Below are 230,686 nucleotides of genomic sequence, written 5' to 3' on the forward strand. Positions count from 1 at the left end.
CGGACGGTGCGGACGGTGCGGACGGTGCGGACGGTGCGGACGGTGCGGACGGTGCGGACGGTGCGGACGGTGCGGACGGTGCGGACGGTGCGGACGGTGTGCAAGTACGCGAGGGCGCCGGAGCCGGAACGGGGCGATCGGCGTGCGAGCGTGGGGCGCAGGGCCCGGTCCGCGTCAGCCGGTGTGGACGCGCGGCCGTCGGGCGCGGTCCGGTTCCGCCTCGCGCAGCACCTCTCGGGTGACCGGGGCGACCTCGCCCTGGCCGAAGAGGAAGAAGCGGAGGAAGTTGGCGAACGGATTGCCCTCGGTCCACTCGAAGTACATGTGCGGGATACGGCCCGTGGAATCGCGGACGTACAGCATCAGCGCGGCCAGTGCGTTCGGGACGGACGAGGACTCCAGGGTCAGCACCCGGTAGCGGTTGTGCAGGACCTCGCCGCGTACGGTCAGGCCCGCCTCGAACTCGGAGGCGTCGAGGACCGTCACCTCGACGAACACGAAGTCCTCGCCCGGGATGTCGTTGTCGGTGCGGATCTGCTCGATCTTGTCCCGGTACTCGGCCTTGTCGCGGCGGTCGGGTTCGTTGGCGACGAAGCGGATCTTCCGGCTGGCCATGTCGCGGACGAACCGTTCCGCCATCGAGTCCAACTGCACGCTGGTGACGCGGAGTTCGAAGGCGCGGGCCAGCCGGGACAGCAGGGAGACCAGGATGATGCCGGCGATGAAGCAGGCGCCGATCTTCACACCGTCGGGGCGTTCGATGACGTTCACGACGGTGACGTAGAGGAGGACCGCGGAGACGATGCCGAAGGCGACGGTCCAGTTGCGCTGCTGGGCGCGGCGGGCCGCGATGGTCACGGCGATCGCGGCGGAGGACATGAGGACGAGGACGCCGGTGGCGTAGGCGCCGCCCTGGGCGTCGACGCTGGCGTCGAAGATCCAGGTGACCAGGAACGCGATCAGGGTGAAGACGATCACCATCGGGCGGACGGCGCGGGCCCAGTGCGGGGCCATGCCGTAGCGGGGGAGATAGCGCGGCATCAGGTTGAGCAGGCCGGCCATGGCGGAGGCGCCGGCGAACCAGAGGATGGCGATGGTGGAGAGGTCGTAGACCGTGCCGAAGCCGTTGCCCAGGTACTCGTGCGCGAGGTAGGCGAGGGCGCGGCCGTTGGCCTGGCCGCCGGCCTTGAACTCCTTCTCCGGGATGAGCACGGTGGTGATGAAGCTGGTGGCGATCAGGAACACGCTCATGATGAGGGCGGCGGTCGTCAGCAGCTTCTTGGTGTCACGGATACGGCCCTTGGGGTTCTCGTGGGTGTCGTCCTCGTCGCCCTCGACGTGCGGCATGACGGCCACGCCGGTCTCGAAACCGGAGAGGCCGAGCGCGAGCTTGGGGAAGACCAGCAGGGAGACGCCGATCATCGCGAAGACGTTGCCGTGCTCGGTGGTGAGGGCGCTGCTCCAGTCGGTGACGACATGTCCGTGGGTGACCACGTGCCACATGCCGACGATCACGACGACGACGTTGAGGCCGAGATAGGCCGCCACCAGGTAGACGGCGACGCCGATCGCCTCCAGGAACCCCTTGAGGAACACCGCGCCGAGCAGGGCGACCAGGACGAGCGTGATCAGCATCTTCTTGTCGTGCAGCGTGCTCGTCAGGTGCGGGTTCTCCACGAGGTGGGTGGAGGCGTCCGCGGCCGACAGGGTGATGGTGATCAGGAAGTCCGTCGCCGCGAACCCGAGCAGGGTCAGGACGAACAGCTTGCCCTTCCAGAACGACAGCAGCCGCTCCAGCATCGCGATGGAACCCTCGCCGTGCGGACTCTCCTCGGCCACCCTCCGATACACCGGCAGGGCGCCGGCCAGGGTGACGATCACCAGCACGATCGTCGCGACGGGCGACAGCAGTCCGGCCGCGAGGGCCGCGATGCCCGGCTGATAACCAAGGGTGGAGAAGTAGTCGACACCGGTCAGACACATCACCCGCCACCAGCGCTGACCCTGGTGCACGTGCAGCTCGGGTTCCGGCGCACTCCGCGTGGCCTGCTGCCCGCCCTTGCCCATGTCGGCCAGCCCCTCCAGCATCCAGGCGCGCAGGCGACCGGGAGGAGGGTGTTCGGTGGTGGCCATCGGTGCGCTCCTGGGCTGCGGTCAGCGTGTGGTCTCCGGCCATCACGCGGACGGCGGCACCAGCGTAAGCGGAGAGTGACGCGTGGGCCCATGGATGAAGGGGCGGTGGGCGTCAATCTTCCGTTAAGACTGGCGAGGTGAGCGGACGCGGGGCATCAGGAACGGGTGGCCGGGAGCGGTTGGGGGAGCGTTGGGCTGTATGGGAGCTTGGGCGGACGGCGATGGGTGGTGGACACCGAGCGTTACGGCGGGTGGGTCCCGCCTCACACATCCGCCAACCTCGCCTCCTCCAGATCCAACGACCGCTGGAGCCGCCTCCGTGTCGTGTCGCTGATGGCGTGGTCGTCGTAGAGGCGCTGTAGTTCCACCGTCTCCACGGCGATCAGGTCGCGGCGGAGTTGGCGGTAGACCAGGTCGGCCGACTCGGTGGGGGACGGGTGGCCGTTGGGTTCGGCGAGGCGGTCTCGGGCGTCGTCCAGGCGGGCGTTGAGGCCGCGGCGGAGGCGGTCGAGGACGATGTCGGGGACCGCTTCCAACTCCGCCAGTTCGTCGAGGCGTTGGAGGCCCGCGTTCGCCAACCGGCAGCGGGCGGAGGCCTCTTCGCGTTCGGTGTGGTCGGGTTCGAGGGCGATGCCGGAGCGGCGGACCACGGGGGCCAGGGTGAAGCCCTGGACCACGAGAGTCACGACCACCACCGAGGTGGTCAGGACCAGGACCAGAGGGCGGTCCGGGAGTGCGGTGCCGGATCTCGTGAACTCCGGGATCGACAGGGCCGCCGCCAGCGGGAGGACGCCCCGGGTGCCCGCCCAGGTCAGTACCATCGGCACCCGCCAGTTCACCCGGTGCGTCCCGCCCTTGCGTTGCAGTACCGCCGACAGCGGCGCCAGCCACAGCAGTCGTACGGCGATCAGGGTGCCCGCCACCGCCAGCGCGTACAGCGGCCATGCCCGGTCGCTGTCGGACAGGGCCCGCACCTGGGCGGGCAGCGCCAGGCCGATCAGGGAGAACACCACGCTCTCCAGCAGGAACACCACCGTGCCGTAGACGGCGTGGAGTTGGAGGCGTATGCGGGCGTTGGTGAGCCTGTTGCCGCGGCCGCCCAGGACGACCCCGGCGACCACTACCGAGGTCACGCCCGACGTGTGGGCGCCCTCCGCCAGGACGTAGGCCGCGTACGGCGTGACCAGGGCGATCACCGTCTCCAGGACCGGGTCCTCGGTGCGCCGCCGGATCAGTGTCACGACGTAGGCGACCGCCGCCCCGATGACCGTGCCGCCACCCGCGAGAACGACGAACTCACCGCCCGCCGCGCCCCAGTTCGCCGCCGCCGAGGCCACCGCGACGCTCACCGCGACCCGGAACAGGACCAGCGAGGTCGCGTCGTTGAACAGCGACTCCGCCTGCACGAGCACCTGGACCCGGGGCGGCAGCGCGAGCCGGCGGCCCAGCGCGGTGACGGCGACCGGGTCGGTGCTGGCGAGGACCGCGCCGAGCACGAGCGCCGTCTGCCAGGACAACGGGGTCACCGTCGACGCCACCCACCCCACCGCCGCCGCCGACGCGAGGACCAGGCCGATCGCGAGGATCCCGACCGGCTTCCACACCGCCTTCAACTCGCGCCACGACAAGTCCTCGGCACTGGCGTAGAGGAGCGGCGGCAGGACGACCAGGCCGATCACGTCCGGGCTGATCTCGATCGCGGGGCTGCCCGGCAGCAGGGCCACGGCGAGACCGGCGACCACGAGGAGAGAAGGCGCCGGGATGCGCCACCGGCGGGCGAACGTCGCCACCAGCGTCGCCAGCACCACGAGAGCGAGAACCGTACCGACGCCGCGCATGCCGTCCCCCTGGGGCTTGGACGAGCCCATGCGGGCTCCCCGCCGACCAGACTTCCCGGCACACCGCGGTCACCCTAACCCGGCCGGGCGCCGTCAAGACAGTGTCAACGTCCTCGCGGGCGGCGCCAGAGACGCGTCAAGAAGCCCGCCGCAGGAGCCGCGGGGCGCTTGTCTGGGTGGCGATGAACGACGTACTGCGCGGGCGGCTGAAGGTCTACCTCGGGGCGGCCCCGGGCGTCGGCAAGACCTACCGCATGCTCGACGAGGCACGGCGCCGGGCCGCTCGCGGCGCCGCTGTGGTGGTGGGCTTCGCCGAGTGCCACGGACGCCCGCTCACCGAGGCGATGCTCGACGGCCTGGAGGTCGTCCCCCGGGTCCAATGCGCCTACCGGGGCGGGTACTTCGAGGAGATGGACCTCGCCGCGGTCCTCGTGCGCCGCCCGGAGGTCGCCGTCGTCGACGAGTTCGCGCACAGCAACGTGCCCGGCGGCGGACGCAACGCCAAGCGCTGGCAGGACATCGACGAACTGCTCGCCGCCGGCATCGACGTCGTCACCGCCGTCAACGTCCAGCATCTGGCCTCCCTCAAGGACGTCGTCGAGAAGATCACCGGCGTCCCGCAGCACGAGACGGTGCCCGACGAGGTCGTACGCCGAGCCCAGCAGATCGAACTCATCGACATGCCGCCCGAGGGACTGCGGCGGCGCATGGCGCACGGCAACATCTACCCGCCCGAGAAGATCGACGCGGCCCTCGCCAACTACTTCCGGCCCGGAAACCTCACCGCACTACGGCAGTTGGCGCTGCTGTGGGTCGCCGACCGGGTCGACGAGGCCCTGCACCGCTACCGCGCCGAGCACGCGATCGGCGGGGTGTGGGAGACCCGGGAACGGGTGGTCGTCGCGCTGACCGGCGGCCCCGAGGGCGACACCCTCATCCGGCGGGCCGCCCGCATCGCCGACCGGTCCGCCGGCGGCGATCTGCTCGCCGTGCACGTGGCCCGCAGCGACGGACTCGCCGCCGGGGTGTCCCATGCCTCGCTCGCCCGGCAGCGCAGGCTCGTCGAGGACCTCGGCGGCAGCTACCACTCGGTGGTCGGCGACGGCGTCGCCACCGCCCTGGTCGACTTCGCCCGCACCGAGAACGCCACCCAACTCGTCCTCGGCATCAGCCGCCGGGGCCGGTTCGAGCGGTTCCTGACCGGCCCCGGCACGGGCGAGACGGTGACCGAGTTGTCCGGAGACATCGACGTCCATCGAGTCACGCACGAGCGGGCCGGGCGCGGCACCCTGCTGCCGTCCCGCCGCCGTACTCTCTCGACGGCACGGCTGATTGCCGGTCCCGTGGCGGGACTTGTGCTGCCGGTCCTGCTCACCGTCTGCCTCGCCCAGGTGCGCGGCACGGTCAACCTCACCAGCGAGGCCCTGCTGTTCCTGCTCGCCGTGGTCGGGGTCGCCTGCATAGGCGGCGTGACCTCGGCGGTCATCGCGTCGGTGACGGCCTCACTGCTGCTCAACTACTGGTTCATCCCGCCCATCGGGCAGTTCACGCTGGACGACCCCAACGCCCTGCTCGCGCTAGGGGTGTTCACGGTGGTGGCGGCCACCGTGGCCGCCGTCGTGGACCGTTCACTACGACTGTCCCGACGCTCGGCCCGTGCCACCGCCGAGGCCGAGACCATGTCCTCCCTCGCGGGCAGCATCGTGCGCGGCGGCCAGACCATCCCGGCCCTGCTGGAACGCACCCGCGAGACCTTCGGCACCGACTCGGCGGAACTCGTCGACGAGACACCGGACCACGAACTCGGCGGTGGGGTCACCACCGTCCCGGCCGGCCCCGGCGCCTTCCTCGTCCTGCGCGGACGCACCCTGTCCTCCTCGGAACGGCGCGTCCTGGCCGCCTTCGCCGCGCATGTCGGCTCCGCCGTCGAACGGGCCCAACTCGCCGAAGCGGCCGCCGAGATAGAGCCGGTGAAAGCAGCCGACCGTTTGCGTACGGCGCTGCTGCGGGCCGTAGGACATGATCTGCGGACGCCGCTCGCGGCGGGCTGGGCGGCCGTCACCTCGCTGCGCGGGCGGGACGTGGAGTTCTCGGCGGAGGACCGGGACGAACTCCTCGCCACCGCCGACGAGTCGATGGCCAAGCTGAACCGACTCCTTGAGAATCTCCTGGACTTGAGCCGCCTGGAGGCGGGCGTGCTGCCGTTGAACCTGCGGGCCACGAGCCTGGAGGAGGTGCTGCCGATGGCCCTCGCGGACGTGCCCGACGTGGACCTGCGGGACGTGGAGTCGATCCCGCCGGTGCTCGTCGATCCGCCGCTGCTGGAACGCGTGATCGCCAACCTCGCGGGCAACGCGGCCCGGCACACCCCGGCCGGGCGCCGGGTGCTGGTGACTGCCAGTGCTCTGGGCGGGCGGGTGGAGCTGCGGGTCGTGGATCGAGGGCCCGGGCTTCCGACCACCGGCCGCGAACGGCTCTTCGAGCCGTTCCAGCGGCTCGGTGACACCGACAACACCACCGGCCTCGGCCTCGGTCTCGCCCTCGCGCGCGGACTCACCGAGGCGATGAACGGGATGCTCACCCCCGAGGACACACCGGGCGGTGGCCTGACGATGGTCGTGTCGATCCCGTTGGCGGAACGGGCAGTTCAGCCGGAACCGACCACGACGGTTACTCCAGGCCTGACACCTTGAACACGGTCTCGGCCGTCTCACGTTCGACGCGTTGCGCGATCCGGCGCAGTGCGGTCGCCCCGCACGTGAGAGTGCCGGAGGCGAGGGACCGGCGGGAGTCCTCGGCCAACCGGTGCCACAAGTCAGGGTTGTTGACCAGCACATCGGGATCGATCTCGACCCGGCCGCCGAACTCGTCCCGCAGCGACAGCCGTTGAGAGATCCCGTCCAGGCAACGCACGGACACCAGCCGGTCCGTGCGGACGCGTCGCCCGCGCAGCAGACCGCGTGTGGACAGCCAGCCCTCGCCCGCCCGGACCCGTGCCGGGTACAGCACCACGAAGAGCAGGACCGCGAGCGCGAACCAGAGCGCGGCGCGCCGGAGCGTGAGCCGGCCGCTGAAGTGGTCGACGACCAGCATGAGTCCGAGGAGCGCGCCCGCACAGCGGAACGTGCTGCGCAGATCCCGCGCCCAACGTCGGTCCTCCACCGGTGCCATGGGGGTGACGGTAGGGATCTCCGGCGTACGGAGTCCGGGCCTTGACGCGACTCTGACGGGCGGCCGGTGGTTCTTGACGCCCCGCAGCGCCCCCGCAGCGGCCGACCGCGGTTGCCCTGGTCACACGCTCGTCAAGTTCCCGTCAAAGAACGCGTGTTCGGTGCGAAGAAGTCGCATGGAGAAGGGGAAACCGGCGGCGACGGGACAGAACCTGGAGCGCACCCGCGCGTTCCCGTCACCGCGCGTCCGTACGTGAAGGAGTCACCAGCATGACCGTTCTCACCGTCCAGCCGGGCGAGACGCCCGCCGACGAGGAGCCCCCGGATACCGGCGAACGCCATCGGCTGACCGCCCTCGCCGGGTTCGCCGCCCTCTCCCTGGACGCCATGGCGTCGGTCGCCTACGGCCCCGAGGCGATCGTCCTCGTGCTGGCCGCCGCCGGTGCGCACGGACTCGGCTTCACCCTGCCGGTCACGCTTGCCATCGCCGCCCTGCTCGCGGTGCTCGTCGCGTCGTACCGGCAGGTCATCGCGGCCTTCCCGGACGGCGGCGGCTCCTACGCCGTGGCGAGGACCCACCTGGGCGCGCGGACGAGCCTGGTGGCCGCGGCCTCGCTGGTGCTGGACTACGTACTGAACGTCGCCGTGGCCGTCACGGCCGGCGTCGCGGCCCTGACCTCGGCCTTCCCGCGCCTGTACGACGACCGGCTGTGGCTGTGTCTCGCGGTGCTGGTGCTGGTCACGGCGGTGAACCTGCGCGGGATCGTCGAATCGGCGCGCGCGTTCATCGTGCCGACCGTCGTGTTCGTCGGCTCCGTCTTCGTGCTCATCGCGGTCGGTCTGTTCCGGTCCGCGCCGGTGAGCACCGCGACCGCCGACGGACACGCCTCCGCGCTCGCCGACAACGCGACGAGCGTCGGCACCCTGCTGTTGCTGAAAGCGTTCGCCTCCGGTTGCAGCGCCCTCACCGGCGTCGAAGCGATAGCCAACGCGGTGCCCTCCTTCCGCGCACCCCGGGTCAAGCGGGCCCAGCGCGCGGAGGTCGCCCTCGGCGCGGTGCTCGGCGTGATGCTGATCGGCCTGTCGGTCCTGATCTCCCGCTTCCACCTCCAGCCCGTCCAGGGAGTCACCGTCCTCGCCCAGCTCGCGGACGCCTCCCTCGGCCACAACTGGGCTTTCTACGTCATCCAGTTCGCGACGATGATCCTGCTCGCCCTGTCCGCGAACACGTCCTTCGGCGGGCTGCCGGTACTGCTGAAGCTGCTGGCCCGCGACAACTACCTCCCGCACGTCTTCGCCCTCAAGGCCGACCGCCAGGTGCACCGGCACGGTGTGCTCGCGCTGGCCGCGGTCTCGGCGGCCCTGCTGGTGTTCTCCGGCGGCGACACCAACACGCTCGTGCCGCTCTTCGCGATCGGCGTCTTCGTCGGCTTCACCGTCGCCCAGGTCGGCATGGTCCGGCACTGGCGCGGTGAGCGCGGAACCGGCTGGCGAGGCAAGGCCCTGCTGAACGGGTTCGGCGCGGTGCTCACCGGCGTGGCCGCGGTCGTCGTCACCGCGAGCAAGTTCGAGGACGGCGCCTGGCTGATCGTGATCACCCTGCCGCTGCTCGTGCTCGCCTTCGAGACCGTGCACCGCGCCTACGCGCACATCGGCGAACGGCTCGGCCTCGGCCGTATCCCGGAAGCGCCACACCGCGACCGGTCGGTGGTGATCGTGCCGGTCTCCTCCCTCACCCGGCTCACCTCCGAGGCACTGACGGCCGCGGCCTCCCTCGGCGACGAGGTCCGCGCGGTGACCGTCTGCTACCCCGACCCGGAGGACCGCGCTCACCTCCACGCCCTGGAACGCGCCTGGGCCGAGTGGAACCCCGGCGTCCCCCTGGTCCGCCTCACCTGCGAACGCCGCACCCTGGGCCGCCCGATCGCCGCCTACGTACGCGACGTCTCGGCGACAGAACCGGACACCCGCGTCACCGTCCTCATCGCCGAGGTGGAGCCCGTCCGGCTGTGGCAGCGCCTGCTCCAGAACCAGCGCGGCGCCGTCGTCGCCCACGCCGTACGCCGGGACACGGACGCGGTGATCTGCAGGCTGCGGTTCCGGCTGTTCTGACGCGAGGGTGGGGTGCGGGCGCTTGCTTCGCGGCCGGGGCGCGGCGCGGGCGCCCGCTTTGGCACCGGGGTGCGGGGCGCGCGGCTGCGCCTGCCGCACGGGGTGGGCGTGGAGCCGCCTGTAGCCCGGTGCCGGTGTTGCCATGGAACCCGCCTGCGGGTCGGCACCTACGCCCCCGAAAACCGCCCGCGACCCGCAACCCCGCACCCCCGTAGAACCCCGCTCACAAGCCGAAGCCCGGCGCAGCCGTAAGAGTCGCGTCAAAGGCGTGTGCGCTGCCGTAAGGGAGCCGTCAACGGCGGCCATATCGGGTCATGGACGCGGTTACCTCTAAGCGTCCGTTCCATCCGAACCTCATTCCAGGAGCTCACGATGGCCGATCTGGCCTTCGTCGTCACCACGATCGCGGTCTTCGCGCTGGTGGCCCTCGTCGCCAAGGGGGTGACGAAGCTGTGACCGCCGAGGCTGCATTCATCGGCGCTGTCGGCTTCGTTGTGTCCGCCGCCCTGCCGGGCCATCTCGTCCTCACCCACGGGCGCCAGGGGGTGTCGCCGTGACCGCCGAGAACATTGTCGGCCTCGTCGTGGCCGTCGCCCTGCTGGGCTATCTCGTCCTCGCCCTGATCTTCCCGGAGAGGTTCTGAGTAGCGATGGGTCCCGTCCTTGCCGGTGTGCTCCAGCTGATCGCCCTGATAGCGGCGCTGGCGCTCGCCTACGTCCCCCTCGGCAATTACATGGCCAGGGTCTACTCCTCCGACAAGCACTGGCGTGTCGAGAAGTGGATCTACAAGGGCATCGGTGCCGATCCGAACACCGAGATGCGCTGGCCCTCGTACCTGCGCGGCGTGCTCGCCTTCTCGGCGGTCGGCGTTCTCTTCCTCTATCTCCTCCAGCGCCTCCAGGGCATCCTGCCGGGCTCGTTGGGCTTCTCCTCCGTCAATCCGGCGCAGTCGTTCAACACGGCCGTGTCGTTCGTGACGAACACCAACTGGCAGTCGTACTACGGCGAGCAGACCATGGGGCATGTCGTACAGACGGCCGGTCTCGCCGTGCAGAACTTCGTCTCCGCGGCCGTCGGCATCGCCGTGGCGGTCGCTCTCGTACGAGGCTTCGCGCGCTCCCGTACCGGTGAACTCGGCAACTTCTGGGCCGACTTGGTGCGCGGCACCATCCGCATCCTGGTGCCGTTGTCGGTGGTTGCCGCGATCGTCCTCGTCGCCTGCGGCGCCATTCAGAACTTCTCCGGCATCCATGAAGTCGGGCAATTCTTCAATGGGCACAGCATGGGCGGGCAGCAGCAGTGGAACGGCGGTGCCGTCGCCTCGCAGGAGGCCATCAAGGAGATCGGCACCAACGGCGGCGGTTACTTCAACGCCAACTCCGCCCACCCCTTCGAGAACCCGACCCCGTTCACGAACCTCTTCGAGATCTTCCTGCTGCTGGTGATCCCGTTCGCGCTGACCCGCACCTTCGGCGTGATGGTCGGCTCGGTCAAGCAGGGCTACGCGATCCTCGCCACCATGGCCACCATCTGGGTCGGCTTCGTCGCCCTCATGATGTGGACCGAGTTCGCCCACCACGGCCCCGCGCTCCAGCTCGCGGGCGGTGCGATGGAGGGCAAGGAACAGCGCATCGGCGTCGGCGCCTCCTCGATCTTCGCGGTGTCGACGACGCTGACCTCGACGGGCGCGGTGGACTCCTTCCACTCCTCGTTCACCGGTCTCGGCGGCGGAATCACCATCCTGGGCATGCAGTTGGGCGAGATCGCACCCGGTGGTACCGGCTCCGGCCTCTACGGAATGCTGATCATGGCGGTCATCGCGGTGTTCATCGCCGGACTGATGGTCGGCCGTACGCCCGAGTACCTGGGCAAGAAGATCGGCACCCGCGAGATGAAGCTCGCGGCCTGCTACATCCTGATCACCCCGGCCCTGGTGCTGATCTTCGCGGCCGCCTCCATGGCGCTGCCGACCCCGCCGCACTCGATGCTGAACTCCGGCGCGCACGGCTTCTCCGAGGTGCTGTACGCCTTCACCTCCGCCGCGAACAACAACGGCTCGGCGTTCGCCGGCCTGAACGCGAACACCGACTGGTTCAACACCATGACCGGACTCGCGATGCTGTTCGGCCGCTTCCTGCCGATGGTGTTCGTGCTGGCTCTGGCCGGCTCGCTCGCCGAGCAGAAGCCGGTGCCGGTCACCGCGGGCACTCTGCGCACCGAAAAGCCTTTGTTCACCGGCCTGTTGGTGGGCGCGATCCTGATCATCACCGGTCTGACCTACTTCCCGGCCCTGGCGCTGGGCCCGCTGGCCGAGGGGCTGGCGTCATGAGTACCCGTACGGACAACCAAGAGGACTCGATGTCCACAGCCACTCCGACCAAGGCGCCGCACAGCGATGTGCCGACCGGTCACGCGTCCCCCGAGGGGCGTGTCGGCGCGGGCCTGTTCGATCCCAAGCAACTGATCAGGTCCCTGCCCGACGCCTGCCGCAAGCTCGATCCGCGGATCATGGTCAAGTCGCCCGTCATGTTCGTGGTGTGGATCGGGTCCGTGCTGACCACGGTCTTCTCCTTCAAGGACCCTGGCGACTGGTTCGGCTGGACCATCAGCGCCTGGCTGTGGCTGACCGTCGTCTTCGCCAACCTGGCGGAGGCCGTCGCCGAGGGCCGCGGCAAGGCGCAGGCCGACACCCTGCGCAAGGCCAAGACCGACACGGTGGCCAGGCGACTCAATGGTTCCGTCGAGGAGCAGGTTCCCGGCACCGAACTCCGCATCGGCGACCTGGTCGTCTGCGAGGCCGGCGACATCATTCCCGGCGACGGTGACGTCGTAGACGGAGTGGCGAGCGTCGACGAGTCGGCCATCACCGGCGAGTCCGCGCCCGTCATCCGCGAGTCAGGCGGCGACCGCTCGGCCGTCACCGGCGGCACGAAGGTCCTCTCCGACCGCATCGTCATCAAGATCACGACGAAGCCCGGCGAGACCTTCATCGACCGGATGATCGCCCTGGTCGAGGGCGCCGCCCGGCAGAAGACGCCCAACGAGATCGCGCTGAACATCCTGCTCGCGTCCCTCACCATCGTCTTCCTGCTCGCCTGTGCCACGCTGCCGCCGTTCGCGGACTACGCGGGCACGCACCTCACGATGATCGTGCTGGTGGCCCTGCTGGTCTGTCTGATCCCGACCACGATCGGCGCGCTGCTCTCCGCGATCGGCATCGCGGGCATGGACCGGCTGGTGCAGAGGAACGTACTCGCCATGTCCGGCAGGGCGGTTGAGGCCGCCGGTGACGTCTCCACGCTGCTGCTCGACAAGACCGGCACCATCACCCTCGGCAACCGCCAGGCCTCCGAGTTCGTGCCGGTGACCGGCACCACCGCGGCCCAACTCGCCGACGCCGCCCAGCTCTCCTCGCTCGCCGACGAGACGCCCGAGGGACGTTCCATCGTCGTCCTGGCGAAGGAGAAGTACGACCTGCGCGAGCGCCACCAGGGCGAGCTGGCCCACGCCGAGTGGATCGCCTTCACCGCCCAGACCCGGATGTCGGGTGTGGACGTCGACGGGCGCAAGATCCGCAAGGGCGCGGCCGGTTCGGTCGTCACCTGGGTCCGCGAGCGGGGCGGCGAGGTGTCCGAGGACGCCGGCGCGCTCACCGACAAGATCTCCGCGGCCGGTGGCACCCCGCTGCTCGTCGCCGTCGAAGACACCGACGGCGCACGGGTGTTGGGCGTCATCCACCTCAAGGACGTCGTCAAGGCGGGCATGCGCGAGCGGTTCGACGAGCTGCGCCGCATGGGCATCAAGACGATCATGATCACCGGTGACAATCCGCTGACCGCCAAGGCGATCGCGGACGAGGCCGGCGTCGACGACTTCCTCGCGGAGGCCACTCCCGAGGACAAGATGGCCCTCATCAAGCGGGAGCAGGCCGGCGGCAAGCTGGTCGCGATGACCGGCGACGGCACCAACGACGCCCCGGCGCTCGCGCAGGCGGACGTCGGCGTGGCGATGAACACGGGCACGTCGGCCGCGAAGGAGGCCGGCAACATGGTCGACCTCGACTCGAACCCGACCAAGCTCATCGAGATCGTCGAGATCGGCAAGCAACTCCTCATCACCCGAGGCGCGTTGACGACCTTCTCGATCGCCAACGACGTCGCGAAGTACTTCGCGATCATCCCGGCGCTGTTCGCGGCGGTCTACCCGGGCCTGGACAAGCTCAACATCATGCACCTGGCCTCGCCCGACTCCGCGATCCTCTCCGCGGTCATCTTCAACGCGCTGGTCATCATCGCGCTGGTCCCGCTCTCCCTGCGGGGCGTGCGGTACCGGCCGGTCAGCGCCGACAAGCTGCTCCGCCGCAACCTCGGGATCTACGGCATCGGCGGCCTGATCGCCCCCTTCATCGGCATCAAGATCATCGACCTCCTCATCTCCCTCATCCCCGGGCTGTAACCATTTGAAAGCGTGCTGATCGGCTATGAACAACTCGGTATCCAACACAGCCCGGTTGCTCTGGGCGGGCCTGCGCGCCCTGCTCGTGCTGACCCTGGTGACCGGCGTCGTCTATCCGCTCGTCGTCACGGGTATCGCCCAGGGGATCTTCCCCGGCAAGGCGAACGGCTCGGAGATCAAGGCGGACGGCAAGGTCGTGGGCTCCTCGCTCATCGGGCAGTTGTACAACCTGCCGTTGAAGAAGGGCCAGGAGACCCCGGACCCGGACCTCAAGTGGTTCCAGGGCCGCCCGCAGAACGGACTCGGCACCAACAGCATCAACACGCAGTACTCGCTGATCCTGTCCGGAGCCACCAACCTGTCCGCCGACAGCAAGGTCCTCGTCCAGCAGGTCAAGGACGCCAAGGCCGCCGTCGTCAAGGACAACTCGGTGCCCGGCTACACGGTCAAGGCGTCCGAGGTGCCCGCCGACGCGGTGACCTCCTCCGGCTCCGGCCTGGACCCGGACATCTCCCCGGCGTACGCGGACCTCCAGGTCCACCGCATCGCCGAGAAGAACGGCCTGTCCGTCACCCAGGTGCAGAAGCTGGTCGACGAGCACACCGACGGCCGCACCCTCGGCTTCATCGGTGAGCCCACGGTGAACGTGCTGGAACTCAACATCGCGCTCAAGTCCCTTGTGACGAAGAGCTGATGGCGTTACGCGACCGGCAGGGGAGTCGGCGGCCCGGGAGAGATCCCGGCGCGGCCGACTCCCGCCGCCATGCCAGGGACCACACGAAAGGCACACCCCCATGACACGGGTGCTGGTGGTGGAGGACGACCCGCAGCTCGTACGGGCCCTCGTGATCAACATGCAGGCCCGCCGGTACGGCGTCGACGCGGCCCCCGACGGAGCCACCGCGCTCCGGCTCGCCGCCGCGCGGCAGCCGGACGTCGTGATGCTCGACCTCGGACTGCCCGACATGGACGGCGTCGACGTCATCAAGGCGCTGCGCGGCTGGACCCGGGTCCCGATCCTGGTGCTGTCGGCGCGGCAGGCCTCCGACGAGAAGGTCGCCGCCCTCGACGCGGGCGCCGACGACTACATCACCAAGCCGTTCAGCATGGACGAACTCCTCGCCCGGCTACGGGCCGCCGTCCGCCGCGTCGAGGACGTACCGCTCGCCCCGACGACCACCCTCGTCAGCACCGACGACTTCACCATCGACCTGCTCGCCAAGAAGGCCACGCGCGGCGGACACGACATCCGGCTCACCCCCACCGAGTGGCATCTGCTGGAGATCCTGATCACCAACCCGGGCCGCCTGATCACCCAGAAGTACCTGTTGCAGGAGGTGTGGGGGGTGACCCAGAGCAACAAGACCAACTATCTCCGGGTCTACATGGCCCAGTTGCGAAGGAAGTTGGAGGGGGACCCCTCCAGCCCGCGCTATCTGATCACCGAGCCCGGCATGGGCTACCGCTTCGAAGGATGACATGGGACGCGGCAAGCTCCGGATCTACCTCGGCGCGGCACCGGGCGTCGGCAAGACGTACGCGATGCTGTCCGAGGCACACCGCCGAATCGAGCGGGGCACCGACTGCGTGGTCGCCTTCGTCGAGCACCACAACCGGCCGCGCACCGAGGTGATGCTGCACGGCCTGGAGGAGATCCCGCGCCGCGAACTCGCCTACCGGGACACGACGTTCACCGAGATGGACGTCGACGCGGTCCTCGCCCGCCACCCCGAGGTGGCCCTCGTCGACGAACTGCCGCACACCAACATCCCCGGCTCCCGCAACGCCAAGCGCTGGCAGGACATCGAGGAGCTGCTCGCGGCGGGCATCGACGTGATCTCGACCGTCAACATCCAACACCTGGAATCCCTGGGCGACATCGTCGAGTCCATCACCGGCGTACGGCAGCAGGAGACCGTCCCGGACGAGGTCGTCCGCCGGGCCGACCAGATCGAACTCGTCGACATGTCACCGCCCGCGCTAAGGCGCCGGATGGCCCACGGCAACATCTACAAACCGGACAAGGTCGACGCGGCTCTGTCGAACTACTTCCGGCCCGGAAACCTCACCGCTCTACGGGAGTTGGCGCTGCTCTGGCTCGCCGACCGGGTCGACGCCTACCTCCAGGAGTACCGCAGCGAACACCGCGTCTCGGCGATCTGGGGCTCCCGCGAGCGGATCGTCGTAGGCCTGACCGGCGGCCCGGAGGGACGCACGCTCATCCGCCGGGCCGCCCGCCTCGCCGAAAAGGGCGCGGGCGGCGAAGTGTTGGCGGTCTACATCTCCCGCAGCGACGGCCTCACGTCCGCCTCCCCGAAGGAACTCGCTCAACAGCGCACCCTGGTCGAGGACTTGGGCGGCACCTTCCACCAAGTCGTCGGCGAGGACATACCGGTGGCCCTGCTGGACTTCGCGCGCGGGGTCAACGCCACCCAGATCGTCCTCGGCGTCTCCCGCCGCAAGGGCTGGCAGTTCGTCTTCGGACCCGGAGTCGGCTCGACGGTCGCCCGGGACTCGGGACCCGACCTCGACGTCCACCTCATCACCCACGACGAGGCGGGCAAGGGGCGCGGACTGCCCGTGAACCGGGGCGCACGGCTCGGCCGGGCCCGGATCGTCTGGGGCTGGCTGGCCGGAATCGGCGGACCGCTGCTGCTCACCTGGCTGTTGAGCGGTGTCGCGCCCGAAGTGGGCCTGGCCAACGACATGTTGCTCTACCTGGCGCTCACCGTGGCGGCGGCCCTGCTCGGCGGACTCTTCCCCGCGCTGGCCTCGGCGGCGGTCGGATCACTGCTGCTCAACTGGTACTTCACCCCGCCCGTGCACACCTTCACCATCGCCGACCCGAAGAACATCGTCGCCATCGCGATCTTCGTGGCCGTCGCGGTGTCCGTCGCGTCGGTGGTCGACCTGGCCGCGAGACGCACCCAGCAGGCCGCCCGGCTGCGCGCCGAGTCCGAGATCCTGTCCTTCCTCGCGGGCAGTGTGCTGCGCGGCGAGACCAGCCTTGAGGCGCTCCTGGAGCGGGTCAGGGAGACCTTCGGCATGGAGTCCGCCGCCCTGCTGGAGCGCGCGAGCGACGTCGAACCCTGGACCTGCGCGGGCAGCGTCGGCCCGCGCCCCTGCCAGAACCCCGAGGACGCGGACGTCGACGTACCGGTGGGCGACCACATGGCCCTCGCGCTCTCCGGCCGGGTGCTCCCGGCAGAGGACCGCCGCGTCCTGGCCGCCTTCGCCGCACAGGCAGCCGTCGTACTCGATCGTCGTCGGCTGCGCGAAGAGGCCGACCAGGCACGGGCGTCGGCCGAGGGCAACCGCATCCGTACGGCCCTGCTGGCCGCCGTGAGCCATGATCTGAGGACGCCGCTGGCGGGCATCAAGGCGGCCGTCTCCTCGCTCCGTTCCGAGGACGTGGCCTGGTCGGACGAGGACCAGGCGGAACTCCTGGCAGGTATCGAGGACGGCGCCGACCGCCTCGACAACCTCGTCGGCAACCTCCTCGACATGTCCCGCCTCCAGACCGGCACGGTCACCCCGATCATCCGCGAGATAGACCTGGACGAGGTCGTCCCGATGGCGCTGGGCGGGGTCCCCGAGGACAGCGTCGAACTCGACATCCCCGAGACCCTGCCGATGGTGGGCGTCGACCCCGGGCTCCTGGAACGCGCGGTGGCCAACCTGGTGGAGAACGCCGTCAAGTACAGCCCGGACGCAACTCCCGTACTGGTCAAGGCGAGTGCGATCGCCGACCGCGTCGAGATACGGGTCATCGACCGTGGCCCCGGCGTCCCCGACGAGGCCAAGAACCGCATCTTCGAACCCTTCCAGCGCTACGGCGACGCCCCGCGCGGCGCCGGAGTGGGCCTCGGCCTCGCCGTCGCCCGCGGCTTCACCGAGGCCCTCGGCGGCACACTCGGCGCCGAGGACACCCCCGGCGGAGGCCTCACGATGGTGCTCAGCCTCCGACTCGCCCCCGCCCAGCACCTTGCCGACACCCCAGGAGCCACCTACAGTCCCGCTCCGTAATGTTCGCGAATCGGCCCGAAACTTTCGAAGACGGCCGGACGGAGGGACAGGGACACATGCGGACCTACGACAACCCGGTCATCGGCGGGTTCCATCCCGACCCCAGCGTGTGCCGGGTCGGCGAGGACTACTACCTCGCGTGCTCCAGCTTCGAGTACTTCCCCGGGGTCCCGCTCTTCCACAGCCGGGACCTCGTGCACTGGCGGCAAATCGGCAACGTCCTTGACCGGCCGAGCCAGTTGGACCTGCCGGACGACACCCCGGCCTCGGCCGGCATCTACGCCCCGACGCTCCGCCACCACGACGGCCGCTTCTATCTGATCACCACCGACGTGGGCGGCAAGGGCAACTTCCTCGTCACCGCGGACCGGCCCGAGGGCCCCTGGTCGGACCCGGTACTCGTCGACCTGCCCGGCATCGACCCCGACCTGGCCTGGGACGAGGACGGCAATTGCTGGTGCGCGGTGGCCGGGGTGCAGGTCGCCCGCATCGACCCGGCGACCGGCAAGGTCCTGGAGGGTCCGCTCCCCGTCTGGTCCGGCTCGGGACTCCAGCACCCGGAGGCCCCGCACCTCTACCGCGTCGGCGACTGGTGGTACCTGATGCTGGCCGAGGGCGGCACCGCACTCGGCCACAGCGTCTCGATCGCCCGCGCCCGCTCCCCGCGCGGCCCCTACGAACCGGCCCCCGCCAACCCGGTTTTGACGCATCGCAGCACGGACCTCCCCATCCAGAGCACCGGCCACGCCGACCTGGTCACGGCCCCCGACGGCACCTGGTGGATGGTGCTGCTCGGCACCCGCCCCCGGGGCTGGTTCCCCGGCTTCCACGTCCTGGGCCGCGAGACCTTCCTGACCCCGGTGGAGTGGGTGGACGGCTGGCCCCGGGTCGGCCCGGTACGGGAACAGCATGCGGCTCCGGCGGCCTGGCATCCCGTCCAACTCCCGCCGGTACGCGACGACTTCGACGCCCCGACCCTCGCCGCCTCCTGGATCTCCCCGCGCGGCAGACGGGACGACAGCTGGTCGCTGACCGAGCGGCCGGGCCGGCTGACGCTGAACGCTCACGGGGGACCGATGTTCCTCGGTCGCCGACAGCAGCACCCCGACTGTCGCGCGGCGGTCCGACTCGACCCCGGCTCCGGACGCGCGGGTCTCTCCGTCCGCATGGACGAGGCGCATCACTACGACCTCGAGGTCGCCGGGGGAGTGGCGAGCGTGGTGGTGCGGATCGGGCCTGTACGGCAGCGGATCGCCGAGCGCCCGCTGGAGCCGGGGCCGGTCACGCTGACCGTCGACATCGGCACGGTCGACACCGGCACCCGCGGCCCCGACACCCTCACCTTCTCCGTGGCGGGATCCGAAGGGGCCGTGGAACTGGCCGAGTTGGACGGACGCTATCTGTCCACGGAAGTGGCAGGGGGATTCACCGGGCGGGTGATCGGCATGTATGTCACCGAGGGTGCGGCGGACTTCGACTGGTTCGACTACGAGGAGGCGCTGGGAAAGCGACCGGCTACGGAGGGTGATTGACCTCGGAAATGCGTCGGGGCCGGTGCGCACCTCGTGTGCGGCCGGCCCCTCATGTTCTTGAATTGCTCAAGCGGCAGTCATCACCTGACGGTGCGGGGCGATGATCTGGCCGTCGGGCAGGAGCTCACCGGTGTCCTCGAACAGGAGAACGCCATTGCACAGCAGGCTCCAGCCCTGTTCCGGGTGGTGCGCCGTGAGGCGGGCGGACTCCCGGTCGGCGGATTCGGCTGTGGGACACGGTGGCTGGTGCTTGCACATTGGTGGGATCTCTCGCTCTGTTGTGGTCATGTCCGTCCCCCGTGGTGTTGAGTCGGTCCGAACCCAGTGTTGCCCCATGGACGTCAATCCGCAGGGATTTAGCAGCACCGCTTCTCACAGGTTCATGACGCATCACCCGCGCGGACGGTTCATCCCAATTCCCAGCTCGTACGAGCTTTTTCGTGCTCGGACGAGCGTTACGAGCGTGAAAGGGCCGGAAACGCGATCGTACCCCGCCACCGGGAATTCGGTGACGGGGTACGAGGGTGACGGCGGGGGAAAGTCAGGCGGGAGAACCGAGCAACGGTGCGGGAGTCACCCGATGGGTCAGCACCGGCAGCAACTCGGCGACCCGGTGCGGCCGGTGGGCCGCGATGCCGGGCGGTGCCGGGGCCAGCGGGACCAGCAGATCGGTCGCGGCGGGGTGGCCGTCGGCGCCGTCGGCGGTGAGGTCGCCGTGCAGCCAGAGCGTGAGCATGTAGAGGCCGGGCACGGACAGGAGGCGCGGCTGGTGGGCGCCCTTCATGTTCTCGGCCTGGCGCAGCGCGCGCTCGGTCGAGGCGATGTACGGGCCCTCGAAGAAGTGCGAGAACGCCCAGCCGTCGGGGGTCAGCATGGTCTCGGCCGCGGCGACCGCGCGGTCACCGCAGCGGATCAGGAAACGCCACCCGGCCAGCCGGGTCACGGCCTCCCCCTCCGCGGTGACGCGGTCCAACACGTGCAGAGGCAGCGGGAGTTCGGGTGTTGCCGGCCCCTGGGCCGCGCGCAGGGACGGGGTTCGGGCCTCGCGGACCGCGGTGGGGGAACCGAGTGCCGTGAGAACGGAGCGCAGGGCGGGCGCGGGAGCCGGGGGGACATGCAGCGGCATGGTGGGTCGCCTCTCATTCGACAGGCACTGATGGCGCGAGGGCGGGACGGGGGCGGACGGCGCTGTCAGCTCTCGGGGTCAGCGAGGTCGGCGCCGGGTTCCGTGCACATGGGTAGGGCCCGCCGCACGTCACCTCGACGGCAGGTTCCAGGACCGGGGCGCCAACCTTCTTCCTTGTTCGCGGAGTTTATACGACACGTGTTCAGACGATGTTTCGTCTAACCGTTTCCCGCATGAACAACAAGGGCCTATTCGGCCAGGGATTCACGGGAATCATCCCGGTTCCGAACCGGTTCCGCGGCGATGACCTCGGGATATGTCTCCGATGGGGTCGGCCAATTGTCGTCGGCGTTTTTCACGAGGTCTTCATTCCGCGGGAACTGCGTGCTGCCGCATGCCTCGTGAATGTGCCGCGGGTCACGTCCGACCAGAGTAGCGGGCTCCGGGCCGGTCCGGGGACGTTATCGATCGCCAGGGCTGGGCATCATCCTTCCTGACCCGGGGACGAGGAGGTGACGCTTCGATGGGCGAGAAGGTCGTGGCAGGGCCGTTCGAACTGGCCGACCGTCAACGCTACCGCGCCAAGCTGCGGCGCTGTCTGACGGGGCTGGAGCGGCTGCTGGCCGAGAAGCGGTTCGACCGCCCCAAGAACCTCATGGGGCTGGAGATCGAACTGAACCTCGTCGGCTCCGACGGCATGCCGAAAATGCTGAATGGGCAAGTACTGGAACGCATCGCGAGCCGAGATTTCCAAACAGAACTCGCCATGTTCAATCTGGAAGTCAACATTGCCCCACATCGATTGGACGGCCGGGTATTCGACCGACTCGCCGAGGAGATCCGTACGTCACTGGCATATGCCCACCGGAAAGCGGGCGAGGTCGACGCCGGAATACTGATGATCGGCATTCTGCCCACACTCGACCGGGACGACCTGGTCTCCTCGAACCTCTCCGCGGTCGACCGCTACACCCTGCTGAACGATCAGATCGTGGCCGCCCGCGGCGAGGATTTCGTCCTCGACATCGAAGGCGTCGAGCACCTCACCTGCACCTCGGGCTCCATCGCGCCCGAAGCGGCCTGTACCTCCGTGCAGTTGCACCTCCAGGTCACCCCGGACCGTTTCGCCGACGTGTGGAACGCGGCCCAGGCCGTCGCCGCCGTCCAGGTCGCCGTGGGCGCCAACTCGCCCTTCCTGTTCGGCCGCGAGCTGTGGCACGAGTCCCGCCCCCCGCTCTTTCAGCAGGCCACCGACACCCGCCCGCCCGAACTCCAGGCCCAGGGCGTCCGCCCCCGCACCTGGTTCGGCGAGCGCTGGGTCACCTCGGCGTACGAGCTCTTCGAGGAGAACCTGCGCTACTTCCCGCCCCTGCTCCCCATCCACGACGACGAGGAACCCCTCGACGTGCTCGACGCCGGCGGCATCCCCACCCTCGCCGAACTCGTCCTGCACAACGGCACGGTGTACCGCTGGAACCGCCCGGTCTACGGCATCGCCGACGGCGTCCCGCACCTCCGTGTCGAGAACCGCGTGCTGCCGGCCGGCCCCACCGTCACCGACGTCATCGCCAACACCGCCTTCTACTACGGCGTCGTCCGCGCCCTCGCCGAGGAGTCGCGGCCGGTGTGGACCCGGCTGCCCTTCGAGGCGGCGGCCGCCAACTTCGACACCGCGTGCCGCCACGGCATCGACGCCCGGCTTCTCTGGCCCCGGCGCGGACGGCTCGGCGGCACCACCGAGATCGACGCGGTGGCCCTCGTACGCGACGAACTGCTGCCGCTCGCGGAGGCCGGTCTGGACGCGTGGGGGGTCGAACCGGCCGACCGGGACCTGTACTTGGGCGTGATCGACGAACGCTGCCGACGCCGGGCCAACGGCGCGACCTGGCAGTCCGCGACCTTCCACCGTGCCCTGGAACAGGGCCTGTCCAGGGAAGCGGCGCTGGCCGCCACCACCCGCCGCTACAGCGAGTTGATGCACCTCGGGGAGCCGGTCCACACCTGGCCGGTGGGGCTGCCGGAGCCGGTGCCGCTGGGGTGACGTGTGAGGGTGAGGTGAACTGGCCCTGTTTCAGCCCGTGTTGGCGGCCGCACCCGAGGCGCCCGCTTCCACGATGGCCTGGAGGATCACCGACTGGATCTGGGCCGGGTCGTTCACCTCGTGGCCCGAACCGCCGGTCGCCTCGGCGATCTGCCGGGCCTCCTCCTTGTCGGCCTCCGGACCCACCGCGATCATGATGAGCGGTACCGGCCTCTCAGGGCTGGCGAGTTGCTTCAACTGCTGGACGAGGGCGGAGCGCGAGATGCTGCCCGGGTCCTGGTTGACCCCGTCGGTCAGGATGACCAGCGCGTTGAACTTCCCCTTCACATAGGAGGACGTGGCCGCCTTGTACGCGGCGAGCGTGGTGTCGTAGAGCCCGGTCGCCCCGCCCGGCACCGGCTTCAGCGAGCCGAACGCCGCCGACAGGGCGTCCCGTTGGGTGCCGTCGCCCTTGCGGTCGCCGAGCCGCTCGGTCGGCACCAGGACGCGGTAGTCCTTGTCGCCGTCGAGCTTCGTCGAGAACTCCCACAGCCCGATCTCGTCCTCGGGCGTGAACGTGGCCAGCGCCTGGAGCAGCGAGCCCTTCGTGACGTCCATGCGCGACTGCCCGGTCCCCGGCACCGACTCCGACATGGAGGCGGAGGCATCGACGACCGTGGTGATCCGCGCGCTCTGCACCGTGATCGTCCAGGTGCCCAGGGCCTCTTGGAGAGCCGCGTCGGAGGCGGGCTCGACCGCCGCCACGGCGTACGGCTGCGGACTGACGCCACCGGCCTTCGCGACCACGGCCTTCGGCGCGGTGTCGTCGTCCGTGCGGAAGCCGTACTTCTCCAGGAGCTTGTGCTGCGCGGGCTGGTTCAGAAAGGTCAGGAACCGGATCGCGGCCCGGCTCTGGTCCGTCGTCAGCCGCTCCTGGTCGACGAGGTTGTACGGATAGTCCAGCCGGGGGGAGCCGTCCTTCGGATAGAACAGGTCGAGACTTCCGCCGCCGTCGGCCGACGCGTTGTACGCGAACGCCGACTGCTCGCTCAGCACCAGGGCCTGGTTGCGCTTCGGATTGCCCTGCTCGGTGCCCGAGGAGTCACGCGGCAGGGTGTCCAGCACCTGACCGTCGGTGTCCGAGATCCGCTGCGACAGCGTCTTCATCATCGCCGCCGCCTGCGTGGCCCCGCCCTTGACCTTCGCCGCGGCCGTGCTCAACTGCGTGAGCGCCAGCAGCCCCGTCGCGCTGCGCGCCGGATCGGCCGCGCCCAGCCGCAGCGAGTCGTCCGTCAGGGTGGCACCGGCCAGGTCCACCCAGGTGTACGTCTTCTTCGGCCACCCCAGCGACTTCGCGGCGGCCGGGACCATCGCCACACCGACCGGCGTGGAGGCCACGTTGCCCGCGGCCGTGACCTCCGTGGCGGCGCTGTCGGCGGCCGACGAGACCTCGTTCACCCACAGCTCCGAGTCGGGCACCCACACCTGTGCGTCCGGGTGCTTGCCCGCCTTGAGCGTGTCCGCGAACTTGTACGAGTCCTGGGCGGTCACCGAGATGTTCAGACACTGGCCGTCGGACGTGATGCCCTGGTCACGGGCCTGTCCGGCCGCCGCGCGCAGGGCGGGCGTCAGATCGGGGGAGGCGGCGAGCTTCAGCCGTACCGCGTCCTTGCGGCAGGAGGAGCCGAAGGAGAGCAACCCGCTCCGCACGGCCACGGCGGTACCGCCGGCGACGGTCAGCACGAGGACCGTGGCGACGGCCACCGTACGGCGGCGCGCGCGAGGACGGGGGTCGCTGCCGCCCGCCCGGTACTGATCGGGCAAGCTGTGACGTCCCATGACGGTGGTGCCCCTCCCTGTTGAACCTCGTGCCTCCGTCTCCCCCAACGGCCTGTCGAGCACGATCTTCGTAAGTTCTTTCGAGACCCTAGCGGGACGAAGATGGGCATGAGGCGGGATTTCCGAACTGAAGGCAGGTGCGCAGGTGGAGGCAGGGCAGGTGGCCGAAACTTTTCCGCTGGAGCGGCCCACACGGCGGATTCTCCGGTCCGAGGCACTGCTCGTTCTGGGGCTTTCGCTCGGTGCGAGTGGTGTGTCCGCCCTGATCAGTTTTGTCGGATCGGTCACGAAACCGGGTGGCCTCAAGGACCAGGCCGCCACCCTCAACGCCTCGGCCGCGCCGGGCCGTCCCTGGCTGGATCTCGCCTGGCAGCTGTTCGGGATCGCGTCGGCACTGGTCCCCGTCGCCCTCGTCGCGCACTTCCTGCTGCGGGAGGGCGAGAGCCTGCGCACGATCGGCTTCGACCGCACCCGGCCCTGGCCCGACCTGGGACGCGGGGCCGCGATCGCGGCGGTCATCGGCAGCACCGGCATCGCTTTCTACCTGTCCGCCCGCGGCCTGGGCTTCAACCTCACGGTGGTGCCGGAGGCACTGCCCGACGTCTGGTGGAAGTACCCGGTCCTGATCCTCTCCGCGATGCAGAACGCGATCCTCGAAGAGGTGATCGTGGTCGGCTATCTGCTGCGCAGGCTGGGCCAGTTGGGCTGGACCCCCGGTACGGCGCTGGTGGCCAGTTCCGTACTGCGCGGTAGCTACCACCTCTACCAGGGCATCGGCGGCTTCGTCGGCAACATGGTGATGGGCGTGGTGTTCGTCTACCTGTACCGCCGTTGGGGCCGCGTGGGTCCCCTGGTGGTGGCGCATTCCCTGCTCGACATCGGGGCGTTCGTCGGCTACGCGCTGCTGGCGGGGAAGGTCGGCTGGCTCCCGACGGCGTAAGTCCCGGAAGAGGCAGCCCCGTTGCGGCTCAGGCGAGCAGCTCGCCGTCGATGACCGTGACCGCCCGCCCGGTCAACAGGGTCCGCCCGCCCCGCAGTTCGGTACGGACGAGCCCGGAGCGGGGCGAGGCCTGCAATCCGGTGAGGACCGCGCTCCCGAGCCGCTCGGACCAGTACGGAGCCAGCGCCGTGTGCGCGCTTCCGGTGACCGGGTCCTCGTCGATACCGACGTTCGGGAAGAAGCACCGGGACACGAAGTCGTAGCCCCGGGTGGGGTCTTCGGCCCGTGCGGTGGCGATGATGCCGCGCTCGGAGTGGGCGGCGAGCGCCTTGTGGTCGGGTGCCAGGCCTACGACGGTCTTCTCGTCGGCGAGTTCGAGGAGAAGGTCGCCGATGTTCGGGCCGGTGTCGAACGCGGTGAGCGGCTCGGCGCCCAGGGCCTCGGCGACGCCGTCCGGGATCTCGACGGCGGTGATCGGGGCGGTCGGGAAGTCGAGGGTGATCGACCCGTCCTCGGCCGGCGTGGCGATGAGCACGCCGCTCCGCGTGGCGAACCGCACGGGCCCTTCGTGGGCGCCGGTGGTGTGCAGCACATGGGCGGCGGCGAGGGTCGCGTGCCCGCACATCGCGACCTCGGTCGTCGGCGTGAACCACCGCAACGCCCAGTCGGCGTCCCCGCCCTCGGGCAGCCGGTGCGCGAACGCGGTCTCGGCGTGGTTGACCTCCATCGCGACCTTCTGCAGCCGGTCGTCGTCCGCCGGGAAGGCGTCGAGAAGCAGCACCCCGGCCGGGTTCCCGGCGAAGGGGCGGTCGGTGAAGGCGTCCACGATTCGAATCCGCATGCCGTGACGCTAGAGGCTGCACGGAGCCGCTGGCCAAGGCCAATTCGGGGTCACTGGACCGATGTGCCGTCGGGGCGTTCCGGCTTCCGGGCCAGGAAGGTGGCGTAGGCCCGCTGCGTTCCCTCGGCGGGCTCCTGGATCAGACGGGCGGTGAGCGTGAGGCCGGCCCGGGTGAGCAGCTCGGCGATCCGGTCCGGTGGGAGCAGGTGCGACTCGTAGGAGACGGGGTGGCCGCCGTACGCCTGTGTCGGTCGCCGGAGTTGGCTCTCTCCCACGTGACCGGCCAGCATCAGTCGGCCCCCGGGAGCGAGGGTGCGGTGGAACTCGGCGAAGACGACGGGCAGTTGGTCGGGCGGGGTGTGGTGGGTCGAGTAGTAGGCGAGGATGCCGCCGAGTTCGTCGTCCCCGATCGGTGCCGCTGTCATCGAGCCCACGGTGAAGGTCAGGCCGGGGTGGGCGCGGCGGGCGAGCTCGATCATCCTGGGGGACAGGTCGATGCCGAGGACCGGCACCCCCAACTCCGCCAGATACGCCGTGACTTTGCCGGGTCCGCACCCCAGGTCGGCCACCGGCCCCAGGTCGCCGGCCCGCACGGTCTCCGCGAACGCGGCCAGCATCGCGCGGGAGAGCGGGTCCAACTCGGCCGGTGCCTTGACGAGTTGGGCGTAGTCGGCCGCGACGGTGTCGTACGACTCCCGGATCGCGGTGAGGTAGGAGGGCTGCTCGGTCACGCGGGTGACTCTACGGAGGGAGACCGCCTGTCCGGTGGCGTCGGTCATGCCCTTGGTCGAGATCCGGACCAACTGGCCAGCAGCTGGAGGCAGTCCGCGGAGGGGGACCCCGGTTCGGCGGTGAAGACGCCCAGGGTCTGCTCGGAGTCGTCGACGGGGGCGAACGCCTCGTAACCGAGGACGAGTTCACCGACGACGGGATGGTGGAAGCGCTTGGTGCCATGGGTGCGCTGGAACACGTCGTGGTCGGCCCACCACCGGCGGAAGTCCGCGTCCTGGACGGAGAGTTCGCCGACGAGCTCGGCCAGGGCGGGGTCGTGCGGGCGACGTCCCGCGTACAGGCGGAGCGAGGCGACGATGCCGCGGGCGGCGTCCTCCCAATCGGCGTACAGGGTCCGGAAGCTGTCGTCGAGGAAGACCAGCCGGGCCATGTTGCGGCCATGGGCGGGCAGATCCTCGAAGTCCGTGTACAGGGCGCGGGCGAGATGGTTGGCGGCCAGGACGTCCATACGGCGGCCGTAGACGAGGGCGGGGACGTCGGTGAGGCTGTCGAGCAGCAGGCGCAGACCGGGGCGGACGCTCTGCGGGGGCAGTGGACGAGGACGGGTGCGGGTCGGTCTGGCGATCCGGAACAGGTGGGCGCGCTCCAGATCGTTGAGGCGCAGGGCGCGGGCGATCGCGTCCAGGACGGACGCGGAGACGCTGAGATGGCGTCCGCGCTCCAGACGGACGTAGTAGTCGACGCTGACGCCGGCGAGCTGGGCGACCTCCTCGCGCCGTAGGCCCGGAACGCGGCGGGAGCCCGGCAGGGGTGCCAGGCCCGCCTCCCCGGGGGTGATCTTCGCGCGGCGCGAGCGGAGAAAGTCCCGCAGCTCGCTGTTCGGTTCCTGGGCCATGTCTCCACCGTAGACCGGGGTGACCTGGGAAGTGGCCGCGTCAAAGGGGGTCTGCTGGACCCCCGGTCGGAGCGGGTCTCCCGCCCCGGCCGGGGGCGGTGCTCGGCTGGTGGAAAGCACGCACGCACCTGGAGGGACCCCTGATGAAGCGCAGGATTCTCGGCGGCACCGGCATCTCGGTGAGCGAGTACGCGCTCGGCGCGATGATGTTCGGCGCGATGGGCAACACCGACCACGACGAGTCGGTCCGCATGATCCACACGGCACTGGACGCCGGGATCAATCTCGTCGACACCGCCGACGTGTACTCCGGCGGCGAGTCGGAGCTGATCGTGGCCAAGGCGCTGAAGGGCCGCCGCGACGACGTCGTCCTGGCCACCAAGTTCGGGCTGCCGATGGGGGAGGACCCCAACCGGCGCGGTGGCTCGGCCCGTTGGATCCGGCGCGCGGTGGAGGACAGCCTGCGCCGTCTGGACACCGACCGCATCGACCTCTACCAGATGCACCGCCCGGACCCGCTCACCGACCTCGACGAGACCCTCGGCGCCCTGTCGGACCTGGTCCGGGCCGGGAAGGTGCGTGCCGTCGGCGGCTCGTTCTTCTCCCCCGAGGAGATCGTGGCGGCGCAGTGGACGGCCGAGCGCCGCGGCCATCACCGCTTCCGCACCGAACAGCCGCCGTACTCGATCCTCACCCGCGGCGTGGAGAGCCGGGTGCTGCCCACCGCCCAGCGCTACGGCATGGGCGTGCTGACCTTCGGCCCGCTCAACTCCGGCTGGCTCTCGGGTCGCGCGGATCCGACCGCCGGGCACCGCAACGCCGGTCTCGGGGCGAAGATGTTCGATCTCGACCGGCCGGGCGTGCGGGCCAAGGCCGACGCCGTACGCGAGCTGACCGCGCTGGCCGCCGAGGCCGGTCTGCCGCTGCCTCATCTGGCCGTCGCCTTCGTCCGTGCCCATCCGGCGGTCACCGCGGTCCTCATCGGCCCGCGCCGCCCCGAACAACTGGCCGACCTCCTCGCCGCGGCCGACGTGGAACTCGGCGACGACCTCCTCGACCGCGTCGACGAGATCGTCCCGCCCGGTGTCGACGTGAATCCCGACGACTTCTACATCGACCCCACCCCGCCGATCACGGACAAGCGACTGCGCCGCCGCTGAGGCGTCGGCAGGGATTTCGGCAGTTCGGCAGGGGGTTGCCATCCGAACAGTTCCGATATATCGTTGACGCATCGCGACAGATCAACGATGGAATGGAGTGATTGCGATGCGTACCCACGGATACGAGCGTGGACATGGACAGGACGGCCCCTTCCGGCGCGGCCGGGGTGGCCCCGAAGGGCTGCGTGGGGCTTTCGGACCCTTCGGGCCCGGTGGTCCGGGCGGTCCCGGCGGCCCCGGCTTCGGACCGGGCTTCGGTCCCGGGCCCTGGGGTGGACGAGGGCGCGGCGGCCCGAGGGGCGGCAGGGCGCGACGCGGCGACGTACGCGCGTCGATCCTGGCCCTCCTCAAGGACCGGCCGATGCACGGCTACGAGATGATCCAGGAGATCGCCGAGCGCAGCGGCGGCGCGTGGAAGCCGAGCCCCGGCTCGGTCTACCCCACCCTGCAACTGCTGGAGGACGAGGGCCTGATCGCCAGTGAGTCGGAGGGCGGCAAGAAGCTGTTCGCCCTCACCGAGGCCGGCCGTACCGCGGCCGAGGAGGGCCCGGACGCCCCCTGGGAAGAGGCTTCCCGCGGTGTCGACTGGGAGGCCCTCACCGAGATCCGCCAGGCCGGCTTCGGCCTGATGGAGGCCTTCGGCCAGGTCTGGAAGACCGGCAGCAAGGAGCAGCGCGAGAAGGCGCTGACCGTCATCAACGACGCCCGCAAGAAGCTGTACCTGATCCTGGCCGACGAGGACTGATGTCCCCGGCGCCGGAAGAGGCAGCAGGCCAAGGCGCCCCACGGAGCTTCCGTGGGGCGCCTTCCCTGTGCGCGTTCCCGTTCCTGCGGTGCCCCGGCGCTTTCCTCAGGCCACCAGCCCGGCCAGTTTGCGCAGCGATTCGTTCAGAGCGGCCGTCCCCGAGTCCTTCAGCTTGCCCGCCATCAACGACACCGCCGCACCCGTGAACTCGCCGTCGATACGGACCGTCGTGGCATCGCCGTCGGGGGTGAGCGTGTAGCGCGTGGCGACGTTCACGGCCATCGGCCCCTTGCCTCGGATGGCCAGCGCCCGGGACGGTTCCACCTCCTCGATGGTCCACTCGACCTCGGCCGGGAAGCCCATCAGCTTCATGTTCTCCTGGAAGGTCCCGCCCACGGCGAGTTGCTCCGGGCCGCCCTTGGGGAAGTTGGTGTGGGTCGCGTTCCACTCGCCGTACGCGGACCAGTCCGTGAGTTGTGCCCACACCTTCTCGGCCGGGGCCTCGATGCGTGCCTCCGCGCTGATTTCGGCCATGCGACCACCTCTTCGTGTCGGGCTACGGTGTCGCGGAACGTAGCCGCAGGGCGCGCAACATTCAATACTGATGAACCGTCAGGAATTGTGCGACTCCGTCTGCCTACGGGGAGTTCAGCTCACCCGCCGTATCACCGCCGCGTCGAACAGGTCCCACGCGCGCGGGTGGGCACTTTCGTCGTGACAGTGCCACGCGTCCCAGAACAGGTCGGCGGGCAGCGCGTCCTCCGGGGCGTACACCCGGTACACGTACTGCCTGCCGTCGACCGCCGGCAGAGCCACCAGCCAGCACCTGCTCTCCATGTTCGCGAAAGACGTACGCCGGGTGCAGGGCGGTTGCGTACGGGGCGCGCGGCGGGCGGGCGTGCGCCTCTCGGGGGCAAGGGGCGTGATCTCATCCGTAAGGAGGAGATTCCGTCGCCCCGGGTCCACTTTGTGTGGGACGACGAAATGCAACCCTCCGGGGATGCCCTCGGCACGGGGGACTGATGGGGTAGGAGAGTGCAACCCCGTATCCCCAGGCAGTCGGTCCACGAGCAGGCAATCCACCGTGCGGACAACGATGCCAGGCTCAGTGCAGAGCTGGCAGCGGTGGTCGCCGGTGCGCGCCGCCGGGCCCTGCGGGACGGGGACCGGCAGATCGACACGGCCCATCTGCTGCACAGCCTCCTGGAGTCGGACCCCGAGGCACGCGCCGTCTTCGGCGACGGCCCCCAGATCGCCCGACTGCTCGGCTACCTCGTCCAACGCAGCATCGGCTACGGCCTCCGCTGGCAGGGCTCGGTCGAGGACTCCGGCGCGATCCCCGTGATCCCCGCGGCGGAAGGCTGGTCGCCGCTGGCCGCCGATGCCCTGGAGTACGCCTGCGAGCGCGCCGAACTCCGCGGCGACGACCTGGCGGGCGGCATCGACCTCCTCGCCACGATCGTCGCGGACCCCGGGTCCCGTGCGGTCGAGGTCCTCCACCGGGCCGGCATCGAGTCCCCCGAGGTACTGATCTGGATCGAGGGCCGTTCGGGGGAGTACGTCGGGGGCGGCGGCGAGACGGGCTGCTGAGCCGCACCGTCCTCCAGCCCGCCGAGCCGTACGCATCCCCCGGCCTGCCGAGCCACACACATCCCTCCAACGCGCCGAGCACCCTGGTAAGGGGCTCGTCCATCCCCTGAGACAGGTGTCAACAGGGGTGACGCTCATGTCATCCCCTGTCATCATGTGGCCGTGCATACGTCTGAGAGCAGTGCGGCCGGCGGTGGTGCGGGTGGCGGCAAGAGTGTCGGGCTCGCCCTGGCGCTCGGCTCCGCGCTGGCCTTCGGCGGATCCGGGGTCGCGGCGAAGCCGCTGATCGAGGCGGGGCTCGACCCGCTGCACGTGGTGTGGCTGCGGGTGGCAGGCGCGGCCCTCGTGACGCTGCCCCTCGCCGTACGCCACCGCTCGCTCGTCCGCCGTCGCCCCGCGCTGCTCCTCGGGTTCGGGCTGCTCGCCGTGGCCGGTGTCCAGGCCTGCTACTTCGCCGCGATATCCCGCATACCCGTCGGCGTCGCCCTGCTCGTGGAGTACCTCGCACCCGCCCTCGTGCTCGGCTGGGTGCGGTTCGTGCAGCGGCGCCCCGTCACCCGCGCCGCCGCGCTCGGCGTGGTCCTCGCGGCCGGCGGACTCGCCTGCGTCGTCGAGGTGTGGTCGGGCCTGAGCTTCGACGCCGTGGGCCTGCTGCTCGCGCTAGGTGCCGCCTGCTGCCAGGTCGGCTACTTCGTCCTGTCCGACCAGGGCAGCGACGCCGGCGCCGAGGCTCCCGACCCGCTCGGCGTGATCGCCTACGGCCTGCTCGTCGGCGCCCTCGTCCTCACCGCCGTGGCCCGCCCCTGGACCATGGACTGGTCGATCCTCAAGGGCGACGCCCACATGAACGGCACCGCGGTCCCGGCCGCGGTCCTGCTCGTCTGGATCGTCCTGATCGCCACGGTCCTGGCGTACGTCACCGGAGTCGTCTCCGTCCGCCGCCTCTCCCCACAGGTCGCGGGCGTCGTGGCCTGCCTCGAAGCGGTCATCGCGACCGTCCTGGCCTGGGTCCTGCTCGGCGAGCACCTCTCCGCGCCGCAGAGCGTCGGGGGAGCGGTGGTCCTGCTGGGCGCCTTCATCGCCCAGTCCTCCGCACCCACGAAGGGCTCCGAGGAGCCGGTGGCGAGCGGCGGCCCGGAAAGGGAGTTGTCCCGGCGCGGAACAGCCGCCTAGCGCCTGTCGGCGGAGCGGGTCGCAGGGGACCGGCGGGTCGGACGAACGGTGCTTCGCCCGAAAGGCCGTTGACCGCCGGTCGGCCGAAGTTGTGGGCGGCGAGCCGGTGTTGCCACTCGGTGTCGTCGTGGGGCGCGCACCAGGGGTGGGTGAGCGTTACAACGCGGCGAGGTAGCCGGGGAGTTCGGTGCCGGGGGCCAGGTCGTCGTTCGGGAGCGGGGCTCCGTAGGAGGGCTGAAGAGGGACTACGCCGGCCCAGTGGGGGAGGTCCAGGTCCTCGGGGTCGTCGTTCGCGCCGCCGGTGCGAAGCTTGGCGGAGACCTGGTCGAGGTCGAGGCGGATCACCATGGTGGCGGCGAGTTCCTTCTTGTTGGCGGGCCGCGAGTCCGCCGAGCGGCCCGGCACGACATGGTCGACCAGCGCGTCCAGCGCCGTCCGCTTCTCTTCCGGGTCCGTCACCTGGTGGGCGATGCCGTGCACCACCACGGAGCGGTAGTTGATCGAGTGGTGGAACGCGGAACGGGCCAGCACCAGACCGTCGACGTGCGTGACCGTCAGACACACAGGGAGCCCCGGATCGGCCTGCCCCGTCATCCGCAGCGGGCGCGCACCCGTCGAACCGTGCACGTACAGCCGCTCGCCGACCCGCCCGTACAGCGTCGGCAGCACCACCGGCGCCCCGTCGCGCACGAAGCCGAGATGGCAGACGTAGGCCTCGTCGAGTATCGCGTGCACCAACTCCTTGTCGTACGACGCCCGGTCCGCGGAGCGCGTGGGGACGGTCCGGTCGGTGGGCGTGTAGGCGGCGGGCGGTGACGTCGGCTGCGAGGTGGTCCCCTGCATGTGCTCTCCCGTGCTGATCGCTGGTTGTCATTCACATTGCACTAGTGCATACTGTGCTTTGTGCTAGAAGGATATCGGATCGCGGGGCGACGCGCAGCGGACATCGCGGCGGACGTCGAGCGCGCGGTGGGTGCGGGTGAGCTGGAGCCGGGGCAACTGCTGCCGCCCATGCGGGAGTTGGCCATAGGGCTCGGAGTGAACCCGAACACGGTCGCGGCCGCGTACCGGACGCTGCGGGAGCGCGGGGTCATCGAGACCGCCGGGCGCCGGGGCAGCCGGGTGCGGCCCAAGCCGGCCACGACCGGGCGCGAGCACATCCGGGTGGACGTACCGGCCGGGGTGCGTGACGTGTCGCACGGCAATCCCGACCGGACGCTGCTGCCCTCGCTCGCCGGCGCGTTCACCTTCGCCGCCGAACAGTCCGACCGGGAACCGGTCATGTACGGAGACGCCCCGGTGGAGCCGGAGTTGGCGCGCATCGCCCGGGCCGAACTCGACGCGGACGGGGTCCCGGCGGGCCCCGTGGCAGTCGGCTCCGGGTCGTTGGACGTCATCGAGCGCGTCCTGAGCGCCCATCTGAAGCCCGGGGACACCGTCGCCGTCGAGGACCCCGGGTGGGGCAGCCTGCTCGACCTCGTACCGGCGCTCGGGCTGCGTGTGACCCCCGTCGGAGTCGACGACGAGGGGCCGCTCCCCGACGACGTGCGCGCCGCGCTGGAGTCCGGCGCGCGGGCCCTGATCGTCACCGACCGGGCGCAGAACCCCACCGGAGCGGTGGTGAGCGCCACGCGCGCGCGTGCGCTGCGTTCCGTGCTCCGGGCCCACCCGGAGATCCTGCTGATCGAGGACGACCACGGCCACGGCATCGTCGACCAGCCCCTGCATCCCCTGGCCGGCACCACCCGCACCTGGGCCTTCGTCCGCTCGGCGGCCAAGGCGTACGGCCCCGATCTACGGCTCGCCGTGCTCACCGGCGACGCCGTCACCCTCGACCGGGTCCGTGGCCGTCAACGGCTCGGCCCCGGCTGGGTCAGTCTTCTGATCCAGCGGGCCGTGGCCCGGTTGTGGGCCGACGGCGCCGTGGACACGCCTGTGGTGGCGGCCGCGTACGGCACCCGCCGGGACGCGCTGATCGCCGCGCTCGCCGAACGCGGGGTCGCGGCCCACGGCATCAGCGGCCTCAACGTGTGGATCCCGGTACCGGACGAGACCGGCGCGGTCTCCCGCCTCCTCCACGCCGGCTGGGCCGTGGCCCCCGGTGCCCGCTTCCGGCTGAGCGCACCCCCCGGCATCCGCGTCACCGTCTCGACCCTGACACCGGAGGAGACGGAGAGCCTGGCGGAGGCGATCGCCTCGGCCTGCGGGCGGATGCCGGTCCGGGGGTACGCGTAGGCGCAGGGGTACGTGAGGGGGAGCCGCGCACAAGATTCTGCGGGGCCTGCCTACCGCCCCGCCCTGCGCCCCACCTGCGTAAGTCCCGCGCCCGCAAGCACAATGACCGCCCCGACCGGAGTCGACCAGGTCAACGACTCGCCCAGGATCGCGACGCCCGCCGCCGTGGCGATGACCGGGATGAAGTACGTGACCATCTGGGCGGTCGTGGGGCCGACTTCGGCGACCAGGCCGTACTGGAGGAGGACGGCGAGTCCCGTGCCCAGGGCGCCCAGTGCGGCGATCGCCAGCAGGGGGAGGAGCGGGAAGCGGTTCGGCGCCGATGTGAACAGCGGGGTGATGACGGCCAGTTGGAGGGTCGCCAGGAGCAACTGGGTGCCGGTCAGGGAGAGATGGGACGCGCCGGAGCCCGCCAGTGTGCGGCGGACGTAGATCCAGCCGATCGCATAGCTCAGTGAGGCCAGCAGGGCCATCGCCGTGCCCCTGGCGTCCAGACCCTGGAAGCCCTGCCAGGCGCCCAGGACCGTCAGGACGCCCAGGAAGCCCAGGCCGAGACCGGCCACACGGACGCGGGTCGGGCGGTCCTCGGAGAGGGCGACCAGGGACAGCGCCATGCCCCACAACGGCGAGGTCGCGTTGCAGATGCCCGCCAGCGTGGACGGGATCGTCAGCTCCGAGTAGGCGAAGAGCGAGAACGGCAGGGCGTTGAGCAGGAACGCGGCGACCGTCAGATGGGCCCAGGTGCGCGCACCCCGGGGCAGCCGCTCGCGCTTCACCGCCATCGCAGCCGCGAGCACCGTCGTCCCGAACAGCAGCCGCCCGAACGTCACTTGGAAGGGTGCGTAGCCGTCCGTGCCCACCTTGATGAGCAGAAAACTGAAGCCCCAGATGAGGGAGAGCGCCCCGAACCGCAGCCGCCAGTCGAGCGCGCGGCGGGGGAGGGGAGTGGGGGTGTCGGTGGTGTCCCGGGTCTGCTTCCGGATCGCTGCGGTGGGCACGGCGCTGGTCATGGGTACCAAGATCCTGCCCCCGACGTCGTAGCACAAGCGAGATTTGCAGCCCGGTATCTCGTAGGATCGCTTACATGTTGAATCTGGAGCGGCTGCGCACCCTGGACGCCCTCGCCCGGCACGGCTCGGTCAGCGGTGCCGCCGAGGCGCTGCATGTGACGACCTCGGCGGTGTCGCAGCAGATGTCCAAGCTGGAGCGGGAGGTGGGCCAGCAGCTCCTCGCCAAGAACGGGCGGGGGGTGCGGCTCACCGACGCCGGCCGGCTGCTCGCGGAGCACGCGGGGCGCATCCTGTCCCAGGTGGAGCTGGCCCAGGCCGACCTGGAGGCCCAACGGGGGCAGGTCGTGGGCGAGTTGAGGATCTCGGCGTTCCCCACCGCCGCCCGGGGCCTCTTCCCCACCGCGCTCGCCGCCCTCCGTGCCCAGCACCCCGCCCTTCGTGTGCGCTCCACGGAACAGGAACCGGAGCGGGGCATCGCGGGCGTCGTGCGCGGCGATCTCGACCTCGCCGTCGTCCTCGACTGGTACAACAAGCCGATGCCGCTGCCCGACGGCCTGGTGAAGGCGCCGATCCTGGACGACCCCGCCGATGTGGCGATGCCGGCCGGTCATCCGCTGGCCGGGCGCGACGAGGTGGACCTCGGGGAGTTCGCCGACGACGAGTGGATCACCTGGGCCGAGGGCGAGTTCTGCCACGAATGGCTGATGTTCACCCTGCGTTCCCGGGGCATCGAACCGATCATCGGCCACCGCGCCGCCGAGACCCACACCCAACTGGGCCTGGTGGCCGCCGGGTTGGGCGTGTGCGTGGCCCCCCTGCTGGGCCGCAACCCGATGCCCGCCGGAGTCGTCACCGTCCCCCTCAGGCAGCGAGTGCGCCGCCACGTCTACGTCGTCTGGCGCGCGGACGCCGACCGCCGCCCATCCATCCGCGCGGCGGTCGAGGCACTACGCGCGGCGGCGGAGACGGTCGCCTGACGGCCGGCCTGAGGTAACTCGCGGGCGCGGCGGCCGATTTGATGGCAGCGTGGACGACTCGCCGACAGCGCGGCCGATGTGCGCGTGGCGCGGCCGACCCGCCTACAGGCGCGCCAATGTGCGTGCGGCGACGGAGACGGTCGCCTGACGGCCGGCCCCAGCCAACTCGCCGGGGGAGCGGCGGACTTGAGGGCAGCGCGGGCGACTCGCCGACAGTGCGGCCGATGTGCGCGTGGCGCGGCCGACCCGCCTACAGATGCGCCCACGTGCGTGCGGCGGCGGGGACAGTCGCCTGACGGCCGGGCCTGGGGCAACTCGCGGACAGGACGGCCGACTTGCGGGGAGTACGGGTGATTCGCCGGCAGGGCAGCCGACGGCGCGCGGCGTGGCCGCGCCGCCTATAAGGCGCGCGCCGACGTGCGGGCGGAGACGGTCGCCTGACGGCCCGCCTGCGGCAACTCGGCGGCAGGGCAGCGGACTTGCGGGCAGTGCGGGCGACTCGCCAGCAGAGCGGCAGACGTGCACGCGGCGCGGCCAACCCGCCTACGGGCACGCCGACGTGAGTGCGCCGTAGTCAATCCGCCCGTAGAGCCGCCGATGTGTGCGCGGCACGGCCAACCCGATTGCAGATGCGCCGACGTGAGCGCGCCGTAGTCGACCCGCCCGCAGGGCCGCCGCCGTGTGCTCAGCCCGGCCAGCTCCCCTACAGTGCCGCCAACTTGCGGAAGTCCCAGGACGTCAGGGTGTCCGGTGTCAGTCGTACCCACGCGTGTCGGCCGTCGTACGGCATCGCGTCGAGGCCGAAGTTCTTCTGGGCGAACAGCTTCTCCACGGCGACGAGTTCGGGATGCGGCTCGCCCGTACGTGGTGCCTCGCCCACGAACTCGACGGTTCCGGACAGCTCGACGCCCCGCAACTCGTCGTAGGCGTGCCCGCCGTCGACCACCACCGCGACGCGCGGATCACGGCGCAGGTCGGCCCAGCGCTTGCTGCGGGTGATCGAGTACAGCCACAGCGAGGTGCCGTCCCAGACGAACCAGAGCGGGCTGACATGCGGGGCCCCGTCCGCGGAGACGCTCGCGACACGGCAGGTGCGCTCGGCGGCGAGGAACTCGTCCAGTTCCTCGGGTGTCATCATGATCTTCCGGCCTCGACGCTGAGTGGCGGTCATGCGATCCCCTTCGGCTACGGCGCGAGCGGCGGGCGGCCGCTTCTGACGGTGTGTCAGGAAAGTGGCCGGATGAGCGTCGGCCGTCTTCCGTACGCACGCGATGCTCGTTACTGTCGCCCGCCCCGGCCGTCGGCGACAAGGGAGAGCCATGCCGTCGCACGCACAACTCAGTGAGATCCTCGACACGGTGAGCACTGCCCTGCTGACCGTCGAATGTCAACAGGGGGTGGTCGGCCCGGACAGCGCGCTGCCCGAACTCGCCCTCGCGGCCCGCTCGTCGGGCGCGCTCGCCAACGTGGCCCGACTGGTCGCCGCCGCCCACGAGAGCGGGGTGCAGGTGATCCACGCGATCGCCGAACGCCGCCCGGACGGCCGCGGCGCCAACCGCAACGCCCGGCTGTTCCGCGCCGCCGAACGCCTGCCCGTACAACAGCTGTCGGGCACCACGGCGGTGCGCGTGGCACCCCCGATCGAGGTCGCCGACGAGGACTTCGTCGTACGACGGCTGCACGGTCTGTCGCCGATCCACGGCACCGAAGTCGACGCGCTGTTACGCAACTCGGGCTGCCGCACACTGATCGTCACCGGCGTCTCGGCCAACGTGGCCATTCCGAACGCGGTGTTCGACGCCGTCAACCGCGGCTACACCGTCGTCGTCCCCGGAGACGCCATCGCGGGGGTGCCCGCTGACTACACCCCCGCGATGATCCGCAACACCCTCGCATTGGTCGCTACGGTCGCGACCACGGACGAGGTGCTGGGCTGTCTCAAACGACCACGCCGAGGCTGACCGTCAGGCCAGCGTGATGGAGGTCCCGGAGACGGAGATCTGCTCGGCGGGCAGCGCCTGGGTCGCGGGACCCTTCTTCACGCTGCCGTCCGTGACGGAGAACTCGCTCTGGTGGCACGGGCACACGATGACGCCGTTGCTGATACTGCTCACCGCGCAGCCCTGGTGGGTGCACTTCGACGAGAACGCCTTGTAGGTGCCCGCCGTCGGCTGGGTGACGACCACGCCCTGGCTGGCGAAGATCTTGCCGCCGCCCTCGGGGATGTCGGTGGTCTTTGCCAACTCGGTGCCGCCCGCGTCACCCTGTGCGGTGGTCGAACCGGCCGTGCTGGTGGAGCCCGAGGTGTCCGACGACGAGTCGTCGCTGGACGAGCACGCGGTCAGCGCGACGGCGAGTCCCGCCGCGCCGACCGTCGCCAACGCGGTGCGGCGGGACGGCGCTTTAACGGGTTCGAACGATTCGCTGGTCATGCTGACGTTCCTTCCATGGGAAGCATTCGTGGGTGTGCAAAGGGGTACGAGGTGCGGGTGCCCGTCGTTCAGACGGTGTCGAGAGCTTGGCCTGACCGAGATCAGGAAGACGTAAAACGTCCCTGTCGGTCAGCTGTCGGCCGTGCGTAAGGCCTGATCAGGCACCGGCAACCCGTGGTGACACATAAGGAAGTCATGCCGCGCATCTAGCCGTACCGACTAGTCGGTACTAGCCTCCGCCGAACGGATGGAGCCCCCACCTCCCGCCGCTTCCTTCGTCCCCGGCCGTTCCAAAGGGAGTCGTATGCCCTCCGCCTCCGCACCTCTCGACACACGAGGCTCCGGTGCCGACGCGCCCGGCGCCGGCGTACGCGGCTCGGTCACGCGGCTGTACCGCCGCGACCTGGCGGCGTATCCGGCCACCGGGCGGCGCATGTCGTACCTGGCGATCGTGGTGGTCACGACCGTCGTCCTGTACTACATGCTCTACATCCAGTACGCGGTGGCGACGTCGATCATCACGCACTTCGACATGACCTACCGCTACTTCGTCTGGGTCTCGGTCGTCGGCAACGCGGTCGGCGCCTTCGCCTCCCTCGTGGCCGGCCTCGCGGACCGCTGGGGACGGGCGAACCTCGTGGTCTACGGACTGCTGGTCGCCGCGCTCCTGGTCTTCTTCGGACTGCCCAACGCCGGTGACAAGACGACCTACTTGACGCTGTTCGCCGTCGTGAGCTTCGTCGAGGGCATCGTGCTCGTCGCGACCCCGGCACTGATACGGGACTTCTCACCGCAGCTCGGCCGCGCCACCGCGATGGGCTACTGGACGATGGGCCCGGTCATCGGCAGCCTGGTCGTCACCTCGGTGACCAGCAACACGCTCGACTCCGCCAGTTGGCAGGACGAGCTGCGCTACTCCGGGGCGGCCGGACTGGTCGTGTTCGTCGTCACCCTGTTCGCCCTGCGCGAGCTGTCCCCGGGGCTGCGCGACCAGATCATGGTCAGCCTGCGCGACCGGGCCCTGGTCGAGGCCCGCGCCAAGGGCCTGGACACCGAGGCGCTACGACGCGGCGAGTGGCGGCAGATGCTGCGCCTGGACATCCTCGGCTCCGCCTTCGCGATCGCGGTCTTCCTGCTGCTCTACTACTCCGCCGTCGGCAACTTCGTCGTCTACTTCTCGACCACCTTCGGCTACAGCGAGCAGCGCACCAACGGCCTCGCCAACTGGTACTGGGCCGCGAACGCCCTCGCGCTGATCGTGGCCGGCCTGCTCTCGGACCGGCTGCTGGTGCGCAAGCCCTTCATGATCGTCGGCGGGATCGGCGCCATCGTCGCGACCGCGCTCTTCGCCTCGCTGGCCACCCACGCGAGCACCGGCTACTACACCTTCGCCTGGCTGTTCGTCGCGATCGGTGTGTTCAGCGGAGTCGCCTACGCGCCGTGGATGGCGAGCTTCACCGAGACCGTCGAGAAGCGCAATCCGGCCGCGACCGCCGCCGGGCTCGCCGTCTGGGGCTGGACGGTACGGATCGTGGTCGCCGTGTCGGCGGCCTTCATCCCGGTGCTCGTCACCTCCGTCACCCCGCTCGTCGAACACGGCGCCGAGGTCGCGGCGGCGCAGAAGCAGGCCGCCCCGGCCCTGGCGATCGTCGGTGCCCACCCCCAACTCTTCGCCGAACTGGGCAAGTACACGCCGACCACGACACCCCCCGCCCTGGCGGCCCAGGCGGTCAAGGAGGTCGGTCCCGCCGACCTGGCCGTCGTACAGAAGGCGCAGCCGCAGCTCAAGGTGCTCAACGAGTACGGGCCGAAGGTGCAGAAGGCCGTCAAGGACGGTCCCGGGGAGTGGCGCACCTGGTGGTGGATCTGTGTGGGCGGCCAAGTCCTGTTCCTGCCCTTCGTGTTCGTGATGGCCGGCCGCTGGAGCCCGAAGAAGGCCCGCGAGGACGCCCAGGCCCACCAGGACGCCGTGGACCGGGAGTTGGCCGCGCTCGCCACGAACTAGGCGCGGTCGGGACGCTCTTGTGACGGGAGCGCGGCGGGGCTCGCCCTCGCCGCGCTCCCGCCACGGAGCGCTGGACTCACCCTCGGCCGGTGCTCACGTTGGATCACTATGCTCACTTCATGAAGGAAGTCATCGCGACCCGCTACATCACACCCCTGCGGGAGGGCGGCTCGCTGCCGGGGCTCGTCGAGGGGGACGACCTCGGGACGTACGTCATGAAGTTCAGCGGCGCGGGGCAGGGCCGCAAGACGCTCGTCGCCGAGGTGGTCGTGGGGGAGCTGGCCCGTCGGCTGGGCTTCAGGGTGCCCCGGCTGGTGACCCTCGACCTCGACCCCGTGCTCGGCCTCGGCGAACCCGACCAGCAGGTCCAGGAACTGCTGAAGTCCAGCGGCGGCAGCAACCTCGGCATGGACTTCCTGTCCGGCGCCCTCGGCTTCGACCCGCTGGCGTTCACGGTGAGCCCCGAGGAGGCCGGCCGGATCGTCTGGTTCGACGCGCTGGTCAACAACGTGGACCGCTCCTGGCGCAACCCCAACCTGCTGATGTGGCACGGCGATCTGTGGCTCATCGACCACGGTGCCACCATGATCTGGCACCACAACTGGCCCGGCGCCCAGACCTCCGCGGCCCGCCCCTACGACGCAGCCGACCACGCGCTGGCCCGCTTCACCCCGGATGTCGCCCGGGCGGCCGCCGAACTCGCCCCCCAGGTCACCGAGGAACTCCTCGCCGAGGTCACCGCCGAGATCCCGGACGTCTGGCTGACCGGCGAACCCGGCTTCGACACCCCGGACCTCCTCCGTGAGGCGTACGCGGCACCCCTCCTCGCGCGCGTGCCCTTCCTCCATGAACGCATCAAGGGACTCCAGTGACCGAGCGCCACATCATCCGCCCGAGCGAGGCGAACACGCGGGACGTCTTCGAGTACGCCCTCCTGAGGGTCGTCCCCCGTATCGAGCGCGGCGAGCAGATCAACGCGGGGGTGCTCGTCTACTGCCGTGCCCGGTCCTACGTCGGCGCCCGCACCCATCTGGACGAGGCGAGGCTGCTCGCTCTCGACCCGGACGCCGATGTGGCCGGGATCCGGGCCGCGCTCGGGGCCGTAGAAGGAGTGTGTGCGGGTGGGGAAGCGGCCGGGCAGGCGGGGCTGGACGATGCCGGGCGGCGGTTCCGGTGGCTGATCGCGCCGCGGTCCACGGCGGTGCAGCCGGGGCCCGTGCACACCGGTCTCACCCTTGATCCGGCGGCCGAGGCGGAGCGCCTGCTGGACCTGCTGGTGAGGTAATGGATCACACCTGGCCGCGCGCACGTTGACACCGAGTGCCAGGGCTTCTAGCGTCACGTCTGCCGAAGGTACTAAGCGGTCGCTCACCGGCGGGCCGCGGTTTCAAGGGCCGAGAGTCTCTCAAGGGCGAGGAGAACCAGCAATGTCCACCACTGAGCAGCGGGTCGCGATTGTCACCGGCGGGGCGCGGGGCATCGGCGCCGCCACCGCCGTACGCCTCGCGGCCGAGGGCCGTGCGGTCGCCGTGATCGACCTCGACGAGGCCGCCTGCAAGGACACCGTGGAGAAGATCACCGCGGCCGGCGGCAAGGCCCTCGCGGTCGGCGCCGACGTCTCCGACGAGGCGCAGGTCGAGGCCGCGATCACGCGGATCGTCGCGGAGCTGGGCGCGCCGACGATCCTCGTCAACAACGCGGGCGTGCTCCGCGACAACCTTCTCTTCAAGATGAGCGTCGCCGACTGGGACACCGTCCTCGGCGTGCACCTGCGCGGCTCGTTCCTGATGACCAAGGCCGTCCAGAAGCACATGGTCGACGCGGGCTTCGGCCGGATCGTCAACCTCTCCTCGTCCTCCGCCCTCGGCAACCGCGGCCAGGCCAACTACTCCGCCGCCAAGGCCGGTCTCCAGGGCTTCACCAAGACCCTCGCCATCGAGCTCGGCAAGTTCGGCATCACGGCCAACGCCGTCGCCCCAGGCTTCATCGCCACCGACATGACCGCCGCGACCGCCGCCCGCGTCGGCATGGGCTTCGACGACTTCAAGGCCGCGGCCGCCACCCAGATCCCGGTGCAGCGCGTCGGCGAGCCCGACGACATCGCCAACGCCGTCGCCTTCTTCACCGACGAGGCGGCCGGTTTCGTCTCCGGCCAGGTGCTGTACGTCGCCGGCGGACCGCTCAACTAGCGAACACGGGAATACGGGAATACGGGAATACGGGAACGCAGGAAAACAATGACTGAACTGCCTGAACTCTCCGGCAAGGTCGCCGTCATCACCGGCGCCAGCCGCGGCATCGGCTACGGCGTCGCCGAGGCGCTGCTCGCCCGCGGCGACCGGGTCTGCATCACCGGCCGCAGCGAGGACGCCCTCAAGGAGGCCGTCGAGACACTCGGCGCCGAGCGCGTCATCGGCGTCGCCGGCAAGGCCCACGACGAGGCTCACCAGACCGTCGTCGTCGAGCGCACGATGGAGGCCTTCGGCCGCGTCGACTTCCTGGTCAACAACGCCGGTACGAACCCGGTGTTCGGCCCGATCGCCGACCTCGACCTCAACGTCGCCCGCAAGGTCTTCGAGACCAACGTCATCTCGGCACTCGGCTTCGCCCAGAAGACCTGGCACGCCTGGCAGAAGGACAACGGCGGCGCCATCGTCAACATCGCCTCCCTCGCCGGAGTCTCCGCCTCGCCGTTCATCGGCGCGTACGGCGTCAGCAAGGCCGCGATGATCAACCTCACGCTCCAGCTGGCGCACGAGTTCGCGCCCGGCGTACGGGTCAACTCGATCGCCCCGGCGGTCGTGAAGACCAAGTTCGCCGCCGCCCTGTACGAGGGCCGCGAGGCGGAGGTCGCCGCCTCCTACCCGATGGCCCGGCTCGGCGTGCCGTCCGACATCGGCGGCGCCGCCGCGTTCCTCACGTCGGACCAGTCCGACTGGATCACCGGCCAGACCCTCGTCGTCGACGGAGGCATCCTCCTGAACGCCGGAGTCGGCTGAGAAAGCCGTTCGGGCGCCGATCCGTTTGCTGTTCGCTTGACGGAATCGGCGCCCGTGTCGAGACATAGAACGCGCACAGCCGGATGACAACGTCGTCATATACACGCAGCTCAACAGCCCCGCCCGAACCAGCAATTCCGGGCGGGGCGCTGCGGTAGGGTCTGCCGACCCTTGGTACGGCGGATCGAGGAGCGTGCGTGTGTTCAACCGGAACCGAGGCCTGCAGAGAGTCGCGGCGATCGCGTCGATATCCCTGGTGGCCGGATGCGGTGTGTTCTCGGACGGGAATCCCGACGACCGGGGAGCCATCGTCGTCGGGACCACCAGCGCCCCCAGCACCCTCGATCCGGCCGCCTCCTGGGACGGCTCCTGGGAGCTGTTCCGCAACATCTACCAGACGCTGCTCGCCTATCCCTCCGGCGCGACCACGCCCGAGCCGGACGCGGCCAAGAGCTGCCGCTTCACGGACGGTTCGAACACGACGTACCGCTGCGAACTCCGCGCGAGCATGAAGTTCGCCGACGGCGACACCCTCGACGCCCGGGCCGTCAAGCACTCCATCGACCGGATCCGGCAGATCAACGTGCCGAGCGGTCCGGCCGGCCTGCTGGGCAGCCTCGACCGGGTCCAGGTGAGCGGCGCCCGCGAGGTCGTCTTCCACCTCAACAAGCCCGACGCCACCTTCCCGTTCGTCCTCGCCACCCCGGCCATGTCGATCGTCGACCCCGACGACTACCCCGCGCACTCACTGCGCAAGGACGGCAAGGTCTACGGCTCCGGGCCGTACACCCTGAAGTCGTACGACGACGGGAAGCAGGCCCAACTCGTCCGCAACGACCGCTACAAGGGCTTCGCCGACCGCGAGAACAGCGCGGTGACGATCCGCTACTTCCAGGACTCCGGCACCATGGTGAAGGCCCTGCGGGACGGGAAGATCGACGTCACCTACCGCGGCCTCGCCGCCGACGACATCATCGCCCTCCAGGGCCGCGCCTCCAAGAGCCTGCAACTCGTCGACGGTTCCGGCACCGACATCAACTACCTGGTGTTCAACCCCAAGGACAAGTGGGCCGGGAACCTCGCCGTCCGCAAGGCCGTCGCCCAGCTCGTCGACCGAGGGGCGATCACCCACAAGATCTACCGCGACACCGTGGACCCGCTCTACTCGATGGTCCCGAAGGGCCTCACCGGCCACACCACCGCCTTCTTCGACGACTTCGGCGACCCCAGCGTCCCCAAGGCACGCAAGCTCCTCACCGACGCGGGCATCACCCAGCGCGTCCCGCTCACCCTCTGGTACACGAGCGATCGCTACGGCTCCGAGACCGCCCTCGAATTCAAGGAACTCAAGCGGCAGTTGGACGGCTCCGGGCTCTTCACGATCACCCTGAAGAGCCGCCCCTGGAAGACCTATGTGACGGGCTACCAGAAGGGCGAGTACCCGGTGTTCGGGCGCGGCTGGTTCCCGGACTTCCCCGACGCCGAGAACTTCATCGCGCCCTTCGTAGGACAGCAGAACGCCCTCGGTACGCCCTACTTGTCGACCAGGATCACCGACGTACTGCTGCCCGAGTCCCGCCGGGAGAGCGACCGGGCCGAAGTGGTCAAGGAGTTCGAGGACGCGCAGCAGATCCTGGTGGACGACGCCCGGCTGCTGCCGCTGTGGCAGGGCCGGCAGTACGTGGCCGCGAGCGACGACGTCTCCGGCGGGGAACAGGCCCTCGACCCGTCGACGATCATGATGATGTGGCAGCTGTACCGCAAGACCAGCTGGTGATGCGGCTCGCGGCGGCCGTTGTCAGTGGCCGCCTGTAGGTTCTGGGGCATGGAAGCGGACGCACTCCGCGCCCGCTCCGCATCGCAGCCGCCGCACACGGTAAGGAAGTTGACGTGACCGACATCTCCATGCTCCCCGAGTCCTGGCGCGGGGTCCTGGGCGACGAGCTTCAGCAGCCCTACTTCAAGGAGCTGACCGAGTTCGTCGAGGAGGAGCGGGCGAACGGACCGGTCTTCCCGCCGCGCGAGGAGGTCTTCGCCGCCCTGGAGGCGACGCCGTACGACCAGGTGAAGGTGCTGATCCTCGGTCAGGACCCGTACCACGGCGAGGGCCAGGGCCACGGCCTGTGCTTCTCGGTCCGCCCCGGCGTGAAGACCCCGCCCTCCCTCCGGAACATCTACAAGGAGATGAAGGAGGAGCTGGACCTCCCGGTCCCGGACAACGGCTATCTGATGCCGTGGGCCCAGCAGGGCGTCCTGCTGCTCAACGCGGTGCTCACGGTCCGCTCCGGCGAGGCCAACTCGCACAAGGGCCAGGGCTGGGAGAAGTTCACGGACGCGGTGATCCGCGCGGTGGCCGACCGCCCCGACCCCGCGGTCTTCGTCCTGTGGGGCAACTACGCGCAGAAGAAGCTCCCCCTGATCGACGAGGAGCGGCACGTGGTCGTCAAGGGCGCGCACCCCTCCCCGCTGTCGGCCAAGAAGTTCTTCGGCTCCCGCCCCTTCACCCAGATCGACGAGGCCGTCGCCCAGCAGGGCCACACCGCGATCGACTGGCGCATCCCGAACCTGGGCTGACCTCACGGGGCCGGTCCGGGGCCGCCTGACGGGGATTGCCGGTGGGGGCGGTTAGCTTCGAGGGGGACGGCCAACGGTGGCTGACGAGGTGCGGAGGACGCTGTGACGGAGCGACAGGAGCAGGCGGCGCCGGACGCTCTGCTGACGCGGATCGGACAGATCGTCATGCTGCACCACGGCGGCGACCGCGAGGAGGCCCGGGACCGGCTCCTGGGCCTGTGGGCGGAGCTCGGCGAGGACGGCGACCCGCTGCACCGCTGCACCCTGGCCCACTATCTGGCGGACACCCAGGACGACCCGACCGACGAACTCGCCTGGGATCTCCGGGCGTTGTCGGCGGCGGACGAGCTGGCGGACGGACGGGACGCGGGGGACACCGACCGGGAGGGGGCGAGCGCGGTGCGCGCCTTCTACCCCTCCCTGCACCTCAACCTCGCCGCCGACTATGTGAAGCTCGGCCGCTCCGACGCCGCCCGCACCCATCTCCGCCGGGCACGCGGCGCCTGCGCGGTCCTGGCCGACGACGGCTACGGCAACGGCGTGCGAGCCGCGATCGGCCGGCTGGAGCTGCGGCTCGACACCGAGGAGGGCACGGCGGGAGACGGCACCTGGGGGCCGCCGAGACAGCGGCCCTAGGGCTTCTCCGACGTCAACGGCCGTATGTCTGACCGCAGATGATCGACTGCGGGCTGTCCTTCTGCCAGCCGCCGTACTTCCTGCCCAGGGCGCAGACGTCCGACGTGTTCTTGGGTACCGACCTGACCACGTCAGGGATGTCCGCGCTCGGCTGCCGGGGGTGGCGCGGCTTGGGATGCGGGTGGGGATGGGGGTGCTGGTGCGAGCGGGGAACCGGAACCGGTACCGGTGCCTGGGCCGCCCGCGGGGGCGTGGCCGGTGCGTGGTGCGGCGGATGCGTGGCCGGCCCGGGGCGATGGGACGGGTTGATCATTTCCAGCGCCTCCCGCGCCGGGGCCTGCACGATCTGCGGCTCCACGCTGCCGTCCGGACGCGGCACCGACGCTTGGGACGGTACGGCCGGGGGAGCGGGGGCCACCGGCCGCTGGACCGTCACACAGCCGGAGAGGGCCGAGACAGCCACGGTGACCAGGAGCGTTGCGGTGGTGGTCGTCGTTCGATGCACCCGCGCAACTCTGCTGGTTCCGGCCCCATTTGAGACAGCGGAACGGCGGATGATGCCCCACACGGGTGATCTCCGCCCCCTTACGGACGGCGCGCGCCCCGCTCCGGGTGACGTGACGTCAGTCGCCGGTGTTCCCGTCGATCCGCTCGCGCAGCAGATCGGCGTGGCCGTTGTGCCTGGCGTACTCCTCGATCATGTGGGTGTAGATCCAGCGCAGGTTGAAGTGCTCGCCGGTGCGGCGGTGCTTGCCCACGGAGACGTCGTCCAGGGTGAAGCGGGCCGCGATCTCGCTCGCCGCCGCGATCTCGGCCCGCCAGGTGGCGTGGGCCTCCGCCCAGGTGTCCGTCCCGGTGGTGTGGAAATCGCCGTCCGGGTCCTCTTCGGTGAAGTAGATCGGGTCCGCCTTCTCGTCCGCCATGACCGAGCGGAACCAGCCCCGCTCCACCTCCGCCATGTGCCGCACCAGTCCCATGAGCGACAGCGTGGACGGCTCCACGGACGTGCTCCTCAACTGCTCGTCGGTGAGACCCTCGCACTTCCAGGCCAGGGTCTCCCGGTGATACGTGAGCCAGCCGTCCAGCATGGTGCGTTCGTCGGCGGTGGTCGCGGGTTCTCTGCGCTCGATGGTCATCCCCGCATCCTCGCGCGCCCCGTCCGCCCGCACCAGCGGATATTCCCTCGCCGTATGCTTCCGGAGAGGTACCGCCGGACAAGCGCCAGGGAGACTCCGTGAAGGTCGGCTGCATCGGACTCGGTGACATCGCGCAGAAGGCCTACCTGCTGGTTCTCGGCGGCCTGCCCGGAGTCGAACTGCACCTGCAGACCCGCACGCCCGCCACCCTCGCCCGGGTCGCGGACGGCCTGCACCTCCCGGCGGACCGGCGGCACACGGACCTCGACGCGCTCCTCGCGCAGGGTCTCGACGCCGCGTTCGTGCACGCCCCCACGAGCGTGCACCCCGAGATCGTGACCCGGCTCCTGGAGGCGGGCGTACCGACGTACGTCGACAAGCCCCTCGCCTACGAACTCGCCGACTCCGAACGGCTGGTACGGCTCGCGGAGGAGCGGAACGTGTCGCTCGCGGTCGGCTTCAACCGCCGCCACGCCCCCGGATACGCGCAGTGCGCCGACCACCCGCGCGAGCTGATCCTCATGCAGAAGAACCGGATCGGGCTCCCCGAGGACCCGCGCACGATGATCCTGGACGACTTCATCCACATCGTGGACACCCTGCGGTTCCTGGTGCCGGGGCCGGTCGAGGACGTGACCGTGCGCGCCCGCACCCGGGACGGACTGCTGCACCACCTCGTGCTCCAGCTCTCCGGCGACGGCTTCACCGCGCTCGGCGTGATGAACCGGCTGAGCGGCTCGGTCGAGGAGATCCTGGAGGTCTCCGGCCAGGACACCAAGCGTCAGGTCGTCAACCTCGCCGAGGTCGTCGACCACAAGGGCCAGCCGACCGTACGGCGCCGGGGGGACTGGGTGCCGGTGGCCCGGCAGCGCGGCATCGAGCAGGCCGTCCTCACGTTCCTGGACGCCGTACGCGCCGGAAAGGTGCTCAGCGCCCGGGACGCGCTGGCGACTCATGAACTGTGCGAGCGGGTGGTACGAGCGGTCGCGGACCGGTCCGCCGCAGCCTGAGCGCCACGGCGCCCTCCCCGACGCACATCGCCGCGAGCACCAGCAGCGCCAGGCCCACCGGCCAGGCGCCGTAGCGGACGTACGGGGTGATGCCGTGCGCGAGCGGGACGTCGTAGACCTGGGTGGTGCTCTTGTCCGTGCCCAGCCAGGAGCCGATGCGCTGTCCGCTGGGGCCGTACACGGCGGAGACGCCGGTCAGGGTGGCGTGGACCATCGGGCGGCCGGTCTCGGCGGCGCGCAGGGCGGCGAGGGTGGCGTGCTGTTCGGGGGCCCAGCTGTTCTGGAACGACGAGGTCGACGACTGCGCGAGGAGGACGTCCGCGCCGTCCTGCGCGAGATGGCGGCTCATGTCGGGGAACGCGGTCTCGAAGCAGATCAGCGGGCCGACGCGCAGCCCGTGCCCCACGTTCATCACCACCTGCTCGGTGCCGTGCCTGCGGTCCACGCCCGCCGCCTTGCCGACCGAGGTGGCCCAGCCGAGCAGCGAGCGGAACGGGATGTACTCGCCGAAGGGGACGAGCCGCATCTTGTCGTAGCGGTCACCGGTGAGACCGTCCGGGCCGACCAGGATCGAGCTCTTGTAGATGCCGGGTTTGTCGGAGCGCTGGGCGTCCACGTTGACCAGGATGTCGGCGCCGGTCTCCTTGGAGAGCGCGGCGATACGGCGTGCCAGATCGGGCCGCTCGCCGAGGTCGAAGCCGACGCTGCTCTCGCCCCAGGCGATCAAGTCGACGTCCTGACCGGCGAGTTGGCGGGTGAGCTGCTCCTCGCGGTCGAAGCGCCGCTCGCCGCTCTCGTCGCCGTCGATGACACCCGGCTGCACGACGGCGATCCGCACCCGGCCGTCGACGTCGGGGCGCGGCGACCACACCCAGGCCGCCGAGGTCACGGCGGCGGTGGCGACCAGTCCCGCGACGGCGGGCACCCGGACCGCGCGCACGGCGACGAGCACGGCGACCGCGACATTCACGGCCACCACCAGGAAGCTCAGCAGCCACACCCCGCCGACGGACGCGAGCCGCAGGGCCGGCTCCACCTGCCACTGGGTGGAGCCGAGCAGACCCCACGGGCCGCCCAATCCCTGCCAGGACCGCACGAGTTCGACCATCAGCCAGCCGGAGGGCAGTACGAGGAGCGCGGCGGCACCGCGCCCGGGCGACGGCACCCCGCCGAGGAAGCGGCGCACCAGCCAGCCCCACGGCGCCCACAGCGCGCCCAGCAGCCCCGCGATGACCACGATGAACACGCTCAGGCTCGGCACCAGCCAGCTGTGCACGGCCAGCATGAACCCGAGCCCCCCGGACCAGCCGTCGTGGACCGCCCGCCGCCCGGTCGGCGCGGAGCGGGTCAGCAGGATCCAGGGGACGAGCGCGACGTAGGCGAACCACCACCAGGACGGCGCGGGGAACGCGAGCACGGGCAGGGCGCCCGCGAGCGCGGCGAGCAGGGACCGCCGCCATGGAGAGGCGAGCCAGTCGCCGAAGGTCTTCATACGGCACCTCCCTACCCGCTGGTCGCTCCAGTGTGCGTGTTACCGACGAACTCGCACAGAGGACCTCGACCCGGTCACCATGATCGACTCAGTTGACCACGGCTTCCGGGCGCCGCTCGGGAAGGCGCCGCCACTTCTCCTCCACGACGACCTCGGTCAGCCGCCAGCCGCCGTGCGTCCGCAGCAGCCCGAACGCGTACCGCCCGCCGCACACGAAGTCGGGTGCGGTGGAGGCGTCGCCGTCGCTCTTGTCGTCGGTGGCGAAGCGCATCGGATTGACGTAGTCGGCCTGGACGCGGGCGGTGTCGTCGGTGTGCTGGTCCATGGCTCCGAAGCGGATCCGCCGGTTGACGATCAGGTGCTGCCGCATCGGGAACAGCTTCATGCTCTCCGCGAGCCATCCGGCGATCTGTTCCGCGTTCCCCTCGATCCCTCCGGCGGACCGGTAGTCGGCACGCCCGTCCGGCGCGAACAGTTTCCGGTACGCCTCCCAGTCGCCGTCGTCCACCGCCACCGCGTATTCGGTGATCATTTCGTCCACGGCCAGCCGGTCCATCACAATCGCCAGTTCCACACGCTGCGTCATCGGCTCAGTGTTGGCTACGGAGCGTGTCGCGCCAAGAGGGACGCGGGGACAAGGTGGGGAACATTCGGTGGTCGTCGCCGTTCTTCCCCGTTTCCAGCCGATCTTCATCGTTCTTCGTCATTCTTCGTCGGTTCCTGCCGGTCTTCGTCGCGAGGAGTTCTCATGAAGCGTCTCGTCACGGTCGTCACCGGGGGCAGCCGGGGCATCGGCGCCGCGACCTGCCGGCGGCTCGCGGAGGACGGCCACGACGTGGTGGTGGGGTATCTCGGGGGCGCGCAGGCGGACGAGGAGGCCCGGGAGGTCGCGGAGGCGGTACGGCGGACCGGGGCCCGTTCGGTGTGCGTGCGGGGCGACACATCGGTCGAGGCGGTCGTCGAGCGGCTCTTCACGGCGGCAGAGCGGCAACTCGGGCCGGTCACCGGGCTGGTGAACAACGCCGGGGTGACCGGCCCCTTCGGCCGCCTCGCCGACACCGACCCCTCGGAGCTGCGCCGCGTCGTCGAGGTCAACTTCCTTGGCACACTGCTGTGTTCACGACGCGCCGCGCGGGTGATGACGGCACGGGGAGGCGGCGTGATCGTCAACGTCTCGTCGTCCGCCGCCACCTTCGGCGGCCCCGGCGACCATGTCCACACCACCCACAGCTACGCCTACGCCGCGACGAAGGCCGCCGTCGACATCCTCACCCTGGGCCTCGCCGAGGAACTCCGTCCCGACGGCATTCGCGTCAACGCGGTCGCTCCCGATCGCCCGGCCCGGCCGGAGGAGGTCGCCGCCGCGATCGCTTGGCTGATGTCGCCGGAGGCGTCGTATGCGACGGGGACGGTGGTGCGGGTGTCGGGCGGGAGATGAGCGTGGGCTGGATTCGCCCTGCCCGGAGCTCACTGAACTGCCCCAACTGCCTTGCCGTTCAGGGTGATTCAGACACCTTCAGGCGGCCTCAGGCGGCGGCGATGACCTCGTAACGGATCGCCGCGGCCCACTCGACCACCAACAGCTCGTATTCCTCCCGCTCTTGGGTGGAGAGCGAACCGCCCGCACGCAGCCAGAGTGCCCGGATCTGCTCGTTCACCTCGGAAGCAGACCGCACGGAACCAGGGGTTACGGAATCGGGGGACATGCGAACAGCCTAGGGGCAAGGACTGACACTGCGCTACCGGACGGCTACGCAGACCGTATGGGGTTGGTCACGGGCGCGGTGAACCGGGCACCCGGCGCGGGCCGGACGCTCAGTCGACCCACGTGATGACGCACCGGGTGTGACGTGCGGCGGCTCGGTGGAACTCCCGCAGGGTGACGAAGTGTTCGGCCGGATGTTCCCGTACGGCACGGTCGAATCCGGCGCCGAATCGGCAGACGGCGGCGGCGACTTCGCCCGGGGATGCCCCGGACGCGGCGATAGGCGAAGTGCGAACTGCCAATGGCGTTCCAGACGTCCCCGAGCGCCCGGCGGGCCCTCGCTCAGCCCGCCGACTCCGCCGCGTGCGGGCTCAGTTCGCCTGCCGTCACCAGCGCGATGATGACGATGCCGAGCGCGATGCGGTAGTAGACGAACGGCATGAAGCTCTTGTGGGAGATGAACTTCATGAACCAGGCGATGACCGCGTACCCGACCACGAACGCGATCACCGTCGCGAACATCGTCGGCCCCCACGCGACATGCCCTTCCTCCGCCGCGTCCTTCAACTCGAAGGCGCCCGAGGCCAGTACGGCCGGCATGGCGAGGAGGAAGGAGTAACGGGCCGCCGCCTCACGGGTGTAGCCCATGAACAGGCCGCCGCTGATGGTCGCGCCCGAGCGGGAGACGCCGGGGACCAGTGCTATCGCCTGGCAGAGGCCGTACAGCAGGCCGTCCTTGGCGTTCAGGTTCTCAAGTGTCTTGCGCTGCTTGGGCGCCCGGTGCTTGCCGCCCGACTCGTCGCGGGCCGCGAGCCGGTCGGCGACACCGATGACGATGCCCACCACGATCAGCATCGTGGCGGTGATCCGCAGATCGCGGAACGGTCCCTCGATCTGGTCCTTGAGCGTCACGCCCAGCACGCCGATCGGGATGGAGCCGACGATCACCAGCCAGCCCATCTGGGCGTCGTGATCGCGCCGCATCTCCTTGTTGGTGAGCGACCGGAACCACGCGGCGAGAATCCGCCCGACATCCTGGCGGAAATAGATCAGCACCGCCGCTTCCGTGCCGAGCTGTGTGATCGCGGTGAAGGCCGCGCCCGGGTCCTCCCAGCCGGAGAAGGCCGCCGTGAGCCGCAGATGCGCGCTGGAGGAGACGGGGAGGAACTCGGTCAGCCCCTGGACGAGTCCGAGGATGAGGGATTCAAACCAAGACATGGAGTTACGGCGTCCAAGTGCTGATCGTGGAGGGGCAAAGGACACACCAAAACGCCGCGCGCGGTGAACGAGTGTGTGTGAGGGGCAGCGTAGCGTCCCGGTGTGACAGGCCCGACACAGGGGTTTCACGGCGGGCGGGCGACCCCGGATGCGGAGGTTTCGTGGTGGTCGGGCGACTGCGGACGCGGGGGTTTCACGGGCGGTCCGGCGACTCCGGGTGCGCGGTGTTGACCAGCTACGGGGGCGGCGCATACGTTGCGGTGGAGGAAAGCGCTTGCTGCACGCGCTCGCTGTTCCCCGGAGGAGTGCTGATCACGCCCATGTCCACACCCGCCACCAACCCCGGGGCGTTCCAGCCCTTGCCGCCGCTCAGCGGTCGCCGCATCAGGGCCGCCGTGGTCGGCGCCGGTGCCATCGGCCGCGGTTCCCATTTCCCGGCGCTCGCCCGGCTTGCCGAGGAGGGCGAGACCGAGGTCGTCGCCGCCGTTGACATCGATGCCACGTCGGTCGAGTCCTTCTGCGCCGAGGCCGGAATCCCGCACGCCTACACCGACCTGGAGCAGATGCTCCGGGAACAGCGGCCCGACCTCGTCACCATCTGCACCCCGCCCACCCTGCACCGCGCGCAGACCGTCGCCGCGCTGCGGGCCGGCGCCTGGGTGTGGTGCGAGAAGCCGCCGGTGCCGACGCTGGCCGACTTCGACGCCGTGGAGGACGAAGAGGGCCCGGCACAGGGGACGGCGGGCGGGCCGTACGCCTCGATCGTCTTTCAGCACCGGTTCGGCTCGGGCTCGCGGCATGTGCGCCGGCTGCTGGCCGAGCGGGCCATGGGACGGCCGCTCGTGGCGCACTGCCAGACCACCTGGTACCGCGACACCGCTTACTACGCGGTGCCCTGGCGTGGTCGCTGGGAGACCGAGGGCGGCGGTCCCGCGATGGGACACGGCATCCACCAGATGGACCTGCTGCTCGATCTGCTCGGGCCGTGGAGCGAGGTGAAGGCCATGGCCGGGAGGCTGGTCCACGACGTGGAGACCGAGGACGTCTCGACCGCCCTGGTCCGCTTCGAGAACGGCGCGCTGGCGACCGTCGTGAACAGCGTGCTGAGCCCCGACGAGGTCAGCCGTATCCGCGTCGACTGCGAGCGCGCGACCGTCGAGCTCACCCATCTGTACGGGCACAGCAACGACAACTGGCGGATCACGCCCGCCCCCGACGTGTCGGGTGAAGAGGCCGCGCTCTGGCAGGACTTCGGGCCGGACGTGCCCAGTTCGCACGTGGAGCAGTTGCGTGAACTCGTCGTGAGCATGCGGGCCGGTGAACGGCCGCGCAGCAGCGGCACGGACGGGCGCACCAGCCTCGAACTGATCACCGCCCTCTACAAGTCGGCGTTCACGGACACGACCGTACGGGCCGGCGACATCGGCCCCGGAGACCCCTATTACACGGCGCTGCATGGCGGCGCCCCCGGCTGGGCGCCCGTGGCGCGCGAGGAGGTGTCGGCGTGACCGGCCTGCGTATCGTCCATGCCCACGACGACCGCGTCACGGTGACCGAACCGGTCACCGGCGTCGAGCTGTTCAGCTATGTGTACCGGCCCGAGGCCGCCTGGGAGGCGCCGAAGCCGTACCTCCACCCGATCAGGACGCTGGCCGGTGACGTCGTCACGGACTATCGGCCCAACGACCACCGCTGGCACAAGGGCCTCCAGTTCACCGCCTCGCATCTCTCGGGCCAGAACCTGTGGGGCGGCAACACATACGTTCACGGCGAGGGGTATCTCCAACTCCCGGAGCGTGTCGGGGCGATGACCCACGTCGCCTTCGACGAGCTGTACGCGGACGCCGAGCGCCTCGTCATCGCGGAACGGCTCACCTGGCATCCGCACAGCGGTGAACTCTGGGCCGACGAGCAGCGCCGGATCGAGGTGCACGATGTGGACACGGACGCGGAGTCGGGTTCCTGGGCGCTGACCTGGACGAGCTCCGTGACGAACCGCCGTGACGAGCCCCTGCTGTTCGGCAGCCCGACCACCCACGGGCGCGAGGCGGCCGGCTACACGGGCCTCTTCTGGCGCGGCCCGCGCGCCTTCCGCGACGGCCGGATCATCGGCCCCGACGGCGAGGGCCCCGAACTGATGGGCTCCCAGGGCCCTTGGCTCGCCGTCTCCGGCGAGCACGACGGCACCGACGGCCACGCGACCGTCGTCTTCGCGCACGCCCCCGAGAACGACCAGACCGGCGCCCAAGGCACCCACCCCGCCCACTGGTTCGTACGCAACGAGCCGTTCGCCGGGATCGCCCCCTCCTTCGCCTTCTACGACGAGCTGCTGCTCGAACCCGGCGACACCCTCACCCGGCGCTACCGGGTCGTCATCGCCGACGGGGCGTGGGATCGGGAGGAGATCGCCAAGTACCTGGAGGCGCGGCCGTGGTGAACGCGTCACCGGTGACTACGGCAGGGTTGAGCACAGCAGGCTTCGCCGGGCTGCCGGGCGGGGTCGCCGTCTCGCATCTCTCCGTCTACGACTGGCCCGCCGAGGTCGATGGCGACGACAGGGTGTGCGGCGGAACTCCCCATATGCACCTGACCTGTTCGGAGGGGTACGTCGTCACCGGCGGCCGGGGTGCGGTGCAGACGCTCACAATGTCCGGCACAATGTCCGGCACGACGTCCGGGTACGAGGTGACACCGCTCGCGGCCGGAACGGTCGCCTGGTTCACGCCGGGCACCATCCACCGGCTCGTCAACGAGGGCGATCTGCGCATTACCGTCCTCATGCAGAACGGCGGCCTGCCCGAGGCGGGGGACGCGGTGCTCACGCTGCCCCCGCAGTACCTCACCGACCCGGAGACGTACGCCGCCGTCACCGTGATCCCGGCCGACGCGCCCGAGGCGGAGCAGGAACGGATCGCCCGGGCCCGGCGCGACCTCGCGCTGGAGGGCTACGAGGCGCTGCGCTCCGCCGAGGGTCCGGAAGCGCTGGCCGCGTTCCACCGGGCAGCCGCCGCGCTCGTACGACCCCGGCTCGGGGAGTGGCGCGAGCGCTGGGAACGGGGGGCACGGGCCGCCGCCATGGCCACGGGGGCGCAGCTCGACCGGCTGGACCAGGGCGACTTCTCCCACCTCGCCGATGCCGCCGTACGAGCCGAACAGCCGTCTGTGCAGGGGAAGTTCGGGATGTGCGGGCGGTTGGATGTCTACAAGGGGGCGTAGGCCTCTTTGGGATCGGGCCGCTGTCAGGCCGCCGCTGTCGGACCCGTAACCGTCCAGCCCGGTACCTGGGGGTGGGCCGTCAGGTCCTCGTGGCGGACCGTGGCTCCGCAGGCGGTGCAGGTGACGGCCGGGACCAGTTCGTTGCCGCAGATGTGCTCGACCACCATGGGGCGGTCGAGTTGATCCCTACGAAGATGACGGTCGCCCCACGCCATGAGGGTCATCAGGACCGGCTCCAGTTCGAGCCCCGCCTCCGTGGGCCGGTACTCGAAGCGCTGCGGGTGCTCGCTGTAGGTCCGCCGGGTGAGGATCCCGGCGTCGACGAGACGGCGCAGCCGGGCGGCCAGGACGTCGCGAGGGGCACCGATGTTGCGGACCAGTTGATCGAAGCGGCGATTGCCCAGGCACACCTCCCGCAGGACGAGCAGTGAGTACTTCTCGCCGACGAGCGAGAGGGCATCGGCGATCGAGCAGGGGCGCGGGTCTTTGGGTGCGGGCTTGGCTTTGGGTGCGGGCTTGTCTTTAAGGGCGGGGTTGTCTTTGGGTGCGGGCTTGTCTTTAGGGGGGGTCATATCACTCAGCTTAGAGGAGGGTTTGATTTTCCAACTCACAGAGCTACAGTGAGTTTGGATTTCCTACTCTGGACTTCCTGCTCCGGACTTCCTGCTCCGGACTTCCTGCTCCGGACTTCCTGCTCACTGGTAGTCGTGATCGTGTTTCTCTGGCTGTTGTGGAGGCTCGCCCCATGCGTGACGCAGTGATCGTCGAAGCCGTACGCACCCCCGTGGGCAAGGGCAAGCCGAACGGCTCCCTCGCCCAGGTCCACCCCGTCGAACTTCTCTCGCACACCCTGCGCACCCTCGTCGAGCGCACCGGGATCGACCCGGCACTCATCGACGACGTCATCGGCGGCACGGTCACCCAGGTCGGTGAGCAGGCCGTCAACATCACCCGGCAGGCCGTGCTGTCGGCGGGCTTCCCGGAGTCGGTGCCCGCGACCACCGTGGACCGCCAGTGCGGCTCGTCCCAGCAAGCTGTTCATTTCGCGGCGCAGGGCGTGATCTCCGGGGCGTACGACCTGGTCGTGGCCTGTGGAGTGGAGTCCATGGGGCGCGTGCCGATGGGGTCGAGCGTGCTGCCCGGCACGGATCCCTTCGGCCCCGGTGTCGCCGGGCGCTACCCGGAGGGCCTCGTCCCGCAGGGCATCAGCGCCGAACTCATCGCCGCCAAGTGGTCCATGACACGGGACCAGTTGGACGCCTTCGCGGTCTCCTCGCACCACAAGGCGGCCGCCGCCTGGGACGCGGGACTCTTCGACGCTCAGGTGGCACCCCTGGCGGGCGCCTCGCGCGACGAGTGCGTACGGCCCGGCAGCACGGCCGAGATCCTGGGCGGCCTCAAGCCCGCCTTCTACGACCCGACGTACGCCGAGCGCTTCCCGCAGATCGAGTGGAACATCACCGCCGGCAACTCCAGCCCGATCAACGACGGAGCCTCCGCGGTCCTGATCACGTCCAGCGAGACGGCGGCCCGGCTCGGGCTGCGTCCGCTGGCCAGGCTGCACAGCTTCGCCGTGATCGGTGACGACCCGCTGCTCATGCTCACCGCGGTCGTTCCGGCCACCGAGAAGGTGCTGCGCAGGGCCTCGCTCACGCTCGACGACATTGACCTGTTCGAGGTCAACGAGGCGTTCTCCAGCGTCGTTCTGGCCTGGCAGCAGGAGACGGGCGCGGATCTCGCCAAGGTCAACGTGCACGGTGGGGCCATCGCGATCGGTCATCCGCTCGGGGCGAGCGGGACCCGCTTGACGACCACGCTGGTGCACGCGATGCGGGACCGCGGGGCGCGCTACGGGCTCCAGACGATGTGCGAGGCCGGGGGCCTCGCCAACGCGATGATCCTCGAAGCCGTCTGACGCGCCCGGTCGTGTAATGGCCGGTCGTGTAATGGCAGGTCGTGCATGGCCGGTCGTTCAGACGCCCCGCAGGTGGTGGCGCTTGCGCCAGGCCACCACCGCGCCGCCCAGGGCCGGCAGGGCGATGCAGGCCATGGCGATCAGGAAGGCTGGCGACGTGGGGCTGGAGGCGCGAGCCCCGGCGACGGCGTAGGCGGCGGTGTTCGGGAGCGAGCCGAGCGCCGTCGCGAGCAGGAACGGCATCCAGCGCATGCGGGAGACCGCGGCGCAGTAGTTCACGCCCCAGAACGGCAGGCCCGGGAAGAGCCTCGCCGCCATCATCGAACGGAAGCCGTGCCTGCTGAGCTGGCCGTCCGCCGCCTTCAGCCACCGGCCCCGCAGCAGCGGGCGCAGCGCGTCCTGGCCCAGCACACGGCCCAGGCCGAAGGAGATTGCGGCGCCGAGCACCGTGCCCGCGAGTGCCGAGGCGGTGCCGAGCTGGGAGCCGAACAGCGCGCCCGCCGCGAGGTTCAGCAGGGGGCGCGGTACGAACGCCACGCTGCACAGGCCGTAGGCCCCCGCGAACACCAACGCGGCCATGGCGCCGCCGAGTTGGGGCGGCCAGCCGTCGGAGAGGAGTCTCTGCGGGTGAAAGAGCAGCACGGTCGACGCCGCCCCGGCGAGCAGCACGAGCAGCAGCGACAGCCGCGAATACGGTGAGAGCAGGGCTCTCGTGCAGCGCGCGGCGAAGCCGGTCGGGACGACGGGCGGCAGAGCCGCGACGGGCATGACCGCGGGGACGACCACGACCGCGGCGAACTCCGTGCCGGTGATCTGCGCGGTGGCCTGGGGAGAGGCCTGGGGAGTGGCCGTGGCGGTGCCCCCTGAGCGGGTGCCCCCAGAGTGGGTGGCGGCATCGGCGAGCATGTCGGCGACCCTAACCGACCTGTGTATGTGATCGCCGTATGGTTCGTCCCATGAGCGTCACAGGTGCGGGCACCCTGCGGGTACCGGACAGTGTTCTCGCGGACACCGTGCTGGAGCGGCTCACGGCCACGTACGGCGCCGCGGCCGACCCGGAGCGGGCCGTGCCCATGCGGGCGTACATGAAGGACGTGGCGCCCTTCCTGGGGCTCACCACACCTGTACGCAGGGCGTTGTCCCGCACGGTCCTGGAGGGCACGCCCCGTCCCGACGAGGCCGACTGCACCGCGATCGCCCTGCGCTGCTGGGAGCTGCCGGAGCGGGAGTACCAGTACTTCGCGGTGGACTACCTGCGCCGCCATGTGAGGCACTGCACGTCCGGCTTCCTGCCGGTCGCGCGTCATCTCGTCTCGACGGTCCCTTGGTGGGACACCGTGGACGCACTCGCCTCCCACGTAGTGGGAGGCCTGGTCGCCGCCGATCCGAGACTGACGGCCGACATGGACGTGTGGATCGTGGACGACGACCTGTGGGTGGCCCGTACGGCCCTCCTCCACCAACTGCGCTACAAGGAGCGCACCGACACCGCACGCCTCTTCGCCTACTGCCTGCGCCAGTCCGGGCACCCGGACTTCTTCATCCGCAAGGCGATCGGCTGGTGCCTGCGCGAGTACGCCAAGACGGACCCGGAGGCGGTACGGGACTTCCTGGCCCGGGAGAAGGGGCGGTTCGCGCCGCTGTCGGTGCGCGAGGCCCTGAAGAACATCGGGGCCTGAACGCCCGTCTCCTCATGAACAGCCCCCATAAATCGTTCGACGCGGGGCAAAGTGTCGGCAATGATCGGAGCCATGTTCCGGTTCGCCTTCCACCTCGCAGCATCCGCGGTCGCGGATGCCCCGAAGGCTGCCGTTCCCGCACTCGTCGCCGCAGTCGACGGCGCCCGAAGCTGACCCTCTCCGGATCGTCCGGCGGACCCCACAGGGGGAGGGTCGGCGAGTCCTCGGGGTCCCCGCAATCCACTTCACCAGGCTTCGAGGTACCGCCATGTCCAAGACGGCTTACGTCCGCACGAAACCGCATCTGAACATCGGCACGATGGGCCATGTCGACCACGGCAAGACCACCCTGACCGCCGCCATCACCAAGGTCCTCGCCGGGCGCGGCGCGTCCACCTTCGTACCGTTCGACCGGATCGACCGGGCGCCGGAGGAGGCCGCGCGCGGCATCACCATCAACATCGCGCACGTCGAGTACGAGACCGACACCCGGCACTACGCGCACGTGGACATGCCCGGCCACGCCGACTACGTCAAGAACATGGTCACCGGGGCCGCGCAGCTCGACGGGGCGATCCTCGTCGTCTCCGCGCTCGACGGGATCATGCCGCAGACCGCCGAACACGTGCTGCTCGCCCGGCAGGTGGGCGTCGACCACATCGTGGTCGCGCTCAACAAGGCCGACGCCGTCGACGACGGCGAGGACACCGTGCTCACCGACCTCGTGGAGCTGGAGGTCCGCGAACTGCTCACCGCGAACGGCTACGGCGGCGACTCCGTACCCGTGGTACGGGTGTCCGGCCTCAAGGCCCTTGAGGGGGACCCCCGTTGGGAGGCGTCGATCGACGCGCTGCTCGACGCCGTGGACACGTATGTGCCCATGCCCGAGCGGTACTTGGACGCGCCGTTCCTGTTGCCGGTCGAGAACGTGCTCACGATCACCGGGCGCGGGACCGTCGTCACCGGTGCGATCGAGCGCGGCACGGTCCGGGTGGGCGACCGGGTCGAAGTGCTCGGGGCCGCCGTCGACACGGTGGTCACCGGCCTGGAGACCTTCGGCAAGCCCATGGCGGAGGCGCAGGCCGGCGACAGCGTGGCGCTGCTGCTGCGCGGTGTGCCGCGCGACGCGGTCCGTCGCGGGCACATCGTCGCGGCGCCCGGCAGCGTCGTCCCCAGCCGTCGTTTCTCGGCGCAGGTGTACGTCCTGTCGGCCCGCGAGGGCGGCCGTACGACGGCGGTGTCGACCGGCTACCGGCCGCAGTTCTACATCCGCACCGCGGACGTCGTCGGCGACATCGACCTCGGCGAGACGGCGGTGGCGCGCCCCGGCGACACCGTCACGATGTCGGTCGAGCTGGGCCGTGACGTCCCGCTGGAGCCGGGGCTCGGCTTCGCGATCCGCGAGGGCGGCCGGACGGTCGGGGCCGGCACGGTGACCGAGGTCGGCTGAGCGGGGTGGGTGCCCGTCCCTTCGGGGGCGGGCACCTTTTCCGTGTGGGTCTTTCTGCGTCGGTCTTTCTGCGTGGATCTTTCCGCGTCGGGGCCGGGCGATCTCGTGTGCCCGAATCCGAGGGCTCGTGTGCCCGAATCCGAGGGCTCGTGTGTCCGAGGCCGGGGGCTCGTACTCGTATCCGCGATTGTCAGTGCCGTGCGCAAGACTTGATCGCGGCGGCAGTTGTGGCGAGTGACGGGGAAGGCGGAAGCACCATGGTGGGCAAGGCGCTTGTGCTCGGTGGCGGAGGCAGCAGTGGGATCGGCTGGATGGCGGGGATGCTGTACGGGCTGAGCGAGGCCGGTGTCGATCTCACCGACGCCGATGTCGTGATCGGTACGTCGGCGGGCTCGGCCGTCGGAGCCCAACTGCGGGCCGACACGCTCAAGGGGGTCTACGAGCGTCAACTCGTCGCCCCCGAGGGCGAGATCCCCGCCCGACTCGGCAAGGGCCTGATGCTCCGCTTCGTGTGGGCGACCGTGTCCGCCCGTACTCCCGAGGCGTACGGGCGGAAGATCGGCCGGATGGCACTCGCCGCCAGGACACCCTCCGCAGCGGCCCGGCGTGCGGCGATCGAGACCCGGCTCGTCTCACCGGAGTGGCCCGAGCGGGCGCTGCGTGTCACCGCCGTCGACACGGTCACCGGTGAACTGCGGGTCTTCGACAAGGACAGCGGGGTGCCCCTGGGCGACGCCGTCGCGGCGAGCTGCGCGGTCCCCGGGGTGTGGCCTCCGGTCACCGTCGAGGACCGCCGCTGGATCGACGGCGGCATCCACTCTCCGGCCAACGCGCAGCTCGCCGAGGGCTACGACCAGGTCGTCGTCCTCGCGCCGATGACCATCGGGGGTGGCCCGCTGGTATCGGCGGCGACGCAGACCCGGCGACTCGTGGAGCAGGGCGCCCGTGCGGTCGTCGTCTCACCCTCCCCGGAAGCGAAACAGGCCTTCGGCAGCAATCTGCTCGACCCGTCGATCCGGGCGGCCGCGGCACGGGCGGGACGGGAACAGGCGGCGGCGCATGTGGCGGAGGTGGGGGAGGTCTGGGGGACTGGCCGGCCGGGGTGAACCCACGCCACCACCCCGGCACAATGGACCCGTGAACGAGCCACTACCCGTCGACGAGCCGATACCCGTGATCCGGGACGTCGATCACGGGGTCGCCAGACTCATGCCCGACGTGGACCGGGCGCGGGCCTGGCTGCTGACCGTCGACGGGGCGCCGCAGTCCTACGTGGACCTGGACGCGCCGACGCACCTGGAGTTCGAGTACACACGGCGGCTCGGGCATGTGCTGGACACCGTCGCGGAACCGGGGCGCCCGCTGGACGTGCTGCACCTGGGCGGCGGGGCCCTCACGCTGCCCCGGTACGTGGCGGCGACCCGGCCCGGCTCGCGGCAGGACGTGGTCGAGGCCGACCGGGGGCTGCTGGAACTGGTCACCGAGCACCTGCCGTTGCCGGACGGCACCGGCGTCACCGTGCACGGAGCCGATGCCCGCGCCTGGGTGGAGGCGGCGCCGGACGATTCGGCGGATGTGATCGTCGCCGATGTCTTCGGCGGCTCACGGGTCCCGGCGCACCTCACGTCCGTGGCGTACGCCCGCGAGGCCGAACGTGTCCTGCGCGCCGACGGCGTCTACCTCGCCAACCTCGCGGACGCCGCCCCCTTCACCTTCCTGCGAGCCCAACTCGCCACGTTCGGCACGGTGTTCCAGGAGCTGGCGCTGATCGCGGAACCGGGCGTCCTGCGAGGCCGCCGCTTCGGCAACGCGGTGCTGGTCGCCGCGCACCACCCGATCGAGACGGCGGCGTTGACCCGGCTCGTGGCCTCGGACGCGTTCCCGGCGCGGCTCGAACACGGGCCCGCCCTGAGGGAGTTCATCGGCGGTGCGCGGCCGGTCCGCGACGAGGACGCCGTGCCGTCACCCGTGCCCCCGGACGGGGCGTTCGGCATCGGCTGAGTCGTTCGAGTCGTTCGAGGCATCCGGCGTCTCCTGCGGCGTCTTCTGCGGTGTCGCCCCGGTGCGCCGCCGCAGGTTCCGCACCTCGGGTACACACAACGCCGCCCCCGTGACCACCATGACCAGGGCCGCGCACCCCCACAGCGCCGCCGTACGCCCGAAGGCCGACTCCGTCGGGCCCGCCGCCGCGGCGGCGAGCGGCATCAGCGCGATCGAGCCGAACCAGTCGTAGGCCGCGATCCGGGAGAGCTTCTCCTCGGGGATCTCCTGGTGCAGGGCGGTCATCCAGCTCACCCCGAACACCTCCACCGTCCCACCCGCGACGAACATCACCGCGAACAGGACTCCGACCGGCACCGGTACCGCGAGCGCGGCGGACGGGAGGGCCAGCGGGAAGATGCCGAGCATGCCCGCGAGGAGCAGGCGGCGGGGTTTCCAGCGGGTCATCAGCAGGGCACCGGCCACCGTGCCCGCGCCGAACGCGGCCAGCGCCAGGCCCCAGGGACCCGCGCCGCCGAGGCTGTCGCGGGCGACGAGCGGGCCGTAGACCGCGTCCGCCGCGCCGACGACCGCGTTCGCGATGGAGAACGCCACGACGATGGACCACAGCCAGGGGCGGCCGATGAACTCCCGCCAGCCGTCCCGGAGATCGGCGAGCATCCCGCCGCCCGGCGCGCGCGGCGGGATGTGGCTCACGTCGAGGAAGGAGCGCAGCGCCCCGGCGACCGCGAACGCCGCCGCGTCGATCGCGAGCACCCAGCCCGGGCCGACCGCGGCGACCAGCGCGCCGCCGAGCGCCGCGCCGCCCAGGGACGCGCCCTGCATCGCCATCCGGAACACGGCGAACGCCCGGCCCGCCTGTTCGCGGCTCACCGTGGACATGAGCATGCCCTCGGCGGCCGGGCCGAAGAACGCCTGGCCGGTGCCGCCCAGCGCGGTCAGCAGCATCATCTGCCACAGCCGGGGCTCGCCGGTGAGGACGAGCACCGCGAAGACCGCCTGCGACACACAGCTGAGGGCGTTGGCCGCGACCATCACGTGATGCCGCGGCACCCGGTCCGCGATCGCGCCGCTGATCAGCAGGAACACGACCAGCGGCAGCGTGCGCGAGGCGGCCACCAGACCCACGTCACCGCTGTCGCCGCCCGCGTCCAGCACCGCGAACGCGGAGGCGATCAACGCGCCGTTGCCACCGAGCCCGGTCGCCACCGCGGCGGCGGTCAACAGGCTGTAGTTGCGGCCCGCCCAGTCGGGTCGGTGCGCTCGACGGGAGGCGGGGGCGACGGTCACCGGCCGACTATCGCCGTCAGGACCGCGCCCTGCCAAACAGTTTGCTGCCAGAATCCGGCCAAACGGCCAACGGCCAAGGCCGGCGCGTCAGAAGGCGATGCGTCAGCTCGTGCTGCCCGTCGGGTCACCGTGCAGTCGTACGGTGCTGAGGATCTTCTGCACCGTCGCGTCCGGGATCTCCTCGCTGACGCCCTTCGCGCCGTAGAGCGTCCAGGAGACGAAGTCGTTCGCCGAGTTCTTGAAGGCGAACGTGGTCGCCTTGCCGTCGGAGGAGCACTTGCCGGACTTCGGGACGCCGGACGTGTACGAGCTCGCGACGCTGCCGACGACACCCGACTTCGTCGTGTACGGCTTCGCCTCGCCGATCTTCAGGTACTTCTTCGACGAGTCCTTCTGGTCCGTGTACCCGCCGAACGCGAACGAGGCCGCGTCACCGCGCGCGGTGCTCGCCGTGTCCTTCGCGCCGTCCTCGCCCTTGGTGCCGCTCGACGCCAGCGACGAGGTCTCCTTGGTGCCGTCCTTGTCGTCGTCGGACTCGCACCAGCTCTGCTTCAGATAGGCGGGCGCGGAGAAGCCGATGTACGGGGAGCCGTCGCCCTTCACCTCGTCCTCGAAGAAGGTGAAGGTGCCCGGCTTGCCGACCTCCCAGTCGGCGGGGACGTCGAACGCGGTGCCGTACTTCTGGTTGACGACGACCTTCCAGCCCGCGATCGTCGGCTTCTCGGTCTCGTTGCCGCGCGGGTTGTCGTCCGAACCGGAGGTTTCCGAGGACGACGTGCTCGGGTCCGTCGACGGCGACTGGCTCGATGTGCCCTTGCCGCCGTCCGCCTTGTCGTCCTTGTTGTCACCGCCCAGAACCAGGAAACCGGTCACACCCGCGGCCACGACGACGGCCGTGGCGGCGACGATCGCGACCACCTTCGTCCGGTTCCCGCCACCCCCGCCCTGCGGCGGCCGAGGTCCGCCCGCCGGACCCGGAGCGCCCCAATGCGGTTGCTGCCCATAGGGATTGGGCTGCTGGTAGCCGGGCTGCTGGTACGGATTCGGCTGTTGGTACCCCGGCTGCTGGTACGGATTGTCCTGCGGGTTCTGCTCGCCCCCGGGCGGCTGCTGTCCTGGCCACATGAGCAGCAACCCTAATGCGGCGCGGGACACGATGGGGTCACCGCCCCTTGTCAGGGTCGTACCAAGTTGGTGGGGGTGATGTGTGTACGGCCGCACACATCTGGCCAGATTCGGCTACTCGTGGGTAACATCACCGGCATGGGCGCTGACCAGATGTCCATAGGCGAGTTGCTCGCCGCCACGGTGCCGATGGTTCGGACCCTGAACCTGGAGTACCTGGAGACCAGTCCGGAGCGGGCCGTACTGGCGCTGCCGGACCAGAGCGAGTACCGCAACCACGTCGGCGGGCCGCACGCCGGTGCCATGTTCACCCTCGGCGAGTCCGCCAGCGGCGCGATCGTCCTCGCCGCCTTCGGCGACCAGCTCTCGCGGGCCGTGCCGCTCCCGGTCAACGCCGAGATCGCCTTCAAGAAGATCGCCCTCGGCCCGGTGAAGGCCACCGCGACCCTCGGCCGCCCCGCCGCCGACGTCGTCGCCGAACTCGACGCGGGCGAGCGCCCCGAGTTCCCGGTCACCGTCGCCATCCAGCGCGAGGACGGCGCCGTCACGGGCGAGATGACGGTCACCTGGACCCTCCGGCCGAACAACTGACCATCGCCAACTCGATGTGAACCGACCAGAGTTGATACGAGGGCCCGGTCATCGCGTACGGCGTGACCGGGCCCTCGTGCGCGTGGGGTTCAGGCGGCGATTCGCGCACCCTCACTCTCGCCGGCCTCGCCGCTCTCGCTGTCTCCGACGCTCCCGCCGTTCGCGCCGTTCGCGCCGTCCTCCAGTCCCGCCACGAACTCCTTGAGCCACGCGACGAATTCGGGTCCCAGGTCCGAGCGGTCGCAGGCCAGCCGGACCACCGTGCGCAGATAGTCGGCCTTGTCGCCGGTGTCGTAGCGCAGGCCCTTGAAGACGACTCCGTGGACCGTGCCGCCGGCGGCCAACTCCTGTAGGGCGTCGGTCAGTTGGATCTCGCCGCCGCGGCCGGGCGGGGTGTGCTCCAGGGTGGGGAAGATCGCGGGGTCGAGGACATAGCGGCCGATGACGGCGTAGCGGCTCGGCGCGTCCTCGCGGGAGGGCTTCTCGACGAGGCCGGTGACCCGTACGACACCGTCCTCGCCGGTGGGCTCGACGGCCGCGCAGCCGTACAAGTGGACCTGTTCCTCCGGGACTTCCATGAGGGCGACCACGCTGCCGGCGTACCGTTCGCGGACCTCAAGCATCTGGCTGAGCAGGGTCTCGCGCGGGTCGATCAGGTCGTCGCCGAGGAGGACGGCGAAGGGCTGGTCGCCGACGTGATGGCGGGCGCACAGCACCGCGTGGCCGAGGCCGAGCGGGTCGCCCTGGCGGATGTGGTGGATGTCGGCGAGGCGCGCGGGATCGCGTACGGCGTCCAGGCGCACGGTGTCGCCCTTGGCGGCCAGGGCCTGTTCCAGTTCGAAGGCATGGTCGAAGTGGTCCTCGATGGCACGCTTGTGCCGGCCGGTGACCATCAGGATGTCGTCGAGCCCGGCCGCGGCGGCCTCCTCCACGACGTACTGGATCGCGGGCTTGTCGACGACCGGGAGCATCTCCTTCGGGGTCGCCTTCGTCGCGGGCAGGAACCGTGTGCCGAGCCCGGCGGCCGGCACGACCGCCTTGCGGACCGTGGGGGCAGGGGCAGGGGCGGGTGCGGGGGTGGCTGAGGAGTGGGGGGCGATCATGGGATCCATGGTGGCCCGCCCCGATGAGAGCACCCCGAGAGAAACATCGGAGTTCCCTGTGCGCCGCCCTTAGTTCGCGGGGGAGTTGGAGATTGTGTGGAGACGCCTGTGGATACCCGCGGTAACCAATCTGAATTCGCAGCGTTTTGAACATCGGTCACCCGAACTCCTTGTTTCCTGTCGGGCGCTTGTGCGAGTGTGAGCCACCTCATGAGGCCAGTCGTGAGAAGGCAATGGTCAGGGTCGTTTCTGACAGCTCATAGGTATGCACCAATCAAGCACCTGCTTTCCGATGGTCGGGCATTCGTGTGCCGTCCTGCGGCTTGGAAGGAAATGGTCCCGTGCAATCCCCCTACCCCCCACGCCCGCCGTTCCCGCCTCGCCCCGGATCGAGTCCGGGGGAGTCGGACCGCAATCTCGTGGCGCAACTCGGCGACAAAGCCGAGGGCGCTCACGCTGTCGCCCTGTTGCTCGCGCGCCACTGGCAGGCGACAAGCGAATATGCGGTCATCTGTCTCGCGTCCGCCGAGAGTTCGGCGTCCATGGTGGCCGGCGCGGCCTTCCACCAGGTACTGGCCGGCCGCGCGCCCGACGGCGCGCTACGTCCCCAACTCCTCGTTGCTGTAAGGGAGATGGTGAAAAAGTGGGCGTCGGAGGAGCGAATTACCGCCCTGCTGCCGGAACTTCGTAAAACCACGGGCGCCCGTGGTCTACGCGCGGCGAGGTCCGGCACCTCCGAAAGGCGCAAGCTCGCGGAACGCGCTTTCGGCGCGCTGTCCGGCGCCTCCCAATGCCTGCTGTGGCACACCGAGGTCGAGGCCGAACCCATATCCGTACCGGCCGGTCTGCTGGGCGTGGACGAGCTCACCGCGACCGCCGCGCTGGACCAGGCACGTGAACAATTCAGGGCGGGTTGCGTACGCGCCCACCTGGAACTCGCACCGACCTATGAATGCCGCCACTACAACCGACTCCTCGACGTTCCGATCCGCCGCGGCGGCAGTCTGTTGCCCGATGTGCAACGGCATCTCATGACGTGCCGCTACTGCCGTTTCGCGGCAGAGCAGTTGAGCCATTTCGAGGGCGGCCTCGAAGTGCTGCTCGCCGAGACCGTCCTCGGCTGGGGCGCCCGCCGCTACGTCGACTCACGGCCCGGCCGGGAGACCGCCGCCCGTACCGACCGCCGTCCGATGGGCCGCCACCGCCCCGGAGCGGACGGCCGCCTCACCTTTCCGCGAAGACACCCCAGGGTCGCGCTCGTGGGAGTCGGCCTGACCTCCCTCGCCCTGCTCGCGACCGTGCTCGCCAACAAGGGCTGGAGTGAAGGGGGCAACACGCCCGATCCGCACGTCACTTGGGGTGCGGCCAGCGGGAGTTCGACCCGCCCGAGTCCGGTCGGCGCGCCCTCGTCCGACGGTTCCGCCGCTTCGGCGTCGACCGCCGGCGCCGACGGAGGAATCGGGGGAGTGGTTCAGCAGGGCGTGCTGCGCAGCCTCGCCTCGGGCCTGTGCCTCGACATTCCGGGGGACCGGGTGCGGTCCGGCGCCGCCGTCGCCCTCGCGGCCTGCTCGACCGCGGGGTCCCAGCAGTGGTCGTACGACCAGGACGGTCTGCTGCGCAGCCTCACCGACCCGGGACTCTGCCTCGACGCGGACACCACCGCGGGCACGGTCACGCTGGCCGGCTGCCTGGTGCACGCGGGCGAGGTGCACTACGACCTGACGGTGCGCGGCGAGTTCCTGCTCCGCTGGAGCCAGGGGCTGGCCGTCTCTCCGGTGAGCGGAGAGCCCGGGGCGCGGATCGTACTGACGGACCGGGACGGCTCCGCCAGGCAGCGCTGGGCGCTGGAATCCACCGCTGACGCACACGCGAAGGGGAGCGGACCGACCGGAGAGGGTGAGGGGCCGGGGCAGGGTGACGTGCCGGGCAGCGGCACGACGAAGGAGTCCGCGCCGCCCGAGGGCGCACCCCGGGGCGACGTAGCGCCTCCTCCCACGAACTCGCCGCAGCAGAACTCCGATCCGCAGTACGCGCCCCGCGCCGCCCAGGTCGCCTGCTGCGACGAGCCCGCGCCACAGCCCGAGCCCGCGCCGTCCGCCCACCCCGCCTCTGCCGTCGAGGCCGTTCAGCCCCTGGTGACGGTCGTGGCGGGCGTCGTGGACACCGTCACCGGCCTCCTGCCGGTCCTGCGCTGAACCGCTGAACCGCTGAACCGCTGTATCGCTGAAGCGCTGTATCGCTGTTTCGCTGGAAACCAGTGGGGGCCGCCCTGTCGGGGCGGCCCCGCACGCTCCGACCCGGCGCAGGAAGTATGCATCCGGACCCATCCGCACGGGCAGCGGCTTCGAATCAGAGGAGAGGGACACGGAGCGGTGCCCTTACTCGTCGCCCGGCTGTGGCTGGGACGCTCCAGCCGGGCGACGAGAATCGTGCATCCGAATCTTCGGCGACATCACCGAGGTGCTGTTCTTCGTCGGTGGCATTCTCTTCACCAGCAGATGCTCCTCCCTTCCCGCATCTCACCCTTCGGTTCTTGTCGACGCTCGGTCGATTCCTGTTCGGATCGTTGACACGAGTCAACGTCGGTCATAGTTTTCCCGCCGCGCCAGTAGTGCCCGACGGGTCGTCAACTCCGGTCCGCCACCTGGTGTGTTCGGACACTGAACGCATCACCGGGGCACCGAGGCGTACCAGCGGTCCACGACGGCGTGGGCCGCGTACCGAAGGACGAAGGAGTGACGGCTCATGACCGACACCGTGTCCCGGCGATCCGCCCTGCGTCTGCTGGGCGGTGCGATCGCGGTCACCACCGCGGCCACCACCGGACTCGTCTCCCCGTCGCACGCGTACGCCCAGGCCAGACCCGAGGCGGGGGCCGGCCCCCGCGTGGAAGGACTCCTGGCCCGGCTCACCCTCGACGAGAAGATCTCCCTCCTGCACGGCGCCACCGACCCGAACTCGCTGGGCCAGGCCGGTTACATCCCCGGCGTCCCGCGCCTGAAGATCCCGCCGCTACGGCTCACCGACGGACCGGCCGGTGTCCGTGTCACCGCACACGCCACCGCCCTCCCGGCGCCCGTCCTGCTCGCCTCCGCCTTCGATCCCGAACTCGCCCGCCGTTACGGCCAGGTCGTCGGCCGCGAGGGACGCGCGCTGGGCCAGGACGTCCTCCTGTCCCCGATGGTGAACCTGATCCGCACCCCGTACGCGGGCCGCAACTTCGAGACCCTCAGCGAGGATCCGCTGCTCGCCGGTGACCTGGTCGCCGCCGAGATCAAGGGAATCCAGGGCGAGGGCCTCATCGCGACCGTCAAGCACTTCGCGATGAACAACCAGGAGAAGGACCGCGACTCCATCGACGTGCGGGTCGACGAACAGACCATGCACGAGATCGAGTTGCGCGGTTTCGAAGCGGCCGTCGGCGCCGGCACGGGTGCGGTGATGGGCGCGTACAACAAGGTCAACGGCACCTTCGCCTGCGAGAACAAGCCGCTTCTCACCGACATCCTGCGCGGCCAATGGGGCTTCGAGGGCTGGGTGATGACCGACTGGTTCGCCGCGCACAGTACGGTCGCCGCGATCACCGCCGGTCTCGACATGGAGATGCCGGACGGCACCTACTTCGGCACACCCCTCAAGTCGGCTGTGCGGAACGGCAGTCTGCCCGAGCGATATGTCGACCGCGCGGTGCGCCGGATCCTCGGCGTCATGGACCGGTTCGGGCTCCTCGACGGCAGCGTGCCGCCACGCCCCGCCCGTGACGCGAAGGCCGGTGCCGCCGTCGCCCTGGAGGTAGCCAAGGCGGGCGCGACCCTGCTCCGCAACGAACACCGCACCCTCCCGCTGACCGACGGCTCGATCGCGGTGATCGGTCCCACCGGCACCCTGCCCTTCGTCAGCGGCGGGGGCAGCGCGCATGTCGTACCGGACCACGCGGACAGCCCGCTCGACGCGATCGGCGCACGGGCCGGTGCGCGGACCCGGGTGACGTACGCGCTCGGCGAGGACCTGTTCGGCAGGGCGATCCCCGCGTCCGCGCTCACCCCCGCCTTCGACAGCGAGGGGCAGCGGGTGGCGGCGGGCAAGGCCTGGGAGTACGACGGCTCGCTCACCGTCGCCGAGACCGACGAGTGGACCTTCGTGCTCCACTTCTCCTCCGCGCCCACCGCCCGCCCCCAAGTCCTCCTCGACGGCACGGAGTTGTTCCCCCTCGCGGCCGGATACGGCGAGTACTTCTCCGGCGGTCTGGTCTCGGCCGACCCCGACGGTCTCTCCGTCCGCCGCAAGACACTCACCCTCGCCAAGGGCGCGCACACGCTCAGGATCACCGCCGCGGGCGGCGACGCCGGACTGCTGTTCCGGCTGCGACGCATCACCGGGGCGACCCGCGCGCAGGACGTCGCCGAAGCGGTCGTGGCCGCCCGCGCCGCCCGCAGTGTCGTCCTGTTCGCCTACGAGGACGCCACCGAGGGCCTCGACCGCACCACCCTCGAACTCCCCGGAAACCAGGCCGACTTGATCGAGGCGGTCACGGCGGCGAACCCGCGCACCACCGTCGTCCTCAACACCTCGTCCGCTACGTCGATGCCGTGGCTGGCCCGCACCGGCGCGGTCCTCCAGATGTACTACCCGGGCCAGGAGGGCGCCGCGGCCACCGCCGCCGTCCTGTTCGGCGACTGCGACCCCGGCGGCCGCCTCACCCAGTCCTTCCCGGTCGACGACGCCCACCACCCGGTCGCCGGCGACCCGCTCCGCTACCCCGGGGTGAACGGCACCGAGGAGTACTCGGAGGGCATCCACGTCGGCTACCGCTGGTACGACGCGGAGGGCGTACGGCCCCTCTATCCCTTCGGGCACGGACTGTCGTACACCTCCTTCTCCTACGAGGACGCGTCGGCGCGCTGGAACGGGCACGGGCTGGAGGTGACCTTCACGGTCCGCAACACCGGGCGACGGTCCGGGGTGGCCGTGCCTCAGGTGTACGTCGGCCGCTCACCGGACCTGCGACTCGACCAGGCCGTGCGGGTGTTGGGCGGCTACCGGCGTCTGGTGCTGCGCGCGGGGGAGCGGCGGCGGGTCACTGTGCGGGTGGCCGCGCGGACGTTGTCGTCGTGGGACGCGCGGCGGCACGCGTGGGTGCTCGGTACCGGGCGGCGGCCGGTGTGGGTGGGGGCGTCCTCGGGGGATCTGCGGGTGCGGACGAGCGCGGAGGTGAAGCGGTAGGCGAGGTGAGTCGGTGCTTCGTCGTCGGCCCTGCCGGGAGTGGCCGGTGGGGCCGATGACGGGGTGACGGGCGGCCGTGGCACCCTGACCTGACGAAGGCGGGGTTCACAGCGCATGGGGGAGACATGGTCGATCGTCGTGTCCGGTTGCGGTTGCGGACTTTTGGGGTGGTGTCGTTCCTCTGCGGAGGCGCCTCGATCGTAGCCTCCCTTCAGGACCGGGCTCCGTGGTGGTCCTGGTTGCCGCATCTGTGGATCGGGGTGCTGTTGGTCGCCGTCGGCCTCCTCTTGTTCCTGGCCACTGGGCGCCACCGTCCCCGGCGAGTGAAGAAGCGCGCTCTTCCGCCGTTGTGAGGGCCGTGTGCGAGCGTGGACAGTTGGAGATGGTCGAGCGGGGGACCGGGACGGGATCTGCGAGGTAAGGTAAGGCTTACTTTACTTAGCGGATGAGTTGAGGGGTGCCCCCTCGGCATTCCCCTGTGTGGGGCGATGGAGGCTCATATGGCAGACGACGCAAGCGCCCCGGCGCCCGCACTGACACTCGCCCGGGTTCGGCTCGGCGCCGGCGGACCGTCGGCCCGGGTGCGGGTGGCGGACGGACGGATCACCCATATCGCGCTGGAAGCGGAGACGGGGGCGAACGCCGAGGCTGCCGGTGAGCGGCAACTCGACCTCGACGGACGGGTGTTGTTGCCCGGACTGTGGGACGCCCACGTCCACCTCGCGGAGTGGGCGAGCGCCCGGCACCGGCTGGACCTGGCCGGCACCGCCTCCGCGCAGGCGGTCGCCGAGCTCGTCCGGGAACGCGCCGGAGCCCCCGACGGCTCGGTGCTCTACGGGTACGGGTTCCGGGACGGGCTGTGGGCCGACGCCCCGCACAAGCGGCTGCTGGACGCGGTGCTGCCCGATCGGCCGGTCGCTCTCGTCAGTGCCGATCTGCATGCCGCGTGGCTCAACTCCGCCTGTCTCGCCCTCGTCGGCCGGGGCGACCACCCCACCGGCCTGATCAGGGAGCACGAGGCCCACGAGGTCCTCTCCGCGCTGCCGGCGGCCCCGACCGACGTGGTCGACGGCTGGATCGAGGACGCCTGCCGGGCCGCCGCCGCGCGCGGGGTCACCGGTGTCATCGACTTCCAGTACGGCGACACGGTCGCGGACTGGGAACGACGCTCGGCCCGATTCCGGCCCGCCGTACGGGTGTCGGCCGCGGTCTACCCCGGTCACCTGGACGCCGCGATCAAACGCGGGCTGCGGACGGGGGACGAGGTCGGCGCGGACGGAAGCCTGGTCCGGGTGGGCCCGCTGAAACTCTTCACGGACGGATCGCTCAACACCCGTACCGCCCTGTGCCGCGACCCCTACCCGGGACTTGAGGACACGGACGGCTCCCACGGCATCGAGGAGACGGCCCCCGGCGAGCTCGTACGGCTCATGCGCCGCGCCGCCGCGCACGGCATCGAACCCGCCGTGCACGCCATCGGGGACCGTGCCAACACCGTTGCCCTGGACGCCTTCGAGACGGTGCGCTGCCGCGGCCGGATCGAGCACGCGCAGTTGCTGAGCCCTCAAGACCTCCCTAGATTCGCCCAGTTGGGAGTGGTGGCGGGGGTGCAGCCCCGGCATGCGACGGACGACCGGGACGTGGCGGACCGGCACTGGGCCGGGCGTACCGAACGCGCCTTCGCCTACGGCGACCTGCTCGCCGCGGGCGCCCGCCTGGAGTTCGGTTCCGACGCCCCGGTGTCGCCGCTCGACCCCTGGCTCGCCGTCGCGGCCGCCGTCAGCCGCACCGACGACGAACGTCCCGCCTGGCATCCGGAGCAACGCCTGTTCGTACCGGACGCGTTGGTCGCGGCGGCCCGCGGACGCCGGCTCGTCAGAGTCGGTGACGCGGCCGACCTGGTGGTCGTCGACGTGGATCCGCTGGACGCCGACGCGGACACCCTGCGCGCGATGCCCGTGCACGCCACGATGACGAACGGCCGCTGGACGCATGGGCCTTACTGAGCCGGACACCGGCGACGGGTCCCGATGTCCCGCGTTTCCCACAACCCCCGACGACCGGTGAGAGGCCGCTGCGTATGCCGTCATCCGACATGGTCCCGTACGTCATGCCCGGTCCCGCCGGGTTGCCCCCGGACCGGACGGGCTGGGCCATCGACCCGTGCCGCGCCGCGCTGGTGGTCCTGAACGTCCAGAACCACTTCCTGCACGTACTGCGGGAGTCCTCCGCACCGGTCTGTGAACTCCTCGCGGGGGTCGGCCAGTTGACGGAGTCGGCGCGGGCCGCGGGCATCCCCGTCCTCTACACCCTCAAGACCGCCGAGCGGGAACCGGACGGCCGGGAGACCAGCTTCGGCCATCCACGTCTGCCCGGCGGCGAGGACTCCCGCGACGTCGTGGACGCGATCCGGCCGCAGGTCGGCGACAGCGTGCTGGTCGCGAAGCGGTTCAGTGCCTTCGCCGGCACCCGACTGCGGCGCAGACTCGCGGAGTTGGGGCGCGACCAGCCCATCATCGTCGGGGTGTTCGCCCGCACACAGGTCCTGCTGACGGCCGCCGACGCGTGGATGCAGGACATGGAGCCCTTCGTCGTCGCGGACGCGGTGGCCGACCGGGCCCACGAGGATCACCGCATGGCCATGGACTGGATCGCGGCGACCTGCGGAGCGGTCAGAACCGTGCGGGGCGTGGCGGACGTGTTCGCCGGCCCGACGACACAACGCCGGTAATTTTACGGAGGTTTGACTGATACTGGCCGCGACATGCCGGGCCGCCCCTCGATCGCCGGCGACCGGCGACCCCGACTCTGTGAAGCCCCGCACACGCAGAAGCCCCGCACACGCAGAAGCCCCGGGCCCGGAAGGGACCGTACCCTCCGGGCCCGGGGAGTCTTTAGGGGCGTCAGACGGGCAGTTTCGTTGCCTGTACCGAGCGGTGGATCTCCTCCGCCCGTACCGCCACCGTCGACAGCAGGGTGCTGGTCAGCCCGTGGGTGTGCTCGGTGCCGCCCTGGAGGTAGAGGCCGGCGGTGACCTCCGGGACGGTCTCGACCCGGTGGTCCCGGCCCACGCGGATCTCGTCGCCGTCGTCCCTGAGGCACAGTTTCGCCGCCTCGCCGAGCAGCGAACTCAGGTCGCGGGGGCGGTAACCGGTGGCGAGCACCAGCACATCCGCGGACAGCACCTGCTTCTCGCCGGTGGGCAGGAACTCCACGGCGACATCGAGACCGCCGTCCGCCGCCGGGTCGACCGCGCGGACCCGCGAGACGTTCAGGAAGCGCAGCCGCTCCCGGCCCGCCACCTTCTCCCGGTACGCGGTGGCGTACAGGGCCTCGATCAACTCCATGTCCACCACGGAGTAGTTGGTGGACCGGTGGTAGTCGAGCAGCGACTGCTTGACCTCGGACGGAGCCGAGAAGTACACGTCCACCGCCTCCGGGTCGAAGATGCGGTTCGCGAACGGGCTGTCGTCGGCCGGTGTGTAGCCGTACTTGGCGAACACCGAGCACACCTCGGCGTCCGGGAAGGTGCGGTGCAGATAGTCCACCGCCTCGGCGGCGCTCTGCCCGGCGCCCAGCACCACGGCCCGCCGCACCGGCTGGCCCGCGCCCGCCAGTTCGGTCGCGCGGGGGATCAACTCGCTGTTGTGCCAAAGCCGTTCGCCCAGTTCGAGACCCGGCGGCACATGCGGTTCCAGACCCATCGCCACGCTGATGTTGCGGGCCCGCCGCGTCACCGTCGCACCGGAACCCGAAGGGTCGCGGCTGGTGACGTCGTAGAACGCGATCTCGCCGTCCTCGCCGCGCACCGGGTCGACGGCGACGACCTCGCTGCCGTAGGAGACCAGGTGGGAGACCCGCTCGGCCGCCCACTCGAAGTACTCGTGGAACTCCACGCGCAGCGGGAACAGGGTCTTCTGGTTCAGGAAGTCGATCAGTCTGCCCTGCTCGCGCAGGAAGCAGAGGAAGCTGTAGTCGCTGGTCGGATTCCGCAGCGTGACCAGGTCTTTGAGGAACGAGACCTGCATCGTGGCGTCGTCGATCAGCATGCCCCGGTGCCAGCCGAACCGCGGCTGGCGTTCCAGGAACAGGGCGCCCAGACGGCTGTCTGCCGGAAGGCTCTTGTTGTGCTCCTCAACCGCTATGGACAGAGCGAGATTTGACGGACCGAATCCGATTCCGAGTATGTCGTGGACCACTTCGGAATCCAGTAGCGGTGACTTCACCGTGGCATCGCCTCCCTCAGGCAGCCCAATGCTAGATAAGGTAAGGCTAACCTTGCAATGAGTCGTTGAAGGGAAGGACCGTCATGCGGGTCGTCATGCTCGGCTATCAGACCTGGGGTCACCGCACGCTACAGGCGTTGCTGGACTCCGATCACGAGGTCGTTCTCGTGGTCACGCACCCGAAAAGTGAGCATGCCTACGAGAAGATCTGGGACGACAGCGTCGCCGAACTCGCCGAGAAGAACGACGTCCCCGTCCTGCTGCGCAACCGACCCGACGACGCCGAACTCCTCGACGCCGTACGGAAAGCGCGGCCGGACATCATCGTCGCCAACAACTGGCGCACCTGGCTGCCGCCGGAGCTGTTCGACCTGCCGCCGCACGGCACCCTCAACGTCCACGACTCGCTGCTGCCGTCGTACGCGGGCTTCTCGCCGATCATCTGGGCGCTCCTGAACGACGAGCCGCGCGTCGGCGTCACCGCGCACCGCATGAACGGCGAACTCGACGCCGGGGACGTCCTGATCCAGCGCTCGGTACCGGTCGGGCCCGCCGACACGGCGACCGACCTGTTCCACCGGACCGTCGACCTCATCGCGCCCATCGTGCGCGAGGCGCTCGACCTGATCGCCTCCGGCCGGGACGCCGGCCAGTGGGTGCCGCAGGACCGCAGCCGCGCCAGTTTCTTCCACAAGCGCTCGGCCGAGGACAGCCGCATCGACTGGAGTTGGCCCGCGGAACGCCTGGAGCGCCTCGTACGGGCCCAGTCGGACCCGTACCCGAACGCCTACGCCTTCCACCGCGGCGAGCGGCTCAGGATCGTCTCCGCGGCCGTCTCGGAGGGACGCTACGGCGGCACCCCGGGCCGGATCTTCATCCGCGAGGGCGACGGCGTGGTCGTCGTGGCCGGCCCGGAGGCCCATACCGGGCACGGCCGTGGGCTGTTGGTGCGCCGGGTACGCACGGACGACGGCACCGAGTACGCGGCCGGCGACCACTTCCGCACCATGGGCGGGTACTTGAGGTCCCGCCCCTGAGAGACCCCGTGGCCCCCGTTGCCCGAAGGCGGGGGCCTCTTCGCGGGGTCAGTCCCCGGCCGACGCCGAAACGGTGTCCTCGGTACGGGAGTTGGCGCCGTCGTGGTGGTGCCGCCCCAGCGGTATCACCAACGGCGTGCCGCTGACCGGGTCCGGTGTGATCCGGCAGCGCAGGTCGAAGACGTCCTCGACCGTGGCCTCGGTGACGACATCGGCGGGCGCGCCTTCGGCGACGATCCGCCCGCCCTTCATGGCGATGACGTGATCGGCGTACCGGCAGGCCTGGTTGAGGTCGTGCAGGACCATCACGATCGTGCGGCCCTCGCGCCGGTTGAGGTCCGTGATCAGGTCGAGTACGTCGATCTGGTGGGCGAGGTCGAGATAGGTCGTCGGCTCGTCGAGCAGCAGGACCGGGGTGCCCTGGGCGACTGCCATGGCGATCCAGGCGCGTTGCCGCTGGCCGCCGGAGAGTTCGTCGACAGGGCGCTCGGCCAGTTCGGTGAGGCTGGTCGCCTCAAGGGCCGCGTGCACGGCCTCCTCGTCGGCCGCCGACCACTGCCGCCACCAGGTCTGGTGCGGAGAGCGGCCCCGGCCCACCAGGTCGAGAACGGTCAGCCCCTCCGGTGCCACCGGCGTCTGCGGCAGGATGCCGAGTTTCCGGGCGAGTTCACGGGTGGGGACGGAGCGCAGTGCGACGCCGTCCAGCTCCACCACGCCCTGACGCGGGGCCAGTAGCCGGGCGAGCGCCCTCAACAGGGTTGATTTCCCGCAGGCGTTGGCGCCGACGATGGCCGTGATCCGGCCGGTCGGCACGGTCAGGTCCAGGTTCTCGACCACCGGCCGCCCGTCGTAGGCGAGATGAAGATCACGTGCCCGCAACTCGGGCCCGGAGGCGGGTGATTCGGGGTTCCCGGGGGCCTTGGCTCCGGAGGCGGGTGATTCGGGGGTCCGCAGGGCTTCGGTTCCCGTGGCGGGTGAATCGGGCGTCCGCAGCGTCTCGGTTCCCGTGGCGGATGTCTCGGACGTCCGCGGGGCGCGCGGGTCAGTGGTCGACATGCGATCAGCCTCCAGAGCCCGCGCGGTTGACGCGGATGAGCAGCCACAGCAGGACCGGCGCGCCGAGGGCGCCGGTGACGATCCCGACCGGCAGTTCCGTCCCCGGGATCGCCTCGCGGGCGAGGAGATCGGAGCCGAGGACGACGAACGCGCCGGTGAGACCGGAGACGAGCGGGGGTGGCGACGAGGTGCCCGCCAGCCGCTGGGCGATCTGCGGACAGGCCAGCGCGACGAACGCCACCGGACCGGCGGCCGCCGTACCGAACGCGACCAGGCCCACTCCGGCCAACAGCAGCGCCAGGCGCACCGGTTGGACGGGTGTGCCGAGTCCGGCGGCCACGTCGTCGCCGAGCATCAGCGTGCGCATCCAGCGGCCCATGCCCAGCGTGATCGGCAGCAGCACGGCCAGGGCGATGGCCAGGGAGTCCACCTGGCTCCAGGTCCGGCCGTTGAGGTTGCCGACCAGCCAGCCGAGGGCCGCCTCCGCCTCGAAGCGATTGCCGCGCGCCACAAGGAAGTTGGTGGCACTGGAGCAGATCCAGGACACCCCGATGCCGACGAGGATGATGCGGTACCCGGTGGCCCCGCCCTTCCACGCCAGCGCGTACACGAGCAGCGCCGTGGCCAGTGCGCCGAGCAACCCCAGGGTGGACAGCCCGAGTCCACCGGTCCAGCCCAGAACGACCGCCGCCACCACGGCGGTTCCGGCACCCTCGGTCAGCCCGATCATGTCGGGGCTGGCCAGCGGATTGCGGGTCATCGTCTGGAACACCGCGCCGGAGACCCCGAAGGCGATGCCGACCAGCAGGCCGACCAAGGCGCGGGGCAGCCGTAGATCCTGGACGACGATGACCGTGCCCGCGTCGCCCGAACCCCACAGGGCCCTGACGACGTCCGTGAAGGCCACCGGATAGTCGCCGATGGTCAGACCCCAGCAGAAGAGCAGGAAGGCGCCGACGCCGACGCCGGCCCCCGTGAGGAGCAGACGCGGACGCAGCACGCCGGACACCGGGGGGACGGCCAGCCGGAACGGCCGGTTGCCCAGGAGAGCGGGTGACGGTGGTGCGGGCACGCTCATACCTCCGCGAGCTTCCGGCGGCGGACCAGGACGATGAAGAACGGGCCGCCGAGGAAGGCGACGAGGACACCCGCCTGGATCTCGGTCGGGCGGTCCACCATCCGGCCCAGGATGTCGGCGGACAGCAGCAGAACGGGCGCGAGCGCGGCGGACAGCGGCAGCAGCCACCGGTAGTCGGGGCCGATCCCGGCGTACTGCGCGAGGACCCGCGCGATGTGCGGGACGACCAGTCCGAGGAAGACCACGGGACCGATGACGGCGACGGACGCGCCGGTCAACAGCACGACGGCGGTGACCCCTTGGAGGCGTACGAGACCGAGCCGCCGTCCCAGGGAGGCGGCCACGTCGTCGCCGAGGGCCATGCTGTTGAGGGCCGGCGCGAGGGACAGGGCGAGCAAGGCGCCCACGGCGAGGAAGGGCAGGATGCGCACCAGCTCGCCGGAGTCCTGGTCGGCCAGGGTGCCGGCCGACCAGAAGCGGTAGCGGTCCAGCGCGTCCTGGTCGGTCAGCACGACGGCGCTGGTGAACGACTGGAGCAGCGAGGTGACGGCGACCCCGGCGAGCGCCAGTTTCACCGGAGTGGCCCCGGACCCGCCCAGCCGGCCCAGGAAGAAGACCACGACACTCGCGACGAGCGCTCCGCCGAACGCGAACCACACATAGCCGTACAGCGAGACGACCCCGAACACCCCGACCGCCATGACGATCGCGAAGGACGCCCCCGCGCTCACCCCGAGGATGCCCGGGTCCGCGAGCGGATTGCGGGTCAGGGCCTGCATCAGCGCGCCGGACAGGCCGAGCGCCGCGCCGGTCGTGAGGCCGAGCAGGGTGCGGGGCACGCGCACCGACCAGATGACGTTGTCGACGAGGCGGCTGGGCGGATGGCCGAGGACCGAGCGCACCACCTGGTCGAGCGGGACGCTGAGCGCGCCCAGGGCCACCGACAGCAGAGACAGCAGGACGAGGAGGGCGACGACCAGTGTCACCAGCACCGTGGTGCGAAGCCTTCTGCCTGAAGCCACTTGCCGGTCTCCATGTCGTCTTCCGGGTCATCTTCCGTGCTCCGGAGCCCTGTTGGCGGACCACCGGACGGCCCCGCCGCCAGCTTAGGTGAGCATAACCTCAGTGGCTGTGACGTGGACCTGTGGTTCCGGGGTGGGTCTATCAAGTAAGGCAATGCTTACCTTACTATGCGAGCGGTCGCGGCTCCGCTGAGCCGTTCCGCACGCATTGGGAGGCACGGGCAGCTGTGGCGGGCAACACGCTTTCTTCGGCACAGGCAACAGCGACGAACGACTTCTGGCGACGGAGGTTCGCGTCGCCGGTGCCGGAGACGTCCTTGCCGCTTGACCACCCCCGTCCGCCGCGCCAGGAGGGCCCGGCGCCCCTCGCGCGACGCGCGGCCCCCCTCGCCCCGACGTCCGACGCGGCCACCCGACTCGCCGCCTTCGTCGCCCTGTTGCACCGCTACGGCGGTACGACGGCCACCGAGACGGCGGTCGCCCACGAGGGACTCCCGCTCCGCGTCACGATCGACGGCGACACCCCGTTCGCCGAACTCCGCGAGCAGATCACGGCCGTACGCGCGGAGGCCGCCGCCCACCACCTGCCGACCGCCGAGCTGCTACGGCTGCTCGCCCCCGAACCCTTCCGCGGCGGCGGCCTGTTGTGCGCCACGGGCTTCGGACCCGCCGCCTGGGACGAGACCGGCCCCCTGGACCTGGCCCTCACCGTGACCGACGGAGAAGTGGCGGCGGACTACCGCACCGACCTCTTCGAATCCGCCACCGTCGACCTGGTCCTCGGCCACTACGGCACGCTCCTCGCCGACGCCGTCGCCCGCCCGGAGGCCCCGGTCGCCGACCTCGAACTCCTCGGCGCCGACGAGCGGCACCGCATCCTGCGCGGCTGGAACGACACCGAGCACGACGTCCCCGCGCTCACCTGGCCCCGCATGTTCGCCGACCAGGTCGCCGCCCGCCCGCACGAGGTGGCGCTCATCCACGAGGACGTCCGCCTCACCTACGCCGAACTCGACGCCCGCGCCGCGAAGTTGGCGCACGCCCTGGTGGCCCGGGGCGCCGGTCCCGAGCAGGTCGTGGCGCTCGCCGTACCGCGCTCGGCCGACATGATCGTCGCCGAGGTCGCCGTCCTGAAGTCGGGCGCCGCCTATCTGCCCGTCGACACCGACTACCCGGCCGACCGCATCGCCTACATGGTCGCCGACGCCCGCCCGGTCTGCCTCGTCACCACCGCAGAGATCGCCCCCGACCTGCCCCCGGACCTGGACCCGCTGATCCTCGACGCCCCGGAGACGGTCGCCGAGCTGGCCGCGTACCCGGCCCAAGGCCCGTCCACCGCCGACGAGTTGACGACCGCGCACGCGGCCTACGTCATCTACACCTCCGGCTCCACCGGCCGCCCCAAGGGCACCGTCCTGTCCCACGCGGGTGTCGCCAAACTGGTCGCGACCCAGCAGGAACGATTCGGGATCGGCCCGCACAGCCGCGTCCTCCAGTTCGCCTCGCCCAGTTTCGACGTCGCCTTCTGGGACCTCTGCCTCGGCCTGCTCTCCGGCGGCCGACTGATCGTCGTCCCCGCCGACCGCCGCGTCCCCGGCGCACCGCTCGCGGACTACGCAAACGAGCACGGCATCACCTTCATGATCCTGCCGCCGGCGCTGCTCGCCGCCATGCCGGAAGACGTCCGACTCCCGCCCGAGGCAACCCTCCTGGCCGGTACGGAACGTGTCTCGCCCGAGCTGGTCGGCCGCTACGCACGCGGCCGGATGATGTTCAACGCCTACGGCCCGACCGAGGCCACCACCAACTCCACCCTGGGCCTGTGCGACCCGGACACCCCGGCCGGCACCATCGTGCCCATCGGCGTCCCCGACCCCGGCACCCGCGCCTACGTCCTCGACGACCGGCTGCGCCCGGTCCCCGCCGGAGTCACGGGAGAGCTCTACCTCGGCGGCGCCGGCCTGGCCCGCGGCTATCTCGGCCGCCCCGCCCTCACCGCCGAACGCTTCGTCGCCGCCCCCGCCGACATGACCGCCGCCCCGGGCGAACGCCTCTACCGCACCGGCGACTTGGTCCGCTGGAAGGCGGACGGCCGACTCGAGTTCCACGGCCGCGTCGACACCCAGGTCAAGATCCGCGGCTTCCGTATCGAGCCCGGCGAGATCGAGTCCGTCCTGCGCTCCCACCCGTCCGTCGACCAGGCCGCCGTCGTCGTCCGCGAGGACCGCCCCGGCGAACGCCGCCTCGCCGCCTACGTCGTGCCCTCGCTGGACGCCGAGGCGACCCCGGACGAAGGCGTCGCGGACTGGAAGGACCTGCACGAACTCCTGTACTCCGCCGCCGGATCGGACGGTTTCGAGGAGAACTTCGCCGGCTGGAACAGCATGTACGACGGCCTTCCGATCCCCCTCGCCGACATGCGCGAGTGGCGCGAGGCCACCCTCGACCGCATCCGCGCGCTACGGCCCCGCCGCATCCTGGAGATCGGCGTCGGCTCCGGCCTGCTGCTCTCCCGGCTCGCCCCGGACTGCGCCGAGTACTGGGGCACCGACCTCTCCGAGGAAGCCGTACGCGCCCTGGACGCCCAGGTGTCCGCGATCCCCGAACTCGCCGACCGTGTCACCCTGTTGGCCCGTCCCGCGCACGACCTCACCGGTCTGCCCGAGGGCCACTTCGACACGATCGTCGTCAACTCCGTCATCCAGTACTTCCCCGGCGGCGACTACCTCACCGGCGTACTCCGGGACGCGGCGGCTCTCCTCGCCCCCGGCGGCGCGTTGTTCGTCGGCGACGTCCGCAACCTGCGCCTGCTGCGCACGCTGAGCGCGGCCGTCGAGAGCGGGCGGGCACGGGACGAGGGGGACGAGACGGTCGCGGACAAGGAAGCCCTGCGCGCCGCCGTGGACCGGGCCGTCGCCTGGGAGGGCGAACTCCTCGTCGACCCCGACTACTTCACGAGCCTCGACGGCCTCAGCGCCGACATCCGCGTCAAGCGCGGCACGCACCACAACGAACTCACCCGCTATCGCTACGACGTCGTACTGCGACCGCAGACGGACGCACCCGAGGAAACCCCCGACTCGCCCTGGCCCGCGCTCGGTTCGGTACAGGCGCTGGACGAGCTGCTCGCCGGGCGGCCGGACCGGCTGCGGATCACCGGCATCCCCAACTCCCGCCTCGCCGACGACCTCGCCGCGCTCGACGCCCTCGACGACAGCAGCAGGCCGGCCGCCGGACCGTACGGCGTGGATCCCGAGGCCCTGTACGAGATCGCCGCGCGGCACGGCTACGAGGTGACGCTCACCTGGAACGGGGACGCCGAGGACGGCAGCCTGGACGCCGTGTTCGCCCTCGACGAGGAGGTACCGGCGCGGTACCGCCCCGCCGGCGGCCACCTGCTCACCAACCGCCCCGCACCCTTCCGCAACGTCAACGCCCTCATGTCGACCCTGCGGACCCACGCCACCGAGTACCTGCCCGACTACATGGTCCCGGCCGCCTTCGTCCCGCTGGACCGGCTGCCCGTCACCCCCAGCGGCAAGCTCGACGCCGCCGCGCTGCCGGTCCCGGACCTCACCCGGCAACTCAGCGCGGGCCGGGCGCCCGAGACCCCTCGCGAACAACTGCTGTGCGACCTCTACGCCCGGGCCCTCAAGGTCCCCTCGGTCGGCGTCGACGACGACTTCTTCGCGCTCGGCGGCGACAGCATCGTTGCCGTCCAACTCCTCATCCTGGCCCGCCGGGCAGGCCTGGAACTCACCCCGAGAGACGTGTTCCGCCACCGTACGGTCGCCGAACTCGCCACGGTCGCCCGCACCGGGACCGCCGATCTCGGCGAGGACACCCCGTGGCAGCCGCTGAGCGACGACGAACTCGCCGCCGTCCAGGCCGAGTTCCCCGTCACCGTTGAGGAGGCGCTGCCCCTCGGCCCGCTCCAGGAGGGCTTCTTCTTCCACGCCCTGGTGGACGGCGCCGAACTCGACGCCTACGTCGTGCAGCAGGTCATCGAACTGTCGGGACCGGTCAACGGCACCCTGCTGCGGCAGGCCGCCCAACGACTCGTCGACCGGCACGCCCCACTGCGCGCCTGCTTCCGCCAGACGCCCGCCGGCCGCCCGGTCCAGCTCATCGCCTCCGGCCTCGAACTGCCCTGGCACGAAGTCGACCTGTCCGCCCAGGACGACCCCACGGTCCGCCGCGCCCTCGCCGAGGCCGTCGCCGCCGACGAACGCGCCCACCGCTTCGACCTCGCCCACCCGCCGCTGATCCGCTGCGCCCTCATCCGCTTCGGCGAGGACCGCAGCCGACTGGTCCTGACGTTCCATCACATCATCGCGGACGGCTGGTCCTTGCCGGTCCTGCACCGCGAACTCCTCGCCCTCTACGGCGAGAACCCGACCCCCCTCACCGGAGTCGCCCCCTACCGCGGCTACCTCCGCCGTATCGCCGGAGCCGACCGCGAGGCCGCCCGCGCGGCCTGGAGCACCGCCCTCGCCGGGGTCGAGGAGCCCACCCGGCTCGTCGAGGCCCCCGCGCCGGCCGGACCCGTCGAACCCGCCCAGATCCGCGTCGAGTTGACCGAGCGCGTCACCTCGCGGCTCGCCGCCCGCGCCCGGGAACGCGGAGTCACCCTCGGTACCCTCGTGCAGGGCGCCTGGGGCCTGCTCGTCGGCCGTATGACGGGCCGCGAGGACGTACTGTTCGGCACCACGGTCGCCGGACGTGACGCCGCAGTCGACGGCATCGAGTCGATGATCGGCCTGTTCATCAACACCCTTCCCACCCGGCTGCGTTGGGCCCCCGGAGACACCCTGGGCGCGCTGCTCGACCGGCTCCAGGACGAGCAGAGCGCGCTCCTCGACCACCAGCACCTCGGCCTCGCCGACATCCAGCGCGCCACCGGTCACGCGGGCGACGGCGAACTCTTCGACACCCTCGTGGTGTTCGAGAACTACCCCGGCGGCGAGGGTGCCCCGGGCATCACCGACCCGACCGGCACGATCGCCGTCGCCGGACACGCGTTCCACGACGCCGTGCACTACCCCCTGGCCCTGATCGTCAAGCCCGGCCGCCGTCTCGACCTGCGCCTCAAGCACCACGCCCGCCGCCTCGACGCCGACGCGGTGCAGTCCCTCGCCGACCGGCTCACCCTGATCCTGCACGCGCTGGCTGGCGACCCCGGCGCCCGGATCGCCGACCTCGACCTGCTCACCCCGGACGAGCTGGCCGACGCCCACCCGGCGGGGGAGACCCGGCCGGTCCCGGCCACCACACTCGACGCCGAGTTCGCCGCGCAGGTCGCGCGCACTCCGGACGCCACGGCCGTCGTCTTCGACGGAACGACCCTGACCTACGCCGAACTGGACGCGCGGGCCGAGGAGTTGGCCGCCCGGCTGCGGGCCAAGGGCGCGGGCCGGGAGCGGTTCGTCGCCGTCGCCGTACCCCGTTCGGCGGAGCTGATGGTGGCGCTGCTGGGTGTCCTGAAGTCGGGGGCCGCCTATCTGCCCCTCGACCTGGACTACCCGGCCGAGCGCCTCGCCCACATGCTGGTCGACTCGGGCGCGACCACGGTCGTCACGACGGAACGGGACGCCGAACGGCTGCCGTCGGTCGACGGCCTCGATGTGCTCCGGCTGGACGCGGAGGGCGAGGAGGCCCTGTTCGGCGGCATCCAGGACCCCGCCCGCCCCGACGACCCCGCCTACCTCATCTACACCTCCGGCTCCACCGGCCGCCCCAAGGGCGTCGTAGTCACCCACCGCGCCATCGGCAACCGGCTGGCCTGGATGCAGGGCGCGTACGAACTCACCTCCGCCGACAGGGTGTTGCAGAAAACGCCGTCCAGCTTCGACGTGAGCGTGTGGGAGTTCTTCTGGGCGTTGCGCCAAGGCGCGGCCGTCGTCCTCGCCGCCCCCGACGGACACCGCGACCCCGCCTATCTGGCCCGTCTGATCCAGGCCGAGGGCATCACCACGATGCACTTCGTGCCGTCCATGCTGGAGGCGTTCCTCGCCTCGGACGAGGTCACCGCCGACCCGGCGTGGGCGCACAGCCTGCGCCGCGTGTTCAGCAGCGGCGAGGCGCTGTCCGGTTCCGCCGCCCACCGCTGGCACGAGCTGACCGGCGTCCCGCTGCACAACCTCTACGGCCCCACCGAGGCCGCCGTGGACGTCACTTACCACCCCTACGACGGCACGCCCGGCACCACCGTGCCCATCGGCCGACCCGTCTGGAACACCGGCCTGCGCGTCCTCGACACCTGCCTGCGCCCGGTGCCGGACGGCGTCCCCGGCGAGCTGTACCTGACCGGCGTCCAGTTGGCCCGCGGCTACCACCGGCGCCCCGCGCTCACCGCAGACCGCTTCGTCGCCGACCCGTACGCCACCGAGCCCGGCGCCCGCATGTACCGAACCGGCGACCTCGTACGCCGCCGCCCCGACGGCACGATCGACTACCTCGGCCGCACCGACCGCCAGGTCAAACTCCGCGGCAACCGCGTCGAACTCGGCGAGATCGAGGCCGAGTTGACCCGCATCCCCGCAGTGGCCCGAGGCGCGGTCGTCATCCGCGACCAGCGACTCATCGCCTACGCGGTCCCGGCATCCGGAGTCACGCTCGACCCCGCCGACCTGCGCGCCGCCCTCGCCGACACGCTGCCCGCGCCCCTGATCCCGGAGGCGTACGTCGTCCTCGCCGACCTCCCGCTCACCCCGAGCGGCAAGCTGGACCAGGCCGCGCTGCCCGCCCCGGAGGCCGAGCGCGCCGAACGCCGTCTGCCCGAGGGGCCGTTGGAGCGTCAGCTCACCGAGATCTTCGCGGCCGTCCTCGGCATCGAGGACGCGGGCCCCGACGACGACTTCTTCCGCCTCGGCGGCGACAGCATCAGCTCCATCGGCGTCGCGAGCCGCGCCCGCGCGGCCGGCCTGGACCTGAGCCCGCGCGACGTGTTCACCCACCGCACGCCCGCCGCCCTCGCGCTGGCGGCCGGCACCGCAACGGCCGTAGCCACCAGCCGTGTTGAGGCCTTCACCCTCACCGACGCCGAACAGACCCGCGTCCGCGCCGTCGCGGCCCCGGCGGAGGTCGCCGACGTGTGGCCGCTGGCCCCCCTCCAGGAGGGCCTGTTCTTCCACTCGGCGTACGACGAGGGCGCGTTGGACGTCTACACCGTCCACGAGACCTTCGACTTGGCGACCCGTCTCGACACCACGCGTCTGCGCGCCGCCGTCCGCACCGTCCTCGACCGCAACCCCGGCCTGCGCGCGGGCTTCACCAGCGACGGCCTCGACCAGCCCGTGCAGTTCATCGTCGAGGACCCGGAGATCCCCCTCGAAGAGGTCGACCTCTCCCTTCTCCCCGCCGCCGAACAGGACGTACTCCTACGGGAGTTGACGGACGCCGAACGCGACCGCCGCTTCGACCTGTCCGCACCCCCGCTCTTCCGCCTCCTCCTGCTCCGCCTCGGCGCGGAACGCGGCGACCGGCTCGTCATCGGCCGCCATCTGATTCTCTGGGACGGCTGGTCGGCCTGGCTGTTCCTCGACGAGCTGTTCGCGCTGTACGAGTCGGGCGGCGACGCCAACGCCCTTTCCGAGCCCGGCAGTTACCGCGACTACCTGACGTGGCTGGAGGAGCAGGACGACTCGGTCGCCACGGCCGCCTGGCGTACCGCGCTCGCCGGTCTCGACGAGCCGACCCTGCTCGCGCCCACCGCCACCGACGGCCTCGAACCGGTCATCCCCGACCAGCTCGACACCCGTCTCTCCACCGAACTCGGCGACCGACTCCGCGAGTTGGCCCCCGCCCACGGCCTGACCCTCAACACGATCCTCAACGCGGCCTGGGGACTCACCCTCGCCTCCGCGACCGGCCGCGCCGACGTCGTCTTCGGCACGACCGTCGCAGGGCGCCCCAGCGAGGTCCCGGACGTCGGCAACATCATCGGCCTGTTCCTCAACACCGTCCCGACCCGCATCGCCCTCAACCCCGCCGAACCGGTCCTCGACCTGCTCCGCCGTATCCAGGGCGAACGCCTCGACCTCATGCCGTACGAGCACCTCAGCCTCGGTGTCCTCCAGGCCGAGACCGGTCACCGCAAGCTCTTCGACACGCTGTTCGTGCTGCGCAACAACGACACCGAGGAACGGCTCGCCGACCTGAAGACCCGGCACGGCGCCACCGCCGTCGCCAACGTCGACGCCACCCACTACCCGGCCAACCTCGTCATCACCCCCGGCCGCGAGATCGCCGTCACCCTCACCCACCGCCCCGACCTCGTCCCAACTGCGCACGCGCAGGCCCTCATCGACCGCTTCGCGCTCCTCGTGGACCGCCTCACCGCCGACCTCACGGCACCGGTGGGCTCCCTCGACTCCCTCCTTCCGGCCGAAGTCGAGTCGCTACGGCGGGAGTCGGCGGCCAGCCGGGTCCCCGACCCCGAGGACACCGTCGCCGACCTGCTCGCCGCGCAGGCCGAACGCACCCCGGACGAGCGGGCGTTGGTCTTCGGCGAGCGCAGCATGACGTACGCCGAACTCGACGCCGCCGTCAACCGGATGGCCCGGCTGCTGATCGACCGGGGCGCGGGCCCCGAGCAGGTCGTCGCGCTCGCCCTGCCGCGCTCGCTCGACATGGTGGTCGCCCTCTTCGCGGTCCTGCGCACCGGAGCGGCCTATCTGCCCCTGGAGTTGGACCACCCGGCCGACCGCCTGTCCCTGATGCTGGCCGACGCGAGCCCCCTTCTCCTGCTCAGCACCACGGCCGTATCCGCCACGCTGGACGGCGAGATGACCCGCGTCCTGCTCGACAGCCCGGAGACCAAGGGGGAGTTGGCGGCTCAGCCGGACACTCCCGTCCGCCTCCGCTTCAGCCTCGAACACCCCGCCTACGTCATCTACACCTCCGGCTCCACCGGTCGCCCCAAGGGCGTCGTCACCCCCTACCGGGGCCTGACGAACATGCAGTTGAACCACCAGAAGGAGATCTTCGAGCCCGCCATCGCCTCGGCCGGCGGCCGACGGCTGCGCATCGCGCACACCGTGTCCTTCGCCTTCGACATGTCGTGGGAAGAACTGCTCTGGCTCGTCGAGGGCCACGAAGTGCACGTCTGCGACGAGGAGTTGAGGCGGGACGCCGAAGCGCTGGTCGCCTACTGCGAACGCCACCGCGTCGACGTCGTCAACGTCACCCCCACCTACGCCCGACTCCTCATCGAGCAGGGCCTGTTGGAGGGCCACGTCCCGCCGCTCGTACTCCTCGGCGGCGAGGCCGTACCGGAGACGGTGTGGACGGCCCTGCGCGACACCGAGGGCACATACGGCTACAACCTGTACGGGCCGACCGAGTACACCATCAACACCCTCGGCGGCGGCACCCTCGACAGCGACACCCCGACCGTCGGCAAGCCTATCCGGGGCACCCGCGCCCACATCCTCGACGCCTGGCTGCGCCCGGTGCCCGACGGTGTCCCCGGCGAGCTGTACATCGCCGGAATCGGCCTGGCCCGGGGCTACTTGGACCGGCCCGCGCTCACCTCCGAGCGCTTCGTCGCCGACCCGTTCGGCGAGCCCGGTGAGCGTATGTACCGTACGGGGGACCTGGTCCGCCGCAACCCCGACGGCAATCTCGACTTCCTCGGCCGCACCGACGACCAGGTCAAGATCCGCGGCTACCGCATCGAACCCGGCGAGATCGAGACCGCCCTCAGCCGCCACCCGCTCGTCTCCCAGGCCGCCGTGGTCGTCCGCGACGAACGCCTCGTCGGCTATGTCGTCCCCTCCGGCGCCGACTCGACGGAGCGCACCGCCGCCGAGGCCGCGCAGGTGGGGGAGTGGCAGGAGATCTACTCCGACGAGTACGAGGAGATCGGCACCGCCGTCTTCACCGAGCAGTACGACGGCTGGGACAGCTCCTACGACGGACAGCCCATCCCCTTCGAGGAGATGCACGAGTGGCGCGAGGCCACCCTCGCCCGCATCGGCGCCCTCAAGCCGCGCCGCATCCTCGAAGTCGGCGTCGGATCAGGCCTGTTGCTGTCCCGGCTCGCCCCGGACTCGGAGGCGTACTGGGCCACCGACTTCGCCGCTCCCGTCATCCGCAAGATAGGCGAGGAGGTACGGCGCGACCCGGCGCTCGCCGCCAAGGTCGAACTGCGCTGCCGCCCGGCCGAGGACCTGAGCGGGCTGCCGTTCGCGTACTTCGACACGATCGTCATCAACTCCGTCATCCAGTACTTCCCGAGCATCGACCACCTCACGACCGTGCTGAACGGCCTGATGGAACTGCTCGCGCCAGGCGGCGCCCTGTTCGTCGGCGACGTCCGCAACCTGCGGCTCGCCGGCACCTTCCACACCGAGATCCAGCGCGCCAGGGGCACCGCCGAGGCGGACCTGGAGCGGGCGGTGGAACGCGGTCTGCGCCTGGAGAAGGAACTCCTGGTCGACCCCGACTACTTCACCACCCTCGGCCACGGCGTCGACCTGCGCACCAAGCGCGCCCAGCACCACAACGAGCTGTCCCGGCACCGCTACGACGTCGTTCTCTACGCCGACGACCCGGACGTGCGCCTGGGCAACGCCCCGTCCGTCGACTGGGCCACCGGCAACACCATCGGCGAACTCCTGCGCGGCGACTGGTCGTCGGCCGAGGCGATCGGTGAACTCCTGCGCGGCGGCTGGTCCGCGACCGGCGCCACCACCGAACGCCCGCGCGGCGAGCGGCCCGAGGCGCTCCGCTTCACCGGCATCCCCGACGGCCGTACGAGCGAGACGGGCGTGGACCCCGAGCATCTGCACGAGTTGGGCACGGCGGCCGGATATCGGGTGCTGACCACCTGGTCCGAGCAGGACGGGACCTACGACGCCGTCTTCCTGAAGTCCCCCGAACTGCGCCTGACCGGGGGCCTGTTCCGCCCGGGTGGCGGCACGCACCCCTACGCCAACGACCCCACCGCCGCCCGCGAGGCGAGCGCGCTGGTGCGGCGGCTGCGCGAGGACCTGGGCCGCGAACTGCCCGACTACATGGTCCCGTCGGCCTTCGTCACCGTCGACGGCCTGCCCATGAACGCCAACGGCAAGCTCGATGTCCGGGCGCTGCCCGATGCCGAACCCGCCGTCGCGCTCGGCGGCGGACGCGGCCCGCGCACCCCGCAGGAAGAGGTGCTCTGCCGGCTGTTCGCCGAGGTGTTGGGGCTTCCCGAGGTCGGCGCGGAGGACAACTTCTTCGACCTGGGCGGCCATTCACTCCTCGCCACCCGGCTGGTCAGCCGCGCCCGCACCGAGCTGGGCGCCGAACTCGCCATCCGTGACCTCTTCGAGGCCCCGACTCCCGCCCTGCTCGCGGGCCGTGCGGACGCGGCGAGCCCGGCCCGCCCGGCGGTCACCCCGGTCGCGGACCGGCCCGCGCGCATCCCTCTGTCGGCCGCCCAGCGACGGCTGTTGCTCGTCGAGGAGATCACCGGCAGCTCGGTCGCCTACAACTTCCCGCTGGTCTTCCGGCTGCGCGGCACCCTCGACACCGAGGCCCTGGCCGCCGCCCTGCGGGATGTCGCCGGACGCCACGAGGCGCTGCGGACGGTGTTCCCGACGTACGAGGGCGAGCCGTACCAGCGGATCGTCCCGGCCGAGGAAGCGGTCCCGGTCTGCACGGTCGTCGACTGCGCCGAGGACGAACTGCCCGCGCTGATCGAGTCCGCCCAGCGCCGCCCCTTCGACCTCACCACCGAACTCCCGCTGCGCTGCGAGGTGTTCAGGCTTGGCTTCGACGAGCAGGTGGTGGCCGTCGTCCTGCACCACATCACCACCGACGAGTGGTCCGACCGCCCCTTCCTCGCGGACCTCGACACCGCCTACGCGGCCCGCCGCGAGGGACGGGCACCCGAGTGGACGCCGCTGCCGGTGCAGTACGCCGACTACACCCTCTGGCAGGACGACCTCCTCGCCCGCACCGGCGAGGCCCAACTCGCCCACTGGGTCGCCGCCTTGCGCGGTCTGCCCGACGAACTCGCCCTGCCCGCCGACCGACCGCGCCCCACCGAGCCGACCGGCCACGGCGGCAAGGTCCGTTTGGAACTGCCCGCCGCGACCGGCCACGCCCTGCGCGACCTCACCACCGCCACCGGGACCAGCATGTTCATGCTGTTCCAGGCGGCCACCGCCGCGCTGCTGAACCGGCTCGGCGCGGGCGAGGACATCCCGCTCGGCGCACCCATCGCCGGCCGCACCGACGAGGCCCTCGCCGACCTCGTGGGCTTCTTCGTCAACACGCTGGTGCTGCGTACCGACGTGTCCGGCGACGAGCTGACGTTCCGTGAACTCCTGGGCCGGGTGCGGGAGTCGTCCCTCGCGGCCTTCGAGTACCAGGACCTGCCCTTCGACCGGGTCGTGGAGGCCCTCAACCCGCCCCGCGTGGCCGGCCGCAATCCGCTCTTCCAGGTCATGCTCGGCTACCACCACCGCCCCGACGGCGACCCGGACGTGCTCGGCCTCGCGACCGAGTGGTTCGACATGGACACCGGCATGGCGAAGTTCGACCTCCACTTCACCTTCGTCGACGAGACCGGCCGCGACCGGGTGGTCCTGCTCCTGGAGTACGCGACCGACCTCTTCGACCACGGCACCGCCGAGACGATCGCCGCCCGCATGGCCCGCCTCCTGGACCGTGCGGCGGCCGAACCCGACCGCGCCGTAAGGGACTTCGACCTCCTGGCGGACACCGAGCGCGCGCTGGTCCTGGAGGAGTGGAACGCCACCGAGCACCCCGTCCCCGTCACCACCCTCCCGGAACTCTTCCGCGCCCAGGTCGCCCGCACCCCCGACGCCACGGCACTCGTCTTCGAGGGCCAGCGGCTGACCTACGCCGAGCTGGACGCCCAAGTGGAGCGCACCGCCGGGGTGTTGGCCGCGCTCGGCGCGGGCCCCGAACAGACCGTGGCCGTAGCCCTCCCACGCTCACTCGAACTCGTCGTCGCCCTGCTCGCCGTCCACCGCGCCGGAGCCGCCTACCTCCCGCTCGACCCCGACTACCCGGAGGACCGCCTCGCCCTCATGGTCGAGGACGCCCGCCCGGTGTACGTCGTCCGCGACACCCTGCCGACCGGCCCCGAGGCCCAACTCCCCACGTCCTACGACCCGTCGCACCCCGCGTACGTCATCTACACCTCCGGCTCCACCGGCCGCCCCAAGGGCGTCGTCGTCCCGCACGAGGGCATCGTCAACCGGCTGCTCTGGATGCAGGACGCCTACGAACTCACCGCCGACGACAGGGTGTTGCAGAAGACGCCGTCCAGCTTCGACGTGTCGGTGTGGGAGTTCTTCTGGCCCCTGATCACCGGCGCCACCCTGGTTGTCGCCCGTCCCGAGGGCCACCGTGACCCGGCCTACCTGGCCCGGCTGATCCGCGAACAGGGCGTCACCACCGTCCACTTCGTGCCCTCCATGCTCCAACTCTTCCTGGAGGAACCGGCAGCGGCGGACTGCACCGGCCTGCGCCGAGTGATGTGCAGCGGCGAGGCCCTTCCCGTCGCCGTCACCCACCGCTTCCACGAGGCCCTGGGCACCGCCGAGTTGCACAACCTCTACGGCCCGACCGAGGCCTCGGTCGACGTGACGGCCGTGGAGATCGGACCCGACGCGACGAGCGTGCCGATCGGCCGCCCGGTGTGGAACACCCGCACCTACGTCCTCGACGCCGGCCTGCGTCCCGTCCCGCCCGGCGTCCCGGGCGAGCTGTACCTGGCAGGCGTCCAGCTCGCGCGGGGTTACCTCGACCGGCCCGGCCTGACGGCCGAGCGGTTCGTCGCCGACCCGTACGCCATCAAGCCCGGCGCCCGTATGTACCGCACCGGCGACCTGGCCCGCTGGAACACCGATGGGACGGTCGAGTACCTGGGCCGCACCGACGACCAGGTGAAGGTGCGCGGTTTCCGCGTCGAACCCGGTGAGATCGAGGGCGTGTTGACCACGCACCCGTCCGTCGCCCACGCCGTCGTGGTGGTCCGGGAACAGAACCTCGTCGCGTACGTGGTCCCGGCCGGACCCATCGAGACGGCAGCCCTGCGAGCGCATGTCTCCGCCGTGCTCCCCGCCCACATGGTCCCCGCCGCCTTCGTCACGCTGGACGCGCTGCCGCTGACCCCCAACGGCAAGCTGGACCGCGCCGCCCTGCCCGCCCCCGACTTCGCGACCGGCACCGGCACCGGCACGGACGCGGGCACCTCGCCGCGCAGCCCGCGCGAGGAGATCCTCACCGGACTCTTCGGTGATGTCCTCGGCCTCGAACGCGTCGGCGCCGACGACGACTTCTTCGCCCTCGGCGGCCACTCCCTGCTCGCCATGCGCCTGGTCAGCCGCGTCCGTACGGCACTTGGCGCCGACCTCACCGTCCGAACCGTCTTCGAGGCCTCCACGCCCGCACTCCTCGCGGCCCGCCTCGACGACCGGGCCGGCGGACTGCCCGCCCTGGTCCCCGCCGACCGCCCCGACGAACTCCCGCTCTCCTACGCCCAGCAGCGCCTCTGGCTGCTGCACCGCATCGAGGGCCCGGGCGCCACCTACAACATCCCGGCCGCCTGGCACCTGACCGGCACACTCGACCGGGCCGCGCTGGCCGCCGCGCTGGACGACGTCGCCGTACGGCACGAAAGCCTGCGCACGGTCTTCCCCGAGCGGGACGGCCGCCCCCACCAGGTCGTGCTGGACCGGGTCTCCGTGCCTCTCCACCACAGCCGGGTCACGGAGAACGAACTGCCCGAGCGGCTCGCCGAGGCCGCCGCGCTCGGGTTCGACATCGACCGTGAACTCCCGCTGCGGGCCCACCTGTTCGGGCTGGCGGAGGACCAGCACGTCCTGCTGCTGGTGCTGCACCACATCGCCGGCGACCAGTGGTCCGACGGGCCGCTGTGGCGAGACCTGGCCACCGCCTACGAAGCCCGCCGCGAGGGACGGGCCCCCGCGTGGACCCCGCTGCCCGTGCAGTACGCCGACTACGCCCTCTGGCACCGCGAGGCGCTCGGCGACGCCGACGCCCCGGACAGCCGCCAGTCCCGTCAACTCGCCTACTGGAAGGCGGCATTGGCCGGTCTGCCGGACGAGCTCGCGCTGCCCACCGACCGCCCCCGCCCGCTGGAGGGCAGTCACCGGGGCGGTGCCGTCGGGCTGACCCTCGGCGCGGAACAGACCGGCGCGCTGCGCGCGTTGGCCCGCCACCACGGCGTCAGTATGTTCATGGTCACCCAGGCCGCCGTCGCCGCGCTGCTGCACCGGCTCGGCGCCGGGGACGACATCCCGCTCGGCGCACCCATCTCCGGACGGGCGGACGAGCACCTCGAAGACCTGGTCGGCTTCTTCGTCAACACCCTTGTCCTGCGCACCGATCTGTCCGGCGACCCCACGTTCGCCGATCTGCTCGCCCGCGTCCGGGACACCGACCTCGCCGCCTACGAACACCAGGACCTGCCCTTCGAGCGGCTGGTCGAGGCGGTCAACCCGGCCCGCTCACTGGCCCGGCACCCGCTGTTCCAGGTGATGGTCGTCCACCTCGACGACGAGGGCGCCACGCCCGCCCTGCCCGGCCTGACCGCACGCCGTGCGGAACTCGGCCAGCAGGGCGCCAAGTTCGACCTCAGCTTCGACTTCGTGGAGCACGGCGCGGACGGCATGCGCTGCTGGATCGAGTACAGCGCCGACCTCTTCGACGAGTCGACCGCTGAACTCCTCGCCCAGCGCCTGGAGTTGCTCCTGGCCCAGATCGCCACCGACCCCGGCCGGCGCATCGGCACCCTCGACGTCCTGCGCGACGACGAGCGCGCCCTCGTCCTCACCGACTGGAACGACAGCGCACGCACCGTCCCCGACCTCACCCTGCCGGAACTCTTCCGCGCCCAGGTCGCCCGCACCCCCGAGGCCACGGCGGTCGTCTTCGAGGACACCGCCCTCACCTACGCCGAACTCGATCTGCGCGTGGAGAAGTTGGCGCACACCCTCGCCGCACACGGCGCGCGGGCCGAGGCCGTCGTCGCCGTCGCCCTGCCGCGCTCACTCGCCCTCGTGGTGTCCCTCCTCGCGGTCCACCGCGCGGGCGCCGCCTATCTGCCCCTGGACACCGGTTACCCGGCCAAGCGGCTCGCCTACACGCTCACCGACGCTGCCCCGGTCTGCCTGATCACCACCGGGGGCGTCACCCTCCCGGACAGCGACGTGCCCACGCTCACCGTGGACGCGGACGGAATCCCCGACCGGCCGGCGCGCGCACCGCTGCCCGCCGCCCATGACCCCCGCCACCCGGCCTACGTCATCTACACCTCCGGCTCCACCGGCCGCCCCAAGGGCGTCACCGTCCCTCACCAGGGCATCACCAACCGCCTGTTGTGGATGCAGGACACCTATCGTCTCGACGCCGACGACCGGGTGCTGCAGAAGACCCCGGCCGGGTTCGACGTGTCGGTGTGGGAGTTCTTCTGGCCGCTGATCACCGGCGCCACCCTCGTCGTGGCCCGCCCGGAAGGCCACCAGGACCCGGTCTACCTCGCCGAACTGATCCGGCGTCAGCACATCACCACCGCCCACTTCGTGCCGTCGATGCTGCGCGCCTTCCTCGACGAACCCGCCGCCGCCCGCTGCACCGACCTGCTCCAAGTCATGTGCAGCGGCGAGGCGTTGCCCGCCCCGCTGGCGGCTTGCTTCCACCAGGTCATTCCGAGTGCCCGTCTGCACAACCTCTACGGCCCCACGGAGGCGTCCGTCGACGTCACCGCCCACGAGGTCCCCGCCGACCCGGCTACGGTGCCCATCGGCCGCCCGGTGTGGAACACCCGCACCTACGTCCTCGACGCGGGACTCCGCCCCGTACCGCCCGGCGTGGCCGGCGAACTGTATCTGGCGGGCGTCCAGTTGGCGCGCGGCTACCTCGGCCGCTCCGCCCTGACCGCCGAACGCTTCGTCGCCGACCCGTACGCCATCGAGCCCGGTGCGCGGATGTACCGCACCGGAGACCTGGCCCGCTGGACCCGGGACGGCGAACTGGAGTACCTCGGCCGCGCCGACGACCAGGTCAAACTGCGCGGCTTCCGTATCGAACTCGGCGAGATCGAGAGCGTGTTGGCCGCCCACGCGAGCGTCGCGCACGCCACCGTCGTCCTGCGCGACGAACGCCTCGTCGCGTACGTCGTGCCGACCGGTCCGGCAGCTGACTCCGCCGAACTCCGCGCCCACACCGCCAAGTCGCTGCCGGACCACATGGTGCCGTCGGCCGTCGTCATCCTCGACGCGCTCCCGCTCACCCCGAACGGGAAACTCGACCGCCGTGCCCTGCCCGCCCCCGACTTCGCCGCCGAGGTCACCGACACCCGCCCGCGCACCCCGCTGGAGGAGACCCTCTGCGCCCTCGTCGCGGACGTGCTCGGCCTCGAACGCGTCGGAGTCGAGGACGACTTCTTCGCCCTCGGCGGCGACAGCATCGTCGCCATGCAACTGGTCGCCCGCGCCCGCGCCGCCGGACTCACCTTCAGCCCGCGCGACGTGTTCCGCCACAAGTCGGCCGCCGGTCTCGCCACCGTCACCGCCACCACGGCCCCCGCCGAGCGCGACGACGACGTCACCCTGCTCGACCTCACCTCCGACGAGCGCGCCGAACTCGCCACCCTGCCCGCGGGAACCGAGGTCCTGCCCGTCTCCCCGCTCCAGGCCGGCCTGCTCTTCCACGCCGCCCTCGACTCCGGCGACGACGGCCCGGACGTGTACACCGTCCAGGTCTCCTACGACCTCGAAGGCCCCCTCGACGCCGACCGGTTGCACACGGCGGCCCAGTCCGTGCTCGACGCGCACGAGAACCTGCGCAGCGGCTTCCGGCACCTGTCCTCCGGACGGCCCGTCGCCGTCGTACCGCGCACGGCCGTACTGCCGTGGCGACAGCTCGACTTGGCGGGCGACTCCGAGGAGTGGGAGCGGCTGCTCGTCCAGGAGCGGCGCCGCTTCGACCCCGAACACCCCCCGCTGCTCCGGCTGTTGCTGGCCCGGCTCGGTCCCGACCGGCACCGGCTCGTGCTCTCGCACCAGCACCTCCTGCTCGACGGCTGGTCGCTGCCGCTGCTCACCGCCGAACTGTGGGCGCGTTACGAGGGCCGAACGCCGGCCGCGCCCGCCCCGTACCGCGATCACCTGCGGCTGCTGGCCGCCCAGGACCCGGCCGCCTCCACCGCCGCGTGGGCCGAGGCCCTCGGCGGGCTGGCCGAGCCGACGCGGCTCGCGCCCGTCGACCCCGACCGTGCCGCCGTCGTACCGAGCACCCACACCGTCGAGTTGGACCCGGACCGTACGGCGGAACTGGAGGCGTTCGCACGCCGGCAGGGTGTCACCGTCAACACCCTTGTCCAGGCCGCCTGGGGCGTGCTGCTCGGTCGGCTCACCGGCCGGGACGACGTGGTGTTCGGTGCCACCGTCGCCGGGCGTTCGCCCGAACTGGCCGGTGCCGAGTCCATGATCGGCCTGTTCATCAACACCGTGCCGGTCCGGGTGCGCGTCCGCCCGGAGGAGAGCACGGCCGCGCTGCTGGAACGCCTCCAGGACGAGCAGTCCCGGCTCATCGCCCATCAGCACCTCGGCCTCGCCGACATCCAACGGGCCGCCGGACTCGGCGAACTCTTCGACACCCTCGTGGTGTTCGAGTCGTACCCGGTCGCCGACGCGGACGAGGAGGGCGACGGACCGCGCGTCTCCGTCCGCGATCACGAGGACTCCACCCACTACCCGTTCGCGTGGGCGATCGAGCCCGCCGAACGGCTGCGGCTCACCGCCGAGTTCAGGCCCGACCTCTTCCGACCGGCCGTCGTACGACGGATCTCGGACGCGCTGACCGTGCTCCTGACCGGGATGGCGGCCGACCCGGACTGTCCCGTCGGCCGGCTCGACCTGCTCGGTCCCGCCGAGCGGCACACGGTCGTGGAGACCTGGAACGACACCGCGCTGCCCGCGCCGGCGACCGAACGGCTCGGCACAGTACCGGCGTTGTTCGTCGCCCAGGCCGCCGCCGACCCCGGCGCGGTCGCCGTCACCGACGGCCGTACGACCTGGACGTTCGCCGAACTCGACGCCCGCACCGACGAGTTGGCCCGAGTCCTGGCCGGACACGGCGTCGGACCCGAGCGGATCGTGGCCCTCGCGCTGCCCCGTACCGCCGACCACATCGCGGCGATCCTCGCCGTGATGAAGGCGGGCGCCGCCTATCTGCCCCTCGACCCCGACCTCCCCGAGTCCCGGCTGACCGGCATGCTCGACGACGCCCGCCCCGTGCTGATCCTGGCCACGGCGGAGACGGCCGCCACCCTGCCCTCAACCACCGTGCCGGTCCTGCGACTTGACGCCCAGACCGACGGCCTGCCGCAGGCCGAACCCGTCGCCCCCGGCCCCGACCACCCCGCCTACGTCATCTACACCTCCGGCTCCACCGGCCGGCCCAAGGGCGTCGTCGTCACCCAGCGAGGCATCGCCAACCTCTTCCACAGCCACCGCCACGACCTGCATCAGGTGGCCAGGGAGCGCACCGGACTGCGGCGCCTGCGCGTCGGGCATGCCTGGTCGTTCTCCTTCGACGCCTCCTGGCAGCCGCAGTTGTGGCTGCTGGACGGGCACGCGCTGCACATCGCCGACGACGAGACCCGCCGCGACCCCGAACTCCTCGCCGCGTTCATCCGCGACCGGGGCATCGACTTCATCGAGGTCACCCCGTCGCTGCTCGCGCAGATGGCGGACAGCGGCCTGATCGGCGCCGAGGGCGACTGCCCGCTCTCCGTGGTCGGCTTCGGCGGCGAGGCCGTACCCGAGTCGCTGTGGACCCGTCTTGCCGCCCTCTCGGACACCGAGGCGTTCAACCTCTACGGCCCCACCGAGGCCACCGTGGACGCGCTCGTCGGGAGGGTTCGCGACAGCGCCACCCCGGTCGTCGGACGCCCCGTCCACGAGTCCCGCGCCTACGTCCTCGACACCGCCCTGCGCCCCGTACCGCCGGGCGTCACCGGCGAGTTGTACCTGGCCGGGCCTGGCCTGGCGCGCGGCTACCTCGGCCGACCCGAGCTCACCGCCGAACGCTTCGTCGCCGACCCGTACGCCACGAAGCCCGGCGCGCGCATGTACCGCACGGGCGACCTGGCCCGCTGGACCGAGGACGGCCTGCTGGAGTTCGCCGGCCGCACCGACGACCAGGTCAAGATCCGCGGCTACCGCATCGAACTCGCCGAGATCGAGGCCGCGTTGGACACCCACCCGGCCGTCGCGCAGACGGTCGTCGTGGCGCGCGAACACCGGCCCGGCATACGGCAGTTGATCGCCTACGTCGTCGCCGACGGGGCGGACGGGGCCGAACTGCGCGCCCACGCCGCCGCCGCACTGCCCGACTACATGGTCCCGGCCGCCGTGGTCGTCCTCGACGAACTGCCGCTGATGTCGAACGGCAAACTCGACCGATCCGCCCTGCCCGCCCCGGACTTCACCGCGCGGGGCGGCGGTCGGGCCCCTGAGAACGACACCGAGCGCACCCTGCGCGACCTGTTCGCGGACTCGCTCGGACTTCCCGCCGAGGCGGTCGGCACCGACGACGACTTCTTCACCTTCGGCGGTGACAGCATCGTCGCCATGCAGCTGGTCGCCCGGGCCCGCGCCGCCGGCCTGCGGGTCACGCCCCGGCAGGTCTTCCAGCACCGAACCGTCGCCGCCCTCGCGGCGGTTGCCGTCGCGCTCGGCACCGACGAACGGCACGCCGTCCACGACGACGGCACCGGCGCCGTCCCGCTCACCCCGATCATGCGCGGCCTGCTGGAGCGCGGCGGACCCATCGCCGCCTACCACCAGGCGGCCCTCGTCCAGACCCCGGCCGACCTCACCGAACCCGGACTGCTGACCGTGCTCACCGCGCTCGCCGGGCGGCACGACATGCTGCGTGCCCAACTCGTCCGCGAGCCTGAGGCGTTGCTGCGGGTACCGGCCGCACGGGACACCGACGTCAGCACCTGGCTCACCCGAGTCGACGCGCGCGGCGCGGACGACGACGCACTGCGCGCGGCCATCTCCCGGCACGCCGAGACGGCCCGGGCCGGGCTCGACCCGGACGGCGGGGCGATGGTGCGGGCGGTCTGGTTCGACGCCGGACCGGGACAGCACGGCCGACTGCTCGTCCTCGTCCACCACTTGGTGATCGACGGCGTCTCCTGGCGCGTCCTGCTGCCCGACCTGGCCACCGCCTGGGCGGCGGTCAGGGGCGGTCGTACGCCCGAACTCGCTTCCGTGGAGCTGTCGTTCTCCCGCTGGTCCCGACTCCTCGGTACCCGCGCCACCGACCCGGCCACCGAGGACGAGCTGTCGTGGTGGACCTCCGCCCTCGCCGAGGGCGCCGAACTCCCACTGGCCCGACCGCTCGACCCGGCCCGGGACACGGTCGCCACCACCCGCCACCTCTCCCTGTCCCTGCCCGCCGACCTCACCGGCCCGCTGCTGAGCCGGTCCCCGGCCGCGTTCGGAGCCACCGTCAACGACGTGCTGCTCACCGCGTTCGCCCTCGCGGTCGGCGACTGGCGCACCCGCACCCTGGGTGCCGAACTCCCGGGCGGGCCCGTCCTGGTGGACGTGGAGGGCCACGGCCGCGAGGAACAGCTCGCGGGCGACGCCGATCTGTCCCGCACGGTCGGCTGGTTCACCAGCGTCGTACCCGTGCGACTCGACCCGGGCGAGGCCGACCCGGCGGACGCCTTCGCGGGCGGCCCCGCGCTGGACACGGCCCTGGCCCGCATCCGTGAGCACCTCACCGCGCTGCCCACGGCCGGCATCGGACACGGCCTGCTGCGCCACCTCAACACCGGGACCGGCGCACGGCTGGCCCAACTCGGCGAGCCGCAGATCGAGTTCAACTACATGGGCCGCTTCGACCGCCCGGCGGCAGCCGACTGGTCCTACGCACCCGAGGACGACGCCGCCGACCTCGACGCCGACCCCGGCCAGCCCATGTCCCACGCCCTGACCCTCAACGCCATCACCGAAGACCGCCCCGAGGGCCCCGAGTTGAGTGCCCACTGGGCGTACGCCGCCGAACTCCTCACCGAGGAGCAGGTGAGGGACCTGGCCGGCACCTGGTTCCGGGCGCTGGAGGCGGTCGTACGCCGTGCCGACACCCTCAACCGGCGCTGACCGCACATCACTTACCCGTCAGACCGCATCAGTCCGTATCAGAGAGGCAAGGAACCCCCGACATGAGCAACCCGTTCGAGAACCCCGACGGCGTCTACTCCGTTCTCGTCAACGACGAGGGCCAGCACAGTCTTTGGCCCGAGTTCGTGGACGTGCCGGCGGGCTGGACGGTCGCGTACGGACCGGCCGGACGGCAGGAGTGCCTCGACCACATCGAGACCAACTGGACGGACATGAGGCCCAAGAGCCTGGTCGACGGGGTCTGAGCACGCGAAAGGGGGGCGGGTCCGAACTCTCGGACCCGCCCCCCTTTCGCGTACCCGTGGATCAGGAAGCGGGCTGCTCCACCTTCGTCGACGTCTTGCCGTCGACAGCCGCCGCGAGCTGCGGCACCAGCCGGTCCAGGACGTAGGGGATGCTCAACACCGTGGAAAGGGATACGGCGTTGCCGTAGTCGCTGGTCTCCTTGATGAAGACCTCGCGGCCCTGCTTCACCACGTTCAGATCGCCGTAGATCTTGTCGTCGTGGAGCTTGGTGACGGCCGTGGTGGTGTCCGGCACGATCCACACCGCGACCTTCTGGTCCAGCAGGTCGTAGCGCTCCTTGCTGATGTTCGCGCCGAACGTGTCGCCGATGACCTTGTCGAGGCCCGTCGGGAGCTTGAAGCCCAGGTCGGAGAGGAGCCGCGAGCGCGGGTCCTGGCTGCCGTAGACGAACACGCCCTCGTACGGGGTGGCCATGACGGCCGTCGCCTCGGCGAAGGCGGGGTTGGCCTTCTTGGCCGCGTCGAACTTGGCCTGGACGCCCGACACCAGGGTCTTGGCCTCGTCGGCCTTGCCGAGCGCCTGGCCGATCTCCTCGGTCTGCTGCTGCCACGGCACGCCGTAGTCGTTGTAGGCCTTCGGCTGGGCGACGACCGGCGCGAACTGCGACAGGCTCTGGTACTGCGCCTTGGTCAGGCCCGAGTACACGGCGAGGATCAGATCGGGCTTCAGGGCGGCGATCTTCTCCACCTGCGGACCGGTGCCGGTGTCCTTCAGGACGGTCGGCGCCGCCGAAGTGCCCAGCTTGTCCGTGGCCCAGGGGCCGATCGCACCCTTGTAGCCGCCGAGCCACTCGGTCGTACCGACCGGCACCTTGCCCAGGGCGAGGACGGCGTCCTGGTCGGTGAGACCGACGGTGACGATCCGCTTGGGCTCGGACTTGATCGTCGTACTGCCGAACTTGTGGGCGATCGTCACGGGGAAGGCGTCCGCGGAGGCCTTCGAGTCGGACCCCGACGTCTCTGAAGAGGTCGATGTGGAATCGGAGTCGGAGGAACCGCAGCCGACCGCCGTGACGGCCAGCAGGAGTACGGAGGCGAGCAGGCCGGACAGCCGGGCAGCTCTGGTGGCGCGGGGCATCGGATGATCCTTCTGTTCGTCGCGACGGGTCGGCGGGGGGTGACAGGTATTCAGTGCGGGGGGTTAGTGGGCTTCGGGAGCGGCCTCGGTGGAGCGGCTGCCGGACCAGGCGTGCCACAGGGCGGCGTACTGGCCCTGGGCGATGAGGAGTTCGTCGTGCGTGCCGCTCTCCACGACCCGGCCTTCGCTCAGCACGACGACCCGGTCCGCGGACGCGGCCTGACTGAGCCGGTGCGCCACGACCAGTGCGGTACGGCCGCGCAGGGCCTGCTCGGCGGCCTCGTCGAGCTGCCGGGCGCCCGAACTGCCCGCCTCCGCCGTGGCCTCGTCGAGCACGACGACCGGGGGATCGGCCAACAGGAGCCGGGCCAGGGCGAGTTGTTGCGCCCGGTCGGCGGTCAGCCGATGACCACCGTCGCCGACGACCGTCTCCAGCCCCTCCGGCAACGCCTCCGCCCAGCCGAGCGCGCCCACCGTGGCGAGCGCTTCCCGGAGTTCCTCGTCATGCGCGTCCGGCCGGGCCAGCCGCAGATCCTCGGCGAGCGGCCCGGCGAAGACATGCACCTCCTGCGTGACGAGCCCGACCAACTGCCCGGCCTCGTCCGGCTCGGCGCCGCCGACCTCGATCCGGCCCGACTGCGGGCGGTGCAGCCCCGCGACCAGTTTGGCCAGGGTCGTCTTGCCCGCACCGGTCGTACCGACCAGCGCGACCCGCTCCTTGGGCCGGATCTCCAGGTCCACGTCGTGCAGCACCGGGCGGCCCGGCACATAGGAGTGGGAGACACCGGTGAGCGTCACGGCCGGGGGCCCGGCGGCGGTCGTACGGTCGTCCGAGCGGTCGGCGACCACCGGCGCGGGTTCGTCCACGACCCCAACGAGCCGTGCGAGTCCGGCCGTTGCCGACTGGGCGTCGTCGAGCAGCACCAGCGCGGTGTTGACCGGACCGAAGAGACTGGCGAAGTACAGGGCGGCGGCGGTGGCGGTACCGACCGAGGCGGAACCGTCACGCACCAGCAGATACCCGGTGACCAGGACGGCGGACAGCCCCAGATACTCGGCGATGTGCAGCCGACTGTAGAAGCGGAGCATCAACTGCACACCGCTCATGGTCAGTTCGACCGCCGAGCGCGAGCGCTCGGTGACCCGCCGCGAGTGGCCCTTCTGCAGGCGGTACGCCCGCACGGTCCGCGCCCCGCCGATGGTGTCCAGCAACTGCTGCTGCTGGGTACCGGTGGCGATGCGCTCCTTGGCGTACAGGGGAACGGCGTTGCGCACATACCAGCGGGCGGTGTGCGCCTGTATCGGCACCGCGATCAGCGCCGCCAGCAGGAACCGCCAGTCCAGCAGTGCGAGCGCGCCCAGCGTCAGCACGATCGACAGCGCGGACCGCGCCAGCTCGGGCAAGGCCCCGCGCACGGCGTCGGCGACCCGCGAAACGTCGCGTGTGACACGGGCGTTGAGATCACCGGACCCCGCCTTCTCCACCCGGTCCAGCGGAAGCGACAAGGCTCGCTCGACGAACAGTTCACGCAGTCGCGCGAGCGCGGTCTCGCCGAGCCGTGACACCAGGGACATGCCCAGCGCGGTGGTCACACCCTGGACCACGGCGACTCCGGCCAAGGCGACCACGGGAAACGTGAGCGCGTCGGGGGAGCGGCGCTCGGTGACGATGTCCACGATGTGGCCCAGCAGCGGTTGGGTGAGCAGTCCGACGGCCGTGGCGAGCACCATCAGCCCGAAGCCGGCGGCGGCCAACCCGCGCTGCGGACGCAGCAGTTCACGAACGGCGGCACGGGTGCGGGCCGGGGTCGCGGTGGGGAGCAGGGCACGGTCGGAGTCCGTCGTCCGTATGTCGTCCGTCGTCATGCCAGCACCGCCGTCCGGTAGGTCGCGTCGGTTCGTACGAGATCCGCGTGGGTGCCCTCGGCGCCGACGCGGCCCGCGTCGAGGAGGATCACGTGGTCGGTGACGGCGAGCAGGGCGGGGCTGTTGGTCACCACGATCGTGGTGCGGCCCTGCCGGAACTCGCGCAGACCGCTCGCGATACGGGCCTCGGTCACGGTGTCGACGGCCGTGGTCGGATCGTGCACGACCAGGACGGGCGGCGCGGCACGCAACGCCCGCGCCAGCAGCACGCGTTGACGCTGCCCGCCCGAGAGGGAGCGGCCGCCTTCACCGACGTCGGTCGCGGTCCCGTGCGGCAGGGACTCGGCCACTTCGTCGGCACGGGCGGCGGCCATGGCGCGCTCGGTGAGGCGGGAGTCCGTGGTGAGGGGATCGGCGTCCCCATCCTGGGAGTCGGCCCGCGAGCCGCTCCGCGCATCGCCCTCCGAGTCGCTCTCCGGCGTCACGTTCTCCGCCAACGAGCCCTCGAACAGCGCCGCGTCATGGGCGGCGACCAGTACGGCCGCCCGAAGTCCCGCCGGATCGAGCCGAGTCAGCGCCACGCCGTCCAGCTCGACCGAGCCGGACTCCGGGTCGGTCTCCCGCCCGAGGCAGCGCAACAGGGCCTCGGCGCCGGCCGGGTCCGTCACCGCGATGCCGGTCAACCGCCCGGCGGGCAGGTCGAGATCGACGCCGTCGAGCCCACCGAGCCGTACACCACGCAGCCGTAGCGCGCCGCGAACGGGCTCGGCGACAGCCTCGTCCCCGTCGACGACGGCGGGCCCGGTGGCGAGTACCTCCGCGACCCGCGCGGCCGAGGCGCGGCCCTGCGCCAGCTCGGCGTTGACCCAGGCGAAGGTCTCCAACGGCCCGAGCAGGAACAGCGCGAGCCCGACCGCGGACACCAACTGGCCCAGGGTCATCGACCCGTCGAGGGCCAGCCGGCCGCCCACGAGGGCGATCAGCGCGATGAACCCACCGGTGAGCGCGAGCACAAGGCCCGTCTGCCAGGACTGGGCACGTGCCGAACGCAGCGTGGCGGCAAGGGAGATGCGACTCGTCCGCCGGTACCGCTCGACGGCGGCCTGCTGCGCGCCGAGCCCCTTGAGGACCCGCAGCCCGGCCACCAGGTCGGCGGCGACGCCCGACGCGTGGGCGGCCCGGTCCTGCTCGGCCTCGCTGCGCCGCTCCAGCGGCTTGCTCAGCAGATGCCCCAGCCACAGCAGCACGGGCGTGCCCAGCAGCACGATCAACCCGAGTGTCACGGAGGTCAGCAGCAGTGCGACGGCGCTCACGGTGACGCCTGCGAGCGCCCAAATCCCGCTCATCAGCGCCATGTTGACGGCGCCGACGCGCTTGGCGTCCTCGGTGGCGACATTGGCCAGCTCACCGGGCAGCCGCCCCTCCTCGGCGCCGCCGCGGGCGTCCAGCACCCGTTCCACGATCGCCAACCGGAGTGTGTGCGCGGCCTCTTCGGCGCCGCGCTCACCGGCTTTCGCGCCCAGCCGGAAACTCCACGACAGCGTCACGTACATGACGGCCAGTACGCCGAGCCAGAGCGCGAGCCGCCCCGCGTTCCGACCGGCGACGGCCTGGTCGATGACGACACCGATGAGCACCGGCACCAGGGCTTCCCCCAGTTGGTGCACGCATCCGAGCGCCGAGCCGAGCGCGACGCGCCGTATCTGTCCCTTGACCGAGCGCGCCAGGACGTCCCGTCCCGACAGTTCCCCTGCTCCCACCAGCCACCCTCCGGAAACCGGCCAACTTAGGCAAGGCTACTCTAAGTGAATCGCGGGTGGTCGATGCCTTTTCTGCCCGCCCGACAGGTAACGGACCGGTTCCGATGCGCGGTCGACCGAGGGGCGTTGCCGTCCTGAGCCGGGCGGTAGGCTTCCGGAGTGCGCCTGTTTCCACTTCCACGGCGCACGCCGGCACGACAGGCAGTCCGCGAATCCGGGAGGACCGGCGTTGCACATCCAGGAATGGCTCGACTCGGTTCCGGCGGTGGCCGTCTACGCCGTGGTGGCACTCGTCATCGGGGTGGAGAGCCTGGGCATCCCGCTGCCGGGTGAGATCGTCCTGGTCTCGGCGGCCCTGCTCTCCTCCCAGCACTCCGGCATCAACCCGTTCGTCCTCGGCGCCTGCGCCAGCCTGGGTGCCGTCATCGGCGACTCCATCGGCTACGCGATCGGCCGCAAGGGCGGACGTCCGCTGCTCGCCTGGCTGGCGAACAAGTTCCCCAGACACTTCAGCGAGGGCCATGTGGCCACCGCGGAACGGTCCTTCGAGAAGTGGGGCATGTGGGCCGTCTTCTTCGGCCGCTTCATCGCCCTCCTCCGCATCTTCGCGGGCCCCCTCGCGGGCGTACTCCGCATGCCCTACTGGAAGTTCCTGATCGCCAACGTCCTGGGCGGAATCATCTGGGCCGGCGGCACCACAGCGGTCGTCTACTACGTAGGCATCGTCGCCGAGGACTGGCTCAAGCGCTTCTCGTACTTCGGCCTGGCGGCAGCGGTCCTGGTAGGCCTGGCTTCAATGCTGCTGGTAAGGCGCAAGGCAAAGAAGATGTCGGCCGAGAAGAACGAACCGGAACCGGCAATCGCCGCCGACTGAGGCGCCCCAAAGGGGCGCGGGGAACGGCGCGACCAGCCACAACGAACCGGCACTCGCAAACGGTCTACTCGTGCACCCCCTTATGCGCCTTGGCCAACTCCGCGTACATCGTCCCGTTAAGGGTCAACCCCTCCCGCTCCTCATCGCTGAGCGAACGCCGCACCTTCGCAGGCACCCCGGCGACCAGCGACCCCGGCGGCACAACCATCCCCTGCGGCACCAACGCCTGCGCGGCAACAAGCGAACCCGCCCCAATCACCGCCCCGTTGAGAACGGTCGCCCCCATCCCGACAAGACAGTCGTCCTCTACGGTCGCCCCGTGCACCACCGCGTTGTGCCCCACGGAAACCCGCTCCCCGACCCGAACCGGAAACCCCGGATCCGCATGCAACGTGCAGTTGTCCTGAACATTGCTGCGCGCCCCCACCGAGATCCCCTCGACGTCCCCCCGCAACACCGCCCCGTACCAGACACTGGCCCCCGCCGCGAGCGTCACATCCCCGATCACGGACGCCGTAGGAGCCACGAACGCGTCCTCATCGACCCGAGGTTCCCTACCGCCGATACCGATGATCAACGCCCTGTGCGTCATGAAGCCCTCCAAGCTGTGGCAGACACCCCGCACCGTACGACACCGGTAGGGCGAAGATCACAGCGGCCGACCCCCATCGCCGCACCCGCCGCTGAGTACCGTGAGCGGGTGCCCAAGCGCAAGAACACGTTCTCAGAATGGCCGCGCCACCTCGCGCAGCGCGCCGTCCACGCGGGCTGGGCCTGGGTGCAGCGCACGGGTTCGGTGACGGCCAAGAACCCCGGCCGTTTCCACTTCGGCTCGATCGGCGAAGCCACCCGGCTCGCGTTCCCCCTGGGCACCGTGTTCGGCGAACCGTGGATCCACCTCGGCGCCCACTGCATCGTCGGCGAACAGGTCACTCTCACCGCGGGCCTGATGCCCGACCTCGATCTCGGCCCGGACCCCATCCTGCGCCTGGGCGACGGCGTGGTCCTCGGCCGCGGCAGCCATGTCATCGCCGACACGACGGTCAGCATCGGCAGCGACTGCTACTTCGGCCCGTACGTCTACGTCACCTCCACCAACCATTCCTACGACGACCCGCACGAGCCCATCGGCAAGCAGTGGCCCCGCATGGAACCCGTCGAGATCGGCCCCGGCTGCTGGATCGGCACCGGCGCGGTGATCCTGCCGGGCGCGCGGATCGGCCGGAACGTGGTGGTGGCGGCCGGTGCGGTGGTGCGCGGCACGGTGCCCGACCACTCCGTGGTGGCGGGGGCACCCGCACGGGTCGTACGCCGCTGGACGCCCACCGAAGGCTGGCAGCCCCCGCTCCGCACCCCGGCACCTGTGCCGATCCCCGCGGATGTGACCCCGGATCAACTCCGCGCCCTCGCGGACCTGGACGAGGCGGGCGCGGCACGTCTCGCCGAACTCGACGAGACCGCACTCGCCCACCTCGCGGAACTCGACGCGGAAGCCTGAACCGCCGCTCCTAGTCAGCCCGCCGCCCCTCGTCAACTGGCCGTCCCCTTCAGCCCGTCGCCAGCAACAACGTCCCCACCAGCGCCAGCCCTGCCCCCGCCGCCTGGATCGCCCGCAGCCGCTCACTCAGAAATCCGCGCGCGGCCAGCGAGGTGACCACCGGATACAGCGACGCGAGCACCGCCGCCACCGTCACCGGACCGTGCTGCGCGGCGACCGAGTACGTCCCGTTGGCCGCCACATCGGCCAGCCCCACGAAGGCCAGCGCCGGCAGCGAACCCCACGGGAACCCGCCCTCCGGAAGCGCGACCCCGCCCCGCCGCGCGGAGACGTACAGCGAGGCACCCCCCGTGGCCACGCTCGTCACGCGCTGCACGAACAGCGCGAGGAAGAGGCCGGTCACGCTGCTGGACGCCTCCGTGATCAGGGCGAACACCGTGCCGAAGCCGAGCGCGGCGATCAGCGTCAGCAGGATGGTCTGCCGTTGTACGGGCGCGCCCCGCAGTTGCGGACCGCCCGCGAGGACGACCCCGGTGACGGCGACCGCGATCCCCGCCACCTGCAACAGGCCGGGCCGCTCCCCGAGGAACAGCCCCACGCCGACCGGTACGGCCACGCTCAGTGTCGCGAGCGGTGAGACGACGCCCATCGGGCCCAGCGCGAGCGCCTTGTAGAAGGAGAGGAGGGCGATCGGCCCCACCAGTCCCGCCGCGAACGCGAACCACAACCGGGGTCCGGCCTCGCTCCAGCCCCCGGTGGCCACCACGATCACGCCGAGCACGGCCGCCGCGATCCCCTGTGAGACCACGACCACCGTCAGCGCCGGGGTCCGCCGGGTCAGCAGGCCGCCGCCGAAGTCGGCCAGTCCCCACAGGAGGCTGGTGGCCAGGGCGAAGAATGCTGTCACGGGGTGCCTCGCAGTACAGTTCGGTGAACAATCGGGTGCACCACACCGTAGTTCTCTGTATTGCACCCTGTCATTCACAATATTGAACTGAAGGTATGGACGGAACGTGTCGGACCTCGACCTGCTGACCCAGTCCCTGGCTCGTAACGTCAAGCACTGGCGCACGGTGCGCGGCTTCACCCTGGACGTGCTCGCCGCCCGGGCCGCCGTCAGCCGGGGCATGCTCATCCAGATCGAGCAGGCCCGCACCAATCCGAGCATCGGCACGGTCGTCAAGATCGGCGACGCCCTCGGCATCAGCATCACCACCCTGCTCGACTACGAACAGGGCCCGAAGGTCCGCGTCGTCCCCGCCGACCGTGCCGTACGGCTCTGGCACACCGAAGCCGGCAGCTACAACCGGCTTCTTGCCGGCACTGAGGCCCCCGGACCGCTGGAGATGTGGGACTGGCGGCTGATGCCGGGAGAGAGCAGCCCCTCCGAGCCCCACCCCACCGGCACGGTCGAACTGCTGCATGTCATCACCGGCGAGCTGACCCTCACAGTGGACGGCGAGGACCACCGCGTCCCGGCCGGCGCGAGCGCCGCCTTCGAGGCCAACACCCCGCACACGTACGGCAATCAGGGCGACGAGCCGATGGAGATGGTGATGGCGGTGTCGGTACCGCCCGTGCCCGGGACACCTCGTGAGCAGCCGCAGTAGGACTGTTCGGGACGCCCCGTGAGCAGCCGCCGTACGACTGTTAGCGTGCCGTCATGCGCGCACCCATCGGACACTTCGACCACGCCACCCCCGCCCCCGACTGCCTCGACGAACTGATCCGCCCGGTCGCCGACGCCGTGCGCGCCTGGCGTGGCGGCGTCCCGGCCGAGCAGTTCGTCTATGTCGACACCGACCCCGAGTGGGCCGACACCGCCACCTTCGTCGAGCACTACGGCCGTGAGCTGCTGGAGCGGTCGGCGAACTGTGTGGTCGTGGCCGGGAAGCGCGGCGGCGAGACCACGCTGGCCGCCTGTGTGGTCCTGTCCACCACCCGCGCCGACGTCAACGGCGTGGTCCGCCGCCAACTCGGCGCCCGCAAGGCCTCGTTCGCGTCGATGGACACGGCCACGGGCGAGAGCGGCATGGAGTACGGCGGCATCACCCCGGTCGGACTCCCCGCCGACTGGCCGGTGTTGGTGGACCCGGCCGTCGTCGACCTGCCGTACGTCCTGGTCGGCAGCGGACGCCGGCGCGGCAAACTCCTCGTCCCGGGCAAGGCGTTCGCGGAACTGCCGGGCGCGGTGGTGCTCGAAGGTCTCGGGGTCGCCTGAGCCTGATCTCAGGCCATGCGGTGACTCGAAGGACCCGGGGTCGCCTGATCTCACGCCATGGCGTGGTGGTGGGCCAACTCCACGTGCGGGTCCGCCTCACCCGGCACCGGCGCCGGGTCCGCGTGCACCAGGGCCGCCGTCAGCCGAGGCACCGCGTGCAGCAACGCGTGTTCCGCCGCCACGGCGACGGCGTGGGCCTGCCGTACCGTCGCCTCCCCGTCCACCACCACCGCGACCTCCGCGCGCAGCCGGTGTCCGATCCAGCGCAGCCTCAACTCGCCCACTCCGCGCACCCCTTCGACCTCCCGCACGGCGTGCTCGGCGCGGTCCACCAGGTCTGGATCGACGGCGTCCATCACCCGCCGGAACACCTCGCGTGCCGCGTCCCGCAGCACCAGCGCGATCGCGGCCGTGATCGCCAACCCCACGATCGGGTCGGCGAGTTGCCACCCCAGCGCCGAACCGCCGGCTCCGAGCAGCACGGCCAGCGACGTGAACCCGTCCGTACGGGCGTGGAGTCCGTCGGCGACCAGTGCGGCCGAACCGATCTCCCGGCCGACCCGCATCCGGTACCGGGCCACCCACTCGTTGCCGACGAACCCGACGAGTGCCGCGACGGCGACCACCGGGACGTGGCTCACGGGACGCGGATCGAGCAGCCGGTCCACCGCCGCCCAGGCCGCGAAGGCGGCGGACGCGGCGATCGTCAGCACGATCGCGATACCGGCGAGGTCCTCGGCCCGCCCGTAGCCGTACGTGAAGCGCCGGTTGGCGGCCCGGCGGCCGAGTACGAACGCGATGCCGAGCGGTACGGCGGTCAGCGCGTCCGCCGCGTTGTGCACGGTGTCCCCGAGCAGCGCGACCGACCCGGACACGACCACGACGACCGCCTGCACCAGCGCGGTCACCCCGAGCACCGCGAGCGAGACCCAGAGCGCGCGCATGCCGCGGGCCGAGGACTCCAGCGCGGAGTCGAGTTTGTCGGCGGTCTCGTGGGAGTGGGGGGTGAAGAGGTGGGCGAGGCGGTGCCGGACGCCCTTGGGGGAGTGGTGATGGTGCTCGTGGTGGTGGTCGCTCACGTGCGTCCCCTTCCGGTGTGTGGGTGGACGGAACGCGTCCACGGAGCCATTATGTGCGTATGAGCGCACGCATGCACCTATCATCTGCGCACGATGCGCATCCGCGCACCCCCGGCGAGGAACAGTTCGCGCTGGCGGCCGAACTCCTGGCCCTGCTCGGCGACCGCACCCGCCTGACCCTCCTGCACGCGCTGACGTCGGGAGAGTCGGACGTCAGAACCCTCACGGAGGCATGCGACGCGGCCCGCCCCGCCGTCAGCCAGCACCTGGCACGGCTGCGTCTCGCGGGTCTGGTGACCACGCGCAAGGAGGGCCGCCGGGTGATCTACGCGTTGAGCGACGGTCATCTACGACGGCTCGTCGACGAGGCGTTGAACGTGGCGGACCACCGGCTCACCGACCGCCCGCCGCACGACTGACGGTCCGTCAGTTCGCCGGGTCCTTGCCCAGGTACGACTCCGCGAACGCGAGCCCGGCGGACGGGGACGCGAAGACGCGGCGCAGTCGGGCGAGGGTGGTGCCCGCGCGGTACGGGTCGCCGGACGAGGTGCCGTGGTACACCTCGGAGAGCCACTGGGAGAACTCCTGGTACTCCCACACGCGGCTCAGACAGGCCTCCGAATAGCCGCTCAGGCCCGTCGAGTCGCCCTTCGTGGCGTGCGCGACGAGCGCGTCACCGAGCAGGAAGGCGTCGTGCAGGGCGAGGTTCATGCCCTTCGCGGCGATGGGCGCGGTGAGATGGGCCGCGTCGCCGGCGAGGTAGAGCCGGCCGAACACCATTGGTTCGACCACGTAGTTGTGCATGTCGAGCACGCGCTTCTCGATCAGCGGGCCCTCGGTCAGCGGCGGGGCGCCGGTCGCGGCGAGCCGGTGCTGGAGCTCGGCCCAGACCCGTTCGTGCGGCCAGTTGTCGGGGTCGTCCCCGGGCGGGCACTCCAGGTAGTAGCGGGTGACCTCCGGACTGCGCGCCATGTGCCCGGCGAAGCCGCGCGGATGGACACCGAACACCACACAGTCGGAGGACGGCGGCGCCTCCGCCAGCAGCGCGAGCCAACCGATGCCGTAGTCGTGCCGCGCTGTCCGGGCCCGCTCCGGCGGCAACGCGGCCCGGGTCACCCCGCGCGCGCCGTCGCAGCCCGCCACGAAGTCGCAGTGCACGAGCCGCCGTTGACCGCTCTCCGGGTCGGTGTACGACACCGCCGGGCGCTCGGTGTCCAGGTCGTGCAACTGGACGTCCTGGACGCCGAAACGGATCGCGCCGCCCCGCACGTCCGCGTACTCCCGCACCAGGTCCGTGACGAGCAACGGCTGCGGGTAGACGTAGTGGTGATGCCTCGTCAGTTCGGTGTACGACAGCCGGTGCCGCCGCCCGCCGAATCGGAACTCGCACTGGGTGTGCCGCTGTGCCCGCTCCAACAGGCCGACGGCGAGGCCCCGTTGCTCCAGCCCGCGGACGGCCCACTCCTCGATGACCCCGGCCCGGGGCCGCTGTTCGATGAACTCACGGGTCTCCGTCTCCAGCACCAGGCAGTCGAGCCCGGCCGCGCGCAGGATGTTGCCGATGGTGAGCCCGGCGGGACCGGCGCCCACGATCACCACCGAACGGTGGTCCGGGGACGGGGAGTTGAGGTGGGGGGAGGTGGAGGTCACGGCACCATTATGACGGTGTCCGGACAGCCGAGAACCGGCCGCCTGGAGGGCGGCCGGTTCGGATTCCGGTGGGAAGGCGGCGAGTCAGTGCGCGGGTGCGTCCGTGATCACGACCTCGTCGATGCTGCGCTCGATGTCCTCGGGCCGCGACGCGGTCGCCTTGGCCCAGTAGTAGATGCCGAGGGAGAAGACCGTGACGACCGCGATGTCCCACCACAGCGCGATGTGGCCCTGACCGCCGAAGGTGCCCTGCCACGAGATGATTCCCAGGCCCAGCAGGTAGACCGGCAGCCACTGCGCGGCCTTCCAGTCCAGCCGGGGCGCGTCGGGCCGGCCGTTCACCGTGGCGTACCAGGCGTAGCCGCCGAGCAGCAGATAGCCGAGGACGATGGCGACGCCGAGCCGCCACAGGGTGTCCCAGCCGGCCCAGTAGATGATGAGGTTGGCCACCACGAACGACAGCGGCGAGAGCACCTTGCCGAAGGGGAGGCGGTAAGGGCGCTCCAGTTGGGGGAGCCGGTCGGAGAACACGCCGTAGGCCAGTGGGGCGCCGGCGTACATCAGGACGCTCGCCGAGGTGATGAAACCGACCAGCTCCTGCCAGCTCGGGAACGGCAGGAAGCAGACCACGCCGGTCACGAAGGAGATGATCAGGCCGAACCACGGCACGCCGCGCTTGTCGGTGTCGGCGAAGACCTTCGGCGCGTAGCCGTTCTTGGCGAGGCCGTAGGAGACGCGCGAGGTGGCGGTGGTGTAGATCAGGCCGGTGCCACCGGGGGAGATCACGGCGTCGATGTACAGCACGACGCTCAGCCAGCCGAGGCCCACCACGGTCGCGAGGCCCGCCCAGGGGCCGCTGATACCGGCGTACTTCAGGTGCTCCCAGCCGTGTGCGAAGGAACTGCCCGGGAGGGCGCCGATGAACACGACCTGGAGCAGGACGTAGATGGTCGCGCCGATGGCCACGGAGCCGAGGGTCGCCCGCGGCAGGTCCCGCTTGGGGTCGCGGCTCTCGCCGGCGAGCTGGATGGCCTGCTCGAAGCCCAGCAGGGCGAAGATGATGCCGCTGGAACTGATCGCGCTCAGCACGCCCTTGGCCCCGAACGGCGCGAAGCCGTGCGAGGTGAAGTTGCCGGGGTGGAAGTTGCCGACCGCGATGATGAAGATCGCGGCGAGCGGCACGGCGATCTTCCACCAGGTCGCGGCGCTGTTGGTGTGCGCCAGGACCCGGACGCCCAGGAAGTTGACGACGACGAAGACGGCCATGAGGAGGACGGCGACGAGGATGCCGCTGCCCGTCAGCGTCCCGTCGGCGTGCTGGAAGCCGGTCGCCCACGACCAGTGACCGGCGTAGCCGATCATCGCCTCGACCTCGACCGGCGCCACGGTGGCCGCCTGCAGCCAGGAGAACCAGCCGAAGGACATACCGGCCAGGCCGCCGAAGGCGTAGTGAGGGTAACGTGCCGTGCCTCCCGCGACCGGGAACATACCGCCGAGTTCCGCGTGCACCAGGGCCAGCAGGACGATCGCGACCGTGCCGATCAACCACGAGATGATCGCCGCCGGACCGGCCACCACCACGGCCTTCTCCGCGCCGTACAGCCACCCCGACCCGATGATCGACCCCACCGAGGCCCACATCAGCCCGATCAGGCCGACGTCCCGCCGCAGGCCGCTCGGATCTCTGGTGGCCTCGGGGACGAGCTTGTCCACACTCACCATGTCAAGGGCCCTCTCGAAGTCAGCACGCATGCTTAACGCGCAAGGGGCCTCAGGCTAGGAATGAATGAATTCTTACAGAAGTCCGTTGCCTGAAATTTGACTCGTCTTCGAGGTGTTCTTTGACATGCTCACAGGCTTCTTACGGTGCCTTCACGGAATGTCAGCCGGAGCTGCGACCGAGCCTCGGGATCTCGATCGCCGGGCAGTGGTCCATCACCATGTCCAGGCCCGCCGCCCGGGTCCGTTCGTACGCGGACTCGTCGATCACGTCGAGCTGGAACCAGACGGCCTTCGCACCCTTGGCGACCGCCTCGTCGGCGACCTGGCCTGCGAGGTTGCTGTTGACGAAGACATCGACGACGTCCACCTCGAAGGGGATGTCCGCGAGCGAGGCGTACCCCTGCTCGCCGTGCACGGTCTCGGCCTTGGGGTGGACGGGCACGACCCGCTTGCCGAAGCGTCGCAGCACCTCCGCGACGCCGTACGCCGCGCGGGACCGGTTCGAGGACAGGCCCACGACCGCCCAGGTGTCACCGGACTCGGTGAGGATCTTGCGGATCGTTGCTGAGTCGCCGTACATGCTCGGCCTCCTTGGGAATCACGCGCCCGCTGCTGCCTGCGACAACAGCGGGCGGCGTGCCGTGATTCCTCAGTCCGAGACCACGGAGGTGTTGAGGCCCTTGTCGTAGTGGTTGCGGGCGATCTTGATGTCCGAGCTGCCGTGGAAGACGAACAGCGGTGAGGTGTACGGCGGTTGGTCCGCCGTGGTCAGGCGGCGGACCGTGTTGCCGGTGAACGTGAAGCCGCCGACGCTCTTGGCGTTGACGACCGTCACATCGCCGATGTCGAAGGAGTTGTGCTCGACCTTGATGTCGCGGTGCACGGGGTGCGCGGGGTCGACGACCTGGTTGGTCGGTTCCACGAAGATGACCGGGCCGCTGGGCCGGGTGAAGGAGTTGTCGCGGATCGTGAGGTCGGCGACCGGGCCGGACTCGTACCACTGGTAGGCGTCGGCCGAGACGTAGACGCTGGCCATCGACATCGCGTCGAAGCTGTTGCCGGCGATCAGGACGGGCTTGCGGGTGGTGACCAGGATTCCGCGCGTCGGCACATTGCGGAACGTGTTGCCGGTGATCGCGACCGACGGGGTGGCCGTGATGTTCTCGACGACCGTGCCGCCGATCTGGACCCCGGCCGGGACCGGCCGGTCGAAGGAAACGGTCATCGTGGTCAGGGACTTGGAGTGGTCCATGCCGCTGGGCCCGTCGACCGCCGTCACCTTCGCGTGCGCCGGTGTCAGCGAGTTCATCGTCCGCTTGTCGGTGAACTCGACCTCGTCACCCGGGGCGAACTGCGGGAACCCGGCGGTCTGCGGGTGCTCGTAGGAGAGGGCGAGGGTCGACGGGCCGGGCTGTCCCACGACCTCCAGGTAGGTGCCGTGGATGTTGATCGGGTCGTCGTGCGGGCCGTCGAAGAGGCTCCGGGTGACGGAGACCTTTCCCTTGACGCCGGACATCTGCACGAAGTCCGCGAACGAGGCCGTCGAGCGGCCGGACTTCGGATCGGGCGCGAAGTTCACCCTGTCGATGGAGATGTTCTCGCTGAACTGGCCCACCACACCGAAGGATTGGAGGTAGTAGGCGTTCATCGAGCGCATCGTGACGTTCTTGGACTGCCAGATGAAGGCGCCCGGTTCGGTCCGCTCGATCAGCCGCATCTGGTAGACGAGCCCGGCGTCCGTCGGCCGCGTCGCGGTGGAGTAGTCGATCCGGATCCGGCGGTCGCCGAGGTCGGTGACCGAGGAGACGTCGTTGAACAGCGGGTTGTCCCCGCGCCAGGTCTTCTGCGCCTTCGGGTCGTGGATCTGGGTGTACTGGAGCCCGTCCTGGCCCGACCAGTACGGCTGTCCGGTGGCCGGGCTCTTCTCGCCGAGCCAGGTGATGTGCGTGCCGTTCACCTGGTAGGGGCTGCCGGCCGGGATCTTCAGGACGCGGTAGGCGTGCCCGTCGGTGACACCGGCGGTGGCGACGGTCGCGTCGATGACCTCGGGGGCCGCGTAGTCGAACGAGAAGTTCTGGAACGTCACATTCGTCGAGCGGATCGACGCGAACGCCGTCTGGAGACCGTGGAAGACGAGCTTCGCCCCGCCGCCGTCCACGGTGACGTCGTGCATGTCCTCGATCAGCAGCCCGATCTTCTTGTCGCGGTAACGCTGGTCCGCGCCAACGGTGTTGGAGACATACAGCTCACGCGTCTCGGCCCGCTCGGGGTAGAGCTGATAGGTCCCCTTGGAGAAGACGATCCGCACCGGCCGGCCGTGATCGACCTTCTTGGTGTGCCGCAGCGCCGCGACCACGGCGGGCGTCGAGTCCGTCCGTCCGGTCGGGTCGGCGCCGTACGCGTCCACGTCGACCACCGCGACCGGCGTCGCTCGCTGCGCCGCGGCGACAGGGCCGCCGCCGCCCACGAGCAGCGCGAGCGCCACCCCGACAAACACGAACCGAGACCGAGACATAGCCCCTCCGGAGCATTCATGAGTCGCCAAATACCCGATGAATAAAAGGAGTTACAGCCGGTTCATGCCGGTTGGATCTCCGACTGGAGTGTCCATAGATCCGACCTCTGGGTCAATGGTTCGGACGAGCAAGGGAGTTCAGCCCTTCGGTGCCCTCGTGCTCGCGCGGATCACCAGCTCGGGGTCGAAGAGGAGCTCGCCGACGGGGACGTCACGGTTGCCGACCAGAGCGAGAACACTGCGGCCCGCCTCCGAGGCCAGCCGGTCGGCGGGCTGCCGGACCGTGGTGAGCGGCGGGTCCACGAAGTCCATGATCATCGAGCCGTCGTAGCCGACCACCGACACATCCCCCGGCACGTCGTACCCCTGCCGGCGCGCGCCGCGGATCGCGCCCAGCGCTATGTAGTCGCTGGCCGCGACGACCGCCGTGGCACCCCGGCCGAGCAGCGAGATCGCGGCGGACTGCCCGCCCTCGACGGTGTACGACTGCCGGACCACCCACTGCTCCGGGTCCTCGACACCCCGTCTGGCCAGCGAGGCGACGAAGCCGCTGACCCGGCGGTCGGCCGGACGGTTGCCGACCGGGCCCGAGGCCATGCCGATCCGGCGGTGGCCGAGCCGGTGCAGATGGTCGACCGCGAGTTCGGCGGCGAGCAGGTCGTCGGTGGAGAAGACCGGCGCCTCGCTCACCCCCTCGAACCGGCCGTTGATCCCGACGAACGGGATCCTCCGGGACCGCAGCAGTTCGTACGCCGCCGGGTCCGCGCCCTCGATCGTGTTGCTGGCCGAGAGGAACACGACGGCCGCGACGCCCCGGTCGGCGAGCGAGGTCACGAAGTCCAACTCCTGTACCCCGCCCGGGAAACACGGGCACAGGACCGTCTTCAGACCGTGCGGGGCGAGGACGGACTCGATGCGTTCGGCTACATCGGCGAAGAACGGGTTGGAGACCAACTCGGTGACCACCGCGACGAGTTGGCCCCGCGTCTGCCGCTCGTACCCCAGCTCGGCCATCGCCTGCTCGACCGCCTCGCGGGTCTTGCGGGACACGCCCTGGCGCCGGTTGATGACCCGGCTGACCGTGGCCTCGCTCACCTGCGCCCGGTCCGCGACCTCGGTGATACCGACCTTCATCCGCTTTCCTCCGCCCCGGTGCTTCCCTCCATCCCGACTTGCAACGAATGGATGAAAGCTTTCAGTTCAACCTCCCACGCAACATAGCAGCGAGACTGCGTGTCTTCCATGTTTCTCGCGCATGACCATTGAATCGCCACTTCGGCCCCTGCTAGCTTTCCGGCCACGCGGCCCCCACCCCGCAGTGGCCGAAGACCGGGAGACCCGATGAAGCCCTCAAGGCTCATGCTGCTCACCGCTGTTGCCCTGCTCGCACCGATGGCTCCCGCTCTGTCGGCCACCGCCTCCGCCGCACCCCGCCCCCAACTCGCCATCCCCGACCCGGGGTTCGAGAACGGCGGCACGGGCTGGACCTTCACCTCGGGTGCCGGCGTCGGGACCGGCAACAGACACGGCGGCGAGCGTTTCCTCTACCTCGACTCCGGAGCCGGCAAGAGCGGCGAGACGACCGTCGTCGCGCCCCGCGACGGCAGTTACGACTTCTCCGCGTGGATCGGCAGCGCCGGCACCGGCGGTACGTACACGGTCCGGCGCAACGGCGAGACCGTCGAGACGATCACCCTGCCGCAGCACCCCGGCTACGCCCGGTACACCATCAGCGGTGTCAAGCTGCGGACCGGCGACCGGCTGCAGATCGTCTTCGGCTCCGGCACCTCCTGGGTCAACGCCGACGACCTGATGGTCTCGCCCGCCGCGTCCGCCGACCCGAAGGTGACCTCGTCCGCCCCCGAGGTCGTCGCGATGTTCGGCTGGGCCCAGAAGAAGGCCAACAGCTGGGTCCAACTGCCCGGCACGGTAGGGCCGGTGAACGTCGACGAGTACCAGACCGGCGGCACCGGCAGCGCGACGTACGAGCCCACCTACTGGGCCGGGTACGCCAACCGCAGCGCCTACTACTCCCGTGACATGACCCACCAGCTCGCCGGCGCCCACCTCATCGGCCTCGACGAGGAGAACGAGACGATGCTCCGTTCCTACGCGGCGTCGGCCACCGCCGAGCACAAGTACTTCCCCGTCTGGTCCCTCAACTTCGACGCCAAGACCTATCTGAGCATCGACTACAAGAGCCCGGACAACTTCGTCCGCGAGGTGCCGGCCACCTTCGAACTCGTCGAGAAGGCCGCCCAGGCCTACCTCTGGACCGGCGACCGCCGATACGTCGACGACCCGGTGCTGTGGGACTTCTACCGGCACGCCACCGAGCAGTTCATCGACCTGCACAACTCCGCCAAGGACAACGGCAAGGTCAAGGTCGCCGAGGGCACGGGCCAGGGCATCTTCCAGGGCGCCGCCAGCTACAACGAACAGGACGGCGACGGTCTCGCCGAGGCGGGCGACGGCATCGCCTCCGAGTACCAGGCGTACCTCGCGATGGCCGTCCTCGCGCGCGGCAAGGGCGACACCGCGCTGGCCAGGACGTACGACAAGCGGGCCGCCGATCTGAAGACGTACTTCAACGACGACTGGAGCGGCACCGGCAGCGGGGCCGACATGGTCCGCGCCTACACGACCTCCGGCACCCCGGTCACCGGCTGGGGCAAGGAGAACAGCGTCTTCATGCCGATGAAGCAGATCATCGACCCCGGCGCGCGGGGCGACGCCTACCTCGACTACATCCAGGCGCAGGAACTGGGCCCGGACGGCTCGCCCAACATCGAGTCGACGACCTACCTCCCCGACATGTTCTTCAAGAACAACCGCCCCGACACCGCCTGGCAGTGGATGCAGAAGATCTACGGCGAGCGGGAGACCCAGCACGTCAACTCCAGCCAGGGCCCCAACGGCGACTACCCGGAGGTGTCGTTCACCCTGGTCAGCCAGACCGTCCAGGGCCTGATGGGCATCACACCGGACGCGCCGGACCGCAAGGTGACCACTCAGTCGCAGCTCCCGTCCGGCATGAAGTGGCTCCAGGCGGCGGACGTCCCCATCGGCACGGGTACGGTCACCGTCCGCCACGACGGCGCGACGAAGACCACGCTGACGAACAACTCCCGCAAGGGCTTCTACAGTTGGGAGGCCCGCTTCGCCGGTGTGCACAAGAAGATCACGGTCGACGGCGTCGCGCAGCACGTACACACCACGACGGTCAACGGCGTGACATACACGTACGCGACACCGACGGTGCGGGCGGGGGCGACGGCGGTGGTGAAGGTGACCGGCTGACGCGAACTTCGGCTCACCGAGGGCGTCGTAGCGCGACGGCGAGATCGTCGAGGTGCCGTGCGACCGGGCCCAGTGTGAGCAGGCCGCTGCCCGCTCCGGCCAACTCACCCACGGCGGGCGCCAGTTCGGAGCGGGCGCGCTCCATGGTGTCTCGGTCGCCCACGGCGAGGGCCGCGCGGGCGGCGAGACACCACAGCGCCTCGAAGAGATGGTCGCGGGGCGGGTCCGGGAGCGAGTGGAGCGCGGCCCCGGCGTCGGCGGGGCGGTCGTGGGCGAGCAACACGAGGGGACGGGCCCATGGTTCGTACGGTCCCCAGTCGAGGTGTTCGTCGGTCGGGGCGGGCTGTCCGTTCCGCAGGCGCAGACACAGCAGCGCCAGCGGAAGCAGCCCGTGCTCCAGCCCTGGCATGCCGGCTCCGTCCAGCCGAAGTGCCGCTCGCTGGTGGGCGGTTGCCACCTCGGCCGGCTGGGGGCTGCCGGTCGCGGTGAGCCGTAGGACCCGGTACCACTCGGTGAACACGCCGACCAGCGGCAGTTCATGACGCTCCGACAGACGGTCCGCCGCCGTGGCGTGTTCGTCGGCTCCGGTGAAGTCGGCGAGGGCGCTGCGGGACTGGAGCCGGACGAGATGCCCGAGCACCTCGTAGGTGGTCAGGCCGTGCCGGGCGGACAGGGCGATCAACTCGGCGCCGATCGCGTCCCGTTGCGGGGCCAGGCCCGCGCGGTGGAAGGTCTGCATGAAGGTGCCGTTGAGGGCGAAGGCCAGCAGGGCGGGGTCGTTCAGCCGGCGGGCGATGTCCTCGGCCTGGCGGGCGGCCTGGGGTCCGCGTGCGGAGTGGGTGCCGCGCGATTCCAGCGCGACGGTGGCCAACAGGCGGGCGCGCGCGACGAGATGGGCGTCCGGCGGGAGCGCGGCCAGGGTGCGCTCGGCCGCCGCCACCGTGGCCGCCGCCTGTCGCGGGTCGTCGACGCGGGACCAGATCGCGGGGACGTCGTAGGCGCCGATCACCCGCGCGGTGAGCTCGACGTCCCCCAGCTCCTGCGCCGCCGTGATCGCCGCCAGCCGGTGCTGCCGGGCCGCCGCCAGACCGCCGCCGCCGGTCACCGCGAGGTTGCGGAGGAGCCCCACCGTCGATTCCAGGCGGGCCCGGGCACCGGATGCCACGGTCTGGTCGTAGGCGGCGGCTGCCTGCGCCCAGACACGCTCGGCCGGGCTGTCGGGCCGGAGGTTGTGCGCGGTGCCGGTCTGCGGCCGTTGCCGCTCGAACGGGTCGCCGGATCCGGGGTCCTGGGTGGCAGGGGCCTGCGCGCGTCGGGGTTCGGCTGGGTCATCGGGCCGGGGGTCTTGTGGGGTGGCCGCCTGTGCCCACCGGTGCCGCTCAAGGTCCTCGGCTCCGGGACCCTGCGCGGCTGGCCCTTGTGCCCGTCCGCGTTCCGCTGGATCACTGGGCCCAGGATCTTGCGTGGCAGCCGCTCGTGCCCACCTGTGTCCCTCAAGGCCACCTGATCCGGGGTCCTGTGCGGCTGGCCCTTGTGTGCGTCGGGGTTCGGCTGGGTCATCGGGCCGGGGGTCTTGTGGGGTGGCCGTTTGTGCCCACTGGTGTCCCTCAAGGCCCCCGGCTCCGGGACCCTGCGCGGCCGGCCCTTGTGCCCGTCCGCGTTCCGCTGGATCACCGGGCCCAGGGTCCTGCGTGGTGGCCGCCTGTGCCCACTGGTGTCCCTCAAGGCCCCCGGCTCCGGGACCCTGTGCGGCCGGCCCCTGTGCCCACCCGCGCTCCGCCGGACCACTGCCCCCGGTGTCCGACGCGGCGGCTGCCCTCGTCTCTCCCCATCCCGCAGGACCATCGTGCCCGGGGTCCAGGTGTGCCGCATGGTCCAGGATGTCCGCTTCCAGGCGGCGCAGCGTCGGGCCGGGGTCCGCTCCGAGTTGTTCTACGAGGAGGGTGCGTGCCCGGCGCAGTACCGCGAGCGCGTCGCCCTGGCGGCCGGTGCGGTAGAGGGCAAGCGCCAGCAGACGCCACGCGTCCTCGCGCCACGGGTGCTCGGCCACATGCGCGTCCAGGTCGGGGACCGCCAAGGCGGCCTGGCCCAGGGCGAGTTGGGACTCGGCCCGGCGTTCGACGGCGTGCAGCCGGAGTTCGGCGAGACGGGAGCGTTCCGCGCGGGCCCAGGTCTCCTCGCCGAAGTCGGCGTAGGCCGGGCCCCGCCACCAGCCCAGCGCCTCCGTCAGCCGGGCGAGGGCGTGCGGGTCCGACGGCGTACCGGCGGCGGTCACCGCCCGCTCGAACCGCCAGGCGTCCACGGCCTCCGGCGCCGCCCGCAGCGCGTACCCCGGACCCTCGGTGACCAGCAGCCGGGCCGGAGTGCGCGGCGGGCGCTCCGGTTCCAGTGCCCGGCGCAGCGCCGACACGAAGGTGCGCACCGCGCCCACCGCGTCGGCGGGCGGCTCGTCCTGGCCCGCCCACAGATCCTCGACCAGCCGCGCCACCGGCACGACCCGACGCCGGGCGACGAGCAGCCGGGCCAGCACGGCCCGGTGCCGAGGCCCCTTCAGAGCGATCGGGTCCCCGGTACCGTCCCAGGCCGCGACCGGCCCCAGCACCCCGAACGCGACCTCCATCGCCGACCACCCTTTCCGGGGCATCGCCCCAGGTCACGGTAGCGCGCTCACTCGATGCTCATCGGCGCGCGGCAGGCTCGGACGTATCGACCACGACCGCACGAAGGAAGGGCGCACCATGCCGCCTGTCATCCCCGGCTTCACCTACCACCGCGTCCCCGTCGCCGACGGCGTCCGGCTGAACGTGGCCGTGTCCGGCTCCGGCAGCCCGATCGTGCTGCTGCACGGCTTCCCGCAGACCCACCTCATGTGGCGCCATGTCGCCGCCGACCTCGCCGCCGACCACACGGTGATCTGCCCCGACCTGCGCGGCTACGGCGCGAGCGACAAGCCCGCCGAGACCGACGGCTCCGGCTATGCCAAGCGCACCATGGCCGCGGACGTCGTCGCCCTCGCCCGCGCCCTGGGCCACGACCGCTTCGCGCTCGCCGGGCACGACCGAGGCGCCCTGGTCGCCTTCCGCGCCGGACTCGACCACCCCGGCACGATCACCCACCTGGCCTGCCTCGACGTACTGCCCACGCTGGACATGTGGGACGTTATGCACGGCGTCACCGCCGCCGTCGGCTTCCACCTCTACCTGATGGCCCAACCTCCCGGCCTGCCCGAGGAGTTGATCGCCGCCGCGCCCGACGCCTTCTTCGGGTACTTCCTCGACCTGTGGACCCGGGACCCGGCCGCGATCCCCGCCGAGATCCGCACCGCCTACCTGGACGCCTGCCGCGCCGCGGTCCCCTCGATCGTCGCCGACTACCGCGCCTCCGCCGGCATCGACGTCACCCATGACCGGGCCGACCTCGACGCCGGCAACCGGCTGCGGATGCCGGTCGCCGTCCTCCAGCAGGACTGGGGCGCCGCGCTCGGCTTCGACGCGGCGGCGCTGTGGAGCGCCTGGGCACCGGACCTGCGGCACGGGACGGTCACCTGCGGCCACTTCATGGCGGAGGAGGACCCGTCCGTCGTAGCGAAGGCACTGCGGGAACTCGTCGCCGAGCGCTGAAGCGATGTTCCTCAGGCGGTCCTCGCGGTGACCGTGAAGTCGACGTCCTCGCCGACCGCCGACACCCCGTTGAAGGCGGCACTCGCGTGCAGCCGGTTGGCGCCCGACGGCAGCGGGCTGCTCGGGGTGCACGACCAGGTGCCGTCGGCGCGTGTGACACCCCCGCACACCTTGCCCTCGGCGGCGTCCATGACACTCACCCGCGCCCCCGGATAGGAGGTCCCGGCGATCCGCGCCGCGCCGGACACGAACGTGCCGCCCGCCGGTTCGCCCAGCGTCGGCACGGGCATGCCCACGGTCACGGTGCACCCGCCGGTCGCGCGCCGGACCCCACCCGCGTCGGTCAGCACGGCGACGCACCCCGGCAGCCGCGTCCCGGGCACCGCCCGTTCGTCCACGGTGAGCGCGAACGGATAGCCGCTGTCCTTCCACGAACCCGCCCCCGAATCGCGGACATAGGTGTACGTGCCGCTCGCACCGTCGGCGGTCACCGAGCCCTCGAACCGCGCCGTGTCGGCCAGCGGCGTCCCCGTCACCCGGGCCCCGGCGGGCGCGGTCAGCCGCAGCGCGGACCCGGCCGGCAGGGCGGCACCCCTGTACCCGCTGATCTCCACCAGCCCGGACCGCCCCGGCACGATGGTCACGCCACCGCCCAGCACGTCGGCGCGGAGCGGCGCGGCGGCCACGACGCCGGGCGGCAGCAGCGCCGTACCCGCGACGAACGCGGCGGTCAGGAGGAGGAGGAGCTGCGGCCGCCGTCGAACGGGCATCGACGACGGGCGTCCGTGGGGGAACGTGCGGCGGTCGGTCATCAGGAGTCTCCGGGGTCGTCTCGTCCGGGGTGCGGTCGGCTGCTCCCACCCCACACGCCCCACCGGCATCGAGGAAGGCGGGATGGTCGAACGGGTGAACGCCGGTCAGGTCTCGCACCTCGGTGTACCGGACAGACCGGCGTGAATCCCGCCACCTCGGCCGGAACAGAGCGAACATGCATGCGCACGGCTCTCCGCCCGCCTACGCTCAGGCCGTGCTGCGCATCATCGACGCCCGAACCGGCGAGCCCGTCGAAGCCGCCCCCGCCCGCCGTGGCCTGACCAGGGTCGAGGCGCACGCGTCGGGCCTCGGCCCCACGACCCTACGAGTACTTCTTGTCAGCGACCTCCTCGTCCGCGCCCTGGAACTCGGCGGAACTCCCGTCTGGTCGCTCCTCACCGGAGAGCACGAGCAGGCCGAACTCCGCGCTGCCGCACGGGCCTTGGGCATACGGCCCTTCGAGGACGGCGCGGACCTGGGCCCCGGACTCGGCGAGGCACAGGTCCTCCACGTGGCGGCCGAGGTCGCCGAGACATCCGGCGGAGTCCTGGTCGCCGTGGCACCCGCCGATTCGCCCGCGACGGCCTCGACGACACCCACGGAGACCGTCGCCACCCCCGCCTCGACGACATCCACCGAAACTGTCACGACGACCGCCGCGCCCGACCTCTCCGACCCGGGCGCGCTCCGCCTCGCCCTGCTCTCGCACCCCCGGGACCAGCCGCTACGGCTCGACGCGGCGGCGCTGGACGAGGCGCGGGAGACGCTGGCGCACTGGCGTGGATCGGTCGCCGGCTGGGCGCGCAGGCCCTCGCGGCCGGTGCCCGACGAGGTGCGCGTAGAGCTGCGGACCGCCTGGGAGGACGACCTGAACGTGCCCGAGGTACTGCGGGTGCTGCGCCGGGTGGAGACCTGGCCCGACCTGCCCGACGGCGCCCGCTTCGAGACGTACGCCTACGCGGACCGGCTCCTCGGGCTCGAACTCACCCGTGACATCGGGTCGTTGGCGTGAACTCCGCCCGTTCCGGAGCTCGCCCGCTGCGTCGTCTGGTCGTCCTGCGGCACGCCAAGTCCGCCTGGCCCGAGGGCGTTCCCGACCAGCTGCGGCCGCTCGCCCCGCGCGGGCGCCGCGACGCCCCGGCCGCCGGTGTCGCGCTCGCCGAGGCCGACTCCCTGCCGGACCTCGCCCTGTGCTCCACGGCCGTACGGGCGCGCCAGACCTGGGAGTTGGCCTCCGCCGAGTGGGGCACCCCACCGCCGGTGCGGTACGAACCGGGGCTGTACGCGGCCGACGTACCGGAACTCCTCGACGTCGTCCACCAAGTGCCGCCCGAGGTCGAGACGTTGCTCCTGATCGGGCACAACCCCGGTCTGGAGGAGCTGGTTCTCGACCTCGCCGGTGACAGTCTCGACGACGCGCTCGACGAGGTCCGCGTGAAGTTCCCGACCTCGGCGATCGCCGTCCTGGCCTGGCACGGCAGCACCTGGCAGGACCTCGCCCCGGGCACCGCCCTGCTGACGGACCTGATCGTGCCGAGGGGCAAGAAGGCCTGAAGTCGGCCCGCGGCTAAGGGACTTGGAGGAACTCCCGGGCGCCGCGCAGCCGCGTGCCCAGCAGTTCCTGGGTGGTTCGGCTGTCGAGGCGGACATCGAGGGCCATGGCGTTGCCCTCTCCGCGCCCGGTGGGGAGCCGGCTCGCGTCGAGTCCGTCGCGCCGGGCGATGAGGACACCGAGTTCGTGACGGGACAGGGCGTCCGGGCCGGTGAGGTGGAACATCCCGGCCCGGTCGGACACGGCGAGTTCGAGCAGGGCGGCGGCCAGGTCCTGGACATGGACCGGGCAGCGGACGACATCGGTGAACAGGACGCCGTCGTGGGTCCCGGCGGCCAGCTCGTGGACCATGCGCTCGTGCGCGGAGCCGCCCTCGCCGATGATCAGCGAGGTGCGGGCGACCGCCGCGGCCGGTGTCAGGAGCCGTACAGCCGTCTCGGCGGCGGCCTTCGCCGCACCGTACGGGGTGACCGGATCCGGCAGGCACGACTCGTCGTAGGAGATCCGGGAACCGGAGAACACGGCGTCGCTGGAGACATGGACCAGACGGCAGCCGTGACGTGCCGCCGCCAGCGCCACGCGGACCGAACCGTCGGCGGTGACGGCCCAGTCGCTCAGACCGCTCGTCGCGTTGACGATCGCGTCGGGCTCCAACTCGACCAGCAGGTCGCCGAGTTGGGCGTCCGTGCGGAGGTCGAGCCGATGCCACGCGACTCCGGGCGCGCTGCCGGGGCGTGCGGAGCAGTACGTCGCGGCCGTGGTCCAGCCCGCCGCGCTCGCCCGGCGTACGAGTTCGGTGCCGAGGAAGCCGCTGCCGCCGACGACGAGAATCCTCACGGCGGTCAGCCGACGTGGACGCGGGGCCGTCGCTCCGGGTCCGGTTCCGCGCGGCGCAGCACCTCGCGGGTCACCGGGGCCACCTCGCCGTCCCCGAAGACGAGGAAGCGGATCAGATGGCTGACCGGGTTGCCCTCGGTCCAGGTGAAGTAGGCGTGCGGGACCTTGCCGGTGCGGTCGCGGAGGGAGAGCAGGACGGCGGCGATCGCGTTGGGGACCGTCGGGCCCTCGACACGGAGTCGTCGTACCCCGTACTTCTCCTCGCCGTGCACGGTGATGTCCGCCGAGAAGTCCGAGGAGTCGTGGAGGAGCACCTCCAGGAACAACACCGGCCCGCGGTCCGGGATATGGGTCTCCTCGCGCTGGCTGTACTCCTTGGCCCGGTACTCCCGACTGCTGTGCTCCTGGGGCTCGTTGGCGATCAGCCGGAGCGGTCCGCTGTGTGCCGCCTCGTCGATGAAACGGGCCGCCGCGCTGTCGAACGTGACCTCGGCGGCGCGGAGTTCGAAGGCGCGGTGGACGCGCGAACCGAACGACGTCACCAGGATCAGCAGGATGAAGATGCCCGCGATCTTGATGCCGTCGGGCCGTTCGATGACGTTCGTGACCAGGGTGTACGCGAACACGGCGGTGATCGTGCCGAACCCGAGTGTGGCCTTGCGGTGGCCGCGCTTGTGCACGGTGACCGTGGAGGCGAAGGCCGCGGACAGCATCAGCACCAGGACGCCGGTCGCGTACGCACCGCTCTGCGCGTCGACGCTCGCGTGAAACCACAGGGTGATCAGGACGGCCGTCACCATGAACACGAGGACCAGAGGGCGTACCGCCCGCGTCCACTCCGGCGCCATGCCGTAGCGCGGCAGATAGCGCGGTACGAGGTTCAGCAGCCCGGCGAGCGCGGACGCGCCCGCGAACCACAGGATCGCGATCGTCGAGACGTCGTAGAACGTGCCGAAGACCTGGCCGAGGTGCTCGTGCGCGAGATAGGCGAGGGCGCGCCCGTTCGCCGGGCCGCCGGTCTTGAACGCGCTCTGCGGGATCAGGATCGTGGTCGCCAGGCTGGAGAGGAGGAGGAAGCACGACATGATCACAGCGGCGGTGGTGAGCAGCTTGCGGGTCTCGCGGATGCGGCCCGTCGGCTTCTCCCAGGTGTCCGTCGGATCGCCCTTGACCTGCGGCATCACCGCCACACCGGTCTCGAAGCCGGACATGCCGAGCGCGAGTTTCGGGAACACGAGCAGCGCGACGCCGACCATCGCGAGCGGCGAGGAGTGCGCTGCCGTCACCGCGTCCGTCCAGTCGCCGATCTTCACCGGGTGGCTCAGCACCTCCCAGGCGGACACCGCGAGGACCACCACATTGAGCGAGAGATACACGCCCACCAGCACCACCGCGATCCCGATGGCCTCCCGGAACCCCTTGAGGAAGACCGCGCCCAGCGCGCCGACGAGCACCAGCGTGATCCAGGTGTTGCCGCCGTGCATCCAGCCCGGCGCGAACGGGTTCTCCACGACGTGCGCCGCCGCGTCCGCCGCCGACAGGGTGACCGTGATCATGAAGTCGGTGGCCGCGAAGCCCAGCAGGACCAGGACGAAGATCTTCCCCGACCACCACGGCAGCAGCCGCTCCAGCATGGCGATCGACCCCTCGCCGTGCGGACTCTCGTGCGCCACCCGCCGGTAGACCGGCAGCGCCCCGAGCAGCGTCAGCCCGATCAGGACGACCGTCGCCAGCGGGGAGAGCAGTCCGGCGGCGAGGGCGGCGATGCCCGGCTGGTAGCCGAGGGTGGAGAAGTAGTCGACGCCGGTCAGACACATGACCCGCCACCAGCTGTGACCCTCGTGCTCCGGGTCCGGGGTGGCGTGCGGGCCCGGATGCCGGGCGCTCTGCTCGCTCAGACCGTCCAGGAGCCAGGCCCGGCAGCGCTCGGCGGCGGACCCTGAACCGTCGGACTCCGTGCTCTCCGTAGGCTCCACCTGCGCGCCGGTCATGCTGAGAACTCCCTGCGATCGGACGAGCGTGCCCGGGGCCCGGGCAACGAGGAGCGAGTATCCACCACATCGTCACCCGTACCCGGACCCGGGGCGACCGACAGCCCTGCGCATAGGCTGGCCGGATGCAGGACGAGTACCGCACAGTGGCCCGCCCGGGCGTGCACGAGACCGAGGTCAACCGCTCCCGCTTCCTGTGCGCCCTCGCCCCGGCGGCCACCGAACAGGAGGCGCAGGACTTCGTCACCCGTGTCCGCAAGGAGCACGCCGACGCCTCCCACAACTGCTTCGCCTACGTCATCGGCGCCGACGCCGCGATCCAGAGGGCGAGCGACGACGGCGAACCCGGCGGCACCGCGGGCGTCCCCATGCTCCAGATGCTGCTCCGCCGCGACATGCGGTACGTCGTCGCCGTCGTCACCCGCTACTACGGCGGCGTCAAGCTCGGCGCGGGCGGCCTCATCCGCGCCTACGGCGGCTCGGTCGGCGAGGCGCTCGACACGCTCGGCACCCTCACCCGCCGCCGCTTCCGGCTCGCCACGGTCACCGTCGACCACCAGCGCGCCGGCAAGATCCAGAACGACCTGCGCGCCACCGGCCGCGAGGTCAGGGACGTCCGCTACGGCGAGGCGGTCACGATCGAGATCGGGCTGCCGGACGCCGAAGTGGACGCGTTCCGGGCGTGGTTGGCCGATGCGACGGCGGGGACGGCGGAACTGGAGCTGGGCGGCGAGGCGTACGGCGACGCCCGACCCGTCTGATGCGGTGTCAGGAGGTCCAGTTCCAGACCTGGTTGGAGCTGCCCGCGCAGCCGAAGGTCTGCACCGTCTGACCGTCCTGTCCCGACTCGGAGGCCTCCGCGTCCAGACAGAAACCGTCCGGGACACTGACCAGGGTTCCGGTGCCGCCCAGTTGCCACCGCTGCGCGCTCAGCCCGTCGCAGCTCTTGGTCCGGATCTTCGAGAAGTTCTGGCCGACCGTACTGGCGTCGGCGTCCAGACAGTCGTGGCTGTCCTGATTGACCACCAGGTACTGGGAGTTGTGCCCGGGCACACGGAACAGCGCCCACTTCTGGGGCGCCGATCCGTCGCACGCCCACACCTGTACGGCGCTGACGTGGGCGTCGAGGCACCGGGCGACATCGACGGCGTGCATGCTCTCGGTGACGGTCACCGAACCGGTCCGGACGGGCCCGCGCTGCGTGCCGTACAGCAGCGTGGCGGTCTGCCCGTCCACCGTTCCGTCGGCGGTGGTTCCGGCCTCCGTCTGGAAGGCCTTCAACGCGTCGACCGTGGCCTTCCCGAACTCGCCGTCGACCGTGACGTGCAAACCGTGGCCGCCGAGGAGGAGTTGGAGCGCCTTGACGCAGTCGCCGTGGGAGCCCGAGACGAGTTCGGTGACGCAGGAGGCGAGCCGGATGTCGAGGCTCGCGGGATCACCGATGACCGGCGCGCGCGAGGGGCTCTGCGACGCCCCGGGCTTCGTCGCCGACGCGCCGGCGGCCGTACTCGGTGAACTGCCCGTCGCCGAAGGCGAGTTCTCCGGTGCGGCGGACGCCGGGGGTGTGTCCGCCCGGGCACCGGACGGCGCCGAGGGGTCGTCGTGCCGCAACAGGAGCACGGTCGCGGTGATGCTGCCGGCCACGAGGACGGCCGCCGCGACGACGGCGCCCGCGATCAACTTCCCGCGTTTTCCAAGGGTGTTCGCGCGTTTTCCGGAGGAGTCCGCGTGCTTCCCGGGGAAATTCGTCTGTTTCCCGGAGGAGTTCGCGTGTTCCCCGGGCGTGCCGGGAGGCACGGGCGGGGCCGGGGGCGCCGGGTCGGGACGGGCGTCGGGCCGATCCAACCCCTTGAGTCCGTCGAGTCCGTTGCGCCCTTCGAGTCGTTCGGCGGGAGCGGGCCCGCGCCGGGCGGGGACCCGTGGCGGATCGCCGACCGGTGCGGACAACTGGTGTCCGATGGCCGTCCTGAACACCGCCTCGGGCAAGGGCCGCAGCTCGGGGTCCTTGTCCAGGCAGGTGCGGATGAACGCGGCCAGTTCCGTGTCGACGCCCGCGACCTTCTCCAGGACGTCCTCCCGGGGCGGGTCGAACGCCACCCGGTGCAGCACGTCGACGCCCGTGCCCTCGCCGAACGGCGCCTCCCCGGCGACGGCGTAGGTGAGCATGGAGGCCAGCGAGAAGATGTCGGAGGCGGCGGTCACCTCCCGGCCGCGTACCTGCTCCGGGGACATGTAGGCGGGGGTGCCCACGTTCTGGCCGGTGGCGGTGATCGAGGTGCCGTCGCCGGCCTGGACGACACCGAAGTCGATGACGCGGGCGCCGTCGGCACCCAGGATGACGTTGGACGGCTTGAGGTCGCGGTGCACGATCCCCGCGCGCCAGATCGCCTCGATCGCCCGCCCCACGTCGGCCAGCAGACGCCAGGCCGCCGCCGCGTCGACCGGCCCGCGCGCGTCGACCAGCTCCGCGAGGGTGGGCCCGGGTATGTACTCGGTGGCGACCCAGACCAGGTCCTCGTCACAGCCGCTGCCCAGCAGCCGTACGATGTGCGCCCCTCGGATGCTGTCCAGGGCGCCGACCTCGCGCTCGAAGCGCTTCCGGAAGAGCGGGTCCTCCGCGTACTCGGGCCGGATCACCTTCACGGCGGCCGGGCCGGTGGCGCCGGTGCCGTCGCGGCCGAGATAGACCCGGCCCATCCCGCCGCTGCCGAGCACCGACATCAGCCGGTACTGGCCGGCCTGCCGGGGGTCGTTCTTCCGCAACGGGACCACGGGAGGCGGTTCCATCCCCGCCGCCGCATAGGCCATCGTTTCGGACCGACCGCGGTACTCGACTGGCATGGGAACCCTGTGTCTCTCGCGTGGTGCGTGTGACGTGAGGTTAGCGCAGCACATGTGTGCGACAGGGGAGTTGAGGTTTTTGTGGGCGGCGGTCCGTTCAGCGGACTGATGTCGTGCGGGGATCGGAGCGGCCGACCGAATAATGAGCCCACTTCGCACCCCTTGCCCGGCTCGAACTCCACAAGAATGGGCCGAACCATAGATTTACTCACATGCTTCCCTGAAGCGGCTTATTTAGGGACACTCGCTCATGGTGAGATCGTCCCGCCGCCCGACATTCCGCGGACTCACGCAACGGAGCGGCCCCCAAGACGGTGGCCTCCTTCCCCACGCCCGGTGAACCCCGCGTTCCCATTCGACGCCTCAACGCCGGAGGTTCAGATGACCCGTTCGCGTCTCGCTCTCACCGTCACGGCCGGTGCCGCCGGGCTCGCGCTCCTGACCACCGCCTGCGGTGGTGGTGGCGGCAGCGCTTCGTCCAGTACCGCGAAGGCAACAAGGGGGAGTTCGGCTGGTCCGGTGCCGCGAACACCCACTTCTTCGTGGACCCCGTCGACGGGGTCACGGCGGTCTTCTGCACCCAGGTCGTCACGTGGGGCAAGCACCGGACCCCGCTGCGCCGCCAGTTGCGGAACCTCGTCTACCAGGCGATGACATAAAGCATGTTCGGCAATGACATATCGGATATTCCCGGCTTCTTGTTCGCCGGGGCGGGGGCGAGTGTGTGGCCGTGGTGAACCAGGGGGTCCACAGGCGCTAGCGTGGTGGCTCCATGAAACTGCTGCACACCTCCGACTGGCACCTGGGCCGGGCGTTCCACCGCGTGAACATGCTCGACGCCCAGGCCGACTTCGTGAGCCATCTCGTCACCACCGTGTGTGAGCGCGCCGTGGACGCGGTGGTCGTGTCGGGAGACGTGTACGACCGCGCGGTGCCGCCGCTGGCCGCGGTCGAGCTCTTCGACGACACCCTGCACCGGCTCGCCGACCTGGGCGTGCCCACGGTGATGATCTCCGGGAACCACGACTCGGCCCGCCGCCTCGGCGTCGGCGCGGGACTGATCGACCGCGCGGGCATCCACCTGCGCACCGCGCCGTCGGCGTGCGGGACGCCCGTGGTGATCCCGGACGCGTTCGGCGACGTCGCCTTCTATGGGCTGCCGTATCTCGAACCCGCCCTGGTGAAGGCCGAGTTCGGGGTGGAGAAGGCCGGCCACGAGACGGTCCTCGCCGCCGCCATGGACCGTGTCCGCGCCGACCTCGCCGCTCGCCCGCCCGGCACCCGTTCCGTGGTCCTCGCGCATGCCTTCGTCACCGGCGGCGAGGCCAGCGACAGTGAGCGGGACATCACCGTCGGGGGAGTCGCCGCCGTACCGGCCGGTGTCTTCGACGGCGTCGACTACGCGGCGCTGGGACACCTGCACGGCTCCCAGAAGATCACCGAACGCGTCCGCTACTCGGGCTCGCCCCTCCCGTACTCCTTCTCCGAGACCGACCACCGCAAGAGCATGTGGCTCATCGACCTCGACGCCGCCGGAGCCGTCACCGCCGAACGCCTCGACTGCCCGGTACCACGCGAACTGGCCCGGATCCGGGGCACGTTGGAGCATCTGCTCCACGATCCCGAGCTCGCGCGGCACGAGGAGGCGTGGGTCGAGGCGACGCTCACCGACCCGGTGCGCCCGGCCGACCCCATGGCCCGGCTCACCGAGCGCTTCCCGCACACGCTCAGCCTCGTCTTCGACCCCGAGCGGACCGCCGACGACCCCGACCTGTCCTACGCCCGGCGCCTCGCTGGCCGCAACGACCGTGAGATCGCCGACGACTTCGTGGCCCACGTACGCGGCGCCGGACCCGACGAGGACGAACAGGCCGTGCTCCAGGAGGCGTTCGACGCGGTGCGCGCGGACTCGGTCGTACGAGAGGTGGCGCCGTGAGCGCGTGGCGGGGTGCGGTGGACGGTCGGCGTGGTGTCGGCGGGGCGCGAGCCGTGAGCGCGCGGCCCGGTGTGGTGGCGGTGGCCGGTCGGGTAGGGGTCCGCTACGCGCGAGCCGTGGGCACGTGGCCCGGTGCGGTGGCGGTGGCCGGGCTGGTCGGCGTCGGCCACGGGCGGCTCGCGGAAGAAGGGGGCGGCGCCCGATGAGGCTGCACCGGCTCGACATCACCGCCTTCGGTCCCTTCGGCGGGTCCCAGACCGTCGACTTCGACGAACTCTCCTCCGCCGGGCTCTTCCTCCTGCACGGGCCCACCGGCGCCGGCAAGACCTCCGTCCTCGACGCCGTGTGCTACGCGCTCTACGGCTCCGTCCCCGGCGTCCGCCAGTCCGGCCAGGGGATCACCTTGCGCAGCGACCACGCGGAGGCCGCCACCCGCACCGAGGTGCGGCTCGAACTGACCGTCGCCGGGCGGCGGTTGGAACTCACCCGGCAGCCGCCCTGGGCGCGCCCCAAGAAGCGCGGCACGGGCAGCACCCTGGACAAGGCACAGAGCTGGCTGCGCGAGTACGACGCGAGTACCGGCGCCTGGAAGGACCTCAGCCGCTCGCACCAGGAGATCGGCGAGGAGATCACCCAGCTCCTCGGGATGAGCAGGGAACAGTTCTGCCAGGTCGTGCTGCTGCCCCAGGGCGAGTTCGCGCGGTTCCTGCGCTCCGACGCCGAGGCGCGCGGCAAACTGCTCGGCCGGCTCTTCGACACCCACCGCTTCGCCGAGGTCGAGAAGCGGCTCGCCGAGCGGCGCCGGGCCACCGAGTCCCAAGTCCGCGAGGGCGACGCCGAGTTGCTCGCCGACGCGCACCGCATGCAGCAGGCGGCCGGTGACGCCATGGAGCTGCCCGAGCTCGCCCCGGGCGAACCCGGCCTCGCCGACGCGGTGTTGAGCGCGGCGGCCGTCGCCCGCAGCACCGCACGCGAACAACTCGCCGTCGCCCACAGCCGCCTCGCCGCCGCCGAGTCCGCCCAGGCCGCGGCCGACCGCGAACTTGCCGACGCACGCGAACTGGCGCGGCTGCAACAGCGGTTCGCGCAGGCACGGGAGCGGGCCGCGCTCCTGGCGGAGCGGGCCGACGGCTATCAGCAGGCGCAGGCGCGGATGGAGCGGGCCCGGAAGGCGGAGTCCGTGGCGCCGGCGCTGGACCTGTGGGACGCGGCCGACACCGAGCACCGGGCAGCCGCCCGGGCCGAGACCCGCACACGGGACCTGCTGCCGGACACCTTCGCGGGCGCCGGTGCGGCCGGACTCGCCGCCGCCGCCCGCCGGGCCGCCGAGGAGCTGGGCGGACTCGAGTCGGCCCGCCGCGCCGAGCAACGGCTCACCGAACTCGGCGTGGAACGCGCCGAGTTGGAGCGGCAGGAGCGCGCCGACGACGACGTACGGCAGGAGGCCGATGCCTGGCTCGCCGAGTGGGACACGACCCGCGCGGAACTTCAGGCACGGATCGAGTCGGCGCAGGAGGCCACCACCCGGGCCGAACAGCTCGGCGTCCGGCGCGAACCCGCCGGGCGGCGGCTCGGGGCGGCCCGGCAGCGGGACCAGTTCGCCGGTGACACGGAGGACACCCAGCGGCAGGTGCTGCTTCTGGCCGACCGTGCCCTGACGGCGCGCGCCCACTGGCTCGACCTCAAGGAGCAGCGTCTCAACGGCATCGCCGCCGAACTCGCCGCCCACCTCACCGACGGCGAACCCTGCGCCGTCTGCGGAGCCACCGAACACCCCGCCCCCGCCCGCAAATCCGCCGGGCACGTCGACCGCGCGGCGGAGGAGCAGGCCCTCACCGCCCACCAGCGCGCCGAGGAACAGCGCACCGGGGCCGAGCGCCGCCTGGGCGTCGTACGCGAAGCCCTCGCCGCCGCCACCGCCGAGGCGGGTGACGCGCCGACCGGTCAACTCGCCGACGAGGTGGCGGAGTTGGAGCGGCTCTACGAGGAGGCGCGGCGGGACGCGTCCTGGCTGCATCCCGCCACCGAGGAGCTGCGCCGGGCCGAGCAGGAGCACCATCGACGGACCGAGATCCAGCAGCAGGCCGCGGTCCGAGCCGCTTCCCGTACCACCCTCCGGGACAGTCTGGAACGCGAACAGGTCTCCCTGGAAGGGGAGTTGACGCACTCGCGAGGCGCCGCCGACAGTGTGGCCGCGCGTGCCGCCCAGTTGGAGCGGCAGGCCGCGCTGCTCACCGACGCCGCCGACGCCGTCCGTGTCGCCGAGGACACCGCGCAGCGTCTGAAGGACGCCGACGCCCGGCTCGCCGACGCCGCGTTCCGCGCCGGGTTCGACACCCCGCAGGCCGCTGCCGCCGCCCTCCTCGACGACACCGCCCATCGCGAACTCCAACGGCGCCTGGACGCCTGGCAGTCGGAGGAGGCCGCCGTACGGGCCGTCCTGGCGGAGGCCGACACGGCGGCAGCCGCGCAACAGGCCCCCGCCGACCTGGACTCGGCATCACGCGCCGCGACCACGGCCGTACAGCGGACCCGTGACGCGGCCTCCGCGTCCGACGCGGCGGCCCAGCGCTGTGTCCAACTCGACCGGCTCTCCGCCCGGTCGGCCACCGGAGCGCGCCAACTGGCGCCGCTGCGCGAGGAGTACGACCGGGTAGCCCGCCTCGCCGCCCTCACCGCGGGCACCTCCGCCGACAACGAACGCCGGATGCGCCTGGAGTCGTACGTCCTCGCCGCCCGGCTGGAACAGGTGGCCGCGGCGGCGACCGTACGGTTGCAGCGCATGTCGTCCGGCCGTTACACCCTCGTCCACTCCGACGACCGGGCCGGGCGCGGGCGTAGCGGACTCGGGCTGCATGTCGTCGACGCGTGGACCGGGCGGGAGCGGGACACGGCGACGCTGTCCGGCGGCGAGACGTTCTTCGCCTCGCTCGCCCTCGCGCTCGGGCTCGCGGACGTGGTCACCGACGAGGCCGGCGGGGTCCGGCTCGACACCCTCTTCATCGACGAGGGCTTCGGCAGCCTCGACGAGCAGACCCTCGACGAGGTCCTCGACGTCCTCGACTCCCTGCGTGAACGGGACCGCAGCGTCGGCATCGTCAGCCATGTCGCCGATCTGCGGCGGCGCATCCACGCGCAGTTGGAGGTCGTGAAGGGGCGGGCGGGGTCGGCCGTACGGCAGCGGGGGCTGTGAGATCGGGTGAAGCCGGCGAAGTCAGTGACCCAGGGGGCGGCGGGGGAGCGGTGAGGAGTAGACGACGCTGGTGGTGACCGATCCCAGGGCGCCGATCTTCCCCGACACCTCCTCCAGGTGGCGCATCGAACGGGCCGCGACCTTGATCATGAAGCAGTCGTCGCCCGTGATGTGATGCGCCTCCAGGATCTCCGGCGTCACCGCGACCAGGTCGTGGAAGGGCTTGTAGTGGCCGTTCGGATAACGCAGCCGCACGAACGCCAGGATCGGCAGGCCCAGCCGCTCGGGGTCCACGACCGCCGCGTACCCCTGGATCACGCCCGCCTCCTCCAGCCGCCGCACCCGCTCGGTGACCGCGCTCGCGGACATGGAGACGGCCCGCGCCAGCTCGGCGAAACTGGCCCGGCCCTCGCGTTGGAGGACGTCGAGGATGTGCCAGTCGGTGGCATCCGGGGAATACTCGGTCATCCCTGATGAATAGCAGGGGAATCCCCGGCTGATCAAGGGTATGGCGGGGATCGTCCCTTCGATGGGCGGGTCGGCGACCGTAGATTTCTGGCTGTGGGGACATCCCGCGATACCTCGTGAAAGGCCGAACCATGAGCAGCACCGTCGCCGTCAACCCCGTTCTGCGGGTCGCACCCGCCGCGCCCGCGGCAGCGGCCGCCCACTTCCGCGCGAGCCTCGCCTTCCACGCCGACGTCTCCGACGTGGCCGCCGGGCTCGCGGCCGGCGGCGACCCCGGTTTCGTCGTCCTCGACTCACGGTCCACCGAGTCCTGGGACCAGGGGCACATCCCTGGAGCGGTCCACCTCCCCACCGCGCTCGTCCCCGACGAGGCCGAGGCTCTCCTCGACAAGTCCGTGCCGGTCGTGACGTATTGCTGGGGCCCGGGCTGCAACGGCGCCACCCGCGCCGCCCTCGCGCTCGCCGAACTCGGGTACCAGGTCAAGGAGATGCTCGGCGGCTTCGAGTACTGGGTGCGTGAGGGCTTCGAGTTCGAGACGTGGGAAGGGCGTGAACGACGTGCGACCGACTCGTTGACGGCACCGGTGGCGGCGGGCGACTGCGGCTGTTGATTCCTGGGCGCAGCCCGTCAACTAGGCTCCCCGGCACGTGAGTTCGCGTGTCAGCCGCACGGACACGCGGGTCTCCCGAACCACGAACATGTGGGACAGCTGTGCGTGTAGGTTCTGCCCATGGCGCGATACGCGGAGCCGGGAACGGCGGTGCAGTGGGTGGAGTCGGGCGGCGGACCGCTCATAGCGGTGCCGCAGACGGTGTTGCCGTTCTGGACGGGAGCCGACGGTGATGAACTGGCCTCGGACTACGACCGGGCGTGCGAGGTGCGTGGATACGCCGGCCTGCTGCCCGTCGGCGACAGCGCGGCGCTGGTCCTGGGCGACGATCCCGCGTCGACCGCCTTCCTGCCGGAACACGGCACGTTCGTCCGCTGGTGTGCCGCGAACTCCGAGGACGAGGCACTGGCCGGCGTGCCCGCCGCGCTCGCCTGCGCGTCCTGGGAGAACGAGGTGGAGTGGCACGTACCCGGACCACTCGTCCTCTTCGACTCGGCCTGGCCCGGCCGGGACTCGGAAGGCACGGAACACCTGAAGGTCGACCTGGAACCGGGCCGCTACGCAGTCCGCGCGGGCCAGGCGCAACCGGGCCCGGAGACGTGGCTCGGGCTCGTCCAACTTCGGCGGCTTTCTGGCTGACGGGTGACGGGTGACGGGGCGTCGGCACGCGGTTGAATGCCGGAACTGGCGGACGGATTAAGGGACTTCATCCATGTCCCCGGACGCACGCGGCGGCCGGGTCCCGAACTCCCGGACCCGGCCGCCGACATGGCACCTGTATCAGGTGTGCGTCACAGTTGAGACAGCTCGTCCACCAGGTCGTCCAACCCCAACGAACCCTGCGACAACGCGGCCATGTGCCAGGCTTTCAGGTCGAAGGCGTCTCCGTGTCGCTGCCGTGCGTTCTCGCGGCCCAACAGCCAGGCCCGTTGGCCGAGTTTGTAGCCGATGGCCTGGCCCGGGATCGTGAGGTAGCGGGTCAGCTCGCTCTCCACGAAGTCCGCCGGGCGGCTGCTGTGCGCGCCGAAGAACTCCTGCGCCAGCTCCGGCGTCCACCGCTCACCGGGGTGGAAGGGCGAGTCCGCTGGAATCTCCATCTCCAGGTGCATGCCGATGTCGACGATGACCCGGGTGGCGCGCATCATCTGCGCGTCGAGGTAGCCGAGTCGCTCCTCCGCGTCCTCCAAGTAGCCCAGCTCGTCCATCAGTTGCTCCGCGTACAGCGCCCAGCCCTCGGCGTTGGCGCTGACCCCGCCCACGGTGGCCTGGTAGCGGGAGAGGTTCCCGGCGACATGTGTCCACTGCGCGAGCTGGAGATGATGGCCGGGGACGCCCTCGTGGTACCAGGTCGAGACGAGGTCGTAGACCGGGAACCGCGTCTGCCCCATCGTCGGCAACCACGTGCGGCCCGGACGCGAGAAGTCCTCCGACGGCGGTGTGTAGTACGGCGCCGCCGCACTGCCCGAAGGCGCGATGTGCGACTCCACCTTCCTTACCCGCTCGGCGAGTTCGAAGTGTGTGCCGTCCAGATTCTCGATCGCCCTGTCCATCCGGCCCTGCAACCACTCGCGGACCTCCTCGACACCGTCGATGTGCCGACCGTGCTCGTCGAGGTGCGCGAGCGCCACCCACGGTGTCCCGGCGCCGGGCAGGATCTTCTCGGCCTCCTGCTTCATCTCGGCGAGCAGCCGGTGGTACTCGGACCAGCCGTACGCGTACGCCTCGTCGAGATCGAGGTCCGTACCGTTGAAGTAGCGCGACAGACGCGCGTAGCGCTCACGGCCCACCGTGTTCGGCGCGCCTTCGACGGCCGGCGCGTACACATCGCGCGTCCAGTCCCGCAGCTCCACCACGGTCGCGTCCGCAGCCCGGGCGGCCTCGACCAGTTCGGCGCGCAGCGCCTCGGGGCCCGCCGAGGCGAAGTCCTCGAACCAGCCGAGCCCCGCGCCGTCCGTGTCCGACCATTCGGTGAGCTGACCGACGAAGGTCGCCGTCGGGCGCGGGCCCGCGAACAGCTTGCGGTCCAGGCCCAGTTGGAGGGACTCGCGGTAACCCGCCAGCGCGGTCGGCACCGCGCGCAACCGCTCCGCGATCGCCGCCCAGTCCTCGTCCGTCCCGTTCGGCGTCACCGTGAACACCTCACGCACCGAGTGCGCGGGCGTATGCATGTTGCCGACCGCGCGGAGGCTCTCCTCGGCCTCGTGCACGGCGAGTTCGGCGGTCAGCCGCTCGCGCAACAGCCGCGCGCAACGACGCTCGCTGTCACTGTCCGCGCCGGGCCGGCGCTCTGCCTCGTCGAGCTTCGCGAGGGTCGCCCGCTGAAGCTCCGCGAGTCGTTCCTGACCTGCGGGGGAGAGATCGGGCAGCCTGCTCGAACTCTCCTTCACGCCGAGATACGTACCGGTGACCGGATCGAGGGTGATGAGGTCGTCGACGTAGGCGTCGGCGACCTGCCGGGGCAGCGGAGTACTGGTCTGCGACATGGAGACCATCCTCATACGCCGAACTCGCCCCCGTCACCCCGATTCAGCTACGGGCGTGGCAAGCGGCAGCAAGGGCCCGCAGTCCCACTGCTGGAAGATCAACCGCGTCTCCACCCGTGCCACCTCGCGCCGTGACGTGAACTCGTCCAGGACCAGCCGCTGCAGATCGGCCATGTCCGCGACGGCCACATGGACGAGATAGTCGTCGGGGCCGGTCAGATGGAACACGGTCCGCGACTCCGGCAGGGCCCGGATCCGCTCCACGAACGGCCCCACCAACTCCCGCCGATGCGGCCTGACCTGCACCGACAGCAGCGCCTCCAGACCGCGCCCCAACTTGGCCGGATCGACCCGCAGTTGATGCCCGAGGATCACACCGGCCCGGCGCAGCCGCGCCACCCGGTCCAGGCACGTCGACGGCGCGACCCCGACCTGCTCCGCGAGCTCGCGATACGTCGCCCGGGCGTCGTTCTGCAACAACCGCAGCAGATGGAGATCCACCGGATCGAGTACGACGGATTCGCTCATCGCCCGAACGTAACACGGTGTTCGCCACCAACGAGCCGGTGATTGTTCACCCTTCGGTGTATGGACTCAGCGAGCCTGCACACCTCCCCGCCCCTGCGCGCACTTGCCACCGAAGCCGTGCACGCCGGCCGTGACGACCTCGCCCGGCAGGGCCTGCACGCCCCGCCGATCGACCTCTCGACCACCTACCCGTCGTACGACAGCCGCGCCGAGGCCGCCCGCGTCGACGCCTTCACCACCACCGGCGCCGCACCCGACGGCCCACCCGTCTACGGCCGCGTCGGCAACCCGACCGTCGCCCGCTTCGAGACCGCCCTCGCCCGCCTCGAAGGCACCGGGAGCGCGGTGGCGTTCGCCAGCGGCATGGCAGCCCTGACCGCGGTCCTGCTCGTGCGGGCCGCGACGGGGCTACGGCACGTGGTGGCCGTACGACCCCTCTACGGCAGCAGCGACCACCTCCTCACCGCCGGGCTGCTCGGCACCGAGGTGACCTGGACCGACCCGGCCGGTATCGCCGACGCGCTGCGCCCGGACACCGGTCTGGTCATCGTCGAGTCCCCGGCCAACCCGACCCTGGCCGAACTCGATCTGCGCGCCGTCGCCCACTCCTGTGGCTCGGTCCCGCTCCTCGCCGACAACACCTTCGCCACCCCCGTCCTGCAACGCCCCGCCGAACACGGCGCGCGCCTCGTCCTGCACAGCGCCACCAAGTACCTCGGCGGACACGGCGACGTGATGGGGGGTGTGGTGGCCTGCGACGAGGAGTTCGCCGGACTGCTCCGTCAGGTGCGCTTCATGACGGGCGGCGTCCTCCATCCACTGGCCGGCTACCTGCTGCTGCGCGGCCTCGCGACCCTGCCGGTACGAATCCGGGCCGCCTCCGCCACCGCCGCCGAACTGACCCGCCGCCTCACCGCCGACCCACGCGTCGCCCGCGTCCACTACCCACGGCTCGGCGGCGCGATGATCGCCTTCGAGGTCCACGGAGACCCCCACGAGGTCATCGCGGGAGTCCGCCTCATCACTCCCGCGGTAAGCCTCGGCAGCGTGGACACGCTCATCCAACACCCGGCATCGATCAGCCACCGGGTGATGAATGAGGGGGACAGAAGGGGTGCGGGTGTGAGTGACGGTCTGCTGAGGCTGTCGGTGGGCTTGGAGGATGTAGAGGACCTATGGAGCGATTTGGACGGGGCGCTAGCGCCCCTCCAAAGGGGCGCGGGGAACCGCGCGACCAGCCACAACGCACCCGCACCCGCCAACGAATCCTCAACGACTACGGCGCTTCGGCCTTCCCGAACTCCGTAACGTCCGCAGAAGTCACCACCGTACCCAGCCGAGCGGTAACCACCAACGTCCCCTCCTCGATCTGATAGTCGAGCGGCAACTCAAGCCCCCGCATCGCCGCAACCATCCCCGTGTTGGACGCCTGCGTCACGGCATACACGCTCTCGCACCCCGCCTCCACAGCCATCCCCACCAACCGCCCCAACAACTCGCTCCCGATCCCCCGCCGCTGCCAGTCGTCCTCGACCAACAGCGCGACCTCCGTCTCGTCCCCGTCCCACAACAGGTGCCCGAGCCCCACGATCCGCCCCGACGCCGTCTGCACGGCGAGCGTCCGCCCGAAACGCGGAGAGAGCAGGTGGTTCAGATAGCGGTCGGCGTCACCGACCGGCCCGTGATAGCGCATGCCCAGCGTCCGCGCCGAGCACCGCTCGTGCATCTCCCGCGCTGCGTCGAGATCACCGGTGTCCGCGCGCCGCACTGTGATCGCGTTGCCCTCGGGCAGCGTCAGTACGTCCTGGCTGCGCGGGACGCGCGGACCGAGCCGGGCGTCCAACTCGACCAGCGCCCGCGCCCGGGCGAACTCGGTGGGCGTGAACGGCAGATACGGCCGCTCCACCGTGATCACTCCGCCTTCCGGCGCCCGCAGTCGCATGACCGTGTCCTCCAACGCCCCCTCCACCGGCACCGATTCCGGCTCGCGCCCCTTGCCCGCGGTGGTCGCGGGCAGCGAACGGATGGTGCACCGGCCCAGCAACTGTCGTAGCGCCAGGGGCAGTTCCGCCGCGTCCAGGGCTGTCCGCGTGGCCAGGCCCAGGACGCGGGTCGGCGCGTCCACCAGATCGTGGGCGTCGGCCCGCTCGATCCAGGTGCTCGAACCGCCGGCGGACGACACCACCCGGGTGATCTCGGACGCCGCGACCTCTGCCGGCGCCCGCAGCAGGAACTCGTCCACCGTGCCCTCGGCCAGCGGATGCGTCTGCAGGCTCAGGATGTCGACCTGCCAGCCGGCCAGCGCCGTGCACAACACCGCCAGCGATCCCGGCGCGTCCTGCACCGTCGTCCGCATGCGCCACAGCGCGGCCGGTTCGGCGACGGCGTCGGGTGTCGCGCCGGACTGCTCGGACTCGGACTGGGACGACGACCCGGGCCCGGACTTGGACCCAGGCCCGGACTTGGACCCGGACTTGGACTCGGACAGCGGCTCCGATTCGGAGGGCCCGGTCCGCCGCACGGTCGCGGCCGGCCGGGCATCGGTATCGCCCGTCGGCGGCGCATGACCGTGGCGGCGTGACCACCACGTGTGGAACCCCGCCGTGGCGACCAGCGCCAGCGCGGAGATCGCCAGCAGCGCCGGACCGCCGGGCCCGTGCCCCACCAGATTCGCCACGACGTCCGCCACCGCGACCGCCGTGAACAGCGCGGCCAGCTCCACCAGGTCCCGCCGCCAGTGGTGCACCGGACGCCCGTGCTTCGCGCGCGTCACATCAAACATGTCTCGACTCATGCATCCACTGTGAAGGAAGGGTGTTGCGTGATCACGAACGCTCTGTGACCTACCGGTAAAAGCGTGGTTCTGTACCTTTTGCCGTTCTTTTGGTGAGTGGGGTGAACCGGAGGTCAGCCCTGTCGCCCTACGTCATGCGGCCACCTCCGCCACCAGCGCGGTACGCAGTCGACGTGCCTGAGCGACCAGCCGGGACGAGCCGCCCCGGGCCGCCGTCTGCGTCAGATACGGCAGTTCGCCTCGTGCCCCCGACCGCTCCGCGCACTCGGCGGCCACGGTGAGAAGGTCACCGAGCGCCCGCGCGTGGGCGGGCTTGGCGTCGCCGTCGAGGTCGGCGAGCAGCGCGCCCAGAGTGTGGCGGAGGATCCCCCAGATGGTCGCATTCGCCCCGGTCGCGGCCCCTGTCCGCACCGACTCCGCGAGCCGCGACGGCTTCACGGCCCCGCTCAGGACCAGCTCCCCGAGATCCGTCCCCAGCCGGGCCACGTCCAACTGTCCACGCGCCGCGAGCACCAGCAACGCGTCCACAGCGGCGAGCCGACCCTCGGGGTGTCGCGCCCCGAGACCGTACGCCATACACAGGTGCGTGGCCTCGCCGGCCACGCCCTCGGACTCGGCCAGCAGCGGGAGTACGGCGGCCCCGCTCCGGGTGTCGTCCAGGGCGACGGAGGACACGTCCCGCAGCAGCCGCGCCGCCACCAGTTCGCGACGCTCGGGGAGTATCGCGAGCCAGTGCCGCTGCATGTCCTGGTCCCAGTGGTAGCAGTAGTAGTGGCCGCCGTGGGCGGTCACCGGCCGGCCCAGCGTGCGGAACTCCGCCGGGAAGAAGTCCTCCTGCAGATCGAGGAGTTCGCCCAGCTCCACGGCGACGCGCGCCCCGAAGGTCCGACGCCTGCTCAAGGGCAGGGCGGGGCTCTCGGACGTCAGCCATCGGGCGAGCCGGGTGCCCTCCGTCGTGCCGAGGGCCTGTGCCCGCCCGGCGGCAGCGACCGCCGCCGCCCGGTCCTCGCGGCGCACCCGCAACAGCGCCTGTGCGAAGTCGGCCGCCGCGACCCGCGCTCCCAGATGCCGGTAGGTGTCCAGCCGGTCCACCAACTCGTCCGGCTCCAGCAGACCGGTGGCCCAACTCGGCGTCGACAGCAGGAACGGCAGTGGCTCCGCGCGGAGCCGGTACGCCACCTCCCACACCCGGGAGTCGAAGGTCCGGGACAGTGAGCTGTGCCCGCACTCCCGGGACAGGTGGGTGTGCTGTGCCCCTTCGTGGAGCGTGACGGTACGCACCTTGTCCTGAAGCGTGGCCAGCAGGAGGTCGAGCGCGGACTCCGCGCTGCCGAAGGTGCGGTGTGTGCTGCTGAAGTGGCTGTCCGCGCGCCGCGCGTTCTCGGGCTCGTCGGACTGCCACCAACGGCGCGCGACCACCGGCACCAGCGCCTCCAGCAGACTTTCCCGGTCCTGGTAGGCATGACGTACGAGTCCGTCCAACGCCCGCTCGAACGTTGCCACATCGCCCTTGGTCGCCATCAACACCCCCAGTTCCTCGGCGAGTTCGACCGCCGACTCGGGTGCCGGTGCGAGGCGGGTTCCCTCCGGTGCAGGCGGGAGCATCTCCTCGTACACCGTCGTCGTCGCCGTCACCGGCGCGGCACCCAGCGTCTCGACCGCACGTGCGCGCAGAGCGGGGATCAACTGGTCCGCCCCTGAGGCGAGTTCGGCCCGTACTTCGGGGGAGTCGACCTTCTTGAGGTGCCGCTCGACCAGCTTCAGTGCCCGCTCCTGGACCTCCGCGTCCTCGTGGCCGAAGGCCTGCGCGAGGGCGGGCAGCAGTTCCTCGGCGGCCGACGCGTCCCGCGCCAGGACCTTCCCCAGCAGGACGAGTTGTGCCCGGACGAGCTTCTTCTCGGGCCGGAACAGCACCGCGTCCGACATCTCCGCCAGCCGGCGCGACGTCAACTCCCCGTCCAGAGCGAGTGACCCGAGCACCGACTGGGCGTGCCACGCCACCATGGACACCGCGTCCGAGGACAGCGCCGACCAGTCGGCGATCCGCTCCAGCTCCTCCTCACGGGTCAGGGCGAGGGCCATCACCACACGCAGGAACACCCGGTTGTCGAGGGTCGTACCGCCTCGCAACAGCCGCGCCACGCACGCCTCCACCGTCCGCTTCCGGTCCAGTACGCCCTCGACGGTGAGCTGGGCGAGTGCTTCGGCCCAGGAGTTCGGGCCCTCGGCCGAGGGCCACTGCAGCGGGCTGCCGATGTCCTCCGTCTCGAAGAGCGCGGCCACCAGCTCCGCGAGATGCGGATCCTTGCGCAGCCGGTCGAGCAGGGTGTCCCCGCGCTGCCACAGGTGACCGGTCTGTTCCACCCAGCCCCGCACATAGGCGTCCGTCGTCGGCACCGGGCAGCCCGAGAGCCGCACCAGACCGGCCATCAGCTCGTACGGCACACCGGCGGAGGCCGGGCGTCCGGCGAGGCGGTGCGTCACGTCGGCGAGCCACGCCGTGTCGCGGTCGCCCAGGACGTGGAGCAGCAGCGCGGGGGACGACTGCGACCAGCGCATGTCGGTGGCGGCGATCCAGGTCGCCGCGGCCGCCGCGCCCGTCTCGCAAACAGCCCCGGCCGCGTGCAGGGCCGGATAGGCGCGGCGGGACGGCTCCTCCCACGGTGCCTTGCGCAGCTCCTTGCGGAGCGCCTTCAACTCCGGCAGGAACGCCCGCCGTTCGGCGTCGGTCAGCCCGTCGAGCAGTCCCAACGCATCGGCCGTCCGGCCCGCCCGCACCGTTTCCATCAGCGAACTCATCGCACACCCCCGTCGATCCGTACCGTGTTCTGATCCATGTCCTGGCCCGCGCTCCGGACCGCGTCCCGCTCAACCGCCTTGCCCCGCCGCACCATCCGTACCGCCAGCGCGTGCTTGCACGGCCCGCGCCCACCCCGGTACTTCGCCCACCACACGCAACTGCAGCTCAGCACCCCCGCCTCGTCCCGCACCCGGTGCACATGACCGTCCTCGGCGGTCACCGTCCCGAGCGCCCCCTCCAGACGCACCGCCCCCGCCGCCACCAGTGCGCGGGCCGAGCGCAGCCGCGGATTGTGACGCTCGACGCGCTGTGCGTCGTAGGGAAGTTCGCGGTGGAAGTAGGCCGCCTCCGCCGTGTCGTAGCCGACGCGTCCCGAGGTGCCCAGCCGGGTCAGCGCGGCACGGACCCGCTCCGGGGTGAGTCCCGAGGAGGCGGCCATGTCGGCGATGTCGATACGGGGCTCCCAGGCGAGCAGCACGGAGATCAACTCCGCGTCCTCGCCCGCCTCGTCGGCGGTGAGCGCGTCCAGCACCCCGCCCTCACCGGAGAATCCGCGCGAGGCGTCCGGCGACAGCGTGAGGGTGAGCCGCATGCCCGGCAGGACGGCCTCCCAGGCACCGGCCGTGGCATCGGCGCCGATCACGGAGGGGCCGTAGATCCGCAGGGCGGTCGCATGGCGCAGGACCCGCTGGAGTGCGATCAGGCGCTCCGGGCCGGGGAGGCACACCGCGCCCGGGACGGGGCGGGTGGTCGGGCGCAGGCCGCGTCCCGCCGGTACGACCCAGCGCGGGCCGCTCGTGGTGCCGCGTGCCCCGCTCTTCGGGAGCGAGCGCAGGAACCGGACCGCCTCCGCCGCGGGCAGTTCGGCGCGCAGGTCGAAACCGGCCGCTACGACCTGGGCCTCCGCGAAGCCGCGCAGCCACCGGTCCGGCAGCGGTACCTTCTTCTCCACCACGGGGCCGTCCAGCGTCGTCACGGCCAACTCCTCGGGGCCGACCCGGAGATGGAGCGGATCGTCCGTGCCGATCCGGGACAGGGCCTCACGCAGCGGGTTGTTGACGTCGACGTTCGTCGTGCCGTGTCCCACCTCGTCGCCGTCGAGTCCGGGGCCGAGGACGTCCAGCCGCGCGTACACCCCGCCGCAGCCCGAGAAGGACTCGAAGCGCAGGCGGTCGCCGCCCGCCGTCACCACCGGGTCGAGCGAGGAAGGCAGTTGGCGCTGGTAGTACCGCGTGGCCGCCACGTCGGCCACCGCGAGCAGCGCGGCCGAGGCCACCTGAGGAGCCGTCAGGAAGCCCGCGAAGAAGCGCGGATGGTCGGTGACACCCGAAGGAGTCGCACCTCGTGAGGTCTCCAGCCCGAGGCGCCGGCCATCCGCCGCGGACTCCAGTGCGGAGGGTCGGGGATAGGTCACGGCCTGCAAAGATCGCGTCATGGAAAAACCGTAGAGGCCACCACTGACAATCGGCCCTGACCTGCGAAAACGCTGATTTCGCGGGAGAGTTGGGACGCCACGGAACGCACCGCGCACCGGGGGATGACGCCGGTGCGCGGTACAGGTCCGAGGGTAGTGGAGTTACTGGCCGACTCGTCCCGGCTGGAGGGTCTGGGTGAACAGCACGGTGCCGTCCGACTCCCGCAGACGGACCGTCAGTTCCCCGCTGTGGCCGTCGATGTCGACCTCGCCGAAGAACTGGTAGCCCTCGGCCGGCGACACGTTCTGCGCGGTCGGCGCCTTCACGAACACCCGCTCCGGACCGAAGGTGTTGTCGAGTGCGCTGGCCGGGAAGGCGCCCGCGTTCAGCGGACCGGAGACGAACTCCCAGAACGGCTCGAAGTCGGTGAACGCGGCCCGCGAGGGCTGGTAGTGCTGGGCGGAGGTGTGGTGCACGTCGGCCGTCAGCCAAACGGTGCCGGTGATCCGCCGGTGCTTGATGTACCGCAGCAGCTCGGCGATCTGCAGTTCACGCCCGAGCGGCGCGCCCGGGTCGCCCTGCGCGACCGCCTCGATGTTCGCCTTGCCCTCGGTGGCGTCGGGCACGACCAGGCCGAGCGGCATGTCGGCGGCGATCACCTTCCACACCGCCCGCGACCGCGACAACTCCCGCTTGAGCCAATCCAGTTGCTCGCTGCCGAGGATGCCCTGCGGGTCCACGGTCTGTTTGTCGGGCGAGTTGGCGTTGCGGTAGGTCCGCATGTCCAGGACGAAGACGTCGAGCAGCGGGCCGTGCCGCATCACACGCTGGACCCGGCCCTCCTTCGCGCCCGGCCGCAGCGTAGAGATCGGGAAGTACTCGCTGAACGCCCGCCGGGCGCGTACGGCGAGGGCGTCGACGCTCTTCTCGGTGTAGCGGGTGTCGGTGGCGGCGATCACCTCGCCCGGGTACCAGTTGTTGCGCACCTCGTGGTCGTCCCACTGGATGATCGAGGGCACCTGGGCGTTGAACCGCTTGAGGTTCTCGTCGAGCAGGTTGTAGCGGAAGTTGCCGCGGAACTCGGCCAGGGTCTCGGCGACCTTGGACTTCTCCTCCGTGGTGACGTTCCGGTACAGGCTGCCGTCGGGCAGGGCCTGGGTCGCCGTGATCGGTCCGTCGGCGTAGATGTTGTCGCCGCTGCACACGAAGAAGTCCGGGTCCAGCCTGGCCATCGCGTCGTAGATGCGGTAGCCGCCGAGGTCCGGGTTGATGCCCCAGCCCTGGCCCGCCAGGTCGCCGGACCACAGGAAGCGCACACCGCGCCGCCCGGTCGGCACCGTACGGAACGTGCCGTCTACCGGCTCGCCGGTACGGCGCGGGTCGTCGGGGTCGGCGAGCAGGACCCGGTAGTGGATCTGCTGGCCCGAGGGCAGCGCGCGCAGCCGGGTGGTGCCGGTGAAGTCGGTGCCGGCGCCGAGCAGCGGGCCGTGCCACCGGTGCGGATTGCGGAACGACTCGGTGGCCGAGGTCTCCACGATCATCCTGGCCGGGCGGTCCGAACGCACCCACACCAGACCGGAGTCGGAGGTCACGTCCCCCGCCTGCACGCCCCAGCCCGCCTTCGGACGCCCGGACAGGGCGAAGGCCGGCGCGGCCCCGAGGGCGGCGGGCACGGTCAGGGCCGCGGACGCGGCCAGGGTGCCGCGAAGGACGCTGCGGCGGGCGGGGAACGGGCGATGCGACATGGGGTTGCGCCTCCACGGACGGGATGCGGTCAGGGTGCACCGCCACAACTACTGGTGCGCCGCAGCGCACACGGAAACCACGGGTGAACAACGGAACGCGGCGATATCAGAGACCGTGCGGGTGAAGGGCGTCGGCCATGAGACGTACCCCCGCACGGATCCGTCCCGGGGACAGATGCGCGTAGCCGAGGACCAGCCGTACGACCGCGTCGTCCGCACGCGCGTGTGCGTAGGCGGTGAGCGGGCGCACCGCGACACCGGCGGTCGCCGCGCGCTCCAGGAAGTGCTCCTGGGGGCCGTACTTCTCCGGCAGTTCGGCGATGACATGCAGTCCCGCCGCGATCCCGGTCACCCGCGCTCCGGGGAAATGCTCCTCCAGTGCGGCGACGAGGGTGTCGCGGCGCTGCCGGTAGGCGCGTTGGCAGCGGCGCAACTGGCGGTCGTAGTCGCCGCGTTCAAGGAAGCGGGCGAACAGTGCCTGGTCGAGCGTCGGGTGGCCGAGGTCCATGGTGCGCTTGCGCTCGACGACCTCGTCGGTCAGTGACTCGGGCACCAGGAGCCAGCCGAGCCGTAGCCCCGGGGCGAGGGATTTGCTGACCGAGCCCGTGTAGGCGACGTGCTCCGGGTCGAGGCCCTGGAGCGCGCCTACGGGTGCTCGGTCGTAGCGGAAGTCGCCGTCGTAGTCGTCCTCGACGACCAGTCCGTCCACCTCCCGCGCCCAGTCGAGGAGTTGGGCCCGCCGCTGTGCGGAGTAGGCGATGCCCGTAGGAAACTGGTGAGCGGGCGTCGTCACCACGGCCCGTACACCCGACGCCCGCAGCGGACCGACCGCGAGGCCCTCCTCGTCCAGGGGCAGCGGTACGGTGCCGACGCCCGCCGAGGCGTACAGGGCGTCGTGCTGGGGGCTGCCCGGGTCCTCGACGCCGACGGTGCGCATCCCGCGCGCGTGGAGCACGAATCCGAGCAGTGCCGTCGCCTGCGCCACTCCGGAGACCACGACAAGCCGCTCCGGGTCCGCGACCACACCGCGTCGGCGCGCCAGGAGTTCCGCGAGCGCCGTACGCAACCGGGGCAGCCCGCGCGGATCGGGATAGCCGAGCATCTCGTGCGGCCACTCCGCCAGCACACCGCGCTGCGCCGCCGCCCAGGCGGCACGCGGGAACAGCGACAGGTCCGGCGTGCCGGGTACGAAGTCGGCGCGGGCGCCGGGGGAGCGCGGCGCGAGGTCACGCGCGCGTGGCCGCGCCGCCCGCACGGCACCGCCCACCCAGGTGCCCGCACCCCGGCCGCTGCGCAGATAGCCCTCCGCCGTCAACTGCTCGTACGCCTCCGTGACCAGCCCCCGCGACACCCCGAGGTCGGCCGCCAGGTCCCGGCTCGACGGCAGCCGGGTGTCCGGCGCGAGCCGTCCCGAACGCACCGCCTCGCGCAACGCCTCCTGAAGGGAACGGCCACGCGCGCGTGCCGGTGCCGAGACGGCGGGCAGCAGCAACTCCCAAGCGGCGGAACCCGTCAGACCCTCCGGATCGGTCAGACCCTCCGGATCGGTTGGCGCATCCCGATCGGTCGCCCGCTCCGGATTGGTCCGCGATGACGTCATGGAAGTGGACCTTAAACCGGACCGCAGGTCTCCCTAGCGTCGCCGTCATGAACGCCACCACCGCCCGCGGCGCCCCGCTCGCCGCCTTCGCCTGCGTCCTCGTCGGCGCGTCCTTCACCGCGAACAGCGTCCTGGGTAACTACCCGTACGCGGGCGGCCAGTTCCTGCGCTACGGGCTCGCCTGCCTGCTCCTGCTGCCGTTCACCGGCAAGGACGCGAAGACCCGGCTGCGTGGCCTCACAGCACGCCAATGGGCCCGCCTCGCACTGCTCGCCGCCGTCGGCATGGTCGGCTTCAACCTGGCGGTCATCGCCGCCGAACGCAGCGCCGAACCGGCCGTCCCCGGAGTCTTCGTGGGCTGCGCCCCCATGGCCGTCGGGGTCCTCGTCCCCCTCCTGGAAGGACGCCGTCCGCGACGGATCGTGCTCTACGGGGCCTCGCTCGTCGCCGTCGGCGCGTTCACGGTCCAGGGGTGGGGCCGTACGGACGGCGCCGGAATCGCCTTCTCCGGGTGCGCACTCGCGGGGGAGGTGGGCTTCGCGGTGCTCGCGGTTCCCGTACTGCGGCCCCTGGGACCGCGATTGCTGTCGGCCACGGTGTGCGGTCTGGCGGCGGTCGAGGCGGCGACGGCCGGCGTGGTCCTCGACGGGACGGCCTGGCTGCGGCGCCCCGACACCACCGAGGCCGCCGCGCTGCTGTGGCAGGCGGCGGTCGTCACCGTCGTCGGCTTCGTGTGCTGGTACATGGGCATGCAGCGGATCGGCACGGAGCGCGCCACGCTCTTCTCCGGCCTCATCCCGGTCGCCGCCGCCGCTACCGCACCGCTCGTCGGAACGGGCTCCTACGGGCCCGTCCAGGCCGTCGGCAGCGCCCTCGTCGGCGCCGGAGTCGCCCTGGGATCCGGTGTGTTGGCGTCGGCGCCGCGAAGGTCAGCGGCTGCCGTCGAGGATGACCCGCGCGACCAGGGCCGGGTCGTCGTTCATCGGGCAGTGCCCGCAGCCGGGCAGCCGCACGAGCCGGGAACGGGGGATCAAGCGCTTGGCGCGGACGCCCTGTCGGCGCAGCAGCAACCGGTCCTGGGTGCCCCAGGCCACCGTGACCGGGATGCCGGGGATGTCGTCGGTGAACTGAACACTCGTACCGGCCCGGAGCGTGTCGTCGAACCCGGGGGCGTCGACCAGCGCGCGCGTCTCGGCGACCACGGCCTCGGGTGAACGGCGGCCCGGGCGGGCGTAGATGGTGCTGGTGAGCGCGGTGCGGCCGACCGCCGTGCGCGCCAGCTTCTCGACCAGCGGGAGCGGCATGGCGCGGGCGATCCGCCGCATGGTGAGCAGCACACCGAAGGCGTAGCGGCGCTCGGCCTGGGACCAGAATCCGGCGGGGGAGAGCGCGGTGACGGACCGTACGATCTTCTCGCGGCCCAGCTCCAGGGCCATCAGACCGCCGAGCGAGTTGCCCGCCACATGCGGACGTTCGAGTTCCAGCGTCTCGCAGAAGGCCCGGAACACGGCGGCCGTCGTGGAGAGGTCGTACGTCAGCCCCTCCGGGAGCGCGGGGGAAGCGCCGAACCCGGGCAGGTCCACTGCGATCACATCGCGCTCGGTCGCGAGGATGTCCACCACCGGGTCCCAGGCCTGCCGGTGGTGACCTATGCCGTGCAGCAGGAGCAGCGGCTCGCCGCGACCCACACGCGCGTAGGACACGGTCACGGTCTTCGGGCCCCGCGGAGTGGGGACCGGGAAGGAGACGGTGTCGGACATGGGGATACTCCTCGTCTGGGACGCGCCGGCAGACGCCGTACAGGCCGTGTAGACAGCTTGTCAGCAACCGCTACTGACCGGTAGCCCCCGTCGCTGTCGTTCTGTGACAGGGGCTTTGCCGCGCTGTCACCGAGAACGCCCAGTACGAACGCCCTGTGAACGCTCCGCGCCATGCCCTCTGTCGGTTGCGTATGACATGGAGGATTGGTCTTGACCAAGGGTGGGGGCCGTCCTATGGTCGCAGATAAGTGAAACAACCTTTAATAAACAAGGGCGCTAAAACGCCGCCGGAACACGGCGATTGCGGAGGACAGGGTGGGGACCACGCAGTTGGAATCGGTGCCGGAACCGAAGTACTGGCATCTCAAGACAGTGCTGAGTGAGGCACTGGACTCCGAGTTCTCCGTGGGCGAGATCCTGCCCAACGAGCGAGACCTGGCGGCCCGCTTCGGCGTCGCCCGGGCCACGCTCAGGCAGGCTCTGGAACAACTCGAACTGGAAGGCAGGCTGCAGCGCCGTCGAGGCGTCGGTACGACCGTCGCGCCACCGCGCGTGGGTGTCGCCGTCGGCACCGAGCAGCACGTCTGGCCGGGCGCCGGGGAGGACGCCTGGCAGTCCGTCGACTGTGTGCTGGCGGCACCGCCGGCGGCCGTCGCGGACGTCCTGGAGACCGGTTCCGAGGAACTCGTGCACATTGTGCGGCGCTCACGGGTGAGCCACGGCCAGCCGGTCGCCGCCGAACTGCTCTACATCCCGGAGTCGTCGGTACCCGACCTCTCCGCGATAGACACTCCCTCGGCGACCGCACGCGCGCGTGCGGTACTGCGCGAGTTGCAGCGCCTCGAACTGGAGGGCCAGGACCGCGCCGTGGAACTCGGCTCGGCCCGCGCGGACGACGCCAAGGAGTTGGACCGCCTCCCCGGGGCACCGGTTCTCGTCGTCACGACCCGCTTCTTCGCCGAGGGCCGCACCGCCGCGGTCTCCGTCGCGACCTACCGCGCGGACACCTGCCGCCTGACCTTCGCGGACTCCGGCGGCGTAGAAATACACCACGGCCCGGAACGCCAGGCTTCCTGACCACAGCCACACCACACCCGTCGCGCCCCGGAACTCCACCGGGGCGCAACGCGTTTCACTTCTCGACACCGGTGCTGCCATCGCCCTTCAGGGGCGCGGGGCTGTATCGATATGCGGCTCCGCCGCGTGGGCGCGGCCAGCGCCCACGGCGCCGCACCCAACGCACGACCATGCGGGCCCAACCACAATGAACCGCACCTAAAAAAAACAACCAGCAAGCCCAGCCCCCACGGCGCCGCAGCCAACACACGACCAAGCCGCCGAGCTAGCGCCGCGTCACCGTGCCCTCGACCGCGAACAACTGCTCCTCAACATGGTCCAGGGCCAACCGCAACGCCCCCGTAGCCGCGGCAGCCTCCCCGAGCAACGACAACGCCACCTTCGGCGGACGCAGGCAGTACCGCGCCAACTCCCGCCGCAGCGGCTCCAGTACACCGTCCAGCCCGGCCGCCCACCCGCCCACGACAACGAGTTCCGGATCGAGGGCAAGGACCAGCGCGGCGACATCGTGCACGAGCCGTTGGATGAACCGGTCGACGGCCGCCCGGGCCCGCTGATCACCGTCGCGCGCCAGCGCGAAGACCTGGGCGACCGCCTGCTCGTCCAAGGGGTGCAGCGGCTCGTCCGTGGTGGACAGCAGCGTCTCCGGAGTCACGTCCCGGCCCAGCAGATGCAGCGCGCCGATCTCACCGGCCGCCCCGCGATACCCCCGGTGCAGCCGCCCGCCGATCAGCGAACCGGCGCCGGGGCTCAGCCCGGCCAGCACCATCACCATGTCGTCGGACTCGGTGGCGGCACCCTTCCAGTGCTCGGCAACCGCCGCCGCGTTGGCGTCGTTCTCCACCAGCACCGGGCACTTGAAGGAGCGGCTCAGCCGTTCGCCCAGGTGCAGCCCCGTCCACTGGGGCAGCGCGGTGCCCAGCCGTACGGTGCCGTCCGCCTCGACGATGCCCGGCGTGGCGACGCCCACCGCCCGCAGCGAGCCGCGGGCGACCCCCGCCCGGCGCAGCAGCTCGGCGACCGCGGTGCGCAGCCGCTCCAGCCGCTCGTCGGCCGAAGCCGTCTCGTCGACGTCCTTGGCGATCGCGCCGAGCACCCGGCCGTCGAGGTCGGCGAGGAGCACGGCGACACGATGTGCGCCGATCTCCAGGCCCAGCAGATGCCCGGCCTCAGCGCGGAACCTGAACCGTCGCGCGGGCCGCCCCTGCCGCCGTACAACGCTCTCGTCGGCCGCCTTCTCGACGACCAGCCCGGCCTCGATCAGTCCCTCGACGACGCCCTCGACGGTCGGCCGGGACAGACCCGTCACCCGGGTGATCTCCGTCAGCGTGGCGCAGTCCGTGGCACGCAACGCGTGCAACACCACTGCGGAGTTGATCCTCCGCAGCAGCGAGGGGTCCCCGCCGGTCAGCCCCGCCAAGGTCTGTCCTCCCAGCTCGTGCGCGTGTTGGGCGGATCGTACTCGGCGCGGCGGACCCCGGCGAGTGCCGGGCGCCCCCGATCCACTCGCCCCTGCGGATCACCCCGGCGCCACGAACCCGGACTCGTACGCCGCGATCACCGCCTGCGTACGGTCCCGCGCCCCCAGCTTCGCCAGTACGGCGCTCACATGCGACTTCACCGTCTCCGTCCCGACGACCAGCCGGGCGGCGATCTCCGCGTTCGACAGACCCCTCGTCATCAGCCGCAGCACCTCGGCCTCGCGCTCGGTCAACTGGGCCCGCGCCATCACCGCGCGCGCCGCCCGGTTCCCGCCGTCGTCGCCGTACTCCGCGGCCAACTGCCGTACGGAGGCCGGGAACAGCAGCGACTCGCCCTCGGCCACCAGCCGTACCGCGTGCACGATCTCGGCCGGCCGCGCGCGCTTCAGCAGGAAGCCGTCGGCACCGGCGCGCAGCGCCTCGTAGACGTACTCGTCGTTCTCGAAGGTCGTGATGACCAGGATCTTCGGCGGGTTCTCGACCGTGCGCAGCACCGCGCGGGTGGCCTCGATGCCGTCCATGAGCGGCATCCGTACGTCCATGGCGACCACGTCCGGCCGCAGTCGCCGCACCAGCGGGATCACCGCCGCTCCGTCGGCGGCCTCCCCGACCACCTCGATGTCCGGCTGTGCCTCCAGCACGGCCCGCAGACCCGCGCGTACGAGGGGTTCGTCATCGACCAGGAGAACGGTGACCGGCATCCGGCCAGCCTAGATCAGCCCAGCGGCAGCTCCGCATGCACCTGCCAGTCACCCTCGTCGAGTCCGGTGTGCGCCCGGCCGCCGAGCAGCGCGGCACGCTCGCGTATGCCGCGCAGACCACTGCCCCGGCCCGGGCCCGGTATCGCCGCCGTCAGCGGATTGCGGACCTCCAGATCGAGGGTGCCGTCCGCCACGCCGATACGGACCCGCACGGGGACGGAACCCGCGTGCCGCAGCACATTGGTCAGCGCCTCCTGCAGAATCCGGTACCCCTCTCGGGAGACCGGCCCGGGCACGGTCTCCAACGGCCCGGTCACCTCCGCGTCGACCTTCGCCCCGGAGGCGCGCGCCGAGTCCAGCAGCCGGTCCGCGTCCACCAGCGTCGGCCGGCTGCTCACCGGTCGCTCCGCCTCGCGCAACACGCCCAGCACCCGCTCCAGGTCCTCCAGCGCGGCCCGGCCGGTCTCCTCGATGGCACCCAGCGCCCGCTCGGTGAACTCCGGGTCGCCCGCCGCACGGGCGGCACCCGCCTGCACCACGGCCACCGTCAGCGCGTGCCCGATGGAGTCGTGCAACTCCCGCGCGATGCGGTTGCGTTCCAGCAGTTGCTCGGTGCGCTCCTCCAGGGCGGCGAGCTGCTCGGCGCGCGAAGGGCCGAGCAACTTCCGGGCCAGCAGCGTGGCCAACGTGCCGAGACCGACCACGGCCGCGTACAGGGCGATCAGGGGCAGGGGCACCAGCAAGGCGTACCAGCCATGCGGTGTCGCCTCCTTGAGAAGCCATACGTCGTCGGGCACGTGCCCGCGTGCGATCTCGATCAACTGGAAGGTGATGATCGGCAGCCAGACGCAGGCGAACGTCGTCGCCCAGCCCAGAGCCATCCGCGCCTCCAGCCACAGCACGGTGCGCCCCCGGTCCCGCCAGGTCGCCGACGGCGCCACGGAGATCCCCGGGTCCTCCCTGCCCGGCGTCAGCAGCAACTGCGCCTGCACGCCTTCCCCGATCCGCACGGCCGGGATCAGACCGACCGGGATCAGCGCGAGCGCCGGCGCGTACGGGGTCCCCGGGCTGATGAAGAGCCACACGCTGACGATCAGTATCGGCACCCAGAGGTGCAGCAGACGCGTGTACGTCGTCCCCCGGAGCAGCGGGCGCAGGAAGCGGACCATTCACACATCGTGACAGCCGGCACTGACAATCGGCCTCCCCCGGGCGGGGGAGACGATCTCCACCGACGGGGGAGGCCCCAACTCCCTTGGACGGCCAGGCTGTTGGGCATGACCAGCATCGACGTACGAGACCTCACCAAGGAGTACGGCATCCGGCGGGCCGTGGACCACGTCACCTTCGACGTCCGCCCCGGCAAGGTCACCGGCTTCCTCGGCCCCAACGGCGCCGGAAAGTCCACCACCATGCGCCTCGTCCTCGGCCTCGACCGGCCCACCTCCGGCACCGCCACCATCGGAGGCCACCCCTACGCCGAGCTCACCGAGCCGTTGCGTCACGTCGGCGCCCTGCTCGACGCGCAGGCCGCGCACGGCTCCCGTACCGCCCGCGACCATCTGCGGGCCTTGGCGGCGAGCAACCGCATTCCGGTCGCCCGGGTCGACGCGGTGCTCCAGGAGACGGGACTCGCGTCGGTCGCGCGGCACCGGGTGAAGACGTACTCCCTGGGCATGCGCCAGCGGCTGGGCATCGCCGGTGCTCTCCTGGGCGACCCCGAAGTCATCCTGCTGGACGAGCCGTCGAACGGCCTCGACCCCGAAGGCATCGTCTGGATCCGGGAGTTGCTGCGCCGACTCGCGGCGGAGGGCCGCACGGTTCTCGTCTCCAGCCACCTCATGAACGAGACCGCCTCCTTCGCCGACCACCTCGTGGTCCTCGGCCGGGGACGGCTCCTCGCGGACACCCCGATGCGGGACTTCATCGACGCGCGCGTGCAACCCCACGTACGCATCCGTACGACGGACACCGGCGCCCTCAAGAGCACCCTCGGCGAGCACGGTCTCGACGCCGTGGAGCAGGAGGACGGGCACTGGACCGTGGCGCACGCACGCGTGGACGAGATCGGCACCCTGTTGTCCGCAGCCGGCGTCCCGATCCTCGAACTGACCGCCACCGAGGGCACGTTGGAGCAGGCCTATCTCGATCTGACGGCCGGCGAGACCGAGTTCACCGCAGCGCACCAGGAGGCCTGACCATGGCATTCACGCCCGTGTTCCACTCCGAGTGGATCAAGATCCGTACCCTGCGTTCACAGGTCGCGGCGCTCGCCATGATCCTCGTGGTGACGGCGGTCTTCTCCGCGCTCGCCTCGGCCGACACCGGCGGCGACGACTTCGACCCGCTGTTCGCGGTCTTCTTCGGTGTCACGTTCGGCCAGATCGCGGCGATCTCCTTCGGCACGACCGCCGTGTCCTCCGAGTTCCAGGGCGGAGCGCTACGGCTGTCGCTGGCCGCGGTGCCGCACAGGGGACGCTGGTTCGCGGCCAAGGCGACGGCGATCGCCGTACCGGTGTTCTCCGTCGGCCTGGTCACCGGTGCGGTGACCCTGGTGGTCGGCAGGGCGGTGCTGGGCGCCGAGTCCGACGGGCTCGGCGCGGCGGAGCAGGCGCGCGGTGTGGTCGGCTGCGCCGTCTACCTCACGCTGATGGCGTTGCTCGCGGCCGGTCTCACGGCGGTGCTGCGCAGCGGAGTGGCGACGCTGAGCATCGTCATACCGTTCCTGCTCATCGTGTCCTTCGTGGTCGGCGACGCGTCCAGCGACATCGCGGACCTCCTGCCCGACCGGGCCGGCCAGGTGGCGCTCCACGCGACCTGGGACGGGGCGATGGGCCCGTGGACCGGGCTCGGGGTGACGGCGCTGTGGGCCGCCGCGGTGTTGGCGGCAGGGGCGTGGAGTGTGCGGCGCCGGGACGCCTGACCGGCCGTTGGGCCGCTGATCCTGCGCGGCTGCGCCGCCTGGCCCTGTGCGGCTGGATCGCTAACCCTGTGCGGCGTCCCGCAGCCGTCCGAACTCCTCGGCCATCGTCGCCGCCGTCCAATGCGCGTTCAGGCCGCTCGGATTGGGCAGCACCCACACGCGCGTGTCCCCGAACATCCGCTCCTGGGGGCCCACTTGGGCCCGCCGGTCGTCAAAAGCGGCCCGGTACGCGGTGACGCCCAGCACCGCCAGCCACCGCGGCTGCCACCCGGCGAGCTTCGACGCGAGCAGTTGTCCGCCCTCGCGGTACTCCTCCGTGCTCAGCTCGTCGGCACGGGCCGTGGCCCGCGCCACCACGTTCGTGATGCCGAGCCCGAACGACAGCAACTCCCCTTGCTCCGCGGGCTTCATGAGCCTCGAGGTGAAGCCGGACAGATGCAGCACCGGCCAGAAGCGGTTGCCGGGGCGGGCGAAGTGGTGGCCCGTGGCCGCCGTCATCAGACCGGGGTTGATACCGCAGAACAGCACGGCGAGGCCGTCCGCGACGACGTCCGGTACGAGACGGTCGCGGGCGGCCTCCAGCTCGGCCTGGGTGAAGCGGGTCAGAGGATCGCCCCCGGGGCGTATCCCGCGGCCTCCGGGTGCTGCTTCGCGAGCTCCTCGACGCGGGCGACGACGACGGCGACCTGGTCGGCCGCGGCGCCCGTGAAGGACAGCTTGTCGGCCATCAGCGCGTCCAACTGGGCGCGGTCCAGCGGGATGCGCTCGTCGGCGGCGAGCTTGTCCAGCAACTCGTTGCGCTCGGCGCCCTGTTCGCGCATCGCCAGCGCGGAGGCGACGGCGTTCTCCTTGATGGCCTCGTGCGCGACCTCGCGGCCGACACCCGCGCGGACCGCGGCCATCAGCACCTTGGTCGTGGCGAGGAACGGCAGGTAGCGGTCCAACTCCCGTGCCACGACGGCCGGGAACGCGCCGAACTCGTCGAGGACGGTCAGGAACGTCTCCAGCAGACCGTCGAGCGCGAAGAACGCGTCGGGGAGGGCCACCCGGCGCACCACCGAGCAGGAGACGTCGCCCTCGTTCCACTGGTCGCCCGCCAGCTCGCCGGTCATCGACGCGTAGCCGCGCAGGATGACCATCAGGCCGTTGACGCGCTCGCAGGAGCGGGTGTTCATCTTGTGCGGCATCGCGGAGGAACCGACCTGGCCCGGCTTGAAGCCCTCGGTGACCAGTTCGAGCCCGGCCATCAGCCGGATCGTCTTCGCGAGCGACGAGGGTGCCGCCGCGACCTGCACCAGCGCGGTCACGACCTCGTAGTCCAGCGAGCGCGGGTACACCTGGCCGACCGAGGTGAACGCCTGCGAGAAACCGAGGTGCGTGGCGATCCGCTGCTCCAGCTCCGCGAGCTTCGCCGCGTCGCCGCCGAGCAGGTCCAGCATGTCCTGCGCGGTGCCCACCGGGCCCTTGATGCCGCGCAGCGGGTAGCGGCCGAGCAGTTCCTCGACCCGGCCGTACGCCACGAGCAGTTCGTCGGCGGCGGTCGCGAAACGCTTGCCGAGGGTGGTGGCCTGCGCGGCCACATTGTGCGAGCGGCCGGCCATGACCAGCTCACTGTACTCACCGGCCAGCTTGCCCAGCCGCGCCAGGACGGCCACCGTACGGTCGCGCATCAGCTCCAGGGAGAGCCGGATCTGCAACTGCTCGACGTTCTCGGTGAGATCCCGGGACGTCATGCCCTTGTGCACCTGCTCGTGCCCGGCGAGGTCGTTGAACTCCTCGATCCGCGCCTTCACATCGTGCCGCGTGACCTTCTCGCGCTCGGCGATCGAGGCCAGGTCGACCTGGTCGAGCACCCGCTCGTAGTCCGCGATCGCCGTGTCCGGCACCTCGATGCCGAGGTCCTTCTGGGCGCGCAGCACAGCGAGCCAGAGTTGCCGCTCCAGCTTCACCTTCTGCTCGGGGGACCAGAGCGTGGCGAGCTCGGTGGAGGCGTAACGTCCGGCGAGGACGTTCGGGATGCGGGGCTTGGCGGGAGCGGAAGTCACGTGTACGGAGTTTACCCGGCGTCCTTGAGGGCTCCGGACCGTCCTTACAGTCCCGAGGGCGCAGGTCAAAGACTCTCCGGGTGCGCCGAACCTCCCCCAACCCGATTGGGTGGGTGGATACCCCCCCAGTAGCCGCCTGTTCGTCGTCATCGCCGCGCTGGCCGCCGTCATCGGGGGCGGCAGCAGCGACAAGGACTCCGGCAAGCGCCCCGACAAGGCCGCCGCCGACACGAAGAAGGACGACACGAAGAAGAGCGGCACCAAGAAGGACGCCACCGACGGCAAGGTCGTCTTCAAGGTGTGGGGCACCGCCCCCGCCGGCGCTCTCGGCGGCCTCGACATCGGCTACGGCTCCGACTCGGACACCCGCAAGGGCACATTCCAGGACGGCACGTTCGAGGCGACGCTGACCCTCGACAAGGACGCCCTGTACTACGACGTCCACGCACAGCTCCAGGGCTCCGGAGACATCAACTGCTCGGTCACGGCGGACGGCAAGACGAAGAAGGGCCACGCGTCCGGCGGCTACGACATCTGCAACGCGCAGTTGAGCAGCAACTTCACCGGGGGCTGGTCGTAAGCCGTTCCCGCAGGCGCGGAGGTCGGCCTGCCGCACGTCACCGCCCGCCCTCACCGCCCTCCGCCATGTCGGCCAGCACCCCCGCATGACACACCAACGGCGCACACCAGCAGGCCAGCGTCCGTCCGCGCAGCGTCGGCACCAGGGCCAGCAGATCAGGGCGCCCCAGCAGATATGCCCGGTACTGCGTCATCACGTCCGCGCGGGTGCCGTCCCGGGGGCGCGTGGGGGTGTCGTAGGCGAAGGGGTTGTAGAGCGGGTGGCGGGGGAGGTCCCAGCCGCCGAGGGTCCAGCGGCGGCCTACGTAGACGATGTCCTCGGGGGCGCGTTCCAGGCGGGGGCCGTACTCATGGATCCGGCCCCTGACGTTGATCACCCGCGTGGTCATGGGGAGTTACGCCGCCGGGCCCTCGTAGGGGAGGAGGTCCGGGCGTTTCGGGGAGCGGCCGTCGCCCGAGGAGCGGCCGGTGAGGCGGCGGGAGATCCACGGGAGGAGGTACTGGCGGGTGAAGCGGGCGTCCTCTACGCGGCGGGCGGTCCAGTTCGGGGGCGGGGTCGGCGGCACCGGGGTGCGCCACTCCGGGTCCTCCGCCTCGTAGCCGAGGGTCTGCCACACGGCCTCGGCGACCCTGCGGTGGCCGTCATCCGTGAGGTGGAGACGGTCGACGTCCCACGCGCGCGGGTCGCCGAGCGAGGGTGCGCCGTACAGGTCGACCACCAGGGCGCCGTGGCGGGCGGCGACGTCGTCGACGCAGGCGAACAGTTCCTCCATGCGGGGGCGGAAGCGCTCCAGGACCGGGCCGTTGCGGCCGGGGCTGCGCATCAGGACCAGGTGCTTGCAGGCGGGCGTGAGGCGTTCGACGGCCTCCTCCAGCAGGGCGCGGACCCGGCCCATGTCGCACTTGGGGCGCAGGGTGTCGTTCAGGCCGCCGACCAGTGTGATCACATCGGGCTGCATGGCGGCCGCCGGGCCGACCTGCTCCTCGACGATCTGCGCGATCAGCTTGCCGCGCACCGCGAGGTTGGCGTACCGGAAGCCGGGCGTCCGGGCGGCCATCCGGCCGGCGAGGAGGTCGGCCCAGCCCCGGTAGGTGCCGTCCGGGAGCAGGTCCGACATGCCCTCGGTGAAGGAGTCGCCGATCGCGACCAGGCTGGTGTGCGTGGGATTCGTCTGCATGGCGACAGAGATGGTAACCCGCACGCATACCAGCCGGTAGGTCGGCCTCCGCGATCACGCGGCCGGGCTCACGTCCGCTGCCCGAACAGCTCCCGCAGCACGTCCTCCATGGTCACAAGCCCGGTCAGCCGTCCCTCCTCGTCGAGCACCGCCGCGAGATGCGTACGGCCGCTGCGCATCGCGGTGAGGACGTCGTCCAGCGGTGTGTCCTCCTTCACGTTCGCGATCGACCGCATGTCCTCCACCTTGAACGGCTCGTCGCGCGGCGAGGCGTCCAGCGCGTCCTTGACGTGGAGGTAGCCGATGATCCGGCGCTCGTCGTCCACCACCGGGAAGCGCGAGAAACCGGACTCGGCCGACAGCACCTCCAGCTCCGCCGGGGTGATGCCCGCGACCACGTAGTCGACGCGTTCGAGGGGGAGTACGACGTCCCGCACGGGTCTGCTGCCCAGCTCCAGCGCGTCGTTCAGCCGCTCCAGGGCCCGCTCGTCGATGAGCCCCGCCTCGCCGGAGTCCCGTACGATCCGGGCGAGTTCGGCGTCCGAGAAGGACGCCGTGACCTCGTCCTTGACCTCGACCCGCAACAGCTTGAGCAGCGTGTTCGCGAACGCGTTGATCGTGAAGATCACCGGGCGCAGCGCACGCGACAACGTCACCAGCGGCGGCCCCAGCACCAGCGCGCTGCGCACCGGCTCCGCCAGGGCGATGTTCTTCGGCACCATCTCGCCGAGCAGCATGTGCAGATAGGTCGCCGCGGCCAGCGCGATCACGAAGGACACCGCGTGCCCCGCGCCCTCCGGCACACCGACCGCGTGGAACACCGGCTCCAGCAGATGCGCGATCGCCGGTTCCGCGACGATGCCGAGCACCAGGGTGCACAGCGTGATGCCCAGCTGGGCCGCGGCCATCAGCGCCGACACGTGCTGCAACCCCCACAGCACGCTCTTGGCCCGCCGGTCGCCCTGCTCGGCGTGCGGCTCGACCTGACTGCGGCGCACCGAGATCAACGCGAACTCGGCGGCCACGAAGAAGGCGTTGACGACCAGCGTCGCCAACCCGATCAGCAGTTGTACGGCGGTCACAGCTCCCCCTTCGCGGAGTCGGAACCGGAACCGGAATCAGAGCCGGAACCGGAGTCGGTGTCGTCGAGCGGCGCGTGCAGCAGCAGCCGCGCGGCTCTGCGCCCGGACGCGTCCACCACGTCGATCCGCCACCCGGCGACCTCGACGGTGTCTCCGACCTCCGGAATCCGCCCCAGTTCGGTGGCGACCAGACCGGCCAGCGTCTCGTACGGCCCCTCCGGCGCCCGCAGCCCCACGCGCGCGAGCTGGTCCATGCGGGCGGCGCCGTCCGCCGAGTACAGCGAGCGGCCGTCGTCGTCCGCCCCGGCCGCGGCCAGGTCGGGCGTCTCGTGCGGGTCGTGCTCGTCCCGGACCTCTCCCACGACCTCCTCGACGATGTCCTCCAGGGTCGCGACCCCCGCCGTGCCGCCGTACTCGTCGATGACGACGGCCATCGTGCGCTTGCCCGACAGCCGGTCCAGGAGGCGGTCCACGGTCAGGGACTCCGGGACGAGGAGCGGTTCGCGCATGACCTCGGAGAGGGGGAAGCGGGGGCGTCGGTCCGCCGGCACCGCCAGGACGTCCTTGATGTGCACCGTGCCGACGACCTCGTCGAGGTTGCCGCGGTACACCGGGAACCGGGACAGCCCGGTCGCCCGCGTCGCGTTCGCCACGTCCTCGCAGGTCGCCTGGGCGTCGAGGGCGACGACCTGGACGCGGGGCGTCATCACGTTCTCCGCCGTGAGGTCGGCGAGGTTCAGCGTCCGGACGAACAGCTCGGCCGTGTCCGGCTCCAGGGCGCCCTCCTTCGCGGAGTGCCGGGCCAGCGCGGCCAGCTCCTGCGGCCCGCGCGCGGAGGCCAGCTCCTCGGCGGGCTCCAGACCGAAGGCCCGCACCACATGGTTGGCCGTGTTGTTCAGATGGCTGATGAACGGGCGGAACGCGGCACTGAACCAGCGCTGCGCGTTCCCCACCCGTTTGGCCACCGCCAGCGGCGAGGAGATCGCCCAGTTCTTGGGCACCAGCTCGCCGACGACCATCAGGAAGACGGTCGACAGCGCCGTGCCCAGCACCAGCGCGACGGACTTCGACGCGGAGTGCGAGATGCCCAGCGATTCGAGCGGTCCCGCGATCAGCGCGGCGATCGACGGCTCGGAGAGCATGCCGACGACCAGATTGGTGACGGTGATGCCGAGCTGCGCCCCGGAGAGCTGGAACGTCAGATTCCGTACGGCCTTCAGGGCGCCCGCGGCACCCCGCTCGCCGCGCTCGACCGCCCGCTCCAGCTCGCCGCGCTGGACGGTGGTCAGCGAGAACTCGGCCGCGACGAAGGCACCACAGGCGAGCGAGAGCAGGATCGCCACCAGCAGCAGAAGCACTTCGGTCATCGGGTCACCTCCGTCCCATGATCGGACAGGGCAGGGAGGTTCGCGCGATGTCGCGCGCTGGGACTGGGAGGCTCGCCCATGGGCGGACGCTCACACCTTTCGTGGAGATGTCGAAGTTCGGAGTCGTCCGTCAATAGTAAAGGATGGGCAAAGTAGCTAGTTCGTGAGGTGCTTCACCCAGCGCCGCCAGTGGTTCTCGGGTGCGTACCCCGCCGCGCGCCACGCATGCTGCCCGGTCTCGTTGCGCTCCAGCACCATCGCGTCCCCGCGCCGCCCGCCCAGCGCCACGAAGCGCTCCTCGGCCGCCGTGAGCAGCGCCGAGCCGATGCCCCGGCGGCGGTGCTCCGGGTGCACGGCCAGCCGGTAGAGATGGCAACGCCAGCCGTCGAAGCCGGCGATCACGGAGCCGACGAGATGCCCGTCACGCTCCGCGAGGATCAGCGCGTCCGGATCCCGTTCGATGAGCCGGGCCACGCCGTCGCGGTCGTCGCTGATGCTCGTGCCTTCGGCGGCCTCGCGCCAGAACGCCAGCACGGCGTCGACGTCGGAGAGGGCCGCGCCACGGATATGCAGATCACTCATGGGACGAGCCAAGCAGAGGGTGGGCGGGCGCGGCGAGCGGGTTTCGGCGCAGTTCCCCGACGACCGGCGCGAACGCCTCCATGTAGGGCTCCAGCACGGTGAGATACGAGAAGCCGTACCGGTCGCGCAGCGCGCGCACCTTCGCGGTGATCTCCTCCAGGGAGCCGACCAGCATGACGGGCAGGTCGAGCACGTGCTCCAGGGTCAGATCGGGCCGGCGGTCCAGCAGCGGCCGGAGCGCGCTCGCGGGATCGTCCGTCACCGCCACCCGCTGGATCAGCAGGTTGAGTTCGGCGGGTTCCGCCCGGCCGGCCGCGAACTCCCGGTACCGGGCGACCCGTTGGTCGAGTCCGGCCGCGTCGACCGGCGCCAAGCGGCCTTCCGTACTGCCCGGTTCCAGGCTCGCGCCCGCGAACGCCGCGATGTCCGCGTGCTCGGCGGTCAGTCGCAGCACGCGGTCGCCGTTGCCGCCGAGGAGCAGCGGTACCCGGCACTTCGCCGCGTCCAGCAGCCGCCCCAACTCGTCGATCGTGCAACGTAGTTGGTCCACGCGTTCGCCGGGCGAGCCGAAGGGCAGCCCCGCCGTGTCGTGCTCCGCCCGCACATAGCCGGTGCCCAGGCCGAGTTCGAGGCGTCCACCGGTCAGCTCGTCGGTCGTCGTCACCTCGCGGGCCAGCAGAGTCGGGTTCCAGAAGCCCGCGTTGAGCACGAACGTGCCCACCCGTGGCCGCTCGGTCGCGTCCGCCGCCGCGACCAGCGCCGGGAACGGCGCGACCATGCCCAGATGGTCCGGGACCAGGATCACGTCGTAGCCGAGCTCCTCGACCCGTCGGCATCTCGCGCGCCACTCGTCGGCGGGCGCGGACGTGAGCAGACTGGCCCCGAAACGGAACGGACGCGGCATGAACTCTCCTCGGCGGCAAGGGACTTCAGAACGGCCGTCGTGATTCCATCACTCGTGCGCGATCGCCGCCAGCACGTTCATACGGGACGCGCGCAACGCGGGCAGCAGGGCCGCGACGATGCCGACCACCGCCGAGCCGATCACCACCGCGACGATCGTGGTCCACGGCACCGCGAGCGCCTTCATGCCCTGGAGCGCCAGGACTTGCTGCGCGCAGACGCCCCACACCAGGCCCAGACCGAGTCCCAGCACCGCGCCGAACACCGCGATCACCACCGACTCCAGCCGGATCATCCGCCGGAGTTGGCGCCGGCCGAGCCCGATCGCGCGCAGCAGCCCGATCTCGCGGGTGCGCTCGACGACCGACAGGGCAAGGGTGTTGACCACGCCGAGCACCGCGATGACGATGGCCAGCCCGAGCAGCGCGTACACGAGATACAGCAGGACGGCGATCTGGTCGTGGACGAGCTTCTTGTAGTCGGCCTGGTCGCGGACCTGCACCTGCGGATAGGGCTTCAGCGTCGTGTCCAGCGCCTTGCGGAGCTGGTCGGCGCCGGTGCCGGAGGCCGCGTTCACGTACAGCGAGGAGTCCTGGCCGTTCGGGACGTACTTCTCGACCGTGGCGATCCCGAAGAAGAGTCCGCCCTGCGTCCCGAACCCGCCCGAGGCGCCCTGGTCGCTGAGGGCGCCCACCGTCAATTGTGTGGTGCGTCCGCCCGGGAACTCGACCGGGAGCACGCTGCCGATCCGTACGTCGTGCTTCTTCGCGAAGTCGACGTCCATGGCGAGGTGCCCGGCGGCGAGTGCCGAAGTCGTGTTCCCCTGGGCGTACTTGATGTGGGCGACAGCGTTCAGCGGGCTGTCGTAGCCGGCCGCCGTCGTCTCCACCCGCCTGCCGTCCGGCAGCTTGACCGCGAGGGGCGCGAACCGGGCCCGTACGACGAGACCGACGCCCTCGGTGGCGCGCACCCGGTCCGTGACCTCCTTGGAGAACGGCAGGAAGTTGCCGTTCTGGATCACGAAGTCGGCGCCCAGGGTCTTGTCGATCTGCTGGTCGAAGGACTTGGACATCGACGCGCTCGCCACCGACATCCCGCCGACCAGGGCGAGCCCCACCATCAGGGCCGCCGCCGTGGCGCCCGTACGGCGCGGGTTGCGCAGGGCGTTGCGCTGGCTCATCCGGCCGACCGAGCCGAACAGGGCGGGGAAGGCGCCGCCCAGTACCCGGATCATCGGACGGACCAGCAGCGGGCCCGCGATCACGGTCGCGATCAGGGTGAGGACGATGCCCAGGCCCAGGAAGGAGGACGACGAGGCCGTGCTCGTCGCGGCGGCGCAGCCCGCCAGCGCGGCGACACCGAGCGCCCCGACCACCGAACCCACCACCGCCCGCACCTTCAACGGCCGCCCCACGCCCGCGACTTCGGCGTCCGCGAGGGCCGCCATCGGGGAGACGGTCGCGGCGCGCCGGGCCGGCAGATACGCGGCGACGAAGGTCACCCCGACCCCGACCACGTACGCCGCCACGGGTGTTGGCCAACCGACCACCATCTCCGTGGTCTTGAGGTTCATGCCGAACGCGGTCATCAGCTTGATCAGCCCGGCCGCGAGCCCGATCCCGGCCGCCAGCCCCACAGTTGAACCGACCAGCCCCAGCAGCAGCGCCTCGGTGAGCACCGACCGCCGCACCTGCTTCCGGTCGGCGCCCAGAGCGCGCAACAGGCCCAGTTCGCGGGTGCGTTGGGCGATCAGCATCGAGAACGTGTTGACGATCAGGAACACACCGACGAGGACCGCGATGCCCGCGAAGCCGAGCATCACGTACTTGATCACGTCGAGGAAGCCGCCCAGATCGGCGGCGGCCGACTTCGCCTGTTCGTCGGCGGTCTTGATGTCGTAGGTACCGGAGGAGTCGATCGCCGCGGTCACCCGCTGCTTGAGTACGGCGTCGTCGACACCCTTCGCCGCGTCCACCGAGATGCTCGTGGCCCGGTCGGGTGCGCCGAGCAGTTGGTCCTTCGCGGTGGCGGGGTCGAGGAAGACGAGTGCGGCGCCGGGGTTGGTGGTGGTGAAGGTGGCGATGCCGACGATCTCGACCTTGAAGCTGCCGGGCTGTGCCTGCACGGTGAGCGTGTCGCCGATCTTCACGTGCTTGTCGTCGGCGGTGTCCGCGTCCAGAAGTGCCTGGTCGGCGCCCTGCGGGGCGTGGCCCGAGGTCAGTTTCACGGGGCTGCGGTCGGTGAGGTACCAGTCGGTGGCAATGGTCGGCGCGCCCGTGGTCGGCCCGACAGACTTGTTCTTGCTGTCGACGACCACGATGTTCTCGACGGACACGTCGGCGTGGGTCGAGGCGACCCCGGCCACCTTCGTCACCTGTCCGGCGAGCGCGGCGGGCACGGTCTCGGTCGCGCCGGTGGGCACCGAGGACTTGAGGTCCTGCTTGGGCTCGACGGTCACATCGGCGGACGTGGAGGCGAAGAGCCGGTCGAAGGTGCGGGTCACCGTGTCGGAGAAGATCAGACTGCCGGCCACGAAGGCCACCGACAGCACGACGGCCAGCGCCGACAGCAGCAGCCGTCCCTTGTGCGCGAGGAAGCTCCGGAGGGTCGCCTTGAGCACGGATTCAGTCCTTGTCGAGGGATACGTCGGTCCCGTCCGAGGAGGGAGACGGGGAGGGGGAGGGGTCGTCGAACGGGCTGCGGGTGAGGTCGAAACGCTTCATGCGTTCCAGTACGGCCTCCGCCGTCGGCCGCTCCATCTCGTCCACGATCCGTCCGTCCCCGAGGAAGAGCACCAGGTCGGAGTGGGCGGCTGCGCCCGGGTCGTGGGTGACCATGACGACCGTCTGGCCGAGATCGTCGACGGCGTCGCGGAGGAAGCCGAGCACTTCGAGGCCCGCCCGTGAGTCGAGGTTGCCGGTCGGCTCGTCGGCGAAGATCAGCTCGGGGCGGGAGGCCAGCGCCCGCGCACACGCCACGCGCTGCTGCTGGCCCCCGGAGAGCTGGGACGGCCGGTGCTTCAGCCGGTCCCGCAGCCCGAGCGTGTCGATCACCTGGTCCAGCCACTTCTGGTCCGGCTTCTGGCCGGCGATGTCCATGGGGAGTGTGATGTTCTCGGCCGCGTTGAGGGTCGGGATGAGGTTGAACGACTGGAACATGAACCCGATCCGGTCCCGGCGCAGCCGGGTCAGCTCGCGGTCCTTCAGCCCCGTGATCTCGGTGTCGCCGAGCCACACCTGCCCGGCCGAGACGGTGTCGAGCCCCGCCAGGCAGTGCATCAGCGTGGACTTCCCGGAGCCGGACGGGCCCATGACCGCGGTGAAACGGCCGCGCGCGATGTCCACGTCCACGGCGTCCAGGGCGAGCACGGTCGTCTCGCCCGAGCCGTACGCCTTGGTCAGGCCGTGGGCGCGGGCCGCGATCCGGCCGGCCGAGGCCTGACCCGGAGCGTGCTCCGTAGCGGATGTGGACAAGACAGCCCCCTGGGATTCCGTCGCTCGTCGACGTTCCGAGCTTTCCGAGACGTTCCGAACCTTCCGAGACGTTCCGACGCCTTGGTCGCGGGCCGAGCCTAGTGTGACGCGCCGCACACCGGATATCCCCCGTGCGGCCGAGGCGGTCTCCACCCCAGGTCGGGCCCCCGATACCGGTGTAAGGGGCACTCTCCACCCGTGGGCCGAGCCCTTGCCGATGCTAGCGATCCGGCGCTAGCGTCTAGGTATGGCGAAGACCCAGCTGAACGTGCGCGTGGACGAGGGCACCGCCCGCGCGGCCCGTGAGCGTGCCCTGGCCCGTGGGATGAGCGTCAACCGCTACATAGAAGAGCTGGTCAGACAGGACACCGGCGAGGTCGGCCACACGTTCGTCGAGGCCGCCGCCGACTTCATGAAGCAGTACGAGTCCGTCTTCGCCGACGAGTTCGGCGCCGACGGGGAGCACGCCCGCGAAGGCCGCCGCTGATCCCTTTGAACAACCTCAGGATCGACCTCGCCTGGCTGCTGATGCTCGCCGAACAGAAGACTCCCGGAGACCCCGCGGTCACCGACTGGGGTGCGCTCGTCGCCGCCGTCGCCCGCCACCAGGCCGACATATTCGACGTCCCGGTCTACGACAGCCCGCACGCCCGCGCCGCCGCGTTACTCCAACTCCTGATCCACGTCCCCGCGTTGGAGCGCTCCAACGCCCTCTTCGCCTCCGCCGTCGCATACGCCTACCTCGTCGCCAGCGGCCTGAAGGTCGTCACCTCGCCCGAACAGGTCCGTGATCTGGCCCGGTTGGTGAAGAGCGGCGAGGCGTCGGTCGACGACATCGCGCACGAGCTGCGCCAGTGGAGCCTGTGATCACGTGTCTGTGTCTGTGTCCGTCACCGGGCGCCAGGCCGGACCCAGGACGCAGTAGGAGGTCGGCAGGGTCGGTCCCTTCTCCGGGATCAACACCCGCCGGTACGGCCCGAGTTCGAACCCCGCGTCGCGCAGCGCGGTGACCGGGTCACGGGCCAGATGGCAGCCGCCGTTCAGCGGCGGCCACAGTGTGCGGTCCAGGGCGCGCTGGGTGAACGCCATCGCCGGCCCGCCGCCCCGGCCGTGCTCGAAGAACCGCACGACTCCACCGGGCCGCAGCACCCGTCGTACCTCCGCGAGAGCCCTCGGCACATCGCGCACGCTGCACAGCACCAGCGAGAGGACGACCGCGTCGAAGGCCTCGCTCTTGACGGGCAGCTTCTCCGCCGCGCCCGGCACCACGTCGACGGCTACCCCGGAGCGGAGTGCTGCCTCCACGGCCAACTGCCGTAGCGTGCGCTCGGGTTCGATCGCGACGACCTCCGAGACGGTGCCCGGATAGTGCGAGAAGTTCAGGCCGTTCCCGGCCCCGATCTCGATCACCCGCCCGGAGAGCCCGGCGAGCAGCCGGTCCCGCAGCCCCGCGAGGCCGAGTTTCGACTCGGCACTCACGCTGAAACGGGCGTAGTAACGGGCGAACAGCGGGTGGTGGACGGCGTCCCGCGGCACAGTGCCGGAGCCTGCGGCTCGTAGCGGCATGGCGACCTCCCGGACCGGACCGGGCCGAAGCCGGTCCCTACCGGGATTGTCCCCCTTGCGGGCCGTGACCACCCCCGCTGTCGCTCCGGGGCGGGTCAGGAGATGAAGTCGTGCACCTGCTCGTAGACACCGTGGTCGTTGTTCATGTTCGTGTGCGAGATGCACCCGACGTCCACGTTGGTCGCGCCGCTCAGCTCGGCCGAGGTGTCCGGGTTGATCGCCTCGTCGCAGTCCGACCAGTAGGCCGCGTACGACACGCTGCCGGGCGTCTCGTCACCGGAGTTGAGCGCGGTGAGGAAGGAACTCCCGGTCTGCATCTCCTTGCAGGAGGTGTAGAGCCAGCCGCACAGCGAGGCGATGGAGGTGCCGTGGTTGACGCCGGCGACCGACACGAAGTGGTCCACGTACGACGTACCGCTCAGGTTCTTGAGGAAGTAGCGGGAGCTGAGCGTCCCCATGGAGTGACCGACGATGTCGACCTTCGACGCACCGGTCTGCGCGAGCACGCTCTTGACCTTGGTCGCCAGTTGCGAGGCGGTGGTGACGTTCGACTGCGTCCAGTCGTACGACCACGCGAACAGCTCGGACGAGGAGTAGCCGTCGGCCTCGAAGTCCGCGACCCAGTCGTCCCAGCCGCTCGCCGAACCGCTCAGGCCGTGCACGAAGATGACGGGATCGTGGCTCGCCGCGTGAGCGGGCGTCGAGGCCAGGGAGAGTGACAGAAGGAGCGAGGTGGTCACGGCCGACAGGGCCGTGGCGATGCGACGCTTGTGGCGCTGCATGATGCCTCCTGATACGGGTGGGGTTGTCAGGAGTGTCGGCGGGGTCTACGCGCGCCGCATCGGCGAAATCGCCGGTCTTTACGGGTGAATTAACTCGCCAGTAACGTCAGTTGTGTGCTGACTCCGGTGAACCCCACTTCTCTAGACCGCACTTCGCCACCGTCGCGCATCGACACCGGGCGAACCCTGGACCCTGAACTCCCCGAGGGGGTCCGCATCCGACTGCTGCGCGTCGTCTACGGCGATCCGCGCGCCGCGGCCGAACTCATCCCGCGCCTGACCCCACGCCAGGCCGCGGGCCTCGACCCCCTGCCGACCGAACCGGCGTCCCTGGCACCGGAGTTGCTGAGCCGGCACCGCGGGGAGATCCGGTCGCTGCCGGACAACACGCGCCTGCTCCTGCTGCTCGCCGCAGCCGATCAGTACCCGGTCGCCACCCACGCCTTCCTGCGCGCCGCCGCGGCGGCGCGGCTCGACACCCGGCCCCTCGAAGCCGCCGAGACGGCCGGAGTCGCCCATACGACGGCCGGCGGGGTCGTCTTCCGCGACGCGTGGACGAGGATCGCCGCGTACGAGACCGGGTCACCGGCGGACCGGCGGGACGTACACCGGTTGCTGGCACGGGTGTTGCGTGCTGAGGGCGAGACACCGCGACGTTCCTGGCACCGGGGTGCGGGAGCGCTCGGCCCCAGCGTGCGGCTCACCGCGGAACTCCGTACGGCGGCGCAGAGGGCCCGGTCCACCGGTGAACACGCCCTCGCCTGCGCCCTGGTGGAACGCGCCGCCGCCCTCGCAGCCGACCCCCGCGAACAGTCCCGCCTCCTCAACCGCGCCGCCGCCGACGCCTGGCAGTCCGGCGAGACCGACCGCGCCCGAGGCCTCGCCGCCACGACGGACAGCGACGCGCTGAACGGGGTCTTCGCACTGCGGTCGGGGAACGCGGCGGAGGCGTTTGACGCGCTGCTGAACGCGGTGGGGCGGTGGGGGGTTGGGGGGACTGTGGCCGGGGGGCGCGTGGGCGAGACGTTCGGTGCTGTGGCGCCGGGTGCTGCGGTGCCGACGGGTACTGCGGTGCTGGGGACGACGGTGCCGGGAAGTGGGGTGCGGGGAAGTGCGACGGCGGGAACTGCAGCGCCCGGATCGGGCGCGCCCGGATCGGCCGTGCCGCCGACGGCCGCGCCTGAGTCGGCAGGGACGCCAGCGGGGGTGCGCGGGACGGCTGCGCCGGGCATTGCGGAGCTTGGTTCGGCAGCGCAGGTAACGCCCGAGCCTGGAAGTGCGGCGCCCGGATCCACAGTGCCGCCAGCGGCAGTGCATCGAACTACGGCGCCTGGACCGGTAGTTCACGCATCAGCCGTGCCCAGAAGTGCGGCGCCCGGATCGGCCGTGCCCGAAACTGCGGCGCCCGGATCGGCTGTGCCCGAAACTGCAGGGCCCGGATCCGGCGCACGTGGAACGGACGTGCTGGCAACGGCTGCGCCTGGGTCGGCCGCGCCGCCACCGGCCGCGCCCCCTTCACCGCCCCGGACAACCCGCATCACCACCACCCCCCGAACCCCCGCCCCCGCCCCCGACCACGCAGTTCACCTCCTCGCCCGGGCCACCGAGGCTGCCGTCTACACCGGGGATCTGAGACGGTGCCGGGAGGCGGCGGCTGTTGCCTTCCGGGTCGGGATCGTGCCGCACGGGACGCTCGGGGGACTGGCCGCCGCTTTTGAGGGGCGGTATGAGGACGCGCGGGATCTGCTGAAGGCCGCTGCCGGGAGATGTGGGCCCGGCGGTGACCCCACCCTCCTCATCCATGCCGGGATCGCCGCGCTGATGCTCGGTGACCACACCCGCGCCACCACCGCGACCGTGCGGGCGGCGGCCTCGGCCCGGGCGCGTGGCGCGACGGTGATCGTGGCGCAGGCGATGGAGTTCCGGGCGTACGCCGAGTTCTGGACCGGGCATTCGAGGGCCGCCGAGACGGCCGCCGCGGACGCCTTGTGGCAGGCCCACGCCACCGGACAGGACAACGGCGCGTGCCATCTGCAAGCCGCGCTCGCCATGTTCGCGGCGCTCACCGGAGACGGCGACGTCTGTCGCGAACGGGCCGCCGCCGCCCGCTCGTTCGCCCTCGGCCGGGGCCTGGGGCTGCCGGCGGCCCTGGCCCAGTGGGCGCTCGCCTACCTCGACCTCAGCAGTGGCCGCTTCGCCGCCGCAGCGGCCCGGCTGCGCGCGCTCGCCGGGTTCGGTCCGGGCCACGGACACCGGGCGATCCGGCACCTCGCCACCCCGCACTATGTCGAGGCCGCCGCCCGCAGCGGCGACACCCGTATCGCCCGTGCCGCACACGCCGACTACGACCGCTGGGCACGTGCCGTCCGCAGCCCCGACGACCTTGCCCTGAGCGCCCGTTGCCGTGCTCTGCTCGCACCCGGCGCCGAAGCCGTCGAGCACTATCGCCACGCCCTCGACCTGCACGCACGCGGCACCCGCGACTTCGAACGGGCCCGCACCGAGCTCCTGTTGGGCGGCACTCTGCGCCGACTGCGCCGCCGCACCGAGGCCCGCGACCGTCTGCACACCTCGCTGGAGGCATTCGAGTCCTTCGGCGCCCCGCACTGCGCCGCCCAGGCCCGAGCTGAACTCCGGGCCCTGGGCACCCCGGTGGCCGCGACCACCCTCCCCACGCCTGCCGCTCGCCTGACGGCCCAGCAACTGATGGTCGCCCGCATGGCCGCCGACGGCGCCACCAACCGCGAGATCGCCGTCCGCCTCGCCCTCAGCCCCCGCACGATCGACCACCATCTGCGCGGAGTCTTCAGCCGGTTGGGCATCCGCTCACGGATCGAACTGGTCCGGCTGCTGGCGGAAGGAGAGGCGTCCTAGAGCGCGCCGTGTGCGATTCGAGGCGGGGGCGCGTCTGCCGGGGATGCTGCTAAGCCACGCCGCCATCCCAGGACGGCGGCGCCTCGCGCCCCCGGAACCCCTCCGCATCCCACACCCCGTCAAGCCGCGGCGCCAACCAACTCGCCGCCGCCGCACGGAAGTCGGCCGGGGCGAGAGCCCCCGCGCCCTCCGGCAGCGCCCCGAGCAGTGGCGCCCCCGCCACCTCAGGCAGATCGGCCACATTGCAACGGGACGCGAGGTCAGGGGTGTTGGGCCAGCTGCCGATCACCACGCCCAGCAAGTCGAGCCCCTGGGAGCGGAGTTCACGGGCCGTCAGTTCCGTCGTGTTCAGGGTGCCCAGGCCCGCCGATGCCACGACCAGGACCGGGGCAGCCAGCAACCGCGCCGCGTCCGCCAGCGTGCCGCCCTCCTCGTCGAACCGTACGAGCAGCCCGCCCGCGCCCTCGATCAGGACCAGGTCGTGCTCGGTGGCCAACTTCTGGGCGGCTTCGGCCACTTCGTGCGGGTGGACCGGAGTCATACCGGCCCGCCGCGCCGCCGTGCCGGGGGCCAACGGCTCGGGGTAGCGGGCGAGTTCGGCCGTCGTCACGGTGCCCGCGAGCCTCGCGACCTCGTCGGCGTCGCCGCGCTCGTCCGGTCGTAGACCTGTCTGGGCGGGCTTCAGGACGGCTACCGTGCGGCCGGCCGCGAGTGCCGCCGCGGCCACCGCGGACGTGGTGATCGTCTTGCCGACCTCCGTGCCCGTGCCCGTGATCACCAGTACCGGCATGTCATCCCTCCCGTGCCGCCGCGCACACCGCGCGGGCGATCCGTGCCAGGTCGGCGTCGTTCGTGACGTACGGCGGCATCGTGTAGACGAGGTCGCGGAACGGCCGTAGCCACACGCCCTCGCGGACGGCCGCGTCCGTGGCGGCCTTCATGTCGACGTCGTGGTCGAGCTGGACCACGCCGATGGCGCCGAGGACCCGGACGTCCCGGACGCCGGGGATCCTCGACGCCGGCGCCAGGCCCTCCCGCAGGCCCGTCTCGATGCGCTTCACCTCCGTCAACCAGTCCTGGTTCAGGAGGAGTTCGATCGACGCGCAGCCCACGGCCGCCGCCAGCGGGTTGCCCATGAAGGTCGGGCCGTGGGCCAGGACCGGTACCTCGCCCCGCGAGATGCCGTCCGCCACGCGTGACGTGCACAGCGTCGCCGCCATCGTCATATAGCCGCCGGTCAGCGCCTTGCCCACGCACATCACGTCCGGCGTGACGGCCGCGTGCTCCGCCGCGAACAAGGCTCCCGTACGCCCGAAGCCCGTCGCGATCTCGTCGAACACCAGCAGCACGTCATGCGCGTCGCACGCCTCGCGCAGCACCCGCAGATACGCGGGGGAGTGGAACCGCATCCCGCCCGCACCCTGCACCACCGGCTCCACGATCACCGCGGCCAGCTCGTGCGCGTGCCGCCCGATCAGCTCGTGGAGATGGTCGGCGTACGAATCGTCGTATTCGGCTGGAGGCGCGTCCGCGAAGACCTGTCGGGGCAGCACTCCTGCCCACAACTCGTGCATCCCGCCCTCGGGGTCGCACACCGACATCGGCTGCCAGGTGTCACCGTGGTAGCCGCCGCGCCAGGTCAGCAGGCGCTGTTTCGCGGGGCGGCCGAGCGAGCGCCAGTACTGGAGGCACATCTTCACCGCGACCTCGACCGACACCGAACCCGAGTCGGCCAGGAAGACGTGTTCCAGGCCGTCGGGTGACATGTCGACAAGGAGCTTCGCCAGTCGTACGGCGGGCTCGTGCGTGAGCCCGCCGAACATCACATGGCTCATCCGGCCGAGCTGCTCGTGCGCGGCCTCGTTGAGCACGGGGTGGTTGTAGCCGTGGATCGCCGACCACCAGGACGACATCCCGTCGACCAACTCACCCCCGCCGCCCGCCAGTCGGAGCCGGACCCCGCTCGCCGACTCCACGACGAGCGGGTCGACCCGGCCAGGCATCGGACCGTACGGATGCCAGACGTGCCGCCGGTCCAGTTCCAGCAGTTCCGGGACGGGCAGGCCGGGCAGGGCGGTCGGGTCAGGCATTGGGCGCTAGATCCGTTCCGGCACCTCGGCGGCGTACGGAGACCAGGTCCCGGCGCACCTCATCGACCTGCGGCGCGGACGCGGACGCGGGAGCGGAACCACAGACTCCGGCACCCTCGTGGGACCCGCATCCGCCACCCGCGTGGGATCCGCAGCCCCCATCGGCTTCCCCATGCGACCCGCAGCCGCCCACCGCCGCCCGGTGCTGCGGCAGCGTCACCTCGCCCGCGCCCTCCACCTCGAAGCCCGCGTCCGCGATCATCTCCAGGTCGGCCTGGCCGGCCTGGCCCTCGGACGTCAGGTAGTCGCCGAGGAAGATCGAGTTGGCGAGGTTCAGGGCGAGGGGCTGCATCGTGCGCAGGTGGACCTCACGGCCGCCCGCGATCCGCACCTCGACGTCGGGGCAGACGAACCGCACCATCGCGAGGATGCGCAGACACCGCTGCGGGGTGAGGTGCCACTCGGCCGCGAGCGGGGTGCCCTCCATCGGGATCAGGAAGTTCACCGGCACCGAGTCCGGGTCGAGGTCCCGAAGGGAGAAGACGACGTCGACCAGGTCCTCGTCCGTCTCGCCCATGCCGGCGATCAGGCCGGAGCAGGCGGACAGGCCCGCCGCGTGCGCCTTCTGCACGGTATCGACGCGGTCGGCGTAGGTGTGGGTGGTCGTGATGTCGCCGTACGTCGACTCGGACGTGTTGAGGTTGTGGTTGTAGGCGTCCGCGCCCGCCTCGCGCAGCCGGTCCGCCTGGCCGTCGGAGAGCAGGCCCAGGCAGGCGCACACCTCGACGCCCTCGTTCTGGTCCTTGATCGCCTTGATGGTGCCCGCGACCCGGTCCACGTCCCGGTCCGTCGGCCCCCGACCGGAGGCCACCAGACAGACCCGCTTGGCGCCACCCGCCACACCGGCCGCCGCCGCCTTCGAGGCATCGTCGGGTTTCAGCCACGTGTACTTCAGGATGTCGGCCTTGGAGCCGAGCCGCTGCGAGCAGTACGAGCAGTCCTCGGGGCACAGGCCGGACTTGAGGTTGACGAGGTAGTTGAGCTTCACCCGTCGCCCGAACCAGTGCCGGCGCACCTTTCCGGCCGCGGCCACGACATCCAGCAGGTCGTCGTCGGAGGTGGCGAGGACGGCGAGTGCTTCCGCGCGGGTCGGCAGCTCGCGCCGAAGCCCCTTGTCCACGAGCGTGTTCAGCAGGTCCATGAGGCCCGATCCTGTCCTACGGGACCGCCCGCGGCCAAGGAGAGAATGCACAAGACATGGAGCTGGCGGTGTGGGTATCACCACACCATGGGCGGTCGGTCGTCCGATTAGTGTCTGTGCACTGCCTACAAAAGCCCCGGAGGAACCATGGCGTTCGGCTGGATCGACGACCAGGCGGAGCAGCGCCGCCGCGCCGGGCTCGTACGGACCCTGCGACCGCGTCCCGCCGACTCGCCGCTCCTCGATCTCGCGAGCAACGACTACCTGGGGCTCGCCCGTCACCCGGAGGTCGTCGAAGGGGCCGCGGCGGCGGCGCGGACCTGGGGCGGCGGGTCGACCGGCTCGCGGCTCGTCACCGGTACGACCGAGCTGCACGCCCAACTGGAGCGCGAGCTGGCCGAGTTCACCGGGTTCGAGGCCGCCCTCGTCTTCTCCTCCGGCTACGCGGCCAACCTCGCCGCGGTCACCACCCTCGCGCCGCACGGTTCGCTGATCGTCTCCGACGCGGGCAACCACGCCTCCCTCATCGACGGCTGCCGACTGGCCCGCAGCGCCACCCAGGTCGTAGGGCACGCCGATCCGGACGGAGTGCGGAAGGCGCTGCGGACGCACGACGGGCAGGCCGTGGTCGTGTCCGACTCGGTGTTCTCCGTGGACGGGGACGCGGCTCCGGTGGGGGCGCTCGCCGAGGCGTGCCGGGAGTTCGGGGCGGGGCTGCTGCTCGACGACGCGCACGGGCTCGGGGTGCTGGGCGCGGGCGGGCGCGGGGCGCCGTACGCGGCGGGGCTCGCGGGAGCCGAGGACGTGGTCGTGACGGTCACGCTGTCCAAGTCGCTGGGCAGCCAGGGCGGAGCCGTGCTCGGGCCGGCCCGGGTGATCGACCATCTGGTCAACGCGGCGCGGACGTTCATCTTCGACACGGGGCTGGCACCCGCCGCGGCGGGTGCGGCCCTGGCGGCGCTCACCCTGCTGCGGCGCGAGCCCGAGCGGGCCGCCCGGGCGCGCGCCGTCGCGGGTGAACTGCACACGCGGTTCACCGCCGCGGGTCTGGAAGCGGTACGTCCGGACGCCGCGGTGGTGTCGGTGCGTGCGCCGTCCCCGGAGGCGGCCGTGCAATGGGCGGCCGACTGCCGTACGGCAGGGCTGGCCGTGGGCTGCTTCCGTCCTCCTTCCGTGCCCGACGGCATCTCACGGCTCAGGCTGACCGCCCGAGCGGACCTCTCCGGGGCCGAGATCGAACGCGCTGTACGTGTGATCGGCGAGACGCGACCATGAGTCGGCGTGACACGGTCGTGTGCCGCTGACGGGGGAAACGGTCAGTGGAACGCGGTGAGGAAGCCCGTCCAGCTCTCGGGGGAGAAGAGCAGGGCGGGTCCTTGCGGTTCCTTCGAGTCGCGTACGGCGAGCAGCCCCGCGCGGGGGCCCGAGCGCGGCCTGGCCGCCTCGACGCAGTTGTTCGCTCCCGTGCTGTAGCTGCTGCGCAGCCACCGCACACCGGACAGATCAGTACTGGAAGGTACGTTCCGAGGCAGTGCTGACATGGTGCCTCCTTACGCGCCGTCACCTATCCCGGCGATGTAATCCAACGAATCCTCGGGCGAAAGGGCGTGGTACTGAAGGGTGCTGAAGGCCTCGCTGTAGGCCTCCAGGTCTTCTTTCCGTTCGAGGTAGAGGCTACTCGTCAAATGGTCTAGAACAACCACGTCCAGATCAGAAGTGCTCGGAAAGGAGAAGATTACGAAAGGGCCGGTGATGCCGATGTGTGCTCCTGCGGCGAACGGCAGTACCTGAAGCCTTACTTGAGGCAGATGGGCCGCCTCCACGAGTCGCTCCAGTTGACGCGCCATCACCCCCGGCCCGCCGACCTCGCGCCGTACCACCGCCTCGTCGAGGACGACGCTCAGGGCCAGCGGCGGATCCGCGCGCAGCACGTCCTGGCGGGCCAGCCGTACCTGCACCAGTGCGTCGAGCCGGTCGGGACCGTCGTTGTCGAGGCCCCCCACGGCGGCCCGGGTCACCGCCCGGGCGTACTCGGGCGTCTGCAGCAGGCCGGGGACCACCGAGGTCTCCAGGGTGCGGATCGTGCTGGCCTGTGACTCCAGGCTGATGAAGTCCCGGTAGGCGGGCGGCAGTACACCGCGATAGGCGTGCCACCAGTGGTGTCGGCCGCCGCCGTCGTCGGAGCCCGCCAACACGAGCAGCATGTCCCGAAGTTGTGGGTCACCGACCTGGTAGGCGTCGAGGAGTAACCGGACGTCGGGCGGTTTCACGCCACTCGCGCCGGTCTCGATCCGGCTCACCTTCGACTGGTGCCAGCCGACCAGCCGGGCCGCCTCACCGCTGGTGAGCCCCGCTTCCGCACGCAACGTGCGGAGTTCGGCGCCCAGTTTCCGGCGGCGCACCGCGGGACCGTACTGCATGGGTTTCTCCTTACTCCTTCCGAGCCGCCCAAATACGGTCTGGGGTCGCAGAGTTCACCGCTTCGAGCGACAGATATATGCATATCTTGGTGGATCGCCACCGTTACCGACGCGGTAATGGCAGTCTGGCGAAGAAGCACCAGTCCGGGACCGTACTCGAACCATCCGCTCCATGTCGGACACCGGTCCCGCGGGAAAGGGACGACCGCGCCATGGCAGACCATCTGGAAGCATCCGTCACTCTGCCGAGCGATCCCGCCTCGGTCTCCGCCGCCCGCACGTATGTGGTCGGAACCCTGGTGGAATGGGGGCTGTCGGCGGACACGGAGGTCGCCGACACCATCCGCCTGATCGTCTCCGAACTCGCCACCAACGCCGTACAGCACACCTTCGGGCAGTCACCCACCTTCACGGTGGACATCGAGTTGGAGCGTGACGAACAGTTGCGCATCGGGGTCACCGACAGCCACCCCCGCTTCCCGAAACGCCTGCCGGCCGCTGTCCAGCAGGACAACGGCCGGGGCATGGTGATCATCCGCTGGCTGACCGCGGAGTGCGGCGGGAAACTCAAGGTCCGGCCCACCCTGGAGGGCGGCAAGACGGTCTCCGTCGAGGTGCCCTGGACCGTACCGGCCCGGCCGGTGACCGCGGCGGGCCAGCAGGAGCCGTAGAAGCGCGGGCCCCGGGACACCCGAGGGGTGGCGGTCCGTCAGGAGACCGCCACCCCTCGGGATTTCAGCGCAGGTCAGCTGACCCGGCCGTACCAGACGCTCTTGGTCCAGATCTTCTGCAACCGCACCACGTCCCCGGTCTTCGGGGCGTGCCAGATCTTTCCCTTCCCGGCGTAGATGCCGACGTGGTAGACGCTGGAGCCCGAGTGGAAGAACACGAGGTCCCCGGCCTTGCGGCTACCGGCCGAGATGTGGTGGGTCTTGTTGTACTGCTGGGCCGCCGTACGGGGCAGTTTCTTGCCTGCCTTCTTGTACGAGTACAGCGTGAGCCCGGAGCAGTCGAAGCGGCCCGGTCCGGTGGCCCCGTACCTGTACGGGGCGCCCTTCTTGGACGCCGCGACCTGGAGTGCCTTCGTCGCGGGTGTCGCGGCCGCGGCGTCGGACGCGACGCCGGGTATCACGACGGAGCCGCCCACGGCGGCGATGGCGAAGGCCGAGGCCGTACCGGCTCGGACCATCAGCGACGGGACACGATTGAGCGCAGTCATGCGCAACCCTTCGTCAGCCGCCTGTGAAGGATGACCTGTCGGATTCGGGCTGACAAAGTTGCCCGGCCGCTGACGCGGCTTCACCCCAAGGGCTGCTCGACCCGGTCATGGCGTGACCGTCCCGGCGACCCGTCGTGCCTGGGTCCTCCACTCCTGCCGATGCAATCCTGTCGACCTGTCATCCGGGTGGCGGCAGGACTCGGCGTCCGCCCGGATCGCCCCGCCGCTGCGGCGGGGTCTTGTCGTCAGACAGGGATCTTCACCTATGAATGTCCGAAAAGCCCAACGGAATCGGGGATTTGTGGGGTTACTCACCACTCACCCGTTCGGCTGAACGCATCGGTGTTCGAGGGCGTGCCGTGGCGGGTGTGACGCCCGGACCAGCACCGGAACCTCTCATCCGGCCCTCCGGCTACGCGAGTTGCGTGACCCGTACGGCCGTACCGACGGAGCGGCCACTACGTCGATCGGCGGTACGTCGTTCGGCCCGTTTCACCCCCGCCCCGGACGGTCGCGCACCCTCAACTGTCGGAGGGTGCGGGGAGGGTGACGCGAGCCGTGCGGCGCTCCCCGTCCAGCACGCGCAGCGCCCGCGCGAGTGTGGGGGCGTGCAGCTCGGTCTCGCCCCGCTGGTGCATCATCGCCAGCGCGTCCCGGAGTTCGATCGCCTTGGCCACGAGTGCCTGGGCGGCCCTCAGTCCACGGTAGGTGTCCCCGTGGTGCGCCGGGTTGATACGGCCCAGCAGGTCGGCCACGTCCAGGTAACGGTCGATCAACTCGCCCTCGGCGCGCGTCAGTGCGGGCAACGGCGGCAGTTCCGGCGGCAGCATCGCGGCTCACTCCCCGCCCGGCTCGGTGAGCGAGGTCTTGCGGGTGGCCACGATCCGGTCCACCAGGCCGTATTCCAGGGCCTGTTGGGCATCCATGATCCGGTCCCGCTCGATGTCCGCGCTCACCTGCTCCACCGTCCGGCCCGTGTGCAGGGCGAGCAGTCCCTCCAGTTGGGACCGGGTGCGGGCCAACTCCGCGGCCTGGATGGCGAGATCACTCGCCTGACCCTGGACCGGCTCGTCGAACGAGGGCTGATGGATCACCACACGGGCCCCCGGCAGCGCGGACCGCTTGCCCGGCGTGCCCGCCGCCAGCAGCACCGCCGCGGACGAGCCGGCCCGGCCCAGGCAGACCGTCTCCACATCACAACTCACGTACTGGAGCGTGTCGTAGATCGCCGACATCGCGGTGAACGAGCCGCCGGGCGAGTTGATGTACAGCGAGATGTCCCGGTCCGGCGCCTGGTACTCGAGGTGCATGAACTGGGCCATCACATCGTTCGCCGAGATGTCGTCGATCGGCGTCCCGAGGAAGACGATCCGCTCCTCCAGCAGCTTCGAGTACGGATCGAGGGTCCGGTGTCCGGCGCTGGTGCGCTCGGTGAACTCGGGCAGGACGTGGCGGGCGGACGGTCGGGTCATGGGTACCCCTCCTTCGGCATCTGTAAGAAATGTACAGGACGTACATGACGTTATGATGGGGGTATGGCCTACGAGATTCCGGTGACGCAAGCCAGGGCTGAGCTCGCCGACCTGATCAACCGGGTGGTGTACGGCGGCGAGCGCGTCGTCGTGACACGGCACGGCAAGCCCCTGGTGGCGCTGGTCTCCGCCGCCGACCTGGAGCGACTCGACGAACTCGACAAGCTCGACGCGAACGCCGACGAGCAGGTGATCAGTTCCGTCTCGCGCGTCCACGAGGTCGCGTCCGCTCCTCGCGAACACCAGCGGTTCGGCATCGCGGCCGAACACCGGGGGTCGAATCCCTCGTAGTGGCAGGTCGTGCGAGGGTCCGCTCTACGGGCGTAGATGCGATTGCCCTGATCACAGCTCGGTTAACTTGCTTGAAACGCCGTCCAACTAGCCTGCCGATCCACGCCACCAGGGATTTTTCCTTGGGGGCTGAGCGGGTCCGGCGAAGTCCGCTGCGGTTCGGCAGCGCTCCGAAGGGGCGCGGGGAACCGCGCGACCAGCCACGACGGGCCTTCGGATGACGTCCCGCACTCCGAGCGGAGCGTTCAAGCGGCAGCCGGACCCCGCACGGTCCGGAGCGAGGACTGTGAGGTGGGACGTGCAACTGACCCCGCACGAGCAAGAGAGGCTGCTGATCCACGTGGCGGCCGACGTGGCCGAGAAGCGCCGGGCCCGTGGTCTGAAGCTGAACCACCCCGAGGCGGTCGCCCTCATCACGTCGCACATCCTCGAAGGCGCCCGTGACGGCCGGACCGTCGCCGAGCTGATGTCCTCCGGGCGCAAGCTCCTCACCAGGGACGACGTCATGGAGGGCATCCCTGAGATGATCCATGACGTACAGGTCGAGGCGACCTTCCCGGACGGCACCAAGCTCGTCACCGTCCACGACCCGATCGTGTAGGAGGCCTCGATGATTCCCGGCGAGATCCTGTTCGCGGACGACCCGATCGTCTACAACGCGGGCCGTGAGGTCACACGGATGACCGTCCTCAACGCCGCCGACCGGCCCGTCCAGGTCGGCTCCCACTACCACTTCGCCGAGGCCAACCCCGGGCTCGAATTCGACCGCGCCGCCGCGCGCGGCAAGCGGCTCAACGTCGCCGCCGGTACGGCCGTGCGCTTCGAGCCCGGCATCCCCGTCGACGTCGAACTCGTCCCCCTCGCCGGCGCCCGTGTCGTGCCCGGACTGCGCGGGGAGACCGGAGGTGCCCTCGATGCCTGAGATCTCCCGTGCCGCGTACGCGGACCTGTTCGGGCCGACCACCGGCGACCGCATCCGGCTCGCCGACACCGATCTGCTGATCGAGATCGAGGAGGACCGCTCCGGCGGTCCCGGACTCGCCGGTGACGAGGCCGTGTTCGGCGGCGGCAAGGTCATCCGCGAGTCGATGGGCCAGGCCCGTGCCACGCGCGCCGAGGGCACCCCCGACACCGTCATCACCGGCGCCGTGATCATCGACCACTGGGGCATCGTCAAGGCCGACGTGGGCATCCGCGACGGCCGCATCACCGGCATCGGCAAGGCCGGCAACCCGGACACCATGGACGGCATCCACCCCGACCTGGTGATCGGCCCCGAGACCGAGGTCATCGCGGGCAACGGACGCATCCTCACGGCCGGTGCCGTGGACGCGCACGTGCACTTCATCTGCCCGCAGATCGCCGACGAGGCGCTCTCCGCCGGAGTCACCACACTCGTCGGCGGCGGCACCGGTCCTGCCGAGGGTTCCAAGGCGACCACGGTCACCCCCGGCCCCTGGCATCTGGCCCGGATGATGGCCGCGATGGAGCAGTACCCGCTCAACATCGGCTTCCTCGGCAAGGGCAACACCGTCTCGCACGACGCGATGATGTCCCAGATCCGCGGGGGCGCGCTGGGTCTGAAGCTGCACGAGGACTGGGGCTCGACCCCCGCCGTCATCGACGCCTCGCTCACCGTCGCCGACCGCACGGGCGTCCAAGTCGCCATCCACACCGACACGTTGAACGAGGCCGGGTTCGTCGGCGACACCCTCGCCGCGATCGCCGGACGCGGCATCCACGCGTACCACACCGAGGGTGCGGGCGGCGGGCACGCGCCGGACATCATGACCGTGGTCTCCGAGCCGCACGTCCTGCCCAGCTCCACCAACCCGACCCGGCCCTACACCGTCAACACCGCCGAGGAACACCTCGACATGCTGATGGTCTGCCACCACCTCAACCCGGCGGTCCCCGAGGACCTGGCCTTCGCCGAGTCCCGCATCCGCCCCTCGACGATCGGCGCGGAGGACATCCTCCACGACCTCGGCGCCATCTCGATCATCTCCTCCGACGCGCAGGCCATGGGGCGCGTGGGAGAAGTGATCCTGCGGACCTGGCAGACGGCCCATGTGATGAAGCGGCGGCGGGGCGCGCTGCCGGGTGACGGGCGCGCGGACAACCATCGCGTACGGCGCTATGTCGCCAAGTACACGATCAACCCCGCCCTCGCGCAGGGCCTCGCCCGTGAGGTCGGCTCCGTCGAGACCGGCAAGCTCGCCGATCTCGTGCTGTGGGAACCGCCGTTCTTCGGCGTCAAGCCGCACCTCGTCATCAAGGGCGGGCAGATCGCGTACGCGCAGATGGGCGACGCGAACGCGTCCATCCCGACTCCGCAGCCGATCCTGCCCCGGCCGATGTTCGGGGCGATCGGGCGGGCGCCGGCTGCCAATTCCTTCAATTTTGTGGCGCAGTTGGCGATCGAGGACGGGCTGCCCGAGCGGCTCGACCTCGGCAAGAAGTTCGTGGCCATCGAGTCCACGCGTGGGGTCACCAAGGCGGACATGCGGGAGAACGACGCCCGGCCGCGCGTCCAGGTCGACCCCGACAGCTTCGCCGTGCACATCGACGGGGAGCTCGTCGAGGCGACTCCGGCTGCTGAACTGCCCATGGCTCAGCGGTACTTCCTCTTCTGATGAGGAGGCTGCGATGAGCAGGGGAGCGTTGCTGGTACTCGCCGACGGGCGCTTTCCCGCTGGTGGGCACGCGCACTCCGGTGGGGCGGAAGCGGCTGTCAAGGCCGGGCGGGTCACCGGGGCGGGCAGCCTCGGGGAGTTCTGCCGGGGGCGGTTGCACACGGCCGGGCTCGTGTCCGCCTCGCTGGCCGCTGCCGCCGTACTCGGTGTGGATCCGGTGGAGTTGGACGCGGCTGCTGATGCGCGGACGCCGTCGCCGGCGTTGCGGGGTGCTGCGCGGAAGCTTGGGCGGCAGTTGATGCGGGCCGGTCGGGCGACCTGGCCGTCTGCCGAACTCGACGCCCTGGCGCGGGAGTTCCCCAAGGGAGCGCATCAGCCCGTTGTGTTGGGGCTGGTGGCTCGGGCGGCGGGGCTCGGGGCGGAGGACGCGGCGTACTGCGCGGCTTACGAGAGTGTGAGTGGGCCCGCGTCCGCGACGGTGCGGTTGCTGAGTCTTGATCCGTTTGACGCTACGGCTGTACTCGCCCGGTTGGCGCCGGAGTTGGACCTTGTCGCCGATCGGGCGGTGGAGGCGGGGCGGCGGGTGGTGGACGGCGGTGTCGATGAACTGCCGTGTGCGTCAGCGCCGTTGCTGGAGGTCGGGGCGGAGGCGCATGCGGCTTGGGCTGTGCGGTTGTTCGCGTCGTGACCGGGGTTGCCCGCGCCGTTGCTGGGGGCTCCGCCCCCAGACCCCCGATCGGCCCTGAAGGGGCCTCGTCCTCAAACGCCGGACGGGCTGAGGGATACAGGCCCGGTTGAAAAGGCGCCGGAGCCAGAAGCACAGTAGAAACACGTAAGGAGCCGCTCTCATGCACCTCGACCACACCCACGACGGCCCCGCCGCGGTCAGCGCCGACGCGCACCGCCCCGACGGCACCCACCGTGCCCTGCGGATCGGGCTCGGTGGGCCTGTCGGGTCCGGGAAGACCGCTACCGTCGCCGCGCTCTGCCGGGCCCTGCGGGATGAGCTTTCGCTCGCTGTCGTCACCAATGACATCTACACGCGTGAGGATGCCGAATTCCTGTTGCGGGAGGCCGTGTTGCCGCCTGAGCGGATCAGTGCCGTGGAGACGGGGGCCTGTCCGCACACCGCCATCCGGGATGACATCTCCGCCAACCTCGAAGCCGTCGAGGATCTGGAGGACGAGGTCGGGCCGTTGGATCTGATTCTTGTGGAGTCGGGTGGGGACAATCTCACCGCGACCTTCTCCAAGGGGCTTGTCGATGCGCAGATCTTTGTCATCGATGTGGCCGGTGGGGACGACATTCCGCGGAAGGGCGGGCCGGGTGTCACGACCGCCGATCTGTTGGTCGTCAACAAGACCGACCTCGCGCCGTACGTGGGGTCCGACCTTGGGCGGATGGCCGCTGATGCCAAAGCTCAGCGGGCCGAACTGCCCGTCGTCTTCCAGTCGTTGAGGACCGAGGCGGGGGTCGGCGAGGTCGCCCGCTGGGTGCGGCAGCAGCTCGCCGCGTGGGCGGTGTGATCGCGGCCGGGGTCCGGGCCACCGCGCGGATCGTGGCCCGGGAGGACGGGCGGGGCGGTACCGCGCTGCCCGTGCTGGAGGGCGACGGGCCGCTCGCGCTGCGGCGGGTCCGGGGGAGTGGGGCGGAGGCCCGGGTCATGCTCGTCGGGGCCATGAGCGGGCCGCTCGGGGGCGACCGGTTCGCCGTCGAGGCGGCGGTCGAGCGTGGGGCCCTGTTGCGGGTCGGGTCCGCCGCCGCGACCATCGCGCTGCCGGGGCAGGCGAAGGGCGAGTCGCGGTACGACGTGCGGATCGATGTGGCCGAGGGCGGTGAACTGCATTGGCTGCCCGAGCAGTTGATCTCCGTGTGCGGGAGTGATCTGCGGGTCAGGACACGTGTCGAGCTTGCCGACTCCGCCCGGCTGGTGCTGCGTGAGGAGCAGGTGCTCGGGCGGGTCGGGGAGGAGCCCGGGCGGCTCACCAGCCGGCTCTCCGTGCGGATCGCGGGGCGTACCGTGCTCGATCAGGAGCTGGCCTGCGGTCCGGGGGCGCCGGGCGGCTGGGACGGGCCCGCCGTTCTCGGGGGGCATCGCGCGGTCGGGCAACTCCTCGTCGTACGGCCGGAGTTCGGTCGGGAGCCGGTCGCCGCCCGCATGCTGGGGGAGTCTGCGGCGCTGGTGCCGCTCGCCGGGCCCGCCGTGCTGGTGAGTGCGATCGCCCCCGACGCGCTGCGGCTGCGGCGGGTGCTGGACGAGGCGTTGGCGTCGCTCGGGTGAGTATCCGCTGAGCGGGACGCCTGTTTCCGCTTATCGGATTGGTAAAGAAGGTCAACCGCCTCTGTTCTCAGACGGCTCACAGCCGCGAGGATCCTCCGAGACCATTTCGCAACGATGTACGGGGAGGGGCCCACTTGAGGCACAACAGACCGAAGAGCCGCGTGATGGCGTTCGGTTCGGCCGGATTCGCGGCGGCGGCGCTGATAGCCGGCGCCGTGGTGGCACCCGCGGCCAACGCGCAGACCAACCAGACGGCGGGTCACGGGCAGGACCACGCGGCCGCCCAGGGCGCCGCGCTCACCGCCGCCCGCGCCGCGAAGGCCGGGATCGACTGGCAGGACTGTCCCGCCGACTGGGGCTTCGCGAAGCCGGTCCAGTGCGGCTGGGTGACCGTGCCGATCGACTACACCAAGCCGAACGGCAAGAAGATCAAGCTCGCCGTCGACCGTGCGGTCAGCACCGGCACCGCGGCGGAGCGCCAGGGCGCGCTCGTCTACAACCCCGGCGGTCCGGGCGGCTCGGGCATGCGCTTCCCGCTCCGGGTCACCACCAAGAACCCGCTGTGGGTCAACACGTCCAAGGCGTACGACTTCGTGGGCTTCGACCCGCGCGGTGTCGGCCACTCGGCGCCCATCTCCTGCATCGACCCGCAGGAGTTCGTGAAGGCGCCCAAGGCGGACCCGGTACCGGACTCCACGGCCGACAAGAACGCGCAGCGCAAGCTGGCCCGTGAGTACGCGGACGGCTGCGCCGCGCGCACCGGCCGCACCATGCTCGCGCAGATGACCACGCCGAACACCGCGCGCGACCTCGACGTCATCCGCGCCGCCCTCGGCGAGAAGAAGCTCAACTACCTGGGCGTCTCCTACGGCACCTACCTCGGCGCCGTCTACGGCACCCTGTTCCCGAGCCACGTGCGCCGCATGATCGTCGACAGTGTCGTCAACCCGGCGCGCGACAACATCTGGTACGAGGCCAACCTGGGCCAGGACGTCGCCTTCGAGGGCCGCTGGAAGGACTGGGAGGACTGGGTCGCGAAGAACGACGCGGCCTTCCACCTCGGCACCACCCGCGCCGCCGTCCAGGCGAAGTGGCTGGAGCTGCGCGCCACCGCGAAGAAGAGCCCGCTCGGCGGAGTCGTCGGTCCGGCCGAGCTGCTCGGCTTCTTCCAGAGCGCTCCGTACTACGACTCCTCGTGGGTGCCGGTCGCCACCGCGTTCAGCAAGTACGTCGCCGGTGACCCCCAGCCGCTGATCGACGCGGCCTCGCCCGACCTGTCGGACACCGCGGGCAACATCACCTCGGAGAACGGCAACGCCGTCTACACGGCCGTCGAGTGCACCGACGCCAAGTGGCCGACCAGTTGGGCGAAGTGGGACAAGGACAACACGGCGCTCAACAAGAAGTACCCGTTCCTGACCTGGTCCAACGCCTGGATGAACCTGCCGTGCGCCACCTGGCCCGTCAGGCAGCAGTCCCCGGTCGAGGTCAGGACCGGCAAGGGTCTGCCGCCGGTCCTCATCGTGCAGTCGCAGCGCGACGCCGCCACGCCGTACGAGGGCGCCGTCGTCCTGCACCAGCGCTTCAAGGGCTCGCGCCTGATCACCGAGAAGGACGCGGGCTCGCACGGTGTGACCGGACTGGTCAACCCGTGCATCAACTCCCGTGTCGACGCCTACCTGTTGAGCGGAAAGCTGGACGCCTCCGACTTCACGTGCACCCCGCACGCGACGCCGGTGCCGTAAACAGCAGTAGTCAGCAGTAGTTGTACGTGCCGAGGGGCGGCCGGTTTCCAACCGGCCGCCCCTCAGTCACATCTCCGGGCGATCGCCCTCAACTCAACGGCAGACGCGGGAACTTGCGCTCCTTCGCCGCGGCTGCCTCCGCCGCCTTGGCGACCGCCGCGTACTCGTCGACGTACTCCTGCTCGGAGAGCATGAGGATCGCGTACATGATCTCGTCGGTGATGGCGCGCAGGATCGCCTTCTCGTTCTCCATGCCTTCGTAGCGGGAGAAGTCGAGGGGGGTGCCGAAGCGGATCGTCACGGGGTGGACCTTGGGGATGACCTTGCCGGGCGGCTGGGCCTCGAAGGTGCCGATCATCGCGCAGGGGATGACGGGCACTTGGGCTTTGAGGGCCATGACCGCTACGCCGACCTTGCCCTTGTAGAGGCGGCCGTCGTGGGAGCGGGTGCCCTCCGGGTAGATGCCGAGCAGTTCGTCCTTGCTCAGGACGCCGAGGCCCTCGCGGATCGCGGCCTGGCCCGCCTCCTTGCCGGAGCGGTCCACCGGGATCTGGCCCGCGCTGCGGAAGAAGGTCGCGGTGAGGCGGCCTCTGATGCCGGGGCCGGTGAAGTACTCGGCCTTGGCCAGGAAGGTGATGCGGCGCTTGAGGACCGCCGGCATCAGGAAGTGGTCGGCGAAGGAGAGGTGGTTGCCCGCGACGATCGCCGCGCCCGACTCCGGGATGTTGTCCAGGCCCTCTATTCGGGGCCTGAAGACGAGTCTGAGCAACGGCCCCAGAATGACGTATTTCAGGAGGTAGTAGAACAAGAGGGGTCGCTCCTCACTCCGGCGGCTCGGCTCGACCGACCTGTTCTCGCAGGTCACCCGGTACCTCGTGGGCTGCCAGTGTAGGGGCAGGCGCCGCCGCGTGGAACCGGTGGCGATCAGGCCGCCGCCGGGCACGACGGAGGGCGGCGAGAACCTCCTCGCCGCCCTCCGTCCGAGGCAACTCGCCCCGGTTCGACGTGACTTACAGGGACGCGGTGCGCGACGACCGGCGCCGGTACAGCGCGAACGCGGTGGTCGCCCCCACCGCCGTGACCAGACCGGCACCCACCGCGATCGGCAGCGCCGAGGAGGCCGTGGTGCCGGCGGCGACGTTCTGCGCCTTCAGGTCCTGGACGTACGCCGGGTACGGGGCCTTCGTCGCCGTCGACGACGTCTGCGTGTAGTGCGGGATCCGCTTCACCGACTTCACCGAACCGTCCGAATTCAGCAGCACCTGCTTGTCGTTGGGGTGCCGGAAGTCGAACATGCCGCCCAGGGTGCCCGCCCGCTGGTCGAACGACGCGTCACCGACGCGGCCCGTGCGCCAGTTGTCCTCGATGAACTGCGTGATCGACGCCTGCTCGGTGGCCGTGTGGTCGATCGAATTGACCTTGCTGTACGGCGAGATGACCAGCAGCGGCTGCCGGGTGCCCGGACCGCAGCGGTCCGCGTAGCCGCCCTTGGCCGCCGGACCGGCCTGGCAGGCGGGGCTGTCGGTGGCCTTGCTGTTGGAGCCAACGGTCGAGTCCTTGGAGCCGTTGAGCACCTTGGAGGAGACGTGGTCGTACCAGCCGTCGGAGTCGTCGTAGGCGAGCACGACCGCCGTCGACTTCCACTCGGGCGACTTCTGAAGGGCGTTGATCTCCTTGATCAGGAAGTTCTGCTCGTCGGCGGGGTCGGAGTAACCGGCGTGCCCGTCCTGGTACTCGGCCGCCTTCAGGAAGCTCACTGCGGGAAGGTTGTTCGCCTTCAGCGCCGCGTCGAAGTCGGTCAGGTCGTAGTTGTGGTTCGCCCGGCCGTTGTGCCCGATCTCGGCGACGGACTTCGGCGCCAAGTGGTGCGGGTTGGCCGTCGACTTGTAGTACTCGAACGGCTCGTGGTGCGCGCTGTAGTCCTCCGACGCGGCGCCGCCGACATTGGTGTGGGTGGTGCCGGCGCACTTCGCGTAGGTGCCGCTCGTACCGTCCCACGCGGTGCTCGGCCGGAAGCCGCCCTGGAACCAACCCCAGCTCACGTTCCTGGAGTTGAGCAGGTCACCGATGTTCTTGCCCTGCATCTCCGCGAGCGCGCTGGTCGCGGTGTGGTCCTTGTCCGAGCAGTCGTCGAAGGCCGGGTCGGGGTCGTTGACGACCGTGCCGACACCCTTGGCGTTCGGGGAGACCACGGCGTACGAGTCCGGAGTCGTCGTCTGCTTCGGGTCCTCGGTGCCGGAGGCCGGGTCGACCGAGATCACGCCGTGCGTCTGACCGGAGATCAGGTTCAGCGCGCCGGGCGTGGAGGGACCGAAGTTCGAGCTGAAGGAGTGGTCGTTCAGCGCGTACTGCTGGGCGTAGTTCCACATGCCCGTGACGGTGTTGCCGTCGTAGTAGTCCATCACCAGGCCGGGCTCACCGAAGAGGCCGGTGCACTTGTTGACCTCGGTGTTCTCGACGTACTTGTCGGCCTTGCCGCCGTCGGCCGCGTACTGCTCGGGGCCGTAGGAGTGGTTCTGGTCGCAGGTCATCACCTGCGAACTGCTCAGCCGCGTGGGCGTGTAGAGGTTCGGGTTCTTCTTCAGCAGCCCGGCGTTGAGCAGGTTGTCGGCCTTCGGTGTCTGTGCCGCCGCCTTGAACTTGGTGCCGTCGGTGTTCGCGGCCTGCGGGTAGGTGGCGAAGTAGTGGTCGAACGAGATGTTCTCGTCGTAGATCACGACGACGTGCTTGATCGGCGTCGACGTGTGCGTGCCGCCCGTGGGCCGGTGGCCGCCCGAGGCCGCCGCCGCGGGGAACGCCCCGCCCGCGGTGGCCAGGGCCGCGGCGCCGAGCAGGGCGCCCACACGCGTCAACCGGCGCCGTGCACCGGGGGTTCTTCCTTTGCCGATCATGCTGTCTCGCCTTCCGGGAGCAGTGGTTCCGCGCTCACGCCGAATGCGGCCGTAACGCCTACGGCCGAATCCTGGGCAATGGTGACGGCGGGGCGGGGGAGCGGCAATGTCGCGGGAGCGAACGCCCGGTCAGGAAATTCTCATGGTCTGTTGGCCTGTTCTTGACCGGGCTCTCGGACCGGCGGTGTCTCAGGCCAGCAGGCTGCGGCCCAGCCAGTCCGACGTGTCCCGCACACCGGGCAGCGCGAAGAAGTAGCCGCCGCCGTACGGCGATATGTAGTCGACCAGCGGTTCACCGGCCAGCCGCTCCTGCACTTTCGCGAACTGCCGTGCCAGGTCCTGCTGGTAGCAGCAGAACAGCAGCCCCATGTCGAGGTTGCCGTTGGTGTCCGTGCCCCGGTCGTAGTTGTAGCCCCGGCGCAGGATGCGCTGGTCCGCGCTCTGCGTGGTGCGCGGGTTGGCGAGCCGGATGTGGCTGTCGAGCGGGATCACATCGCCCTGCGGGTCCTGCGCGAAGTTCGGCGTGTCCTTCTCGTGGTGCCCGTCCAGCGGGGCGCCGGTGTCCCGGGCGCGGCCGAACATGCGCTCCTGCTCGGTGATGGACACGCGGTCCCAGAACTCCACCAACATCCGTATCAGGCGTACGACTTGATAGCTGCCGCCGGTCGCCCAGTCCGGTTCGCCACTGCTACCGCCCACCCACACGAGGTCGTTCATCGCGCGGGCGTCGGTCACCTCCGGGTTGGCGATGCCGTCCTTGAAGCCGAGGTGGTTGCGCGGGGTGCCCGAGGGGCGCGGCGGACTGATGAACCCGTCCGTCCGCCAACGGACTTGGAGGCCCGCGCGCGTGTGCCTGGTGACATCGCGCAGGGCGTGCAGCACGGTGTCCGCGCTGTCGGCGCAGAACTGCACGCTCACATCGCCGTCACACCAGGCGGCGTCGAGATCGTCGTCGGGGAAGGCGGGCATCGCGGTCAGCCGGCGCGGCGCGAGCTTGGCCAGCCCGTAGCGGTCGTCGAAGAGCGAGGCCCCGACGCCGACGGTGACGCTCAGCCGGTCGGCCGGGAGGTCCGGGCCGAGTGTGCCCGAGTCGGCGGGCGGGGCGGTGATTCCCAGGTCCGCCGGGCTGCCGCCGGTGGTGAGGAAACGGGCCCGCTCGGTCAACGTCCGCAGTACGTCGGTCAGTTCGGCCCGGTTCTCGGCGGTGGTGTCGAAGGACACGAACGCCGTGGCGCGCTGCGCGGGGGTGATGATCCCGGCCTGATGGAGGCCATGGAAGGGCACGCGCGCACTGGTCTCCGCGACGGCCGACGCCGTACCCCGGTCTGCCGCCACCAGACCGGCACCGGCCACGGCCGCCGCACTCGCCAGGAAGCCCCGGCGGTCCACCTCGTGTCCGTGCTTCACGCGGTCCTCCGTACGTCCGTCAGGGCGGCCACGTCGGCCAGCCGCTCGACCAGTCCACCGAGGTCGGCGTCGACCTTCTCCCGCTGCGGACGGGTGAGTTGGGCCAAGGGCGTCCACTTCCCGGAGTGGTCGAGGCCGTCCAGGGTGTGCTGTGCCCGGTCCGTCCAGGTGCCGAGTTCGGCGAAGCCCGCGTCCCGGGTCTTCAGCAGTGGGCGCAGATAGCCGAGCAGTACGCGGGTGCCGTCCAGGTTGGCGCGGGCGGTGGCCAGGTTGGTGCCGCTGCCGTAGTCGGTACGGCCGGTCAGCTCGAACTGCACGGTGTTCTCCAGGATCTCGTGCGCCCGCAGACCGGTGTCGGCCGGATCCATCCGCTGCGAGGGCCAACTGCTCTCCAACGCGTGGACGTCCTTGGCGAGTTGATCGGCGGGCCTGCGTAGCCCGCTCGCCGACTCGCCGTGCCACAACCCGTACTCGACCCGGTGGAACCCGGTGAACCCGGCGTCGCGCACCCCGCCCGCGAGCCCGGCCGTGGTGCCGTTGATCGCCCCGTCCGAGTCGCCGAACGTGCCGTAGGCGGCGCCCATCCGCTCGTAGACGAGATGCGCGGGCAGCCACGCCCTGCGGGCGGCGGCGAGGTCACCGCGGTCCACGGCGGCACGCAACACGTCGGTCCTCGCGGCCAGTTCGACGGTCCGGGCCTGGATCCACTTCTGGTAGGCGAGCGTCGGCGGGATCAGTTCCTGCTGGGTGATCGGCACGGCGGCCGGTCCGCTCTTCACCTTCGAACCGGTGATCCGCACGGTCGGCCCGGTCACGGCGTCGGCGTCGTCGGGCAGACACTTGAAGGCGTACGAGCCGTTCCCGAGGGTCACCCCGAGCGGCCTGACCGTGCCCGGCGCCAGCCCCTCGACCTCGCCGTAGACCGCGCCCGTCGTCGGATCGGTGAGGTACACCTCGGCCGCCGTGCTGGACGTGTTGTGCAACTCGAAGACCTGGTGCCCCGCCCGCGGATCCGTCCAGCCGCTGCCGCACCCGGAGGTCGCGACCTGGACGGTGGTGTGCGGCAGCCCGTCGGCGGCGACGGCGTCCTTCCCGCCCGAGCCGGAGCCCCGCGCGGCGAGCACCCCGCCACCGACGGCGGCCACGACGACGAGGGCACCGACGGCGAGCAGCACCGTACGTCGGCGAGGGGCAGCGGGGACGGGGGGAGACGACACCGGACCAGGCTCGGTCTCGGGTTCGGTGTCGGTCTTGCTCTCGGCTTCGGCGCCGCGCGCGGTTCCGGGCACGCCGGGCCTCCAGGGGCAGTCGTACGAAAGGTGGCGGTACCAGCGATCTTATGAGGGCGCCACGGCCTCCACCGGATCCCTTGACCCTGTCCTGACCGGAGGGCGGGCGAGAATTCGCCGGGGGTTCACCCGGGGGCGCGTGAGCGCCATGGTGGGCTGCACGGTGGGCTACGGCTACGGCTACGGCTACGGCTACGGCGCCCGGGGACGCAGCGGCACGACCGCCCCTCGCCCCCGCCCTCGGTCCGAACGGACGACGTCGTCGCTCTCCGGGAACAACCCGGACCCGCCCGGCGCTGCTCCTGATACCTCGCCGGGTACTCAGGGAAGGTCGTGGAGGAGATGAATCGGTCAGGGCAGGAGCCGCTCCCGCCGTCAGGTGAAGCGCCGTTGGTGACCACGTGCGGTCGGCAGGTCGCGGTGAAGCGGCTGTTGCTGGCGATCCCGGAGCGGCCGATCAGCCGGGTCACCCTGGATGTGGGGCCCGTCGTGCGCGGTGGGCCCGGGCTCTGGGCCTCGCTGACCGTGGACGAGGCCCGTGACCTGGCCCGTCGACTGCTCGCGCAGGCCGCCCTGGCCGATACGGCCGGCCTCGCGAAGCTGAACGCGGCGGACAACTAGCCGATTCCGCGGGGGAGTCGGCCGCGGGCACGTGGGCGGAGCCGGGCACAGGCACGTGGGTCCGACTGGACCGACCCTCCTGCGGCTCCCCCTCCCCACCCGGGCGTCAGCGCCTTCGTGGCGAACCCGCCCCTGAGCCAGGCTCACCCTTGACGAGGCCCGTGAACCTGCCCCGTCGCCTTCTCGCACAGGCCGCCCTGGCCGGCACCCGCGCTCCCACGGGTAAGCGGCAGGTGGTGCCGGTGGTCGGACCGACGCACTCGCGCCGGTCCAACCACCTACCCCATCAAGCCCCTTGCGTCAGCACCTTCTCCAACGCGCCCACGGCCGACCGGAGTTCGTCCTCCGTGATGGTCAGCGGCGGGGCCAGTCGGATCGTGGAGCCGTGGGTGTCCTTGGCCAACACGCCCTCGCGCATGAGGCGTTCGCTGATCTCGCGTCCGGTGCCGATCGCCGGGTCGACGTCGACGCCCGCCCAGAGGCCCCGCGCGCGGAAACCGACGACGCCCTTGCCGACCAGTTCGGTGAGGCCGTCCCGGAGTACGGTGCCCAACTCGATCGCCCTGCGCTGGAATTCACCGGTCTCCAGCAGCTCGACGACGGCCGTGCCGACCGCCGCCGCGAGCGGATTCCCGCCGAACGTCGAACCGTGCTCGCCCGGATGCAGTACGCCCAGCACCTCGCGCCGCGCGACCACCGCCGACACCGGCACGATCCCGCCGCCCAGCGCCTTGCCGAGCAGCAGCACGTCCGGGACGACACCCTCGTGCTCCACCGCGAGCGTGCGGCCGGTGCGGCCGAGCCCCGACTGGATCTCGTCCGCGATGAACAAGCAGCCCTTGCGGGTGGTGAGTTCGCGGACACCCGCAAGGTAGCCCGCGTCCGGGATGATCACCCCGGCCTCGCCCTGGATCGGCTCGATCAGCACCGCCGCCGTCGTCTCGTCGACCGCCGCCTCCAGCGCCGCGAGGTCGTTGTACGGCACGATCCGGAAGCCCGGCGTGAAGGGACCGAAGCCCGCCCGCGCCGACTCGTCGGTGGAGAAGCTGACGATCGTCGTCGTACGGCCGTGGAAGTTCTCCGCCGCGACGACGATGGTTGCTCGGTCGGCGGGGACGCCCTTCACGTCGTAGGCCCATTTGCGGGCCACCTTGATGCCGCTCTCGACCGCCTCCGCGCCGGTGTTCATCGGCAGCACCATGTCGAGCCCGGTCAACTCCGCGAGCCGTTCGGCGAATTCGGCCAGCCTGTCGTTGTGGAAGGCGCGCGAGGTGAGCGTCAGCCGGTCGAGCTGGCGGTGGGCCGCCTCGATCAACACCGGGTGGCGATGGCCGAAGTTGAGGGCCGAGTAGCCCGCGAGCATGTCGAGGTAGCGGCGGCCCTCGACATCCTCCACCCAGGCGCCCTCGGCACTGGCGACCACCACGGGCAGCGGGTGGTAGTTGTGCGCGAGGACCGGCTCCTCGGCGCGGATGAGGTCGGCGGACGTACGGGCACTGGCGGGTGCGGTCATGAGCGGATCTCCTGGGTGCAGCACTTGATGCCGCCGCCGGCCTTGTGGAGCTCCGACAGGTCGACGGGGACGGGGACATAGCCGCGTTCGGCGAGGCGCGCGGCCAGTGCCTCGGCCTGGGGCGCGATGAAGACGTGCAGGCCGTCGGAGAGGGAGTTGAGGCCCCACGACATGGCGTCCTCGCGGGTCGCGAGCACCGCGTCCGGGAACAGCCGCGCCAGCACCTCCTGGCTGCCGGGCGAGAACGCCTCCGGGTAGTAGCAGACGGTGTCCTCGTCGAGGACGAACAGGGCCGTGTCCAGGTGGTAGAAGTACGGGTCCACCAGCGTCAGGCTGATCACCGGGACACCGAAGAACTCCTGCACCTCACGATGGGCCTCGCGGGTCGTACGGAACCCGGTGCCGGCCAGCACATAGCGGCCGGTCGGGATCAGGTCGCCCTCGCCCTCGCTGATCGACTCGGGGCGGTGGACGTCGTAGCCCGCCGCCTTGAACCACATGTCGTAGTGGTCGGACTCGGGGCGCCGCTCGGGCGCGTGGAAGAGGGAGCCGAAGACGCGGCCGTCGACGACGACCGCCGAGTTCGCGGCGAAGACCATGTCCGGGAGGCCGGGGGCCGGGGGCACGGTGTCGACGGTGTGGCCGTGGGAGCGGTAGGTGTCGATCAGCGTTCGCCACTGCTCCTGGGCGAGATCGACGTCCACCTGGGTGTCGGGATGCATCCAGGGGTTGATCGCGTACTGCACGGCGAAGTGTCTGGGTTCGCAGACGAGAAAGCGCCGCCGGCGCCGCACACGGGTCTCGGGCACAGAGGGGTTCCTCCGCTTCCTGTGATGACGACTGAGGGTTGACATCACGGTAGGAAACGACAGATACGGGCGACAAGGGATGAACGCTGCGCGTTCGCGCAGGAACGCTGCGTCTTTTCCGGGGTCAGCGCAGGTCTGATGCGTCGTCGGGAGCCGGATGGGTGGCGCCCGCTTCCGGGCTTTCCGGGAGAAGGTGGGACAACACCATCACGCTGATCGTCTTCCGGATGAACGGCTCCTGCCGGATCCGCTCCAGCACTGCCTCGAAGTGCTCCACATCGGTCGCCCGTACGTGCAGCAGCGCGTCGGCGCCCCCGGTAACCGTCATCGCCGCGGTGATCTCCGGGTGGTTGCGCACCACCTCCGCGAGCCGCCTGGGGGGCGCGGCGCCCTCGCAGTACACCTCCACGTACGCCTCCGTGCGCCAGCCGAGCGCGGACGGCTGCACGGTCGCCGTGAACCCGGTGATCACCCCCGTCTCGCGCAGCCGGTCCACGCGCCGCTTCACCGCCGTCGCGGACAGCCCGACCACGGCGCCGATCTCGGCGAAACTGGTCCGCGCGTTCGCCATCAACGCGGTGATGATCTTCCGGTCGAGTTCGTCGAACGGAGTGGTCCTGCTGTTCATGTCGGCACTGTATCCAGCGCGAACGTCCACGCCGGGCACATGTCCAGGCGTACGAATTCCTCCTACACTCCACGTTCATGCTGCGCGCCCTCGCCGTCGACGACGAACGCCCCTCGCTGGAGGAGTTGCTGTACCTGCTCAACGCCGATCCACGCATCGGCAGCGCGGAGGGCGCGGGCGACGCGACCGAGGCGCTGCGCCGTATCAACAGGGCCCTGGAATCGGGCCCGGACGGCCCGGAGGCGATCGATGTCGTGTTCCTCGACATCCAGATGCCGGGCCTCGACGGCCTCGACATGGCACGGCTGCTGACGGGTTTCGCGCAGCCGCCGCTCGTCGTGTTCGTCACCGCGCACGAGGACTTCGCCGTACAGGCCTTCGATCTCAAGGCAGTTGACTACGTCCTCAAGCCCGTCCGCAAGGAGCGGCTCGCGGAGGCCGTACGCCGGGTCGTCGAACTCGGCGGCGCCGCACCGCGGATACCCGTGCACGAACCCGACCCCGACCACATCGCCGTCGAACTCGGCGGTGTCACCCGCTTCGTGGCCGTCGACGACATCACCCACGTCGAGGCCCAGGGCGACTACGCCCGCCTCCACACCGACAAGGGCAGCCACCTCGTCCGCATCCCGGTCTCCACCCTCGAAGACCGCTGGCGCTCGCGCGGCTTCGTCCGCATCCACCGCCGCCACCTCGTCGCCCTGCGCCACATAGGCGAACTCCGCCTGGACGCGGGCACGGTGAGCGTTCTCGTGGGCGGCGAGGAACTCCAGGTCAGCCGCCGCCACACCCGCGAACTGCGCGACCTGCTGATGCGGAGGTCCTGACGGTGCCCCAAGAACCGAGCGAACGCCGGGTAGTTGTCACCGGCCCGCCCCGCCGCACCCGACGCGCCTCCGGCTACTCCCGCCCGCGCACCGAGATCGACGAGCAGACCACCCTCGGCCACACCTACGTCCGCTCCCTCATGCGCACCCAACTCCGCGCCGCCCTCCTGGTGTTCGCGGTCCTCGTCCTCCTGGTCGGCCCCCTGCCCCTGGTCTTCGCGGCGACCCCCGACTCCCACCGCCTCGAATGGCTGGTCCTCGGCTTCTGCCTCTACGCCCCGCTCGTCCTCCTCGCCCTCTGGTACGTGCGCCGCGCCGAACGCAACGAACGCGACTTCGTCCGCCTCGTCGAGGACCGATGAACGAGGGTCGGTGAACGGGGACCGATGAACTCCAGCTACGCCGTACCGGCGGTCGCCCTCGTCGTCGTGGCGACGGTCCTCGTCGGCGCGTTCGGCCTGCGCATATCCCGCACCACCTCCGACTTCTACGTCGCCTCCCGCACGGTCGGCCCCCGCCTCAACGCGGCGGCCATCAGCGGCGAGTACCTCTCCGCCGCCTCCTTCCTCGGCATCGCGGGACTGGTCCTGGTCCAGGGCCCCGACATGCTCTGGTACCCGGTCGGCTACACCGCCGGATACCTGGTCCTGCTGCTGTTCGTCGCCGCCCCGCTGCGCCGCTCCGGCGCCTACACCCTCCCCGACTTCGCCGAGGCCCGGCTCGCCTCGCACGGCGTACGACGCCTCGCCGGGGCCTTCGTCGTGGGAGTCGGCTGGCTCTACCTCCTGCCCCAACTTCAGGGCGCGGGACTGACGTTGACCGTCCTCACCGGGGCGCCCGACTCGCTCGGCGGCCTGATCGTGGCGGTCGTGGTGGTCGCCACGGTCGCGGCCGGCGGCATGCGCAGCATCACCTTCGTGCAGGCCTTCCAGTACTGGCTCAAGCTCACCGCGCTGCTCGTCCCCGCCCTCTTCCTGGTCCTCGCCTGGCAGAGCGACGGAGCACCCCGGCACGCCTTCGGGGAACCGGCAACCTTCCGCGAACAGCGGGTGGTTCGGGTCGACGAGACGCTCGACCTCAGGCTCGACGACCCTCTCACCGTCACGGTGACCGGCAAGGTCGACGGCCGCGCACATGACGCGACGAGGCTCCAACTCCCCGCCGGCACCCACCACATCGAGCGCGGCACCCGCCTCACCTTCGCCAAGGGCGCCACCGTCCCCGTCGCCGACCGCGGCACCAACGGCGGCATGTCGACCTCCCTGGCCGCGAGCCGCGAGGAACGCCCGCTGTACGCGACGTACGGCCTCATCCTCGCCACCTTCCTCGGCACGATGGGCCTCCCGCACGTCGTCGTCCGCTTCTACACCAGTCCGCACGGCGTCGCCGCCCGCCGCACCACGGTCGCCGTACTCGGCCTGATCGGCGCCTTCTACCTCCTCCCGCCCCTCTACGGCGCCCTCGGCCGCCTGTACACCCCCGAACTCACCCTCACCGGCGACGCCGACGCGGCCGTCCTGCTGCTGCCCGACCGCATGATCGGCGGTGTCGGCGGCGATCTGCTCGGCGCGCTGGTCGCGGGCGGCGCCTTCGCCGCGTTCCTGTCCACCGCCTCGGGGCTGACCATGGCCGTCGCGGGAGTCCTCACCCAGGACGTCCTCCCGTCGCGCGGAGTACGGCACTTCAGACTCGGCACGGTCCTCGCCATGGCCGTCCCGCTGGTGGCGAGCGTCCTGGTCGGCGGACTGCCCGTCGCCGACGCCGTGGGCCTCGCGTTCGCCGTATCGGCCTCCTCCTTCTGCCCGTTGCTGGTCCTCGGCATCTGGTGGACCCGGCTCACCCCGCCCGGCGCGGCGGCCGGGATGCTGGTCGGCGGCGGCTCGGCGTTCGTCGCGGTGGCCGCGACCATGGCCGGCTTCCCCGGCACCGGCCCGCTGCACGCCCTGCTCGCCTGGCCGGCGCTCTGGTCGGTACCGCTGGGCTTCCTCACCATGGTGCTGGTGTCCCTGGCCACCCCGGGCCGGGTGCCGACGGGCACGGCGGCGATCCTGGCGAGGTTCCATCTGCCGGAGGAACTGCGCGCGGAGGTGAAGGCATGACGACACCCACGGAAGGTCCCGCCACCACCGTGAGCGGATCACCCAACTCCCTTACGGAGGCGGCCGCATGAGCGGATTCCTGGCCGGCCTCTGTGTCGCCGTACTTCCGCTGCTGGCCGCCGGGTTCTGGCTCGGCCGACGCACGGCACGCCCCGAGAGCCTCGGCGGACTCGGCACCCCCGTCGAGCACGCCACCTTCCAGACCCTGCACACCGCCTCCCTCGCCGCGCCCCCGCTGCGCGCCGGCCTCACCGGGGAGACGGCCCGCCGCTCGGCCCGGAGACTGCGCACGCTGCTCGGCACCGACGCGCTCTGTCTGACCGACCAGACGCAGGTCCTCGCCTGGGACGGCGTCGGCGACCATCACCGGGCCGAGATCATGGAACGGCTCGCGGGTCCCCTGGAGACCGGCCGCGGTGAGGCGTTCCGGCTCAACTGCGCCGCCCCCGACTGCCCGTTGCGCTGGGCGGTGGTCGCCCCGCTCACCGTCGACGACCGGGTCCACGGCGCGCTGGTCGCCTGCGCGCCACGCGAGTCCGCCGTGCTCGTCCGGGCCGCCGGAGAGGTCGCCCGCTGGGTCTCCGTCCAACTGGAGTTGGCGGATCTGGACCAGTCCCGCACCCGGCTGATCGAGGCCGAGATCAAGGCACTTCGGGCCCAGATCTCCCCGCACTTCATCTTCAACTCGCTCGCGGTGATCGCCTCGTTCGTCCGCACCGACCCCGAGCGCGCCCGCGAACTGCTTCTAGAATTCGCCGACTTCACCCGCTACTCGTTCCGCAGGCACGGCGACTTCACCACCCTCGCCGACGAACTCCACGCCATCGACCACTACTTGGCGCTAGTCCGGGCCCGCTTCGGCGAACGCCTCTCCGTCACCCTCCAGATCGCCCCCGAGGTACTCCCGGTCGCGCTCCCGTTCCTCTGTCTCCAGCCGCTGGTCGAGAACGCCGTAAAACACGGCCTGGAGGGCAAGGCCGACAAGAGCCGCATCAGCATCACCGCGCAGGACGCGGGCGCCGAGGCACTCGTCGTCATCGAGGACGACGGCACCGGCATGGACCCCGACCTGCTGCGCCGCATCCTGGCGGGCGAGGTCAGCCCCTCGGGCGGCATCGGCCTGTCCAACGTCGACGACCGGCTCCGCCAGGTCTACGGCGACGACTACGGCCTCGTCATCGAGACCGCCGTAGGAGCGGGCATGAAGATCACCGCCCGGCTGCCGAAGTACCAGCCGGGCGTGCACTCGGCCAGTCGGCGGAGCGCCGAGTGACGAGCGTCAGGTGCTGCGCGTGGCCACCATCCCCAGGGTGATCAGCCCGAGCACGACCCAGCCGAACCACAGCCAGCCGTTACTCCCGAGCGCCACCGTGTAGGCCGTCACCACCACGAGTCCGCCGACGGTGATCACCCCCATGGTCTTCGTGGAACCGGGCATCGCAACACCCTCCTCATGGTTCGGTCCCCTCCATGGTGCCCCCGTTCTGCCTCCGAACGGCGCAGACGACGAAATGTGTGCCCGACTTCCACGGTCCCTGGCTGGTCCAGGAGGCGGCCTCGTAGACTGCCGGATCGAAGCCGTGGTCGGCCGGCGGGACGTCCCGGGCACAGGCCGCGTCCGATTGCGTACGGGCCTGGGCCAGCGTGACGTCCGCGCCCAACCGGGTGAACCCGACCACCACCTGATCATGCTTCCCGGCGCAGGAGACCAGGCTCGCGGCCCGGTCCGAGGGCACGTCCAGACAGTCCCGCTTCTGCATGGTCGACGTGTCCGCGAACGCCGACCCGAGCGCGCGCCGGCTGCCGAGCGGCCCGTAGACCGGCCCGTGCGCGCCCAGCACCAGACACGCGGTGCGATGCCCGGCGGCCGCGAAACCCGCGTCGGTCGGTACGACCGCGAGGCTCCGCACGTCCGCCAGCTTTCCCCGCGCCGCCCGTGTCCGCTCCGCACACCGCTCCGCCCCCGCCTTGCGCGCCTCGCCCGCCGACGCGGTGGACACGGACGCCATCACCTGCCCGTCGGGCACCGCGTCCCGACAGGTGGGGTCGACGGCAAGCCGTGGCGTCCCCTGGAAGAGCTTCCCGCCGGGCCAGTCGGCGGTGACACAGTCGCCGTCCTTGAGCGGCGCGGAGAGCCCGATGGCGGTGCCGTACGGCGGGCCGCTCGGGCCGGTGCTCGTACCCGTGCCCTCGTTCTGGTCGGGTGGCTGGTGGGCCATGGCGTACCAGACGCCGCCCAGCGCGAGGGCGAGCCCGAGCCCGCACGCGAGGGCGGACCGCAGGAGACGGGAGCGGGGGCGGCGGCGCCGACCGGTGGGGGAGTAGGAGGCAGGCGGCCCCGCGGGGAACGGTGCCGGAGTCGCCACCGGCTCCGGCCGGCCCTCCCACGGCGACGGCGAGCCGAGGTCGGTCTGGGTCCGGGCGTAGGCACCCGCTCCCGCCTCCGTCTGCGGCGTCACGATCCGCGCCAGCGCCGCCTCCGCCTCCGCCGCCGAGATCCGCCGTAGCGGATCCTTCTCCAGCATCGCGTGGAGCAGCGGTGCCAGGGCGCCCGCGTGGACCGGGGGCAGTGGGTCCTCCATGACCACCGCGGTGATCTCCGCGAGCGGTGACTCGCGGACGAAGGGGCCGTGGCCCTCGACGGCGTGGTAAAGCGTGCAGCCCAGCGAGAAGAGGTCGGCCGCCGGGGTCGGCGGCCCGCCCGTGGCCCGTTCCGGCGCCAGATACCCGGCCGTACCGACGAGCACGGACGTCAGCGTGTACCGCGTCTCCCCGGCGTCCGGCTGCACCGAGATGCCGTAGTCGGTGAGCAGGACACGGGCGTACGGCGAGCCGGTGCGGTCCGGCGCGAGCAGGATGTTCGCCGGTTTCACGTCCCGGTGCATCACGCCCCGCTGGTGCCCGGCGGTCAGCGCGTCGAGGACGGCGAGCCCGACGCGGGCGCACTCCGCCGGGGCCTGCGAGCCGTGCCGGCCGACCAGGTCGCGCAGGTCCACGGCGTCCGCCACGTACTCCATGACGATCCACGGCAGCCCCTCGTGCTCCAGCACGTCATGGACGGTCACCACATGGGGATGACCGCGCAGCCCGGCCGCGTTCCGCGCCTCGGCCCGGGCCCGCGCGACCCGGGCCTCGCGTTCGGCGTCGGCGTAGGCCGGGTTGCTGAACACGATCTCCTTGAGCGCGACTTCACAGGCCAGCCGCTGGTCATGTGCGAGCCACACATGTCCCATACCGCCACTGCCCAGCCGGTTCAGCAGGAGATAGCGGCCGGCGATGACCCGGCCCACTCCTGAGGTCGGCGATCCCTGTGACATCCGGAGTCCTCCTTCCGGGTCCGCGTCAGGTCTCGGTCGTGGTGGTCGTCGTGGGTGTGGTGGTCGTGACGGTGGCGGTGACGGCCGCGCTGCTGGTCACGGGAGCACTCGTCACCGGGGCGCTGCTGGTGACCGGCGCGCTCGTCGAGGGCGAGTCGGTCACCAGCGCGGGCGAACCGGTCGTGGGCGAACCGCTGGACGGTGAACTGCTCGACGGGGGCGGCTTGCTCGCGGGCGAGGACGGTGGCGGTGAGGAAGAAGGGGGCGGTTCCGACGTGGACGTCGAGGGCGGTGCCGTGGACGTCGGCGGGCTCAGAGTCGGTCCGGAGGTCGTCGGAGCCGGGGGAGTGGACGTCGCCCCACCACTCGTTCCACCGGACACGCTCAGCAGCACGTACTCCCCGAACCGCAGCTCGGTTCCGGCGGGCGGATCGGAGGCGATGACCCGAGCGTCGTCTGACGGCGCCGCGCTCCCGCCGTACCCGACGGCCAGACCACTGCTCACCAGCCGCTGCCGCGCCTCCGCGAACGTCGTCCCGGCGAGGTTCGGCACCGCGTGCCGCTGCCGGGTGTCGAAGACGGTGTCACGCTTGCCCGTCGTACCGACCGGACGCTCGATACCGCGGTCGGGGTCGCCGATGTCGACGAGGGCGAGCCGGTCCATCTTCTGCGCCGCCGGACGCACGGTCACGACCGAGGATGCCTGATATCCGCCCCACTTCTTGTTGCCGTCCGCGAACTTGACGGAAATCCGGTCCGCGTCGCCCTTGAAGGGGCGCAGTGGATTTCCGCACGAGCACTTCGCGGCGGGTTCCCCCTGCTCGTCGACGAGAATCGCGATTCCCGCCTGGAGAAGGGAGTTGTAGGGCGTGGCCTTTCCTTTCCTGTAGTCGTGGTTCTGTACGAGAGTGTCGTGACGCAGGAGTACGGGTGTGAGCCGGTCCAGATAGGCCGGTATCCCGTCCGTGGTGATGTCCAGCACGCTCGACCACGCGACCGCCTTCTGGTGGTTCGCGGGATCGGTCAGAAACCTCTTGAGCCTCGCCACGTCACAGACGGTCGGCTTCTTGGTGCCCCCGTACAGACCGGGTGTGTCCCCTTGCTGCAAGGTGCCCCGCACCGGCAGCGAACGCGCCTGGGTGTCGTGGCCCAGTCCCTGTTTCTCGTCGAAGAAAGGCGCGAGCGACGGAACTCCGGCGGCGACCGCCTTCACGGCGAACGTATGTGCGCCCCCGTGGCATCCACTCAGTCCACTCACGGCCAGGACGCAGACGAGCGGTACGGCGATCCTGCGGATCACCGAAATTCCGTTCCTTTGCACAATCGCGCGAAATGTCATTACCGCTCCCCCCGGTGGCGGTTCCCCCATCGCGCTTTATGCTACTGAACGAAATTGCCGTTCAGTTACCGCATGTGTTCAATTGCCTCGTGCGTTCAATGAGGCCAAATAGGCGTTGTACGCCTGGAGTTCCTTGTCGCCGTCCCGGTCGGCGGCCCGGTCCTGCCGCTTGGCCTGGCGCTGCTCCGAGCTGTACCACTGGAACAGCAGGGCGATCAGCACCAGCACGGACGGGACCTCGCTGAACGCCCAGGCGATACCGCCGGCCGCGTTCTGATCGGAGAGCGCGTCGATGCCGAGCGAGGCGGGCGGGTTCTTGAACGTCTCGACCATCGGCTCCGACGCCATCATCAACGCGATGCCGAAGAACGCGTGGAACGGCATCCCGGCGAACAGCTCCAGCATCCGCATCAGATAGCCCGGCCGGCTGGGCCCCGGGTCCACGCCCATGATCGGCCAGAAGAACACCACGCCCACCGCGAGGAAGTGCACCATCATCGCGATGTGCCCGGTCTTCGACCCCATCAGGAAGTCGAAGATCGGCGTGAAGTACAGCGCGTAGAGGCTCGCGATGAACAGCGGGATCGTGAACGCGGGATGCGTGATGATCTTCATGTACCGGCTGTGCAGGAACATCAACAGCAACTCGCGGGGCCCTTTTTTGCCCCTCGCCGCCGGAGGCAGCGCGCGCAACGCGAGGGTGATCGGGGCGCCGAGCAGCAGCAGGATCGGCGTCAGCATGCTGATGACCATGTGCTGCACCATGTGCACGCTGAACATGACCATGCCGTAGTCGTTGAGCTTGGTGCACATCACCAGCCCGATGGTCAGCACACCGATGACGTACGAGATCGTCCGCCCCACCGGCCACGAGTCCCCCCGCCGCCGCAACCGCACGACCCCCCAGCCGTACAGCCCGAGCCCCAGCAGGCAGGCGATGAGGAAGAACGGGTCGGCCGACCACTCAAGCCCCCGCCCGATCGTGAACGGCGGCAGATCCATCGTCATGCCGTGCCCGCCGTGATCCATCGGACGGCTCCTGATTCGTGGGGGTGTGCGCTGTCTGTCCCCACCAGACTAGAACTGTCCCCAGCCGAGCTCATGACCGGGGCCAGCGTGACCCGCCTAGGGGCGCGGGGCTGTGACATTTGCGGCTCCGCCGCGTGGGCGCGACCAGCCCCCACGCACCCGCACCCGACGAATCACCTAAAAGACGCTCACAGCACGCACTCAGCCTCTTCATACCGATCAGCGGGAACGGTCTTCAGAGTCTCGACCGCATCAGCCAACGGCACCATCAAGATGTCCGTCCCCTGGAGCGCCGTCATCTTCCCGAACTCCCCCCGATGCGCGGCCTCCACCGCATGCCACCCAAACCGGGTAGCCAGCACGCGGTCATAGGCGGTCGGAGTACCACCCCGCTGCACATGCCCAAGGATCACCGGCCGCGCTTCCTTGCCGAGCCGTTCCTCCAGCTCGATGGACAGCTGCCGCGCGATCCCCGCGAAGCGCTCATGGCCGTAGACGTCCTTCTTGCCCTCGTCGAAGTCCATGGACCCCGCCCGCGGCTTCGCACCCTCCGCGGCGACGACGATCGCGAACCGCTTGCCCGCCTCGAAGCGTTCGCCGACACGCGCGGCCAACTCCTCGATGTCGAAGGGGCGTTCAGGTACGACGATGGCGTGTGCGCCGGCCGCCATGCCGGAGTGCAGCGCGATCCAGCCGGTGTGGCGGCCCATGACCTCCACGACGAGGACGCGCTGGTGGGACTCGGCGGTGGTCTTGAGCCGGTCGAGCGCCTCGGTCGCGACACCGACCGCGGTGTCGAAGCCGAAGGTGACGTCCGTGACCGCGATGTCGTTGTCGATGGTCTTGGGGACGCCGACGATCGGGAGACCGGCGTCGTACATCAGCTTGGCCGCCTTGAGCGTGCCCTCGCCGCCGATCGGGATGATCGCGTCGAGGCCGAGCTCCTCGACATGACCCCGGGCCCGCTCCACGCCGTCCCGCAGGTGGGAGGGCTGGACGCGGGAGGAACCGAGGATGGTGCCGCCGCGAGCGAGGATGCCGCTCACCGCGTCGAGGTCGAGTTTGAGGTAGTCGCACTCCAGGAGGCCTTTCCAGCCGTCCCGGAAGCCGATGACCTCGTCGCCGTGGTCGACGACGGCGCGGTGCACGACGGACCGGATGACGGCGTTCAGGCCGGGGCAGTCGCCGCCGGACGTGAGGACACCAATGCGCATAGCCCGAAAGAACCTTCTCGACGTGGACCGGGACCGGACCACGCTGTCCGGTATGAACCCCGCCACCCTAGCGGCAGAAGGGGGCGGGGTCCCAGCGTGCGTCCGCCTGCTGGACGACCCCGCTCACCTGCGCGGACGGGCCGTCAGACGGGCTGGTTTCCGGTATCCGAAGAGAAGATGTACACCCGTCTCCGGACCCGGTTCAGGCAGGTTGCTGAGCTGCGGTGATGCGCTCGTTGCGGAGCGCCTCGTACCAGCGGTCGTCGATCGGCGGCAGCGCGTTCACATCGAGGGCCAGCTTGAGCAGCAGGTCCGCGATCAGCGGGTTGCGGGCGAGCACGGGCCCGTGCATGTACGTGCCGAACACCGTGTCGTTGTACGCGCCCTCGGTGCCGTCGCCCGTGCCGTTGCCCTTGCCGAGGCGGACCTGGGCGAAGGGGCGGGCGGTGGGGCCGAGGTGGGTGACGCCCTGGTGGTTCTCGAAGCCGGTCAGCTGGGGCAGGCCCAGGCGCGCGTCGATGTCGCCGAGGACATCGCCGACGCACCGCTCGCCCTCGCCGCGGGTCGACACCACGTCGAGCAGACCGAGGCCGGGCTCGCGCTGGCCGAGGTCGTTGATGAACTCGTGGCCGAGGATCTGGTAGCCGGCGCACACCGAGAAGACGATCGCGCCGTTGCCGACCGCCCGGTGCAGGCCGCCGTCACGGCGCAGCCGCTCGGCCGCGAGCCGCTGCGGACGGTCCTCGCCGCCGCCGATCAGATAGATGTCGCCCGAGGTCGGGATGGGCTGGTCGCTGCGCACGTCCAGCCGGGCCACGTCGAGGCCGCGCTGCCGTGCCCGGCGTTCCACGACAAGGGCGTTGCCCTGGTCGCCGTAGGTGCTCAGCAGGTCCGGGTAGATCCACACCAGACGCAGCTGGTTGTCGCTCATGGTCAATTCGTCCTCTGAGTGTCAGTTGCCGACGCGGCGGCGCAGATCCTGGAACGCGGTGTAGTTCGCGATGACCTCGATACGGCCGGGCGGCGCCAGCTGCACGGCCTGGTCGAGGTTGTCGCAGACCTGGAAGTGCTGGCCCGCGACCTCGAGGCGGACCGCGAGGTCCAGCTTGCGGTCGCCCACGACGAAGATGGGGTGGCCGGTCAGTCGCGTGTAGTCGACGTCCCAGAGCCACGAGGTGTCGGTGCCGTCGGCGCCGCGCGCGTTCACCGAGAGGATCACCGGGGTCGGCGGCGGATCGATCAGGCTGAACGTCTCGAGCCAGCCCGCCGGGTTCTTCGCCAGCAGCAGGCGCAGGTCGCGCTGCATGAACTGGACGACGTCGTAGCGCCCGGCGACGGCCTGCACCCGGTACATGCGCTCCAGGGCGACCTGCGGCGGCACCCCGAAGACGGCGGCGACGGCGGCGGAGGACGCGGCGTTGGCCTTGTTGGCGCGACCGGGCAACTGGAGGTGGATGGGCCAGGCGGAACCGTGCGGATCGAGCACGTGGTCCCCGGACAGCGTCCAACTCGGCGTCGGGCGGCGGAAGCCGCACTCGCCGCAGAACCAGTCGTCACCGGGACGCTGCATCACGCCACCGCACGACGGGCAGGACCAGGCGTCGTCCTTCCACATCTGCCCGGCGGCGACCCAGATCACGTTGGGGGAGGAGGAGGCGGCCCACACGACCAGCGGGTCGTCCGCGTTGGCGACGACGACGGCCTTCGAACCGGCAAGCCCCTCACGCCAGTTCTCCGCGAGCATGCGGGTCTCGGCCGCGCGGTCCAACTGGTCGCGGGAGAGGTTGAGCAGCGCGATGCACTTGGGGTCGGTGTCCCGGGCGACGCCGGCGAGGTACTTCTCGTCGACCTCGATGACCCCGAACTTGGCGTCCGAGCCGCCGGCCAGCGCCGAGGTGATACCGGCGGGCATGTTGGCACCGAGCGCGTTCGACACGACCGGTCCGGCAGCCCCGAGGGCTTCGGCGATCAGTCGCGTGGTCGTGGTCTTGCCGTTGGTGGCCGAGACCAGGGTCACATCCAGGCTCTGCGCGAGCCGGGCGAGGAGGTCGGGGTCGAGTTTGAGTGCCACTCGGCCGCCGATCACCGATCCGCTGCCCCGCCCCGCGGCACGCGATGCCGCCGCGACCGCCTTGCCCGCCGTCACGGCGAGCTTGGCCCGCGGCGTGAGCGGGTCCGAGTTGCCTGCCATCAGTTCTCGATCCTCCTTGCGTACGCGCCGCGCCTCTGCCTCCGGCAACGTGGTGTGGACCTCAGCCTATCGAGATCCTTATCAGTGCCCGAACCGCGGCACCGCGAACGCCTCGCGGCGGGCGTGCGCCGTAGAGAACCGTACCCTTGCGCCCATGCGATACGGCTCCATCCCGGGCGCCCGCGGGCGAGTCCGTCCCCTCACCCTGCTCGGCGACCCCCTCCTGCATGCCCCGTGCGAGGCCGTCACGAACTTCGGCCCCGAACTCGCCCGTCTCGTAGAGGACTTGTTCGCGACGATGTACGCGGCCCAGGGCGTGGGCCTCGCCGCGAACCAAGTCGGCGAATCCTTGCGGGTGTTCGTCTACGACTGCCCCGACGACGAGGAGACCCGCCACCTCGGCCACGTGGTCAACCCACGGCTGGTCGAGGCGGATGGGCTGGTGATGAGGGGTCCGGAGGGTTGTCTGTCGTTGCCGGGTCTGGAGGCGGGGACGGAGCGCTACGACCACGCGGTCGTCGAGGGTTTCACGGCGACCGGGGACCCGATCACCGTCCACGGCACGGGCTTCTTCGCCCGCTGCTTGCAGCACGAGTGCGACCACGTGGAGGGACGCGTGTACGCGGACCGTGTGACGGGCTGGCGCCACGGCCGCTTGATGAGACAAGCACGCCGAGCTTCTTGGTACAGGTCAGGTGAGATCTTTCAGGGGCGCGAGGAACTGCGCGACCAGCCCCCACCGGACCGGCACCCGAAACACAACCCCTAAAACCCCGGCCCACCAACCTTGTCCCCGGCGGCAGCCAGTCGCCCCCACAACAGGTCGGCAAGACTCCGCACCAACTCGGCCCGGGAGCAAGGCCGTTCCCCCAGCCACCAGTCACCCGCCGCATGCATCATCCCGACAATCCCATGCCCCCACACCCGAGCCAACTGCTGGCTGTTGGGACCGAGATCCACCCGCTCCTCGATGACCTGAGCCAACTCCTCGCCCATCCGCCGAAGCAGCGGCACCGAGTGATTCCCCGTGTCGAACCCCTGGTCGGCGGTCTGCCCACCCACAACGGGATGCATAAGGAACCGATACACCTGAGGCAGCGCCTCGATCGCGGCGAGATAGGTGTCCAGCGTGGCCTCGACCCGCTCCCGACGTTCGGCGGGCGCGTCCAGCGCGGCCCGCAGCGAGGACAGCAGCGCATCCGTGTGCCGCTTGGCGAGAGCCGCGTACAGCCCGCCCTTGTCCCCGAAGTGCCGGTACAGAATCGGCTTCGTAATACCCGCTTCCGCGGCGATCGCGTTCATCGAGGCCTGCGGACCATCACGCAGCACCACTCTGTCCGCGGCCTCCAACAGCTCACGCCGTCGGCGGTCGGCGGACCGCTGCTGATCGGTCCGCTGCGTGGTGCCCATGATTTCTCCCCGCCCGTGCTGAATCGGTGACGCCTGCGCAAACTAACACTCAACGCCCTCAACAGCTCGAACGGGCTGCCGAGCGGTCATCGGGAGTTGACTTTTCCTACCGGTCGGTAACAGACTCTCGTTACCGCAAGTAACATATGCTAGTGCGCCGCTGGAGGAGTCATGGCCGAGTTCACCATGGAACTCAACGACGAACAGAAGGAGGTGCGGGACTGGCTGCACGGCTTCGCCGCCGATGTCATCCGCCCCGCCGCCGCCGAATGGGACGAGCGTGAGGAGACTCCCTGGCCGGTCATCCAGGAGGCCGCGAAGGTCGGCATCTACTCCCTGGACTTCTACGCCCAGCAGTACTTCGACCCCACCGGCCTCGGCATTCCGATGGCCATGGAGGAGCTGTTCTGGGGCGACGCGGGCATAGCTCTCTCCATAGTCGGCACCGGCCTGGCCGCCGTCGGCGTCCTCGCCAACGGCACCGAGGAGCAGATCGGCACCTGGATTCCCCAGATGTACGGCGACGCCAACGACGTCAAGGTCGCCGCCTTCTGCTCCTCCGAGCCCGACGCCGGTTCCGACGTGGCCTCCATGCGCACCCGTGCCGTGTACGACGAGGCCAAGGACGAGTGGGTGCTCAACGGCACCAAGACCTGGGCGACCAACGGTGGTATCGCCAACGTCCACGTCGTCGTCGCGGTCGTCGACGCGGACCTCGGCTCCAAGGGCCACGCCTCCTTCATCGTCCCGTCGGGCACACCGGGCCTGTCCCAGGGACAGAAGTTCAAGAAGCACGGCATCCGCGCCTCGCACACCGCCGAGGTCGTCCTGGAGGACGTGCGCATCCCCGGTTCCTGCCTGCTCGGCGGCAAGGAGAAGCTGGACGAGCGCCTCGCCCGCGCCCGTGAGCGCGCGAAGGCCGGCGGCGGCGAGCGCGTGAAGAACGCCGCGATGGCCACGTTCGAGGCGTCCCGCCCCGCGGTCGGCGCGATGGCGGTGGGCACGGCCCGCGCGGCCTACGAGGTCGCCCTCGACTACGCGATGACGCGCGAGCAGTTCGGCCGCCCGATCATCGACAACCAGGGTGTCGCCTTCCAGCTCGCCGACATGCGTACGTCCATCGACGCGGCGCGGCTGCTCGTGTGGCGCGCCTCCTGGATGGCCGTCAACGGCAAGCAGTTCACGGCGGCCGAGGGGTCGATGTCGAAGCTGTTCGCCAGCGAGACGGCGAAGAAGGTGACCGGGCAGGCGATTCAGATTCTCGGCGGTAATGGCTACACCCGTGAGTATCCGGTGGAGCGGATGCACCGGGATGCGGCGATCTACACGATCTTCGAGGGCACGAGTGAGATTCAGCGGCTGGTGATCGCGCGGACGTTGTCGGGGATGCCGATTCGTTGAGTTTCGGGTGCGGGTTCGGTGGGGCTGAGCGCGCCCACACGGCGGAGCCGCATATCGACACAGCCCCGCGCCCCTAAAACGCAGGCGGTTCTTAGGGGCGCGGGGAACTGCGCGACCAGCGCCCACCGGCAGGTAGACGAACAACTACCGGTGTTTCAAAGGGGTCAGCTGCTCGATGTCATATCGTGCACGCAGCTCCTCGATAGCCGCATGGTCCGGCGGCCCCCCACCCCCGAGAATCTCCAACAACTCCTCGAAATACCGCTCATGATCGGGCGGCGGAGACGCCTGGAAAAACATCTTCGCCGGCGTCTCCGTGGGGTTCGCGAACGCGTGCGGACACCCGGGCGGCACGACGATCACCGTCCCCGGCGTCGCCCGCACCACCCGGCTGCCCGAACTCGCCTCCCACCGCTGCCAGTTGTCCGGCGTCCGGATCCGCGGCTCGAAGGCGAGCACGTCCAGCTCGCCTTCGAGCACGTAGAACAACTCCTCGCTGCGGGTGTGCACATGGGCGCCGACGTCGAACCCCGGCGGCACCACGACCTCGAAGGTGGACGCGGTCCGTGAGTGCGACCCGGTCACCTTGAACGTCACGTGCTGCGCGGGTGTCTGTACGACCCGGCCATGACCGGGCGGTACCAACAACCCCTCCGTCGCCGTCATCGGCGCCTCACCACGTCACGGGCAGTGCCTCGGGCCCGCGGATCAACGCGCCCTTCTTGAACGGCACTTCATCGGCCGGGACCGCGAGCCGCAGCCCCGGCAGCCGGTCCAGCAGGGCGTCCACCAGGAGCTCGGACTCCAGCCTGGCCAGCATGTTGCCGGGACAGAAGTGCGGGCCGAAACCGAAGGACACATGCGGGTTCGGGCTGCGCGAGAAATCGATCTTCTCGGGGTCGGGGAAGACGTCCGGGTCGCGGTTGGCGGCCAGGTACGACACGTACACCGGGTCGCCCGCCCGCATCCGTACCCCGCGGATCTCCACGTCCTCCATGGCGATCCGGGACAGCCCGACCGCGTTGCGGTGCGGGATGTAGCGCAGCAGCTCGTCGATGGCCTGGGGCCTCAACTCCTGCTCCGAGCGCAGCCGTTCGACGAGATCCGGGCGGGTCAGCAGCAGGTAGAACATCTGCCCGCTGTTGTTGGTGACCGCCTCGCCGCCGATCTGCAGCAGCACCGCGAGCCCGACCGCCTCCTCCAGCGTGATCTCCTCCCGGCCCACGGCGGCACCGAGCAGCGAGGCGACGTCCTCACCGTCGCCGCCCTCCCGCAGACCGATGAGATCGCCGAAGTAGGCGCCCATCTCCTCCTTCGCCTGCTCGCTGACCTTGGCGCCGTGCGAGGAGGACAGGATGAGCTGGGTCCAGGTGTGCATGCCGTGCCGGTCGGCGGCCGGTACACCCATCAGCTCGCAGATCACCGCGATCGGGAACGGACTCAGCACGGTCTCGGTGAGATCGGCCGGCGGTCCGTCCCGGAGCAGCTCGTCGACCAACTCGTCGAGCAGCAGCCGGGATTGCTCCCGCACCCGCTCCACCCCGCGCGCCGTGAACGCCGGGGCGACCGAGCGCCGCAGCCGGGTGTGGTCCGGCGGGTCGAGGAAGCCGACCGCGCCGCGGGCCGGGATGAAGTGCGGGGCGAGTCGGGTCACCGGCTGGTCCATCACGGCCTCGCGGCTGAACCGGGGATCGTTGGTGACCATCCGCACGTCGTCGTGCCGGGTGACCAGCCACGCCCAGCCCTCGCCGTTGGGCAGTTTGATCCGGTTGACCGGACCCTCCCGCATCAGCTTGGCGAGGACCGGGTCGAAGTCCACCCCGGTCAGGTCGAGGGCCGGCCAGGGCCGGACCGGGGGCAGGGTCTCGGTGAGCGTCTCTTCAGTCATGCGCTGCTCAAGCCGTCTCTCGGTCGTCGTTGTGCCAGCGGCCCAGGGCCATCTCGGCGGTGATGCCGGGTCCGAACCCGGCGAGCAGTCCGCGCGCCCGGTGTTCGGCGCCGCCTTCGTCGAAGAGCCGGCGCAGCGCGTCCAGCACGACGGCGCTGGCGATGTTGCCGTACTCGGTGAGGGTGGCCCGGCTGAACCGGAACGCGTGCGGGTCGACCTGGAGGAACTTGCTCAGGTCGTCGAGTATTCGGGGCCCGCCCGCGTGGACTATGTAGAAGTCCAGATCGGCCGCGTCCCAGCCGTGCAGTCCCGCGAGGTCCTGGAGCGCCGGGGCGAGCGGCTCCATGGTGGCCGGCACCCGCTTGTCCAGCAGGAAGTGGAACCCGGTGGCCCGGACGTCGTACATGATCCACTCTTCGGTCTTGGGGATCAGGTACGAGCCGTTCCGTTCGAGCTGGATGCCCGTGCCGCCCCGCCCGCGCACCACGGCCGCGGCGATGCCGTCGCCGAACAGCCCGTTGGAGAGCAGGGAGCCGATGCCGAGGTCGGTCGGCTGGTAGCACAGCGAGCAGAACTCGCAGGCGACGATGAGCGCGTTGGCGTCCGGGTACGCCGTGCAGAAGTCGTGCGCCCGGTTGATCGCCGCTCCGCCGGCCGCGCAGCCGAGCTGGGCGATCGGGATCTGGCGGGTGGTGGACTCGAAGGCCATCTCGTTGATCAGCCAGGCCGTGAGCGAGGGCATCATGAAGCCCGTGCACGAGACGTAGATGATCACGTCGATGTCGGTGGTGAGGAGCTCCGCCTCGTCGAGCGCCCGCTGGACGACCGACGGGACCCGGGCCTTCGCCTCGGCCGTGTAGATCCTGTTGCGGTCCTCGAACCCCGGGTGCTTCAGGGTCTCCTCGATGGGCTGCACGATGTGCCGGGTACGCACACCGGTGTTCTCGATCAGCCGGAGGGCCAGCGGCAGGTTGGGGTGGTCCGCGTGACGGGAGCGCGCCAGCTCCAGCGTCTCCTCCATCGTGATCACGTGCTCGGGAACCGACACCGAGGGTTTGCACAAAGTCGCCATGAACCGTCCCTGCTTTCGCCTTCCGGAAGGCCTTCGCCCGCCGGTCAGAAGGTGGTTCACCTCAGAGGGTGGTGCACCCACGATCACCCGGGAGGACGACGATCTCGCGGTGGACTACTCCAATTCAGGGACACGCCAATAAAGACCGGATCAGTGAATCCTGTGAAAGCTGGAGGCAGGGCGACTTCTCGACCAAGACTAGGCGCCACCCCTAAGGGGCGCGGGGAACTGCGCGACAAGCCCCCACCGGCCCGCCACTCAGCGAACTACGAGCCGCCCCCACTGCTGTGCGCAATGCACGCAACGTCAATCCGGTCGGCAAGCTTCGCCAGCTCAATGGTCAAAGCGGCCACCGTGTCCTCGTCCAGTCCCTGTTCCCCGGCCTCGACAAGGTGCAGCCACCGCCCACCCACGGTACGCAAAAGCTTGCTCACATCGGCGGCAGCCACCTGCAAGGTCCCGCGGTCGTCGACGATCAGAGGCAGAGTCACTTCGCGGTTCACACAGGGGATCGTAGCCGCGGAACGCTCACGCTCCGTGCCATACCGTGGTGATGTTGCAGAACTCCCGGATTCCGTGCCCCGACAGCTCCCGCCCGTACCCGGACCGCTTCACCCCGCCGAACGGGAACGCCGGATGCGACGCGGTCATCCCGTTGAAGAACACCCCACCGGCCTCCAGGTCCCGTACGAACCGCTCGACCTCCGCCTCGTCCCGCGTCCACACGTTGGAACTCAGCCCGAACGGCGTGTCGTTGGCGAGGAGGACGGCCTCGTCGAGGTCGGCGACCCGGTACAGCGTGGCGACGGGGCCGAACGCCTCCTCGCGGTGGATGCGCATCTCGCGGGTGAGGTCGGCGAGGACGGTCGGCGGGTAGTACCAGCCGTCCCCGTCGGGCCGCTCACCCCCGCACAGCACGGTCGCGCCGCTCTCCACCGCGTCGTCGACGAGTTCCTCCAGATCGCTACGGCCCGCCTCGCTCGCGAGCGGTCCGACCTCGGTCTCCTCCTCCAGCGGATCACCCACCGTGAGGGCCTTCATGCCCGCCACGAACCGTTCGGCGAACGCGTCGAAGACGTCCGTGTGCACGATGAACCGCTTCGCGGCGATGCACGACTGCCCGTTGTTCTGCACCCGCGCGGTCACCGCGATCCGCGCGGCCCGGTCGATGTCGGCCGACGGCATGACGACGTACGGGTCGCTGCCGCCCAGCTCCAGCACCGTCTTCTTGACCATGTCCCCGGCGACGGACGCGACCGCCCGCCCGGCCGGCTCGCTGCCGGTGAGGGTGGCCGCCTTGACGCGCTCGTCGCGCAGGATCTCCTCGATCGCGCCGGAGCCGACCAGGAGGGTCTGGAAGCACCCCTCGGGGAAGCCCGCGCGGTGGAACAGGTCCTCCAGGTAGAGAGCGGTCTGCGGGACGTTCGACGCGTGCTTGAGCAGGCCGACGTTGCCCGCCATCAGCGCGGGCGCGGCGAAGCGGATCACCTGCCAGAGCGGGAAGTTCCACGGCATCACCGCGAGCACCGGACCGATGGGCCGGTACCGCACCAGGGCCCGTGCGCCACCGGAGTCCTCGACGTCCGTCGCGTCGGGCTCCTCGTCGGCGAGGAGCCCCTCGGCACGGTCGGCGTACCAGCGCATCGACTTCGCGCACTTCGCGGCCTCCGCGCGGGCCTGCTTGACCGGCTTGCCCATCTCGGTGGTCATGATCCGGCCGATGTCCCGCTGGTCCTCGTCGAGCAGATCGGCGGCCCGGTGCATGAGCCGCGCGCGCTCGGCGAAGGCGGACGTCCGGTAGGTGCGGAACGTGGCCTCCGCGAGCTGGAGCCGGCGCTCGATCTCCTCGTCACCCATGGCCTCGTACGTCTTGAGCGTCTCGCCGTTGGCCGGGTTGACCGTCGCGATGGGCATGGCTGACCTCCTGGAGCGGGCTGTGCTTCGACCTTCCCGCGCGGCGCGGGGGACCGCAACGCGTACGAGGTCGGCCGGGCCGAGTGCGCGTACGTGTACGCGGTCGCTCAGTCCGAGTGCTCCGCCAAGCGGTCGAGAAACATGGCCTGCGCCGGGACGATCACGGCCCGCGCCCGTTCGAGGCCCAGCCACTCCACCCGGTCCAGCTCCGGGAACTCCTGGACCTGCCCGGACTTCGGCGGCCACTCCATCCGGAAGGTGCCGGGAACCATGGCCGCCGGATCCAGGTCCGCCTCGATCGCCCACGCGGTGACGACCTTCCCGTTGCTCTGCCGCACCTCGCCGAGCGCGATCGCCTCGCCCTCCGGCGGGGCGAGTCCCAGCTCCTCCTGGAACTCTCGCCGGGCCGCGTCCCAGGCCGGCTCGTCGGGCTCGTACTCACCCTTGGGCACACTCCACGCCCCCGCGTCCCGGCGCGCGAAGAACGGGCCGCCCATATGCCCGAGCAACACCTCCAGACCGTGATCGGTGTGCCGGAACAACAGCAGCCCAGCGCTCCGCTTCCCCGTCCCGCTCATGGCCTCACCTCCGGATGCGCGGCCAGCAACGTCTCCACCGTGTCCGCCTCCTCCGCCCGTTTGTCCTCGCGATAGCGCACGACCCGCGCGAAACGGAGTGTGACACCGGCCGGGTACCGCGTGGACTTCTGCAGTCCGTCGTACGCGATCTCCACGACGAGTTCGGGCCGTACGGTCACCACGTGGCCGTCGCTCTGCACGGCCAGCTCCTGGAGACGTTCGGTCTGCCAGGCCAGCACGGCGTCTGTCATTCCCTTGAAGGTCTTGCCGAGCATCGAGAAGGAGCCGTCCGGGTTGCGGGCGCCGAGGTGGAGGTTGGAGAGCTTGCCGGTGCGGCGGCCGTGGCCCCATTCCGCGGCCAGGACGACCAGGTCGAGGGTGTGGACGGGCTTCACCTTCAGCCAGGAGGCGCCCCGGCGGCCCGCGCTGTAGGGCGCGTCGAGGCCCTTGACCACGACTCCTTCGTGGCCGCGCTCCAAGGTCTCGGCGAGGAACGCCTCCGCGGAGGGGACATCCTCGGGACCGGACACGAGCACGCGCCGGACCCGCATCGGTTCGGGCACCAACTGGGCCAGTTCCGCGTGCCGTTCGGCGAACGGCAGGTCGAGGAGGTCGCGGCCGTCGACGGAGAGCGCGTCGAAGAACACGGGGGAGACCGGGACTGTTTCGGCGGCCGTGGCCACGTCCACCCGGGAGCCGACCCGGCCGGCCGTCTCCTGGAAGGAGCGCGGTCGCCCGGCCTCGTCGAAGGAGATGACCTCCCCGTCCAGGATGAACCGCTCACCTCTCAACTCCAGTGCTGCGGCGGTGAGTTCGGGCAGTCGGTCGGTGATGTCGTCGAGGGTGCGGGTGTAGAGCCGTACGGTCGCGCCGTCGCGGTGGACCTGGACGCGGATGCCGTCGAGCTTCTCCTCGACCGCGCAGGCACCCAGTTTCTCGACCGCCTCGGCGACGGAACCGGCGCTGTGCGCGAGCATCGGCAGGACCGGGCGGCCCACGGTCAGCCGGAAGCGGTCGAGGGAGGCCGGGCCCTCGGCGAGCAGGGCTTCCGCCACCGTCTGGAGCGAACCGGCCAGCATGACCGCCCGCCGTACGTCCGTCGAGGGCGCCCCGGTCGCTTCCGCGAGCCCCTCCACCGCGACCGCGTCCAGCGCGCCCTGCCGGACCTCGCCCGTGATCAGGCCGAACAGGAGGCGCTGCTCGTCGGCGGTGGCCGCGCCCATCAACTCGCCGACCAGACGGGCCCGTTCGGCCTGCGAACCGGCGCCCGAGACCTTGCCGAGCGCGGTGAGCCGGGCGTCCACCTCGCGTACGGTCAGGGTGGGTTCCGGGGCCGGTGGGGCCGGCCGGCTCAGCACCTTCCAGCCGATGCCGAGCCGCCCCTGGGGGAGGCGGCCCGCCAGATACGGGATGACGATCGGGACGTCGTCCGCCTCCGCGTCCCGGAAGAGCTCCGCGAGCAGAGCGATCTTCCGGGACCGCGCCGAGGTGGCGGCGACCTCCTGGGACACCTGCGCGAGCCGGGTCAGCAGCATGCAGCCATCGTGCAACGGAGGCGGGCGGTCTACACCCGGACGGCCACACCTGGATGTCGGCGTCTACATCCGGATGCCGGCGTCGAGGTCGGTCATGAGCAGTTCGCCGTTGATCGTGGCACCCGCCCGGTATCCGGCGGAGGCCGCGTTCACGACCTGCTCCCCGAAGCCCATCGCGTTGCCGACCGCCCACACTCCCGGAACGCTCGTCAGACCCGTCGGGTCGACCACGGGGTACGTGCCGAACGGGGTCTCCTGGAATTCGGCGCCCAGTTTCTCCAGAAGGCCGGTCTGCGGGATCGGGCGGGGTGCCACGAACAGGGCCTCGCGGGGGTGCGCGGTGCCTCCCCCAGAGGGGGTACCCCCAGTGAGACGGACGCCGGTGAGCCGGCCGTCGGCGACGACCAGTTCCGCGACCTCCCCGGGCACCACGGCGACCCCCGCGGCGGCCAGCCTGCGCAGGTCGTCGTCCGTCAGCTCGGACTCGGCGAGCGTGTGCAGGAACAGGGTCACGTCCTTGGACCACTGCGAGACCATCAGCGCCTGGTGCACGCTCAGCGGCGTCGTCGCGAGCACACCGAAGGCCTGGTCACGGACCTCCCAGCCGTGGCAGTACGGGCAGTGGATCACGTCTCGCCCGAAGCGCTCGGCGACTCCCGGGACGGCCGGCAGCTCGTCCTTGAGACCGGTCGCGATCACGAGCCGCCGCGCGTGCACGGTCTCCCCGCCCGCCAGCGCCACGGCGAAGTCCGCGCCCCGCGTGACGTCCACCGCCCGGTCCCGGACCAGGTCGACGCCGTAGCGCGCGATCTCCGCGCGGCCCAGGGCCAGGAACTCGGCGGGTGACATGCCGTCCCGGGACAGAAAGCCCTGCATGTGCGCGGCGGGCGCGTTGCGCGGCTCACCCGCGTCGACGACCAGCGTGCGGCGCCGGGACCGGCCCAGGACCAGCGCGGCGGAGAGCCCGGCCGCGCCACCGCCGATGACGACCACTTCGTATGTACCGGTCATGGTGACCACCTCCACCTCGAAGGTCGCCCCATCACCGCCGTATTGACAAACGTGTTTGCCGAAACTGCAATATCGGTCATGAGCGACGACACGGACGACATGGACGAGGTCCTGGCAGAGGTCGGCCCCCGACTGCGGCGCATCCGGAAGGAGCGGGGCGCGACTCTCGCCGGCCTCTCGGAGACGACGGGCATCTCGGTGAGCACCCTGTCCCGCCTGGAGTCCGGGCTGCGCAAGCCCAGCCTGGAACTCCTCCTGCCGATCGCACGGGCCCATCAGGTGCCGTTGGACGAACTGGTGGGGGCGCCGACGGTCCGGGATCCCCGGGTACGGTCCGAGCCGATCGTCCGGGGCGGCCGCACCCACTGGCCCCTGACCCGCCAGCCAGGCGGCCTCCAGGCGTACAAGGTCCTCGAACCCCAGCGAAAGATCGAACCCGACCTACGGACCCACGAGGGCTACGAGTGGCTGTACGTCATGGCCGGCCGACTGCGCCTCCTGCTCGGCGAACACGACGTGATCCTGGGCCCCGGCGAGGCGGCCGAGTTCGACACCCGGGTACCGCACTGGTTCGGCTCGACGGGCGAGGGCCCGGTGGAATTCCTGAGCCTGTTCGGCCCACAGGGCGAGCGCATGCATGTACGGGCACGTCCCAAGAAGCCTCAGTGAGGGCGCCCCGAAAGGGGCGCGGGGCGTATCGATATGCGACTCCGCCGCGTGGGCGCGCCCAGCCCCCACCGGCCCGCGCTCAAAGAACGACACGCACCCCCGGACCGTGACGAACGCGACGGTTCCCTGATCGGCAAGCGACCGCTTAGTATGCGATCGACCCCGGTCAGACAGAGCAGTCCCGTGGAGGCCCCGCATGCAGGCATGGCAAGTGCACGAGAACGGCGAGCCGAGGGAGGCGATGCGCCTGGCGGAGGTGGAACGGCCCACGCCGGGCGACGGCCAGGTCCTGCTCAAGGTGCGCGCCGCGAACATCAACTTCCCGGACGTCCTGATGTGCCGCGGCCACTACCAGGTCAGGCCCCCACTCCCGTTCACCCCCGGCGTGGAGATCTGCGGCGAGACCGAGGACGGCCGCCGCGTGATCGCCAACCCCGCACTGCCGTACGGCGGTTTCGCCGAGTACGCCGTCGCGGACGCCGCCGGACTGCTGCCCGCGCCCGAGTCGCTGGACGACGCGGAGACGGCCGCACTCCACATCGGGTACCAGACGGGCTGGTTCGGCCTCCACCGGCGCGCCCACCTGGAAGCCGGCGAGACGCTCCTCGTGCACGCCGCCGCCGGCGGGGTCGGCAGCGCGGCCGTGCAACTCGGCAAGGCCGCCGGCGCCACCGTGATCGGTGTCGTCGGGGGTGCCGAAAAGACCGTCGTGGCACGGGAGTTGGGCTGCGACGTGGTGATCGACCGACGTACCGAGGACGTCGTCGCGGCCGTCAAGGCGGCCACCGGCGGGCGCGGTGCCGACGTGATCTACGACCCGGTCGGCGGCGACGCCTACACGCAGTCCACGAAGGTCGTCGCCTTCGAGGGCCGGATCGTGGTCGTGGGCTTCGCCAGCGGCACGATCCCGAGCCCGTCGCTCAACCACGCCCTGGTGAAGAACTACTCGGTCCTGGGCCTGCATTGGGGCCTGTACGCCACCAAGAACCCGAAGCTGATCCTCCACTGCCACGAGCAGCTCACCGACCTGGCCGCCCGGGGTGTCATCAAGCCCCTGGTGAGCGAGCGCGTGCCGCTGAGCGGTGCGGCAGCCGCCGTGCAGAGGGTCGCCGACGGTGTCACGACCGGCCGGGTCGTCATCCTGCCGTCGCTGGAGAACGGAGCCGCCGCATGAGTGAAGAGACCCTGGACGCAGCTGAACTGCGCCGCCGCGCACAGGAGTTGCTGGCGACTCACCCACCCCTGGAGACCGACAGGACGACCTTCCTCAAGGCCCGCTTCGACGCCGGTCTGGCCTGGGTCCACTACCCCGAAGGCCTCGGCGGACTCGGCGCCCCGCGCGCCCTCCAGGCCGTCGTGGACGCCGAGTTGGCGACGGCGGGCGCCCCCGACAACGACCCGCGCCGCATCGGCATCGGCCTCGGCATGGCCGCCCCGACGATCCTCAAGTACGGCACGGAGGAGCAGAAACAGCAGTTCCTGCGGCCCCTCTGGGTCGGCGAGGAGGTCTGGTGCCAGCTCTTCAGCGAGCCCGGCGCCGGGTCCGACCTGGCCGCGCTCGGTACCCGGGCCGTCCGTGAGGGCGACCACTGGGTCGTCAACGGGCAGAAGGTGTGGACCTCCAGCGCCCATCTCGCCCGCTGGGCCATCCTCATCGCGCGCACCGACCCGGACGTGCCCAAGCACGCGGGCATCACCTACTTCATCTGCGACATGACCGACCCCGGCGTCGAGGTCAGGCCGCTGCGCCAGATCACCGGCGAGGCCGAGTTCAACGAGGTCTTCCTCACCGACGTCCGGATCCCCGACGCCCATCGCCTCGGTGAGGTCGGCGACGGCTGGCGGGTCGCGCAGACCACGCTGATGAACGAGCGCGTCTCCATCGGCGGCATGCGCACCCCGCGGGAGGGCGGCATGATCGGCCCGATCAGCGAAACCTGGCGCGAGCGCCCGGAGTTGCGCACCCACGACCTCCATCAGCGCCTCCTCAAGCTCTGGGTGGAGGCCGAGGTCGCGCGGCTCTCCGGCGAGCGGCTGCGCCAGCAGCTCGTGGCGGGCCAGCCCGGTCACGAAGGCGCCGGCATGAAGCTCTCGTTCGCCCGCCTCAACCAGGAGATCAGCGGCCTGGAGGTCGAACTCCGGGGCGAGGAAGGCCTGTTGTACGACGACTGGACCATGCGCCGCCCGGAACTCGTGGACTTCACCGGCCGCGACGCCGGCTACCGCTACCTCCGCTCCAAGGGCAACAGCATCGAGGGCGGGACCAGCGAGGTCCTGCTGAACATCGTCGCCGAACGCGTCCTGGGCCTGCCGGCCGAGCCGCGCACCGACAAGGACGTCGCCTGGAAGGACCTCGCCCGATGACAGATCTTCTCTACTCGGAGGAGGAAGAGGCGCTGCGCGCCGCCGTCCGGGACCTGCTCACCGACCACTGCGACGCCGCGGGTGTCATCACCCGCACCGAGTCGGACGCCCCGCACGACCTGTCGCTGTGGAAGTCCCTCGCCGACGGCATGGGCCTGGCCGGCCTCCTGGTGCCCGAGGAGAAGGGCGGTCAGGGTGCCACGCACCGCGAAGTCGCCGTCGTGCTGGAGGAGTTGGGCCGCGCGGTCGCGCCCGTCCCGTACCTCACGAGCGCGGTCGTCGCCACCGAGGCACTCCTCGCGTGCGACGCGGACGACCTCCTCGCCGAACTGGCCTCCGGCCGCAGGATCGGCGTCCTCGCCGTCTCCCTGAGCGTCGCTCCGGGCGCCGCCCACAAGGCCGTACGGCACGAGAACGGTTCCCTGTACGGGGAGTTGACCGGGATCGCCGACGCTGCCGCCGCCGATGTGTTGCTCGTGCCGGGTGCGGACGGTGGGCTGTACGCCGTCGACTCCGGCGCCGTGACCGTCGCACCGCAGGTGTCCCTGGACCTGACGCGGCCGTTGGCGCGCGTGGTGTTCGACGGCGCTGCGGGCCGCCGGATCGGGGATGCCGAACCCGCCGTACGGCGTGCGCTGCGGGCCGGGGCCGGGCTGCTCGCGTCCGAGCAACTCGGGCTCGCCGACTGGACGTTGACGGAGACGGTCCGGTATCTGAAGGAGCGCAAGCAGTTCAACCGGCCCGTCGGCGGGTTCCAGGCGCTGAAGCACCGGTTGGCACAGCTGTGGCTGGAGGTCGTCAGTCTGCGGGCCGGTGCGCGGGGCGCGGCCGA

Annotated in this window: 189 protein-coding genes, 1 pseudogene and 1 riboswitch (1 of these 191 running past the window's edge); of the genes and pseudogenes, 89 read left to right on the forward strand and 101 right to left on the reverse strand. The window is 71.0% G+C overall.

What is annotated here, in order from left to right; genetic code table 11:
- Positions 1-174 precede the first annotated feature (174 nt).
- Positions 175-2,133 carry an amino acid transporter gene (locus ACIRRY_RS32475; RefSeq protein WP_403979698.1) on the reverse strand — a complete coding sequence of 653 codons (1,959 nt, stop codon included), beginning with the start codon at positions 2,131-2,133 and terminating at the stop codon, positions 175-177.
- A gap of 263 nt (positions 2,134-2,396) precedes the next feature.
- Complete coding sequence (locus ACIRRY_RS32480) at positions 2,397-3,971, reverse strand: Na+/H+ antiporter (protein WP_403980221.1); 1,575 nt, start codon at positions 3,969-3,971, stop codon at positions 2,397-2,399.
- Positions 3,972-4,153: 182 nt separating this feature from the next.
- Between ACIRRY_RS32480 and ACIRRY_RS32485 the strand changes: the two genes are divergently transcribed.
- Positions 4,154-6,664, forward strand: coding sequence for an ATP-binding protein (locus ACIRRY_RS32485; protein WP_403979701.1), 2,511 nt, complete (start codon positions 4,154-4,156; stop codon positions 6,662-6,664).
- Here ACIRRY_RS32485 and ACIRRY_RS32490 read toward each other — a convergent pair.
- Positions 6,642-7,142, reverse strand: a complete 501-nt coding sequence (locus ACIRRY_RS32490; protein ID WP_403979703.1) for a hypothetical protein — start codon at positions 7,140-7,142, stop codon at positions 6,642-6,644. The two genes, ACIRRY_RS32485 and ACIRRY_RS32490, sit on opposite strands and share 23 nt — an antisense overlap.
- A gap of 269 nt (positions 7,143-7,411) precedes the next feature.
- Between ACIRRY_RS32490 and ACIRRY_RS32495 the strand changes: the two genes are divergently transcribed.
- The 8 genes from ACIRRY_RS32495 to ACIRRY_RS32530 all read left to right on the forward strand — a co-directional run bounded on the left by ACIRRY_RS32495 (position 7,412) and on the right by ACIRRY_RS32530 (position 19,266).
- Positions 7,412-9,253 (forward strand): APC family permease, encoded by a 1,842-nt coding sequence (locus ACIRRY_RS32495; protein WP_403979706.1) that lies wholly within the window; start codon positions 7,412-7,414, stop codon positions 9,251-9,253.
- A gap of 553 nt (positions 9,254-9,806) precedes the next feature.
- Complete coding sequence (gene kdpF / locus ACIRRY_RS32500; protein ID WP_016434100.1) at positions 9,807-9,896, forward strand: K(+)-transporting ATPase subunit F; 90 nt, start codon at positions 9,807-9,809, stop codon at positions 9,894-9,896.
- A 6-nt stretch (positions 9,897-9,902) separates the two neighbouring features.
- Positions 9,903-11,582 carry a potassium-transporting ATPase subunit KdpA gene (kdpA, locus tag ACIRRY_RS32505; RefSeq protein ID WP_403979709.1) on the forward strand — a complete coding sequence of 560 codons (1,680 nt, stop codon included), beginning with the start codon at positions 9,903-9,905 and terminating at the stop codon, positions 11,580-11,582.
- 29 nt (positions 11,583-11,611) lie between these two features.
- Positions 11,612-13,708: a potassium-transporting ATPase subunit KdpB gene (gene kdpB, locus ACIRRY_RS32510; RefSeq protein ID WP_403980223.1), complete on the forward strand. Its 2,097-nt coding sequence runs from the start codon at positions 11,612-11,614 to the stop codon at positions 13,706-13,708.
- A gap of 25 nt (positions 13,709-13,733) precedes the next feature.
- On the forward strand, positions 13,734-14,402 hold the full coding sequence (locus ACIRRY_RS32515) for a potassium-transporting ATPase subunit C (protein WP_403979712.1): 669 nt from the start codon (positions 13,734-13,736) through the stop codon (positions 14,400-14,402).
- Between the two features lie 100 nt (positions 14,403-14,502).
- Positions 14,503-15,186 (forward strand): response regulator, encoded by a 684-nt coding sequence (locus ACIRRY_RS32520; protein WP_403979714.1) that lies wholly within the window; start codon positions 14,503-14,505, stop codon positions 15,184-15,186.
- Between the two features lies 1 nt (position 15,187).
- The gene (locus ACIRRY_RS32525; protein ID WP_403979717.1) at positions 15,188-17,734 is read left to right on the forward strand and encodes a DUF4118 domain-containing protein; all 2,547 of its coding nucleotides are present in this window, start codon (positions 15,188-15,190) and stop codon (positions 17,732-17,734) included.
- Positions 17,735-17,790: 56 nt separating this feature from the next.
- A complete protein-coding gene (locus ACIRRY_RS32530; protein WP_403979719.1) occupies positions 17,791-19,266 on the forward strand; it encodes a glycoside hydrolase family 43 protein in 1,476 nt (491 codons plus the stop codon).
- Between the two features lie 66 nt (positions 19,267-19,332).
- On the opposite strand, the gene ACIRRY_RS32535 is transcribed toward ACIRRY_RS32530, so the two are convergent.
- Both ACIRRY_RS32535 and ACIRRY_RS32540 read right to left on the reverse strand, forming a co-directional pair.
- The gene (locus tag ACIRRY_RS32535; protein WP_043667998.1) at positions 19,333-19,524 is read right to left on the reverse strand and encodes a DUF5999 family protein; all 192 of its coding nucleotides are present in this window, start codon (positions 19,522-19,524) and stop codon (positions 19,333-19,335) included.
- A 283-nt stretch (positions 19,525-19,807) separates the two neighbouring features.
- The gene (locus ACIRRY_RS32540) at positions 19,808-20,392 is read right to left on the reverse strand and encodes a hypothetical protein (protein WP_403979722.1); all 585 of its coding nucleotides are present in this window, start codon (positions 20,390-20,392) and stop codon (positions 19,808-19,810) included.
- 523 nt (positions 20,393-20,915) lie between these two features.
- Between ACIRRY_RS32540 and ACIRRY_RS32545 the strand changes: the two genes are divergently transcribed.
- On the forward strand, positions 20,916-22,433 hold the full coding sequence (locus ACIRRY_RS32545) for a glutamate-cysteine ligase family protein (RefSeq protein ID WP_403979725.1): 1,518 nt from the start codon (positions 20,916-20,918) through the stop codon (positions 22,431-22,433).
- Between the two features lie 30 nt (positions 22,434-22,463).
- On the opposite strand, the gene ACIRRY_RS32550 is transcribed toward ACIRRY_RS32545, so the two are convergent.
- Entirely contained in the window at positions 22,464-24,251 is a 1,788-nt protein-coding gene (locus ACIRRY_RS32550) for a substrate-binding and VWA domain-containing protein (protein ID WP_403979728.1), read from the reverse strand.
- 160 nt (positions 24,252-24,411) lie between these two features.
- Between ACIRRY_RS32550 and ACIRRY_RS32555 the strand changes: the two genes are divergently transcribed.
- A complete protein-coding gene (locus tag ACIRRY_RS32555; RefSeq protein WP_200684407.1) occupies positions 24,412-25,191 on the forward strand; it encodes a CPBP family intramembrane glutamic endopeptidase in 780 nt (259 codons plus the stop codon).
- Between the two features lie 28 nt (positions 25,192-25,219).
- On the opposite strand, the gene ACIRRY_RS32560 is transcribed toward ACIRRY_RS32555, so the two are convergent.
- Genes ACIRRY_RS32560 through ACIRRY_RS32570 form a run of 3 tightly spaced genes read right to left on the reverse strand, consistent with a single transcriptional unit; the run spans position 25,220 to position 27,659 of the window.
- A complete protein-coding gene (locus tag ACIRRY_RS32560) occupies positions 25,220-26,032 on the reverse strand; it encodes a PhzF family phenazine biosynthesis protein (RefSeq protein WP_403979731.1) in 813 nt (270 codons plus the stop codon).
- Positions 26,033-26,082: 50 nt separating this feature from the next.
- Positions 26,083-26,763 carry a class I SAM-dependent methyltransferase gene (locus ACIRRY_RS32565; RefSeq protein WP_403979734.1) on the reverse strand — a complete coding sequence of 227 codons (681 nt, stop codon included), beginning with the start codon at positions 26,761-26,763 and terminating at the stop codon, positions 26,083-26,085.
- A 44-nt stretch (positions 26,764-26,807) separates the two neighbouring features.
- Positions 26,808-27,659, reverse strand: coding sequence for a helix-turn-helix domain-containing protein (locus ACIRRY_RS32570; protein ID WP_403979737.1), 852 nt, complete (start codon positions 27,657-27,659; stop codon positions 26,808-26,810).
- A 143-nt stretch (positions 27,660-27,802) separates the two neighbouring features.
- Between ACIRRY_RS32570 and ACIRRY_RS32575 the strand changes: the two genes are divergently transcribed.
- Positions 27,803-28,819: an aldo/keto reductase gene (locus ACIRRY_RS32575; RefSeq protein ID WP_403979740.1), complete on the forward strand. Its 1,017-nt coding sequence runs from the start codon at positions 27,803-27,805 to the stop codon at positions 28,817-28,819.
- Positions 28,820-28,925: 106 nt separating this feature from the next.
- Positions 28,926-29,564 (forward strand): PadR family transcriptional regulator, encoded by a 639-nt coding sequence (locus ACIRRY_RS32580; RefSeq protein WP_403979743.1) that lies wholly within the window; start codon positions 28,926-28,928, stop codon positions 29,562-29,564.
- A 105-nt stretch (positions 29,565-29,669) separates the two neighbouring features.
- Here the strand turns inward: ACIRRY_RS32580 and ACIRRY_RS32585 are convergent, their stop codons facing one another.
- On the reverse strand, positions 29,670-30,098 hold the full coding sequence (locus ACIRRY_RS32585; protein ID WP_403979746.1) for an SRPBCC family protein: 429 nt from the start codon (positions 30,096-30,098) through the stop codon (positions 29,670-29,672).
- 114 nt (positions 30,099-30,212) lie between these two features.
- Positions 30,213-30,380, reverse strand: coding sequence for a hypothetical protein (locus tag ACIRRY_RS32590; RefSeq protein ID WP_093624253.1), 168 nt, complete (start codon positions 30,378-30,380; stop codon positions 30,213-30,215).
- A 219-nt stretch (positions 30,381-30,599) separates the two neighbouring features.
- Here ACIRRY_RS32590 and ACIRRY_RS32595 point away from each other — a divergent pair, with 219 nt between their 5' ends.
- Both ACIRRY_RS32595 and ACIRRY_RS32600 read left to right on the forward strand, forming a co-directional pair.
- Positions 30,600-31,154, forward strand: coding sequence for a Clp protease N-terminal domain-containing protein (locus ACIRRY_RS32595; RefSeq protein WP_403979750.1), 555 nt, complete (start codon positions 30,600-30,602; stop codon positions 31,152-31,154).
- A gap of 156 nt (positions 31,155-31,310) precedes the next feature.
- Complete coding sequence (locus ACIRRY_RS32600) at positions 31,311-32,327, forward strand: EamA family transporter (RefSeq protein WP_403979753.1); 1,017 nt, start codon at positions 31,311-31,313, stop codon at positions 32,325-32,327.
- 156 nt (positions 32,328-32,483) lie between these two features.
- Here the strand turns inward: ACIRRY_RS32600 and ACIRRY_RS32605 are convergent, their stop codons facing one another.
- Positions 32,484-33,170, reverse strand: coding sequence for a pyridoxamine 5'-phosphate oxidase family protein (locus tag ACIRRY_RS32605; protein ID WP_403979756.1), 687 nt, complete (start codon positions 33,168-33,170; stop codon positions 32,484-32,486).
- 60 nt (positions 33,171-33,230) lie between these two features.
- On the opposite strand from ACIRRY_RS32605, the gene ACIRRY_RS32610 reads away from it, so the two are divergent.
- On the forward strand, positions 33,231-34,562 hold the full coding sequence (locus ACIRRY_RS32610) for an aminotransferase class I/II-fold pyridoxal phosphate-dependent enzyme (RefSeq protein WP_403979759.1): 1,332 nt from the start codon (positions 33,231-33,233) through the stop codon (positions 34,560-34,562).
- A 50-nt stretch (positions 34,563-34,612) separates the two neighbouring features.
- On the opposite strand, the gene ACIRRY_RS32615 is transcribed toward ACIRRY_RS32610, so the two are convergent.
- On the reverse strand, positions 34,613-35,572 hold the full coding sequence (locus ACIRRY_RS32615; protein ID WP_403979762.1) for a DMT family transporter: 960 nt from the start codon (positions 35,570-35,572) through the stop codon (positions 34,613-34,615).
- A gap of 74 nt (positions 35,573-35,646) precedes the next feature.
- Here ACIRRY_RS32615 and ACIRRY_RS32620 point away from each other — a divergent pair, with 74 nt between their 5' ends.
- Positions 35,647-36,549: a LysR family transcriptional regulator gene (locus tag ACIRRY_RS32620; RefSeq protein ID WP_403979765.1), complete on the forward strand. Its 903-nt coding sequence runs from the start codon at positions 35,647-35,649 to the stop codon at positions 36,547-36,549.
- A gap of 703 nt (positions 36,550-37,252) precedes the next feature.
- Here the strand turns inward: ACIRRY_RS32620 and ACIRRY_RS32625 are convergent.
- Positions 37,253-37,720: a pyridoxamine 5'-phosphate oxidase family protein gene (locus tag ACIRRY_RS32625; protein WP_403979768.1), complete on the reverse strand. Its 468-nt coding sequence runs from the start codon at positions 37,718-37,720 to the stop codon at positions 37,253-37,255.
- A gap of 148 nt (positions 37,721-37,868) precedes the next feature.
- Between ACIRRY_RS32625 and ACIRRY_RS32630 the strand changes: the two genes are divergently transcribed.
- Entirely contained in the window at positions 37,869-38,510 is a 642-nt protein-coding gene (locus ACIRRY_RS32630; protein WP_403979770.1) for a cysteine hydrolase, read from the forward strand.
- Between the two features lie 3 nt (positions 38,511-38,513).
- On the opposite strand, the gene ACIRRY_RS32635 is transcribed toward ACIRRY_RS32630, so the two are convergent.
- Positions 38,514-38,981 carry a Rieske (2Fe-2S) protein gene (locus tag ACIRRY_RS32635; protein ID WP_403979773.1) on the reverse strand — a complete coding sequence of 156 codons (468 nt, stop codon included), beginning with the start codon at positions 38,979-38,981 and terminating at the stop codon, positions 38,514-38,516.
- Positions 38,982-39,285: 304 nt separating this feature from the next.
- Here ACIRRY_RS32635 and ACIRRY_RS32640 point away from each other — a divergent pair, with 304 nt between their 5' ends.
- The 8 genes from ACIRRY_RS32640 to ACIRRY_RS32675 all read left to right on the forward strand — a co-directional run bounded on the left by ACIRRY_RS32640 (position 39,286) and on the right by ACIRRY_RS32675 (position 47,195).
- Positions 39,286-40,986, forward strand: a complete 1,701-nt coding sequence (locus ACIRRY_RS32640; protein WP_403979776.1) for an MFS transporter — start codon at positions 39,286-39,288, stop codon at positions 40,984-40,986.
- Positions 40,987-41,105: 119 nt separating this feature from the next.
- Entirely contained in the window at positions 41,106-41,858 is a 753-nt protein-coding gene (locus ACIRRY_RS32645; protein WP_403979780.1) for a HipA family kinase, read from the forward strand.
- Positions 41,855-42,271 (forward strand): DUF3037 domain-containing protein, encoded by a 417-nt coding sequence (locus ACIRRY_RS32650; protein ID WP_403979783.1) that lies wholly within the window; start codon positions 41,855-41,857, stop codon positions 42,269-42,271. Before ACIRRY_RS32645 ends, ACIRRY_RS32650 begins: the two co-directional genes overlap by 4 nt.
- Before the next feature lie 142 nt (positions 42,272-42,413).
- Positions 42,414-43,175, forward strand: coding sequence for a 3-oxoacyl-ACP reductase FabG (gene fabG / locus ACIRRY_RS32655; RefSeq protein ID WP_403979786.1), 762 nt, complete (start codon positions 42,414-42,416; stop codon positions 43,173-43,175).
- 48 nt (positions 43,176-43,223) lie between these two features.
- Positions 43,224-43,985 (forward strand): SDR family oxidoreductase, encoded by a 762-nt coding sequence (locus tag ACIRRY_RS32660; RefSeq protein WP_403979789.1) that lies wholly within the window; start codon positions 43,224-43,226, stop codon positions 43,983-43,985.
- Between the two features lie 199 nt (positions 43,986-44,184).
- Complete coding sequence (locus ACIRRY_RS32665) at positions 44,185-45,762, forward strand: ABC transporter substrate-binding protein (protein ID WP_403979792.1); 1,578 nt, start codon at positions 44,185-44,187, stop codon at positions 45,760-45,762.
- 113 nt (positions 45,763-45,875) lie between these two features.
- A complete protein-coding gene (gene ung / locus ACIRRY_RS32670; RefSeq protein ID WP_403979795.1) occupies positions 45,876-46,559 on the forward strand; it encodes a uracil-DNA glycosylase in 684 nt (227 codons plus the stop codon).
- A gap of 102 nt (positions 46,560-46,661) precedes the next feature.
- Positions 46,662-47,195: a hypothetical protein gene (locus ACIRRY_RS32675; protein ID WP_403979798.1), complete on the forward strand. Its 534-nt coding sequence runs from the start codon at positions 46,662-46,664 to the stop codon at positions 47,193-47,195.
- Between the two features lie 13 nt (positions 47,196-47,208).
- On the opposite strand, the gene ACIRRY_RS32680 is transcribed toward ACIRRY_RS32675, so the two are convergent.
- Together ACIRRY_RS32680 and ACIRRY_RS32685 are read right to left on the reverse strand one after the other, a co-directional pair.
- Positions 47,209-47,700, reverse strand: a complete 492-nt coding sequence (locus ACIRRY_RS32680; protein WP_403979800.1) for a hypothetical protein — start codon at positions 47,698-47,700, stop codon at positions 47,209-47,211.
- Positions 47,701-47,818: 118 nt separating this feature from the next.
- Positions 47,819-48,331 carry a DinB family protein gene (locus ACIRRY_RS32685; RefSeq protein WP_403979802.1) on the reverse strand — a complete coding sequence of 171 codons (513 nt, stop codon included), beginning with the start codon at positions 48,329-48,331 and terminating at the stop codon, positions 47,819-47,821.
- Between the two features lie 98 nt (positions 48,332-48,429).
- On the opposite strand from ACIRRY_RS32685, the gene ACIRRY_RS32690 reads away from it, so the two are divergent.
- Positions 48,430-49,341, forward strand: coding sequence for a Gfo/Idh/MocA family protein (locus tag ACIRRY_RS32690; RefSeq protein ID WP_403979805.1), 912 nt, complete (start codon positions 48,430-48,432; stop codon positions 49,339-49,341).
- Here the strand turns inward: ACIRRY_RS32690 and lnt are convergent.
- Both lnt and ACIRRY_RS32700 read right to left on the reverse strand, forming a co-directional pair.
- Complete coding sequence (gene lnt / locus ACIRRY_RS32695; protein ID WP_403979808.1) at positions 49,259-50,833, reverse strand: apolipoprotein N-acyltransferase; 1,575 nt, start codon at positions 50,831-50,833, stop codon at positions 49,259-49,261. The genes ACIRRY_RS32690 and lnt overlap by 83 nt on opposite strands.
- Positions 50,834-50,921: 88 nt before the next feature.
- Complete coding sequence (locus ACIRRY_RS32700; protein WP_403979811.1) at positions 50,922-51,419, reverse strand: nuclear transport factor 2 family protein; 498 nt, start codon at positions 51,417-51,419, stop codon at positions 50,922-50,924.
- Between the two features lie 162 nt (positions 51,420-51,581).
- On the opposite strand from ACIRRY_RS32700, the gene ACIRRY_RS32705 reads away from it, so the two are divergent.
- Positions 51,582-52,271, forward strand: a complete 690-nt coding sequence (locus ACIRRY_RS32705) for an SDR family NAD(P)-dependent oxidoreductase (RefSeq protein ID WP_403979814.1) — start codon at positions 51,582-51,584, stop codon at positions 52,269-52,271.
- Positions 52,272-52,359: 88 nt separating this feature from the next.
- Here the strand turns inward: ACIRRY_RS32705 and ACIRRY_RS32710 are convergent, their stop codons facing one another.
- Complete coding sequence (locus ACIRRY_RS32710; protein ID WP_403979816.1) at positions 52,360-52,539, reverse strand: hypothetical protein; 180 nt, start codon at positions 52,537-52,539, stop codon at positions 52,360-52,362.
- A gap of 341 nt (positions 52,540-52,880) precedes the next feature.
- A complete protein-coding gene (locus ACIRRY_RS32715; RefSeq protein ID WP_403979819.1) occupies positions 52,881-53,756 on the reverse strand; it encodes an undecaprenyl-diphosphate phosphatase in 876 nt (291 codons plus the stop codon).
- 320 nt (positions 53,757-54,076) lie between these two features.
- Between ACIRRY_RS32715 and ACIRRY_RS32720 the strand changes: the two genes are divergently transcribed.
- The 3 genes from ACIRRY_RS32720 to ACIRRY_RS32730 all read left to right on the forward strand — a co-directional run bounded on the left by ACIRRY_RS32720 (position 54,077) and on the right by ACIRRY_RS32730 (position 56,972).
- Entirely contained in the window at positions 54,077-55,264 is a 1,188-nt protein-coding gene (locus ACIRRY_RS32720) for a Gfo/Idh/MocA family protein (RefSeq protein ID WP_403979821.1), read from the forward strand.
- A complete protein-coding gene (locus tag ACIRRY_RS32725; RefSeq protein WP_403979824.1) occupies positions 55,261-56,193 on the forward strand; it encodes a PmoA family protein in 933 nt (310 codons plus the stop codon). Before ACIRRY_RS32720 ends, ACIRRY_RS32725 begins: the two co-directional genes overlap by 4 nt.
- 143 nt (positions 56,194-56,336) lie before the next feature.
- A complete protein-coding gene (locus tag ACIRRY_RS32730; protein WP_403980226.1) occupies positions 56,337-56,972 on the forward strand; it encodes a cupin domain-containing protein in 636 nt (211 codons plus the stop codon).
- A gap of 23 nt (positions 56,973-56,995) precedes the next feature.
- Here ACIRRY_RS32730 and ACIRRY_RS32735 read toward each other — a convergent pair whose 3' ends face one another.
- Complete coding sequence (locus ACIRRY_RS32735) at positions 56,996-57,544, reverse strand: winged helix-turn-helix transcriptional regulator (RefSeq protein WP_403979827.1); 549 nt, start codon at positions 57,542-57,544, stop codon at positions 56,996-56,998.
- 173 nt (positions 57,545-57,717) lie between these two features.
- Between ACIRRY_RS32735 and ACIRRY_RS32740 the strand changes: the two genes are divergently transcribed.
- Positions 57,718-58,887 carry a thiolase family protein gene (locus tag ACIRRY_RS32740; RefSeq protein ID WP_200691107.1) on the forward strand — a complete coding sequence of 390 codons (1,170 nt, stop codon included), beginning with the start codon at positions 57,718-57,720 and terminating at the stop codon, positions 58,885-58,887.
- A 57-nt stretch (positions 58,888-58,944) separates the two neighbouring features.
- Here ACIRRY_RS32740 and ACIRRY_RS32745 read toward each other — a convergent pair whose 3' ends face one another.
- Entirely contained in the window at positions 58,945-59,793 is an 849-nt protein-coding gene (locus tag ACIRRY_RS32745) for a TVP38/TMEM64 family protein (protein WP_403979829.1), read from the reverse strand.
- A gap of 50 nt (positions 59,794-59,843) precedes the next feature.
- Here ACIRRY_RS32745 and ACIRRY_RS32750 point away from each other — a divergent pair, with 50 nt between their 5' ends.
- The 4 genes from ACIRRY_RS32750 (at position 59,844) to ACIRRY_RS32765 (ending at position 64,017) form a co-directional block, all read left to right on the forward strand.
- Positions 59,844-60,566 carry a DNA alkylation repair protein gene (locus tag ACIRRY_RS32750; protein WP_403979832.1) on the forward strand — a complete coding sequence of 241 codons (723 nt, stop codon included), beginning with the start codon at positions 59,844-59,846 and terminating at the stop codon, positions 60,564-60,566.
- Between the two features lie 268 nt (positions 60,567-60,834).
- Complete coding sequence (gene tuf, locus ACIRRY_RS32755) at positions 60,835-62,016, forward strand: elongation factor Tu (RefSeq protein ID WP_403979835.1); 1,182 nt, start codon at positions 60,835-60,837, stop codon at positions 62,014-62,016.
- 257 nt (positions 62,017-62,273) lie between these two features.
- On the forward strand, positions 62,274-63,122 hold the full coding sequence (locus ACIRRY_RS32760; protein ID WP_403979838.1) for a patatin-like phospholipase family protein: 849 nt from the start codon (positions 62,274-62,276) through the stop codon (positions 63,120-63,122).
- Positions 63,123-63,225: 103 nt separating this feature from the next.
- Positions 63,226-64,017 carry a spermidine synthase gene (locus ACIRRY_RS32765; protein ID WP_403980229.1) on the forward strand — a complete coding sequence of 264 codons (792 nt, stop codon included), beginning with the start codon at positions 63,226-63,228 and terminating at the stop codon, positions 64,015-64,017.
- Here ACIRRY_RS32765 and ACIRRY_RS32770 read toward each other — a convergent pair.
- Both ACIRRY_RS32770 and ACIRRY_RS32775 read right to left on the reverse strand, forming a co-directional pair.
- The gene (locus ACIRRY_RS32770) at positions 63,979-65,307 is read right to left on the reverse strand and encodes an MFS transporter (protein ID WP_403979841.1); all 1,329 of its coding nucleotides are present in this window, start codon (positions 65,305-65,307) and stop codon (positions 63,979-63,981) included. The two genes, ACIRRY_RS32765 and ACIRRY_RS32770, sit on opposite strands and share 39 nt — an antisense overlap.
- A gap of 102 nt (positions 65,308-65,409) precedes the next feature.
- Positions 65,410-66,432, reverse strand: coding sequence for a hypothetical protein (locus tag ACIRRY_RS32775; protein WP_403979844.1), 1,023 nt, complete (start codon positions 66,430-66,432; stop codon positions 65,410-65,412).
- 153 nt (positions 66,433-66,585) lie between these two features.
- Between ACIRRY_RS32775 and ACIRRY_RS32780 the strand changes: the two genes are divergently transcribed.
- Complete coding sequence (locus ACIRRY_RS32780; RefSeq protein ID WP_403980232.1) at positions 66,586-67,023, forward strand: DUF4442 domain-containing protein; 438 nt, start codon at positions 66,586-66,588, stop codon at positions 67,021-67,023.
- An 89-nt stretch (positions 67,024-67,112) separates the two neighbouring features.
- Here ACIRRY_RS32780 and galU read toward each other — a convergent pair whose 3' ends face one another.
- Positions 67,113-68,126 carry a UTP--glucose-1-phosphate uridylyltransferase GalU gene (gene galU, locus ACIRRY_RS32785; protein ID WP_403979847.1) on the reverse strand — a complete coding sequence of 338 codons (1,014 nt, stop codon included), beginning with the start codon at positions 68,124-68,126 and terminating at the stop codon, positions 67,113-67,115.
- Positions 68,127-68,467: 341 nt separating this feature from the next.
- Here galU and ACIRRY_RS32790 point away from each other — a divergent pair, with 341 nt between their 5' ends.
- From ACIRRY_RS32790 to ACIRRY_RS32805, 4 genes are all read left to right on the forward strand, one after another.
- Entirely contained in the window at positions 68,468-70,321 is a 1,854-nt protein-coding gene (locus ACIRRY_RS32790; protein ID WP_403979850.1) for an RICIN domain-containing protein, read from the forward strand.
- A gap of 550 nt (positions 70,322-70,871) precedes the next feature.
- Positions 70,872-73,349, forward strand: coding sequence for a beta-glucosidase (locus ACIRRY_RS32795; protein ID WP_403979853.1), 2,478 nt, complete (start codon positions 70,872-70,874; stop codon positions 73,347-73,349).
- Positions 73,350-73,849: 500 nt separating this feature from the next.
- On the forward strand, positions 73,850-75,355 hold the full coding sequence (locus ACIRRY_RS32800) for an amidohydrolase (RefSeq protein ID WP_403979856.1): 1,506 nt from the start codon (positions 73,850-73,852) through the stop codon (positions 75,353-75,355).
- A gap of 74 nt (positions 75,356-75,429) precedes the next feature.
- Positions 75,430-76,080: an isochorismatase family protein gene (locus tag ACIRRY_RS32805; protein WP_403979859.1), complete on the forward strand. Its 651-nt coding sequence runs from the start codon at positions 75,430-75,432 to the stop codon at positions 76,078-76,080.
- A 172-nt stretch (positions 76,081-76,252) separates the two neighbouring features.
- On the opposite strand, the gene ACIRRY_RS32810 is transcribed toward ACIRRY_RS32805, so the two are convergent.
- Positions 76,253-77,548, reverse strand: a complete 1,296-nt coding sequence (locus ACIRRY_RS32810) for a lysine N(6)-hydroxylase/L-ornithine N(5)-oxygenase family protein (protein ID WP_403979861.1) — start codon at positions 77,546-77,548, stop codon at positions 76,253-76,255.
- Between the two features lie 110 nt (positions 77,549-77,658).
- On the opposite strand from ACIRRY_RS32810, the gene ACIRRY_RS32815 reads away from it, so the two are divergent.
- Positions 77,659-78,612, forward strand: coding sequence for a methionyl-tRNA formyltransferase (locus ACIRRY_RS32815; protein ID WP_403979864.1), 954 nt, complete (start codon positions 77,659-77,661; stop codon positions 78,610-78,612).
- A gap of 48 nt (positions 78,613-78,660) precedes the next feature.
- Here ACIRRY_RS32815 and ACIRRY_RS32820 read toward each other — a convergent pair whose 3' ends face one another.
- The 3 genes from ACIRRY_RS32820 to ACIRRY_RS32830 are packed head-to-tail and all read right to left on the reverse strand — an operon-like array spanning position 78,661 to position 81,768.
- The gene (locus ACIRRY_RS32820; protein WP_403979867.1) at positions 78,661-79,668 is read right to left on the reverse strand and encodes an ABC transporter ATP-binding protein; all 1,008 of its coding nucleotides are present in this window, start codon (positions 79,666-79,668) and stop codon (positions 78,661-78,663) included.
- Between the two features lie 4 nt (positions 79,669-79,672).
- Entirely contained in the window at positions 79,673-80,746 is a 1,074-nt protein-coding gene (locus ACIRRY_RS32825; RefSeq protein ID WP_403979870.1) for a FecCD family ABC transporter permease, read from the reverse strand.
- Positions 80,743-81,768 (reverse strand): FecCD family ABC transporter permease, encoded by a 1,026-nt coding sequence (locus ACIRRY_RS32830; protein WP_403979873.1) that lies wholly within the window; start codon positions 81,766-81,768, stop codon positions 80,743-80,745. Before ACIRRY_RS32830 ends, ACIRRY_RS32825 begins: the two co-directional genes overlap by 4 nt.
- A 227-nt stretch (positions 81,769-81,995) precedes the next feature.
- Here ACIRRY_RS32830 and ACIRRY_RS32835 point away from each other — a divergent pair, with 227 nt between their 5' ends.
- Positions 81,996-103,934: a non-ribosomal peptide synthase/polyketide synthase gene (locus ACIRRY_RS32835; protein WP_403979876.1), complete on the forward strand. Its 21,939-nt coding sequence runs from the start codon at positions 81,996-81,998 to the stop codon at positions 103,932-103,934.
- A gap of 62 nt (positions 103,935-103,996) precedes the next feature.
- Positions 103,997-104,200 carry an MbtH family protein gene (locus ACIRRY_RS32840; RefSeq protein ID WP_200679010.1) on the forward strand — a complete coding sequence of 68 codons (204 nt, stop codon included), beginning with the start codon at positions 103,997-103,999 and terminating at the stop codon, positions 104,198-104,200.
- A 61-nt stretch (positions 104,201-104,261) separates the two neighbouring features.
- Here the strand turns inward: ACIRRY_RS32840 and ACIRRY_RS32845 are convergent, their stop codons facing one another.
- The 3 genes from ACIRRY_RS32845 to ACIRRY_RS32855 all read right to left on the reverse strand — a co-directional run bounded on the left by ACIRRY_RS32845 (position 104,262) and on the right by ACIRRY_RS32855 (position 108,964).
- Entirely contained in the window at positions 104,262-105,338 is a 1,077-nt protein-coding gene (locus ACIRRY_RS32845; protein WP_403979878.1) for an iron-siderophore ABC transporter substrate-binding protein, read from the reverse strand.
- 63 nt (positions 105,339-105,401) lie between these two features.
- The gene (locus tag ACIRRY_RS32850) at positions 105,402-107,204 is read right to left on the reverse strand and encodes an ABC transporter ATP-binding protein (protein WP_403979881.1); all 1,803 of its coding nucleotides are present in this window, start codon (positions 107,202-107,204) and stop codon (positions 105,402-105,404) included.
- Positions 107,201-108,964, reverse strand: coding sequence for an ABC transporter ATP-binding protein (locus tag ACIRRY_RS32855; protein WP_403979883.1), 1,764 nt, complete (start codon positions 108,962-108,964; stop codon positions 107,201-107,203). Before ACIRRY_RS32855 ends, ACIRRY_RS32850 begins: the two co-directional genes overlap by 4 nt.
- Positions 108,965-109,193: 229 nt before the next feature.
- On the opposite strand from ACIRRY_RS32855, the gene ACIRRY_RS32860 reads away from it, so the two are divergent.
- Complete coding sequence (locus ACIRRY_RS32860; protein WP_403979886.1) at positions 109,194-109,838, forward strand: DedA family protein; 645 nt, start codon at positions 109,194-109,196, stop codon at positions 109,836-109,838.
- A gap of 64 nt (positions 109,839-109,902) precedes the next feature.
- Here ACIRRY_RS32860 and ACIRRY_RS32865 read toward each other — a convergent pair whose 3' ends face one another.
- Positions 109,903-110,430 carry a gamma carbonic anhydrase family protein gene (locus tag ACIRRY_RS32865; RefSeq protein ID WP_403979889.1) on the reverse strand — a complete coding sequence of 176 codons (528 nt, stop codon included), beginning with the start codon at positions 110,428-110,430 and terminating at the stop codon, positions 109,903-109,905.
- A gap of 108 nt (positions 110,431-110,538) precedes the next feature.
- Between ACIRRY_RS32865 and ACIRRY_RS32870 the strand changes: the two genes are divergently transcribed.
- On the forward strand, positions 110,539-111,336 hold the full coding sequence (locus ACIRRY_RS32870; protein WP_403979892.1) for an acyltransferase: 798 nt from the start codon (positions 110,539-110,541) through the stop codon (positions 111,334-111,336).
- A 49-nt stretch (positions 111,337-111,385) separates the two neighbouring features.
- Here ACIRRY_RS32870 and ACIRRY_RS32875 read toward each other — a convergent pair whose 3' ends face one another.
- The gene (locus ACIRRY_RS32875) at positions 111,386-112,243 is read right to left on the reverse strand and encodes an EamA family transporter (RefSeq protein ID WP_403979895.1); all 858 of its coding nucleotides are present in this window, start codon (positions 112,241-112,243) and stop codon (positions 111,386-111,388) included.
- A gap of 106 nt (positions 112,244-112,349) precedes the next feature.
- Here ACIRRY_RS32875 and ACIRRY_RS32880 point away from each other — a divergent pair, with 106 nt between their 5' ends.
- Positions 112,350-112,946, forward strand: a complete 597-nt coding sequence (locus tag ACIRRY_RS32880) for a helix-turn-helix domain-containing protein (RefSeq protein ID WP_403979898.1) — start codon at positions 112,350-112,352, stop codon at positions 112,944-112,946.
- Positions 112,947-112,999: 53 nt separating this feature from the next.
- Positions 113,000-113,557: a YbaK/EbsC family protein gene (locus ACIRRY_RS32885; protein WP_403979901.1), complete on the forward strand. Its 558-nt coding sequence runs from the start codon at positions 113,000-113,002 to the stop codon at positions 113,555-113,557.
- Positions 113,558-113,607: 50 nt separating this feature from the next.
- On the opposite strand, the gene ACIRRY_RS32890 is transcribed toward ACIRRY_RS32885, so the two are convergent.
- A complete protein-coding gene (locus ACIRRY_RS32890) occupies positions 113,608-114,636 on the reverse strand; it encodes a cation diffusion facilitator family transporter (RefSeq protein WP_403979904.1) in 1,029 nt (342 codons plus the stop codon).
- A gap of 59 nt (positions 114,637-114,695) precedes the next feature.
- Between ACIRRY_RS32890 and ACIRRY_RS32895 the strand changes: the two genes are divergently transcribed.
- Positions 114,696-115,055, forward strand: a complete 360-nt coding sequence (locus tag ACIRRY_RS32895) for an ArsR/SmtB family transcription factor (protein WP_403979906.1) — start codon at positions 114,696-114,698, stop codon at positions 115,053-115,055.
- Positions 115,056-115,062: 7 nt separating this feature from the next.
- Here the strand turns inward: ACIRRY_RS32895 and ACIRRY_RS32900 are convergent, their stop codons facing one another.
- The 5 genes from ACIRRY_RS32900 to ACIRRY_RS32920 form a co-directional block, all read right to left on the reverse strand.
- Entirely contained in the window at positions 115,063-116,286 is a 1,224-nt protein-coding gene (locus ACIRRY_RS32900) for a 4-hydroxybenzoate 3-monooxygenase (protein WP_403979908.1), read from the reverse strand.
- Positions 116,287-116,370: 84 nt separating this feature from the next.
- Positions 116,371-118,008: an APC family permease gene (locus ACIRRY_RS32905; RefSeq protein WP_403979910.1), complete on the reverse strand. Its 1,638-nt coding sequence runs from the start codon at positions 118,006-118,008 to the stop codon at positions 116,371-116,373.
- Between the two features lie 160 nt (positions 118,009-118,168).
- A complete protein-coding gene (locus ACIRRY_RS32910) occupies positions 118,169-118,588 on the reverse strand; it encodes a CoA-binding protein (RefSeq protein ID WP_403979912.1) in 420 nt (139 codons plus the stop codon).
- 69 nt (positions 118,589-118,657) lie between these two features.
- Positions 118,658-120,523, reverse strand: a complete 1,866-nt coding sequence (locus ACIRRY_RS32915) for a right-handed parallel beta-helix repeat-containing protein (RefSeq protein ID WP_403979914.1) — start codon at positions 120,521-120,523, stop codon at positions 118,658-118,660.
- A 138-nt stretch (positions 120,524-120,661) separates the two neighbouring features.
- Entirely contained in the window at positions 120,662-121,657 is a 996-nt protein-coding gene (locus ACIRRY_RS32920) for a LacI family DNA-binding transcriptional regulator (protein ID WP_403979916.1), read from the reverse strand.
- A 207-nt stretch (positions 121,658-121,864) separates the two neighbouring features.
- On the opposite strand from ACIRRY_RS32920, the gene ACIRRY_RS32925 reads away from it, so the two are divergent.
- Positions 121,865-123,823 carry a hypothetical protein gene (locus ACIRRY_RS32925; protein WP_403979918.1) on the forward strand — a complete coding sequence of 653 codons (1,959 nt, stop codon included), beginning with the start codon at positions 121,865-121,867 and terminating at the stop codon, positions 123,821-123,823.
- A 13-nt stretch (positions 123,824-123,836) separates the two neighbouring features.
- Here the strand turns inward: ACIRRY_RS32925 and ACIRRY_RS32930 are convergent, their stop codons facing one another.
- Positions 123,837-126,443, reverse strand: a complete 2,607-nt coding sequence (locus ACIRRY_RS32930) for a BTAD domain-containing putative transcriptional regulator (RefSeq protein WP_403979920.1) — start codon at positions 126,441-126,443, stop codon at positions 123,837-123,839.
- A 118-nt stretch (positions 126,444-126,561) separates the two neighbouring features.
- Between ACIRRY_RS32930 and ACIRRY_RS32935 the strand changes: the two genes are divergently transcribed.
- The gene (locus ACIRRY_RS32935) at positions 126,562-127,443 is read left to right on the forward strand and encodes an alpha/beta fold hydrolase (protein ID WP_403979922.1); all 882 of its coding nucleotides are present in this window, start codon (positions 126,562-126,564) and stop codon (positions 127,441-127,443) included.
- An 11-nt stretch (positions 127,444-127,454) separates the two neighbouring features.
- On the opposite strand, the gene ACIRRY_RS32940 is transcribed toward ACIRRY_RS32935, so the two are convergent.
- A complete protein-coding gene (locus ACIRRY_RS32940; protein ID WP_403979924.1) occupies positions 127,455-128,255 on the reverse strand; it encodes a carboxypeptidase regulatory-like domain-containing protein in 801 nt (266 codons plus the stop codon).
- Between the two features lie 176 nt (positions 128,256-128,431).
- On the opposite strand from ACIRRY_RS32940, the gene ACIRRY_RS32945 reads away from it, so the two are divergent.
- Positions 128,432-129,268, forward strand: a complete 837-nt coding sequence (locus ACIRRY_RS32945; protein ID WP_403979927.1) for a hypothetical protein — start codon at positions 128,432-128,434, stop codon at positions 129,266-129,268.
- Positions 129,265-129,810 carry a SixA phosphatase family protein gene (locus ACIRRY_RS32950; protein ID WP_403979930.1) on the forward strand — a complete coding sequence of 182 codons (546 nt, stop codon included), beginning with the start codon at positions 129,265-129,267 and terminating at the stop codon, positions 129,808-129,810. The genes ACIRRY_RS32945 and ACIRRY_RS32950 overlap by 4 nt, the downstream gene beginning before the upstream one ends.
- Before the next feature lie 13 nt (positions 129,811-129,823).
- Here the strand turns inward: ACIRRY_RS32950 and ACIRRY_RS32955 are convergent, their stop codons facing one another.
- Positions 129,824-130,645, reverse strand: a complete 822-nt coding sequence (locus ACIRRY_RS32955; RefSeq protein ID WP_403979932.1) for an SDR family oxidoreductase — start codon at positions 130,643-130,645, stop codon at positions 129,824-129,826.
- Between the two features lie 5 nt (positions 130,646-130,650).
- Positions 130,651-132,636, reverse strand: a complete 1,986-nt coding sequence (locus ACIRRY_RS32960; protein ID WP_403979935.1) for an amino acid transporter — start codon at positions 132,634-132,636, stop codon at positions 130,651-130,653.
- A 125-nt stretch (positions 132,637-132,761) separates the two neighbouring features.
- Here ACIRRY_RS32960 and ACIRRY_RS32965 point away from each other — a divergent pair, with 125 nt between their 5' ends.
- Positions 132,762-133,397, forward strand: a complete 636-nt coding sequence (locus ACIRRY_RS32965; RefSeq protein WP_403979937.1) for a YigZ family protein — start codon at positions 132,762-132,764, stop codon at positions 133,395-133,397.
- 7 nt (positions 133,398-133,404) lie between these two features.
- Here the strand turns inward: ACIRRY_RS32965 and ACIRRY_RS32970 are convergent, their stop codons facing one another.
- Complete coding sequence (locus ACIRRY_RS32970; RefSeq protein ID WP_403979940.1) at positions 133,405-135,408, reverse strand: protein kinase; 2,004 nt, start codon at positions 135,406-135,408, stop codon at positions 133,405-133,407.
- A gap of 841 nt (positions 135,409-136,249) precedes the next feature.
- Here ACIRRY_RS32970 and ACIRRY_RS32975 point away from each other — a divergent pair.
- From ACIRRY_RS32975 to ACIRRY_RS32985, 3 genes are read left to right on the forward strand one after another with little or no spacing between them, the layout of a single operon-like run.
- Positions 136,250-137,413 carry an exonuclease SbcCD subunit D gene (locus tag ACIRRY_RS32975; protein WP_403979942.1) on the forward strand — a complete coding sequence of 388 codons (1,164 nt, stop codon included), beginning with the start codon at positions 136,250-136,252 and terminating at the stop codon, positions 137,411-137,413.
- Positions 137,410-137,619, forward strand: a complete 210-nt coding sequence (locus ACIRRY_RS32980) for a hypothetical protein (RefSeq protein WP_403979945.1) — start codon at positions 137,410-137,412, stop codon at positions 137,617-137,619. The genes ACIRRY_RS32975 and ACIRRY_RS32980 overlap by 4 nt, the downstream gene beginning before the upstream one ends.
- Positions 137,616-140,606 carry an AAA family ATPase gene (locus tag ACIRRY_RS32985; RefSeq protein ID WP_403979947.1) on the forward strand — a complete coding sequence of 997 codons (2,991 nt, stop codon included), beginning with the start codon at positions 137,616-137,618 and terminating at the stop codon, positions 140,604-140,606. Before ACIRRY_RS32980 ends, ACIRRY_RS32985 begins: the two co-directional genes overlap by 4 nt.
- A gap of 21 nt (positions 140,607-140,627) precedes the next feature.
- Here the strand turns inward: ACIRRY_RS32985 and ACIRRY_RS32990 are convergent, their stop codons facing one another.
- Positions 140,628-141,074: an Lrp/AsnC family transcriptional regulator gene (locus ACIRRY_RS32990; protein ID WP_403979949.1), complete on the reverse strand. Its 447-nt coding sequence runs from the start codon at positions 141,072-141,074 to the stop codon at positions 140,628-140,630.
- A 131-nt stretch (positions 141,075-141,205) separates the two neighbouring features.
- Here ACIRRY_RS32990 and ACIRRY_RS32995 point away from each other — a divergent pair, with 131 nt between their 5' ends.
- Both ACIRRY_RS32995 and ACIRRY_RS33000 read left to right on the forward strand, forming a co-directional pair.
- Positions 141,206-141,685, forward strand: coding sequence for a rhodanese-like domain-containing protein (locus ACIRRY_RS32995; protein WP_403979951.1), 480 nt, complete (start codon positions 141,206-141,208; stop codon positions 141,683-141,685).
- 120 nt (positions 141,686-141,805) lie between these two features.
- Positions 141,806-142,324: an immunity 21 family protein gene (locus tag ACIRRY_RS33000; protein WP_403979954.1), complete on the forward strand. Its 519-nt coding sequence runs from the start codon at positions 141,806-141,808 to the stop codon at positions 142,322-142,324.
- A gap of 152 nt (positions 142,325-142,476) precedes the next feature.
- Here ACIRRY_RS33000 and ACIRRY_RS33005 read toward each other — a convergent pair whose 3' ends face one another.
- On the reverse strand, positions 142,477-144,168 hold the full coding sequence (locus ACIRRY_RS33005; protein WP_403979957.1) for a DUF885 domain-containing protein: 1,692 nt from the start codon (positions 144,166-144,168) through the stop codon (positions 142,477-142,479).
- A 33-nt stretch (positions 144,169-144,201) separates the two neighbouring features.
- On the reverse strand, positions 144,202-144,696 hold the full coding sequence (locus ACIRRY_RS33010; RefSeq protein ID WP_200679061.1) for an Lrp/AsnC family transcriptional regulator: 495 nt from the start codon (positions 144,694-144,696) through the stop codon (positions 144,202-144,204).
- A gap of 60 nt (positions 144,697-144,756) precedes the next feature.
- Between ACIRRY_RS33010 and ACIRRY_RS33015 the strand changes: the two genes are divergently transcribed.
- Entirely contained in the window at positions 144,757-146,004 is a 1,248-nt protein-coding gene (locus tag ACIRRY_RS33015) for a trans-sulfuration enzyme family protein (RefSeq protein WP_403979960.1), read from the forward strand.
- On the opposite strand, the gene ACIRRY_RS33020 is transcribed toward ACIRRY_RS33015, so the two are convergent.
- The 5 genes from ACIRRY_RS33020 to ACIRRY_RS33040 form a co-directional block, all read right to left on the reverse strand.
- Positions 145,973-147,490 carry a GNAT family N-acetyltransferase gene (locus tag ACIRRY_RS33020; protein ID WP_403979962.1) on the reverse strand — a complete coding sequence of 506 codons (1,518 nt, stop codon included), beginning with the start codon at positions 147,488-147,490 and terminating at the stop codon, positions 145,973-145,975. The genes ACIRRY_RS33015 and ACIRRY_RS33020 overlap by 32 nt on opposite strands.
- A gap of 132 nt (positions 147,491-147,622) precedes the next feature.
- Positions 147,623-150,289: a DUF6493 family protein gene (locus tag ACIRRY_RS33025; RefSeq protein WP_403979964.1), complete on the reverse strand. Its 2,667-nt coding sequence runs from the start codon at positions 150,287-150,289 to the stop codon at positions 147,623-147,625.
- Complete coding sequence (locus ACIRRY_RS33030; RefSeq protein ID WP_403979966.1) at positions 150,286-151,725, reverse strand: SWIM zinc finger family protein; 1,440 nt, start codon at positions 151,723-151,725, stop codon at positions 150,286-150,288. The genes ACIRRY_RS33025 and ACIRRY_RS33030 overlap by 4 nt, the downstream gene beginning before the upstream one ends.
- A gap of 141 nt (positions 151,726-151,866) precedes the next feature.
- Positions 151,867-153,450, reverse strand: a complete 1,584-nt coding sequence (locus ACIRRY_RS33035) for an alkaline phosphatase D family protein (protein ID WP_403979969.1) — start codon at positions 153,448-153,450, stop codon at positions 151,867-151,869.
- Positions 153,451-153,556: 106 nt separating this feature from the next.
- The gene (locus ACIRRY_RS33040) at positions 153,557-155,050 is read right to left on the reverse strand and encodes a PLP-dependent aminotransferase family protein (RefSeq protein WP_403979972.1); all 1,494 of its coding nucleotides are present in this window, start codon (positions 155,048-155,050) and stop codon (positions 153,557-153,559) included.
- A 47-nt stretch (positions 155,051-155,097) separates the two neighbouring features.
- On the opposite strand from ACIRRY_RS33040, the pseudogene ACIRRY_RS33045 reads away from it, so the two are divergent.
- Positions 155,098-155,886, forward strand: a pseudogene (locus ACIRRY_RS33045) (DMT family transporter); the annotation flags it as partial.
- Between the two features lie 93 nt (positions 155,887-155,979).
- Here the strand turns inward: ACIRRY_RS33045 and ACIRRY_RS33050 are convergent.
- Positions 155,980-156,810: an alpha/beta fold hydrolase gene (locus ACIRRY_RS33050; protein WP_403979975.1), complete on the reverse strand. Its 831-nt coding sequence runs from the start codon at positions 156,808-156,810 to the stop codon at positions 155,980-155,982.
- A 315-nt stretch (positions 156,811-157,125) separates the two neighbouring features.
- On the opposite strand from ACIRRY_RS33050, the gene ACIRRY_RS33055 reads away from it, so the two are divergent.
- Positions 157,126-157,887, forward strand: a complete 762-nt coding sequence (locus tag ACIRRY_RS33055) for a GntR family transcriptional regulator (RefSeq protein ID WP_403979978.1) — start codon at positions 157,126-157,128, stop codon at positions 157,885-157,887.
- Between the two features lie 265 nt (positions 157,888-158,152).
- Here the strand turns inward: ACIRRY_RS33055 and ACIRRY_RS33060 are convergent, their stop codons facing one another.
- The 3 genes from ACIRRY_RS33060 to ACIRRY_RS33070 all read right to left on the reverse strand — a co-directional run bounded on the left by ACIRRY_RS33060 (position 158,153) and on the right by ACIRRY_RS33070 (position 161,238).
- A complete protein-coding gene (locus ACIRRY_RS33060) occupies positions 158,153-159,307 on the reverse strand; it encodes an ROK family transcriptional regulator (RefSeq protein WP_019070977.1) in 1,155 nt (384 codons plus the stop codon).
- Between the two features lie 99 nt (positions 159,308-159,406).
- Positions 159,407-160,069 carry a response regulator gene (locus ACIRRY_RS33065; RefSeq protein ID WP_403979981.1) on the reverse strand — a complete coding sequence of 221 codons (663 nt, stop codon included), beginning with the start codon at positions 160,067-160,069 and terminating at the stop codon, positions 159,407-159,409.
- Between the two features lie 14 nt (positions 160,070-160,083).
- Complete coding sequence (locus ACIRRY_RS33070; RefSeq protein WP_403979984.1) at positions 160,084-161,238, reverse strand: sensor histidine kinase; 1,155 nt, start codon at positions 161,236-161,238, stop codon at positions 160,084-160,086.
- Between the two features lie 108 nt (positions 161,239-161,346).
- Between ACIRRY_RS33070 and ACIRRY_RS33075 the strand changes: the two genes are divergently transcribed.
- Both ACIRRY_RS33075 and ACIRRY_RS33080 read left to right on the forward strand, forming a co-directional pair.
- Complete coding sequence (locus ACIRRY_RS33075; protein ID WP_403979987.1) at positions 161,347-162,267, forward strand: ABC transporter ATP-binding protein; 921 nt, start codon at positions 161,347-161,349, stop codon at positions 162,265-162,267.
- Positions 162,268-162,269: 2 nt separating this feature from the next.
- Positions 162,270-162,992 (forward strand): ABC transporter permease, encoded by a 723-nt coding sequence (locus ACIRRY_RS33080; RefSeq protein ID WP_403979990.1) that lies wholly within the window; start codon positions 162,270-162,272, stop codon positions 162,990-162,992.
- 60 nt (positions 162,993-163,052) lie between these two features.
- Here the strand turns inward: ACIRRY_RS33080 and mug are convergent, their stop codons facing one another.
- Positions 163,053-163,598 carry a G/U mismatch-specific DNA glycosylase gene (mug, locus tag ACIRRY_RS33085; RefSeq protein WP_403980234.1) on the reverse strand — a complete coding sequence of 182 codons (546 nt, stop codon included), beginning with the start codon at positions 163,596-163,598 and terminating at the stop codon, positions 163,053-163,055.
- Positions 163,595-165,037 (reverse strand): adenylosuccinate lyase, encoded by a 1,443-nt coding sequence (purB, locus tag ACIRRY_RS33090; RefSeq protein ID WP_403979992.1) that lies wholly within the window; start codon positions 165,035-165,037, stop codon positions 163,595-163,597. Before purB ends, mug begins: the two co-directional genes overlap by 4 nt.
- A gap of 109 nt (positions 165,038-165,146) precedes the next feature.
- On the opposite strand from purB, the gene ACIRRY_RS33095 reads away from it, so the two are divergent.
- Complete coding sequence (locus ACIRRY_RS33095) at positions 165,147-165,617, forward strand: hypothetical protein (RefSeq protein WP_403979995.1); 471 nt, start codon at positions 165,147-165,149, stop codon at positions 165,615-165,617.
- A 37-nt stretch (positions 165,618-165,654) separates the two neighbouring features.
- Here the strand turns inward: ACIRRY_RS33095 and ACIRRY_RS33100 are convergent, their stop codons facing one another.
- From ACIRRY_RS33100 to ACIRRY_RS33135, 8 genes are all read right to left on the reverse strand, one after another.
- Positions 165,655-166,005, reverse strand: a complete 351-nt coding sequence (locus ACIRRY_RS33100; RefSeq protein WP_403979998.1) for a DUF4326 domain-containing protein — start codon at positions 166,003-166,005, stop codon at positions 165,655-165,657.
- 6 nt (positions 166,006-166,011) lie between these two features.
- Positions 166,012-166,794, reverse strand: a complete 783-nt coding sequence (locus tag ACIRRY_RS33105; RefSeq protein WP_403980000.1) for an SGNH/GDSL hydrolase family protein — start codon at positions 166,792-166,794, stop codon at positions 166,012-166,014.
- A 68-nt stretch (positions 166,795-166,862) separates the two neighbouring features.
- Positions 166,863-167,876: a hemolysin family protein gene (locus ACIRRY_RS33110; protein ID WP_403980003.1), complete on the reverse strand. Its 1,014-nt coding sequence runs from the start codon at positions 167,874-167,876 to the stop codon at positions 166,863-166,865.
- The gene (locus ACIRRY_RS33115) at positions 167,873-169,243 is read right to left on the reverse strand and encodes a hemolysin family protein (RefSeq protein WP_403980006.1); all 1,371 of its coding nucleotides are present in this window, start codon (positions 169,241-169,243) and stop codon (positions 167,873-167,875) included. Before ACIRRY_RS33115 ends, ACIRRY_RS33110 begins: the two co-directional genes overlap by 4 nt.
- A gap of 156 nt (positions 169,244-169,399) precedes the next feature.
- A complete protein-coding gene (locus tag ACIRRY_RS33120; RefSeq protein ID WP_403980009.1) occupies positions 169,400-169,825 on the reverse strand; it encodes a GNAT family N-acetyltransferase in 426 nt (141 codons plus the stop codon).
- Positions 169,818-170,729, reverse strand: a complete 912-nt coding sequence (locus tag ACIRRY_RS33125) for an LLM class F420-dependent oxidoreductase (protein WP_403980012.1) — start codon at positions 170,727-170,729, stop codon at positions 169,818-169,820. Before ACIRRY_RS33125 ends, ACIRRY_RS33120 begins: the two co-directional genes overlap by 8 nt.
- Positions 170,730-170,777: 48 nt before the next feature.
- Positions 170,778-173,348, reverse strand: coding sequence for an ABC transporter permease (locus ACIRRY_RS33130; protein WP_403980014.1), 2,571 nt, complete (start codon positions 173,346-173,348; stop codon positions 170,778-170,780).
- 4 nt (positions 173,349-173,352) lie between these two features.
- Positions 173,353-174,201 (reverse strand): ABC transporter ATP-binding protein, encoded by an 849-nt coding sequence (locus ACIRRY_RS33135; RefSeq protein ID WP_403980017.1) that lies wholly within the window; start codon positions 174,199-174,201, stop codon positions 173,353-173,355.
- Between the two features lie 247 nt (positions 174,202-174,448).
- Between ACIRRY_RS33135 and ACIRRY_RS33140 the strand changes: the two genes are divergently transcribed.
- A complete protein-coding gene (locus ACIRRY_RS33140; protein WP_403980019.1) occupies positions 174,449-174,688 on the forward strand; it encodes a toxin-antitoxin system HicB family antitoxin in 240 nt (79 codons plus the stop codon).
- A 5-nt stretch (positions 174,689-174,693) separates the two neighbouring features.
- Positions 174,694-175,068 carry a fic family toxin-antitoxin system, toxin component gene (locus tag ACIRRY_RS33145; protein ID WP_200679099.1) on the forward strand — a complete coding sequence of 125 codons (375 nt, stop codon included), beginning with the start codon at positions 174,694-174,696 and terminating at the stop codon, positions 175,066-175,068.
- Here the strand turns inward: ACIRRY_RS33145 and ACIRRY_RS33150 are convergent, their stop codons facing one another.
- Both ACIRRY_RS33150 and ACIRRY_RS33155 read right to left on the reverse strand, forming a co-directional pair.
- A complete protein-coding gene (locus tag ACIRRY_RS33150; protein ID WP_403980022.1) occupies positions 175,069-175,767 on the reverse strand; it encodes a class I SAM-dependent methyltransferase in 699 nt (232 codons plus the stop codon). It lies immediately after the preceding gene.
- Between the two features lie 95 nt (positions 175,768-175,862).
- On the reverse strand, positions 175,863-176,549 hold the full coding sequence (locus ACIRRY_RS33155) for an esterase/lipase family protein (protein ID WP_403980025.1): 687 nt from the start codon (positions 176,547-176,549) through the stop codon (positions 175,863-175,865).
- Positions 176,550-176,663: 114 nt separating this feature from the next.
- On the opposite strand from ACIRRY_RS33155, the gene ACIRRY_RS33160 reads away from it, so the two are divergent.
- Entirely contained in the window at positions 176,664-179,423 is a 2,760-nt protein-coding gene (locus ACIRRY_RS33160) for a LuxR C-terminal-related transcriptional regulator (RefSeq protein ID WP_403980027.1), read from the forward strand.
- Positions 179,424-179,472: 49 nt separating this feature from the next.
- Here ACIRRY_RS33160 and bioD read toward each other — a convergent pair whose 3' ends face one another.
- Genes bioD through bioB form a run of 3 tightly spaced genes read right to left on the reverse strand, consistent with a single transcriptional unit; the run spans position 179,473 to position 182,714 of the window.
- Complete coding sequence (gene bioD / locus ACIRRY_RS33165; protein ID WP_403980029.1) at positions 179,473-180,213, reverse strand: dethiobiotin synthase; 741 nt, start codon at positions 180,211-180,213, stop codon at positions 179,473-179,475.
- A 1-nt stretch (position 180,214) separates the two neighbouring features.
- Positions 180,215-181,513, reverse strand: a complete 1,299-nt coding sequence (locus tag ACIRRY_RS33170; protein ID WP_403980031.1) for an adenosylmethionine--8-amino-7-oxononanoate transaminase — start codon at positions 181,511-181,513, stop codon at positions 180,215-180,217.
- Positions 181,506-182,714: a biotin synthase BioB gene (gene bioB, locus ACIRRY_RS33175; protein WP_403980034.1), complete on the reverse strand. Its 1,209-nt coding sequence runs from the start codon at positions 182,712-182,714 to the stop codon at positions 181,506-181,508. The genes ACIRRY_RS33170 and bioB overlap by 8 nt, the downstream gene beginning before the upstream one ends.
- Before the next feature lie 147 nt (positions 182,715-182,861).
- Between bioB and ACIRRY_RS33180 the strand changes: the two genes are divergently transcribed.
- The gene (locus tag ACIRRY_RS33180) at positions 182,862-183,989 is read left to right on the forward strand and encodes an 8-amino-7-oxononanoate synthase (RefSeq protein WP_403980036.1); all 1,128 of its coding nucleotides are present in this window, start codon (positions 182,862-182,864) and stop codon (positions 183,987-183,989) included.
- Positions 183,990-184,030: 41 nt separating this feature from the next.
- On the opposite strand, the gene ACIRRY_RS33185 is transcribed toward ACIRRY_RS33180, so the two are convergent.
- Both ACIRRY_RS33185 and ACIRRY_RS33190 read right to left on the reverse strand, forming a co-directional pair.
- Positions 184,031-184,255 (reverse strand): DUF397 domain-containing protein, encoded by a 225-nt coding sequence (locus tag ACIRRY_RS33185; protein ID WP_403980038.1) that lies wholly within the window; start codon positions 184,253-184,255, stop codon positions 184,031-184,033.
- A 9-nt stretch (positions 184,256-184,264) separates the two neighbouring features.
- Positions 184,265-185,134, reverse strand: a complete 870-nt coding sequence (locus ACIRRY_RS33190) for a helix-turn-helix domain-containing protein (RefSeq protein WP_403980040.1) — start codon at positions 185,132-185,134, stop codon at positions 184,265-184,267.
- Positions 185,135-185,346: 212 nt separating this feature from the next.
- Here ACIRRY_RS33190 and ACIRRY_RS33195 point away from each other — a divergent pair, with 212 nt between their 5' ends.
- Positions 185,347-185,805 (forward strand): ATP-binding protein, encoded by a 459-nt coding sequence (locus tag ACIRRY_RS33195; protein WP_403980043.1) that lies wholly within the window; start codon positions 185,347-185,349, stop codon positions 185,803-185,805.
- A gap of 74 nt (positions 185,806-185,879) precedes the next feature.
- On the opposite strand, the gene ACIRRY_RS33200 is transcribed toward ACIRRY_RS33195, so the two are convergent.
- The 3 genes from ACIRRY_RS33200 to ACIRRY_RS33210 all read right to left on the reverse strand — a co-directional run bounded on the left by ACIRRY_RS33200 (position 185,880) and on the right by ACIRRY_RS33210 (position 187,825).
- Positions 185,880-186,353, reverse strand: a complete 474-nt coding sequence (locus tag ACIRRY_RS33200) for a C40 family peptidase (RefSeq protein ID WP_403980046.1) — start codon at positions 186,351-186,353, stop codon at positions 185,880-185,882.
- A gap of 3 nt (positions 186,354-186,356) precedes the next feature.
- A riboswitch (cyclic di-AMP (ydaO/yuaA leader) is annotated at positions 186,357-186,558 on the reverse strand.
- A gap of 316 nt (positions 186,559-186,874) precedes the next feature.
- Positions 186,875-187,183: a hypothetical protein gene (locus ACIRRY_RS33205; RefSeq protein ID WP_403980049.1), complete on the reverse strand. Its 309-nt coding sequence runs from the start codon at positions 187,181-187,183 to the stop codon at positions 186,875-186,877.
- 6 nt (positions 187,184-187,189) lie between these two features.
- Complete coding sequence (locus tag ACIRRY_RS33210; RefSeq protein WP_403980052.1) at positions 187,190-187,825, reverse strand: ATP-dependent Clp protease proteolytic subunit; 636 nt, start codon at positions 187,823-187,825, stop codon at positions 187,190-187,192.
- A 63-nt stretch (positions 187,826-187,888) separates the two neighbouring features.
- On the opposite strand from ACIRRY_RS33210, the gene ACIRRY_RS33215 reads away from it, so the two are divergent.
- The 8 genes from ACIRRY_RS33215 to ACIRRY_RS33250 all read left to right on the forward strand — a co-directional run bounded on the left by ACIRRY_RS33215 (position 187,889) and on the right by ACIRRY_RS33250 (position 194,838).
- Positions 187,889-188,176, forward strand: coding sequence for a type II toxin-antitoxin system Phd/YefM family antitoxin (locus ACIRRY_RS33215; RefSeq protein ID WP_403980055.1), 288 nt, complete (start codon positions 187,889-187,891; stop codon positions 188,174-188,176).
- Between the two features lie 298 nt (positions 188,177-188,474).
- A complete protein-coding gene (locus ACIRRY_RS33220; RefSeq protein ID WP_010988499.1) occupies positions 188,475-188,777 on the forward strand; it encodes an urease subunit gamma in 303 nt (100 codons plus the stop codon).
- A gap of 9 nt (positions 188,778-188,786) precedes the next feature.
- Positions 188,787-189,098 carry an urease subunit beta gene (locus tag ACIRRY_RS33225; protein ID WP_356056041.1) on the forward strand — a complete coding sequence of 104 codons (312 nt, stop codon included), beginning with the start codon at positions 188,787-188,789 and terminating at the stop codon, positions 189,096-189,098.
- Positions 189,091-190,812 (forward strand): urease subunit alpha, encoded by a 1,722-nt coding sequence (locus ACIRRY_RS33230; RefSeq protein ID WP_403980059.1) that lies wholly within the window; start codon positions 189,091-189,093, stop codon positions 190,810-190,812. The genes ACIRRY_RS33225 and ACIRRY_RS33230 overlap by 8 nt, the downstream gene beginning before the upstream one ends.
- A gap of 13 nt (positions 190,813-190,825) precedes the next feature.
- On the forward strand, positions 190,826-191,500 hold the full coding sequence (locus tag ACIRRY_RS33235; RefSeq protein ID WP_403980061.1) for an urease accessory protein UreF: 675 nt from the start codon (positions 190,826-190,828) through the stop codon (positions 191,498-191,500).
- A gap of 160 nt (positions 191,501-191,660) precedes the next feature.
- Entirely contained in the window at positions 191,661-192,338 is a 678-nt protein-coding gene (ureG, locus tag ACIRRY_RS33240) for an urease accessory protein UreG (protein WP_403980064.1), read from the forward strand.
- The gene (locus tag ACIRRY_RS33245; protein WP_403980067.1) at positions 192,326-193,093 is read left to right on the forward strand and encodes an urease accessory protein UreD; all 768 of its coding nucleotides are present in this window, start codon (positions 192,326-192,328) and stop codon (positions 193,091-193,093) included. Before ureG ends, ACIRRY_RS33245 begins: the two co-directional genes overlap by 13 nt.
- Positions 193,094-193,257: 164 nt before the next feature.
- Positions 193,258-194,838 carry an alpha/beta hydrolase gene (locus ACIRRY_RS33250; protein WP_403980236.1) on the forward strand — a complete coding sequence of 527 codons (1,581 nt, stop codon included), beginning with the start codon at positions 193,258-193,260 and terminating at the stop codon, positions 194,836-194,838.
- A gap of 88 nt (positions 194,839-194,926) precedes the next feature.
- Here the strand turns inward: ACIRRY_RS33250 and ACIRRY_RS33255 are convergent, their stop codons facing one another.
- The 4 genes from ACIRRY_RS33255 to ACIRRY_RS33270 all read right to left on the reverse strand — a co-directional run bounded on the left by ACIRRY_RS33255 (position 194,927) and on the right by ACIRRY_RS33270 (position 200,425).
- Positions 194,927-195,646 carry a lysophospholipid acyltransferase family protein gene (locus ACIRRY_RS33255; protein WP_403980070.1) on the reverse strand — a complete coding sequence of 240 codons (720 nt, stop codon included), beginning with the start codon at positions 195,644-195,646 and terminating at the stop codon, positions 194,927-194,929.
- A gap of 202 nt (positions 195,647-195,848) precedes the next feature.
- A complete protein-coding gene (locus ACIRRY_RS33260; RefSeq protein ID WP_403980072.1) occupies positions 195,849-197,729 on the reverse strand; it encodes a phospholipase C in 1,881 nt (626 codons plus the stop codon).
- Between the two features lie 189 nt (positions 197,730-197,918).
- Entirely contained in the window at positions 197,919-199,136 is a 1,218-nt protein-coding gene (gene efeB, locus ACIRRY_RS33265; protein WP_403980074.1) for an iron uptake transporter deferrochelatase/peroxidase subunit, read from the reverse strand.
- Positions 199,133-200,425, reverse strand: a complete 1,293-nt coding sequence (locus tag ACIRRY_RS33270) for an EfeM/EfeO family lipoprotein (RefSeq protein WP_403980077.1) — start codon at positions 200,423-200,425, stop codon at positions 199,133-199,135. Before ACIRRY_RS33270 ends, efeB begins: the two co-directional genes overlap by 4 nt.
- A gap of 393 nt (positions 200,426-200,818) precedes the next feature.
- Here ACIRRY_RS33270 and ACIRRY_RS33275 point away from each other — a divergent pair, with 393 nt between their 5' ends.
- Positions 200,819-201,046, forward strand: coding sequence for a hypothetical protein (locus ACIRRY_RS33275; protein WP_403980080.1), 228 nt, complete (start codon positions 200,819-200,821; stop codon positions 201,044-201,046).
- A 286-nt stretch (positions 201,047-201,332) separates the two neighbouring features.
- Here the strand turns inward: ACIRRY_RS33275 and rocD are convergent, their stop codons facing one another.
- From rocD to ACIRRY_RS33290, 3 genes are all read right to left on the reverse strand, one after another.
- The gene (gene rocD / locus ACIRRY_RS33280; RefSeq protein WP_403980082.1) at positions 201,333-202,559 is read right to left on the reverse strand and encodes an ornithine--oxo-acid transaminase; all 1,227 of its coding nucleotides are present in this window, start codon (positions 202,557-202,559) and stop codon (positions 201,333-201,335) included.
- The gene (ddaH, locus tag ACIRRY_RS33285) at positions 202,556-203,368 is read right to left on the reverse strand and encodes a dimethylargininase (protein ID WP_403980084.1); all 813 of its coding nucleotides are present in this window, start codon (positions 203,366-203,368) and stop codon (positions 202,556-202,558) included. The genes rocD and ddaH overlap by 4 nt, the downstream gene beginning before the upstream one ends.
- 124 nt (positions 203,369-203,492) lie before the next feature.
- A complete protein-coding gene (locus tag ACIRRY_RS33290; protein ID WP_403980087.1) occupies positions 203,493-203,996 on the reverse strand; it encodes an Lrp/AsnC family transcriptional regulator in 504 nt (167 codons plus the stop codon).
- A gap of 77 nt (positions 203,997-204,073) precedes the next feature.
- Between ACIRRY_RS33290 and ACIRRY_RS33295 the strand changes: the two genes are divergently transcribed.
- The 4 genes from ACIRRY_RS33295 (at position 204,074) to ACIRRY_RS33310 (ending at position 208,195) form a co-directional block, all read left to right on the forward strand.
- Positions 204,074-204,823, forward strand: coding sequence for a LytR/AlgR family response regulator transcription factor (locus tag ACIRRY_RS33295; RefSeq protein ID WP_403980090.1), 750 nt, complete (start codon positions 204,074-204,076; stop codon positions 204,821-204,823).
- 2 nt (positions 204,824-204,825) lie between these two features.
- Complete coding sequence (locus ACIRRY_RS33300) at positions 204,826-205,185, forward strand: hypothetical protein (RefSeq protein WP_403980092.1); 360 nt, start codon at positions 204,826-204,828, stop codon at positions 205,183-205,185.
- A 24-nt stretch (positions 205,186-205,209) separates the two neighbouring features.
- Complete coding sequence (locus ACIRRY_RS33305; protein ID WP_403980095.1) at positions 205,210-206,922, forward strand: cation acetate symporter; 1,713 nt, start codon at positions 205,210-205,212, stop codon at positions 206,920-206,922.
- Positions 206,923-206,989: 67 nt separating this feature from the next.
- On the forward strand, positions 206,990-208,195 hold the full coding sequence (locus ACIRRY_RS33310) for a histidine kinase (RefSeq protein WP_403980098.1): 1,206 nt from the start codon (positions 206,990-206,992) through the stop codon (positions 208,193-208,195).
- A gap of 6 nt (positions 208,196-208,201) precedes the next feature.
- Here ACIRRY_RS33310 and ACIRRY_RS33315 read toward each other — a convergent pair whose 3' ends face one another.
- The 7 genes from ACIRRY_RS33315 to ACIRRY_RS33345 form a co-directional block, all read right to left on the reverse strand.
- Positions 208,202-208,360, reverse strand: a complete 159-nt coding sequence (locus ACIRRY_RS33315; RefSeq protein ID WP_019070924.1) for a hypothetical protein — start codon at positions 208,358-208,360, stop codon at positions 208,202-208,204.
- Between the two features lie 13 nt (positions 208,361-208,373).
- Positions 208,374-210,239, reverse strand: a complete 1,866-nt coding sequence (locus ACIRRY_RS33320; protein ID WP_403980100.1) for a septum formation family protein — start codon at positions 210,237-210,239, stop codon at positions 208,374-208,376.
- Positions 210,240-210,264: 25 nt separating this feature from the next.
- On the reverse strand, positions 210,265-211,539 hold the full coding sequence (locus ACIRRY_RS33325) for a DUF6777 domain-containing protein (protein ID WP_403980101.1): 1,275 nt from the start codon (positions 211,537-211,539) through the stop codon (positions 210,265-210,267).
- A gap of 117 nt (positions 211,540-211,656) precedes the next feature.
- Positions 211,657-212,607, reverse strand: coding sequence for a cytochrome c oxidase assembly protein (locus ACIRRY_RS33330; RefSeq protein ID WP_403980103.1), 951 nt, complete (start codon positions 212,605-212,607; stop codon positions 211,657-211,659).
- A 188-nt stretch (positions 212,608-212,795) separates the two neighbouring features.
- Entirely contained in the window at positions 212,796-213,821 is a 1,026-nt protein-coding gene (locus ACIRRY_RS33335; RefSeq protein ID WP_359610375.1) for a 6-phosphofructokinase, read from the reverse strand.
- A gap of 202 nt (positions 213,822-214,023) precedes the next feature.
- Positions 214,024-214,752, reverse strand: coding sequence for a type 1 glutamine amidotransferase (locus ACIRRY_RS33340; protein ID WP_033278256.1), 729 nt, complete (start codon positions 214,750-214,752; stop codon positions 214,024-214,026).
- 21 nt (positions 214,753-214,773) lie between these two features.
- Entirely contained in the window at positions 214,774-216,012 is a 1,239-nt protein-coding gene (locus ACIRRY_RS33345; protein ID WP_403980106.1) for a MurT ligase domain-containing protein, read from the reverse strand.
- A 154-nt stretch (positions 216,013-216,166) separates the two neighbouring features.
- Here ACIRRY_RS33345 and def point away from each other — a divergent pair, with 154 nt between their 5' ends.
- Positions 216,167-216,781 carry a peptide deformylase gene (gene def / locus ACIRRY_RS33350; RefSeq protein ID WP_403980109.1) on the forward strand — a complete coding sequence of 205 codons (615 nt, stop codon included), beginning with the start codon at positions 216,167-216,169 and terminating at the stop codon, positions 216,779-216,781.
- Here the strand turns inward: def and ACIRRY_RS33355 are convergent.
- On the reverse strand, positions 216,778-217,422 hold the full coding sequence (locus tag ACIRRY_RS33355) for a TetR family transcriptional regulator (protein ID WP_403980112.1): 645 nt from the start codon (positions 217,420-217,422) through the stop codon (positions 216,778-216,780). The two genes, def and ACIRRY_RS33355, sit on opposite strands and share 4 nt — an antisense overlap.
- A 171-nt stretch (positions 217,423-217,593) precedes the next feature.
- On the opposite strand from ACIRRY_RS33355, the gene ACIRRY_RS33360 reads away from it, so the two are divergent.
- Positions 217,594-218,823: an acyl-CoA dehydrogenase family protein gene (locus ACIRRY_RS33360; RefSeq protein WP_033278259.1), complete on the forward strand. Its 1,230-nt coding sequence runs from the start codon at positions 217,594-217,596 to the stop codon at positions 218,821-218,823.
- Positions 218,824-218,967: 144 nt separating this feature from the next.
- On the opposite strand, the gene ACIRRY_RS33365 is transcribed toward ACIRRY_RS33360, so the two are convergent.
- The 8 genes from ACIRRY_RS33365 to ACIRRY_RS33400 form a co-directional block, all read right to left on the reverse strand.
- Positions 218,968-219,489, reverse strand: a complete 522-nt coding sequence (locus ACIRRY_RS33365) for a cupin domain-containing protein (protein ID WP_403980115.1) — start codon at positions 219,487-219,489, stop codon at positions 218,968-218,970.
- A 7-nt stretch (positions 219,490-219,496) separates the two neighbouring features.
- Positions 219,497-220,711: a cytochrome P450 gene (locus ACIRRY_RS33370; protein ID WP_403980118.1), complete on the reverse strand. Its 1,215-nt coding sequence runs from the start codon at positions 220,709-220,711 to the stop codon at positions 219,497-219,499.
- A 7-nt stretch (positions 220,712-220,718) separates the two neighbouring features.
- Complete coding sequence (locus tag ACIRRY_RS33375) at positions 220,719-221,783, reverse strand: type III polyketide synthase (RefSeq protein ID WP_318014896.1); 1,065 nt, start codon at positions 221,781-221,783, stop codon at positions 220,719-220,721.
- A gap of 266 nt (positions 221,784-222,049) precedes the next feature.
- Positions 222,050-222,286 (reverse strand): DUF6213 family protein, encoded by a 237-nt coding sequence (locus ACIRRY_RS33380; protein ID WP_403980121.1) that lies wholly within the window; start codon positions 222,284-222,286, stop codon positions 222,050-222,052.
- Between the two features lie 25 nt (positions 222,287-222,311).
- Positions 222,312-223,697 (reverse strand): NADP-dependent succinic semialdehyde dehydrogenase, encoded by a 1,386-nt coding sequence (locus tag ACIRRY_RS33385; protein WP_403980124.1) that lies wholly within the window; start codon positions 223,695-223,697, stop codon positions 222,312-222,314.
- Between the two features lie 107 nt (positions 223,698-223,804).
- Positions 223,805-224,275 (reverse strand): NUDIX domain-containing protein, encoded by a 471-nt coding sequence (locus ACIRRY_RS33390; RefSeq protein ID WP_403980127.1) that lies wholly within the window; start codon positions 224,273-224,275, stop codon positions 223,805-223,807.
- Positions 224,272-225,810: an ATP-dependent DNA ligase gene (locus tag ACIRRY_RS33395; protein ID WP_403980130.1), complete on the reverse strand. Its 1,539-nt coding sequence runs from the start codon at positions 225,808-225,810 to the stop codon at positions 224,272-224,274. Before ACIRRY_RS33395 ends, ACIRRY_RS33390 begins: the two co-directional genes overlap by 4 nt.
- A gap of 63 nt (positions 225,811-225,873) precedes the next feature.
- The gene (locus tag ACIRRY_RS33400; protein WP_403980132.1) at positions 225,874-226,821 is read right to left on the reverse strand and encodes an NAD(P)/FAD-dependent oxidoreductase; all 948 of its coding nucleotides are present in this window, start codon (positions 226,819-226,821) and stop codon (positions 225,874-225,876) included.
- Positions 226,822-226,899: 78 nt separating this feature from the next.
- Between ACIRRY_RS33400 and ACIRRY_RS33405 the strand changes: the two genes are divergently transcribed.
- From ACIRRY_RS33405 to ACIRRY_RS33420, 4 genes are all read left to right on the forward strand, one after another.
- Positions 226,900-227,490, forward strand: coding sequence for a helix-turn-helix domain-containing protein (locus ACIRRY_RS33405; RefSeq protein ID WP_403980134.1), 591 nt, complete (start codon positions 226,900-226,902; stop codon positions 227,488-227,490).
- Positions 227,491-227,686: 196 nt separating this feature from the next.
- Entirely contained in the window at positions 227,687-228,664 is a 978-nt protein-coding gene (locus ACIRRY_RS33410; RefSeq protein ID WP_403980136.1) for an NADPH:quinone oxidoreductase family protein, read from the forward strand.
- A complete protein-coding gene (locus tag ACIRRY_RS33415) occupies positions 228,661-229,854 on the forward strand; it encodes an acyl-CoA dehydrogenase family protein (protein ID WP_403980138.1) in 1,194 nt (397 codons plus the stop codon). Before ACIRRY_RS33410 ends, ACIRRY_RS33415 begins: the two co-directional genes overlap by 4 nt.
- On the forward strand, positions 229,851-230,686 hold the 5' portion of the coding sequence (locus ACIRRY_RS33420) for an acyl-CoA dehydrogenase family protein (RefSeq protein ID WP_403980141.1). Its footprint extends 247 nt past the window's final position; the window shows 836 of its 1,083 coding nt (coding positions 1-836); its start codon is at positions 229,851-229,853; its stop codon lies off the right edge, out of view. Before ACIRRY_RS33415 ends, ACIRRY_RS33420 begins: the two co-directional genes overlap by 4 nt.

Origin of the sequence: Streptomyces sp. NPDC101776 (assembly GCF_044766845.1) — a bacterium.
GTDB lineage: Bacteria > Actinomycetota > Actinomycetes > Streptomycetales > Streptomycetaceae > Streptomyces.

Coding starts and splice junctions, on each gene's coding strand:
- ACIRRY_RS32475 (WP_403979698.1), bottom strand. CDS start 2,133: ATGGCCACCACCGAACACCCTCCTCCCGGTCGCCTGCGCGCCTGGATG.
- ACIRRY_RS32480 (WP_403980221.1), bottom strand. CDS start 3,971: ATGCGCGGCGTCGGTACGGTTCTCGCTCTCGTGGTGCTGGCGACGCTG.
- ACIRRY_RS32485 (WP_403979701.1), top strand. CDS start 4,154: ATGAACGACGTACTGCGCGGGCGGCTGAAGGTCTACCTCGGGGCGGCC.
- ACIRRY_RS32490 (WP_403979703.1), bottom strand. CDS start 7,142: ATGGCACCGGTGGAGGACCGACGTTGGGCGCGGGATCTGCGCAGCACG.
- ACIRRY_RS32495 (WP_403979706.1), top strand. CDS start 7,412: ATGACCGTTCTCACCGTCCAGCCGGGCGAGACGCCCGCCGACGAGGAG.
- kdpA (WP_403979709.1), top strand. CDS start 9,903: ATGGGTCCCGTCCTTGCCGGTGTGCTCCAGCTGATCGCCCTGATAGCG.
- kdpB (WP_403980223.1), top strand. CDS start 11,612: ATGTCCACAGCCACTCCGACCAAGGCGCCGCACAGCGATGTGCCGACC.
- ACIRRY_RS32515 (WP_403979712.1), top strand. CDS start 13,734: ATGAACAACTCGGTATCCAACACAGCCCGGTTGCTCTGGGCGGGCCTG.
- ACIRRY_RS32520 (WP_403979714.1), top strand. CDS start 14,503: ATGACACGGGTGCTGGTGGTGGAGGACGACCCGCAGCTCGTACGGGCC.
- ACIRRY_RS32525 (WP_403979717.1), top strand. CDS start 15,188: ATGGGACGCGGCAAGCTCCGGATCTACCTCGGCGCGGCACCGGGCGTC.
- ACIRRY_RS32530 (WP_403979719.1), top strand. CDS start 17,791: ATGCGGACCTACGACAACCCGGTCATCGGCGGGTTCCATCCCGACCCC.
- ACIRRY_RS32535 (WP_043667998.1), bottom strand. CDS start 19,524: ATGTGCAAGCACCAGCCACCGTGTCCCACAGCCGAATCCGCCGACCGG.
- ACIRRY_RS32540 (WP_403979722.1), bottom strand. CDS start 20,392: ATGCCGCTGCATGTCCCCCCGGCTCCCGCGCCCGCCCTGCGCTCCGTT.
- ACIRRY_RS32545 (WP_403979725.1), top strand. CDS start 20,916: ATGGGCGAGAAGGTCGTGGCAGGGCCGTTCGAACTGGCCGACCGTCAA.
- ACIRRY_RS32550 (WP_403979728.1), bottom strand. CDS start 24,251: ATGGGACGTCACAGCTTGCCCGATCAGTACCGGGCGGGCGGCAGCGAC.
- ACIRRY_RS32560 (WP_403979731.1), bottom strand. CDS start 26,032: ATGCGGATTCGAATCGTGGACGCCTTCACCGACCGCCCCTTCGCCGGG.
- ACIRRY_RS32570 (WP_403979737.1), bottom strand. CDS start 27,659: ATGGCCCAGGAACCGAACAGCGAGCTGCGGGACTTTCTCCGCTCGCGC.
- ACIRRY_RS32575 (WP_403979740.1), top strand. CDS start 27,803: ATGAAGCGCAGGATTCTCGGCGGCACCGGCATCTCGGTGAGCGAGTAC.
- ACIRRY_RS32580 (WP_403979743.1), top strand. CDS start 28,926: ATGCGTACCCACGGATACGAGCGTGGACATGGACAGGACGGCCCCTTC.
- ACIRRY_RS32585 (WP_403979746.1), bottom strand. CDS start 30,098: ATGGCCGAAATCAGCGCGGAGGCACGCATCGAGGCCCCGGCCGAGAAG.
- ACIRRY_RS32605 (WP_403979756.1), bottom strand. CDS start 33,170: ATGCAGGGGACCACCTCGCAGCCGACGTCACCGCCCGCCGCCTACACG.
- ACIRRY_RS32615 (WP_403979762.1), bottom strand. CDS start 35,572: ATGACCAGCGCCGTGCCCACCGCAGCGATCCGGAAGCAGACCCGGGAC.
- ACIRRY_RS32620 (WP_403979765.1), top strand. CDS start 35,647: ATGTTGAATCTGGAGCGGCTGCGCACCCTGGACGCCCTCGCCCGGCAC.
- ACIRRY_RS32625 (WP_403979768.1), bottom strand. CDS start 37,720: ATGACCGCCACTCAGCGTCGAGGCCGGAAGATCATGATGACACCCGAG.
- ACIRRY_RS32630 (WP_403979770.1), top strand. CDS start 37,869: ATGCCGTCGCACGCACAACTCAGTGAGATCCTCGACACGGTGAGCACT.
- ACIRRY_RS32635 (WP_403979773.1), bottom strand. CDS start 38,981: ATGACCAGCGAATCGTTCGAACCCGTTAAAGCGCCGTCCCGCCGCACC.
- ACIRRY_RS32640 (WP_403979776.1), top strand. CDS start 39,286: ATGCCCTCCGCCTCCGCACCTCTCGACACACGAGGCTCCGGTGCCGAC.
- ACIRRY_RS32645 (WP_403979780.1), top strand. CDS start 41,106: ATGAAGGAAGTCATCGCGACCCGCTACATCACACCCCTGCGGGAGGGC.
- fabG (WP_403979786.1), top strand. CDS start 42,414: ATGTCCACCACTGAGCAGCGGGTCGCGATTGTCACCGGCGGGGCGCGG.
- ACIRRY_RS32660 (WP_403979789.1), top strand. CDS start 43,224: ATGACTGAACTGCCTGAACTCTCCGGCAAGGTCGCCGTCATCACCGGC.
- ACIRRY_RS32685 (WP_403979802.1), bottom strand. CDS start 48,331: ATGACCATCGAGCGCAGAGAACCCGCGACCACCGCCGACGAACGCACC.
- lnt (WP_403979808.1), bottom strand. CDS start 50,833: ATGAAGACCTTCGGCGACTGGCTCGCCTCTCCATGGCGGCGGTCCCTG.
- ACIRRY_RS32700 (WP_403979811.1), bottom strand. CDS start 51,419: ATGACGCAGCGTGTGGAACTGGCGATTGTGATGGACCGGCTGGCCGTG.
- ACIRRY_RS32705 (WP_403979814.1), top strand. CDS start 51,582: ATGAAGCGTCTCGTCACGGTCGTCACCGGGGGCAGCCGGGGCATCGGC.
- ACIRRY_RS32710 (WP_403979816.1), bottom strand. CDS start 52,539: ATGTCCCCCGATTCCGTAACCCCTGGTTCCGTGCGGTCTGCTTCCGAG.
- ACIRRY_RS32715 (WP_403979819.1), bottom strand. CDS start 53,756: ATGTCTTGGTTTGAATCCCTCATCCTCGGACTCGTCCAGGGGCTGACC.
- ACIRRY_RS32720 (WP_403979821.1), top strand. CDS start 54,077: ATGTCCACACCCGCCACCAACCCCGGGGCGTTCCAGCCCTTGCCGCCG.
- ACIRRY_RS32730 (WP_403980226.1), top strand. CDS start 56,337: ATGCACCTGACCTGTTCGGAGGGGTACGTCGTCACCGGCGGCCGGGGT.
- ACIRRY_RS32735 (WP_403979827.1), bottom strand. CDS start 57,544: ATGACCCCCCCTAAAGACAAGCCCGCACCCAAAGACAACCCCGCCCTT.
- ACIRRY_RS32740 (WP_200691107.1), top strand. CDS start 57,718: ATGCGTGACGCAGTGATCGTCGAAGCCGTACGCACCCCCGTGGGCAAG.
- ACIRRY_RS32745 (WP_403979829.1), bottom strand. CDS start 59,793: ATGCTCGCCGATGCCGCCACCCACTCTGGGGGCACCCGCTCAGGGGGC.
- ACIRRY_RS32750 (WP_403979832.1), top strand. CDS start 59,844: ATGAGCGTCACAGGTGCGGGCACCCTGCGGGTACCGGACAGTGTTCTC.
- tuf (WP_403979835.1), top strand. CDS start 60,835: ATGTCCAAGACGGCTTACGTCCGCACGAAACCGCATCTGAACATCGGC.
- ACIRRY_RS32760 (WP_403979838.1), top strand. CDS start 62,274: ATGGTGGGCAAGGCGCTTGTGCTCGGTGGCGGAGGCAGCAGTGGGATC.
- ACIRRY_RS32765 (WP_403980229.1), top strand. CDS start 63,226: ATGCCCGACGTGGACCGGGCGCGGGCCTGGCTGCTGACCGTCGACGGG.
- ACIRRY_RS32775 (WP_403979844.1), bottom strand. CDS start 66,432: ATGTGGCCAGGACAGCAGCCGCCCGGGGGCGAGCAGAACCCGCAGGAC.
- ACIRRY_RS32780 (WP_403980232.1), top strand. CDS start 66,586: ATGTCCATAGGCGAGTTGCTCGCCGCCACGGTGCCGATGGTTCGGACC.
- galU (WP_403979847.1), bottom strand. CDS start 68,126: ATGATCGCCCCCCACTCCTCAGCCACCCCCGCACCCGCCCCTGCCCCT.
- ACIRRY_RS32795 (WP_403979853.1), top strand. CDS start 70,872: ATGACCGACACCGTGTCCCGGCGATCCGCCCTGCGTCTGCTGGGCGGT.
- ACIRRY_RS32800 (WP_403979856.1), top strand. CDS start 73,850: ATGGCAGACGACGCAAGCGCCCCGGCGCCCGCACTGACACTCGCCCGG.
- ACIRRY_RS32805 (WP_403979859.1), top strand. CDS start 75,430: ATGCCGTCATCCGACATGGTCCCGTACGTCATGCCCGGTCCCGCCGGG.
- ACIRRY_RS32815 (WP_403979864.1), top strand. CDS start 77,659: ATGCGGGTCGTCATGCTCGGCTATCAGACCTGGGGTCACCGCACGCTA.
- ACIRRY_RS32820 (WP_403979867.1), bottom strand. CDS start 79,668: ATGTCGACCACTGACCCGCGCGCCCCGCGGACGTCCGAGACATCCGCC.
- ACIRRY_RS32825 (WP_403979870.1), bottom strand. CDS start 80,746: ATGAGCGTGCCCGCACCACCGTCACCCGCTCTCCTGGGCAACCGGCCG.
- ACIRRY_RS32840 (WP_200679010.1), top strand. CDS start 103,997: ATGAGCAACCCGTTCGAGAACCCCGACGGCGTCTACTCCGTTCTCGTC.
- ACIRRY_RS32845 (WP_403979878.1), bottom strand. CDS start 105,338: ATGCCCCGCGCCACCAGAGCTGCCCGGCTGTCCGGCCTGCTCGCCTCC.
- ACIRRY_RS32850 (WP_403979881.1), bottom strand. CDS start 107,204: ATGACGACGGACGACATACGGACGACGGACTCCGACCGTGCCCTGCTC.
- ACIRRY_RS32865 (WP_403979889.1), bottom strand. CDS start 110,430: ATGACGCACAGGGCGTTGATCATCGGTATCGGCGGTAGGGAACCTCGG.
- ACIRRY_RS32885 (WP_403979901.1), top strand. CDS start 113,000: ATGCGCGCACCCATCGGACACTTCGACCACGCCACCCCCGCCCCCGAC.
- ACIRRY_RS32895 (WP_403979906.1), top strand. CDS start 114,696: ATGAGCGCACGCATGCACCTATCATCTGCGCACGATGCGCATCCGCGC.
- ACIRRY_RS32905 (WP_403979910.1), bottom strand. CDS start 118,008: ATGGTGAGTGTGGACAAGCTCGTCCCCGAGGCCACCAGAGATCCGAGC.
- ACIRRY_RS32910 (WP_403979912.1), bottom strand. CDS start 118,588: ATGTACGGCGACTCAGCAACGATCCGCAAGATCCTCACCGAGTCCGGT.
- ACIRRY_RS32915 (WP_403979914.1), bottom strand. CDS start 120,523: ATGTCTCGGTCTCGGTTCGTGTTTGTCGGGGTGGCGCTCGCGCTGCTC.
- ACIRRY_RS32920 (WP_403979916.1), bottom strand. CDS start 121,657: ATGAAGGTCGGTATCACCGAGGTCGCGGACCGGGCGCAGGTGAGCGAG.
- ACIRRY_RS32925 (WP_403979918.1), top strand. CDS start 121,865: ATGAAGCCCTCAAGGCTCATGCTGCTCACCGCTGTTGCCCTGCTCGCA.
- ACIRRY_RS32930 (WP_403979920.1), bottom strand. CDS start 126,443: ATGGAGGTCGCGTTCGGGGTGCTGGGGCCGGTCGCGGCCTGGGACGGT.
- ACIRRY_RS32935 (WP_403979922.1), top strand. CDS start 126,562: ATGCCGCCTGTCATCCCCGGCTTCACCTACCACCGCGTCCCCGTCGCC.
- ACIRRY_RS32940 (WP_403979924.1), bottom strand. CDS start 128,255: ATGACCGACCGCCGCACGTTCCCCCACGGACGCCCGTCGTCGATGCCC.
- ACIRRY_RS32945 (WP_403979927.1), top strand. CDS start 128,432: ATGCATGCGCACGGCTCTCCGCCCGCCTACGCTCAGGCCGTGCTGCGC.
- ACIRRY_RS32960 (WP_403979935.1), bottom strand. CDS start 132,636: ATGACCGGCGCGCAGGTGGAGCCTACGGAGAGCACGGAGTCCGACGGT.
- ACIRRY_RS32965 (WP_403979937.1), top strand. CDS start 132,762: ATGCAGGACGAGTACCGCACAGTGGCCCGCCCGGGCGTGCACGAGACC.
- ACIRRY_RS32975 (WP_403979942.1), top strand. CDS start 136,250: ATGAAACTGCTGCACACCTCCGACTGGCACCTGGGCCGGGCGTTCCAC.
- ACIRRY_RS32985 (WP_403979947.1), top strand. CDS start 137,616: ATGAGGCTGCACCGGCTCGACATCACCGCCTTCGGTCCCTTCGGCGGG.
- ACIRRY_RS32990 (WP_403979949.1), bottom strand. CDS start 141,074: ATGACCGAGTATTCCCCGGATGCCACCGACTGGCACATCCTCGACGTC.
- ACIRRY_RS32995 (WP_403979951.1), top strand. CDS start 141,206: ATGAGCAGCACCGTCGCCGTCAACCCCGTTCTGCGGGTCGCACCCGCC.
- ACIRRY_RS33000 (WP_403979954.1), top strand. CDS start 141,806: ATGGCGCGATACGCGGAGCCGGGAACGGCGGTGCAGTGGGTGGAGTCG.
- ACIRRY_RS33005 (WP_403979957.1), bottom strand. CDS start 144,168: ATGTCGCAGACCAGTACTCCGCTGCCCCGGCAGGTCGCCGACGCCTAC.
- ACIRRY_RS33010 (WP_200679061.1), bottom strand. CDS start 144,696: ATGAGCGAATCCGTCGTACTCGATCCGGTGGATCTCCATCTGCTGCGG.
- ACIRRY_RS33015 (WP_403979960.1), top strand. CDS start 144,757: ATGGACTCAGCGAGCCTGCACACCTCCCCGCCCCTGCGCGCACTTGCC.
- ACIRRY_RS33020 (WP_403979962.1), bottom strand. CDS start 147,490: ATGAGTCGAGACATGTTTGATGTGACGCGCGCGAAGCACGGGCGTCCG.
- ACIRRY_RS33025 (WP_403979964.1), bottom strand. CDS start 150,289: ATGAGTTCGCTGATGGAAACGGTGCGGGCGGGCCGGACGGCCGATGCG.
- ACIRRY_RS33030 (WP_403979966.1), bottom strand. CDS start 151,725: ATGACGCGATCTTTGCAGGCCGTGACCTATCCCCGACCCTCCGCACTG.
- ACIRRY_RS33035 (WP_403979969.1), bottom strand. CDS start 153,450: ATGTCGCATCGCCCGTTCCCCGCCCGCCGCAGCGTCCTTCGCGGCACC.
- ACIRRY_RS33040 (WP_403979972.1), bottom strand. CDS start 155,050: ATGACGTCATCGCGGACCAATCCGGAGCGGGCGACCGATCGGGATGCG.
- ACIRRY_RS33050 (WP_403979975.1), bottom strand. CDS start 156,810: ATGTCCGACACCGTCTCCTTCCCGGTCCCCACTCCGCGGGGCCCGAAG.
- ACIRRY_RS33065 (WP_403979981.1), bottom strand. CDS start 160,069: ATGCCGGTCACCGTTCTCCTGGTCGATGACGAACCCCTCGTACGCGCG.
- ACIRRY_RS33070 (WP_403979984.1), bottom strand. CDS start 161,238: ATGGTCCGCTTCCTGCGCCCGCTGCTCCGGGGGACGACGTACACGCGT.
- ACIRRY_RS33075 (WP_403979987.1), top strand. CDS start 161,347: ATGACCAGCATCGACGTACGAGACCTCACCAAGGAGTACGGCATCCGG.
- ACIRRY_RS33080 (WP_403979990.1), top strand. CDS start 162,270: ATGGCATTCACGCCCGTGTTCCACTCCGAGTGGATCAAGATCCGTACC.
- ACIRRY_RS33100 (WP_403979998.1), bottom strand. CDS start 166,005: ATGACCACGCGGGTGATCAACGTCAGGGGCCGGATCCATGAGTACGGC.
- ACIRRY_RS33105 (WP_403980000.1), bottom strand. CDS start 166,794: ATGCAGACGAATCCCACGCACACCAGCCTGGTCGCGATCGGCGACTCC.
- ACIRRY_RS33115 (WP_403980006.1), bottom strand. CDS start 169,243: ATGACCGAAGTGCTTCTGCTGCTGGTGGCGATCCTGCTCTCGCTCGCC.
- ACIRRY_RS33120 (WP_403980009.1), bottom strand. CDS start 169,825: ATGAGTGATCTGCATATCCGTGGCGCGGCCCTCTCCGACGTCGACGCC.
- ACIRRY_RS33125 (WP_403980012.1), bottom strand. CDS start 170,729: ATGCCGCGTCCGTTCCGTTTCGGGGCCAGTCTGCTCACGTCCGCGCCC.
- ACIRRY_RS33140 (WP_403980019.1), top strand. CDS start 174,449: ATGGCGAAGACCCAGCTGAACGTGCGCGTGGACGAGGGCACCGCCCGC.
- ACIRRY_RS33150 (WP_403980022.1), bottom strand. CDS start 175,767: ATGCCGCTACGAGCCGCAGGCTCCGGCACTGTGCCGCGGGACGCCGTC.
- ACIRRY_RS33155 (WP_403980025.1), bottom strand. CDS start 176,549: ATGCAGCGCCACAAGCGTCGCATCGCCACGGCCCTGTCGGCCGTGACC.
- bioD (WP_403980029.1), bottom strand. CDS start 180,213: ATGCCGGTACTGGTGATCACGGGCACGGGCACGGAGGTCGGCAAGACG.
- ACIRRY_RS33170 (WP_403980031.1), bottom strand. CDS start 181,513: ATGCCTGACCCGACCGCCCTGCCCGGCCTGCCCGTCCCGGAACTGCTG.
- bioB (WP_403980034.1), bottom strand. CDS start 182,714: ATGGACCTGCTGAACACGCTCGTGGACAAGGGGCTTCGGCGCGAGCTG.
- ACIRRY_RS33180 (WP_403980036.1), top strand. CDS start 182,862: ATGGCGTTCGGCTGGATCGACGACCAGGCGGAGCAGCGCCGCCGCGCC.
- ACIRRY_RS33185 (WP_403980038.1), bottom strand. CDS start 184,255: ATGTCAGCACTGCCTCGGAACGTACCTTCCAGTACTGATCTGTCCGGT.
- ACIRRY_RS33190 (WP_403980040.1), bottom strand. CDS start 185,134: ATGCAGTACGGTCCCGCGGTGCGCCGCCGGAAACTGGGCGCCGAACTC.
- ACIRRY_RS33195 (WP_403980043.1), top strand. CDS start 185,347: ATGGCAGACCATCTGGAAGCATCCGTCACTCTGCCGAGCGATCCCGCC.
- ACIRRY_RS33200 (WP_403980046.1), bottom strand. CDS start 186,353: ATGACTGCGCTCAATCGTGTCCCGTCGCTGATGGTCCGAGCCGGTACG.
- ACIRRY_RS33205 (WP_403980049.1), bottom strand. CDS start 187,183: ATGCTGCCGCCGGAACTGCCGCCGTTGCCCGCACTGACGCGCGCCGAG.
- ACIRRY_RS33210 (WP_403980052.1), bottom strand. CDS start 187,825: ATGACCCGACCGTCCGCCCGCCACGTCCTGCCCGAGTTCACCGAGCGC.
- ACIRRY_RS33215 (WP_403980055.1), top strand. CDS start 187,889: ATGGCCTACGAGATTCCGGTGACGCAAGCCAGGGCTGAGCTCGCCGAC.
- ACIRRY_RS33225 (WP_356056041.1), top strand. CDS start 188,787: ATGATTCCCGGCGAGATCCTGTTCGCGGACGACCCGATCGTCTACAAC.
- ACIRRY_RS33230 (WP_403980059.1), top strand. CDS start 189,091: ATGCCTGAGATCTCCCGTGCCGCGTACGCGGACCTGTTCGGGCCGACC.
- ACIRRY_RS33235 (WP_403980061.1), top strand. CDS start 190,826: ATGAGCAGGGGAGCGTTGCTGGTACTCGCCGACGGGCGCTTTCCCGCT.
- ureG (WP_403980064.1), top strand. CDS start 191,661: ATGCACCTCGACCACACCCACGACGGCCCCGCCGCGGTCAGCGCCGAC.
- ACIRRY_RS33250 (WP_403980236.1), top strand. CDS start 193,258: ATGGCGTTCGGTTCGGCCGGATTCGCGGCGGCGGCGCTGATAGCCGGC.
- ACIRRY_RS33260 (WP_403980072.1), bottom strand. CDS start 197,729: ATGATCGGCAAAGGAAGAACCCCCGGTGCACGGCGCCGGTTGACGCGT.
- rocD (WP_403980082.1), bottom strand. CDS start 202,559: ATGACCGCACCCGCCAGTGCCCGTACGTCCGCCGACCTCATCCGCGCC.
- ACIRRY_RS33290 (WP_403980087.1), bottom strand. CDS start 203,996: ATGAACAGCAGGACCACTCCGTTCGACGAACTCGACCGGAAGATCATC.
- ACIRRY_RS33295 (WP_403980090.1), top strand. CDS start 204,074: ATGCTGCGCGCCCTCGCCGTCGACGACGAACGCCCCTCGCTGGAGGAG.
- ACIRRY_RS33305 (WP_403980095.1), top strand. CDS start 205,210: ATGAACTCCAGCTACGCCGTACCGGCGGTCGCCCTCGTCGTCGTGGCG.
- ACIRRY_RS33310 (WP_403980098.1), top strand. CDS start 206,990: ATGAGCGGATTCCTGGCCGGCCTCTGTGTCGCCGTACTTCCGCTGCTG.
- ACIRRY_RS33315 (WP_019070924.1), bottom strand. CDS start 208,360: ATGCCCGGTTCCACGAAGACCATGGGGGTGATCACCGTCGGCGGACTC.
- ACIRRY_RS33320 (WP_403980100.1), bottom strand. CDS start 210,239: ATGTCACAGGGATCGCCGACCTCAGGAGTGGGCCGGGTCATCGCCGGC.
- ACIRRY_RS33330 (WP_403980103.1), bottom strand. CDS start 212,607: ATGGATCACGGCGGGCACGGCATGACGATGGATCTGCCGCCGTTCACG.
- ACIRRY_RS33335 (WP_359610375.1), bottom strand. CDS start 213,821: ATGCGCATTGGTGTCCTCACGTCCGGCGGCGACTGCCCCGGCCTGAAC.
- ACIRRY_RS33340 (WP_033278256.1), bottom strand. CDS start 214,752: ATGAGCGACAACCAGCTGCGTCTGGTGTGGATCTACCCGGACCTGCTG.
- ACIRRY_RS33345 (WP_403980106.1), bottom strand. CDS start 216,012: ATGGCAGGCAACTCGGACCCGCTCACGCCGCGGGCCAAGCTCGCCGTG.
- def (WP_403980109.1), top strand. CDS start 216,167: ATGCGATACGGCTCCATCCCGGGCGCCCGCGGGCGAGTCCGTCCCCTC.
- ACIRRY_RS33355 (WP_403980112.1), bottom strand. CDS start 217,422: ATGGGCACCACGCAGCGGACCGATCAGCAGCGGTCCGCCGACCGCCGA.
- ACIRRY_RS33360 (WP_033278259.1), top strand. CDS start 217,594: ATGGCCGAGTTCACCATGGAACTCAACGACGAACAGAAGGAGGTGCGG.
- ACIRRY_RS33365 (WP_403980115.1), bottom strand. CDS start 219,489: ATGACGGCGACGGAGGGGTTGTTGGTACCGCCCGGTCATGGCCGGGTC.
- ACIRRY_RS33370 (WP_403980118.1), bottom strand. CDS start 220,711: ATGACTGAAGAGACGCTCACCGAGACCCTGCCCCCGGTCCGGCCCTGG.
- ACIRRY_RS33375 (WP_318014896.1), bottom strand. CDS start 221,783: ATGGCGACTTTGTGCAAACCCTCGGTGTCGGTTCCCGAGCACGTGATC.
- ACIRRY_RS33385 (WP_403980124.1), bottom strand. CDS start 223,697: ATGCCCATCGCGACGGTCAACCCGGCCAACGGCGAGACGCTCAAGACG.
- ACIRRY_RS33390 (WP_403980127.1), bottom strand. CDS start 224,275: ATGAGCGGGACGGGGAAGCGGAGCGCTGGGCTGCTGTTGTTCCGGCAC.
- ACIRRY_RS33395 (WP_403980130.1), bottom strand. CDS start 225,810: ATGCTGCTGACCCGGCTCGCGCAGGTGTCCCAGGAGGTCGCCGCCACC.
- ACIRRY_RS33400 (WP_403980132.1), bottom strand. CDS start 226,821: ATGACCGGTACATACGAAGTGGTCGTCATCGGCGGTGGCGCGGCCGGG.
- ACIRRY_RS33405 (WP_403980134.1), top strand. CDS start 226,900: ATGAGCGACGACACGGACGACATGGACGAGGTCCTGGCAGAGGTCGGC.
- ACIRRY_RS33410 (WP_403980136.1), top strand. CDS start 227,687: ATGCAGGCATGGCAAGTGCACGAGAACGGCGAGCCGAGGGAGGCGATG.
- ACIRRY_RS33415 (WP_403980138.1), top strand. CDS start 228,661: ATGAGTGAAGAGACCCTGGACGCAGCTGAACTGCGCCGCCGCGCACAG.